Here is a 194,061-nt window from a genome sequence, read left to right as displayed (position 1 = left end):
AGCGGAACTCGGTCATGGTCACGACTCCTTGCGGATGGCGTCGATAGGTGTGGCGGAGCTGTGCTGGCCCGGGCCGCGCGTGGCGCTATTGACTTGCTCGCGCCGCGCGTCCCAGCCCGGTGGTGAACGCGGCCCAGGCGGCGGGGGTGAGCCGGAGCGTGGGCCCGCCGGGGGATTTGGAGTCCTGGACGGCGACGGTGCGGGGGATGTTGAGGGCGACTGCTATGCACTCGCCTCCCGAGCTGCTGTAGCTGGACTTCCGGAAGTCGAAGGCGGTCACTTCTACAGCTCCTTGCGGATGGCGTCGATCAGCATGGTGGAGTCGTGCTGGGCCAAGCTCAGCCGAGCAGTCCGGTCGAAGAAGGTGCTGTACACGGCGCCCTCCTCCGGGTTTTCCACCCATACCGTAGTAGCGATGGTGTCCACATGGACGACGTCGACCGCCTCCGCCTCCGTGAACGAGATGATGTTGAAGGCGCCGGTTACACACGGGTGGCCCCCAGTGCGAAATGGCAGCACCTGAAGGCGCACATTCGGCAGCTTCGACACGTCGAGAAGCCGACCCAACTGAGCCCTCATGACGTCCGGCCCGCCAATGAGTTGTCGCAGCGCTGCCTCCCAGACGACGGCGTACACCTGGAGCGGCCGGTCCCCAGCCAGACGGCTCTGTCGCTTCATGCGGACCTCGACGATGCGCTCGATCTCGTCGGGGTCCTCCCATACGCCGTCGCTGACGGCAAGCGAGCGCGCATACTCGGCTGTCTGGAACAGGCCCGGAATTAGGGCGAGTTGCCAGGTCCGGACCCGGTGGGCGACATCCTCCATGGCGATGTACTCGGCGAGTGCGCCCGCGTTCGGCGAGTGCTGCCACCAGCCCTTCGCCTTGCGGCGTTCCCGGTCCAGTCGGGCCAGCTCAAGCAAGCGGGCAACTGCCTTGGGGTCGTCCAGACCGTAGAACTCGCTCAGTACCCGGATGTCGGGATCCCGCATCGGTACCCAGCCGCGCTCCATCTTCACGATCTTCGTGCCGGTCGCGCTGATGACCTGCGCAGCCTGCTGCTGCGTCTTGCCCGCACTGTCCCGGAGGCGCAGAAGCTCCCCACCGAGGCGTCGTCCCAGGACAGTTGACGTCCGATTCCCCTGATCTGCTCGCATCACGCACACAGTCTGACCCCAGCCGTCACGGTCAGTCGACCCAGGTTCACTCTCTCGGGAAGATATTCCCGATTCTGCTTGAACCCAGAGCGAAACGGCCACTACGTTGTGTGCTCAGTCGCCTACTGGGCGGCACCAAGTGACGGAAGCGCACCGGTCCGCCCCGCATGGGCACCGCCACGGCCACCGTCATCCCGACCCGCACAAGGAGGTGCGTGTCCATGGAGGAGCGCAAGCAGGTGCCGGTGTACGAGGACTGCCTCGACTACACCCCCACCGCCCGCAGCGTGAGCCTGGCCCGCCGAAGGACCGCCCGGCTGGTGACGGAGTGGGGCCGCCCCGAACTCGCCGGTGACGCCGCCCTGTTGGTCAGCGAGCTGACGACGAACGCGCTGCTGCACGGGTGCCTGCGGGACCGGCTGTTCCGGGTGCACCTCATGCTCAACGCCACCGCACTCCGTATCGAGGTCACCGACCCGCGGGGGGAATCGACCCCGAGGCCCCGCACGCCGGCGGACGACGAACAGTTCGGCCGGGGGCTGCTGCTCGTCGGGGCGCTCGCCGACCGGTGGGGGATCGAACCGCGCACGGTCGGCAAGACGGTGTACGCGGAACTCTCGATCAGGCCCGGCGCGGGCCACGCGGCCCGGGATGCGCCCGGTGCCGATGTCGGCCACTCCGCCCCGAGGTGAGACGAGCGGGGGCTCCTCCCGACGGCTGCGACGCCGTGATCACACCCGCCATACTGTGATCATCCCAACCGGTCGGCCGGGTCGGAACAGTCTCAGGGCTCCGGGATGAAGGCGGAGTCGATGCCCAACCCGGCGATGCCCTTGCGTACGGCACGGTCGAACCGTTTGATCTCTGCCACGAGAACGTCCCAGGCGACGGGTGACGTCCAGAAGTCCGGCGTGAAGACGGAGCCGACCCGCCAGCCCTCGTCGGAGTTGGCGATACGGATCAGCCCCTCCTCCGCCTGCATCGAGTCGAGCTCGAAGTCCTCATTCCCGGCAGCCGGGCTCTGGAGCCAGAGCGCCAGGTGGTACGCCAGTTCAGCCACCGGGAATCCCTCCTCGGACCACACCTCCCGCCCGTGCTCCCAGATGGACAGCTCCGCGTCGATGTCGAGGAGCAGCACCGCAAGGGGCGCCTCCTGCGGAGTGAGGCCGCGCCGGGGCAGGTCCGAGAGTCCAAAGTTCCGGCAGACGAACTGCACCGCCCGGCCTCCATGAGATCTGAGGGCAGCTGAATGCCCAGGCCACCCAAATGCGGACAACCGTACCAACTGATGTCGGGCGTCCCACCGGTCCTCCAGCCCGGCGGGGCGGTGCGGCCCGTGCCCGCCGCGCCCACAGCCGGTCTCCAAGGGCTCACCGGTGTTCAAGGACACACCGGTCTGCAAGAGCTCACGCGGACACGATGGAGGACCCGCTCGCACGGAGGGTGACCTCGCTGGGCCCGTTGAACGGGGCGAAGGACGTCACCACCTCCGGTGTCCGCAGCCCCTCGTGCTCCGCGAAGAGCCGCCGCGCCGCGTCGTACGACCCCGGCCCCATCGCGTCCTGCGACCCCGGCCCCGCCGTCACCTCCGCCGCCCGGTCGTACAGTTCCCGGATCGTGTCCGTCATCCCCTCGTCGCTCGCCGCTCCGACACCCCACACGTCCCACAGGAGCGTCTCGACCTTGTTGAGCGCCGCGAGTCGCGCATGCGGCCGCTCGGGATGGCGTGCGCGAAGAGGTCGCCCTCCTGGCGGTGGATCATCAAGTCCCTTGCGACGCGCGCCAGTTCGCCGACGTCTCGGGGGAGATCGGCGTACCGGGCGACGAGGTCGCCGGGGTCGGAGAACGGGCTCTGCGTGGCGTAGAAGGCGGCGGCTTCCGGGGCGAGTCCGGGGGTCGGTGACATGTGGATCACCGTGCCAAAATTCCCCCGGAATTGTCCACGGTTGGCGTTCTGCGTATCGGTTCGACATGTTTCGACATATGGGGTTTGGGTGCGATGTGCGCTTAATTCAGCTGCTTTGGGGCCTGTTGTCACCGCCTTCGGTGACGTGCGGGGACGATCGGCAGGGCACCCTCGCATTCAAAATCGGGTGCCGCAGCGCTGTCAGCTTTCGCAAAGCTGTCATGGGTGGGGCTTGTTCCGGCGGCGCACGCGTACGGCTGCTATTCCCGATCCCACAGCGAGAAGAACGGGAAGTGAGGCCACCCACGCCGTGGTGGCGGATGCTCCCGTCAAACTCATGATGCCGCCACCCAGTACGTAAATGAACAGAAAGCCGAAAACCAGGTTGGCCACGGGGTGGCCGCGGGTCCGATCTTCGAACTTCTCCAGGCGTCCCATCGCATTCCTCCTGTATTGCATTGGATAGGGGTACGCGTGACGGCAGGCCCCCTTGCCGAGATGGCGTAGGACGGCCGGATCTCCACGCCGCGCGAAGGCGCTCCACCGGGAGTTGAGGGTTCCCGCCGGTTCGCGGACAAATCCCGTGTCCTGGCTGCCGGTTGTGGAGGCGGGGAGTCCGGTCTGGGTCTGGTGGAACCTGGTGTCATCGGTGTGGATGCGCTCGGTCTCTCCGCGCCGCTGCTGTTGGCGTCCTTGGGCGGCGGAGAGGCGGCCCGCGCGGTCGTAGATGCGAGGTGGCTCGATCCGACCGTCTGCCGCGGGACCTGTCGGCGGCTCCATCGGCGTTGGTGCAAGGTCGGTCAGGCGATAGCGTGTTCGGTGACGGCGTTTTGAAAAGGTGATCGTGTGACTCCCAGGCACCCTCTCGGCGAATCGGACCGGCCGGACCGGTCGGACCGAAAGGCGGACGGCACCAGGCGGGCGGCCTCGCGGCAGCCCGCCGCACCGGAGCCGGGCTCACCCCTCGGCCTGCTCGGCATGCAGGCCACCGCGGGCAACGCGGCGGTCGTGCAGATGCTCCGCCGGGCCGGCCACACCTTCGTACAGGAGAAGCACCAGCACGGCGCCGGCTGCGGGCACCAGCAGACCGAGCAGACCGCGCAGCCCGCGGTGCAGCGCTCAGCCGTCCACGACGTCCTGCGCACCCCCGGGCGCCCCCTCGACGACGCCACCCGTACCGACATGGAGAGCCGGCTCGGCGCGGACTTCTCCGATGTGCGCATCCACAACGACAGCGCCGCCAAGGCGTCCGCCGCGGAGGTGGGAGCGCATGCGTACACCTCCGGCAGCCACGTCGTGGTGGGGGAGGGCGGCGCGGACAAGCACACCCTCGCCCATGAGCTCACGCACGTCATCCAGCAGCGCCAGGGCCCGGTGGCGGGGGCCGACAACGGCAGCGGACTGAAGGTGTCCGACCCGTCCGACCGGTTCGAGCGCGCCGCCGAAGCCAACGCCACACGCGTGATGCGGTCGGCGGCGGGGCCCACCGCGACGCACGGCGCGGCACCCGTGCAGCGCAGCGCGCGGGCGACCGTGAGCGCGGACGCGCCCCTGGTGCAGCGGTACGCGGAGGAGAAGGTCGGGTCGGTCACCTGGCGCATCTCCCAGTCCGGGAAGTACGCGCTGCGCGGCCCCAAGGGCAGCGACCAGTACGAGCTGTACGTACGCAGCGACGTGCCCGCGCCCCGCTACTGCGAAGAGGCCACGGGGCGGCGCAAGGCGACGATCGGCGACGCCCAGTACATCCCGTACGCGCCGCTGAAGTCCTTCCTTGAGGACTGCTCGCACTCCGCCGAAGAGGTCATGCACGCCCAGGCGTTGGAGATGGGCCAGGACGCCAGCGCGTTCAAGGGCGGCGGCCTGTTCGGCGAGAGCGACAAGAAGAACGTCGACCGGGCCCGCGAGTACGCCAAGAACCGGGCGGGCGGCGACCACGACGAAGCGCCCGACGCCGGAGAGGCCTACTCCATCATCGAGACGGAGTGGAAGGGCAAGACGCCGACCAACACCACCCGGTGGCCCTACCACGTCGCCGGTGTCGTCGCGCAGGACGGCAGCGACCGCATCACCGTCGAGCAGACCGCGGGCTCCACGGACGCCGACCCGACGGTCGGCGTGGCCGGCATCTTCGACATCTACCAGAGCGCGTCCGACATCGGGAAGGAGCTGCCGGAGAGCTTCCACGGACGCCACGGCAAGTCCTTCTCCAAGGGCGCCATCACGGTGACGCTCGTGCCGGTCAACGTGGGCGGGCTCAGCGCCGACATGGACCGGACCTCGGGCAACGACGCGCGCGCGGGCCGCTGACGGCTGCCGCGCGGTTCAGGCATCCGCCTTGCGCGCCAGCAGGTGGACCTCCTTGAACGGGCGACGGTCCGTGGGCTGGGGCTCGCGGACCATCCGGGCCACCTCCGCGAGGCCGTGCTCGCGCAGCAGCGCGGAGAGGTGGTCGGGCCACCAGCGGTAGGCGGGGGCGACCGCGTGGTCGAAGACCTGGGCGGGTTCGGACGCGCCGTCGCTCGCCGAGAAGCCGAGCAGGAGGTGGCCGCCGGGGGTCAGTACGCGCGCGAACTCCTTGACGATGACGGGGAGTTCGGGCGGCGGGGTGTGGATGACCGACCAGCGTGACAGCACCCCGGCCAGCGCGCCGTCGGCGAGGTCCAGGGCGCCCATCGTGCCGACGGTGAACTGGAGCTCCGGGTATGCCTGTTGGGCCAGCTCGACCATGGCGGGGGAAGCGTCGACACCGAACACGTCGTCCTTACGCATCCCCAACTCGGCCAGGTACGCCGTGACATGGCCGGGCCCGCACCCGAGGTCCGCGACCCGCCCGCCCCCGCCCACCCGCACGGCTTCGGCGAACACCCCCAGCGCGGCCCGGTCCAGGGGGCTGTCGCGAAGCGAGTCGCGGAAGAGCCGTGCGTAGGTGTCGGCCGCGCCGTCGTACGCCTCTCGGGTGGCGGTGAGGGGGTCGCGTGCGGTGTCTTCGGGCATGCGCCCACCGTAGCGGCCGACGGGCCTTCGGCTGCCGGCCCAGGTCGCTCCTCGCGCAGTTCCCCGCGCCCCTTGGCTACTTGGTGGGGGCCCGCGTGGGTCACCTCAGCCTGTCTGGCGTTTGAGGACGAGGGCCGTTCGGGCGCGAATGGGGTCTGGGGCGGGGCCCCAGTGACTCCGGCCTTCGGGTGCGGACCCTGCTGGCGCGCCGGGGCGGAGCCCCAGGGACCCCGCCCGCTTTCGGGTGCGGACCGTGCTGGGGCGCCCGCGCAGTTCCCCGCGCCCCTTAACTACTCGGTGCGGGCCTGCGTGGGTCACCTCAGCCTGTCCGGCGTTTGAGGACGAGGGCCGTTCAGGCGCGACCGGGTTCTGGGGCGGAGCCCCGGTGACCCCGCCGCTTTCGGGTGCGGATCGTGCGTGGCTGGGCGCGCAGTTCCTCGCGCCCCTGGGCTACTTGGTGCGGGCCTGCGTGGGCATCTTCAGCCTGTCCGGCGTTTGAGGACGAGGGCCGTTCAGGGCCGACCGGGTTCTGGGGCGGAGCCCCAGTGACTCCGCCGCTTTCGGGTGCGGACCGTGCGTGGCTGGTCGCGCAGTTCCCCGCGCCCCCGGGGGCCTCGCTACTTCGACAGGTTCGACGGATTCGGGTGGGGGATCGGGGCCGTCGCCAGGGACTGCGGGGAGGTCGGGTTGTTCAGGGCGGACGGCGCGGCGACCGAGGCCGAGGGGTCGGCCGCGGCCGCGGCCTCCGCCGGCGGCAGACCGCCGACGATGCGGATGCCCGCCGCATCCAGGGCGATCTTGATCCGCCAGCGCAGCTCCCGCTCCACGCTCAGCGCCTTACCCGGCATCGTCTTGGCCGAGACACGGACCACCATCGAGTCGAGCAGCACCTCGTCCAGACCCAGGATCTCCACCGGGCCCCACAGGCGCTCGTTCCACGGCTCGTCCTTCGCCATGGACTCCGTCGCCTCGGTGATCACCGTACGCAGCCGCTCCAGGTCCTCCGCTGCGCGGACCCGCACGTCGACCCCGGCCGTGGCCCAGCCCTGCGACAGGTTGCCGATGCGCTTGATCTCGCCGTTGCGCACGTACCAGATCTCGCCGTCCGCGCCGCGCAGCTTCGTCACGCGCAGCCCGACCTCGATCACCTCGCCCGACGCCACCCCCGCGTCGATCGAGTCACCCACGCCGTACTGGTCCTCAAGGATCATGAACACGCCGGAAAGGAAGTCCGTGACCAGGTTGCGGGCGCCGAAACCGATCGCCACGCCCGCCACGCCCGCCGAGGCGAGCAGCGGCGCCAGGTCGATGTTCAGGACGCCGAGCACCATCAGGGCGGCCGTGCCCAGGATGAGGAAGGACGCCACCGAGCGCAGGACCGAGCCGATGGCCTCCGAGCGCTGACGGCGCCGCTCCGCGTTGACGAGCAGCCCGCCGAGCGCCGTGCCCTGGACCGCCTGGGCGCTGCGGTTCATCCGGTCGATGAGCTTGGTCAGGGCCCGGCGCACCAGGACTCTGAGTACCGAGGCGATGACGATGATCAGGAGGATGCGGAATCCGACGTACAGCCAGGTAGACCAGTTCTGCTCCACCCAGCCCGCGGCCTCGGTGGCCGACTTCTGGGCGTCGTCGAGCGTCGCGGGCCTGGGCGACGGCGATCCGTCGGCCAGGACGGCGGACCAGTTCACGGCAGGAACCTCCAGCGGTGCGGTGCCGGCGAGGAGCGGCGGCGGACTCACCACACTAACGGGGCAAAAGCTGTGCTCCGTTGACGCGTTCGGGGGAGAAGGCCGCTTCGCCCGGGAAAGAAGGGGGTGTGGTCGAAAACACTCCGAGCCCGTTACCCGGACGTGGTGGCGCTTCGACCAGGCATGAGGAGAGACTGGAGAGCAGATCGTCCCGGCGCGAGCCACGCGCCGCCGGCGTAATAGGAGGCACCCGTGCCGCACGTCCTGGTCCTCAACGCGTCGTACGAGCCCCTGGGGGTCGTACCGCTCCGCCGCGCGCTCGTCCTCGTGCTCGAAAACAAGGCCGTCAGCCTTGAGGAGTCGGGCGCGTTCCTGCACAGCGCGTCCCGTGCCGTCGCCGCTCCCAGCGTCGTACGGCTCAAACGATTCGTGCGGGTCCCCTACCGGGGGCCCGTTCCACTGACCCGCCGCGCCCTGTTCGCCCGGGACGGCGGCCGCTGTATGTACTGCGGCGGCGTCGCGACCAGCGTCGACCATGTGATCCCGCGCAGCCGCGGCGGCCAGCATGCCTGGGAGAACGTCGTCGCGGCGTGCCGGCGCTGCAACCACGTCAAGGCCGACCGGCACCTTTTGGAGCTCGGCTGGCGCCTGCGCCACCAGCCCGCACCGCCCACCGGGCTCGCCTGGCGCATCATCGGCACGGGCCACCGCGACCCGCGCTGGCTGCCCTACCTCCAACCCTTCGGCGCGGACGACGCCCTGGCCCGGATCGACGGCATCTCCGCCTGACGCGACCCGGGCCTCTTCATACGCGCCGCCCACTCCCGCTCACCCGCCGACGGCGTACGCCTCGACCGACGGCGGTACGAGCTTGTGTGCGACCGCACGACTGGGGCGCCGCCCGCTGGGTAGGGCATCCTCTGTCCTTGCCGTCCATCCCTCTGGAGGCCCCCGTGGTCGCCCCCGCCCCCGAGCAGCCGCTGACCAGCGAGCCCCCCATGGCCGACGCCGAGCCCCTGATCAGCGAGCCCCCCATGGAAGTCACCCCGCTGACCAGCGAGCCGACCCCGGTGGCGGCCGTGGCCGTGGGATTCTGAGGCCATGACCCTGGCCCGGTTGGCCGCCCGGCACGGCGTGGCCACGTCGTACGCGCCCTCGCCGGACGTCACCGTCCATGTGCCGGACGCCACGGTGGTCGCCGTCCTCGCCGCGCTCGGCGTCGACGCCGCCACCCCGGACGCGCTGCTCCGGGCCCTCGCCGACGCCGAAGCGGCCGAGGCGGACCGGCTACTGCCCCCGACGCTGGTGCGCTGGGGCGATGCTCCGGGCCCCGGCCTGCCCGACGACCTCACCGTCATCGGCACCCCGATCCACCAACTCCCGCTGGGCGTCCACGAGTTGACCGTACGCCACCGGGACGGACGTACCGCGTCCGCGACGATCGTCGTCGCGCCGCCCGGTGTGCCGCAGCCCCCGGACCGCGTCCACGGCTTCCTCGTCCAGCTGTACTCGCTGCTCTCCACGCGCTCCTGGGGCATGGGCGACCTCGGTGACCTCGCCGAGCTCGCCGGCTGGGCGGGCCGCGCCATCGGATCGGGATTCGTGCAGGTCAACCCGTTGCACGCGGCCGTGCCCGGCACCCCGACCGATCCCTCGCCCTACCGGCCCTCCTCGCGCCGCTTCCCCGACCCCGTCCACCTGCGTGTCGAGGACGTCCCCGAGTACGCGTACGCCGACGCGGCCCTGCGCACCGCGCTCGACGCGACGGCCGCACGGGCGGACACGCTGCGTGAACAGGTGCTCCACAAAGGCGAGTTGATCGACCGTGACGCCGTGTGGGCCCTCAAGTGGGAGGCCCTTGAGATCCTGTACCGGGTGCCGCTGCCGCCCGGCCGGCGGGCCGCGTACTGCGACTTCCTCGCCGAGCAGGGCCAGGCACTCGAAGACCACGCCACCTGGTGCGCGCTCGCCGAACGGCACGGGCCGAATTGGCGGCAGTGGCCCGAAGGACTGCGCGACCCCCGGTCCGCCGCGACCGCCCGCGCCCGGCGCGAATGCATCGACCGGGTCGACTTCCACTCCTGGCTCGCCTGGCTGACCGACACCCAGCTCGCCGCCGCCCAGCGCGCCGCCCGCGAGGCCGGCATGCCGGTCGGTCTCGTCCACGACCTCGCCGTCGGGGTGCATCCCGACGGCGCCGACGCCTGGGCCCAGCAGGACGCCTTCGCGCCCGGCATGTCGGTCGGGGCGCCCCCGGACGCGTTCAACGCGCACGGCCAGGACTGGGGGCTGCCGCCCTGGCGCCCCGACATCCTCGCCGCCTGCGGTTACGCCCCCTACCGCGGCCTGCTCCAGGGCCTGCTGCGGCACGCGGGCGCCCTGCGCATCGACCACGTGATGGGCCTGTTCCGGCTGTGGTGGGTGCCCGAGGGGCACCCGCCCACCGACGGCACGTACGTCCACTACGACGCCGAGGCGATGCTCGCCGTGCTCGCCCTTGAGGCGCACCGCGCGGGCGCCGTCGTCCTGGGCGAGGACCTGGGGACGGTCGAGCCCGGCGTACGGGAGGCCCTGGCCGCGCGCGGGGTGCTCGGCACGTCGGTCCTCTGGTTCGAGCGCGACTGGACCGGTGACGGACGTCCGCTCGCCCCCGAAGCGTGGCGGCCGGGCTGTATGGCCACCGCCACCACCCACGACCTGCCCTCGACGGCGGCCCGCCTCACCGGCGACCACGTCCAGCTGCGCCACAGCCTCGGCCTGCTCACCAGCCCCCTGGCCCAGGAGCAGAGCGCCGCCCGCGCCGAAGTGGGCGAATGGCTCGGCCACCTCGAACGGCTCGGGCTGCTCCCCGACGCCCCCGGCGACGAGGAGGCCGAGATCAGAGCCGTCTACCGCTTCCTGCTGCGCACCCCGGCACGCATGGTCGGCGTGTGGCTGCCCGACACCGTCGGCGACCGCCGCCCGCAGAACCTGCCCGGCACCTGGGACCAGTACCCCAACTGGCGCCTCCCGGTGGCCGGCCCCGACGCCCGCCCCCTCACCCTGGAACACCTCACGGCCTCGCCCCGGCTGCACGCGCTGATGCGGATCTTCCCGCGCCGGGGCACGGATGCGGCGGGCTCCGGCCCGCTGCCCTGACGTCGGGTTCTGCCGTACGGGCCGTGCACACGGGCCCCGTACGGCACCCCCGGACGCGCGGCCCTCTCGGGCGTTCGCTACGTTTGCACCGTGGACAAGAAGAACGCCCTGCGCGCCGGCGCCGTAGCAGCCGGTACGACGCTGATGATGCTGCTCATGTCGTCCCCCGCGCTTGCGCTCACGCGCGACGACGGTGACGACCCGGGGTCCGGCCTGAGCGTGATCGACACGATCGGTCTGTTCGTGCTCGCGCCGCTCGCGCTGTTCGCGATCATCGCGGGCCTCGTCGTGGTGCTGGACAAGTCCCGCAAGACCGCGAAGAAGGCGTAACCCTCCGGAACCTCGGTGCCTCCCACCGCGCCCCGCGAGGGACGCGGTGGGCTTACGTGCGAGCCGTGCGCGCTGCGCGTCCGTATGCCCGCCAGGCCGGCCCGCCCCGCGTCCCGTCCTTCATCCGAGCGACGAGAGCTTGGACGCGTCGCTGCGTTCCTTGAAACGCTCTGCCTTGATGTGCAGTCGTTCCAGATGGCGGCCGATGCGGTCGAGAGCTTCCTCCCCCCGCGGTCCGAGCCCCGGGCGGTCCATCAGACGCAGTGCGTGCAGCAGGGGACGCAGGACGTCGTCGTGATGGGTGGCGAGATCGTAGATCCCGCAGACGGCGATGCGGGCAGCCCGGGTGCGAAAACCCGGGATGGCGTGACCAGGCATGGTGAAGTCGCAGATCACGTCGGCGAAGGCCTGGGCGAAGAGGTCCGGGGCAAGGTCGAGACCGTCGGCGCACACGTCACGGTAGAAGAGCATGTGCAGGTTCTCGTCCGCGGAAATGCGCCGCATGAGCCGCTCCCCGAACGGATCACCGCAGACCCTGCCGGTGTTGCGGTGGGCCTGCCGCGTCGCCATCTCCTGCACGGTGACGTAGGCGAGTCCGTGCGGGATCGTGGCCTGTTCGCTTCGGTGGCCGAGCGACATGTGCTGCATGCGGTCCCGTTCCAGGCGGACGGGGTCGACGGCACGGCGCGCGTGGAGGTAGGCCCGAAGGGCATAGCCGTGCCGGGCCTCCTCGGCCGTCCACCGGTGCAGCCAGACGCCCCAAGCCCCTTGGTGCCCGACTCGGCTCTGGATGTCATGGTGGTAGCTGGGCAGATTGTCCTCGGTGAGCAGGTTGACCACCAGGGCATCGCGCACGGCCTCCGGGAGGGGGCAGTCGTCGGACGACCAGGAGGCACCCCCCAGCGGACCGTCGTAGTCGCGGGCCTGCGACCACGGGACGTATGTGTGGGGGAACCACTCGCGCGCGGTCGCCAGGTGTCTGTCGAGATGGCGGGCGACGCTCGGTTCGAGTTCCGTCAGGACATCGATCCGGCCACGGTCGTGAGGGCGTGGCGAGCGGACGGGCATCACAGCTCCTTGGCGGGGGTAGCCGGTTCAGCAGCGTTGCAGGACAAGGGCCGCGTTCTGGCCCCCGAATCCGAATGACGTGGTGACCACCGCCCCGACGCGGGCGGGCCGGGCCCGTTTCGTCACGACGTCCAGGGCGATGGCGTCGTCGAGCCGGTCGAGGTTCGCGGTGGGATGGATCAGTTGGTGGCGCAGAGTGAGTGCGCTGACCACGGCTTCGATGGCCCCGGCGCCGCCCAGTGAATGACCCAGGACGCTCTTGGTGGCGGTGACCGGCGGCGGCGTGCCGAAGACACCGTGCAGTGCGTGCGCCTCGATGCGGTCGTTGAGGACGGTCGACGTGGCATGCGCGTTGACGTGGTCGATGTCCTGGGGAGACAGACCGGCGTCGGCGAGGGCGGCCCGCATCGCGCGCTGAGCGCCCGCGCCCTCGGGGTGCGGCGAGGTCGCATGGTGGGCGTCGCCGCTCGCCCCGTACCCGGTGAGCAGCGCATAGGGGCGCGCCCGGCGGGCCCGGGCGTCGGCCGCCCGTTCCAGGACGAGGACGCCCGCTCCCTCGCCGAGGACGAATCCGTCCCGCTCGGAGTCGAAGGGCCGGGACGCGCCCACCGGATCGTGGCCGCGGGTGGAGAGCGCCCCCATGCGCCAGAAGGCCGCCGAGGTGACGCGGCTGACGCTCTCGCTGCCGCCCGCGACGGCGATGTCGCACATGCCCGCCCGCAACAGCAGGGCGGCCGTGCCGATCGCGGTCGCTCCCGAGGCGCATGCCGTGCTGGTGCACAGGGTGGGTCCCTCGGCGCCCAGCGTCATGCCGACGTATCCGGCGGCCATGTTGGGTGCGCTGCGAGGGACGAGGGTGGGAGGGATCGCCTGGAAGCGGCGCTCGGCCAGGGCAGCGCTCGCCTTCGGCGTCAGGTCGTGCGTGGTGCCGCCCACTCCGATGACGACGGCCACCCGCGGTGCGTCCCAGGCGCCGCGATCGAGACCGGAGTCGGCGACGGCCTCCTGCGCTGCGGCCACGGCGAAACGGATGAACGGGTCGGCACGCCAAGCCAGTCCGGGCGCCGCGGCTTTCACGGGCGCCGTGGGAACACGGCACGCGAAGGAGACGGGCAGCCCTTCGAGTTCGGGGTCCAGGGCCGCGGTCGGTACGCCTTCGCACAGACGCGCCCACGTGCCGGGGACGCCCACACCCGCCGCCGTGACCATTCCGAGGCCGGTGACGGCGATGTGCGGGGGGCGGTTCACCCGGTGACCAGGTCGCCGGAGCCGACGACCGGTGCCTCGGCCACAGCCTGAATGACGATGCGCGCGGCTTCCCGGTAAGGCGTGTTGGGGGAGATCGGCAGGTCAAGGCTGGAGATCTCCTTGCGTGTCTGCGCTTCGACGGCCACCAGGAGTTCCAGAAGGCCCAGGGAATCCAGCCCCAGTTCTTCGAGGGTGGCGTCGTCGGTCAGTTGGTCGGCGCAGATCTCGAACTCCTCCACGACGATCTTCGTAAGGGTCTCTTCGGTGAAGGCGACTTCAGAGGTGGTCAAGGCGGCCTCTCGGAGGGGGTACGAGCGGTGCGACGCCCCCGTGATATCGGCGCCGCCGACGCTCCACGGCCCAGGACACCGCCCTCGCTCGTCAGAATCACTGCACTGGCGCAGCAGGGTGGGCCGCCTCCGCGGCGGCGCGGCCCGGCAGCCGCAGCAGCGTGACGAGGAACGCCGCCAGCACCACGGCGGCCGCGGCCAGGGCGGCGTGGGAGAGGCCGTGCACGAACGCGTCCGCCGCCGCCGCGCGCAGCCGTTCACGGGCGGCCGGCGGAAGCCGGCGGGCGATCGCCGCGGCGGACAGGACGTTGTCCGAGGCGTTCGCCACCTGCGCCGGAACGGGCGCAGGGGAGCGCGCGAACGTGTCGTCGAGCCGGCTGGTGTACGCGCTGGAAAGCAGCGAGCCCTGTACGGCGACCCCGAGAGCGGCACCGACCTGACGGGTGGCGTCGTTGACCGACGAGCCGAGCCCGGCCATCGACGGGGGAACGGCGTTCATGACGCAGGCCGTTGAGGCCGCCGCGGTCAGGCCCGCCCCCGCGCCGCCCAGCACGAGGAAGACCAGCAGGTGCCCGTAGCCGGACCCGGCGGACGTGCGGGCCAGGACCCCGAACGCGGCCGTCACGGTGATCAGTCCGAGCAGCACACTGCTCTTCTCGCCGCGGCGGGCCGTGACCCACAGCGACAGCGCCGCGCCCGCCATCAGCCCGCCGGGGAGCGGCAGGATGCGCAGCCCCGCCTGCCACGGCGTACAGCCCAGCACCCCCTGGAGGTACAGGGTGACCACGAACAGCGCGCCGAACAGCGCGAACGACATCATCGCCAGCGCCATGGCCGCCGTACTGACCCGCGCCGGGCGCACCAGATCGAGCGGCAGGACCGGCGCGGTGCCGCGGTGCTCCACGACGAGGAAACCGGCCAGCAGCAGCCCCGCCACGGCGTACGCGCCAAGGGTGAGCGGATGTGTCCAGCCGCGGGCGGGGCTCTCGATGACGGCCCACACCAGGACGAGCAGCCCGCTCGCGGAAAGGACGGCGCCGGGCACGTCGAAGCGGGGACGAGGCTGAAGGGAGCGGCGCCGGTCGGCGGGCACGAATGCCCGCGCCAGGGCGATGGCGATCACGGCGATGGGCACGTTGACCCAGAACGCGGCGCGCCAGGACGCCTCCTGCACCAGCCACCCTCCGACGACGGGCCCGCAGGCACCGCCCAGGCCTCCCACCGCCGCCCACACGGCGATCGCCCGCCGACGCTGCACGGGGTCGGGAAAGAGGTCGGTGATGAGACACAACGTCGCCGGCATCAGAAGCGCCGCGCCCATGCCCATGATCGCGCGTGCGGCGATGATCCGGCCCGGGGAATCGACGACGCCGCCCGCGACCGAGGACACCGCACAGACGGCGAGGCCCGCGACGAACGCGCGTCGGCGCCCCAGCCGGTCCGTGAGACCGCCGCTGGTCAGCACCAGTCCGCCCAGGGCCAGCACATAGGCGTCCACGATCCACTGGGTCTGCCGCATGCTCGCGTTCAGGGCGTCCCGCAGTTGGGGGACGGCCACGTTCAGCACGGTCAGGTCCAGCCCGAGGAGGAAGAGCCCCAGGCACACCGTGAGGGCGGCCGCCCACCGGCGCCGCACCGACAGCCGTGCCACCGCGCCCCGTTCCGCCTCCCGGGCGCGCCCCTCGACCCTGACGAGTTCAGCCATGGAGCCAGCGAACCACCGACGGCCCGCCGCACCAGGGCGCCACGTGCGCCAAAAGGAGGGCAGGCCACATGCCCTCGAATGCCGCAGCACGGCGGGACGTGGCTCACCGGCCCCGGGCCGAGCAGCCTCTACAGTCACTCGCCATGCAGAACACGCGCGTCGCAGCCCCGGTCTCCTGGTACGACCTCATCGCGGAGCAAGTGAACTGCGACACGAGCAGCGAGGCCTACCGAGCCGATCCGAACCGGTTCACCGAACCCCTGCGCCGCAGCTCCGGCCCCGTCCACCGCACCCCATCCGGTGCGCTCATCGTCCTCGGCCACGCCGAGAGCGCCGAGGTGCTGCGCGACGCGCGGTTCGGCCACGGCGCCTCCACGGCCCGTGACATCACCGGGTACGGCGTACCCGCGCGGTCCTTCCTGCTGACCGACCCGCCCGAGCACGACCGCCAACGCGGCAGGGTCAGCGGAGCGTTCACCGCCCGGGCCACCGCCCGGCTCGCGCCGAGAATCGAGCAGTACGTCCACGATCTCACCGACCGGGCCTGGCGACGGCGCGAGGTGGACGTGGTCGCCGACCTCGCCCGGCCGCTGGCCGCCTCGGTCCTCTCCGACGTCCTGGGCCTGCCGCCCGAATCCGAGCACCACTTCGCTGACATGGCGGAACTCCTCGTGCGCGGCATGGACCCGCGGCAGGCCACCGACCCCGCCGTCCGGGCCCGCATCACGCGCGCCCGCACCGACTTCGTCCGTACCTTCGCCCCACTCCTGCGGCGCCCACCCGAAGGCCGCGGCACGAGTGTCATCGACCACCTCGTCCAGGACGCCGCACACAAGGCCGACCCCGTGCCGTTGAGTGAGGCCGTGGCGACCTGCGGACAACTCGTCGCGGCAGGCTACGAGACAACGGTCGGCCTGATCGCGAACGGCCTGCACACCCTGCTCACCCACCCCGAGGAGAGCAGGGTGCTCGACACCGGCTGCTGTGACGCCGGCGTCATGGCGACGGCCGTGGAGGAACTGCTGCGGTACGAACCGCCCGTCCACATCGCCGTACGTACCGCCCTGACCGATGTCCGGGTGGGCGGGACGGCGGCTCCCCGGGGGACGGTCATCGTCTTGATGCTCAACGCCGCCAACCGCGACCCCCTCGTCCACGCCGACCCGCACCGCCTGGACCTGCGACGCGGCGGCCGGCACCTCGCCTTCGGCCTGGGATCGCATTTCTGCCTCGGCGCGCCCCTGGCCCGTATGGAAGCACAGCTCATGCTCTCCGCCCTGTGGCGCGGCAGACCGGAACTGGTCGAGCAGCGCGTCACCTACACCTGCGGCCTGGTGGCCCGCCGCGTGGAGCGGCTGCGTATCCGTCTGACGCGGTGCCCGACGACCTGAACGCGTGACCTGCGCCGGGCCGACAGCACCCCCGAGGGCGGCCCGGCTCGGCGCGGCCTCAGTGCGCGCCGAGCAACTTCCTCAGCAGAGAGGCCAGTTGAGCCGTCTCCGTCTCGTCGAGGGCGGAGGACAGGATCTCGGTCTGGGCGGCAAGGCCCGCCGTCACCGACTCGTCCACGAGGGTCAGACCCCGCTCCGTCAGCGTCACCCGCAGACCCCGCCGGTCGTTCGGATCGGGGCTGCGGCTCAACAGGCCCGCCTTCTCCAGCTTGTCGAGCCGGCCCGTCATCCCGCCCGTCGTGAGCATCAGCGTCGCCGAGAGCTGCCGCGGGGACAGCGTGTACGGGTCGCCCGAGCGCCGCAGCGTCGCGATGACGTCGAACTCCCCGCGCCCGATGCCGAACCGCGCGTACTCCTTGTCCATCCGCTCGCCCATCGCGCGGGCGATCCGGTAGATGCGCCCGTACACCGCCATCGGCACCGTTTCGAGGTCCGGGCGGACCGCGGCCCACTGCTCGGTGATCGCGTCCACCGCGTCCGCGGGTGCGTCGGCGGCGTGGCGCTGCGGCTCGGGTGCGGGAGAGGTCGTCCTTGCGGCAGTCATGGGATCAGTATCCGAGGCCGGTCGGTCGGACGCAAGAAAGTTGCTTGACGGAAAGTAGCTTACGAGTAAGCTACTTTCAGCTAAGCAACTTGCCCGCCTTGCCGCGGCCCCGGAGACGGAGTTCCCATGCGTACGTTCCGCAGTCGTACCCGCACCCCCCGGATAGCCGGGGAGCGCCGGATGCTCGTCGCCATGGCGGTCGACGCGACCGGCTCCGGGATGTACGTGCCCTTCAGCCTGGTGTTCTTCCACCATGTCACCGGCCTCCCCTTCGCCACCGTGGGGCTCGTGCTCACCGTCGTCGGACTGCTCGGGCTCGGCGCGCTGCCGATCGCGGGCGCCGCCGTCGACCGCCACGGGGCCCGACGGGTGCAGCTGTTCCTGTACGGGGTGCGCGGCGCGGGCTTCCTGCTCTACCCCTTCGCCCACGCGCTGCCCGCCTTCGCGGGCGTCGCGCTCGCCACCGCCTTCGGTGACCGCGCCTTCCCCGCCGTACAGCAGTCCCTGCTCGGCGAGGTCGCCAAGGGCGCGGACCGGGACCGCCTCCAGGCCTCCTCGCGCGCCCTGCGCAACGGCGGACTCGGCGCGGGCTCACTTCTCGCCTCGCTCGTCGTCGGCTTCGGCGGGGACGCCGGGTTCACCGCGGCGGCCTGGCTCAACGCGGCCAGCTTCGCCCTCGCCGCGCTCCTGATGCGAGGCGTACGGGCCGAACGGCAGACGCCCGTCGCGGACGAGATCCAGCAGCCCGCGGGCTACCGCCAGGTCTTCGCCGACCGCCCCTTCCTCGGACTGACCGCCGTCAACTTCCTGAACGCGCTGGGTTATTCGGCCCTGTCGGTGCTCTTCCCGCTGTACATCACGACATGGCTGCGCGGGCCCCAGGCCCTCACCGGCATCGCGTTCACGCTCAACACCGTGATGTGCGCGGCGGGCGGCGTCGCGATCGCCGCCCGCGTACGCTCCCGCGGCGCCCGGCGCACCCGCTCCGCCGCCCTCGGCTCGCTCCTGTTCGCCGCCGCCTTCGCCGCGCAGATCGTCCTCGGTACGGTCCGGCCCGGCTCGGGCATCGTGCTCGGCGGGGCGCTGCTGGCCATCGTCGTGCTCTACACGCTGGGCGAACTCGTCCACAGCCCCGCGGCAGGCGCCCTGTCGGTGTCGGCCGCGCCGGAGGCGCTGCGCGGCCGGTACCTGGCGGCGTACCAACTGTCCTGGTCGCTGGCCGCGGCGGTCGCGCCGTCGCTGTTCACCGCCCTGATGACGGTGGACGGACGCCTGCCGTGGGGCGTGCTGGCCGGTACGTCACTGGTGGCGGCTGGGGTCGTGGTACGCCTCGAACGCCGCCTGCCGGGCCCGGCGGTCGCGGTCGCGGGACGGGCAGCCCGGATCGCCGTGGCCTGAAGCGGGCCCCCTCCCCAAGTTCCCTGAGGCCGTCGGGATCGCGGGGAAGGGCACGAACAACCACGCACGACCCGCACCCGGCAACGAACCCCTCAAGGGGCGCGGGGAACGGCGCGAACAACCACGCACCACCCGCACCCGACAACGAACCCCATCGAGGGGCGCGAGGAACGGCGCGAGCAACCACGCACGACCCGCACCCGGCAACGGACCCCATCGAGGGGCGCGGGGAACGGCGCGAGCAACCACGCACGACCCGCACCCGACAACCGACCCATCGAGGGTCGCGGGGAACGGCGCGAGCAACCACGCACCACCCGCACCTGAACGCAACGCATCCGCGCCCACCCACCCCCACCCCCGGCCAGGAAGTCACCCCGTGAACCAGAACCGCCTCACCGCCACCCTCTCCACCACCACCCTCTCCACCACCGCCCTCACCGCCCTCGCCCCCATCTCCTGGGGCTCCACCTACTTCGTCACCACCCAATTCCTCCCCACCGACCGGCCGTTGTTCACCGGCATGATGCGCGCCCTGCCCGCCGGCCTCGCCCTGCTCGCGCTCACCAGACGGCTGCCACGGGGCGCCTGGTGGTGGAAGGCGGCGGTGCTCGGCGCGCTCAACATCGGCGCGTTCTTCCCGCTCCTCTTCCTCTCCGCCTACCGGCTGCCCGGCGGCATGGCCGCGGTCATCGGGTCCGTCGGGCCGCTGTGGGTGGCCGGGCTCGCCGCCCTGTTCCTCGGCGAGAGGCCCACCCGGCGCACCCTGCTCACCGGGATCGCCGCGGCCCTCGGGGTGAGCCTCGTGGTCCTGAAGGCGACCGGCTCCTTCGACGCGATCGGGGTGCTCGCCGCACTGGGTTCCTCGGCCTCGATGTCCGCGGGGACCGTGTTCACCAAGCGGTGGGGCCGCCCCGAGGGGGCCGGGCCGCTGGTCCTGACCGGGTGGCAGCTCACCGCGGGCGGGCTCCTCATCGCGCCGGTCGCCTTCTTCGTGGAGGGCGCCCCGCCCGCGCTCGACGGACGCAACCTCGCCGGGTATCTCTATCTCGCCCTGGTGAACACGGCCGTCGCGTACTGGCTCTGGTTCCGAGGCATCGGACGGATGACGGCGACCTCGGTCACCCTCCTCGGCCCGCTCTCCCCGCTCAGCGCCGCGGTCATCGGCTGGGCGGCACTGGGGCAGGCCCTCGCTCCCGTACAGCTCCTCGGGATGGCGATCGCCCTCGGCGCCACGCTCGCCGGACAGGTGGGACAGGCCGGCCAGGCCGGACCAAGGCGACCCGCCGACTCCCCAGGAACGGTAGCGCCCGCTCTTCCATTCAGTTCCACTGAACATAACGCTCGGAAACATTCGATGGACGTGACGGGTCACGCGGTGCGACGGTAGGGACCACCGGGGTCACCCGGGCCACCCGGGCCACCGGGGTCACCCCACCCGGCCCACCGGGGCCCCAGTGAACCCCCGCAGAACCCCGCCGCACCGAAACGGAGTCACCGTGACCGTCCTGGACCACGTCCGCAGCACATCGAGCGCCGCCACCGCGGCCGGGAAGGCGGCCCGCGCCGCCTCCGGGCCCGGGCCGGGGCTCGGGCTCGCACTCGCCGCGGTCGCGACGGTCGTCTGGTCCGGGAGCTTCGTCGCAAGCCGGGCCCTGCACGACTCCGTGCCGCCCGTGCAGGCCGCCTTCTGGCGCTGGCTGATCGCCATCGCCGCGGTCGCCCCGTTCGCACTCCGTGCGACCTGGCGTCAACGCGCCCTGATCCGGCGGCACTTGGGGTTCCTCACGCTCGCCTCGCTGCTCGGCATCACCGTGTACAACACCCTCGTCAACCAGGCCGGGACCTCCACATCCGCCGGGAACATGGGCATGATCATGGCCGCCTCGCCGGTCCTGATGGCCGTCCATGAACGCCTCACCGGCGGCCGGCTCGGCGCCCGCCGCACCGTCGGACTGCTCATCGCCGTCATCGGCGTACTGCTCCTGGTCAGCAAGGGCTCGCTCGCTCTCGACCTCGCCCCCGGCGACCTCTGGATGTTCGCGGCCGCCGTCAGTTTCGCCTCCTACAGCGTGCTGCTGCGCCGCCGCCCCGCCGAACTGCCCGCGCTCACCTTCCTGTTCACGACCTTCGTGCTCGGAGCGCTGATGCTGGCCCCCGCGTACGGCGTCAGCCTCGCCGTCCAGGGCGGTTTCGCCGCGACGCCCGCCACCGTCGGCCCGCTCGTCTATGTCGGGGTGCTCTCGTCGGCCGTGGCGTTCTTCGCCTGGAACAAGGCGATCGCCCTGATCGGGGCCGCCCGCGCGGGAGTCGTCTACTACCTCCAGCCGGTGTGCGTGGCCCTGCTCTCCTACCCGCTCCTGGGCGAGGCGACCGGCCCGGCGCAGCTGGGCTGCATGGCGCTCATCCTCGGCGGGGTCGTCCTGGGAACCCGCAGGTGAGCCGCCCCGTGCGGGCGCCGGTAAGTTGCGTCCCATGAGCGAGTGGGACATCAAGAAACTCCACATCCTGCGGACCCTGCGCGAGCAGGGCACCGTCACCGCGACCGCCGAGGTGCTGCGCATGACGCCCTCGGCGGTCTCGCAGCAGCTGTCCAACCTCGCCAAGCAGCTCGGTGTGACGCTCCTCGAAGCGCACGGCCGACGCGTCCGCCTCACCGACGCCGCCCACCTCGTCCTGCGTCACGCCGAAGCGGTGTTCGCCCAACTGGAGCGTGCCGACGCCGAGTTGGCGGGTTACCTGCAAGGGGAGGCGGGTGAGGTGCGGGTCGGGGCGTTCTCGACCGCCGTGCCCGCCCTCGTCGTGCCCGCCGTGCAGCGGCTGCGCCGCAGCCATCCCGCCCTTGAGGTACGGGTGCGTGAGGCCGAGGCGGCCGAGGCGTACGACCTGCTCGCGGCCGGGGCGGTGGACCTCGCCCTGTCGCTCGCCGCCCACGCGCCCAGCGCCCGCGACCCCAAGTTCGCGCTGCTGCCCCTGCTCACCGACCCCCTCGACGTGGCGCTCCCCGCCGGGCACCCGCTCGCCGCCGAACCGGGTCTGCGCCTCGCCGACCTGGCGCACGAGGCATGGATCTTCGGCGGCAGCGGCCCCTGGTCGGAGATCACCACCGCGGCCTGCGAGGCGGCCGGTTTCGTGCCGGAGCAGGCCCACAGCGCGGCTGGGTGGACCGCGATCCTGGCCATGGTGGAGGCCGGGATGGGGGTGGCGCTCGTCCCGCGCATGGCGGCGGCCGACCGCCGTGCCGGAGTCGTCATGCGGGTGCTGAGCGCGGATCAGCCGCGGCGCCATGTCGTCGCGGCGGTGCGGCGGGGCGCGGAGGAGGGCCCGGCGGTGGCACGGGTCCTCGCGGCGCTGCGGGACGTGGCCGACGTGCGGCCGGGCGGGTAGGGGCGCAGGGGCCGCCGGCGCGCGCCGGCCGCCGGTCACACGCCCGCGTGCAGCGCGTCCAGGCGGGCCAGTTCGTCGGCGGTGAGCCGCAGCGCGCCGGCCGCCACGTTGTCGACGACGTGGTCCGGGTCCCCGGTGCCGGGGATGGCCAGGACATGCGGCCCGCGGTGCAGCGTCCACGCCAGCCGGACCTGCGCCGCGCTCACCCCGCGCTCACGCGCGAGCGCCAGCACCCCCTCGCTGTCCGCACCGCTCGCACCCGCCTGACCTCCCGCCCCCGCGATCGCGTAGAACGGCACGTACGCGATGTCCCGCTCGCCGCACAGCCGCAGCATGTCCTCCTGCGTCCCCGACGTACCGATGCCGTACGGGTTCTGTACGCAGACCACGGGCGCGATGGCCAGGGCCTCGTCGAGGTGGGCGGGGCGGATGTTGGACAGGCCCAGGTGGCGGATGAGCCCCGCCTCGCGCAACTCGGCCAGCGCGCCGAAACGTTCGGCGATCGAATCGGCGCCGACGATGCGCAGGTTCACCACGTCCAGGTGGTCGCGGCCGAGCTGGCGCAGATTCTCCTCGACCTGTCCGCGCAGCTCCTTGGGCGTCCTGGCGTGCTCGCCCCATTCGCCCGTGGGGAGCCGGGCGGGCCCGACCTTGGTGGTGATGACGAGGTCGTCCGCGTACGGGGCGAGCGCCCGGTTGATCAGCTCGTTCGCGGAGCGCAGCGGGGAGAAGTAGAACGCGGCGGTGTCGATGTGGTTCACACCGAGTTCAACGGCCTTGTGCAGAACGGCGATTGCCTGATCGCGGTCCCTCGGTACGGAGTCGGCCCGCAGAGCCGCGCCGTACTGCGGCAGACGCATCGCGCCGAAACCGATCCGGTTGACGTCCAGGTCGCCGAGCTTCCAGGTGCCCGCGGCCGCCGCGGTGATGGTGTCTGAGTTCATGGCCGGGAGTCTGGCATCGGCCGGGGCGTGAACCGGTCGGTGGTCAGAAGTGGCCAGACGCAGGGTGGGCGACCGCCTCCACAGGGCGCCATCCGTTCAGTATCCCTGAAAGAACCGTACGAAAACTTTCGATGGACGTGAGCTGTGGGGTGCCCGAGAGTCGGAGCATGACTTCCGCCACCGAGAACATCGACCTGGACCACACATCCGCGACGGACCCGCACGCCAACGACGCCGCCCCGTACGGCGGGGGCGACCCGTACGCCGACTACCGTTCGGGCGACTTCGCGTTCACCGAGCTCGTCGACCTCGCGGACCGTCGCCTGGGCGCGGGAGTCATCGCCGCCAACGACGAGTTCTTCGCCGAGCGCGAGAACCTTCTCGTCCGGGAGCGGGCCGTCTTCGACCCGGAGCACTTCGGGCACAAGGGCAAGATCATGGACGGCTGGGAGACCCGTCGCCGGCGCGGCGCGGACGCCGACCACGTCTTCCCCGCGCCCGAGGACCACGACTGGGCGCTCGTCCGGCTCGGCGCGCCCGGCGTGATCAAGGGCGTCGTCGTCGACACGGCCCACTTCCGTGGCAACTACCCGCAGCGGATCTCCCTACAGGCAACGGCAGTTGAGGGCTCGCCAAGCCCTGGCCGGCTCCTCGCCGACGACGTGAAGTGGGACGAGATCGTCCCGCCGACCCCGGTGCGCGGCCACGCCGAGAACGGCTTCGAGATCACCACCGGCCGTCGCTACACCCACGTCCGGCTCTGCCAGCACCCCGACGGCGGCGTGGCCCGCCTGCGCGTGCACGGCGAGGTCGTACCGGACCCGGAGTGGCTGGACACGCTGGGCACGATCGACCTCGTGGCGGTCGTCAACGGCGGTTCGTACGAGGACGCGTCGGACAAGTTCTACTCCTCGCCCACGCAGATCATCCTGCCCGGCACCTCGCGCAAGATGGACGACGGCTGGGAGAACCGGCGCCGCCGCGTCCGCGACACCAACGACTGGGTGCGGTTCCGGCTGGTCGCCCAGGGTGCGATCCGGGCGGTCGAGATCGACACGGCGTACCTGAAGGGGAACTCGGCGGGCTGGATCGCGCTGAGCGGGCGTGACGGCGAGTCGGGGGAGTGGTTCGAGATCATCCCGCGTACGCAGCTTCAGCCCGACACGCTGCACCGTTTCCGCCTCCCCGCGCAGGCCGTGGCGACACACGTCCGCCTGGACGCGTTCCCCGACGGCGGGGTGGCCCGGATGCGCCTGCACGGCACCCTCACGGCCCAGGGCGCGGCCGAACTGCGCCGCCGCCACACGGAGTTGACGGGCTGATCCCCCCACTCCCCCTCACCACCGCCCGGCGGAACGGTTGCGCACCGACGCCCGTCCGCCGGGCGGCTTCCATGTGCGCCCCGAGCGGACCGACCCGCTAGATGTCAGCGCGCTTGGCAAATGCGAGCAGGCCGAGGAAGGCGCTGGGGGAGAGCCGCAGGGTGGGGCCGTCGGGGTTCTTGCTGTCCCGTACGGGGACGGTGCCGGTGTGGGCGAGGTTGGTGGCGACCTCGATGCACTGGCCGCCGTTGTTGCTGTACGAGGACGTGAACCAGCGGGGGGTGGGTTCGGTAGTCACGAGGTGCCCTTTCTTCGCTCGCTGAGGGCGGCCCGGCGCTTCGGCCGACGAGCCCGTTAGATGTCGGTGTGCTTGGCCAGATCTACGAGGCCGAGGAAGGCGCCGGGGGAGAGCCGCAGGGTGGGGCCGCCGGGGTTCTTGCTGTCCCGTACGGGGACGGTGCCGGTGGGGGCGAGGTTGGTGGCGACCTCTATGCACTGGCCGCCGTTTTCGCTGTACGAGGACGTGAACCAACGGGGGGAGGGTTCGGCTGTCACGGAGTGCCCCTTCGTATCTCGCTGATCATGGCCACGGAGGCCGCCTGAGAGAGTGCTTCCGCCTGTAGCTGATGGTACTTCCGCAGTATGGGGAGAACCGCAGTTGATTCGCGCTCCAAGTGGCCTCGTTGGGCAGACTCGGCGTACGACATGAGCGAGCGGTCGGTGCTCGTCAGCACGGTGACGGGCAGGCTGAAAGGTCGACGTTCCCCCATGCTGAACGGCGCGACTTGGAGGACGGTGTTCGGGAGTTCGGCAAAGGTCAACAGCCACTCGCATTGGGCGTCCATGACAGCGGCACCGCCGACGGGCCTGCGGACGCAACTCTCGTCCAGCACCACGAAGACCATCGGCGGTGGCGTTCGGTTGATCGCCGCTTGGCGTTCGGCGACGAGCGCCGTCTGTTCCGCCGCCTGCTCGGGCGTGATGGCGCCCCGCTTGACGGCGCTTCCGGCGAGGACGGCCGCGTACTGCGGGGTTTGGAGCAGGCCGGGCACGACGCCCACCTCGTACAGACGGATCTCCGCCGCCCGGCTTTCGTGGCCCACGTACTCCGGGAAACCCTCCAGGAGTGAGCCGTGCCGGATCTCACGCCAGTCGCGCTCGAACGTGTCGAGGGCGCCCACCAGGCCGAACGCGACGTCAGCTCTGCGTGAGAAGCGAAGAGTTGGCATCTTGCGACCAGTTTCGACGGCCGACACATGCGTGCTGGAGTAGCCCATGTGCTCGCCGAGGTCTTCCTGCTTCCAGCCGCGCGCTTCCCGGGCACTGCGCAGACGCGCTCCGAACGCAGCCTGGGGGCTGGCGTCGGGCTGTAACTCCTTGCGGTTCAAGGGGCCTTCACCGACCTTCCGTGCACTCCTGACACGTTGATGGAGTCCCGACTCTAAGCCACGCTGATGGCTCCCGGTAGTGGAATCGCTACAGAGAGGAGCGGCGCGTGTTCCGTGGACGCAATCCCCGCGCGGACCCCCCGGCAAGGCGGCACACCGAGGAGCCGGACGCTCTCGTCGCGGCAGGTGGTTTCTGGCGGCTCGTGCCGGACGGGGTTCCGCGCGGCCCCTACGCGCTCCCGTCACTCGACGTACTCACGGCCGCTCTGGCCGGACTGCAAAGGCGGTTGGAAGCTGTGTCCTCACCCATGGAGTACATGCCCTGGCTCGAACCGGTCCCCATGCCCGGCTGCACCGTCTGTGCGCGAGCGAGCCGGGAGCGGGCCCGGGCGCACATGGCCGGCGACTGCGGTGCCGTGGCCCGGGCCACCGAGCGCATTCGGCAACACCCTCATGCGCCCGCCGAGGAGGGGTGAGAACGTGCTGGACCTGGCCGCCGTGCGCGCCACGGACTTCACGAAGCCGCGCCCGGGGCCGATCGACCCGAAGGTCTGTCCCGCGTGCGCGTTGGTCAGGGCGATCGCCGTCGAGGCGGTGGAGAGCGACGACCGGGCGCTGGCCGGACAGTGGGTTGAACTCGCCCGTACGCATGCCGAGTTGGGACATCCGTGGGACACCCGGTGGCGGCGACCGTAGGGCGTTCTGCGCGGCGGCGCCACCCTGGGCGGGCCCAAGTCGAAGCCGTGCCGTGGGGGTGGGGGCGGGCCCGAGCTGGAGCCGCCCCCACCCCTGGCTCCGCTAGGCGGATTCCGCGTCGGCGGACTGGGCGCGAAGGGCGCGCTCGACGCCTGCTCGGGACTCCGACATCAGGCGGCGCAGCGAGGCGTTCGGCTGGGCCGAGGACAGCCAGGCGTCCGTCGCGTCCAGGGTTTCCTGGGAGACGAGCAGCGCCGGGTACAGGCCCACCGCGATCTGCTGGGCGATCTCGTACGAGCGGGACTCCCACACGCCCTTGACCGCGTCGAAGAACTTCGCCGAGTAAGGGGCGAGGAGTTCGCGCTGGTCGGTCTGGACGAAGCCGCCGATCACGGCCTCCTGAACGGCGTTGGGGAGGTTGCCCTCCTCCACCACCGACGCCCACGCCTCGGCCTTCGCCTCGGCCGTCGGACGCGCGGCCCGCGCCGTCGCGGCGTGGCGCTCGCCGGCCGCCGTCTTGTCGCGCTCCAGCTCCGCCGCGATGTCCGGCTCGTCGAACACGCCGGTGGCGGCGAGCCGTTCCACGAACGCCCAGCGCAGCTCGGTGTCCACGGCCAGGCCCTCGATGACCTCCGTGCCCGTCAACAGGGCCTGGAGCAGGTCGAGTTGCTGCGGGGTGCGGGCCGTCGCCGCGAACGCCCTGGCCCACGCCAGCTGGTGGTCGCTGCCCGGCTCGGCGGTGCGCAGGTGCGCCAGCGTCGCCTCGGTCCACTGGGTCAGGCCCGCGTCGCGCCACTCGGGCGCCGCGTACAGGTCGATGGCCAGCTTCACCTGGCGGTGCAGGGACTGCACCACACCGATGTCGGACTCCTTGGTGATGCCGGACAGGACCAGCGCCAGGTAGTCGCGGGTGGCCAGCTCGCCGTCGCGGGTCATGTCCCACGCCGAGGCCCAGGACAGGGCGCGCGGCAGGGACTCGGCGAAGTCGCCCAGGTGCTCGGTGACGACCCGCAGGGACTCCTCGTCCAGACGGACCTTCGCATACGACAGGTCGTCGTCGTTGAGCAGCACGACCGCGGGCCGCGCCTTGCCCACCAGGGCGTCCACGGCGGTGAGTTCACCGTCGATGTCCAGCTCGACGCGGTCGGTGCGCACCAGCTTGCCCGCCGCGTCGAGATCGTAGAGGCCGATCGCGATGCGGTGCGGACGCAGCGTGGGCTCGCCCTTGGCGCCGACGGGCAGCGCGGGGGCCTCCTGGCGGACGGCGAAGGAGGTGATGACGCCCGCGTCGTCGACCGCGATCTCGGGACGCAGCACATTGATGCCGGCCGTTTCCAGCCACGCCTTGGACCACGTCTTCAGGTCACGCCCGCTCGTCTTCTCCAGCGCGCCGAGCAGGTCGGACAGGCGGGTGTTGCCGAACGCGTGCGCCTTGAAGTAGGCCTGCACGCCCTGGAAGAACTCGTCCATGCCGACGTAGGCGACGAGCTGCTTGAGGACCGAGGCACCCTTGGCGTACGTGATGCCGTCGAAGTTGACCAGGACGTCGTCCAGGTCACCGATCTCGGCCATGATCGGGTGCGTCGAGGGCAGCTGGTCCTGCCGGTACGCCCAGGTCTTCATCGTGTTGGCGAACGTGGTCCACGAGTGCGGCCAGCGCGAGCCCTCGGCGTACGCCTGGCAGGCGATCGAGGTGTAGGTGGCGAACGACTCGTTCAGCCACAGGTCGTTCCACCACTCCATCGTGACCAGGTCGCCGAACCACATGTGGGCCAGCTCGTGCAGGATGGTCTCGGCGCGCAGCTCGTACGACGCGTTCGTCACCTTGGAGCGGAACACGTACTGGTCGCGGATGGTGACCGCGCCCGCGTTCTCCATCGCGCCCGCGTTGAACTCCGGCACGAACAGCTGGTCGTACTTGGCGAACGGGTAGGCGTAGTCGAACTTCTCCTGGAACCAGTCGAAGCCCTGCCGGGTCACCGCGAAGATCTCGTCCGCGTCAAGGAACTCGGCGAGCGAGGGACGGCAGTAGATGCCCAGCGGCACCGACTGCCCGTCCGCGCCCTCGTACGAGGAGTGCACCGAGTGGTACGGGCCCGCGATCAGCGCGGTGATGTACGAGGAGATGCGCGGCGTCGGCTCGAACACCCAGAGGTCGTCCTTGGGCTCCGGGGTCGGCGAGTTGGAGATCACCGTCCAGCCGCTCGGCGCCTTCACGGTGAACTGGAAGGTCGCCTTCAGGTCGGGCTGCTCGAACGAGGCGAACACGCGGCGCGCGTCCGGAACCTCGAACTGCGTGTACAGATAAGCCTGTTGGTCCACCGGGTCCACGAAGCGGTGCAGGCCCTCGCCGGTGTTGGTGTAAGCGCAGTCCGCGATCACCTTGAGTTCGTTCGGACCGGCGGCGAGCCCGGTCAGGGCGATCCGCGAGTCGGCGAACACGGCGGCCACGTCGAGCGCGGCGCCGTTGAGTACGACCTCGTGCACGGTCGGCGCGACCAGGTCGATGAAGGTCTCCGCCCCGGCCTCGGACGCATCGAAGCGGACGGTGGTCGCGGACCGGTAGGTCCCCCCGTCCTGCGCGCCGCTCAGATCGAGCTCGATCTCGTACGAGTCGACGGTGAGCAGGGCGGCCCGCCGCTGCGCCTCTTCACGGGTCAGATTCGTGCCAGGCACCCGGTCATCTCCTTCAGATGCTTCAGTTCCATCAGATCGTGGGGTTCCAGCCATCCTCGCACGCGAAATGCGCAGCGCGCTGTCTGTTTCCCGCCCGTGAACAGGGCTCCGCGCGGCCACCCTGGAGCAACCCTGGGGGGCGGCCCTGAGGGGGCGGCGCGGTTCTCGGCTGCGGGCCGGTGGGGGCTGCTCGCGCGGTTCCTCGTGCCCCTGGACCCGTTTTCGGATGCGGGCCGTGGGTGGTTGCTCGCGCGGTTCCTCGTGCCCTCAACTCCGCCTCGGCCGCGGGCCTGTGGGGGACTGCGTGTCCGGCCGCGGACGGGCCGCGGCCGGACATCGGCAGGTCCAGGGGGGGCTAGCCCTTGAGCTCGGCCGCCACCAGCTCGGCGATCTGGACGGCGTTCAGCGCAGCGCCCTTGCGCAGGTTGTCGTTGGAGAGGAACAGCGCGAGACCGTTCTCCACGGTCTCGTCGACCCGGATGCGGCCCACGTACGACGCGTCCTTGCCGGCCGCCTGGAGCGGGGTCGGGATCTCCGAGAGCTCCACGCCCGGGGCCGCGCCCAGCAGCTCGTACGCGCGCTCCACGCTGATCGGGCGCTCGAAGCGGGCGTTCACCTGGAGCGAGTGGCCCGAGAAGACCGGCACCCGGACACACGTGCCCGAGACCTTCAGCTCCGGGATCTCCAGGATCTTGCGGGACTCGTTGCGGAGCTTCTGCTCCTCGTCGGTCTCGAAGGAGCCGTCGTCGACGATGCTGCCCGCGAGCGGGAGCACGTTGAAGGCGATGGGGCGCTTGTAGACGCCCGGCTCGGGGAACGCGACCGCGTCGCCGTCGAAGGTCAGCTGATCGGCCGCCTCGGCGACCTTGCAGGCCTGCTCGTGCAGCTCGGCCACGCCCGCCAGGCCCGAGCCGGAGACGGCCTGGTAGGTGGTGGCGACCATCGCCGTGAGTCCGGCCTCGTCGTGCAGCGGGCGAAGGACCGGCATCGCGGCCATCGTGGTGCAGTTCGGGTTGGCGATGATCCCCTTGGGACGGTTGCGCACCGCGTGCGGGTTGACCTCGGAGACCACGAGGGGGACCTCGGGGTGGCCGCGCCACGCGGAGGAGTTGTCGATCACCACGGCGCCCTGCGAGGCGACCTTCTCGGCCAGGGCGCGCGAGGTGGCACCGCCCGCCGAGAACAGCACGATGTCCAGGCCGGAGTAGTCGGCGGTGGACGCGTCCTCGACCGTCACACCGTCCAGGACCGTGCCGGCGGACCGCGCGGAGGCGAAAAGACGCAGCTCGTCGACCGGGAAGTCCCGCTCGACGAGGATCTTGCGCATGACTGAGCCGACCTGCCCGGTGGCTCCGACGATTCCGACCCTCACGGTGACTCCTTTGGTGCTCACGTGCTGCTCACGTGGTCATGTACGGATCCGGCGCATCCATGATGCGTCGGCTCCCGGCGGATTTGTCCAATCCATTGTCCGGGGTGTGGGACGCCTGCCCACTGACGGGCAGACCATGGCACGCAGTGTCACGGTCGTGGCCGGTGTCACGCCGGGCCATGCGGGTCTCACCGGCGTGATCGCGGCAGCGACAAGCGGGGCGGGTGCTCGTGAAGAGCGCCCGCCCCGCCGTCGTTCCCGTAGGGACCGTTACTGCGTGACCTTCCCGATGATCACGCTGCCGGTGCCCGCGGCGGTACCGCGCTCGTTCACGAGCTGCACGGTGCCGAAGAACTGGCGTCCCTCGGGAGCCGCGCCGGCCGCGACGACATCGGCCGTCACCTGCGCCGAGGCGCCGCCCGCCAGCTTGAACGTCTTGCTCTCGTCGACCTTGACGGTGCCGAGCGAGGGCGCGAAGTACACGTCCTTGTAGGCGTACGTCGTCGAACCGGACGGAACCGCGTACCCGGCCACCTGGATCGTGTACGTGCCCGCGGCCGGCTTGACCAGGCTGACCGACTCGTTCGCGCTGCTCGTCGTCGCCTGGGCGACCGCCTTGCCGTTCTGGTCCAGGACGTACAGGTCGAGGTCGGCGCCCGCGTCCGAGGTGCCGCCGATCGACACGTCCAGGTGCTCGACGCCCGCGCCGATGGTGACCTTGCTGGTCTGCGTCTCACCGGTCTTGATGGTGGGGGTCGCGACCTTCGCCGAGCCGAGCGAGCCGCCCTGGAGCTTGCCGTCGAGGGCGGCGAAGTTGTTGGTCACCTTCCACTGCACGGGGGCCGGGGTGCCGGCCTTCGCGTCGGGCACCGTCTGGGTGGCCGGGTCGAAGGTGACGCCGAGCACCGAGACGTCCAGCTTGTAGGAGTTGTCCAGGTACGGCGACGTACGACGTGCCTCGACCTCGATCTCCCAGACACCGGCCTGCGGGTTCGTGTACGAACGCAGGTCGGGGCGGCAGGTGTTGGTGGGGTTGTCGTAGTTCGGGTAGCAGTTCGGCGTCGCCGTCGTGTCCAGGGCCACACCGTAGGGGTGGATGGAGATGAAGCGGGTCTGGCTGCCCGAGCGCAGCGCGCCCATGCGGACTTCCAGGTTCTTCGCGCCCGCCGGGACGTTCACGAAGTACGACGTGGTGGCGTTGCGCTCCACCGTCGAGGAGGCCGTGAAGGTGTAGCCGGGGCCCGCGATGGGGGTCGCGACGATGACCGTGGCCATGATCTGCTGGTCCACGCCGACCGTCTTGGCGTCGTCGACCTGGAGGATCGCGCTGTGCACGCCGGCGGACTTCGGCTGCGCCTGCACCTTGACGGTGACGGGCTTGCCGAGCGGCAGGTTCACTTCCTTGCTGCCGAGCACCGTGAACGTGCCGTCGTCGTTCTTGAACGACAGCTTGTGCTTGACGTTCTTGTCCGGGCCCGTGGTGCGGGTGACCGTGACGTCGTACGTCTTCTTCTGCTTGGCCTTCAGGCCGCTCTCGCGGTCGTAGATGCCGGTGCCGACGTTCGGGGTCTTGAGCGCGAAGCCGAGCGCGCTGGAGACCGGCGCGGCGACGGTGTACTCGTGGGCCGGGGCCTTCTTCTTCGCGGTCTGCTTGATCGCGTCCCAGGCGCCCACGATGTTGATGAGGCCGGCGCCCTCGGAGTAGGCCTGGGTGCCCTTGATGTGCTTGGCCGTGGAGGTCAGCGCGGTGCGCAGGTCGGCAGGCGGCAGGTCGATGTCCTGCTGCTTGGCGGCCGAGATCAGCAGCGCGGACGCGCCGGCGGCCTGCGGGGAGGCCATCGAGGTGCCCTGGAGCATCGAGTAACCGGCCGGCAGGTCGTAGCCCGCCTCCTTGACGGGGCTGCCGGGCAGCCAGGTCTCGGTGGAGTTGATGGCCGCGCCGGGCGCGGTCAGCGTCGGCGTGAAGCCGCCGTCCTCACGCGGGCCGCGCGAGGAGAACGGCATCATCTGGTAGGCCGTGGAGACCCCGGAGCCGTAGTTGGCGGCCCAGGTCTCCTTGGAGATGGCGGCGCCCACCGAGATGACGTGGTCGGCGAGGCCGGGGTCACCGATGGTGTTGACGCCCGGGCCGTCGTTGCCGGCCGAGATGACCAGCTGAACGCCGTAGGTGTCGATGAGGCGCTTGTAGAGCTCGGAGCGCGCGTTGTTGCCGTCGTTGAGCGCCGGCAAACCGCCGATCGACATGTTGACGATGTCGACGTGGCGGTTGGTGACGAGGTCGATCATGCCCTCGGTCAGCGCGATGTTGGTGCAGCCGCCGTCCCAGTTGCAGGCACGCGAGGAGACGATCTTCGCGCCCGGCGCGGCCCCGCTCATCTTGCCGCCGAACAGGCCGTTCGCGGAGGTGATGCCCGCGACGTGGGTGCCGTGCTCGGACTCGATGACGCCGATGTTGACGTAGTCCGAGGTGTGCCCGGCCGCGTCGTAGACGACGTTCTTGCGGATCTCGACGGTGAACGGCACCCGCTCGACGACGTCGGTCGCAGGGTTGTCGGTACCGAAGTAGCCGATCTGGTAGCCGTCCTTGTACGGCTTCATCGGAGCGTCGTCCGTGAAGTCGTTGTTGTTGTTCAGGTCCACGCGGACCGTGCCGGCGACCGGGTCGTAGAGCACGCCCCAGCTGTCGGTGGTGTCGCCGTCCCGGTTCAGGTCGCCCTTGGCGTCGCCGCCCGCGGTGACCTTCTCGGCGAACGTGGAGAAGTCGTACGAGCCCGCCGGGGCCTTCCAGGACTTGCCGCCCGCGGTGAACGTCGGCCCCGCGACCGCGCTGTTGGCGCGCAGCCAGGTGCCGTCGTTGTCCTGCACCGGGTCGGTCGAGGTGACCCAGTCGACGATCTTGCGCTCGCCGGTGGTGGTCTTCTGGAGCGCCGGGTGGCCGATGTCGACGCCCGAGTCCAGGATGCCGATGGTGACCCCGCGGCCGTCCGCCTGCGGGTGCTGCTTGACGAAGTCGACCGCGCCCGTCTCGAAGTTCGGGTTGTACGGGTTCTTCGCCGGGGTGTTCTTGTCCGGGGCCGGGTAGCTGTTCGAGGTGCGCAGCTGCCTGGCGGACTTCGTGGTGTCGCCCGACGGGGTCGGGTCGTCCAGCTGAATGTCCTGCTTGAGGTCGATGCCGTGCACCGAGGGCAGCTTCGCCGCGGCCTTCAGGGCGGCCTCGGCCTTCGCCGTCGGCAGCGTCGCGCGGACGTAGCCGAGCTTGTCGTCCTGCTTGCCCACGGTCGCCCCCGCGACCGAGTGGAGCTGCTGGGCGACGGCGGACGTGGCACCCGGGGCGGTGGCCACCATGACGGTGACGCTCTTCTCGCCCTTGGCCTGGGCCTCGGAGAGGCGCTGCTCGTCGGCCTTGCCGAGTTTGTCCTCGGCGGTCTTGGCCGGAGCGGTCTTCACCGGGGGCGCGCTCCACGGGTCGTCGCCGGTGGTGGCGAAGGCCGGTGCGGCGCCCGCCGTGACGAGCGCGGCCACCAGGCCGGCCGCCGCCGCTATTCGAGCCGTGCGTCTCGCCCCGGGTATGGGGCGCGGGGATTCAGTGGTCATCAGCATCCCTGTGAAGTGGGTAAGGGTCCGGCTCGTGAAACGGTTCGTATTTCGGTGCCGGATGACCGCTGAGCATTGCGTATATGACTGTTGTTTGTGGAGAGTTGACCGTTAGGTGATGTGAACATGGCGTATTCCCGCCACGGCGCACGACCCGCCACCCCGGCACGCCGCCCCGTTCCGTCAGGGAGCGGCGCCCGCGCGCCGCGCCCCGTAACCTCACCCAATGAACACGGAGTTGCGGGTGGCGGCCTACGCCGTATGCGTACGGGAAACCGGAGGCGTCCAGGAGATCCTGCTCGCCCGCTGGGTCGCCCGTGACGGCACCAAGCGCTGGACGCTGCCGGGCGGCGGCATGGACCACGGCGAGGACCCCCTCGACACGGTCGTGCGCGAACTCGACGAGGAGACCGGCTACGCCGTCGAACCGGTCCGGCTGCTCGGCATCGACTCCATCAACCGGCGCTATCCGCGCAAACTCGGCAGGTTCGCCGACTTCCAGGGGCTGCGCATCGTGTACGAGGGCCGGGTCACCGGCGGCGCCCTGCGCCACGAGACCAACGGCTCCACCGACCTGGCCGCCTGGCATCCGCTGGCCGGCGTGACCGACCTTGAGCGCGTCGAACTCGTCGACGTGGGGCTCCAGTTGTGGCGCCTGCGGCCCGCCACCGGCAAGGTGCACCCGGCCACCGACTGAGCCGGCTGTTCCGGCCGCGGGCGGCGGGCCGTTCCCCTCCCGAAGGCCCGCCGCGCACGGCCGGTGTCAGCGGGGGAGGACCACCACGTAGGCGGCGGGCTCCCGTTCGGCGGACGCCATCAGCGCGGTCCGCACCACGGCCGCCTGCTGCTCAAGGCACTCGCGCAGCTTCTTCGGCGTGATGTGCACGACGGTGATCCCCAGCCGCTCAAGTGCCTCGCGCTTGCGGCTGTACTGCGACCACAGCGCGGCCTCCTCCTCCCCTTCCGACCGGCTCTGCCGCGGCGCCCGGGTGTCCAGCTCCACCGCCACGCCCTGCTCCGGCCAGTACGCGTCGAGGCCGCCCAGGTGCGGACCGCCGGGCAGACGCAGGTCCACGTTCCACAGCGGGTCCGGCAGGGCGAACCCGCGCACCATCGCGTAAAGCCGCTCCTCGGCGATCGAGCGCCCCTCGGCGAGCAGCGCGTCCACCGCGTCCACCACATGGGGTCGGCTCAGCAGCCTGGCCTGCGTCAACTCCCGTACGACGGCGGCCGGTTCGGTGTGGCCGCAGCGCACGGCCTCGGTGAGCAGCCGGCGTACGGTTTCGGCGTCGTCCAGGACCGCGACCGCGTCGGCGAGCGCCCGCGGCACCGGCGCCACCGGCACCCCCGCGATCATCTCCGCGCCGGGCATCACGTGCGCCCGCACCAGCTGGACACAGCCGGTGGAGCGCAGCCGCCGGGTGCGCGGCACCAGGAGCTCGATCCGGTCGAGCGAGAGCAGCGGGGGAGCGGAGGAGAACCGGTGCAGCGCGAGCGCCGCGAGCCCCGTCACGACGGCCGCCGGCGGCTCGGCGTGGGCCTGGCCCTGCGCAGGGACGGCCTTGGCGCGCCCGGTGGCCGGCCACCCCGCGTACAGCAGCGCCCCATGCAGCCGCTCCTCGCTGGTGACCGGGCCCGGGTGCAGCACGTACACCCCGGGAAGCAGCTGCTGCCAGGGGCCGCCGGGGCGGCACTGGGCGGCGGCGCGGGCGGCCGAAACCCCGTGCGCGCGCAGCTGGTCGGCGCGGAGCACGCGCCGCTGGACATCGGTGAGGTGGCTCAGGGGGCGGGGGGAGAGCGGGGTGTTGTGGTTCATGCCGCAGGGTTTTCCGCACCCGGGGCGCCCGCTAACCGCTGTTACAAGCCCGTCGACAAATCCGGACAACCCCGTCCTAAAGTACGGGCGTTCGAGTGCCGATCAGGGGGGCCCGTTCGAGGGCCCCCCGATCGGGTGTCAGCGGGCGGTGGCCGCCGCGTCGCAGGCCTGGCCGCGCAGGGCGCGTGCCAGGTCGTCACGGGCCTCGACGACCAGGCGGCGCAGGGCGGGAGCCGCGTCCGCGTGCGCGGCGAGCCAGGTGTCGGTCGCCTTCAGCGTCGCCTCGTCGTCCTGGAGCCCGGGGAACAGGCCCCTGACGACGTCCATGCCGATCTGGATCGAACGGTCGGCCCAGACCCGCTCGATCGCCTCGAAGTACTTCGGGGCGTACGGCGCGGTCAGCTCGCGCTGCGAGGGCTGGTCGAAGCCCGAAATCGTCGCCTCCACCAGCGCGTTGGACAGCTGGTCCGACTCCACGACCTGCGCCCAGGCCTGCGCCTTGACCGCCGCCGAGGGACGCGCGGCCAGACAGCGCACATGATGGCGCTTGCCGGACGCGGTGTCGTCACGGGCCAGCTCCGCGTCGATGGCCGACTCCTCGACGACGCCGTGCGCGGCCAGCGGTTCGAGCAGCGTCCAGCGCAGCTCCTGGTCCACGTCGAGACCGTCGATCTTCGCGGTGCCCGCGAGCAGCCCCTGAAGGAGCTGGAAGTCGGAGCCGGAGACCGCCGTCGCCGCGAAGAAACGCGCCCAGGTGAGCTGGTGCTGGCTGCCCGGCTCGGCGAGCCGCAGCTCGTGCAGGGCGCCCGAGGCGAGCTGGGCCCCGCCCTCCGTGCGCCAGGCAGGCGCCGCGTAGTGGACGACCGCCGACCGCGCCCAGGAGTGCAGCATCTGGAGCACGCCGATGTCCGACTCGCGGCCCGCGTGCGCGAGGACGAGCGCGACGAAGTCACGGGCCGGCATCAGCGCGTCCCGCGTCAGGTTCCACAGCGCCGACCAGCACAGGGCGCGCGCCAGCGGGTCGCTCATGTCGCCGAGGTGGGCGCGCAGGGTGGTCAGCGAACCCTCGTCGAAGCGGATCTTGCAGTAGGTCAGGTCGTCGTCGTTGACCAGGATCAGATCGGGCCGCTCGGACCCGGCGAGCTCGGCCACCACGGTGCGCGGGCCCTCGACGTCGACCTCGGCGCGCGCATAGCGCACGAGCGCCCCCGACTCGTTGCGGTACAGGCCGACCGCGACCCGGTGCGGACGCAGTTCCGGGTGCGACGGCACGGCCTCCTGGACCACGGCGAGCTCGGTGATGCGGTCGCCCGCGTCATAAGTGGCCACCGGCGTAAGGGAGTTGACGCCCGCCGTCTGGAGCCAGGAACGCGACCACGTCGCCATGTCGCGCCCGGACACCTCTTCGAGGACCGAGAGCAGATCACCGAGGCGGGTGTTGCCGTAGGCATGCCGCTTGAAGTAACGCCGGGCGCCCTCCAGGAAGTCGTCCCGGCCGACGTACGCGACGAGCTGCTTGAGCACCGAGGCGCCCTTGGCGTACGTGATCCCGTCGAAGTTGAGCTTGGCGTCCTCCAGGTCACGGATGTCGGCCGTGATCGGGTGGGTGGACGGCAACTGGTCGGCGCGGTACGCCCACGCCTTGCGGTTGTTGGCGAAGGTCACCCAGCTGTTGGTGAAGCGCGTCGCCTCGGCCTGCGAGAACGAGCCCATGAAGTCGGCGAAGGACTCCTTGAGCCACAGGTCGTCCCACCACACCATGGTGACGAGGTCGCCGAACCACATGTGGGCCATCTCGTGCAGGATGACGTTGGCCCGGCGCTCGTAGGCGGCCTGGGTCACCTTGCCGCGGTAGATGTACTCCTCGCGGAAGGTCACAAGCCCCGGGTTCTCCATCGCGCCCAGGTTGTACTCGGGCACGAACGCCTGGTCGTACTTCCCGAACGGATAGGGGAAGTCGAAGTTGTCGTGGAAGAAGTCCAGGCCCTGCTTGGTGACGAGGAAGACGTCGTCGGCGTCGAAGTGCTTGGCGAGCCCCTTGCGGCACATCGCGCCGAGCGGGATCTCCAGGGTGCGGCCGTCGTCGAAGACGCGGGTGTAGGAGTCCGTGACGTAGTGGTACGGGCCCGCGACCACGCAGGTGATGTACGTCGAGATCGGCTCGGTGGGCGCGAAGCGCCACACCCCGTCGGGTTCCTGGCCGCCCGCGCCGTTGGACCACACCGTCCAGCCCTCGGGGGCCAGGGCCTCGAAGACGAAGGGCGCCTTGAGGTCGGGCTGCTCGAAGGTGGCGAACACCCGCCGCGAGTCGGCCGGTTCGTACTGCGTGTAGAGGTAGACCTCGCCGTCTTCCGGGTCGACGAAGCGGTGCATGCCCTCGCCGGTCCTGCTGTAGGCGCACTGCGCGTCGACCACGAGGACGTTGTCCTCGGCCAGGCCGTCCAGGGCGATCCGGCTGCCGTCGAAGACCTCGGCCGGGTCGAGCGCGCGGCCGTTGAGCGTCACCGAGGTCACCGCAGGGGCGACGAGGTCGGCGAAGGTGGCGGCGCCGGGGCGGGCCGAGCGGAAGCGGATCGTGGTCAGCGACCGGAAGGTGCGGGGCCCGTCCGGGGCGTCCCCGACCGCGGACCGCAGGTCGAGAGAGACGTCGTAGCCCTCGACGGACAGCAGCTCGGCCCGCTCGCGGGCCTCGTCGCGGGACAGATTCTCACCGGGCACGGGCACTCCTTTGTGTCTCGTTCGAACGGCTTCGATCCTCCCACGCCGCCGAGTCGGCGGCGGAGCGGGAACGCGATCGGCCCCAGGGGACGCGGGGACGGAATGCTTTCGGCCACCTTCGGTGTTCGGCCGTACAGACGCTTGCTTTTTCGTCGTGCCCGATGTTGAGCGCTGTTGCCCGAGGAGAGACATGCCCGAGAACGCCAAGACCCCCGTCGACTTCTGGTTCGACCCCCTGTGCCCCTGGGCCTGGATGACCTCGCGCTGGATGCTGGAGGTCGAAAAGGTGCGGGACGTCCAGGTGCGCTGGCACGTGATGAGCCTCGCCGTCCTGAACGAGGACCGCCTCGACGACCTGCCCGCCCAGTACGCCGAGAGCATGCGGCCCGGTGGCAAGGCCTGGGGCCCGGTACGCGTCGTCGTCGCGGCGCAGGAGCTGCACGGCGACGACGTCGTCGGCAAGCTGTACACCGCGCTCGGCACCCGCATCCACAACGAAGGCCTCGGTGTGACGCGCGAAGCCGTCGCCGCCGCGCTCAAGGACGTGGACCTGCCCGCCGCGCTCATCGACCACATGGACCAGGACACCTACGACACCCAGCTGCGTGCCTCCCACAAGAGGGGCATCGAGCTGGTCGGCCAGGACGTCGGCACGCCCGTCATCGCGGTGCCCGGCGCCGACGGCGGGCAGGTCGCCTTCTTCGGCCCGGTCGTCACCCCGGCCCCGCAGGGTGAGGCCGCGGCCAAGCTGTGGGAGGGCACCCTGCTCGTCGCCGCGACGCCCGGCTTCTACGAGCTCAAGCGCAGCCGCACGGTGGGCCCCGACTTCACCAACCTCTGACCCCCCGACACCGGCCACCCCCGCGCGACGCCGGCCCCCCAACAGGGCCCGCGCCCTGCGACCCCGGGTGCCCTACTGGGGGCGCGCCCTGCGACCCCGGGTCCCCTCCTGGGCGTGCGCCCTGTGACTTCGGGTGTGCTGCTGGGCGTGCGCCCTGCGAGTCCGGGTCCCCTCCTGGGCGTGCGCCCTGCGAGTCCGGGTCCCCTCCTGGGCGTGCGCCCTGCGAGTCCGGGTGCCCTACGAGGCCCGCGCCCTGCGACCCCGGGTGCCCTACTGGGCGTGCGCCCTGCGACGCCAGGTGCCCTACTGGGGGCGCGCCCTCCGACCCCGGGTGCCCTACTAGGGGCGCGGGGAACTGCGCGGGTGCCCCAGCACGGTCCGCACCTGAAGGCGGCGGGGTTGCTGGGGCTTCGCCCCAGACCCCGGGAGTCACCCCACCCCACCCCTTCCCGAAACCCTCCGGGGGCGGGAGAGGGGCTGAGGTCCAGGCTCCTGGGGCTCTGCCCCAGACCCCGTTCGCGCCTGAACGGCGCTCGTCCTCAAACGCCGGACAGGCTGAGGCGCCCCATGCCGCCCGGCACCGAGTAGTTCAGGGGCGCGGGGAACTGCGCGAGACGCCAGCACGGTCCGCAGATGTACCCGGAGTCAGGGGCGCGGGGAACTGCGCTGGGCATGTCGATGACGCGGGTACGCGAAGGGCCCCCGCGAGTCATGTCCTCGCGGAGGCCCTTCGTTCCATCCGCCCGCACGTGAAGGGTGAGAAGACGATCACGAGCAGGACGCCTGGCCGCGCCGAAGCCGGCGCGGAGTGCTGCGGGGCTACGGGCTACGGGGCCAGGATCAGGTTGTTGCCGGCCTGCTTGGCGGAGACGTACCGCTTCGCCACGTCCTGCCAGTTGACGACCCGCCACATGGCCTCGATGAAGTCGACCTTCTGGTTCTTGTACTGGAGGTAGAAGGCGTGCTCCCACGCGTCGAAGACCAGGATCGGCGTGGAGCCCTGGCCGACGTTGCCCTGGTGGTCGTAGATCTGCTCGACGACCAGGCGGCCGCTGACCGGCTCGTAGGCCAGGACGCCCCAGCCCGAACCCTGCGTCGTCGCGGCGGCCTTGGTCAGCTGGGCCTTGAACTTGGCGAAGGAGCCGAAGGACTCGGCGATGGCGTCGGCCAGCTCACCGGTGCCGTCCTTGTCCAGGGGCTCGCCGCCGCCGTCGCCGGTCATGTTGTGCCAGTAGATCGAGTGCAGGATGTGGCCGGAGAGGTGGAACGCGAGGTTCTTCTCCAGACCGTTGACCGAGCCCCAGGCGTCCTTGTCGCGGGCCTCCGCGAGCTGTTCCAGGGTGTCGTTGGCGCCCTTCACGTACGCGGCGTGGTGCTTGTCGTGATGCAGCTCGATGATCTCCGGGCTGATGACGGGTTCGAGCGCCGCGTAGTCGTACGGAAGTTCAGGAAGCGTGTAAATGGCCATGTCCGAGCCCTCCGACTGCTTACCGCAAATGCTTATTGCAACTGATGTGCAAGTGCACGCTACCAGCAGCTATGCGGGTTCGCAGGTAAGGGTGGCCTCACATGACTTCGGCAAAAAGTCCTGCGCCCCCGGGCGTAGGACCCGGGGGCGCAGGACAGTTGGGAGAGCAAAGGAGAGTAAGGGGAGAGCAGGGGGAGAGGGGCGGGGCTCGGTCAGGTGTCGAGCGGGACCCGCGCCGAGGACCGCTGGCGGATGTAACCGATGACGGCGAGCACCACCGTGAGGCCGCCCGTGTAGTACAGCTGCACCCGCGTGCCGTCCTCGCGGGCCATCAGGACGAACACCACCGCCATGCCGAGCAGCGCGATCCACGTGAGCCACGGGTACAGCCACATCTTCACGACGAGCGTGTCCGGGGCCTCGCGCTCGGTGCGACGGCGCAGCAGCAACTGCGAGGCGGCGATGAAGAACCAGACGACGAGGATGATCGCGCCGATGGTGTTCAGGAGCCACTGGAAGATGTCGTCGGGCCGCCAGTAGCTCAGCAGCACGCACACGAAGCCGAAGACGGAGGAGGTGACGACCGCGACGCGGGGCACCCCGCCGGAGATCTTCCCGAGCGCCTTGGGGCCCTGGCCGCGCGAGACGAGGGAGCCGGCCATGCGGGAGGCACCGTAGATGTTGGCGTTCATCGCCGAGAGCAGGGCGACCAGGATCACGACGTTCATGATGTCGCCGGCGTACGGGATGCCGAGGTGGTCCAGGGTCGCGACGTAGGGGCCCTTGGCGACGATGTCCTTGCCGGTCCACGGCAGCAGCGTCACGACGACCGCCATCGAACCGACGTAGAAGATCGCGATCCGCCACATCGCGGTGCGCACGGCCTTCGCGACGCCCTGCACGGGGTGTTCGGACTCGGCCGCGGCGATGGTGACCGTCTCCAGGCCGCCGTACGCGAAGACGGAGGCGAGCAGTCCGACGATCAGGCCGTCGCTGCCGTTGGGCATGAATCCGCCCTGGCCCGTGAGGTTGGTCAGGCCCGGTGCGTGGGTGTCGGGCAGCACGCCGACGATCGCGAGGACGCCGACGGCGAGGAACAGGACGATCGCGCCGATCTTCAGCGCGGCGAACCAGAACTCGAACTCGCCGAAGTTCTTCACGGCCGCCAGGTTGGTGCCGCAGAACAGCAGCATGAAGACGGCCACGAGCGCCCACTCCGGCACGCCCGGCAGCCAGCCGTGCACGATGCCGGCCGCGCCGATGCCCTCAAGGCCGACGGCCACGCACAGCAGGAACCAGAAGGCCCAGCCCGCGGTGAACCCGGCCCAGGGGCCCATCGCCCGCTCGGCGTGCACCGAGAAGGAACCGGATGCGGGGTTGGCGGCCGACATCTCGCCCAGCATGCGCATCACGAGCATGACCAGGGCGCCCGATATCGCATAGGCGAGGATGATCGAGGGCCCGGCCGCGGCGATCGCGGTGCCGGACCCGACGAAGAGTCCGGCGCCGATGACGCCGCCGAGGGCGATCATCGAGAGGTGGCGCTGCTTGAGGCCGTGGGTGAGCGGCGAGTCGGCCTTCAGCCGGTTGTCGTCCTGTGCGGGCGCGGTTGTCCGAGACATGGGCATGCCTGTTCAGTAGCTGATCCACCGGGGCGGCGGCACGGAGCCCACAGTCTTAGGGCGGCCCCGCTCAGAGGGAACACCCGACCGCTATGCGGACACCCGACTCACACAGTGTGAAGGAATGCGTGCATCTTGTTCACGGAGTCTTCACTGCGCGGCGCGTGCGCAACTCCCGTACCCCCGCCACCGCGAGGACCGCCGCCGTCGCGCCCGAGGACCACAGCACCTGAGGCCTGGCGGTGTCGTCGAACAGCATCAGCACCAGCACCGCCGCCATCGCGGCCAGCGCCGCCCGGGTGAGATGGGGGAAGGCCCACATCCGCAGCGTCAACGTCTCGGGCGCCTCGCGCTCGATGCGGCGGCGCAGCCGCAGTTGGGACAGCGCGATCAGCGCCCATACGAACAGGAGCACCGCGCCCACCGCGTTGAGCATGTAGAGGAACACCGAGTCCGGCCACTTCAGATTCAGCAGCACGGACACGAACCCGAAGGCGACCGACGCCAGGACCGCCCGGCGCGGCACCCCGCCCCCCGACACCTTCAGCAGACCCCGTGGCGCCTCGCCCCGTTCGGCGAGCGAGAAGATCATGCGCGACGAGCCGTACAGGTTGGCGTTGAGGGCGGACAGGAGCGCCACGAACACCACGATGTTCATGATCTGGCCCGCCGACGGGATGCCGATCGAGTCGAGGACCGCCACGTACGGGCTCTGGCCCGGCTTCATCGACGTCCACGGAAGCAGCGTCACGATGACCAGCATCGAGCCGACGTAGAAGAAGAGGATGCGCCACACCGCGCTGCGCACCGCGCGCCCGACCGCCCGCGCCGGGTCGTCGGACTCGGCGGCGGCGATCGTGACGACCTCCAGACCGCCGAACGCGAAGATCACCGCGAGCACCCCGGAGACCACCCCGCTCACCCCGGCGGGCAGGAAACCGCCCTGTCCGGTCAGGTTGGCCAGGCCCACCGCCGACGTGTCGGGCAGCACCCCGAAGATCGCGAGGAGGCCCAGCACCAGGAACGCCACGATCGCGAAGATCTTCAGGGCGGCGAACCAGAACTCGAACTCGCCGAAGTTCTTGACCGCGGCCAGGTTGGCGCCGGTGAACACCACCATGAAGATCAGTACCCAGGCCCACTGCGGCACCCCCGGCGCCCACCCGTTCGCGATCTTCGCGGCGCCGGTCGCCTCCACGGCGAGCACCACCACCAGCAGGAACCAGTACAGCCAGCCCACGCTGAACCCGGCCCAGCGGCCGAGCGCGCGCTCCGCGTGCACCGAGAACGACCCCGACGCGGGCATCGCCGCCGACATCTCGCCCAGCATCCGCATCACCAGCATCGCGATCGCGCCCGCGATCAGATACGAGACGACGATGCCAGGACCCGCCACCGCGATCCCGGCGCCCGACCCCACGAAGAGCCCCGCACCGATCACCCCGCCGAGGCCGAGCATGGTCAGATGGCGTTGCTTCAGCCCGTGCGAAAGGGGCTCGGCGGGCAAGGTGTCGTGCATGGCGCTCGTAACGTTCGGTTTATGGGGAACCTACAGTCTCACCGAGCCATGACCCCGGGCGCAAAAGGGATGCCCGACACGATCCCCGCAGTGACGAGGGTCACCCCGAACCGCGCATGAATCCCGCCCTTTGTCGAGACCCCACCAAGGCCCCAACGCCCGCTTTGTGGGCGGCTGCTGGTGATCCAGCGAGATTCAGTGGGCTAACGTCACCGTGTCCCCAGCACGTTCCGCTGTCCCACCACCTGCCGGAGTTCCGATGAGCACTGTGTCCGCCGCCGCCCCCCGCACCGGATCGGTCCTCGCCGACCTGCTTCCGGCATCCCGCACCAAGGACATCGCGCTCGTCGTGGGCGGCGCCGCGCTCACCGGCATCGCCGCGCAGATCGCGGTGCACATCCCGGGCACGCCCGTGCCGGTCACCGGTCAGACCTTCGCCGCGCTGCTCGTCGGCGCGGGCCTCGGCGCCGGGCGCGGTTTCCTGTCCCTCGCGCTGTACGCCCTGGTCGGCATGGCCGGCGTGCCGTGGTTCGCGAACGGCGACTCCGGCGCGGGCGGCGCCTTGTTCGGCTATGTGCTCGGCCTGCTGCTCGCCTCCACCGTCGTCGGCGCCCTCGCCCGGCGCGGCGCCGACCGCTCGGTGCTGCGCACCGCGGGCACGATGGTGCTCGGCTCCGCGCTCGTCTACGCGGTGGGCGTGCCCTACCTCGCCGCCTCGACCGGCATGTCCCCGTCCGCGGCGATCGCGGCCGGCCTCACCCCGTTCCTGCTGGGCGACGCCCTGAAGGCGGCCCTGGCGATGGGCCTGCTCCCGGCCGCGTGGAGGCTGGCAGGCCGCCGCGGCTGACCATCGCCGCACGCGCAGAACCCCGAAGGGCCCGGCATCTGCCGGGCCCTTCGGGGTTCTGCGCGTGCGAGCGGGCCGGCCACCTCGCTCCTGTGGGCACGTGTCACGCCCGTCCCTGAAAAGGCCGAGGCCGCCGCGCCGCGCCGGGGGGATGATGTGGGTCCGGTCATCGCAGACCGGATCACGCAACGGAGGCGAATGTGCTGATCACTGTCGCGGACGTGGAAGCCGCGGCCGAGCGGATCGCCGGCCATGTCATCCGGACCCCCACGGTCCCGAGCCCCGGGCTGTCCGCGCTGCTCGGCGCGCAGGTCACCGCGAAACTCGAACTGCTTCAGCGCACCGGCTCGTTCAAGGCGCGCGGGGCGACGGCGAAACTGCTCGGGCTGGGCACGGCCGAACGCGCCGCCGGGGTCGTGGCGGTGAGCGGCGGCAACCACGGCATCGCGGTGGCGGTCATGGCGGGCGCACTCGGCATCGAGGCGACCGTCGTCATGCCGCGGTCCGCGCCGAGCCGCGCCGTGCAGACCGCCGAGGCCGCCGGGGCTAGCGTCGTCCTCGCCGACACCATGGACGGCGCGTTCGCCCTTGTGGACGAGTTCACGACCAAGGGACTCACCCTGGTCCACCCCTTCGACGACCCCGTCGTCATCGCCGCCCAGGGCACGGTCGGGCTTGAGTTCGCGCAGGACGCGGGGGAGCTCACGGACGTACTGGTCAGCATCGGCGGCGGGGGTCTGATCTCCGGCGTCGCCGCCGCGCTGCACGGCCTCCGCCCCGGCGTACGGATCTGGGGCGTGGAGACCGAGGGCGCGCGAGCCATGGCGCAGGCCCTGGCCGCGGGTGGCCCGGTGCCGGTCGAACTGTCCTCGGTGGTCTCGACGCTGAGCGCCCCCAGCGCCTCGGCGCTCACGTACGAGCACGTGGCGGCGCTGGTCACCGACGTCGTCACAGTGACCGACGCCGAGGCCGTGCAGGGCACCCTCGACCTGGCCGACCACGCGAAGGTCTGGGCCGAGCCCGCCGCCGGCTGCCTGCTGCCCGCGGCACGCCGCGTACTGGAGCGCGTCGGTGAAGGCGCCAGGCTCGGCCTGGTGGTGTGCGGCGGCAACGCGACCACCACCGACGTGGCCGCCTGGGCCGAGCGTTTCGGCCTGCGGTGACCGCACGGGCCGGGAGATCGCCGTCGCATACGCGTGCGTACGCGGCGGCGATCTCCCGGCCAAGCGGCGCACGGCCGAGGAACGGATTCCTCGTCGGCTACGCCGAGGTGACGTCGTCCCGCACGCCGCTGCCCGCCGGGGCGCGCCGGGCGAGGACCTTCTCCTTCACCACCGCGATCACGATGACGATCGCCGCGACGAGCAGGGACAGGAGCACCTGCTCGCGCCCCGACTTGTCGAACAGCATGTAGACGAGGACGAAGGAGATCATCCCGATGGTCAGCCAGGTGAGGTAGGGGAAGCCCCACATCTTCACCGTCAGCTTCTCGGGCTGCTCACGCAGGATGATCCCGCGCATCCGCAGCTGGGTGCAGCAGATCACCAGCCACACGAACAGGGCGACCGCGCCCGAGGAGTTCAGCAGGAACGCGAAGACGGTGTCCGGCCACTTGTAGTTGAAGAAGACGGCCACGAAGCCGAAGACGACCGAGGACAGGATCGCGACCTGCGGCACACCCCGCTTGTTGGTGCGGGCGAAGACCTTCGGCGCGTCGCCGCGCTCACCGAGCGAGAACGCCATGCGGGAGGCGGTGTACAGGCCGGAGTTGAGGCAGGACAGGACCGCCGTCAGGACGATCACGTTCATGATCTGGTCGGCGTGCGGAATGCCGATCGTCTTCAGGGCCGCCACATAGGAGCCGTCCGCGACGATCGAGGGGTCGCTCCACTTCAAAAGGGTCAGCACCACGAAGATCGAACCGAGGTAGAAGACCGCGATCCGCCAGATCACGCTGTTGGTCGCCTTGGTGACGGCGCGGCGCGGGTCCTCGGACTCGCCGGCCGCCAGGGTGACGATCTCGGAGCCCATGAAGGAGAACACGACCATCAGGACGCCGGTGAGGATCGCGCCGTACCCCTTGGGGAAGAACCCGCCCGCGTCGGTGAGGTGGGCGAAGCCCGCACCGGGGTTGTCCGAGCCCGGCAGCACGCCGAAGACCGCGAGCAGACCGATGATCACGAACGCGCCGATCGCGACGACCTTGATCCCGGCGAACCAGAACTCGAACTCGCCGTACGAGGACACCGAGGCCAGGTTGCTCGCCGTCAGGACCAGCATCACGATGAGCGCCCAGCCCCACTGCGGGACCCCCGGCACCCACTCGTGCAGGATCTTCGCGCCGGCCGTGCCCTCGACCGCGAGCACCACGACCCAGAAGAACCAGTAGAGCCAGCCGATCGAGAACCCGGCCCAGCGGCCCAGCGCCCGGTCCGCGTACGCGGAGAACGAACCGGACGAGGGGCGCGCGGCGGCCATCTCGCCCAGCATCCGCATCACGAACACCACCATCACGCCGACCAGGGCGTACGACAGCAGAATGGCGGGGCCGGCCGCGGCGATGCCGGAGCCGGAGCCCACGAACAGGCCGGCGCCGATCACACCACCGATGGCGATCATGGACAGGTGGCGGTTCTTGAGACCGGCCTTGAGACCGCCGTCGGGCACCTGCGCATCACCGGGTTCACCGGGCAGGCGGTCTTCCTTCGCAAGGGACGGTTGCGAGGTCATGGACGTTTCCTTACGTCTTCGGAGCACTCGGGTCACGAGCCCGTGCATTGAAACCCGGACGGCTTCGGGACGGAAGACCTGAATCCGGATCGTTGTACGAGGCCGAAGGGCCCATGGGCACGGGACCGAAGTCCCCCACCCACGTGCCCCTTCCCGGCGTCGCGCATGCCACACTCGGGTACATGCGCGTGTACCTCGGCTCCGACCATGCCGGCTTCGAACTCAAGAACCACCTCGTCGAATGGCTCACGGCCCACGGCCACGAGCCCGTGGACTGCGGTCCGCACATCTACGACGCCCAGGACGACTACCCGCCGTTCTGTCTGCGGGCCGCCGAGAAGACGGCCGCGGACCCGGACGCGCTGGGCATCGTGATCGGCGGCTCCGGCAACGGCGAGCAGATCGCCGCGAACAAGGTCAAGGGCGTCCGCGCCGCACTAGCCTGGAGCGAGCAGACCGCGGCGCTCGGCCGTGAGCACAACAACGCCAACGTGATCTCCATCGGCGGCCGCATGCACACCGAGGCCGAGGCGACCAGGTTCGTCGAGATCTTCCTCGCCACCCCGTACTCGAACGAGGCCCGCCACACCCGGCGCATCGACATGCTCTCCGCGTACGAGACCACCGGCAAGCTCCCCGAGATCCCGGCCCACCACCCCCAGCAGGGCTGATCCCGGCCCATGCCCGAGGGTCACACCATCCACCGCCTGGCCGCCGACCACGACCTGAGGTTCGGCGGCCGGCCGCTGCGCGCCACCAGCCCCCAGGGCAAGTTCTCCGACGGCGCGGCCCTCGTCGACGGCCAGGTCCTGGAAGGCGCCGAAGCCCACGGCAAGCACCTCTTCCTCGGCTTCGGACCCGCGGGCTTGATCCACATCCACCTCGGCCTGTTCGGGAAGTACGGCCTCGGTGACGCCCCGGCCCCGCCGCCCACCGACACCGTGCGGCTGCGCCTGCTGAACGACACCGCATACGCCGATCTGCGCGGCCCGACGACCTGCGCGCTGATCACCGACGGCGAGAAGCAGGCGATACACGACCGGCTCGGACCCGACCCGCTGCGGCCCGCCGACACCGGCGACAAGGCCTGGCAGCGGATCTCCAGGAGCCGCACCACCGTCGCCGCCCTGCTCATGGACCAGAAGATCGTCGCGGGCGTCGGCAACGTCTACCGCGCCGAGGTCCTTTTCCGGCACGGCATCGACCCCTACCGGCCCGGCAAGGACCTCACCCGCGCCGAGTGGGACGCGATCTGGGCCGACCTGGTGGCGCTGATGCGCGAAGGCGTCCGGCTGGGCAGGATCGACACCGTACGCCCCGAGCACACCCCCGAGGCGATGGCCCGCCCGCCGCGCGTCGACGACCACGGCGGCGAGGTGTACGTCTACCGGCGCGCCCACCAGCCCTGCCACATCTGCGGCGCCGAGATCCGCACCGCCGGCCTCGCCGCCCGCAACCTGTTCTGGTGCCCCGGCTGTCAGAAGCCGTGAGGCAGCCACGGCGCGAGCTCGCTGCCGAACGCGGTCGACGCCTCGGCCAGGGCGCCGGGACGCAACTCCCGCACCCGGCCCGCCGCCGCGAACGAGGCGAGCGTGAACCCACCGAGATAGGCCGCGCCCAACTCCCGTACGGACAGCGCCAGTTCGGCCGGGTCCTCGGTCCGCACACAGGACGCGCCCTTCGCGTCGCCGGTCAGCCGCCAGCGGCCCGCGTTCCACGGACAGAACGCGTCCTCGACCTCGAAGACCACATCGACGGGCGCCGCATACGTCCGCGCCTCAAGCGCCGCGCCCACCTCCACCAGACGTACGTGCAGGCGGTCACGCAACCGCAGCCCGCACCGGCGCACGTCGGAGACCAGATGCTGGAACGGATCGTCGACCGGCCGGTTCCGCACCTTCAGGACGTTGGTCAGGTCGATGGCGAACAGATAGCGCCACAGCGCCGCGGCCGTCGCCGGATCCACAGCCTCCAGGTCGATCAGTGACACCGTGCCGTCCGTGCCCGTCACGCCCGTCGTCATGGCGACGTGATAGCGCGCGTATCCGACGACCTGCCCGTCGCGCTCGGCCAGCACGCACTGGAGCGGCGAGGCGCCCTGCCGGTAGGACTCCGGGTCGAGCGTGGTGAACCAGTCCCAGCCGGGCTGCCTGGCCAGCATGCCCGGACGCCGCGGCACCAGGCGCGCGTACAGCTCCTCGCACGCCGCGAGGGAGTCCTGCACCTTCACATACCGCAGCCGCACCTCGTCGGTGCCCGGCGGCACGTCCAGCCGTACCCGCGTCGTGTCGATCTCCGCGGACACGGCCATCGTGGCGATGCCGTACCCGAACCGCCCGTAGATGGCCGGTTCGGACGCGGTCAGGACGGCCAGCGCCTCTCCCCGCTCCCGCACGTCATCCAGCTGGCGCCGCATCATCGACGTGAGGATGCCGCGACGGCGGTGCGTGCCCATGACACCGACGCCGGTCACGCCCGCAGCCGGTACGACGGCCCCGCCGGGCACGCTCACGCGGAACGCGAACGTGCTGGTGGCGGCGACACACTGCGCGCCGTCCCACGCCGCGATCGACCGCCCCGGATCGATGAGCTCGGGCCACGCCGCCGCCTCCTCGGGGGCATCCGCCATCCCTCCGAAAGCGACCACGAGGGCGCCGTACCACTCATCCCACTCGGCCCGGTCCAGAACGCGCAGTTCGATGGTCATATGCCATGCCTAGCAGGGGGCACGCCTCCCGGGCGACCGGATTTCCGGCGGCCCGTCCGGGTCGGCCGTCAGGGGCCACCTGCGCACGGCACCACCGGCTGGATAGGGTCCTCGGCAATGGCACGTGCGATGAGAGCGGACTCGTTCACCGCCCGGTGGCGCAAGGCGCTGCACCGGGTCCGCATCGCGGTGCGCAGATCCGGCGTCGACTACTTCCGCGGCGACGGCTCCGACTGGATCGCGCTCGCCGCCCTGCTCCTCACCGTCCCCGCCATCACCTGCGCCACCCTCCTCGCCCCGGTGTGGTGCACCCCCTCCGCGCTCGTCCTGCCGATCGTGGCGGGCGGGCTCCTGCTGCGGCCCGCCAACCTGCTCGGCCTGTACGCGGCCGCCGCGGCCGCGCTGATCGTGGAATCGGTACGGCTCGGCCCGTACACCGCAGGACCCTCCCGGGTCACCCCCGGCACCGTTCTCGTCGTGGCGGCCTGTGGCCTCTTCGGGCTGCTCATCGCCCAGTTCAGGGCCCGCGTCGGCGTGCCCTGGCGGCGCGGCGGCACGATGCTCTTCGACCTGCGCGAACGCATCCGGGTCCAGAGCGCGCTGCCCCAGCTCCCCAAGGGCTGGCACCGCGAGATGGCGCTGCGCCCGGCGGGCGGCCAGTCCTTCTCCGGCGACTTCGTCGTCGCCGCCCGCACCGGCGGCGGCCGCACCCTGGAAATCGTCCTCACCGACGTCTCCGGCAAAGGCATGGACGCGGGATCACGCGCCCTGCTGCTCTCCGGCGCCTTCGGCGGCCTCCTCGGCTCGCTGCCCCCGCACGCCTTCCTGCCCGCCGCCAACGGCTACCTGCTGCGCCAGGACTGGGACGAGGGCTTCGCCACCGCCATCCACCTCGTCCTCGACCTCGACTCCGGCGACTACGAACTCCTCTCCGCCGGCCACCCCCCGGCCCTCCAACTCCACGCGGGCTCCGGCCGCTGGCAGGAACGGGCCGCCGAAGGGCCACTCCTCGGCGTCTACGACGGCGCCGAATTCCACCCCGCCAAGGGCTCCCTGGCGCCCGGTGACGTCCTGATGCTCTTCACCGACGGCCTGGTGGAAACCTCCGAACGCGACATCAGCGAAGGCATCGACCGCCTCACCGGCGAGGCCGACCGCTACGTCTCCACCGGCTTCGGCGGGGCGGCCTGGCACCTGATCGAAGCGGTGGCCAAGGACGTCAACGACGACCGCGCGCTGCTCCTGATCAGACGCGACGCCTGAGCATCGGTCCAAAGCCCCGTCGTGGGCGGGGGAGTGGCGCGAACGCGGCCCGCGGCCCGGCCCGCCCCCGGCCCCGGGTGGGGCCAGCCCCACCCTTGATCCACCGGTGACCGCCATGGCCCGTGCCCCGTCCCGGTCCGTACGTTCGAAGGGCCGGCGCGAGCGTGCCGGCCACGACGAGCGGAAGGCAGGGGCCATGGCACTGCGACGGTCCAGGAACACCCGGCGCGCGAACGCGGATGCGGCGTCCGGCCACGACCTGGCCGTCGAACTGCGCGGGGTGCGGCGGCAGTACGGGCGCGGAGGCTCGGCCGTGCACGCCCTGCGCGGCATCGACCTCGCCCTGCCCCGCGGCAGCTTCACCGCCGTGATGGGCCCGTCCGGGTCCGGCAAGTCCACGTTCCTTCAGTGCGCGGCGGGCCTCGACCGCCCCACCGAGGGATCGGTCAGGCTCGGCGGCACCGAGATCACCGGCATGAGCGAGAACAAGCTCACCGAGTTGCGCCGCTCCCGCCTCGGCTTCGTCTTCCAGGCCTTCAACCTGCTGCCCTCCCTGACCGTCGAGCAGAACATCGTCCTGCCGATGCGGCTCGCCGGGGACCGCCCCGACCGGCGGCGCGCGGCCCAACTCCTCGCTCAGGTCGGCCTCGACGGCAAGGGCGCGCGCCGTCCCGGCGAGCTCTCGGGCGGCCAGCAGCAGCGGGTCGCGATCGCGCGGGCGCTGGTCACGAGCCCCGACGTGATCTTCGCGGACGAACCCACCGGCGCCCTCGACACGACCACCGCGGCCGAGGTCCTGGCCCTGCTCCGCAACGCGGTGGACTCCCTCGGCGCGACGGTGGTGATGGTCACCCATGACCCGGCGGCCGCCGCCTACGCCGACCAGGTCCTGTTCCTGGCGGACGGCTCCCTCGTGGACGCGCTTCCTGCCGCCTCGGCGGGGCAGATCGCGGCGCGGATGACGGCGCTCACGCGGGGGGCGTTCGTCGGCGCGGCGGCCTGAGGCCCCACCCGCACCCGGCCCTGCGCGCCTTCGCCACGACGGAGGCGACCGGAGGTACGGGGCGCCCTACAGGCGCGCGGGGAACCGCGCGAGCAACCGTCCGCGAAGGACAGACAAAAGCGGGGTGAAGGGGCGCGGGGAACTGCGCACCCTTACCCCCTCCGACCCCCACCGCACTCCGCAGGAGCCCACGTGCACACCCCCAACGGCCTGGCCCGCGCGGCCCTCCGCTTCAAACCCTCGGCGTTCGCGGGAACCTTCGTCGCGCTCCTCATGGCCGCGATGATCGTCTCCGCGTGCGGGCTCCTGCTCGCGACCGGTCTCACCGCCTCCGTACCGCCGCAGCGCTACGCCGCCGCCCCCGTCGTGGTCGCGGCGGACCAGAGCCTGCACTACACGATCGGCTCCGGCGAGGACCGCGACGACGAATCGCTCGCCTTCCCCGACCGGGTCCGCCTCGACGACTCCCTGGTGGCGAAGGCCGCATCCGCCCCGGGCGCCGCGGCCGCGATCGCCGACCTCGCCGTCCCGGTACGTACCGGCAACAACGTCCGCGTCACCGCCCACACCTGGGCCTCCACCGCCTTCACCTCCCCCGGTACGAAGCCCGCGTCCGGCACGGCACCCCGCCCAGGTGAGGCCGTCACCACGACCGGCACCGTGGGCGAGCGCATCACCCTCGACACCCCGGGCGGCAGGCGCGAGTTCAGGATCTCCGGCACCGCGGGAGCCCCCGGCAGCAGCGACATCTGGCTGAACGACGCCGACGCCCGCACCCTGTCGGGCCACCCCGGCAAGGTCGACGCGATCGCGGTACTGCCCAAGCCCGGCACCTCCACCGCCACCCTGGCCGCCCAGGTGGAGCGGGCCGTCGGCCGCGGCGCGCTGGTGCACACCGGCGACGACCGGGCCACGGTCGAGGACGGGACCATCGCACAGGCCAAGGAGATGCTGGTCGGCCTCGGCGGCTCGTTCGGCGGCGTGGCCGCGATGGTCGCCGTGTTCACCGCCGCCGGCACCGTCGCGCTCTCGGTCGGTCAGCGCCGCCGCGAGTACGCCCTGCTGCGCGCCATCGGCGCCACCCCGCGCCAGATCCGCCGCACCATCGCCACCGAGACCTTTCTCGTCGCCCCGCTCGCCGGGCTCCTCGGCTGCCTGCCCGGCATCGCCCTCGCCACCTGGTGGTTCGGCCGGCTCCGCGACAAGGGCGCGATCCCGCCGGGGGTCGACCTCTCGCTCACCGTGCTGCCCCTTGCCATCGCGGTGGCCACGACCGTGCTGACCGCCCTGGGCGCCGGCGCCGCCGCGGCCCGCCGCCCCTCGAAGATCAAGCCCGGCCAGGCGCTCGCCGAGTCCGCCGTCGAGAGCCTGCGCCCCGGCTGGATCCGTACGCCGCTCGGTGTGCTCTCCCTGGTCGGCGGCTGCGCGTGCGCGGGCTTCGCCGCGTCCGAGACCGGCGAGAACGCCGCCAACGCGGCCCTCGGCGTCGTGCTGCTCTTCATGCTCGCGGTCGCCTCGCTCGGCCCGCAGCTGGCCCGTGTCTGCGCCGCCGTCCTCGGGCTGCCGCTGCGCGCGACGGGCGCCTCCGGCTCGCTGGCCGCCGCCAACACCCGTACGAACGCCCGGAGACTGGCCTCCGCGATCACGCCCATCGTCCTCGCGATGGCCTTCTCGTCCGTCCTGGTCTTCATGCACACCAGCGAGGACAAGGCGATCGAGGACCAGCAGCGGGCGGCCATCATCGCGAACCGAGTGGTCACTGACCCCGCGGGCCTCCCGTCCGACGCGGTGGCCCGGGCCGCGGCCACCCCCGGCGTCGAGACCGCGGTCGGCCTCACCCGCACCTCCGTCCTCATCCCGGACGGCGGCACCGGCTACACCCCCCGCGAAGCCTCCGTCCAAGGCGTCACCGGCACCGGAGCCGACCTCGCCAAGGTCCAGGACCTGGGCGTACGCGCCGGCTCCCTCGCCGCGCTCGCCCCCGGCACCGCCGCCGTCGACAGCTCCCTCGCCGACGCCGCACACGTACGCCCCGGAGACCGCCTCGCACTGCTGCTGCCCGACGGCACCAAGGCCGCCCCGAAGATCGTGGCCACCTACGAACGAGGCCTGGGCCTGGCCCAAGTCACCCTCCCACAGGGCGACTTGAAGGCCCATCTCAGCGCACCGAACCCCACCACCCTGCTCGCCAGGGCCACCCCCGCCGCGGCCGCGCCCCTCGCCGCACTCGGGCACGTCACCGACGCCGCGGGCTACGCCACCGCACAGAGTACGGACCGTGCGGTCAACGCCTGGGCCAACACCGTCATGGCTGCGGTCCTCGGCGGCTTCGCGGCCGTCGCCGCAGTGAACACCCTGGTGATGACGGTCTTCGACCGCCGCCGCGAACTCGGCACCCTGCGCCTGATCGGCACCACCCGCCGCCAGGTGCTCAGCATGATCCGCTGGGAGGCGCTGCTGGTGGTCGCGGCCGGTGTCGTCATCGGCACCGCGATCGCCCTGGCCACCCTCGTCCCCATGATGAACGGGCTGACCGGCCACGCCCCCTACGTACCGCCGCTCCTGTACGGCTCGTTCGCCGGCGCCATTCTGGTCCTGGGCCTGGCCGCGACCGGCCTCCCGGCCCGGGCGGCACTGAAGTGAGCCACGCTCCGGGCGCCGTACCGAAGGGGCCCCGCGCCCCCGTCGAGAACGGCGCGCCGCCCGTCGCTTGGCCGAAATCCGCCGAACTTCTGTAGGGAACAAGGAAGTTGAGTCGTCCCGGCAACGCAACGGCAGGGCGGGTCGCGAAAGGGCCTGCCCCCGCCGGGGCAGATGTATTCCACCCATCCGTTGGCCGAATTCTTGTCTTGGCGATCCGTCACCGGGGAACAACCAGAGGGGTGTTGGTGGCACGATAGTCACCGTGGGGGTGTGGGCGGCATGCTCCCGGGCCGGCAAGGCGGACCGACCAAGGGTGTGTGATCAGTTGTGGCCATCTCACTGTCAGTGGTGCTGCTGTTGGCGGTCATCCTCGTCGTGCTCATCCGCGGCGGCTCCATCAAGGCCGGCCCGGCCATCGTCGCCATACTGTTCGGCTTCTTCCTGGCCTCGACGGGCATGGCCCCCTCGATCCAGCATTTCCTGGACTCGATAGCGCAGTCGATCAACCAGATCAAGTTCTAGGGGCTCTTGTCCTCTCGTCACGAGGCCCCCGCCGCCCGGCGCGTGAGGCCCCGCCGGGTGCTCCGGGCGACGGGCCGACCGCCGGTCGTACCCCGGTCGCGAAACGGCGAGAGCCGGTACCCGCGTTCCGCGGACACCGGCTCTGACCTGCTGTTTCCTGCCTGGAGCGGGCGACGGGAATCGAACCCGCGTAGCTAGTTTGGAAGACTAGTGCTCTACCATTGAGCTACGCCCGCAAGCATCGCGCCGCAGGTCATCGCGACCGCGGCACGTAGAGCATCGTAGCGGGTCGCACCCCGCGCGTGCACACCGCGCCCCCTCCATGAGGGCCACGGAGCGCGCGAACCTCGCGAGACCACGTGCGGACCACATGAGGACCAACGTGAAGGCCGGGGGCCTCGCCGCCGAACAAAGCGGCCGACGCGTTGCCCGCGGGCATGTACCCTACGTCTCGCACCGACGGGGTGTGGCGCAGCTTGGTAGCGCGTCCGCTTTGGGAGCGGAAGGCCGTGGGTTCAAATCCCGCCACCCCGACCAGCATCACCGACGTCCGATCTCCGCGTCCTCCGCGTATGCAAGATCGCGTATCAAGATCACATTGTGGGTGGCATCCCGCTTGCGGTTACTATGCAAGCTGCGTGCCCGTGTGTCTGATGAATCCGATGTACCGGGCCCCATCCGCTCCAGACCGTCGGTCTGCGGCAGAACCCCAAAGAAGTCAGCCACAAGGAGACCGAACCGTGAAGAGCGCCGTGGAGACCCTGAACCCGACTCGGGTTCGGCTCACTGTCGAGGTGCCCTTCGAGGAGCTCAAGGACAGCCTCGACGCGGCGTACAAGAAGATCAACCAGCAGGTCACGGTCAAGGGCTTCCGTAAGGGCAAGATCCCGGCCCGAGTGATCGACCAGCGGTTCGGTCGTGGCGCCGTGCTCGAAGAGGCCGTCAATGACGCGCTTCCGAAGTTCTACACCGAGGCAGTCAACGAGGCGGAGCTGAACCCGCTGGGTCAGCCCGAGGTCGACATCACCGAGCTGAAGGACGGCGAAACGCTGAACTTCACCGCCGAGGTCGACATCCGCCCGGCCATCGAGATCCCGGACTACTCCGGCATCGAGGTCACCGTTGACGCCGTCGAGGTCAGCCACGAGGACGTCGAGAAGTCCGTGGAGCAGCTGCGCGAGCGCTTCGCCTCGACCTCCCCCGTCGAGCGTGCCGCCGAGGACGGCGACGTCCTGACGATCGACCTTCAGGCCAAGGTCGACGGCGAGGTCCTTGAGGACGGCGTGGCCGAGGGTGTCTCGTACACCATCGGTTCCGGCGAGCTCCTCGAAGGCATCGACGAGGCCGTCAAGGGCCTGGAGGCCGGTGGCGAGGCCACCTTCACCTCCGAGCTCAAGGGCGGCTCGGCCGAGGGCAAGGAGGCCGAGGTCACCGTCAAGGTCACCCAGGTCGCCGCCCGTGAACTGCCCGCCCTGGACGACGACTTCGCGCAGCTCGCGTCGGAGTTCGACACCCTGGACGAGCTCAAGGCCGACAGCCGCAAGCGCCTTGAGAACATGAAGCAGTACGACCAGGCCACCCAGGCCCAGGAGCGCGTCCTCGACGAGCTCCTGAAGCTGGCCGAGGTCCCGATCCCCGAGAAGCTCCTCGCGGACGAGATCCAGACCCGCAAGCACAACCTTGAGCACCACCAGCTCGGCCAGATGGGCATCGACCTCGCCAAGTACCTGGAGATCCAGGGCAAGACCGAGGAAGAGTTCACCGCCGAGACCGAGGAGCAGGCGGTCAAGGGCATCAAGACGCAGTTCATCCTGGACGAGCTCGTCAACAAGGAGAAGCTGAACGTCAACCAGGAGGAGCTCACCGAGCACCTCATGCGGCGTGCCGCCTCCTCCGGCATGAGCCCGGACCAGTTCGCCCAGGCCGTCGTCGAGGGTGGCCAGGTGCCGATGCTCGTCGGCGAGGTCGCCCGCGGCAAGGCGCTCGCCGTCGTCGTCGAGGCCGCCAAGGTCACCGACACCAACGGTGAGGTCGTCGACCTGGACGACGCCGAGGACGAGGCCGCCGAGGCCGCTGCCGAGACCGAGTCCGCCGAGGACGAGGCCGCGGAGAAGACCGAGGCCTGAGCCTCCTCATGACCCGCACAAGGGCCCGTACGCAGTCGCGTACGGGCCCTTGTCCGTAGGTGATTCCGCCTCAACCACCTTGCGCTCCGAGCGAACAGTTCGGGAACCGGGATGGCGTTGTCCCACCTGCGCGTTAGGGTCCATGAATACGAGGGTGGTGGAGTCTGGCGAGCCGGAGTCCGCGCCCCCGGAACGAAGACGCTGAGACGGCCGAAGCCGTCAGAGACGAGCAGGTGGATACGTGACGAATCTGATGCCTTACGCCGCCGGTGAGCCGTCCCTCGGTGGTGGCCTCGGTGACCAGGTCTACAGCCGACTGCTCAACGACCGCATCATCTTCCTCGGCCAGCAGGTCGACGACGAGATCGCCAACAAGATCACCGCCCAGATGCTCCTCCTGGCCGCTGCCGACCAGGACAAGGACATCTACCTCTACATCAACAGCCCCGGTGGCTCGGTGACGGCCGGCATGGCGGTCTACGACACCATGCAGTACATCCAGAACGACGTCGTCACCATCGGCATGGGCATGGCCGCCTCGATGGGTCAGTTCCTGCTGACCGGTGGCGCCGCGGGCAAGCGCTTCGCGCTCCCCAACACCGACATCCTGATGCACCAGGGCTCCGCCGGCATCGGTGGCACCGCCTCCGACATCAAGATCCAGGCCGAGTACCTGATCCGTACGAAGAAGCGCATGGCGGAGATCACTGCCGCGCACTCCGGCCAGTCCGTCGAGACGATCATCCGCGACGGCGACCGCGACCGCTGGTACACGGCGGAGGAGGCCAAGGACTACGGCCTCATCGACGAGATCATCTCCGCTGCCTCGGGCGTTCCGGGCGGCGGCGGCACCGGGGCCTGAGCCCCGTACCGCACCGCTACGTCCCGCCCACTTGAACGCCACCAGGATGGTGAACACCCCAATGAACAACGTCAACTCGGCCCACGCCAGCGGCCTCTACACCGGTCCCCAGGTCGACAACCGCTACATCGTGCCGCGCTTCGTCGAGCGCACCTCGCAGGGCGTGCGTGAGTACGACCCGTACGCGAAGCTCTTCGAGGAGCGCGTGATCTTCCTCGGCGTGCAGATCGACGACGCGTCCGCCAACGACGTCATGGCGCAGCTCCTGTGCCTGGAGTCGATGGACCCGGACCGCGACATCTCCATCTACATCAACAGCCCGGGTGGTTCCTTCACCGCCCTCACGGCGATCTACGACACCATGCAGTTCGTGAAGCCCGACATCCAGACGGTCTGCATGGGCCAGGCGGCCTCCGCCGCCGCCGTCCTGCTCGCCGCAGGTACGCCGGGCAAGCGCATGGCGCTGCCGAACGCCCGCGTCCTGATCCACCAGCCCTCGGGCGGCACCGGCCGCGAGCAGCTCTCCGACCTGGAGATCGCGGCCAACGAAATCCTCCGGATGCGTTCGCAGCTGGAGGAGATGCTGGCCAAGCACTCGACGACGCCGATCGAGAAGATCCGCGACGACATCGAGCGCGACAAGATCCTCACGGCCGAGGACGCGCTGTCCTACGGCCTGGTCGACCAGATCGTGTCGACCCGCAAGACGGCGGCCTCCACGTCCGTCTGAACCGCTCGGGCGACCCCGGCGCGGTCCACGTGGAAGTGAACCGCGCCAAGGGGGGCCCGAACCGGGGGCTCGGCAAGGTACCGTCGGTAGGGGGTCTGGGGGTGTCCCCCCGGAACACGCAGTAGGCACCAGGAGGCGGCGCACATGGCGTCTCCCAGGCGAAGGGGAAGCACCTCGTGGCACGCATCGGTGACGGCGGCGACCTGCTCAAGTGCTCGTTCTGCGGAAAGAGCCAGAAGCAGGTGAAGAAGCTCATCGCAGGCCCCGGGGTGTACATCTGCGACGAGTGCATCGACCTCTGCAACGAGATCATCGAGGAGGAGCTGGCCGAGTCCTCCGAGGTGCGGTGGGAGGAACTTCCCAAGCCGCGCGAGATCTACGAGTTCCTTGAGGGCTACGTGGTGGGCCAGGAGCCCGCCAAGAAGGCCCTCTCGGTGGCGGTCTACAACCACTACAAGCGGGTCCAGGCCGGCGAGAACGGCGGCGGGACCAGCCGGGACGACGCGATCGAGCTCGCCAAGTCCAACATCCTGCTCCTCGGCCCCACCGGCTCCGGCAAGACGCTGCTCGCGCAGACCCTGGCCCGGATGCTCAACGTGCCGTTCGCCATCGCCGACGCCACCGCGCTCACCGAGGCGGGCTACGTCGGCGAGGACGTCGAGAACATCCTGCTCAAGCTGATCCAGGCCGCCGACTACGACGTCAAGAAGGCCGAGACCGGGATCATCTACATCGACGAGATCGACAAGGTCGCCCGCAAGAGCGAGAACCCGTCGATCACCCGCGATGTGTCCGGCGAGGGCGTCCAGCAGGCCCTGTTGAAGATCCTGGAGGGCACCACCGCCTCCGTCCCGCCCCAGGGCGGACGCAAGCACCCCCACCAGGAATTCATCCAGATCGACACGACGAACGTGCTGTTCATCGTGGGCGGTGCCTTCTCGGGCCTTGAGAAGATCATCGAGTCGCGGGCCGGCGCCAAGGGCATCGGCTTCGGCGCGACGATCCGCTCCAAGCGGGAGATCGAGGCCAGCGACCAGTTCCAGGAGGTCATGCCGGAGGACCTGGTGAAGTTCGGGATGATCCCCGAGTTCATCGGCCGGCTGCCCGTCCTGACCTCGGTCCACAACCTCGACCGCGAAGCCCTCCTCCAGATCCTGGTCGAGCCGCGCAACGCGCTCGTCAAGCAGTACCAGCGCCTGTTCGAACTCGACGGCGTGGAGCTCGACTTCGACCGCCCGGCCCTTGAGGCCATCGCCGACCAGGCCATCCTGCGCGGCACCGGCGCGCGCGGCCTGCGCGCCATCATGGAGGAAGTCCTCCAGTCGGTGATGTACGAGGTCCCGTCCCGCAAGGACGTCGCCCGCGTCGTCATCACCGCCGACGTGGTCCGCAACAACGTCAACCCGACGCTGGTCCCGCGCGAGCCGCGCATCGTGAAGAACGACGGGCGGCACGAGAAGAGCGCGTAGCGCTGCGCTCGGCACGGCAGGTACGACAAAGGGGCGCCCGGTCAACTTCCTTGACCGGGCGCCCCTTTGGCGTGCCTTGTGCGGCTGGGTCTCTCGTCCGGATCAGGCCGGATCAGGGCGCGGTGCCGGACCCCGCGAGCCCGGCACGATCCCAACGACAGGCCTCAGATCTTCTGGCGGCCGGTGTTGTAGAGCGTGGCCGTCTCCTTGGCCACGTCCTCAAGCGCCGGACCGCCACCGGTGGCGGCCTTCGCCATGTCCACCATGGTCACCACGCCGTACGTGCTGTAGTCCGCCCACACGCACGCGGGGACCAGGTACTCCTTGGGCCCCTTGGCCGCCGAGGTGTCGGAGCTCTTGTACTTGAGGTTCTGGCACTTCATCAGCGCACCCGAGAAGCCGGCCGGCTTGAACGCCTTGGCCTCGCCGACGAGTTCGATCTCGGACGGAGCGCCCTGCGCGCCCTTGTTGGTCTTGAGGTTGGTGAAGGAGGCGTCGACCACCTTGGCCGGGTCACCGATCTGGCCCCAGAAGCCCTGCAACTGGAGCACCTTGGCGGTCAGCGGGTTGTTGGGGTCGCCCCCCTGGTAGAGCGTGGAGACCTGCTGGGGGTTCTTGACGGTCAGCGCCTCGGCCTTCGACTTCTGGTCGGCCGTCATGGGCGTCGACCGGTCGCTCCCGCTCTTCTTGTACTCGTCGACCGTCGCCGGCGGCGCGATCTTGTAGCCCTTCGTGCTCGCCGACACGTCGCTGTTGCTCGCGCCGCCGCCCTTCGTCAGGAACCACACGCCGCCGCCGATGACCGCGAGCGCCACGACGGACGCCGTGATGATCAGGCCGGTCTTCTTCTTCGGGGCCGGGGGGACGGGCTGCATCGGAGCGCCGTACGGAGGCTGCTGGCCGTACGGGGGCTGCTGCGGCGGCTGGCCGTACGGGCCCGGCTGCTGTTGCTGGGGGTAGCCGTAGGGCTGCTGCGGGGGCTGCTGGCCGTAGGGGCCGGGCTGCTGCGGCGGGACGCCCTGCGGGGCCTGCTGCGGGTAGCCGTAACCGGGCTGCGGCGGACCGGGCTGCCCGTACGGGGGCTGCTGCGGAGGCTGCTGGCCGTACGGGCCGGGCTGCTGGGGCTGGCCGCCGTACGGGCCCGGCTGGTTGTAGCTCATTGCTGGGTTCCCCCTAGGAATGCTTATCCGATCCGAACATCCTGGCCGAAGGGGCACCGCAGCGGTGCATCGGGGGGCCCACCGTTACGAAAACTTCCCGTTTCAGTACCGGCCCGTGACACCTCTAAACTGGCCCGGTGACCGAGAACTCTCAGCAGCAGAATCCAGCGCCCATCACCGAACTGCCGACCCAGTACGCGCCGGCCGAGGTAGAAGGGCCGCTGTACGAGCGCTGGGTGGAGCGCGGGTACTTCACCGCCGACGCGGGGTCCGACAAGGACCCGTACACCATCGTCATCCCGCCGCCCAACGTCACCGGCGCCCTGCACCTGGGCCACGCCTTCCAGGTCACGCTCATGGACGCCCTCACCCGCCGCAAGCGGATGCAGGGGTACGAGACGCTGTGGCTGCCCGGCATGGACCACGCGGGCATCGCCACGCAGAACAAGGTCGAGCAGCAGCTCGCCGAGGAGGGCAAGTCCCGCCAGGACCTCGGGCGTGAGGCGTTCACCGAGCGCGTCTGGCAGTGGAAGGGCGAGTACGGCGGCCGGATCCTCGGCCAGCTCAAGCGCCTCGGCGCGGGCCTCGACTGGTCGCGTGAGCGGTTCACCATGGACGAGGGCCTGTCCAAGGCCGTCCAGACCATCTTCAAGAACCTGTACGACGACGAGCTGATCTACCGCGCCGAGCGCATCATCAACTGGTGCCCGCGCTGCCTGACCGCCATCTCGGACATCGAGGTGGAGTACCAGGAGGACCCGGGCGAGCTCGTCTCGCTCAAGTACGGCGAGGGCGACGACACCCTGGTCGTCGCCACCACCCGCGCCGAGACGATGCTCGGTGACACCGCGATCGCCGTCCACCCCGACGACGAGCGGTACAAGCACCTCGTCGGCACGCTCATCAAGCTGCCGCTCACCGACCGCGCCATCCCGGTCGTCGCGGACGCCCACGTCGACCCCGAGTTCGGCACCGGCTGCGTCAAGGTGACCCCGGCGCACGACCCGAACGACTTCGCCATCGGCCAGCGGCACGGCCTGGAGTCGATCACCGTCATGGACGAGCGCGGCGTCATCACGGTCCCGGGCCCGTTCCAGGGGCTCGACCGGTACGAGGCGCGCTCGGCCATCGTCGGCGCGCTCAAGGAGCAGGGCCGCATCGTCGCCGAGAAGCGCCCCTACATGCACTCGGTCGGCCACTGTTCGCGCTGCAAGACCACGGTCGAGCCCCGACTGTCGATGCAGTGGTGGGTCAAGGTCGGCCCGCTGGCGCAGGCCGCCGGTGACGCGGTCCGCGACGGCCGGGTCACGATCCACCCCGAGGACATGTCGAAGCGGTACTTCGACTGGGTCGACAACATGCACGACTGGTGCATCTCGCGTCAGCTGTGGTGGGGCCACCGCATCCCGATCTGGTACGGCCCCGAGGGCCAGGTCGTCTGCGTCGGACCCGACGACGAGATCCCGACCGGCGAGGGCTGGCGCCAGGACCCCGACGTCCTGGACACCTGGTTCTCGTCCGGCCTGTGGCCCTTCTCCACACTCGGCTGGCCGGAGAAGACCGCCGACCTGGAGAAGTTCTACTCGACCGACGTCCTGCTCACCGGCCACGACATCATCTTCTTCTGGGTCGCCCGGATGATGATGTTCGGCCTGTACGCGATGGACGGCGAAGTCCCGTTCAAGACGGTCGCGTTGACCGGCCTGGTGCGCGACGAGTTCGGCAAGAAGATGTCGAAGTCCAACCCGAACGCGGTCGACCCGCTGGACTGGATGGACAACTACGGCTCGGACGCGGTCCGCTTCACCCTCGCCAAGGGCGCCAACCCCGGCGCGGACGTGCCGATCGGCGAGGACTGGGTCCAGGCGTCGCGCAACTTCGCCAACAAGATCTGGAACGCCACGCGCTTCGCGCTGATGAACGGCGCCACCATCGAGGGTGAACTCCCGCCGGTGGAACGGCTGTCGGCGACCGACCGCTGGATCCTGTCGCGCCTGAACAAGACCGTGGCCGAGGTCGACGCGTTCTACGAGGACTACCAGTTCGCCAAGCTCAGCGAGGCGCTGTACCACTTCGCGTGGGACGAGGTCTTCGACTGGTACGTCGAGCTGTCGAAGACGACGTTCTTCGCGGGCGGCGAGCAGGCGCAGGTCTCGGGCCGGGTCCTCGGCGAGGTCCTGGACGTGATGCTGCGGGTCCTGCACCCGATCGTCCCGTTCGTCACCGACACCCTGTGGACGACGCTGACCGGGGGCGAGTCCCTGGTCGTCGCCGACTGGCCGCGTACCGTGTCCGTTCCTGGGGCTGACGCCCCGGGCGGGTTCCGCGACGAGGCCGCCGAGCGCGAGATCGAGCTGGTCCAGCAGGTCGTCACCGAGGTCCGCCGCTTCCGTTCCGACCAGGGTCTCCAGCCCGGCCAGAAGGTCCCGGCCGAGCTCACCCTGACCGGCACCGCGCTCGCCCCGCACGAGGCGGCCATCCGCCAGCTGCTCCGCCTCCAGCCGGCCGGCGAGGGCTTCCACGCCACCGCCTCGCTGCCCGTCGCGGGCGCCACGGTCGCGCTCGACCTGTCGGGCACCATCGACGTCGAGGCCGAGCGCAAGCGGCTGGGCAAGGACCTCGCGGCGGCCGAGAAGGAGAAGGCGGACGCCACCAAGAAGCTCGGCAACGAGGCGTTCCTCGCCAAGGCGCCGGACAACGTGGTCGACAAGATCCGGGGCCGGCTCGCCAAGGCGGAGGCCGACATCGAGCGGATCACCCGCCAGATCGCGGCCCTGCCCCAGGGCTGACCCGGCCGCCATACGGCTTCGTACGTCTGCGTACGTCTTCGTACGTCTCCCTACGCAGGACAGGGCCCCCAGGACTTCGGTCCCGGGGGCCCTGTCCTGCGTAGGGAGTACCGCACGCCAGGTGCCTCGCGTCCGCCCCGTGCGAGCGTCGCGCGGGCAGGCGCGACGGGGGAGCCGGGGGAGGGGCGACGGCGGGCGGCCACGTGCGACATATCACTGGATGGGGGCCGTTCGGCTCGGCCGTTCGGGTCGAAAGACCTTGGATGATGGAAGGCATGCACTCGCCGCCCCCGACCTCCGCGCCGCACCGCGCGCTGGCGGCGGCGCGAGCCGCGAGCGCGCGCTGGGTGGGCGAGGACCGCGCGATGGACGTACTGATCGCGCTGAGCTGCTTCGGCCTGATGATCCTGGACGTGCCGGGCCTCGCCAGGGACGACAACTCCCTCAACAGCTACACCGCGCCCCCCGTCCTGGCGATCGGCGCGGCCACGCTGCTGCTGAGACGCCGCTGGCCGTGGCTGCCGTATCTGGTGGCGCTCGGCTATCTGGGCTGGCTGCACCAGCTGAACCTGGTGCAGTTCGCGCTGTACTCGCTCGGCCGCTTCCGGGGGCGGCGCGCGGGCATCCTCGCCACCTGCGGGTACATCGCGGTGGCGTACGTCCTGTTCAGCCTGCCGGGGTGGCCCGACATCCGGGGCGAGACGCTGAGCTCGTTCCTGGCGATCGTGGTGCCGGTGGGCGTGCTCGCCTCGGGCGTCGGCATCTCGGCCTACCGGCACGACCTCGTCCACGAACTGGAGGTCCAGCGCGCCGAGAGCGCGGCCCTGCACGCCGTGCAGGCCGAGCGGGTCTCGGTGGCCAGGGACGTGCACGACATGGTGGGCCGGGAGCTGACGATGCTCGCGGTGCGCTCCGAAGTGCTCGCGGTGCGGGCCAGGAACGAGCCGCACCACAAGGACTTCGAGGAGCTGGCCGACAGCGCCCGCCGGGCCCACCTCATGCTGAACGAGATCATCGTGCGGCGTGCCGACGAGCGCACCGCCACGCCCGGCCTCGACGGTCTGTCCGCGCTCGCCGAGGAGAGCCGGCTCGCGGGCACCCCGGTCGGTCTCGACATCGAGGCGGCCGCGCACCGGCTGTCCCCGCTGCGGCAGGCGGCGGTCCACCGGGTGGTCCAGGAGTGCCTGACCAACTCGGTCAAGCACGCACGGGGCGAGCCCGTCGCGGTGACGATCCGGCTGGTGGCGGGGGACCTCGTCGTCACCGTGCAGAACCCGCTGCCCCGCTCGGCGCCGGTGAAGGCGCCCATCTCCTCGGGGACGGGGACGTTCTCGATGCGGGAGCGGGTGGAGAGCATGGGCGGCAGCCTCACGACGACCCTCACCGACACGACGTACGAGGTCAGGGCGACCCTGCCGGCCGGAACGACCGGCTGACCGGGACCGGCGTCCTTCGGCCCGGCGCGCCGCACTCGGCCCGGGACCGGCGTCCTTAGGCCCGGGGCGCCGTACTCGGCCCGGGACCGGCGTCCTTAGGCCCGGGGCGCCGCACCCGGCCCGGGGCCGCACCCGGCCCGCCCCGCACGGCCCGCCCGCACCCGCCCCGCGCCCGCCGCGCTCAGCTGCCGACGAGCAGCTTCTGCAACTGGTCGAAGTCCTCGACGCACCGGCCCGCGCCCAGCACCATGCAGTCCAGCGGCTCGTCCGCCACGAACACCGGGATGCCCGTCGCGGACGCCATCCGCAGGTCGAGGCCGGGCAGCAGCGCGCCGCCGCCGGTCAGCACGATGCCGTGCTCCATCACGTCACCGGCCAGCTCCGGCGGACACTCCTCCAGGGTGGTCCGCACCGCCGCGATGATCGCCTCGACGGGTTCGTCCAGGGCGGCCCGGACCTCGCGCGCGGTGAGCGAGAGCGTCTTGGGCAGGCCCTTCACCTTCTCGCGGCCCCGGACCGTGAAGACCCGCTCCTCCAGCTCCTCCTGGCCCGGCACCGGCCACGCCGACCCGATCGCGCACTTGACGTCCTCGGCGGTGCGCTCACCTATGAGCAGCGAGTGCTCCTTGCGCACGTAGTCGGTGATCGCCGTGTCCAGGCGGTCGCCGCCCACCCGCAGGGACTGCGACGTCACGATGCCGCCGAGCGAGATCACAGCGACCTCGGTGGTGCCGCCGCCGACGTCCACCACCATCGAACCGCGCGGCTCGGCGACCGGGAGCCCGGCCCCGATGGCCGCCGCCATCGGCTCCTCGATGAGGTGCACGGCCTTCGCACCGGCCCGCTGCGACGCGTGCACGATCGCGCGCCGCTCCACCGGGGTCACCCCGCTCGGCACGCACACCACCATCCGGGTGCGGGGGCGGCGCCCGGGCACGGCCTTCTTCACGAAGTGGCGGATCATTTCCTCCGCCGCCTCGTAGTCACTGATCACGCCGTCCCGCAGCGGCCGGATCGCGGTGATCGAACCGGGGGTGCGGCCGATGGTCTCCTTGGCCTCCGTGCCGACGGCGAGCGCGGCCCGGCTGCCCTCCTTCATCGCCACCACGGACGGCTCATTGAGCACGATGCCCTGCCCCCGGGCGTAGAGGAGCGTGTTGGCCGTGCCGAGGTCGATGCCTATGTCCATGATCGCCAAGTTTGCCCGGAGACCCTGTGCGGCCCGGGGGCCGAACGTCCCGAAAGGGGCGGGTCCAAGATCCTGTCGGTACCCCTCCGTAGACTGGTCCCGTGACCGAGCAGCCCGACCCCAGTGAAGCCGACGACTTCGACGACATCGTCGAGGCCGAGACCACCAGAGACCCCGACCTCGCGGTGATCGAGGCCGGCAGCCGCACCCTGCGCACCCACGGCGGAGCGCCGCAGGGCGAGGCCGTGCCCGGCCGGCCCGCCGACCCCGAGGTGGACGCGGCGCTGCGCGCGGTCGAGACCGAGCTCGCGGGCCGCTGGGGCGAGACCAAGCTGGACCCCTCGGTCAGCCGCATCGCCGCCCTGATGGACGTGCTCGGCGAGCCGCAGCGCGCCTACCCGACGATCCACATCACCGGCACCAACGGCAAGACCTCCACGGCCCGGATGATCGAGGCCCTGCTCGGCGCGTTCGAACTGCGCACGGGGCGCTACACCTCGCCGCACGTCCAGTCGATCACCGAGCGCATCAGCCTGGACGGCCTGCCCATCGCGGCCGAGCGCTTCATCGAGACGTACGACGACATCAAGCCGTACGTCGAGATGGTGGACGCGCGCGAGGAGTTCCGGCTCTCCTTCTTCGAGGTCCTCACCGGCATGGCGTACGCGGCCTTCGCGGACGCCCCGGTCGACGTGGCGGTCGTCGAGGTCGGCATGGGCGGAACCTGGGACGCGACGAACGTGATCGATGCGGGCGTCGCCGTCGTCACGCCCATCGACCTCGACCACACCGACCGGCTCGGCAACACGACCGGCGAGATCGCCACGGAGAAGTCCGGGATCATCAAGCAGGGCGCGACGGTGATCCTCGCCCAGCAGCCCGTCGACGCGGCGCAGGTCATGCTGAAGAAGGCCGTCGAGGCCGACGCGACGGTGGCCCGCGAGGGCATGGAGTTCGGCGTCGTCGGGCGTGAGGTCGCCGTCGGCGGCCAGCTCCTGACCCTGCGGGGTCTGGGCGGCGAGTACGAGGAGGTCTTCCTCCCGCTGTACGGCGCCCACATGGCGCACAACGCGGCGGTGGCGCTCGCCGCGGTCGAGGCGTTCTTCGGCGTCGGCCCGCAGCAGCCGGGCCCGCTCGACATCGACACCGTCCGCAAGGCGTTCGCCTCCGTCGTCTCACCCGGCCGACTGGAGGTGGTGCGCCGCTCGCCCACCGTCGTCCTGGACGCCGCGCACAACCCGGCCGGCGCCCGCGCCACCGCGGACGGCCTGACCGAGGCGTTCGGCTTCTCGCGCCTCATCGGTGTGGTCGCCGCCAGCGCCGACAAGGACGTCAAGGGCCTGCTCGAAGCGTTCGAGCCGGTCTTCGCCGAGGTCGTCGTCACCGCCAACACCTCCATGCGCTCCATGGACGTGGACGAGCTGGCCGCGCTCGCCGTCGAGGTGTTCGGCGACGAGCGGGTCGTGGTCGAGCCGCGCCTCGACGACGCGATCGAAGCCGCCATCACCCTGGCCGAGGAGGAGGACGAGTACGCGGGAGCGGGCGTCCTGGTCACCGGCTCCGTGTTCACGGTCGGCGACGCCCGGCTCATGCTGAAGAGGGGCTGAAGCGATGCGTACGCTCTGCGCGTCCACCCTGATCGGTGAATTCTTCGTGATCGCCTTCGCGGGCCTGGTCGCGATGAAGGACCCCGGCCTCGCCACCACCACCGTGTGGACGGTGTGCGGCATCGGCATGCTGCTCTCGGTGCTGCTCTGCGGGATGCTCGGCAGGCGCGGCGGCGTCGAGCTCGGCTGGGCGCTCCAGATCGCCCTGATCCTGAGCGGTTTCGCCGTCCCGCTGATGTTCTTCATGGGTGTCCTCTTCGGCGCCCTGTGGTGGGCCTCGGTGCACTACGGCCGCAGGATCGACGAGGCGAAGGCGCGGTTCGCCGCGCAGGCCGAGGCGCAGCCGGGCGCCTGAAGGGACGGCGGCGGGACCGGGTGACGGGGCCTCGGCTACACCCGGTAATCTCGGCGGACCGCACACGTTTGCCAAGGAGCCGCACACCATGACGCAGCGCACCCTCGTCCTCCTCAAGCCGGACGCCGTCCGCCGCTCGCTGGTCGGGGAGATCATCGGCCGCATCGAGCGCAAGGCCGGCTGGCAGATCACCGCCCTTGAGCTGCGCACCCTGGACCAGGACACCCTTGAGCAGCACTACGGCGAGCACAAGGGCAAGCCCTTCTATGAGCCGCTGGTGGAGTTCATGTCCTCCGGTCCGGTCGTCGCCCTGGTGGTCGAAGGCGAGCGCGTCATCGAGGGTGTACGCCAATTGGCGGGTCCCACCGACCCGATCGCGGCGGCCCCCGGTTCGATCCGTGGCGATTTCGGCACCATCGTCCGGGAAAACCTCATCCACGCCTCGGATTCCGAGGAGTCGGCGGAACGGGAACTGAAGATTTTCTTCCCGGGCCGCGACTGATCAATTACTGACGCAATGTCAGCCATATAGCGCTCACGACCTGGGGCGACCGAAGGAATTTCGGTCGTCCCCGGGCATATGCGGGCCGACTTCGGGAACGCATCGCCCCGACACGACGTCACCCATACTGAGGTGGACCACCGCGCCGTGTCCGCGCAGGCCGGACTACGATGGGGCCTCACGCTCAACGCACCCACCTCGCCGACCTGAGAAGCCGTCAACGCTCGAATAGGGAAGGCCGGACGCATCCTCATGGGGAGCAACAAAATGTCGTTCATCGGCCGTGACATGGCTGTCGACCTCGGGACCGCCAACACGCTGGTGTACGTCAGGGGCCGCGGAATCGTCCTGAACGAGCCGTCCGTCGTCGCCATCAACACCAACACCGGCGGCATCCTCGCGGTCGGCGCGGAAGCCAAGAAGATGATCGGCCGTACGCCGGGCAACATTGTTGCCGTACGGCCGCTGAAGGACGGCGTGATCGCCGACTTCGAGATCACCGAGCGCATGCTCCGCTACTTCATCCTGAAGATCCACAAGCGCCGGTACCTGGCCCGCCCGCGCGTCGTGGTCTGCGTGCCCTCGGGCATCACAGGAGTCGAGCGCCGCGCCGTCATCGAGGCCTCCACCCAGGCCGGCGCCCGCCAGGTGCACATCATCGAGGAGCCCATGGCCGCGGCCATCGGCTCGGGTCTTCCGGTCCACGAGGCCACCGGCAACATGGTCGTGGACATCGGCGGCGGCACCACCGAGGTCGCCGTGATCTCCCTCGGCGGAATCGTCACGGCACAGTCGATCCGCGTCGCCGGCGACGAGCTCGACAACGCGATCATCCAGCACATCAAGAAGGAGTACTCGCTCCTCCTCGGTGAGCGCACCGCGGAACAGATCAAGATCACGATCGGTTCGGCGTACGACCTCGACAAGGACGAACACACCGAGATCCGCGGCCGTGACCTCGTCTCCGGGCTGCCCAAGACCGTGGTGATCTCCGCGGCCGAGGTCCGCAAGGCGATCGAGGAACCCGTCAACGCGATCGTCGACGCCGTGAAGACGACCCTGGACAAGTGCCCGCCGGAGCTCTCCGGCGACATCATGGACCGCGGCATCGTCCTGACCGGCGGCGGCGCCCTGCTGCGCGGCCTCGACGAGCGGCTGCGCCGTGAGACGGGCATGCCGATCCACATCGCCGAGGACCCACTGGACTCGGTCGCGCTCGGCTCCGGCAAGTGCGTCGAGGAGTTCGAAGCACTCCAGCAGGTGCTCGACGCCCAGCCCCGCAGGTAGCCTCCGAAGCCTCCCGTCCGCCGTATGGGTCACTGCCAACCCGTACGGCGGATCGTTGGTATACAGATCGAAGAGATCTTGTAGATCACCCACATTCCTACGAGGAAGGCACGGCCGCCGCACGTGAGGGACACACGAGAGAGCCGGCTGCTCCTGGTGCTGCTGATCGCCGTAGCGTTCGCGCTGATCACGGTCGACATCAGAGGCGGGGCCAATTCACCGGTGGACGGCGCCCGGCAGGCCGCCGCCGCCGTCTTCGGACCGGTCGAGAACGGGGTCGCGGCCGCCGTCGACCCGGTCGGCAACGCGATCGGCGCGGTACGCGACTCGGGCAAGCGCCACGACAAGATCTCCGCCCTCCAGGCCGAGAACGAAGCGCTCAAGCAGCGGCTCGGCAGCGACGCCCGCAACCGCAGCCGGCTGGGCCAGCTCGACTCGATGCTCAAGACCGCGGGCGAGGGCCAGTACGGCATCAAGGCGGCCCAGGTCATCGCCATAGGAGCAGCCCAGGGCTTCTCCTGGACGGTCACCATCGACGCCGGATCCAACGACGGCATCCAGCGCGACATGACGGTGCTCAACGGCGACGGGCTGGTCGGACGGGTCACCACCGTCGGGCCCTCCACCTCGACCGTGCTGCTCGCCAACGACCCCGACTTCACGGTCGGCACCCGGATGGAGAAGAGCGACGAACTCGGCTTCGCCACCGGCCACGGCGACCGGCCGCTCTCGGTACAGCTGCTCAACGGCAAGGCCAAGGTCAGCCCCGGCGACCGTCTGGTGACCTTCGGCTCGCAGGCCGACAAGCCGTTCGTGCCCGGCGTCCCGGTCGGCGAGGTCGTCAAGGTCGACCCCTCGGGCGGCGACCTCACACGCACCATCTACGTACGCCCCTATGTCGGCTTCACCAAGCTCGACATCGTCGGCGTCGTCGTCCAGGCCCCGCGCACCGACCCGCGCGACCAGGTGCTGCCCGCCAAGCCCAAGCCGACCCCGACGCCCACGGTGACCGTCACGGCCACCCCCTCGGGCAACCCCAACGGGCAGGGCAACGCCGACATCGTCAACCAGAACGCGAACGCCGACCCCAACGCCGACCCCAACGCCAAGCAGAACCCTCCCGCCGGCCAGGCCAACCCCCCGGCCGGCCAAGCCAACCCGCCGAACGGGAACGCCAATCCGAACCCCAACCCCAACGGCGACCCGAACGGCCAAGCCAACGCCGACGGCGAGCAGTAGGAGCTGATCCAGATGCGTCTCAACAGGGTCATCCTCTCCGCCGCCCTGATCGTCGTCGCCCTCGTCGTCCAGGTGAGCGTCCTCGCCCGCCTCCAACTCCCCGGCGCCGTACCCGACTTGGTGCTCCTGACCGTCCTCGGTCTGGCCCTGGTGTACGGCCACCTCGGCGGCGCCTTCGTCGGATTCGGCGCGGGACTGCTCGCCGACCTCGCGCCCCCCGCCGACCACGCCGCCGGGCGCTACGCCCTCGTACTGTGCGTGATCGGCTATCTCGCGGGCCTCGCCAAGCCCGACCACGGGCGACTGCGCTCCGCGGCCGGCCCGATGATGGTGGTGGTCGGCGCGGCCATCGGCTCGACACTGCTCTACGCCTCGGTCGGCGCCCTGGTGGGGGACACCGCGGCCCGCCATGTCGGCCTGCCGAGCCTGCTGTTCACGGCCACGCTCTACGACCTGGTGCTCGCGCCGTTCACCGTGCCGCTGATCATGGCGATCGCCCGGCGCGCGGAGAACGACCCGCTCGCGGACACCACCGGCAACGGCAACGCCAAGAACAACATCACCTCCGGCTGGCTCTCCGGCGGCACCGGCCTGCGCATCGGCGGCCAGCGCGGAGGACTGCGGATCAAGGCAGCCAAGAACAGAGCGGCCCGCGCCGGCCGCATCAAGGGCGTCAAGCGACTGTGAACCAGGGGGCCGTCACAGCATGAGCAACATCCCCGAGACGGGCCGCACCCCCCGGGTGCAGATCCGGCTCGTCATCATCCAGGTCCTGGTCTTCTCGCTCCTGCTCACGCTGGGCGGACGCCTGTGGTACCTCCAGATCCGCAACGGCCAGCAGTACCAGGACGAGGCGAAGAACAACCACGTCCAGCAGGTCGTCCAGCCCGCGGTGCGCGGCTCGATCCTCGACGCCCGCGGTGTGCCGCTCGCCGACAACGAAACCCGCCTGGTGGTCTCCGCCTCGCGCACCGACCTGTCCAAGATGCCCGACCGGGGCAAGGCCGTCCTGACCCGGCTCGCCGGGGTGCTCGGCATGAAGCCGCAGGACGTCATGGACAAGGTCAGGCTCTGCGACGCCAAGACCCCCAAGCCCTGCTGGAACGGCTCCCCCTACCAGCCGATCCCCGTCACCGACGAGGCCACCACCCAGCAGGCCCTCCAGATCCGCGAGCGCTCCGAGGACTTCCCCGGCATCACCGCCGACCCGACCGCCGTGCGCCGCTACCCCGCGCCCGGCAAGTCCAACACCGCCCAGGTGCTCGGCTACCTCTCGCCCGTCACCGACGACGAGATCACCAAGGCGAAGGACACCGACTCGCCCTACCTGCGCTCCGACCAGGTCGGCCGCTCGGGCCTTGAGCGCACCTACGACAAGCAGCTGCGCGGCAAGGCAGGCGTCACCCGCTACGAGGTCGACAACCTCGGCCGCGTCATCGGACAGGCCGAGAGCGACAAGGCGCAGCCCGGCGCCAACGTCGTCACGTCGATAGACGCACGCGTGCAGGCGGTCGCCGAGTACGAGCTGAACAACGCGATGGTCGAGGCCCGCCAGCAGTACGACAAGATCACCAACGAGAACTACAAGGCGGACTCCGGCGCGGTCGTGGTCATGGAGGCCAAGACCGGGCGGATCGTCGCCATGGCGTCGGCGCCCACCTACGACCCGAACGTGTGGGTCGGCGGCATCTCCGGCAAGGACTACCAGGCCCTGACGGGCAAGGACAGCGACTACCCGCTCCTGAACCGCGCCATACAGGGTCAGGCCGCGCCCGGTTCGACGTTCAAGGTGGTCTCCACGGCCGCCGCGGTCGAGGCCGGCTACAAGTGGGACGGCGGTTACCCCTGCACCAGCTCGTACTCCGTGGGCGGGCAGGTCTTCAAGAACTTCGAGGGCGAGAACTTCGGCCCCATCTCGCTCGGCCGCGCCCTTGAGGTCTCCTGCGACACCGTCTTCTACGGACTCGCCGACAACGAGTGGAAGAAGGACGGCGGGATCAACCCGAAGAAGGGCCAGCCCAAGGACTACTTCTACAAGGCCGCCCACCAGTTCGGCCTCGGCAAGCCCACCGGCGTGGACCTGCCCAACGAGGTCACCGGCCGCGTCCCTGACCGCCAGTGGAAGGAGAGCTACTGGACGGCCAACAAGGACAGCTGGTGCAGGACCGGCAAGAAGGACGGCGGTTACGTCGAGAAGATCGCGTACGAGAACTGCCTCGAAGGCAACAAGATGCGCGAGGGCGACTCGATCAACTACTCCATCGGCCAGGGCGACACCCTCGTCACGCCAATCCAGGAGGCCATGATCTACGGGGCGATCGCCAACGGCGGCACCATGCACGCGCCGACCATCGGCAAGGCGATCATCAGCGCCGACGGCAAGTCGGTCCAGGAGATCAAGCCGAAGGTCAACGGCAAGCTCCCCGTCACCCAGGCCACCATCGACGGCTACAACAAGGCCCTCGCGGGCGTCGTCACCAGCGGCACCGCCGCCTGGAAGTTCCAGGGCTGGCCGCAGGACAAGGTCGAGCTCCACGCCAAGACCGGCACCGCCGAGGTCTACGGCAAGCAGACCACCTCCTGGCTCGCCACCTACTCCAAGGACTACACGGTCGTCATGACGATCGCCCAGGCCGGTACGGGTTCCGGCGCCTCCGGTGAGGCCGTCCGCAAGATCTACGAAGCGATGTACGGCATCGACGACGCAGGCAACCAGGACCTCAAGCGCGCGCTGCTCCCGCAGCCCGAGCAGTCCCTCCCCAAGATCCAGCCCGACGGCTCCATCGACGCGCCGACGGTCACCGCGTACGACCCGAACGCAGGCAAGACCAAGGACAAGGCCAAGGACCAGGCCAAGGCCAACGACCAGGACAAGCAGCAGCCCGACGGCCAGTCGCAGCCCAGCACCCCCCCGGCGGACACCGTCGACAACCGCAACCCACGAAGGGACTAGCGCCATGGCAGGCTTCTCCGTCCAGCGCTACGCCCCCAAGGAGCGCGGCGCCTTCGCCAAACTGACCGCCCGCGACTCGGTGGTACGCAGGCTCGACTGGCCGCTGCTCCTCTCGGCCGTCGCGCTCTGCCTCATCGGCTCGCTCCTGGTGTGGTCCGCGACCCGCAACCGCACCAGCATCAACCAGGGCGACCCGTACTTCTTCCTGATCCGGCACATCATGAACGCCGGCATCGGGCTCTGCCTGATGATCGGCACCATCTGGCTGGGCCACCGCACCCTGCGCGGCGCCGTGCCCATCCTGTACGGACTGTCCATCCTGCTGCTGCTCGCGGTGCTCTCGCCGCTCGGCGCCACCGTCAACGGCGCCCACTCCTGGATCGTGCTCGGCGGCGGCTTCTCCCTCCAGCCCTCCGAGTTCGCGAAGATCGCGATCATCCTGTGCATGGCGATGCTGCTCGCCGCGCGGGTGGACGCGGGCGACCAGGCGCACCCCGATCACCGCACGGTGATGAAGGCACTCGGACTCGCGATGATCCCCATCGGCTGCATCATGCTGATGCCCGACCTCGGCTCCACCATGGTCATCGTGGTGATCATCCTCGGCGTGCTGCTCTCCTCCGGAGCGTCCAACCGCTGGATCTTCGGGCTGATGGGCGCGGGCGTGGTCGGCGCCGTCCTCGTCGCGGCGCTCGGGATACTGGACAAGTACCAGATCAACCGCTTCGCTGCCTTCGCCAACCCCAACCTCGACCCGGCGGGCGTCGGCTACAACACCGGCCAGGCACGGATCGCGATCGGCTCCGGCGGCCTCACCGGCACCGGGCTCTTCAAGGGCTCCCAGACCACCGGCCAGTTCGTCCCCGAACAACAGACGGACTTCGTCTTCACCGTCGCGGGCGAGGAACTGGGCTTCGCCGGCGCGGGGCTGATCATCATCCTGATCGGTGTCATCCTGTGGCGCGCCTGCCGCATCGCCCGCGAGACGACCGAGCTGTACGGCACGATCGTCGCGGCCGGCATCATCGCCTGGTTCGCCTTCCAGTCCTTCGAGAACATCGGCATGACGCTCGGCATCATGCCGGTCGCGGGCATCCCCCTGCCGTTCGTCTCCTACGGAGGGTCCTCGATGTTCGCGGTGTGGGTGGCCATAGGGCTGCTCCAGTCGATCCGGGTGCAGCGGCCGATAACGGCGTAGCGGCGGGGCCGGGGGCGGGGTGGTGCGGGGCCCGCCCGGGGGCTCGGCGGGCGTGGCCGGTCCGGTCGGCCGCGGCCGGTCGGGGCCCGACGGGCTGGGTGTCGCGGGTGCGGCGGGCGTCGCGGGCCGGGGCCCGGGCGGGCTGGGTGTCGCGGGCGCGCCGGGCGTCGCGGGCCGGGGCCCGGCGGGGTGGGTGTCGCGAATGCGGGTGCGGGCGCCGCGGGTGCCGCGGGTGTCGCCGGTCGGGGTGCCTCGGGTGCCGGGGCCGTCGCCGGTCGGGGTGCCGCGGGTGTCGCCGGTCGGGGTGCCGCTGGTCGGGGTGTGGCGCGTGCGGGGCCGGGCCCGCGTCCTGCCGGAGTCCGCGCATCCCGTCTAGATTTTTGTCATGGCGGACACGAAGCGCGAGATCGAGCGGACATTCGAGTTCACCCCGGCCGACGGGGACCGGGCAGCACCGGGTGACCCGGCCAGGCTGCCCGACCTGACCCGGGTGCCCGGCGTCGCCGAGGTCGTGGACCGGGGCGTCGTCGACCTCGACGCCGTGTACTACGACACCCCCGACCTGCGCCTGGACGCCGACTCGCTCACCCTGCGCCGCAGAACCGGCGGCGCCGACGCCGGCTGGCACCTCAAGTTCCCCGTCGCCGCAGGCAGCCGCGACGAGATCCGCGCCCCGCTCAGCGACGACCTGCCTCCCGAGCTCGCCGCCCTGGTGCGCTCCCGCGTCCGCGACGCCCAACTCACCCCCGTCGTACGGCTGTTGTCCTCCCGCGCCGTACGCCACCTCCAGGCCGAGGACGGCACCCTGCTCGCCGAGCTCAGCATCGACACGGTCGTGGCCGAGGGGCTGCGCGCCGGGTCCTCGTCCACCGCCTGGACCGAGATCGAGGTCGAACTCGCCGACGGCATCGACGACGAGGGCATCCTGGACGAGATCGGCGCCCTGCTCGCCGAGGCCGGCATCCAGCCCTCGCCGAGCCCGTCCAAAGTGGCTCGCGCCCTGCGCGACACGGCCCCGCCCACTCCGCGCGGAAGGACCGGACCCGCACAGCACGCCGAGCAGAGCGAGGACACCTCGCTCGCCAAGGACACCACGCTCGCCCAGGACACCCCGCGCGCCCAGGGCACGGCGGGCGCCCATGACACCCCGCGCGCCCATGACACCCCGCGCGCCCACGACACCCCGCTCGCCGATGACACCGCGGGCGCCCACGTGCTGCGCCACCTGCGCGCCCAGCGCGACGCCGTCGTCGGGCTCGATCCCGCCGTCCGGCGCGAACTGCCCGACGCCGTGCACCGGATGAGGGTCGCCGCCCGCCGCCTGCGGAGCGCCCTCGCCTCGTACGCCAAGGTGATCGACCGGAACGTCACCGACCCCGTCCGCGACGAGCTCAAATGGCTCGCCGGTGAACTCGGCGCCGAGCGCGACGGCGAAGTCCTCGCCGAACGCCTGGCCACCCACTGCGCGGAGCTGCCCCCCACCCTGCTCCTGGGCCCCGCGCGCGCCCGGCTCCGTATCCGGGTCGAGGCCGACCACGCCGCATCCCGCCGCAGGACCCTCACCGCGCTGGACAGCGCCCGCCACCTGACGCTCCTGGACACCCTCGACGCGCTGCTCGCCGACCCCCCGCTGCTCCCCGCCGCCGCGAAACCGGCGGCCCACGTCCTGCCGAAGGCCGTGCTCAAGGAGTACGACCGGCTCGCCGAACGCGTCCGCACCGCCCTGGCCCTCGCGCCCGGCCCCGAACGCGACGTCGCCCTGCACACGGCCCGCAAGGCCGCCAAGCGCGCCAGATACGCCGCCCAGGCCGCGGCCCCCGCGCTCGGCAAGCCCGCCGGGAAGTACGCCAAGAAGTTCGCCAAGCGCCTCAAGGCCGTACAGAACGCGCTCGGTGACCACCAGGACAGCGTGGTCGCCCGCGACGCCCTGCGCGCCCTGGCCGCCCAAGCCCACGCGGCCGGGGAGCCGGCGTTCACCTGGGGCCTCCTGTACGGCAGGGAGGAGGCGACGGCCGCACGGCGCGAACGCGAACTGCCCGAGGTCTGGGCCCGCGCGTCCCGGGCCGGGCTCCGCAGGCGGCTGAGGGCCACCGCCACCTGACCGCCCGGGCGGGGGAGGCTGGCCAGGGGCCGGGTGATCGTCGTGCGAGGGGGCGACCCGGCTCGCGTTACGCTAGAGAGTCGCCCCCGCCAGCCCACGAAGGTCGAGATGTCTGCCGAGTCCGTCTTCCCACAGCTCGAAGCGCTGCTCCCGCATGTGCAGAAGCCGATCCAGTACGTCGGCGGTGAGCTCAACTCCACCGTCAAGGTTTGGGAGGAATGTGACGTCCGCTGGGCGCTCATGTACCCGGACGCGTACGAGGTCGGGCTGCCCAACCAGGGCGTCATGATCCTCTACGAGGTACTGAACGAACGCGAGGGCGTCCTGGCCGAGCGCACGTACAGCGTGTGGCCGGACATGGAAGAGCTCATGCGCGAGCACAAGGTGCCGCAGTTCACCGTGGACTCGCACCGCCCGCTCAACGCGTTCGACGTCTTCGGCCTCAGCTTCTCCACCGAGCTCGGCTACACCAACATGCTCACCGCCCTCGACCTCGCGGGCATCCCGCTGGAGGCCAAGGACCGTACCCTCGACGACCCGATCGTCCTCGCGGGCGGCCACGCGGCCTTCAACCCCGAGCCGATCGCGGACTTCATCGACTGCGCGATCATCGGCGACGGCGAGCAGGCCGTCCTCGACATGACCGAGATCATCCGCGGCTGGAAGGCCGAGGGCCGCCCCGGCGGCCGCGAGGAGGTGCTGCTGCGCCTCGCGAAGACGGGCTCGGTGTACGTCCCGGGCTTCTACGACGTGGAGTACCTGCCGGACGGCCGCATCGCGCGCGTCGTGCCGAACAGGTCGGGCGTGCCGTGGCGGGTCTCCAAGCACACCGTCATGGACCTCGACGAGTGGCCCTACCCCAAGCAGCCCCTGGTCCCGCTCGCCGAGACCGTCCACGAGCGGATGTCCGTGGAGATCTTCCGCGGCTGCACCCGCGGCTGCCGTTTCTGCCAGGCCGGCATGATCACGCGCCCCGTGCGGGAGCGAAGCATCACCGGCATCGGCGAGATGGTGGAGAAGGGCCTCAAGGCGACCGGCTTCGAAGAGGTGGGCCTGCTCTCGCTCTCCTCCGCGGACCACACCGAGATCGGTGACATCGCCAAGGGCCTCGCGGACCGCTACACCGAGGACAAGATCGGCCTGTCGCTGCCCTCCACCCGCGTGGACGCCTTCAACGTCGACCTCGCCAACGAGCTGACCCGCAACGGCCGCCGCTCGGGCCTCACGTTCGCCCCCGAGGGCGGCTCCGAGCGCATGCGCAAGGTCATCAACAAGATGGTCTCCGAAGAGGACCTGATCCGTACCGTCGCGACCGCGTACGGCAACGGCTGGCGCCAGGTGAAGCTGTACTTCATGTGCGGCCTGCCCACCGAGACCGACGACGACGTCCTCCAGATCGGTGACATGGCGGTCAACGTCATCGCCAAGGGCCGCGAGGTCTCCGGCCAGAACGACATCCGCTGCACGGTCTCCATCGGCGGCTTCGTCCCCAAGCCCCACACCCCCTTCCAGTGGGCCCCCCAGCTCAGCGCCGAGGACACCGACGCCCGCCTCACCAAGCTGCGCGACAAGATCCGCGGCGACAAGAAGTACGGCCGCTCCATCGGCTTCCGCTACCACGACGGCAAGCCCGGCATCGTCGAGGGCCTGCTCTCGCGCGGCGACCGCCGGGTGGGCGCCGTCATCCGCGCCGTGTACGAGGACGGCGGCCGCTTCGACGGCTGGCGCGAGCACTTCAGCTACGACCGCTGGATGGCCTGCGCCGACAAGACGCTGCCCGCCTTCGGCGTGGACGTCGACTGGTACACCACCCGCGAGCGCACCTACGAGGAAGTCCTGCCCTGGGACCACCTCGACTCGGGCCTCGACAAGGACTGGCTGTGGGAGGACTGGCAGGACTCGCTCGACGAGACCGAGGTCGAGGACTGCCGCTGGACGCCGTGCTTCGACTGCGGCGTCTGCCCCCAGATGGACACGTCCATCCAGATCGGCCCGACGGGCAAGAAGCTGCTGCCGCTGACGGTGGTCAAGTAGCGCCCAGCGCCATCAGATGCCGCCGTGTCCGACTGCCTGCCCACAGGCTGGACCCGGCGGCATCGTGCGCTTCGGGCCTACTTTCGCATTCACGGGTGCCGAAAGGGTCGCCAGGGCAAGAGCCGCATCGAGCCCAATTGAGCTCCTGGCTATGCGGAGTTGTCCCCTGCCTGACCGCTTGCTGCGATCCACTTCGGCGGCGTACTTTCCAGGGCTCGGCGTAATCCGGCCCTGGTACTCCAGTGCGGTTTCGTGATCTATCCGCTGGTCTCGTGGGTTGAGCGTCGTCGGTAGTGGCTGCGCCGGGCTGTTGCCTGGTGGCGTCTGCGCCAGTTCGACCAGTTCGACCAGTGCGGCAGTCTGGCCGGGGACACGACTGGTGGGTTGAGGACGGCGGTGAACAGGTGGCGGATCTCCGGAACGGTCAGTGAGATCGGGTTGCTGCCCCGGGTGTGGTGGTGCGGTTGCGCTGGCCGGTCGGGGGCTGTATCGGCGGCGACGGCGGCCAGGAAGGCCAGCGCGAGCATGGCAAGCGTGACGTGCCGGTGCCATGTGGTCCAGTGCCTCACCTGGTGATGGTCCAGGCCGACTTGGCCTTTGGCGGCCTGGAAGCATTCTTCGACGCTCCAGCGAGTGCCGGCCACGCGGACGAGTTCGCCCAGAGGCTCTGCGGCAGGTGACCAGCACAGGTAGAAGGCGAGTTCCCTCGTGCCGGGGTTGCGGCGGATCAGCAAATGTCGGTGTTCACCGCTGCCGATATCGATCCAGGCCCAGTCGTAATAGCGCAGGCCTTTCGCGCCGGTGCCGGCGCTTTGCCGGTGCCAGGCAGCCTCGGGCAGGCGGTCGGCGACTGTGTCCGCTCGAAACGGTGTGCGGCCGGAGTTGATCCGGACCCGGATGGAGCAGGCCACGGCCAGAACGTAGCCGGCCGCGCGCGTCTCCAGGGCGGCACGAAGCTGCGGGTCCTGCCCGTATGCTTCGTCGCCGGTCACCCACGGGGCCTCCACCCTCGCGTCCAGTGCGGCGGCGATCATCTCCCAGGCCAGGCCAGGCCAGGCCAGGCGGGGTTGGGTCGCGAACTGCACCTCGTCAGGTATCCCGGCAGCCTGGCGGCGCTCGGGATCAGTGCTCCAGGAATGCTCAGGCAGGTAGAGCCGACGGTCGACCAGTGCCCGCCCCCGGCTGCTCGACGCCGGACAGCAGCCCGAGCAGGTACGCGCGGACAGTTGCCCACGGTTCCACCCGTTGGAACCGGCCCGCGATCCGGTCCATGGCCTGGTCGAAAAACGCCCGCCACCGGATCGGGTCTACGCTCTGGCTCGCGGCCACCGCACGATCTTCAGGAGTCCGCACAACCCCCGATGATCACGCGCTGGTCGTTCTCGCTCCAGGTCGGGTCCTGGGCGGTGCCGAACTCCTCGCTTCGGTCCGACGGCCCGGATCGGCACAATGCGCACATGGACAGCGAACCTCTGCGGATCCCCCTTGATCAGCTTCGGGCGGCCTTCGAGCTGGCACTGCAACACATCGAAGCATCAGCCGGCAGCGCAGTGGCGCTCGAACACGAATACTTCTGGTCTGTTCCGGGCGACGAACTCTACGACGTCCCCAACGAACCAAGAACGATCACAATCGGGCAGCTCTCCGAGTCTTGGCACCACCTTGAGAACCTCCTCGCCGACCCGAACCGGGCCGTGGGCCACCACCTGGTCTGGCTCGCTGATGTCCTCCGCGCGATCGGACAGGACACCGCCCAATAGCCACCACACGCGCGACGTGACGTGGAACTACGAAGTCACACCGGAGTACTAGGTACGGATGCTCAGACCGACTTGAGTGATCACACACTCGAAGCTGGAGAACAGCTGTTTGTAGTGTGTGCGGCAGCAAGGTCGATGAGGCCACGGGCCATACAGGGCATTCCCGACGAGGGACCCTGCGCCCACGGGGGAGGGGTGACGAGGCCAATCGTTCGATCCTCACCGAGAGGGCCCAGGATCAGCTGGAGCCGGCTTCGATTCCCCCGAGCCCACAAACAAGTACACCTACATCACGTCTGGTGGCTTCGCCTCGAAGGCCTATGCCGACGCATGGATGGCGTGGAACAACAAGTGCGCGGATCGGAAAGATCAGTTGACCACGCCATCGAGACCATGGGAAAGATCCAGAACCGATACGACAGCTACAACGGAGACTTGGGGGCTCGTCCTTACCTGCTGGGATTCGACGGCAAGAAGTCGGGACACGTCATCATGTCGATCGGCAATCCGGATACGGCTGATAATGCGACGCATTCGTCCCGGGTGCCGGCGCCGAGCTCGCGAAGATCGATGGGGCGATACGTCATGCCGAACAATTGCAGACCAAGGCGGCGGCCACCGGACGGGGAACTCCCGGGGGCGGATGGGTTCATGCCGGCCCACTCGCAGTACTGGGAGGGCGAATCGCTCGCGCATAGGGCAAAAATCGCCACCGGAGGAAAGCCGTGAGACTTCACTCAGTCGTCATGGCTGCGACGCTCTTGATCATGACGGTGGGGGCAGCGGCATGCGGAGTCGGAGAGGGTGGCCAGAGCGACAAGACGACACAGAATCGGGCCGGCACGATGGATGAGCAGCAGGCGACGAAGAGGGCAGAGGAGATCATCCACCAAGCCGTGGACGGGATGCTGCCCAAGCCGAACTTGAAGCGGATCGGCCCCACGCCGGTAGGCCCGTGTCTGGCCGATGACGACTCAAGCGCAAGCGGACGTAAGCAGGTGGCTCTCACGTACCAGTTGACCGACGTGCCGGGAAGCGAGGCCAAGCGATTGCTCCGTCATGTTCGAGACGCCTGGGTCAAGCAGAGGTACACGTTTGCCTCTCCGGATGCGGACTGGAACGACCCGTACCCGGAGATCTACATGCGCACGCCGACGGATGATTTCTGGATGGACGGCATCATCGGCCCCACCAACAAGGAGACGGGCGAAGGCATCGCGGCCATCTCCGTCACGTCTCCATGCTTTGCCGGCGGAGCAGGGACGCCTTCGGAAGTGAACCCGGCCGCGCTCCGGACATCGCCCGGGGCGTCGGACGCGGAACGGCGCGTGCTGGGGCACTCAAGCCGGATCTACGAAGCCCTTGGCGTGCGTCACCAACCTCAGGCCGGTGACGGGGTGGGGCGCGTCGAGGACGGCGCGGATGTGCTGATGCACCACGCGTGGTCGACCGTCCCCCTCAGCAGGGAAGCGCGAAGGGGCGCGATGAGCCGCGGGCGCGACAGCCTGGGCGGAGCGGGGTGGGACGTACGGGTCCTGCCTCTGGAGAGCGATGAGGAAATGATCGTGGCACGTCACCCCGTGGACGCCAGCCTCGCCCGCGTCGCGGCGTCGGCTGACGGCTCGCTACGAGTCGCCGTCACGGCAGTGGAGCATGATGGCGCCCGGCCCGCTTGATTGGCGACGGCATCGAGGCCGAGGTCGGTGTGACGAGCGGCGACGGTGCCTGCGCGCTCTCTGGAAGCGCGGTTGTGCCGAACTCGTGCAACGTCTGCAACGTCTGCAACGTCCAGGGGCGTTCGCGCGTCCCTGAGTGCATGGAGAACCGATCCGCCCCGCAAACCCCCGAAGGCTGCCTCACCGTCGCCATCCGCATCCCCGTGCGGATCGTCGTCTTCGTGCTCGTCGTGCCCGTGCGGATGGTCTGGGACCTGCTCGCCGCCGGGGCGAAAGCGGTGCGGCGGGTGGTGTTCGCGCCGTTGTGGCGGGTGTTGGTCGTGATCCCGTCCGGGTGGCTGTACCGGGCCGTGCTGACGCCGGCCGGGCACGCGATCGCCTGGCTGGTGAAGCTGGTCGGGGCCGCGCTCGGGGCGGTGGGGGCCGGCCTGGCGTGGGTCGTCAGGGCACTGGTCGTGGCGCCCTTGGTGTGGGGGGCGGTGTTCGCGCCGCTCGGACGCGCCCTCGTGTGGGGGGTCAAGGGCGTCGCGCTCGTGCTCGGCTGGGTGCTGCGGGCCGTGTTCGTGTGGCCCTGGGTCGTGCTGGGGCGCTGGGTGCTCGCGCCGCTGCTGCGGTACGGCCTCCTCGTGCCGACGGGCTGGCTGTACCGGTACGTGCTCACCCCGGTCGGGCACGGGCTCGCCCGCCTCGCCGCGCTGGCCGCGGCCGGACTCGCCGCGGCGGGGCGGGGGCTCGCCGCGCTCGGCACGCTGCTGCTCGTGGTGCCCGCCGTGTGGCTGTACCGCGCGGTCCTGGCGCCGCTGGGGCGGGCGGTCCTCGTCGTCGTGCGGGAGATCGGCGCCGCCTTCGGCCACGCCTGGCGGGCCGCCGGTTTCGTCTCGCGGGCGGTCGGGCGGGCCGTGAAGTGGCTGGGCTGGAATGTCGTCGGCCGGCCGGTGCGCTGGGTGTACGTCACCCTGCTCACGCCGGTCGGACACGCGGTGCGGGACGCGGTGCTGCGGCCGCTCGGACGGGCTGCCCGCGCGGTGGGGCGCGCCGCGGGCGAGGCGGCCCGCAGCGCGGGGCGCGCCGCACGTCAAGCGCTTGCCTCGGCCCGCCACACCGTACGGACCGCCCGCCAGGACGCCTGGCGGGCGCTGGTCGGCGGGCCGCCGCGGGAACCGGCCGAGCACCGGGCGCGTACTCTGGGTAGTACAACTACTGCCTCCGGCGCGGTGCCCGCCCCCGAGATCTCCCTCAGCAAAGCCGAGGGATGAGCCGGGCGGCATACGGTCCGTGACCGGAGGGGCCCCCACAGGACGGTGGGCGGCGCCCACCGCGCCCGCCCCGCACGAGGAGAAGAACCACTGGGCAAGCGACAGCCCGAAGGCCCGCCGCCCGCACCCGCGGTGCAGCGCATCCGCCTGCGCTACACCAAGCGCGGCCGCCTCCGGTTCACCAGCCACCGTGACTTCCAGCGCGCCTTCGAGCGGGCCCTGCGCCGCGCCGAGGTGCCCATGGCGTACTCGGCGGGCTTCACCCCGCACCCCAAGGTGTCGTACGCCAACGCCGCACCCACCGGCGTCGGCTCCGAGGCCGAGTACCTGGAGATCGCGCTCACCGCACAGCGCGACCCCGAGAGACTGCGCGCCCTGCTCGACGAGTCGCTGCCCGCCGGGCTCGACGTCATCGACGCGGTCGAGGCCCGCACCTCCGGCCTCGCCGACCGGCTGACCGCCTCCATCTGGGAGCTGCGGCTCGACGGCGTCCCCCTCGACGCGGCCGCCAAGGCCGTGGAGACGTTCCTCGCCGCCGAGACCGTCGAGGTCCAGCGCAAGACCAAGAACGGCGTGCGCACCTTCGACACCCGGGGCGCGGTCGCCGAGCTCCAGGCGCTCGCTCCGCAGGCCGATGGGCCTCTCGGCGACGGCTGTGCGATACTGCGGCTGGTAGTGCGGCACATGACACCTGCCGTGCGACCCGACGACGTCCTGTCCGGTCTCCGAGCCGTGGCCGACCTGGCGCCGCCGGTCCCCGCAGCGGTGACCCGGCTGGCGCAGGGGCCCTTCGACGAAGAGTCCGGCACGGTGACCGACCCGCTCGCGCCCGACCGCGAGGCAGCCCCGGCCGCTCCACAAACGGCCGCCGGGACCGTCTCTGCGACGGCGCCGGAAGGTCCCGCCGCGTAAGGGCGGTCGTCGTAGCGCAGCCCTGGCACTCGGGAGCCACCTGGGTCGGGCCGCGCACTGACCTAACAGACTTTCGCCAGGCCGTGCGTACATCGCGCAGGGAACCGGCGAGCCAGACACATCAGCTCCCGTGCGGCGCCCGCGCCCCGGACGGCGGCACCCGCGCACATCGACGCGGTACGTGCCGCCGGACCGGAACAGGCGCGGCGCCCGGGAGCGTGACGGGAGCTACGCCCGCATGCTTGAGCAGAACGAATCCGGCACCCCCGGAGACACCAACGACCAGAACAGCCCCAGCGACACGCTGCCGCCGCGCCGCAGGCGCCGCGCGGCATCGCGGCCCGCCGGCCCCCCGGCCGGCGCGCAGGGCACCGAGCCCGCGGCTCAGGCCACGGAGCAGAACACCGCGGAGCAGAACACCGCAGGCGCCACCGGCCGGCCCGCCGCGCCGCCCGCAGACGAGGCCGTCGCCGCGTCGGCGCCGAGGACCCGCCGCCGAGCCACCCGTACGGCCACGGCTCCGGCCGCCGCCACGCAGGCCGCCGAGGAGATCGTCGAGGCCGCGCCCGCGCCGGCCGCCGAGGTTTCCGGTGACGCCGCCGAGGCGCCCGCGCCGCGTGCCCGTCGCCGTGCCACCCGTAAGGCGACCGCCCCGGCCGCCGCCACGCAGGCCGCCGAGGAGATCGTCGAGGCCGCGCCCGCGCCGGCCGCCGAGGTTTCCGGTGACGCCGCCGAGGCACCCGCGCCGCGTGCCCGTCGCCGTGCCACCCGTAAGGCGACCGCCCCGGCCGGCGCGCCGCAGGCCGCCGAGGAGATCGTCGAGACTTCGGCCGTGGCCGAGACCCCGGCCGCCGCAACGGCGCCCGAGAGCGTCGAAGAGGAAGCCGAGGCGCCCGCGCCGCGTGCCCGTCGCCGCGCGACCCGTAAGGCGACCGCGCCGCAGACCACCGTCGCCGCGCCCGCCGTCGCCGAGGCCACCGGCCCCGACGAGCTCGAAGAGGACGAGCCGGAGGAGGCCGAGGAGGCCGACGAGGCCACCGTCCAGGCTGAGGCCGTCGTCGAGACCCCGGCCGTCGTCGAGGACGAGGCGCCCCGCGGTCGTACCCGTCGCCGTGCCACCCGCCAGGCCACCGCCCCCGCAGGCGCGCCGCAGGCCGCCGCCGCCGCGCAGGCCGCCACTGAGCAGCCCGCCGAGGCCGAGGCCCCGGCCGCCGCCGAGGACGAGGCACCCCGCGGTCGCGGCCGGCGCCGCGCAGCCCGGCCCGCGTCCGCCCCGCAGTTCACCCCCGTCGAGCCCGAGCCGAAGGCCGCGCCGCAGGCCGAGGAGCCGACGACCGGCCGATCGCGCCGCCGCGCCACGCGCCCCGCCGTCGCCGTGTTCCAGGCGCCGGTCTTCACCGAGCCGATGTTCCAGACCCCGGAGACGGCCGCGGCCGCCGCCGCCGTCGCCCGCGTCGAGGAGCCCGCCGAGGACGAGGAGACGGTGGCCGAGGCCGCCGTCACCGAGCCCGCCGCCGAGCCGCAGGGCCGCTCGCGCCGTCGCCGCCGTCGTGGCGAGAGCGCCGAGCACGTCCAGGACAAGCCCGTCGAGGAGCCGGCCGAGGAGCCCGCGGAAGAGCCCGCCGAGGCCGAAGCCGACGTGGAGTCCGACGCCGACGAGGACGACCGCCCCTCGCGCCGCCGTCGCCGTGGCGGCCGTCGCCGCCGTCGCGGTGAGAGCGCCGAGGCGGACGACGCCGCGGAAGAGACGTACGAGCCCGCCGAGCAGACCGACGCCGCCGAGTCCGACGAAGAGGACGACGAGCACGAGGACGAGGACGCCGACGGCACCCCGTCCGCCGCCGGAACCAGCAGCAGCCGGCGCCGGCGCCGCCGCCGTCGTCGCAGCGGTGACGCGGGCCCCGAGGCCGCCGAGCAGGGCCCCGACGACCCGGAGCGCACCGTCGTCAAGGTCCGTGAGCCGCGCCCGGCCCGCGAGCGCGCCGAGTCCGCCGCCACCTCGACGTCCTCCGACGAAGTCCAGTCCATCAAGGGCTCGACGCGTCTGGAAGCGAAGAAGCAGCGCCGCCGCGAAGGCCGCGAGCAGGGCCGCCGCCGCGTCCCGATCATCACCGAGGCCGAGTTCCTGGCCCGCCGCGAAGCCGTCGAGCGCGTCATGGTCGTCCGCCAGAGCGGCGAGCGCACCCAGATCGGCGTCCTCGAAGACGACGTGCTCGTCGAGCACTACGTCAACAAGGAGCAGGCCACCTCGTACGTCGGCAACGTCTACCTGGGCAAGGTCCAGAACGTGCTGCCGTCGATGGAGGCCGCGTTCGTCGACATCGGCAAGGGCCGCAACGCCGTCCTGTACGCAGGCGAAGTCAACTTCGAATCGCTCGGCATGGGCAACGGCCCGCGCCGCATCGAGGCCGCCCTCAAGTCCGGCCAGTCGGTGCTCGTCCAGGTGACGAAGGACCCGATCGGCCACAAGGGCGCCCGCCTGACCAGCCAGGTCTCGCTGCCCGGCCGCTACCTGGTGTACGTGCCCGAAGGCTCGATGACCGGCATCAGCCGCAAGCTGCCCGACACCGAGCGCGCACGTCTGAAGACCATCCTCAAGAAGATCGTCCCCGAGGACGCGGGCGTCATCGTGCGCACCGCCGCCGAAGGCGCCAGCGAGGACGAGCTGCGCCGTGACGTCGAGCGCCTCCAGGCGCAGTGGACCGACATCCAGAAGAAGGCGAGCCAGATCTCGACGTCCTCGCCGTCGCTGCTCTACGGCGAGCCGGACATGACCGTCCGGGTCGTCCGCGACATCTTCAACGAGGACTTCACGAAGGTCATCGTCAGCGGTGACGAGGCGTGGGAGACGATCCAGGGATACGTCGCCCACGTCGCGCCGGACCTCACCGAGCGGCTTTCGCGCTGGACCAGCGAGGTCGACGTCTTCGCGACGTACCGGATCGACGAGCAGCTGGCAAAGGCCCTCGACCGCAAGGTCTGGCTGCCGTCCGGCGGTTCGCTGGTGATCGACAAGACCGAGGCGATGATCGTCGTCGACGTCAACACCGGCAAGTTCACCGGCCAGGGCGGCAACCTCGAAGAGACCGTGACGAGGAACAATCTCGAAGCGGCCGAGGAGATCGTGCGCCAGCTGCGGCTGCGCGACCTCGGCGGCATCGTCGTCATCGACTTCATCGACATGGTCCTTGAGTCCAACCGCGACCTGGTGCTGCGCCGCCTGCTCGAATGCCTGGGCCGCGACCGCACCAAGCACCAGGTGGCCGAGGTCACCTCGCTCGGCCTGGTGCAGATGACCCGTAAGCGGGTCGGCCAGGGCCTGCTGGAGTCGTTCTCGGAGACCTGCGTCCACTGCAACGGGCGCGGCGTGATCGTGCACATGGAGCAGCCGGCCGCGGCCGGTGGCGGTGCGGGCAAGCGTGCGAAGAAGCGCGGCCGCGGCGGCGCCGAGCACGACCAGCACACCCACGAGCACGAGATCCCGGAGATCGAGTCCGTCGAGTCCGAGTCCGTCGAGTCCGAGGCGGAGGTGGCCGCCGAGGTCGCCGCGCCCCGCGCGCTGGCCGAGCCGGAGTTCGTGCCGGACGAGGAGCTGTACAGCAGCATCGCGGAGGCGGAGTCCGCCGCCCGTGGCGGAAGGTCGCGCCGACGCGCCACCCGCAAGGCCTCGGCTCCGGCCGGTGCGCCGCGCGCGGCGGCCGTCGAGGCCCCCGCCGCCGACGAGCCGGAGGCCGTGCAGGCTCCGGCGGCGGTGACGGTCGCCTCGTTCATCGAGGACGACGCGCCGCGCGGCGGCCGCACCCGTCGCCGTGCCACCCGCAAGGCGACCGCCCCGGCGGGCGCACCGACGGCGGCCGCCGAGCCGGTGGTGGTCGTCGCGGAGCCCGAGCCGCAGGCCGCCGAGCCCACGGCGCAGGAGCCGGCGGCTCAGCCCGCCGCGTCCGTGACCGAGCCCGTCGCCGAGCCCGCTGTCGAGGAGGCGCCTGTCGCCGCCCCGCCGCGGGCCCGCCGCCGGGCGACGCGCAAGGCCACGGCCCCGGCGGGTTCGCCGTCGGGCGCCGAGGAAGCCGCGGTCGTCGTGGTGGTGGCCGCTCCGGCGGCCGAGCAGGCCGCAACCGCCCAGTCGGCGGAGCCGGAGCCGGCGGAGCCCGCCGAGTCCGCGGAGTCCGCCGAGGAGGCCGCACCGGCCAAGAAGGCGGCCCGCAAGACGGCGAAGAAGGCCACCGCGAAGAAGGCCGCCACCAAGAAGACGGCGGCCAAGAAGACCGCGGCGAAGAAGACGACCGCCAAGAAGGCCACGGCCAAGAAGACGGCGGCGGCCGAGCAGTCGCAGACGTCGGTCTCGGCGCCGACCGACAGCTGACAGCTGACAGCTGACAGCGGACAGTCGTCAGTCGTCAGTTGGCAGCTGACGACTGACAGCTGACAACTGACGCCTTCGGCCTCACGCCTCCCGCTCACCGCAGGCGGCCCACGACCGATGGCTGACGGCTGACAACAGCAGCGCAGCGCCGGACAGCCGATCGGCCGCCGCCGCTCAACCGGCGTACGGCCGACGGCTAACAGCCAACGGCTAACGGCTAAGGCTGACAACAGCAGCACAGCGCCGCACAGCCGCCCGGCCGCCGCCGCTCAACCGGCGTACGGCCCGCGGCAGTTGGCCGGCGTACGGCTCAGGAGCCCGCCCCCGGGACATCGGGGGCGGGCTCCGTCGTACGCCAGGGCGTGCACGTCACGGCGGAGCCGGGGCTTCCGTCCTGGCCGCGTGGTTTCGCCGCCGAGCAGTGCGGGTAATGACGCTGGTTTGACCCACCACGTCCGGCCCCGTAGCCTTGTCCTTCGGCGTGTTTATATACGCGCCTGCCCCTGAGCACCTCACCTCCCGGTTCGCCGGGGGAGGCCCCCTGCCTTCCGCGGGACGGCTGGCTTCAAGGGTTCCGTATCGAGCGAGAGAGAGATCCGCGTGTACGCCATCGTGCGCAGCGGTGGTCGCCAGCACAAGGTTGCTGTCGGCGACATCGTTGAGGTTGACAAGATTTCCACTGCCAAGGTTGGCGACACGGTCGAGCTCTCGACCCTGCTCGTTGTCGACGGCGACGCCGTGACCAGCGACCCGTGGGTCCTTGACGGCATCAAGGTCACCGCCGAGGTCGTGGACCACCACAAGGGTGCCAAGATCGACATCCTTCGGTACAAGAACAAGACCGGTTACCGCCGTCGCCAGGGCCACCGCCAGCAGTACACGGCGATCAAGGTCACCGGCATCCCCACGGCTGCGAAGTAAGGGACTGAGGAGACATGGCACACAAGAAGGGCGCATCGTCCACTCGGAACGGTCGCGACTCCAATGCTCAGCGGCTCGGCGTCAAGCGCTTCGGCGGTCAGACCGTCAACGCCGGTGAGATCCTGGTCCGCCAGCGCGGCACCCACTTCCACCCGGGTGCGGGCGTCGGTCGCGGTGGCGACGACACCCTGTTCGCGCTGCAGGCCGGTGCGGTGCAGTTCGGCACCCACCGTGGCCGCAAGGTCGTGAACATCGTTCCGGCTGCCTGATCACTTAGGCATCTGTAGAGCGATTTCAGCGGAGGCGGACCTCACTTCCCTTTCGGGAAGCGGGTCCGCCTTTCGCGTGTTACAGAATAGACATCCCCGTATCTTCCCCCGGTCCTTCGTCGGGGGCCCCAGGAGGCACATCCCATGACCACCTTCGTGGACCGCGTCGAGCTGCACGTCGCCGCGGGTAACGGGGGCCACGGCTGTGCCTCCGTCCACCGTGAGAAGTTCAAGCCGCTCGGTGGCCCGGACGGCGGAAACGGCGGCCGCGGCGGCGACGTGACCCTGGTCGTCGACCAGTCGGTGACGACCCTCCTCGACTACCACCACTCGCCGCACCGCAAGGCCACCAACGGCCAGCCCGGCGCCGGCGACAACCGTTCCGGCAAGGACGGCCAGGACCTGGTCCTGCCCGTGCCCGACGGCACCGTCGTCCTCGACAAGCAGGGCAATGTGCTCGCCGACCTGGTCGGCGAGGGCACCACCTTCGTCGCGGGCCAGGGCGGCCGCGGCGGCCTCGGCAACGCGGCGCTCGCCTCCGCCCGCCGCAAGGCCCCCGGCTTCGCGCTGCTCGGTGTGCCCGGCGAGTCGGCCGACATCGTCCTGGAGCTCAAGACCGTCGCCGACGTGGCCCTGGTGGGCTACCCGAGCGCCGGCAAGTCCTCGCTGATCTCGGTGCTCTCGGCCGCCAAGCCGAAGATCGCGGACTACCCGTTCACGACCCTCGTCCCCAACCTCGGTGTGGTGACAGCCGGTTCGACCGTCTACACCATCGCCGACGTCCCCGGCCTGATCCCCGGCGCCAGCCAGGGCAAGGGCCTCGGCCTTGAGTTCCTGCGGCACGTCGAGCGCTGCTCGGTGCTCGTGCACGTCCTGGACACCGCGACGCTGGAGTCCGACCGCGACCCCGTCTCCGACCTCGACATCATCGAGGAGGAGCTGAAGCAGTACGGCGGCCTCGACGACCGGCCGCGCATCGTGGTCCTCAACAAGATCGACATCCCGGACGGCCAGGACCTCGCCGACATGATCAGGCCAGAGCTCGAAGAGCGCGGCTACCAGGTCTTCGAGGTCTCCGCCGTCGCGCGTACGGGCCTGAAGGAGCTGTCCTTCGCGCTCGCCGGGATCATCGCCGAAGCACGCGCCGCCAAGCCGAAGGAGGAGGCGACCCGCATCGTCATCCGCCCCAAGGCCGTCGACGACGCGGGCTTCACCGTCACCTTCGACGAGGCGAACGAGGTCTACCGGGTGCGCGGCGAGAAGCCGGAGCGCTGGATCCGCCAGACCGACTTCAACAACGACGAGGCCGTGGGCTACCTGGCGGACCGCCTCAACCGCCTCGGCGTCGAGGAGGCCCTGATGAAGGCCGGTGCTCGTTCGGGTGACGGCGTGGCCATCGGCCCCGAGGAGAACGCGGTCGTCTTCGACTGGGAGCCGACCATGATGGCCGGCGCCGAAATGCTCGGCCGCCGTGGTGAGGACCACCGCCTGGAGGCCCCCCGACCGGCGGCGCAGCGTCGCCGGGACCGCGACGCCGAGCGCGACGAAGCCGACCAGGAGTTCAAGGAGTTCGGCCCGTTCTGATCGGCCACGGGGGCCCTTGGCCGCGGCCAGGGGCCTCAGCTCCCTCCCGTAGGATTCGCGGGTGACCCAGAGCCCCCCCACTCCGGACGGCGGTCGTCGCGGCGTCAGTGTCGTCGTCATCGCCTACAACGACGCCGAACTGGTCGCCGACGCCGTCCGTTCGGCCCTCGCCCAGGGTCCGGCCGTCTTCGAGGTCGTGGCCGTGGACGACTGCTCCCGCGACGGTACGGTCGCCGTCCTCGACCGGCTGGCCGCCGCCGAGCCCCGGGTGCGGGTGGTGCGCCGCACCGAGAACAGCGGCGGCTGCGGAACGCCCCGCAACGACGGGATCGCCGCCGCCACCGGCGAGTACGTCATGTTCCTCGACAGCGACGACGTACTGTCCCCCGGAGCCGTCCGTGCGCTGGTGGCCGCGGCCGACGAGCACCGGGCCGACGTGGCCGTGGGCCGTGTCGTACGCCGTGAACTTCCCGACCGGCACGACGTGCGCTGGCAGCCCGGCCTGTACCGCGAGGCGGCCGTGCACGCGTCGCCGGAAGCCGCCCCCGAGCTCCTGCACGACACGCTCTGTGTCAACAAGCTCTACCGACGCGACTTCCTGACGGCCCATCAACTCCGTTTCCCCGACGGCAAGTTCGTGTACGAGGACTTCGTCTTCACGTCCCGCGTGTACGCCGCGGCCCCCCGCGTCGCCGTCGTGCCCCAACTCGTCTACGTGTGGCACGTGCGCCGCGCCGCGAGCCATGTCTCCATCTCGCTGGCCCGCGAGGACATCGGCAACTGGCAGGCCAGGATCGCCGCCCACACCCGGTCCGTCGAGGCGTTCAGGGCCGCCGACCACAAGGGCCTCGCGGCCGCCTGCCGGACCAAGTTCATCGACTACGACCTGTGTCTGTACCTGCGCGAGCTGCGCGTGCGCGACGTCGGCTACCGCGCGGACTGGTGGCGGCTGACCCGCGACTACCTGGCCGGGTTCGAGCCCGCCGAGCTGGCCGCCGCCGCGGCGCCCGCCCGCTGGATCGCCCAGGTGGTGCTCGCCGCCGACACCCCCCGCGACCTGGAGCGCCTGGCTCAGCTCGCCGCCGACCCGGCCCGTCTGATCCCCCCGTACGCCACCGCGGCGACCGGCCCGGTGTGGGCGGACGACCTGGCGCGGGTGCCACTCGACGGGCTCGACGCGCTGCCCGCCCCACGGCTGCCGGTCACCGTCGACGCCACCCTCTACGCCGGCCGCCGCGGCCTCCTCAAGCTGCGCGTGCACGAGCTGTACGGGCGCCTCGCGGCCCTCGGCGCCCCGGCGCGCGCCGACGTCGAGTTCGTGCCGCGCGACGGCGAGGAGAGTGCCCTGACCGTGACCGCGCCGCTGCGCGCGGCCGAGGGCGGCTGGGGCGGCCAGGTCCTCGTACCGCTGGCCCGGCTGGCCGCGGCGGGCGGGCGCGGCACCCAGATCTGGGATTTGCGGGTCCGGCTGAACACCGTCACCGGAACGGGCCCGTGCACCACCTTGCGGGCCCGGCCCTCCGGGCTGCGGCGCACGGTGGTTCCCGCCAGCAGGTACGGTGTTCTGCTGGTGCAGCCGTACCGGACGTCGAGCGGATCGCTCGCGGTGCGGCTCGCGCCCGGAGTGCACGGGGCTCTCGGAGTCGTCGGCGCAAAGCTGCGCCGACTGATCCGGGCGGTCCGATCAAGGCGACGATGAGGACGTGGACGCGCATATGACTTTTCTGATCACTGGCGGCGCCGGATACATCGGTTCCCACGTCGTGCGGGCCATGACCGCGGCAGGGGAGCGCGTCGTCGTCCTCGACGACCTGTCCACGGGCGACGCGGCCAGGCTTGCGCAGGATGTGCCCCTGGTGGTCGGCTCCGTCCTGGACCGCGCGCTCCTCGACCGCACCTTCGCCGAGCACGAGATCAGCGGCGTGGTGCACCTCGCGGGCAAGAAGCAGGTCGGCGAGTCCGTCGAGATCCCGCTGCACTACTACCGGGAGAACGTGTTCGGCCTGACCGTGCTCCTTGAGGCGGTGGCCGCGGCGGGCGTGCGCACCTTCCTGTTCTCCTCCTCCGCCTCCGTGTACGGCATGCCGGACGTCGACCTCGTCACCGAGGAGACCCCGTGCCTGCCGATGAGCCCGTACGGCGAGACCAAACTCGCCGGTGAGTGGCTGGTACGCGCGGCCGGAAAGGCGCACGGCATCTCCACGGGCTGCCTGCGCTACTTCAACGTGGCCGGCACCGCCACCCCCGAACTCGCCGACACCGGCATCTTCAACCTCGTACCGATGGTGTTCGAGAAGCTGGAGGACGGGCAGCCGCCGCGCATCTTCGGCGACGACTACGCGACGCCCGACGGCACGTGCGTGCGTGACTACATCCACGTCGAGGACCTGGCCGACGCCCACCTGGCCGCGGCCCGCAAGCTCGCCGAGACCGCGCGGGACGGCGAGGTGGCCGACCTGACCGTCAACATCGGCCGTGGCGAAGGCGTTTCGGTGCGGGAGATGGTCGACCTGATCAACGAGATCAGCGGCCGCGGCATCGCCCCCGAGGTCCACCCGCGCCGCGCGGGCGACCCGGCGCGCGTCGTCGCCTCCGCCGACCGCATCGCCGCCGAGCTCGGCTGGAAGGCGCACCACGACGTGCGCTCCATGATCTCCTCGGCGTGGGCCGGCTGGCGCCACCACCGCGACGGCTGACCTGCCGACCGTACGCAGAGCGAAGGCCCCGCCGTTCGGCGGGGCCTTCGCCATGAGGTCACCGTCCGCGCAGCACCGCGGCCGCCCTGCGGCGCACCTGGCGCACCAGCGGCACCGGGACCGTCAGCCGCAGCGGCTCGCCCGCCGCGTCGGTCACCGCGAGATCCCTGCCGAACCCGCCCGCCGTGAGCCGCAGACGCAGCTCCCAGGTGCCCGGGGCGACCCCGTCGGCGACGGCCCGCGCCGAGATGCGGCCTTCGGCGCTCACCTCGGTGGGCGTGGGAGCGGTCAAGGTGCGCCGGCCCGAGACCAGAAGCAGCCGGGCCTCGCCCTGCCCGGGCGGCCAGCCCGGGACGGTGACACGCGCGGTGGCCTCGACCCGGCCGAGCCGGGCCCGCGTGACGCTGCCGCGAGCCGTGCTCGGGAGCAGCATCCGGGTGTCGCCGATGTCGAGGCCCAGGTGCTGGTGGGCGGCCGAGTGCAAGACGGCGGCGGCGGTGGGGCCCGCCGCGCCGCGGTCCAGGACACGGGGCTCAGGCGAGACGTCGTACGCGCTGTCCGCCGGGCGCGCGAGCCACGCCTGCCCGCTCAGCTCGCCGGCCGTCACGACGACCCGCATGCTCCATATGCCGTCGGGCAGCGGCCCGCCGTCGGCGGCCCGGCCGATGTCGACGCCGAGGGTGTACGTGCCGTCGTCGGCGGCCTCGGCCGGCACCCGGTAGAGGTGGCCCTGGCGGCTCAGCAGCACCTCGACCCGCCGGCCCGCCGGGTCGATCTCGCCGAGCCGGGCCGAGCCCGCGAGCCGCAGCACCGGCCCGTCCCAGGCGTAGGAGTCGATCCGCTGGATCAGGCGGACCCGGGAGGTGATGTCGTAGCAGGCATCCGGGATGGCCCGCCGCTCGTCACGGAAGTAGGGGTACGCGGCGTAGGCGCGGTCGCCCTCGACGTGGGCCGGGGCCAAGGTGCCCTCGGTGTCGGCGCGGACGATCTCGGTGAGCTCGTCCAGGAGGCCGTTGCGCACACAGTGCACCCGCAGGCGCAGCCGGGGCGGCAACGCCTCCATGATCCGGTCGGTGGTCCACTCGTCGAGCAGGACCCGCGCCGCGGCCGCGATCTCGCGGCGGCCCTGCTCGTCGCGGCCCAGGTACGGCTCGGCGAACACGCTGAGGACTTCACCGTGGAAGTGACGCTCCATCAGCTTGTCCCGTTCGCGGCCGGCCGGCACCAACTCGCCCAGGGTGCGCAGGATGTCGCCGACGAAGGCGAGCTGGTCGACCCAGTCGACGTCCTGGCGGCTGGCGTTGGTGCCGTCGCCGCGCCCCTCAAGGAAGTAGCAGTCGTGGTCGGCGACCACCGAGATCTTCTGGGCGTGCAGCACCGCGGGGACGGCGAAAGCCACGTCCTCGTTGAGCAGCCGGTGCTCGGCGAACCGCAGCCCGTGCTCCTCGATGAGCGAGCGGCGCCACAGCTTGTAGGGGGCCAGCGTCCAGTACACGGGGGACTCGTAGAGGTCGACCTCGGGGCTTGTGGTGCGCAATTCCACCGGCGCCGCCCGCCCGACGCCGACGATCCGGCCGTACACGACGTCCGACTTCTCCTGCTCGGCCATCGCCACCATCCGGCGCAGGGCGTCCCGGCCGAGGTAGTCGTCGGAGTCGAGGAAGAAGAGATACGTGCCGCGGGCCCGCTCGATGCCCACGTTGCGGGGCTTGCCCGCGCCGCCCGAAGCCTCCTGGCGGATCACCTGGACGTGGTCCCGGGTGCGCGCCCACGCGTCGAGCCAGTCGGCGCTGCCGTCCGACGAGCCGTCGTCGACCGCGATCACTTCGAGCTTGCGCCGCCCGATGGTCTGGGCGTCGACGGACCCCAGACAACGCTCCAGATATCGCAGGGTGTTGTGCACCGGGACGATCACGGTAACAACGGGGTCCATCGGCACACATCCTCGGCTGGGAGCACGACTGCGGGACGCCGGAGCCCCCTGCGCGCGGGGTTGCGGACGCTGACACAGCTTTTCTTTTTTATTGGACGACGTGTGGGGGACCCGTGTCAAAGGGGTGTGAGTACCCGGATTCCGGGGTTTTCACGCAGGTGGGAACGGCGAAGAGCCCCGGCACACCAGGTGCCGGGGCTCTTCGGACAGGGGGCGCGCACGCCGCGACACCACCGCGGGAAGCGGCCCGGCTCAGCGCTGGAGGAAGGTGAAAAGGTCCTCCCAGCGCCGGACGATCTCCTCGGTCCGGTAGCGCTGGATGTTCTCGCGGGCCGCCTCGCCGAGCCGGTCCCGCAGCTCCTGGTCCCCCAGCAGGGCGTCCAGGCGGCGCGCGAAGGCGAGCGTGTTGCCGGGAGGCGCCAGCAGACCGTCCTCGCCGTCCCGGATGATCTCGCGGATGCCGGGGGCGACGTCGAAGGCCACACACGGCACACCGGTCGCCATGGCCTCAAGGAGCGACAGCGGGAAGCCTTCGCCGCGCGAGGCGAGCGTGAAGACCGAACCGTCGCGCAGCGCGCCGGCCGGGTCGTCGGTGCGGCCCATCCACTCCACCGAACCGTCGAGACCGAGCTCCGTGCACTGGCGGCGCAGCGCCTGCTCGTCGGAGCCCGAGCCGTACACCCGCAGCGTCCAGCCAGGATGCAGCGGGGCCACCTCCGACCAGGCGTCCAGGAGCAGGTCGGTGCCCTTCTCCTCGTGGAGGCGGCCGATGCTCACCACGTGCTTGCCGGTGCGCCGGGACGGCGAATCGGGGAAGAACGGCAGCGGGTTCGGCATGAAGTCGACGTTGTCGAGCCTGTGCTGGGCCCACAGGTCGGCGTCCTCGCGGGTCAGCGCGAGCAGCCGGTCGACACCCCGGTAGTACCGCTTGACCCGGCCGAACCGGGAGGACCTGCGGCACGTCTCGAACGACTCGTGCGTCATGCCGATGACGGTGACCGAAGAGGTGTCGGCGAGCGCCACCCACTCCATCGCCCACACCTGCGTCACGATGACGACCGCGCCCGGCCGCGCCGCGCCGAACATCCGGGTCAGCTTGGCGGCCTGCTCGTGCATGCCCGCGGCGCGGGCGGCCCGGCGGCGGCGCTCGGCCACGTTCAGCTTGCCCTTGATGCCGCGCGGCCCGGGCACCGACGGCGGGTGGACGTCGTACAGCGTCGTCGTCCCGTACGGCAGGTCGTCGCCCAGCGCGAAGGGGTGCGAGGGCGGCGTGATGCCCACGATGTGCACCCGGTTGCCGCCGGCCGCGAACAGCCGGGCCATCTGGTGCGACCAGGTCGCAACGCCGCCCAGCTCGTTGACGGCGTTGGAGACGAAGAAGATGTCACGGCCGCCGTCCTTGGCGGACTGCTCGCTCACTTGCCGCTCCCGGAGGTGAAGAACTTGGCGACGATCTGCTCGGCCGCGCTTCCCTGGTCGTACTCGCCGAACTCCGCGGCGAACCGCTGCCGCGCCCCGGCGTACTCGCCGTCGGCCGCCTTCAGCGACTCCACCGCCGCGAACAGCTCGCCCTCGGTCGCCACGATCGGACCCGGCGCCTTGTCCCGCAGATCGAAGTACGTGCCACGGCTTTCGTCCGCGTACTCGTCGTAGTCGTACGCGAAGAAGACCATCGGACGGTCCAGGAGCGTGTAGTCGAACATCAGCGACGAGTAGTCGGTGATCAGGGCGTCGGCCAGGACGAGCAGCGGCGAGATGTCATAGCCGCTGGACACGTCGATCACCTTGCCGCGCACCGACGGCGGCAGCACGACCTGGTTGAGGTAGTGCGAGCGGATCAGCAGCGTGTACTCGTCACCGAAGCGCTCCGCGAACGCCTCGACGTCGAAGGGCAGCTCGAAGGCGCGGACCGAGCCCTGCGGGGTCGCCCGGAACGTCGGCGCGTACAGCAGGACCTTCTTGGACGGGTCGATCTTCAGCTCGCCGGCGAGCGGGCCGCGCTCGCGCGAGCCGGAAGCCGCCTCCGCCCGGCGGGCCCGCACGAGCTCGTCATTGCGCGGGTAACCGGTGCGCAGCAGCCGCTCCTCACGCAGCCGGAAGCCACGGGCCAGGGTGCGCACATCGTGCTCGGAGCGGACCAGGAAGTGGTCGAAGCGGTCCAGGCCCTTTTGGTGCCGCTCCCGCTCGGGACGGCCCAGCACCTTCATCTGCGGCAGGTCGAAGCCCATCCGCTTGAGCGCGCTGCCGTGCCAGGTCTGGATGTACGTCGTGCCCGACCGCTTGGCGAGCGACGCGGGGAAGCCCTGGTTGTCGATCCAGAACTCGGCCTGCGCCAGCGCCCGCAGATACGCGTAACTCCACCGCTTGACCAGCGTGGCATCCGTGGGAAAGCCCGTGGGCTTGGCGCCCTCGTAGGACCAGACGGCCTCGAAGTCCACGCCCTGACGGCGCATCTCGTCATAGATCGCCTTCGGGCTGTCGCTGAACTGCTTGCCCATGTGGCTCTCGAACACCACCAGACCCTTGCGGATGGGCAGCTTGCACAGCACCTCGTCGTACACCCGGACCTTGGTGGCGCCCGAACTGAGGTCCTTCTTCGCCCGGCGGGCCTTGCGCAGCCCCTTCTTGGCGACGCCCGCGGCCCTGCTGCGCAGCGCCTCCTCGATCAGCCCCTGCGCGCGCACCGCGGCCGCGCCCCGCGCCGTCAGGACGTAGGAGAGGTTGCCCTTCTTGGAGACCGACGGCTCGATGCGGTCGGAGACCAGCCGGGTCAGCCGGGGGCGCACATGGAGCGGGTGTCCGGAGTTCACGTCGATGCTGCCCGCCGAGACGCGGGTCGCGACCGCGTCGCCGTCGATGTCCAGGTTCAGCCAGACGTCCCAGACCACGTCGATGATGCCCAGCGGACGCAGCTTGCGGGCGATGTCCGCCTCCGCCTTCCAGTCCAGGGTGCGCCCCTCGTGGGTCAGCGAGGTGAGCGGGAAGTGGAAGGACTGAAGGCTGGTGCGGCGGGCCCGGAACTCCAGGGAGCCGCGCAGCTCGGCACTCGGCCTGACGCGGCCCAGCGGGTTCACCACCGAGCCGCCGAGCCGCACCTTGCCGCGCCCGTCGTCGGCGTAGGAGGTGAGGCGGTTGCCCAGGGACAGCTTGGTCAGGGGGCGGGTGTGGTAGCCGGCGTCGGTGACGTCGAGGATGCGGGCGCCGTCCGGATCGTCCAGGTGCTCGGCGCACCAATAGACACGGCCGTTCTTCTCCACCAGCGGCGTTGTGACCTTGCCCGGGCTGATGAGGGCGTCCGCCGCCGGCATCAGATTCTTCCAGTCCTCCTGGCCCAGCAGATACGCGCAGATCGCCTGGATGGGCTTGACCTCGGCGTACGCCTGCGGAGAGATCGTCGCCAGATAACTGTTGGCGAGCTCGGCGAACTCGTGCCGGTACTCGTTGTCGAGCAGCGGCAGATCGCGCAGATGAAGGACGAGGTCGTGCTTGAGGAACTTGACGTCCTTGCGGAACTTGAGGTCGTCGTAGCCCTTGGATTCCAGCAGGTCGTCGACGCGCCGGTGGATCTCCATGCGGTGCACGAAGTTGGCGATCTCATGGCGCCGGTTGCTGATCGACTTCGCCGAGGAGTTCTCCACGACGTTCCAGAAGTACACATGGTTGGGGATCAGCGTGATCCGCTCGGCCGCGACATAGGCCTGCGCGGAGAACAGCAGGTCCTCGTAGTGGATGCCGACCGGGAAGGACAACCCCTGCTCCAGCAGGAACGCGCGCCGGTAGCACTTGTTCGTGGACAGGGTGTCGAAGACCAGCAGGTCCGGCATCTCGGTGATCGATTCGAGCGTCCGGGTCGCCGAGTAGATCCACGGATACCACTCGACGGTCTTGCCGTGACGGCTGTCGACGTACACGCGGACGCACATCCCGGAGACGAGGTCGGCGCCGGTGCGCTCGGCCGCGGCGACCATGTTCCGGCAGGCGTTCCGTTCCAGGACGTCGTCGCTGTCGAGGAATATCACGTACGTACCGAGCGCCTCGGAGATCCCGTGGTTGCGCGGTGCCCCGCAGCCGCCGCTGTTCTGCGGCAGCTGGAATGCCCGGACCCGTCCCGGATTGGCGGCCTGGAGCTCCTGCGCGACCTCGAAGGAGCGGTCCTTGCTGCAATCGTCGACGATCAGGACCTCGACGCTCTTGTGGGTCTGGTCCAACACGGACTGGACGGCCGTCGGCAGTCGATCCTCATCGTTGTAGACGATGACGATCACGGAGACGTCTGGCACTGGCACCTCAATCCATTTGCGCTTCTGGCAGGCGGCCCAACGCTACCTGGTGTGCGGGGCCCGCCAGGCAGCCGCCCGCCGGGGTGACCGCCCGTTCCGGACACGTCGCATTCGCACATGCGCACGGTCCTTTACGCAACTGTGAGGAGCGTGTGGGCAACCGGTGGCGCGCCGTGTGCATCTCCCGACAAGGGGGATGCCAGGGCACGCGCCCATCGGAAACGTCATACTTCTCCTCGAAGCCATCGCCGCCACGGCAGGACGCTGCGGGCGAAGCAGACACACGGCGAACGAACGAGAAGGCACGGTGCTGAAAACCTCCCCCGCGGGACCGGCGACCACCCAACGATCCGGCCGCCCCCGCAGGAAGCTCCCCGGGACCCAGACGGTCGCGGCGACCCTGTCGGCCGTGCTCTCCATGGCCGCCTACTGCCTGGCGACGGCCGTCCACGGCACCTATCCCTTCGGATCGCGCTCCCGCGCCGTCAACGACCTCGGCAACCAGTTCGTACCCTTCCACGCGCACCTGTGGGACCTGCTGCGCGGGAACACCTCCTCAGACCTCGTCTTCAACTGGAGCAGCGGCTTCGGCGTCCCCTTCCTCGGGGACTTCTTCACCTACCTGATGAACCCGTTCTCCTGGATCGTCGGGTTCTTCCCGCGCGACCAGGTGGAGCTGCCGGTCTTCCTGGTCACGCTGCTCAGCGTCGGCCTCGCCGCGTTCCTCATGACCGTCCTGCTCGGCCGCCTGCGCCCCGGCTCGCCCTGGCTGCGCGCCCTGCTCTCGGTCGGCTACGCGGTCAGCGCCTGGATGATCTCCGACGGATTCTCCGACCCCATGTGGATGTGGGGCCTCGCCGCCTTCCCCCTGCTCGGCATCGCATCCGACTGGTGCCTGCGCGGACGCCACTGGATCCTCGCCACCCTCCTCGTCTTCGCGTCCTGGGCCGGCAACTTCTACATCGCCGCGATGGCCACCATCGGCATGGGTCTGGTCTTCGCGGTCCGCCTCGTCCTGGAGGACACCCCCGCCCGGCAGCGCCTGAACGCCCTGGCGCGGGCCGCCGCCATGACCGCCACCGGCATCGCGCTCGCCGCGCCCGTCCTGACCGTCGGCCTCAAAGCGAGCAAACTCTCCCAGCCCGCGCCCGACGCCACCTACGCCGGGCCCCCCGACGCCACCGACTACCTGGCCCACCTGCTGCCCGGCGGACTCCTCGCACCCGCCCCCCAGGTCTCGGTCGGCATCCTGCCGCTGCTCCTCGTCCTCACCCTCCCCTTCGTCCGGCGGGTGCCCGCCAAGGAGCGCATCGCCTGGTGCGTCCTGCTCGTCCTCGTCGCGCTCTCCTACATCTGGACGCCGACGATCCTGCTCTGGCACGGCCTCGCCATGCCCAACGGCAGCCCCTACCGCGCCTCCATCGCGCTCACCGCGATGCTCGTGATCGTCGCCTGGATGGCACTGGCCCGCCGCCCGCGCCCCAGAGAACTTCTGTACGGGGCCGCGGTGACCGCCGTGGTGGTGGCACTCGGCGCCCGCAGCCTCTACATGGCGCGGGCCACCTGGATCCTCACCATCGGCGGCGGACTGCTCGTCCTGGTGCTGCTCCTGCTGCTGCACCGCCACCGCGGCGAGCGCGGGCCGCGCGCCGCGCTCACCGGCGTGCTCGCCTGCACCGTGTTCCTCTCCACCGCGTACACCGTCTTCTCGGTCACCGTGATCCGCGACAGCAGCGCCTGGTGGAGCCCGAAGCGGACCCTGGACGCACACTCCCGCGCCGCCCACGACGCCGTCCGCGCCCACGACGACTGGCCCGCCACGCGCAGCGACCCGGGCCCCCACGAGTTCGCCAACAACGACCCGCTGCTGCTCGGCGGCGAAGGCGGCTCGTACTACAGCAGCTACGTCCCGGCCAAGACCGCCGCCACGCTGCACGGGCTCGGCGCCGGCTGGTACATCCAGGGCCGCCACACCCTGAGCTTCACCGACCCGGTCGGCCGCGCCATCATGGGCGTCAGCAGCTACCTCGACTGGGCCAAGAACACCGACGGGTTCACCCGGAAAACCGTGGCGGCCCCGCCCGTGGTCACCCTGCGCCCCGGCACCGCAACCGACGCCCACACCCACGACGCCTCGCTCTTCGCCCGCCAGGAGCGGGTACTGGGCTCCTCCGTCTACGACGTACCCGCGCTCATCCCGGCCGGCGGCCCCGCACCCGCCACCCGGCCCGGCGGCGACTGGCACCTGAGCGGCAACGCCACGGGCGACAAGTGGACGACGTTCAGCGCCCGTTGCACCCCCGGCACCCAGGCCTTCTGGTACGCGCCCTGGTACGCCGGCAGCATCCAGGCGCTCGGATCCACCAGCGAACAGCACGGCCGCGCCACCATGACGAGCAACACCCTGCTCCCGCTCGGCACCGTCCCGGCCGGCGGCACGTTCACCGTCGCGTTGGGCACCCACAAGGTGCAGGACATCCCGAAGTTCCCGGTCGGGTGCCTGGACCGTGGCAAGCTCGGAGCCGCCGTGCAGAAGCTCAAAGCCACGGCCCCCCTGGAGGTCACGGCCGGCGGACACTCGATCGCCGCCACCTTCCGCAAGGGCACCACCGGCACCGCCGTCATCTCCACGCCCGCCGTCACCGGCTGGCAGTGCTCGGTCGACGGCGGCGCCGCGCGGGCCCCCGCTACCCTGGGCGGGCTGATGGCCGTGAGTCTCGGTGACGGTGGATCCCGGGTCTCGTGCTCGTACGGGACCCCCGGGCTCAAACCCGGGCTCCTCGCGAGCGGCCTGGCGCTGGTGGCCCTGCTCGCCGTGGGGGCCGGCGGCGTGATCCGCACCCGGTCCTCCCGTCGCTCCTCCACCACTTCCCCCCATGGAAAGCACTGATGATGAAGCTGTCGGTCGTCGTCCCCTGTTACAACGAAGACGCGGTCATCGACCAGTTCGACGCCAAGACCCGCAGCGTGCTCGACACCCTCAGCATCGAGTACGAGATCTGCTACGTGGACGACGGCAGCCGCGACAACACCCTCATCCATCTGCGCGCCCTGGCCGAAAAGCACCCCGACGCCACCCGCTACGTCTCCTTCAGCCGCAACTTCGGCAAGGAGGCCGGCATGCTCGCCGGACTGCGCCAGGCCACCGGCGACGCCGTCGTCATCATGGACGCCGACCTCCAGCACCCGCCCGAGCTCATCGAGCGGATGATCGACCTCTACCAGCTCGGCCACGACCAGATCATCGCCCGCCGCACCCGCGAAGGCGACAAGAAGGTCCGCTCCGCGCTGAGCAGCATCTACTACCGCGCGGTCAACCGGTGGGTGGACGTCGAACTCACCGACGGCGTGGGCGACTTCCGCATGCTGTCGCGGTCCGCCGTCGACGCGCTGCTCTCGCTCGGCGAGTACAACCGCTTCTCCAAGGGCCTGTTCTCCTGGATCGGCTTCGACACCGTCCACTTCGACTACCAGAACGCCCAGCGCGAAGCCGGCGAGACCAAGTGGAAGTTCGGCTCCCTGCTGAACTACGGCATGGACGGCCTGATCTCCTTCAACAACCGGCCGCTGCGCATCGCGATCTGGGTCGGACTCCTGCTCGCGGGCATCGGCGCCGCCTACGCCCTGTGGATCATCGTCGCCGCCATCGCCTACGGCGTCAGCACCCCCGGCTATGTCACCCTCGTCGCGATCATCGTCGGGCTCGGCGGCGTGCAGATGGTGATGCTGGGCCTGATCGGCGAGTACATCGGCCGCATCTACTACGAGACCAAGCGCCGCCCGCACTTCCTGGTCAAGGAGGCACACGGCTTCCCCGGCGAGCCCGAGGGCGTCCAGCGACGGGCGCCCGGACGGGAAGCATCGCGCGGTTCCTCACGTGACGCGCTGCGCGAGCCGTTGCGCGAGCCGCTGCGTGGATCGCTGAGCGACGACCGGACGGACAAGGTGGTCTGATGTCCGGTCAGCTCCAGCAGGTGATCCGGTTCGGCTTCGTCGGCGCCGTCAACACCTGCACCTTCTACGCCTTCTACTGGCCGCTGCTCCACCTCGCACAGTTGCCGTACTTCGTCGCGTACACCATCGGCTTCCTGCTCAGCATGGTCGGCTCGTTCTTCCTGAACACCTACTTCACCTACCGCACCACGCCGACCTGGAAGAAGTTCCTGCTCTTCCCGCTCACCAACGTCACCAACTTCGTGGTGCAGAGCGCCGGGCTCTTCGCGCTGGTGCACTGGGTCGGCATGAACAAGACGATCGCCCCGCTGGCCGCCGCCGTGGTGGCGATCCCGTTCACCTATGTGCTGTCCCGTCGGATTCTGGTGCCCCGCCACCAAGAGAGGGACGAGCCCGAAACCGCCGCGCCGAAAATCCCGGTGAAGTAGCGGACGCACGGCACCTGCCGAGGACCGCGGTGAAGTGGCGGACCCTTCGGGCCCTTTGCGGGCCCTTACGGCGCCCGCCACGCGAAGGGGGCGGACACCGATCGGTACCCGCCCCCTTCACGTGCCCGCCCCCTTCACGTGCCCGCCCCTTCGCGGGCCCGCCCCTCTTCGCGTGCCCGCTAGACGCGGTTGCCCTCGCTCTCGTGCGCCGCCGCCGACCACTCGCCGAAACGGGCGCCCGGCCTGCTCTGGCGGGCGGTGTACAACCGGCCGTCCGTGCCGAGCGCCGCGACCACCCCGCGGCCCGCCGAGTCCTGCGCCAGGCCCGGTATCCCCACGAACTGCATCCCCGGCACCTCCCAGCCGTCCGGCCCCGTCGACTCGTGCGAGGACAGGACCACCCGGCCCTGGTCGTCCCTCGCCGCCACGACCAGCGGCGCACCGTGCCCGGTGAGCCGGGCCACCGCGACCCGGCCGTAACCGCCCACCGGGGCACGCCGCGCCACCTTCCACGGACCCGACCCGCCCGCGGGGGAACCGAAGGTCACCTGGGCGGTGCCCGCCTGGCGGTACGCCACGCACACGCCGCCCTTGCCGTCCGCGACAAGACTCACCGCGCTGCCCGACGGCGTCAGACCCGTCGGCTCCGACAACTCCGGCAGCCCGCCCGGCGCCGCAGACACCCAGTGCAGCACCGTTTTGGCAATCGGCGCCGCCACATGGAGCCGGCCCGACGCATCGACCAGCGCGTCGACGCCCTCCACCACCAGCGGATGCGGCGGCGGCTTGCCCGCCGGATGGTCCAGGAGCCGCCAGGGCCCCCAGCCCTGGCCGTCCCGGCCACTGCGCAGAGCGATGTCACCGGCCCAGTTCCGCGCCAGGACGTGCACCGTGCCGTCCGGGGCGACCGCGGCCACCGGATAGCCCGTCTCCAAGGTCTTGTCGGGCAGCGTGTCCGGCGCCCCCAACGACGTCCAGGCACCGAACGTCGGCACCCCGTCGGCGCCGATCCCGCTCTGGCGGACACACACCAGCTCCCTGTGGTGCTTGTGCCCGCCGAACGGCAGAACCGTACGCGCCGCGAACAGCTGAAGCGTTCCGTCTTGCAGGCGCACGACCTCCACCTGCGGATCCAGCGGACCACCTGCACTGCCCACCGCGTCGAACGGCCCCACCCACGGGCCCTTGCCCGCCGCCTGCTCCACCCAGCAGCGCACCGCCCCGTTCAGCACCGCGAACGCCGCGAGCCGGCCGTCCTTGAGCGGCGCGACCCAGCGCGACGTGCCCGGCGTGCGCGTACGGGTGCCGCGCGCCCAGCCGGCCCCGCCGCCCTTCAGGCCATTGCCCCCCACCTTCAAATCGCCACAACCCGCCGGATCACCGCAGTCGCGATGGTCCACCCAGCCGTACGCGTTCAGAAGCTGCGAGGTACGCCGCGTGGTCGCCGCGTCCAGGGACGGCGGCGTGTAGTTCGTGGGATAACCGACGTAGTTGGACACGGACGCGGCACGCCGCGTGCCCGCGCCCCAGTACCGCTCCATGGCCGCCTGCATGAACCGGGCCGACGAGGTGTGGTCCTGATGGTCCAGATAGCTCAGACCGCGCAATATCGTCGGCGCGCTCATCATCGCCACCGTCTCCCGCGGCGCGTGCATCGGCGTGGGATCCAGCGTCCGTATCACCGTCGGATCGACCCGCGCAATCACCGCCGCCAGGGCATCGATGATCTGGTCACGCGTGTAGGCGCGCGGCATCCCCACCGTGCTGCCCGTGCCCGGCAGCGTCGGCAGCTCCTTGATCGCACCCAGCCACAGACCCCGCATGCTCACCGGACGCGGCACGCTCACATAACGCGCCTCGCACAGCCCCATGTAGATCAACTGCACATGCGGAGCAGCCTGCAAATAGTGCAGCTCGGAACGGAACCCGGGCAGCAACTCCACCGGCTCCACCGTCCACGGACTGTTGTCATCACCCGTCGCCATCAGGGCATTGGCCGCGCGCAGCCCGTTTATCCGCGCCCGCGCGAACCCGGGACGGTCCGTCCGCGCCGTCTTGAACTGCGGGGACTTGCCCGGCAGGTTGCGGCCGTCCGACTCGCCACTGGTCATGCACACCGTCACCGAAAGAGCGCCGCTGCGAATCGACTGCTCCAGATCCGGATTCATGAAGTAGATGCTGTCGTCCGCATGCGCGATCACATGCAGATACGCCTGATCGGCCGCGTCCGAGGCGGGTTTGCCCGTCGTGGTCCCCGCGGAAGACCCCTGCGCCCCCGATCCGCCGCGTGGCGCGAGCCACCGCCATCCGCCATACGCGAGTGGCGCCGCCACGAGGCCGCCCCCGGCGACCCGCAGCAGACGTCGACGAGGTGGTGACGACGGCATCCGGCACGCTCCTTGTTGCATCCATGTGCCCCACGTCCCCCGGGGAGCCCGCCATGGAGTTGTTCGAACCAGTCATCAAAAGGGAGGGGGCGGCGGCGCCAGAGGTTTCACCTCTGACCCGAAATTTGCCTCGACGGCATATAGCCGCACGGTATGGCCATGTGGGCTTCACCACCCCGACGCATCACAGGTTCCGTACTTTTCGCGTTTTTTCGAGCTTAAAGACCCTCCGTCCGATCCCGGGGAGGCTGTCCGCCGACTGGGACTTCCAAGCGCCACCCGGCCCCCCTGGCATAGATTTCACCGTGTGACAGTGGCAAGGCAGCAGGTGGCACAGGCCCGCCGCATCGTAGTCAAGATCGGTTCCTCCTCACTCACCACCGCGTCCGGCGGCCTCGACGCGGACCGGGTCGACGCCCTGGTCGACGTGCTCGCCAAGGCGCGCGGCGGCGGCGAGAAGGACATCGTCCTCGTCTCGTCCGGCGCCATCGCCGCCGGCCTCGCCCCCCTCGGACTGCGCCGCCGCCCCAAGGACCTCGCCCGCCAGCAGGCCGCCGCCAGCGTCGGCCAAGGCCTCCTCGTCGCCCGCTACACCGCCTCCTTCGCCCGCTACGGCGTACGCGTCGGACAGGTCCTGCTCACCACCGACGACACCAGCCGCCGCGCCCACTACCGCAACGCCTACCGCACCCTGGACCAGCTCCTGGCCATGGGCGCGCTGCCCGTCGTCAACGAGAACGACACCGTCGCCACCGACGAGATCCGCTTCGGCGACAACGACCGCCTCGCCGCCCTCGTCGCCCACCTCGTACGCGCCGATCTGCTGATCCTGCTCTCCGACGTCGACGGCCTCTACGACGGCGACCCCGCCAAGCCCGGCACCACCCGCATCGACGAAGTGCGCGGCCCCGACGACATCGCCCACGTCCAGATCGGCAGCGCGGGCAAGGCAGGAGTCGGCACCGGCGGCATGGTCACCAAGGTCGAGGCCGCCCGGATCGCCGCCGCCGCCGGCATCCCCGTTGTCCTCACCTCCGCGAGCCGCGCCGCCGACGCGCTGGCCGGCCGCGCCACCGGCACCCACTTCCACCGCACCGGACGCCGCTCCGCCGACCGGCTCCTGTGGCTCGCCCACGCCTCCACCCCGCAAGGCGCCCTCATCCTCGACGACGGAGCCGTACGCGCCATCGTCGACGGCCACAAATCCCTGCTCCCCGCCGGAATCGCCGCCGTCGAGGGCGAGTTCGCCGCAGGCGACCCCGTCGAACTGCGCGACCTGAAAGGCCGGGCCGTCGCCCGCGGCCTCGTCACCTTCGACGCCAAGGAGATCCCCCAACTCCTCGGCCGCTCCACCCACGACCTCGCGCGCGAACTCGGCCCCGGCTACGAGCGCGAAGTCGTACACAGGGACGATCTGGTCGTCCTCCACCCCTGAAACGGCTGAAAGTCCAGCCATAAGACAGACACCTTCAGGAAAACCGCCCCGCGCCCGGCCTCGGGCTGGTCAACTTTGAAGCGGACGTACGCACGGACCACCAATCCGCGCAGTACCGCACCGCATCGCACACAGCAGCACAGGAGGCCGCCGGTGAGACGAGCGCGCCCAGGGGCGGCGCCCCGAGGGACGACGGCTGAGCGGACCCTGACCAGCGTGGGGACGGGAGCCGACGCCGAACGCGGCGACGCACCCGCCGAGCCCGGGGACACCCCCAGGTTGTGGCACATCACGCTCAGCGTCTCGGGAACCGACACACCACTGCAAGAGGTCCGCCGCGGCCTCGAACAGCTCGCCCACGACCACCCCTTCCTGCTGACCAGCCGCTACGCCCACGACCACGCCGAAATCCGCTACTGGGAAGAGGCCCGCGACCTCCACGACGCGGCCGCCGTCGCCCTGCGCCTGTGGGGCGAACACCGCTCCACCGCCAGACTCCCGCCCTGGGAGATCGTCGGCCTCGAAGTCATCGACCGCGGCACCTACCACCAGCGGCTCGCCGAAGGCTACGGACCACCCCCGGCAGCCCCCGTCGGCGTCCACCCCTTCTGACCCCGCCCGACACGGTGCGGGGGAGTGGTTACGGGCGGCGCCTGTCGGCGTCTGCGCGTTCTGGTCCCGGGGGGACACGGTGCGGGGGAGTGGTTACGGGCGGCGCCTGTCGGCGTCCGCGCCTTCTGGCCCCGGGCCGGACACGGTGCCGGGGAGTGGACACCGATGGCGCCTGTCGGCGTCTGCGCCTTCTGGCCCCGGGCGGACACGGTGCGGGGGAGTGGTTACGGGCGGCGCCTGTCGGCGTCCGCGCCTTCTGGCCCCGGGCCGGACACGGTGCCGGGGAGTGGACACCGATGGCGCCTGTCGGCGTCTGCGCCTTCTGGCCCCGGGCGGACACGGTGCGGGGGAGTGGTTACGGGCGGCGCCTGTCGGCGTCCGCGCCTTCTGGCCCCGGCCCGACACCGTCTCGGGGAATGGAACCGGGGCGAAACGCCCGCCCGCCGCCCATTAGTCTGCGGACATGGCTTCGCACTCCTCGCCCACCCCGGCCTCCCCGCACGACGACACGTCCCCGGTCACACAGACCGCCCACCGGGCGCGCACCGCGGCCGCCGAGATCGCGCCACTTCCGCGCGCCGTCAAGGACGAGGTGCTGCACGCGATCGCGGACGCCCTCGAAGCGCGGACCGCCGAAATCGTCGAGGCCAACGCCGTCGACGTCGCCAAGGCCCGCGAGGCCGGCACCAGCGACACCGTCATCGACCGGCTCACCCTGACCCCCGAGCGGATCGCCGCCATCGCCTCCGACGTGCGCGACGTGGCGGCCCTGCCCGACCCGGTCGGCGAAGTCGTACGCGGCTCGACCCTGCCCAACGGCATCGACCTGCGCCAGATCCGCGTCCCGCTCGGCGTCGTCGGCATCATCTACGAAGCCCGCCCCAATGTGACCGTGGACGCCGCCGCCCTCTGCCTCAAGTCCGGCAACGCGGTCCTGCTGCGCGGCTCGTCCTCGGCGTACGCCTCCAACACCGCCCTGGTCGGCGTCCTGCGCGACGCCGTCGCCGCCGCCGGCCTGCCCGCCGACGCGATCCAGCTCGTCCCCGGCCAATCCCGCGACTCCGTAAGCGAGTTGATGCGCGCCCGCGGCCTCGTCGACGTCCTCATCCCGCGCGGCGGCGCCTCCCTGATCCGCACCGTCGTCGAACAGTCCACCGTCCCCGTCATCGAGACCGGCACCGGCAACTGCCACGTGTACGTCGACGCACAGGCCGACCTCGACATGGCCGTCGACATCCTGATCAACTCCAAGGCCCAGCGCCCCTCGGTCTGCAACTCCGCCGAAACCCTCCTCGTCCACCAGGACATCGCGGACGCCTTCCTGCCGCGCGCCCTGGACGCGCTCGCCGAGGCCGGCGTCACCGTCCACGCCGACGAACGGGTGCGGGCCCACGCCGGAGCCTCCAAGGCCACCGTCGTCCAGGCCACGCCCGAGGACTGGGAGACGGAGTACCTGTCGTACGACATCGCCGCCGCCGTCGTCGACTCACTCGACGCCGCCGTCGCCCACATCCGGCAGTGGACCTCCGGACACACCGAGGCCATCGTCACCACGTCCCAGGCCGCAGCGCGCCGCTTCACCCAGCTCGTGGACTCCACCACCGTCGCCGTCAACGCCTCGACCCGGTTCACCGACGGAGGCCAGTTCGGTTTCGGCGCCGAGATCGGCATCTCCACCCAGAAGCTGCACGCCCGCGGCCCCATGGGCCTGCCCGAACTGACCTCCACCAAGTACATCGTGACCGGCGACGGCCATATCCGGTAGGTGGCGACGACTCGCTCCTTACGCGGCATTCGGTGGGCGATGACGACTCCTTTCTCGCACCTCCGGTAGGTGACGGCGACGCCTCCCCCGGCGCATCCGGTAGGCGATGACAACTCCTGTCCGGGAGCGCCCAGTTCGGCCACTGGCTGCCCAAACCGCCCGCCCGGGGGCTACCCTGAACGCGTGCCGGACGACGTAGGGGGCGGGCCGTTCCCGGACGGCTGGGAGCCAGACGACGACCGCGGGGGCGCGGACGATGACTTCGCCTCCGTGGTGTTCGACGAGGACTTCGTACGCGCCGCCGCAATCCATGAACCCAGTGCCGTCGAGCGTCTGCTCGCCGCCGCACAGGCCCGCGCCGAAGCGGAGGCCGCCCGCGCCCGAGCCGGCGCCGGAGCCCCCGACGACGAACTGTTCGGCGAGGGCTACGACCCCTACCGCCTGGGCCGCGACCCGGACGACCTCGGCGGCCCCGGCCTGTCCGGCGGCGCCGAAGCCGGCCCCTACGGCCGCTTCGGCGGCCGCCTGCGCCCCTACCGCGGCCGCGCCCGCTGGCACCGCCCCATCGCCTGGCTCCTGGCCGTGATCATGGGCATCGGCATGGTCGCCCTCGCCTTCTCGGCCGTCTACCGCGGTGCGTCGTCCGACCACGACGACCAGGCACCACCCCCCGCCACCAGCAACGTGGACAACCCGACGAACGCCGCGGGCCCGGGTGCGGGCGACGGGCCGGGCGCCGGGGGCGGCCCGGGCGCGGACGACGGGCCTGGCGCCGGGGTGGGCGCGGGGGTGGGCGACGGTGACGATCGGGCATTGGTCCCAGGGGATGGCTCGGGGACCGGGGGGCTCCCCCCGCCCCCCGCCCCCACCCCACCCTCCGCCCCACCCCTGAGCTCCGCCCACGCCTCGGCCTCGGCCCAGGCCTCGGCCGCCTTCCGGACACCGGCGGTACCGGCCGCGCCCCGGGTGCCGTAGGGAGCGCGGGCACGGCCCCGCGGCCCGCCCTCCGGTACCGGCCGCGCTCCCGGGTTCCGTACGGGGCGCGGAGCACGACCCCGCGGCCCCTTCTCACCAGGCCCGGACCGGGCCGAGCCGGCAGGGTCGGGGCAGGGTCGGGACGGGCCGGGCGAAGCCTGCCGCGCGCCTCCCGGCCGGCCCCGGCAAGAGGGCGCACCAGCCCCTGGCGTCTCACCTGGCCCACGCCCTGAGCAGCGCCTGAACCGCCTTGCGGGAACTCATCGCAACTTGTGGTGGACCAGCGCGTTTACCTTTCCCTCACCAGACCTACCCTGAAGGTATGGCAGGGCGTGAAGTGCCACCCGAGGGGACACCTGAGGGCCTCCCCGGCGGAGGTGACGACGAGTATCGGTCCGTCGTCTTCGACGAATCGTTCGTCCGCGCTGCCCGCCTCCAGGAGTTCTCCGCCCAAGAGCGCATGCGCGAGCACGCGCGGGCCGTACGCTCCCGCCCCAGCTGGTCCCTGCGGGCCTCCTCCAAGCCCGCCATCGCCCTGGTCCTGCTGCTCCTCCTCGCCTTCAGTACCGCCATCTACATGGGCGTCCGGCACCCCTACGAGCCACCGCCCACCAGCCGGCCCGAGGAGCTGCGGATGGCCGTGGTCCCCCTCGCCCCCCAGGGCCCCGTGCCCGGCGGCGACGCCGACCAGCTCTTCGCGCACAGCCCGGCCGCCGCGTTCCGCACCGGCGGCGCCGGAATCAACCTGCCCCCGGCGGCCAAGACCGCGCACTTCTCCGAGGCCCAGGTCATGGACGCGCTCTCCATCGCCAAGGACTACCTGATCAAATCGTCCCTGGATCCCGCCGTGCTCGCCGGAGGCCCGGCCCGGCAGGTCCGGGTGCTGCTCGACCCCGACCTGATGGCCCAGTTCGACCAGAGTCTGGCCACTCCGGCCGAGGACGGCAGGCACTCCGCCACCGGCTGGCTGGTGCGCTTCGACCCGGCCAAGGTGGCACTGGCCGACCCTCACGTACGCGTCCAGGGCGAGATGAGCTATGCGGAGGTCGGCTCGGACGCCCTCGACGTCAGTACCGACCACGTCTTCGTCTACGCCCTGCGCCCGGCCGGCGACGGCCCGCACGCGGGCGACGCGTCCTTGTTCATGGTCCGCCGCGAGCTGCACTTCCGGCTCGACCGCGAGGACCTGCGGCTGAACCGCACCGAGTTGCAGACCAGCACCGTGGAGGCCGGGCCGCAGGCCTGCTCGGCCGATGCCGGGGGCCTGCTGCAACCGCTCCTGGCGGGAGAGCGGGCCGGCGCCCAGGGTCCGGCCGCCACCGATCCGTACGCGATCGGCCCCGCCCCCGACGCCCTCTGCGCCACCCTGGCCCCGGGCGCCCAGCCTTCCCCCGCCACCGGCTGAAACCGGCCGGCCGGCCATCGGGCCCCGTATCCCCCCTCCAGTCGCCGTCACCCCCCCCCGTCGCGCCGTCAGCCCTTCGTCGCGCCGTCAGCCTTCCCTCGCCGTCAGCCCTCCCCGTGACCGTTCTGGCCGTTCTGGCCGGGCTTGTCGTCGGGCGCCGGCGCATCCGGTCCGGCCGCCGTGTCCGAGGGACGCGTGCCCGCACCCGCCCCGGTGAACTTGTCGCGCAGCCTGCCGCCCAGGTCGGCCGTGCCGCCGGCGATGTCGCCGACCAGCTTCATCAGCGGGTCCTTGCTGCTCTTGACCGCGTCGGCGTAGGACGCCGCGGACTCCCGGAAGGAGTCGGACACCGAGGTGTCCTTGTCCTCGTCGCGGCGCGGATAGTGGCCGTCCATGATGCGCTGGTGGTCGCGGGTCTCCGCCCACTTCTTCAGCTCTGCGGCGCGCACCGTGGTGAAGGGGTGGGAGCGGGGCAGCACGTTGAGGATCTTCAGTACGGAGTCGCGCAGATCGCCCCCGGACTCGTACTCCTCGGCCTGCTCCAGGAACGCGTCCACGTTCATCTCGTGCAGGTGATTGCCTCCGGCTATCTTCATCAGCCCCCGCATCGAGGCGTGCAGGTCCTGGCCCACAAGCAGCCCGGCCCGGTCCGCGGAAAGCTCCGACTTGCGGAACCATTCGCGCAGCGCCGTGATGATCGCCATGAGCGCCACGTTGCCCAGCGGGATCCAGGCGATCTTCAGCGCCAGGTTGGTGAGGAAGAGCAGGATCGTGCGGTAGACGGCGTGGCCGGAGAGGGCGTGGCCGACCTCGTGGCCGATGACCGCGCGCATCTCCTCCTCGTCCAGCAGCTCCACCAGGCCGGTCGTGACCACGATGATCGGCTCGTCCAGGCCGATGCACATCGCGTTCGGCTGGGGGTTCTGCGTGACGTACATCGGGGGGACCTTCTCCAGGTCCAGGATGTAACACGCGTCCCGCAGCATGTCGTTGAGGTGGGAGAACTGGGCGTCGCTCACCCGCACCGAGTCCGAGAGGAACAGCAGTCTCAGGCTTCGCTCGGGCAGCAGCCCGCTCAGCGCCTTGAAGACGGTGTCGAAGCCGGACAGCTTGCGCAGCGCGACCAGCGCCGAGCGGTCCGCGGGGTGCTCGTAGGCCCGGGAGGAGATCCCGGGGAACCTGCGCCGCTGCCTGCTCGGCACGTTGTCGTTGATGTCCTCGGTCATGGGTGCCCCCTGTCGTTCGAGTGTTGGCTCGTCCCCCTGACGACATCCACATTAGGCGGTGGCGATACCGTGGCCCGGGGGCCTGTGGATAACTTCGAGGAGACCTGCCATGCCGGATGCCACGCCGGACGTCGTCACTGCACTCGCCACCGTCACCGCCTCCGGCCAGGGGCTGGGTGCGCCGCTGAGGATCCTGCTGGTCGCCTCCATGGTCGGAGCGGCGCTGCTGGCCTGGTTCCTGCTGCGCGGATACCGCTCGAACGGCGGCGACGACAACCACAACGACTGAGTCGGCGTGAGCGTGCCCGGACCGCCCGCATACGATGTGGGCGAAGTCTCCGCCCCGACTCCCGGATAGGTCCTGCCGAAGATGAGCCTCCACAGCACCGCCGCCAACCTGGTCTCGCTCGCCGAAGGCGCCGAGCACGGTGGCAACCACGAAAGCCTGCAGCCCTGGATGACGGGCGGCGGCGCGCTGCTCGTGCTGCTCCTGCTGCTCTGGATCACCACCCGCTTCAACCGCGACCGCTGATTCGGGGCCGTGAGCCGGGCCAGTAGGCTCTGCACGCATGGGAGAGCAGGAAGTGCCTACCGGTCCGGTGAAGCGACGCATCGGTGTGATGGGCGGAACGTTTGATCCGATCCATCACGGACACCTCGTGGCCGCCAGTGAGGTGGCCTCGCAGTTCCATCTGGACGAGGTCGTCTTCGTACCGACCGGACAGCCCTGGCAGAAGAGCCACAAGCTGGTCTCCCCGGCCGAGGACCGCTATCTGATGACGGTCATCGCCACCGCGTCCAACCCGCAGTTCTCGGTCAGCCGCATCGACATCGACCGCGGCGGGGCGACGTACACCATCGACACCCTGCGGGACCTGCGCGAACGCAACAGTGACGCGGACCTGTTCTTCATCACCGGCGCCGACGCGCTGGCCCAGATCCTCACCTGGCGGGACGCCGAAGAGCTGTTCTCGCTGGCCCACTTCATCGGCGTCACCCGCCCCGGCCATGTGCTGACGGACGACGGGCTGCCCGAGGGCGGGGTCTCGCTGGTGGAAGTGCCGGCGCTGGCCATCTCGTCGACGGGCTGCCGCGCACGGGTCGCGCAGGGCGACCCCGTCTGGTATCTGGTTCCCGACGGTGTGGTCCGCTACATCGACAAGCGCCAGCTGTACCGCGGCGAGTGAGACCAGCTGTAGCGCCTGTACGTCGGCGAGTGAGAGAAGGCCACCGGTGAACGACCGCCAGTACGACCCGCACGCACCCCAGGTGCAGCTGGTCGGATACGACGAGTACGGCCGGCCGGTGTACCAGCAGGTGCCGCCGCAGCAGCAGGCGACGTACGACCCCTACGCGCAGCCTCAGGAACCTCAGCAGCAACAGCAACAGCAACAGCAACGGCAACAGCAGGGGTACGGGTACGACCAGGCGTACGTTCCGCAGCAGTCGACGTACGACCCCTACGCGCAGCAACAGCCCCAGCAGCCACAGGAGTTCCCTGCGACCCAGCAGTTTCCGCAGCCGGACCAGGCAAACGGCTACGGAAGCACCTACGGGCAGGGCCACGGTCAAGAACACGGGCAGGGCAACGGGCAGAGCCTCGGCCAGGACTACGGGACCGCGCAGCAGCCCCCCGTCCAGGCGGCCCCCCCGGCCGCCGAGCCGGCGCCGGAGCCGCAGACCGCGCCCGTGCTGCCGCAGCAGCGGCGCGACGAGGGCGGCGGGAAGGGCGAACGCGACTACCGCACCGAGCAGTTCTCCTTCATCGAGGAGCCCGACGAGGACTCCGACGACGTCATCGACTGGCTGAAGTTCACCGAGAATCGCAGCGAGCGCCGCGAGGAGGCCAAGCGGCGCGGCCGCAACCGTGTCGTCGCGCTCGTCGTGGCGCTGGTCCTGGTCGTGGTGGGCGGTGTCGGCTACCTCTGGTTCGCCGGGAAGCTGCCCGGTTCCTCGTCCTCCTCCGACGCGAAGAAGGGCGGCGCCACGGCCGGGCCGCAGAAGCGCGACGTGATCGTGGTCCATCTGCACAACACCCAGGCGGGCGGCACCTCCACCGTGCTGCTCGTCAACAACGTGACCACCAAACAGGGCACCACCGTGCTGCTGCCCAACTCGCTCGCCGTCTCGGACGACGACGGCAATCGCACCACCCTCGGCAAGTCGGTGGACGCGGACGGCTCGCAGGGCACCCGGGAATCCCTCTCCAACCTCCTCGGCGCCAAGATCACCGGCACCTGGCGGCTGGACACCCCGTACCTGGAAAACCTCGTCGATCTCGTCGGAAACATCGACATCAGTACGGATGCGGACGTTCCCGGTGCCAAGCAGGGCGACGACCCGCTGGTGAAGAAGGGCGACGACCAGACGCTCACCGGCCGGATGGCCGTCGCCTACGCCACCTACCGCGGCGCCGGTGAGGCCGAGACCAAGCAGCTCCAACGCTTCGGGGCGGTGATGTACGGGGTGCTGCGCAAGATCTCCGACGACCCGAAGGCGGCCACCATCACCGTCCAGACGCTCGCGCAGATCCTCGACCCCTCGCTTCCCGAGAGCGACCTCGGGGCCTCCCTCGCCAAGCTCGCCGAGCACGCCAAGATCGGCGCGTACAAGACGGCGCTGCTTCCGGTGCAGCCGGACGGCACGCTGAGCCGGCAGACCAGTGACAGCGTGATCAAGGACGTCCTGGGCGGTCAGCTGGGCGGAGGCTCGGAGCAGGGGTCCGCGGTGCGGGTCGGCGTCAGGAACGCCGGTGGCAACGCCAAGGCGGCGGAGTCCGCCCAGATCACCCTGGTCAACGGCGGCTACACCTTCGTCGACGCCGGCAGCTCCGGCACGCAGACCACCTCGCAGGTCCTGTACGCGGACGCGGCGAAGAAGGCGAACGCCGTCGAGGTCGCCAAGACGCTGGGACTGCCGGACAGCGCGGTCAAGCAGGGCGATGCCGCTGCCAACGCCGACGTGACGGTCGTCATCGGCAAGGACTACAAGGTCCCCAAGTGAGAGCTCGCAGGTAATCCTTTCGGGGCTGTCGGCGGTCCGTGAGATCCTGGAATTCGATCTGATCCGATCTGACCGCCGACGAAAGCCTGCTTGTGACCGCCACGGACCGTTCCATCGAGCTCATCACCGCCGCCGCTCAGGCGGCTGCCGACCGGCTCGCGCACGACATCATCGCCTACGACGTCAGCGATGTGCTGTCGATCACCGACGCCTTCCTGCTCGCCTCCGCGCCCAACGACCGCCAGGTCAAGTCGATCGTCGACGAGATCGAAGAGCGGCTGAACAAGGAGCTCGGCGCCAAGCCGGTGCGCCGCGAGGGCGACCGCGACGCCCGCTGGATCCTGCTCGACTATGTCGACATCGTCGTGCATGTCCAGCACAGCGAGGAGCGCGTCTTCTACGCGCTCGAACGCCTGTGGAAGGACTGCCCCGAGCTCCCGCTGCCGGACGACGCCATGAAGACCCGGGGCAAGGCGGCCGAGCACGCCGCGCTCACCGGCGCCGACGAAACGGACGGTGAGCTCAGCTGAACGGCACCACCAGGAGCGGCCGCGGCCGTCGGATAGTCCTGTGGCGGCACGGCCAGACGGCCTGGAACCTGGAGCGCCGCTTCCAGGGCTCCACGGACATCGAGCTGACCGAGACCGGCGTCGGCCAGGCCCACCGGGCCGCCCGCCTGCTGGCCGCCCTGAAGCCGGACGCGATCATCGCCTCCGATCTCCAGCGGGCCGCAGCCACGGCCGCCGAGCTGGCGGCCGTCACCGGTCTCCCGGTCGAGCACGACTCGGGTCTCCGGGAAACGTACGCGGGCGCCTGGCAGGGGCTGACGCACGAGGAGATCGTCGCCCGGTACGGCGAGCAGTACGCGGCGTGGAAGCGCGGCGAGCCGGTGCGGCGGGGCGGCGGCGAGTTGGAGACCGAGGTCGCCGACCGGGCCGCCCCGGTCGTGCTGCGCCACGCCGACAAGCTGCCCGACGGCGGCACCCTCGTCGTCGTCAGCCACGGCGGCACCATCCGCACCACCATCGGTCGGCTGCTGGGCCTTGAGGCGCACCACTGGGAGGGCCTTGGCGGGCTCACCAACTGCTGCTGGTCCGTGCTCGGCGAGGGCGCGCGCGGCTGGCGTCTGCTGGAGCACAACGCCGGCACGCTGCCCGAGCCGGTCCTCGGCGACGACGACTAAACGCTGCTCAGGGGTGGTGACGGCCGGATTTCACTTTCCGGCAGGTCACAGGCTAGAGTTCTTCTTGTTCGCAGCGCGGGACCGCCGAAGAAGCGGGACACAGAGCGAACAGCGGGGCTATAGCTCAGTTGGTAGAGCGCCTGCATGGCATGCAGGAGGTCAGGAGTTCAATTCTCCTTAGCTCCACAATCGGATCCCGTCCCCTCATGGGGGCGGGATCTTCTTGTTGTTCCGCTGTTGTCCCGCATGTTGTTCCGCCCACGCGCGGTGTGCTGTCCCTTCGGGCGGCTGTCACGCCTCCGCCCCGGTTGGCGCGCCCCGAGTGCGGGCCCGTCCGCGCGCCCGGTGCATGCTCTCGCGCGCCGGGCGGTGCGGCTGTCCTGGGCGGACCGGCCGGTCTCGTACCCCGACAGCACTGACCCCCTTGCGAGGACATGGCAGAATCGGGACGGCCGGAGGGGGACGACGGACCGAACGGGAGGGAGCGCGCGATGCCCGCGATTCGCGAAGAATTCCCGCAACCGTCCGGCGGCCCCGAAGCGCTGGAGCTCAGCGCCCGCCTGAGCTGCCCCTCCTGCGGCTCCTTCCACGTCGCCCAGATGCTCGGCGACAACGGCGGAGTGTCCTACGTGTGCACGGCCTGCGGCCACAGCTGGAGCTGAACATGGGTGCACACAGGCGGAAATGCGACTGGTGCGGCAGTGGTACGCCCATCGTCAGGGACATGGATCCGGTCAACACCGACTATCAGTACTGGTGCGAGGAATGCGCCCGGGCGCTGATCATAAAGGGCGACCCGATCGAGACGTACCGTGAACTCGAAGGGGAGCCGATCTATGGCCGCCTCCTTGAGGCGCACTGCACGCTGAAGCGGTTCTACTCCTTCGCCACGGCCTGAGCGCCGCCGACCCGAGGAAGCCCGACCGGGCGGCCCGGCCGGCGGACAGAGCGCCGAGAGTGCCATCTCGCCGCCGCCCTGCGCGAGTTCGGGCCGACCCGTGCCATGCGGGACCCGCCACAGCGCGTACGTGGCCGGGACCCACAGCAGCGCGTACGTGGCCGGGACCCACCACAGCGCGTACGTGGTGAAGGCGGCGCCGAACGGCGCCCAGCGGGACCCCTGGCCGCACGGCAGCACCACGGCGGCCGTCGCCGTGGCCGGGCAGAACACCGGGGCGGCCCGAATGGTCACCACGCGGGAAGAGTTCCCGGCGCCGGACCCCCTTCGGGTGACAGCCGCGATCACCAGGAACGCCGCGGCTGCGGGCCGCCGGGCGGGGTGAGGGGGCGAACAGCGGGGCCACGAGATGACGGACGCGGGGAAGCGGGCGGCGGTGCGCGCGAGTAGCCTCACGGGCACGAACACGGACGTTCCCGTCCTTCTCCGTACAGAACGGAAACCGATTTGGTGAACCACCGGGGTGACCGTGTAATGTTCTCGATGTCGCCGGGGGAAACCGGGCGGCGCGAAAACAAGGGGCTATAGCTCAGTTGGTAGAGCGCCTGCATGGCATGCAGGAGGTCAGGAGTTCAATTCTCCTTAGCTCCACAGTGAGAAGGCGGGCCATCCGAATCGGATGGCCCGCCTTCTTTTTGTTGTGTCGCCGTCTCCCTCCAGGGAAGGCCACTGGCGTGCGGCCTTCCCTGGAGGGCGTCGTCATGGTCGGAAACGGTCAACTCCGGCCGCTGCCCAGGGCTTTGCGGCTGACCTGGGGGAGCGCGGCCGGAGCCTGCTCGATCCGGAGCGCGAGCGCGGGACAACGGCGTACGGCCCGCTGCGCACGCCCCCGCAGATGCATCGGCACGGTGGCGTCGGCGACCAGGGGATAGCCGTCCGGCCCCAACCGGATCAGCTCCGGCACGATGTCCGCGCAGAGGCCGTGCCCCTCGCAGAGCGTCCAGTCGACCAGCATCTTCTCGCCGCTGGGTACGCCCTCGTCCTGGTAGCCCGGGGCGGGCAGCGGCAGCACGCCCACGGTCGGGCGGCCGCAGCCCCCGCCCAGCACATGGGCCGCCAGATCGTCCGTGAACGCCGCCAGGGTCGATGCGAGGAACCGGGCCGAGCCGTCCGGATGCTTGCACGCGCCGCGGCCCTTCACCGCCCGCGTCACCTCGCGCAGCGCCTCAAGCGCGGCCGGACCGCCGCCGCCCAGCACATCGGCGAGCCCCGCAGCAGCGGCAGGCAGGCCGAGTCTGCACGGGCCGCACTGGCCGGCCGTCTCGGCGGCCAGCCACATGGCGACCCGCAGCGCCTCGCCCAGAGCGCAGGTCCCCGGCCCGATCGGCAGGATGGCACCCGCGCCGAGGGCGCCGCCCAGCGCCGACAGGGAGGCGCGCGAGAGGGACGCGTCGTGGGCGGCCACCGCGTTCAGCCAGCTGCCGTGATAGCCGCCGGTCAGGACGCCCTGGGGCTGCGACGGGGCGCCGGCCAGCTGTAGGACGTAGCGCAGCGGCACCCCGGTGGGCACCTCGACGACCATCGGGCGGGCGACCGCACCGGAGACCGTCAGCAGGACGGTGCCGGGCTCGGTGGGCTCGCCGGTGTTGCCGAAACGCCGGGGGCCCAGCCGTGCGGCCACGGCGAGCTGGGCGAACGTCTCCGCGTTGGAGAGCAGCGTCGGCGCTCCCCCGACGCCCGATTCGGCGGCCCGCTCGCGCCGGCCCGGCGGCAGGGCGGGCCCGCCGTCCACCGCCCTGATCACCGCCGATGCCTCGCCGGACACCATGCGCTCGGGGGTGCGGACCACGCGGGCCCGCAGGGGAGCACTGCGCTTGTCGGTGAGGCCGCGCTCGGTGAGGGCGGCGCGCACGGACGCCTCCGTGGAGTCGCGCGTGACGGCGACGACCAGGGTGCGCGCACCCAAAGCCTCGGCGGCCAGCAGCGCACCGTCCAGGACGAGATGGGGGGCCCTGCACACCAGGACGGTGTCCTTGCGGCAGGCGGGCTCGCCCTCGCTCGCGTTGACGACTACGACCGGGCGTATCCCACGCCGGATCGCGGCGGAGGCGACCGCGCGCAGCTTGCGGCCGAAGGGGAATCCCGCGCCGCCGCGGCCGGTCAGGGAGATGTCGTCGGCGAGTTGAGCCAGTTGCTCGCCGTTGATCGGCTCCAGCGGCCCGTGCACCTTGAGGTGCATGGGCAGCGCCAGACGCTCGACGAGGTCGAAGCCCGCGGTCAGATGGGGCAGGCCCACGACGCGGACCTCGGGTACATCGGGGAGGGGGCTGTTCATGGTCGTACTCCTGCTGTCGCGGGCACCGTCACGGACGTTCTCCAGCGGCGGAGCCCGGCGGGGAGTGCCAGGGCTCACCGGCGGCCGGCGGCTGGTACGGCGTGGCCGGCGCGGTCCGGGGCAGCGGCTCGGGAGGGCGCGGCGAGGGCGCGGGCCAGCGGGTGGCGGGAGGGGCGGCCGGGGGAGGGGGCGGGGCGAGGGAGACCGCGCGGTAGGCCGCCGAGATGCCCGTGCCCGCACCTGTGCGGCTGGGCGGGGCGGCCGGCCGGTAGCGGGGCGGCGCGTCGTGCGGGGGTTCGTACAGGGCCTGCGCCGGCTCGAACTGCCGTGTCTCTTCGAGGGGTTCGTGAGGGGCCCGGCCTGCCCGCGGGGGCTGCGTCGCCCGCGCCTCGTGCATCGCCTGCGCCTCATGCATCGGCAGCGCCTCATAAGAGGGCGCGGCGATGGAAGCGGTCTCCCTGGAAGACGCCTCGAAGGCCGCGCCGGAGGAGGCCGGTCCGGAAGAGGGCACGTCGTAGGACGGCGTTCCGTATGCGGGCGTCCCGTAGGGGGCACTCTCGTACGCAGCCGTCTCGTAGGACGCCGCCTCATAAGAGGGTGGCGTCACGGGCCGCGGAGGTACGGGGGCGGTGGCCGGCTCGGTGCGCTCGTTCTCCGGGCGCGCCAGCAGGGGCGCCAGGCGTGCGGCGATCCGGCGCTGCACCGGCCGCGGCAGCGCGCGTACGGCCAGCGCGCCCGCCACTCCCGCCAGGCTCAGGGCGTACATCGCGACCACCCAGCCGGCCGGCGGGCGCCCGGCGTACAGGCCGTGCACCAGGGCCGAGCACCACGTGGGATAGGCGAGCATGTGCACCGCGCGCCAGCGCCCCGCGATGCGGCTCGGCGTGGTGAAGGCGCTGCGCATCGCGCCCGTGACGGCCGTGAGGACCATCAGGATCCCGGCGAGCGAGCCGAAGCCGATCAGCCCGGACGTACCGGTGATGCCGAGCCCGAACGGCACCACCGCGCCGAGGAGCCCGACATGGCCGAGCGCGATCTTCAGGGTGACGTGCAGCAGGAGGAAACCGATCGAGGCGATGGCGGTCGCGCGGTGGACGGCCTGCGCCATGAGGCGGTCACGCGTCGTGAGGAACAGCCGGTCGGTGGCGAGCAGGCCCCAGGCGACGGAGGAGGTCAGCGAGACCAGGGAGAGGACACCGGAGGTGAAGTCCAGGGCGGCGCGCAGTCCGTCGGACGCGAGGAGCGCCAGCGGCGGTATGAGGAGGGCGACGACGCCCAGTGCGGCCGTGGAGAACCCGCCTTTGCGGGCCGGGCGACCCCGAGCGGGGTTCTGGCGCGGATGGTGCGGGTCGAGCGGATTGCGAGGGTTGCGAGGTTTCATGGTGGGGCGACTCCGAATGGTTCGGCAAAGCGGTCCCGTGGCGGCATGCTAGGTCGCCCCATACCGGCTGGTACGGGGTTTGAGCGGTTGCCCCAGAAGAGGGCGGTACGCGGAGTAACCTCGCCCCGGCCCCCCGGCGGGCACGCTGCCGGCACCCCCTGGGGGTACGCACGCCCCGCGGCGCCCACACCCCCCGTGGGTACTCCGTGCGAGGCTTCAGGGGCCTGCGGTACCCTGACGCCATGCGTGCCGTACGCCTTCTGCTTAGCGAGCCGCGCTGAACACTCCGACCGATGAAGAGATCCGGTCGGACTCGGCGCGGCGCCCCCTCCTGTGCGAGGGGTTTTTTCGTTTGGTGATCCGACGACGGATCGCCCAGCGAAGCTCGTAACCGCCGGCAGAGACGATCGATGGAGCTTTGAGGACATGAGCGAGACGAACACCGCTGCCGCCGCAGAGACGGCCGCGCCGCACCGCTACACGGCGGCCATGGCCGCCGACATCGAGGCACGCTGGCAGGACTTCTGGGACGCCGACGGCACCTACGCGGCGCCGAACCCGACGGGTGACCTGGCCGGAGACCCAGCGGTCGCCGCCCGCCCCAAAAAGTTCATCATGGACATGTTCCCGTACCCCTCGGGCGCGGGGCTGCACGTCGGTCACCCGCTGGGCTACATCGCCACCGATGTCTACGCCCGCCACCAGCGCATGACCGGCCACAATGTGCTGCACACGCTCGGCTTCGACGCCTTCGGCCTGCCCGCCGAGCAGCACGCGGTCGCCACCGGCACGCACCCGCGGGTCTCCACCGAGGCCGCCATGGACAACATGAAGCGGCAGCTGCGCCGCCTGGGTCTGGGCCACGACAAGCGCCGGTCGATCGCGACGATCGACCCGGAGTACTACAAGTGGACCCAGTGGATCTTCCTGCAGATCTTCAACTCCTGGTACGACGCAGCCGCGCAGAAGGCCCGCCCGATCGCCGACCTGGTCGCCGCGTTCGAGGACGGCAGCCGTGAGGTCCCCGGCGGCCGTGACTGGGCCGCGCTGAGCGCCGCCGAGCGCGCCGAGGTGCTGGGCGGCTACCGCCTGGCGTACGCCTCCGACGCGCCCGTCAACTGGTGCCCGGGTCTCGGCACCGTGCTGGCCAACGAGGAAGTTACCGCGGACGGCCGCTCCGAGCGCGGCAACTTCCCCGTCTTCAAGGCCAAGCTGCGCCAGTGGAACATGCGCATCACCGCATACGCGGACCGCCTCATCGACGACCTGGACGGCCTGGACTGGCCCGAGGCCATCAAGCTCCAGCAGCGCAACTGGATCGGCCGCTCCGAAGGCGCCCGCGTCGACTTCAAGGTCAACGAATCGGACGCCATCACGGTCTTCACCACCCGCCAGGACACCCTGTTCGGCGCCACCTACATGGTGCTGGCGCCCGAGCACGAGCTGGTCGACGCCATCGTCCCGGCCGCCTGGCCCGAGGGCACCCACGACGTGTGGACCGGCGGGCACGCCACGCCGGCCGAGGCCGTCGCCACATACCGCGCGTTCGCCGCCGCCAAGTCGGACGTGGAGCGCCAGGCCGACGCCAAGGAGAAGACCGGCGTCTTCACCGGCGCGTTCGCCACCAACCCCGTCAGCGGCGAAAAGGTTCCCGTCTTCATCGCCGACTACGTGCTGATGGGGTACGGCACCGGCGCGATCATGGCCGTACCGGCGCACGACACCCGTGACTTCGCCTTCGCGCGCGCCTTCGAGCTGCCCATGCGCTGCGTCGTGCAGCCCGACGACGACCGCGGCACCGACACCTCGACGTGGGACGAGGCGTTCTCCTCCTACGAGGCGAAGCTGGTCGACTCCGCCAACGGCGAGATCTCCCTGGACGGCCTGGGCGTCGTCGAGGCCAAGGCGAAGATGACCGACTGGCTGACCGAGCGCGGCATCGGCGAAGGCACCGTCAACTTCCGGCTGCGCGACTGGCTGTTCAGCCGCCAGCGCTACTGGGGCGAGCCCTTCCCGATCGTCTACGACGAGGACGGCGTCGCACACCCGCTGCCCGAGTCGATGCTGCCCCTGGAACTGCCGGAGGTCGACGACTACTCGCCGCGCACCTTCGAGCCGAACGACGCCAACACCTCGCCGGAGACGCCGCTGTCCCGCAACGAGGACTGGGTCAACGTCGAGCTGGACCTGGGCGACGGCGTCAAGAAGTACCGCCGCGAGACCAACACCATGCCCAACTGGGCCGGTTCCTGCTGGTACGAGCTGCGCTACCTGGACCCGCACAACAGCGACAAGCTGGTCGACCCGGCCGTCGAGCAGTACTGGATGGGCCCGCGCGAAGGCATGCCGACCGGCGGCGTCGACCTGTACGTCGGCGGCGCCGAGCACGCCGTACTGCACCTGCTGTACGCGCGCTTCTGGTCCAAGGTCCTGTTCGACCTGGGCCACATCTCGTCGGCGGAGCCGTTCCACAAGCTCTACAACCAGGGCATGATCCAGGCGTACGTCTACCGGGACAGCCGTGGCTTCCCGGTGCCGGCCGCCGAGGTCGAGGAGCGCGACGGCACGTTCTTCTTCGAGGGCGAGCTCGTCAAGCGTGAGCTCGGCAAGATGGGCAAGTCCCTGAAGAACGCCGTCACTCCGGACGAGATCTGCACCGAGTACGGCGCCGACACCCTGCGCCTGTACGAGATGGCGATGGGCCCCCTGGACGTCTCGCGCCCCTGGGACACCCGTGCCGTCGTCGGCCAGTACCGGCTGCTGCAGCGGCTGTGGCGCAACATCGTCGACGAGGCGACCGGCGAGGTCACCGTCACCGACGCCGAGCCCGACGAGGCGACCCTGCGCGCCCTGCACAAGGCGATCGACGGCGCCGGCGGCGACCTGGCAGGGCTGCGGTTCAACACCGCCATCGCCAAGATCACCGAGCTGAACAACCACCTGACCAAGACGGGCGGCCCGCTGTCCCGCTCCGTCGCCGAGCGGCTGGTGCTGCTGGTCGCGCCGCTGGCCCCGCACATCGCCGAGGAGCTGTGGCGCAAGCTGGGCCACACCGACTCCGTGGTGCACCACGACTTCCCCGTCGCCGACCCGGCGTACGTCGTGGACGAGGCCGTGACCTGCGTCGTGCAGATCAAGGGCAAGGTCAAGGCGCGCCTGGAGGTGCCGCCCGCGATCTCCGACGACGAGCTGGAGAAGCTGGCGCTTGCCGACGACGCCGTCGTCGCGGCGCTGGCCGGAGCGGGTATCCGCAAGGTCATCGTGCGGGCGCCGAAGCTGGTGAACATCGTTCCCGCGTAAGGGCCTAAACGGTACTGGGGGCTTCCCTTACGGGCAGGTTGGGGGTTGTGCGGGAACCCACGGCCTGCCCGTTCCGTTTACGGTGGAGAGGGAGACACCGACCGACCGAAGGGACGTTCATGGAAGCCGCGGTCCTGATCATGGCGCTGCTGTTCGCCGCCTTCGTGGTGCTCGGTGTGTACATGACGGTCAAGGCGGTCGGCGCCGCCAAGCGCACCGTGGAGCGCACGGTCACCCAGGCACGCAGGACGGTCGAGGACACCACGCTGCGGGCCAAGAGCGTGGCGCAGCCCGGCGTCGCGGGTCAGCTCGCCCAGCTGCGTCTGTCGCTGCGCACCTCCATGCGGGCCACCCAGGAAGCGCTGCGGGCGCGCGTCGCCGAGGACGCGTCCCTGAAGGAGTCCCTTGCGCTGTTCGAGCGGCTGAGCGGGCACGGGCACGAACTCGACGACGAGCTCAGGCGGATGGAGCGGGAGCCCGACCGGCGCACGATCGCGGACCGCATGCCGGAGCTCCGTGAGCGCACCGAGCGGATCACCCGCTCCGCGGACTCGCTGCGCTGGGCCGCCCGGGACCGGGCGCGGCAGTTCGCCGACGACGAACTCGCCTCGCTCAGCGAGCAGATCGAGATGGAGTCGGGGGCCCTGCGGGACTGGTCGGTCAAGGCGCCAACGGCGGGCGCGTCCGCGTCCGCGTCCGCGTCCTGGGACGACCTTTCGGACGATCCCGCCCCCACGTCGAGCGGTCCGTCCTCGTCGCCGCGCCCGGGCGCGGCGGCCCAGCACGAACCCGCGGCCGGTGCGCCGCAGGCGCTGGGCGCCGCCAAGCCGCCCGTGACGTACCCGTGGCAGAAGGCGCCCCGCCCCGAAGCCACGAGCTGAGCCGCGGACAGGAGCGGCTGCTCAGCAGGCCGGTTGCGCAGCAGGACCAGTTGCACAGCAGGGCCGGCTGCTCAGCAGGGCCGGTTGCACAGCAGGGCCGGTTGCACAGCAGACTGGACTGCACAGCAGGCAGGGGCACGCGCCGCTGACCCGAACTGATCATTCCACTGGGCCGGGCTGCCGCGCGGCGCCCTCGGCGGGTAACCTCCCGCTCATGTCCCGCCATGTCGCGATCGTCACCGATTCAACGGCCTATCTGCCGCCACAGACGATGGAGCGGCACAGCATCACCGCCGTGCCACTGACCGTCGTCCTGGGTGACCGGGCGCTGGAGGAAGGCACGGAGATCTCGGCCCGCTCGCTGGCCGTCGCCCTGCAAAAACGTCGTCCCGTCACCACGTCCCGGCCCAGCCCCGAAGTGTTCGCGGCCGCCTACCGCAAGATCGCCGAGGCGGGCGCCACCGGGATCGTCTCGCTGCACCTGTCCGCCGAGTTCTCCGGCACCTATGACGCCGCCGTGCTCGCCGCCAAGGACGCACCCGTGCCGGTGCGGGTGGTCGACACCGGGATGGTCGCGATGGCCCTCGGGTTCTGCGCGCTGGCCGCGGCCCGGGCCGCCGACGCGGACGGCACGCTGGACGAGGTGGCCGCAGCGGCGGAGAAACGGGCCGGCGGGACGTCCGCCTTCTTCTACGTCGACACCCTCGACTATCTCCGGCGAGGCGGCCGCATCGGAGCCGCCCAGGCACTGCTGGGCTCGGCCCTCGCCGTCAAGCCGCTGCTCCAGCTCGACGACGGCCGGATCGAGATGCTGGAGAAGGTGCGTACCGCTTCCAAGGCGATCGCCCGGCTGGAGGAGATCGTCGCCGAGCGCGCGGGGAGCAGCCCGGTCGACATCGCGGTCCACCATCTCGCGGCGCCGGAGCGTGCCGCGGCCCTCGCCGACCGGCTGCGGACACGGGTGCCCGGCCTGGTCGACCTGTACACCAGCGAAGTCGGAGCGGTGATCGGCGCACACACCGGACCGGGGCTGCTCGGAGCCATCGTCTCGGCCCGCTGACGCCGTCCGTGACCGGACGAATGCGCCCGCACGGGTGACGGAGTTGTCCACAACTGGTCCGTTGTCCACGGAAATTGGGTGTGCTCAGCGCGTTCGGACCGAAGTGCCTAACGTCTCGTGGCATGGCAAACCGATCAGCGAACCGATCATCACGCACCGCCACGAGCGGACCCGGCCGGGCCCCCGGCTCGGACAGCAGGACCCGTCCCGGTCATGGCCGGCGCACCGGCCGCGGCGCTCAGGCCCCCGTCTCCGTCCTGACCGCCCGCAGGCGGGCGGACGCGCTCTTCCTGCCCCCACCGCCGGGCACGGCGGGCCCGCCGCGCGGACCCGACGCACCGACCGTGCGCGCCCTGGGGCTGTTCGCACTCGCGCCGCCTCCCGAAAGGCCGCCCGAGCCGGCCGGCGCCATTGCTTCGCTCGACACCGCGGTCCCGGGCGTACGGGAGCGTGCTTGGGCGGCGGTGCGTGACCGGCTGCCCCTGTGGGCCCGGCCCAGGCTCGGCCTCGCGCCGCGCAGCCTGGCCGCGCTGTGCGTGGTCCTCGTCGTCGCGGCGGGATTCGCTGTGCAGCATTTCTGGGCAGCGCGCCCCCAGTCCGTACGCGCCCCCCGCCTGGTCGACGGACCGGCGCCTTCCGCCGCCGCGATGAAGAGCGCGGGCAACGGCGGTCCGGCACATGCGGCGAGCGGTGCGGCGAGCGGTGGGGCGAGCGCGGTGGCCACGCCGAAGCCGGTCGCGAACGCGATGCCCTCGCCGGCCGGCGTGCTCGTGGTGGACGTCGGGGGAAAGGTGCTGCGGCCCGGGATCTACCGGCTGCCCGCAGGATCGAGGGTCGCCGACGCGCTGGCCGCAGCAGGCGGCGTACGCGGCGGCGCGGACCTGACGGGGCTCAACCGCGCGAGACTGCTCGCGGACGGGGAGCAGGTGCTGGCCGGTGTGCCCGGCGCGGCCCCCGCCGGGCCTGCCGGGGGAGGCGGGGCCGGAGGCGGCCCAGGGGCCCTACCGAGCGCACCGGTCAGCCTCAACTCGTCCTCGGCGGCCCAGCTGGACACGCTGCCGGGAGTCGGCCCCGTGCTCGCCCAGCACATCGTCGACTACCGCACGCAGCACGGCCCATTCCGCTCGGTCGACGAACTGCGCGAGGTCAAGGGGATCGGTGAGGGGAAGTTCGATGATCTGCGAGCGCTGGTGCGGCTGTGAACCGCCTGGAGATCCATGCCGAGTCCGGCCACCGCCTGGGGGTGGCCAACCCGCACCGGGAAGGGCCGACCGACCTGCGCCTGGTCGGTCCGGCCCTGGGCGCTTGGGGAGGCGCCGCGATCGCGATGAACTTCTCGGCGCAGGTGGCCGGTTGGGGTGTGGCGCTGTGCCTCTCGGTGACGGGGGCGCTGATCGCCCCGGCTGTGCGGGGCGCACTGCGGCGCAGGGCTCCGGTCCAGGAGTCCGAGGCGACCTGGAGCTGCCGCGGCGCCGTTGCGGCGGTGTTCGCCTGCGTGGCGGTCGGGATGGTGGCCGGCGGACTGCATGCCGCGCAGACGCGCGGTGGCCCCGTGCCGGGCCTGGCCCGGGAATTCCGGCAGGCCACCGTGGAGTTGGTGGTCAGCGCCGACCCCAGGCCGACGCGGTCCGCCGGCCGGGGCGGCGCCTCGGTGGCGATCGACGCCGAGGTGGAGCGCGTCATCGGGGCGGACGGCGCAGCGCAGCGCGTCCACACGCCGGTCCTCGTCCTGGCGCCCGGCAGCTGGCGGGACCTGCTGCCGTCCACCCGGGTGCGGGTGAGCGCACGGCTGGCGCCGGGAGACACAGAGGTCGCGGCAATCCTCAAGGTGCCGAACGGGCCGCCCCGCGTCACCGAAGGGCCAACTGCCGCTCAGCGCCTGGCCGGTGGGCTGCGCTCCGGTCTCCGTGAGGCGACCGAAGGGCTCGCCCCCGATGCGCGGGCACTCCTGCCGGGACTGGTGGTCGGCGACACGTCCAGGGTCACACCCGAACTGCGCGCCGCCTTCCAGGCGACCGACCTGACCCACCTCATGGCGGTGTCGGGCGGCAACTTGATGATCATTCTCGCCCTGCTGATCGGCCCGCCCGGGCGAGCGCTCCTGGCCGAGCGAGGCGGCCTCGCACCCCGGCTCGGGATCAACCTGCGAGCGACGGCCCTGCTCGGCGGGGCGCTCACGATCGCCTTCGTCGTGGTGTGCCGACCGGAGCCCAGCGTGCTGCGAGCCGCCGCGTGCGGTCTGGTCACCCTGCTCGCCATCGGCACGGGCCGGCGCAGGTCCCTGGTTCCCGCGCTGGCGGCCGTCGTCCTGCTCCTGGTGCTGTACGCGCCCGAACTGGCCCGCAGCTACGGGTTCGCGCTCTCGGTCCTCGCCACGGGGGCGCTCCTCACCATCGCACCCGGGTGGAGCGCGGCGCTGCGCCGACGCGGGGTGCCGCCCCGGCTCGCCGAGATACTGGCCGCGGCAGCGGCGGCCCAGGCGGTGTGCGCGCCGGTGGTGGCCATGTTCGCGGCGCGCGTCAGCCTGGTCGCCGTGCCCTGCAATCTGCTGGCCGAGCCGGCGGTGGCACTGGCGACGATCACCGGTTTCGCCGCGCTGGCAGTGGCGCCGGTCGCGATGCCCGTCGCGAGGTTCCTTGCCTGGTGCGGGAGTCGGCCCACCGGCTGGATCGCATCCGTGGCACGCACCGGAGCGGGCCTGCCCGGCGCGGAGTCGGGATGGCCGGGCGGCCGGCGCGGGGGACTGCTGCTCGCCCTCGCCACGGCGGCGCTGGTGCTCGCGGCACGGAGACTGCCCCGCTACCCCTGGGTGGCCGCCTCACTCGCTCTCGCGCTGCTGCTCGCCGTGGTGCGGCCCGCCCCGCTCACCAGGATCGTCACCGGCTGGCCCCCGCCGGGCTGGTCGTACGCCATGTGCGACGTCGGACAGGGGGACGCCACGGTCCTGGCGGCCGGACAGGGGACGGCCGTGGTCATCGACACGGGACCCGAACCCCAGCCCGTCGACCGCTGTCTCCACGAACTCGGGGTGACCCGGATCCCGCTGCTCCTGCTCACACACTTCCACGCCGATCATGTGGGGGGCCTGACAGGGGTGTTGCGGGGGCGGTCCGTCGCGATGATCGAGACGACGGGGTTCGCCGAGCCGCCCGACCAGGCGGCGTTCGTGCGGCGCACGGCAGCGGCGGACGGGGTGGCGGTGACGGCGGCCGGGTACGGAGAACGACGGGCGCTCGGCGGCCTGTCGTGGGAGGTGCTGTGGCCGTCGGCGGAACCCGCTCCGGCGCCGGACGGGCCGAACGACGCCAGCGTCACCCTGCTCGTCCACACCGCGAACGGGCTGACCCTGCTGCTGCCCGGCGACCTCGAACCCCCCGCCCAGCGACGGCTGTTGCGACAGAACCCGGCGCTGGCCCGGGTGGACGTCCTCAAGGTCGCCCACCACGGCTCGGCGCACCAGGACCCCGGCCTGCTCACCACCGTACGTCCGCGACTGGCGCTCATCTCGGTCGGACGGGGCAACCGGTACGGTCACCCGGCGCCCGGCACGATCGCCGTACTGCGCGCGTGGGGTGCCGCGGTCCTGCGTACCGACACGGACGGGGCCATCGCGGTCACGGGTGCGGGAGAAGGGCTGCGGGCCGTGCCCCGGGGACGGAGCCCCTGACCGTGACGGGCCGAAGCGGGGGAGGGGGCCGAAGGGAGAGGGTCAGACGAGCCAGCTTCCGCCGCTCATCAGGTCGCGGCCGGCGATTTCGTTGGACTCGCGCCAGGCCCGGATGCGCTGCGGGACGACCCGGAAATAGGTGTACGAGGGGTCGCTGTCGCGGGGGTCCCAGACCACCTTGGCGGCGAAGGCCTCGGCCGAGGCGGTGGGGAGTTCGGGCGTCGCAACGATGGTGGCGGTGCCCGTGATGTGCACGACGTCACGGGTGTGGCCGAGCGTGAGGTGGACCGGACGGTCGCCGGACTCCAGGTTGCGCAGCGTAGGGCTGGTCCGGCGGGTGCACATCAGGAGCGAGCCCTGCTCCCAGACGAAGGAGAGAGGCACGAGGTGGGGCACACCGGAGGCGGAGGCCGTCGCGACCCAGGCGTCCTCGTCCTTTTCGAGGCGGGCAAGGACGTCCTGCTTGCGTTGCTCACGGCTGCGCGGCGGCTCATGTGTCGTCATGTCCCCTGACGCTAGCGGGTGTTGGCGGCCGGGCGCGTGGGGCGCTGGACCTAGGTCCTGCGGGGGAGGACGGGGCGGGAAAGGTCCGGAGCGCGGCCGGCCGGGGACGGGCAAACGGAATGGCCAATTCGGGCCTCTGGTGACAGGTGCCTCAACTGTGCGCAGGCGCCGCGTTTGCCTCGAACGGCACATCAGTGATCGAATGCGTCTTCGTCAAGGGGCCGCAGTCCTGCTGTGGCGAGGACGGACGACGATGTCTGCCCCCTGCGCGGCCCGGCAGATACTTCTTCGCACGGGGGTGCGTGCACAGTGTTCAGCCGCTGGTTCGGCAAAAGCTCGACCAGTTCTCCGCTTCGTACCGGGCCACTGGCAGGCCTGTCCGTCCCGTCGACCGCGGGCGTGCTCAGCTGCCGGGTGCTCGATCCGGTCAACGAGCCCGTACAGCGGGCCGAGTTCGTGGTCAGTGACACCTCGGGGCGCCGGGTGGTGGGCGGGGAGACCGACCCGTTCGGCTCGGTGGTCACGACGGTCCCGGCGGGTGAGTACCGACTGGCCGTCACGGCAGAGGGATACACCCCCTTCCACGGAAACGTCGGCGTGGCCGCGAGCGGGCTCGCCGCGCTCGGCGACGTCACGCTTAAGGTCGCCGCTCCGGTGGCGCTGCCGGACGCGGGTGAGTGGGAACTCGACCCGACCCACTCCCAGATCGGCTTCACCGCGAGCCACATCGGACTCGCCCGGATCCACGGCCGGTTCAACACGTTCGCCGGGGCCATCCGGATCGGGGAGCGCATGGAGGGGTCCGCGATGCACGTCATCATCGACACCGCCTCCATCGACACGGGCGTCCGGATGCGTGACGACCACCTGCGGTCGGGCGACTTCCTGGACGTGGGGAACTATCCGACGATGGAGTTCTACAGCGACCGCTTCGTGCACCGGGGCGGCAGCCGTTGGGCGATCATCGGCGGGCTCACGCTGCACGGCGTGAGCCGCACGGTGACGCTCGACACCCAGTACCTGGGGCTCGGGACCGGGCTCGGCGGCGAGACGAGGGGGGCCTGCCGGGCCACCACCGAACTGCACCGCGAGGACTTCACGCTCACCTGGCAGACCATGCTGGCCCGGGGCATCGCGGCGATCGGGTCCTCGATCTCGATCGACCTCGACATCCAGGTCGTGCCGAAGGCGAGCTGACCCGGCGCGCCCATGTCGTGGCTCCGGCGCACCCGTCCCCGCCGATCCGTCCCGCCGACCCGGCGCGTCCGCCCCGCCGGGCCCTCGTATCAGGGGGACTCCAGCCAGCCGTCGTGGTCGGCGGCCAGGGCGTCCAGTTCCTTGGGGTCGAGGCGGGCGTCCGGGTCCTCCACGACGACGAGCCACTGGGCGTCCTCCGCGTCGTCCTCGCCGGCCAGGGCGTCGCGGACGAGCTGGGGCTCCTCCGCGAGGCCGAACAAGTCGGTCAGCTCGGTGGCCACGTCCTCGGCGGCGTCGCGGTCCGGGAGCACGAGCACGTGTCGGGTCACATCGTTCACCTGGCCATTCTCGGGCATGGGGGCGGTGCGGCGGGGCCGTGGGGCGGAGGCCGGCAGGGCGGGGGCCGGCAGGGCGGGGGCCGGGCGAGACGGGGACCGGGCAGGACGGGGGCCGGGAGTTGGCCGGGAGCCGGCCGGGGCTGTCAGTGGCCCGTGGGATGCTGGACGACGATGGCCACCAGGAAGAATTCCACCGACGATCCGCTCGCCCCCGTCACGCTCGCCGTGGGCCAGGAGGACCTGCTGCTCGACCGCGCCGTGCAGCAGGTGGTGGCGGCCGCCCGCGCCGCCGACTCCGACACCGATGTGCGTGACCTGACCTCCGACCAGGTGCAGCCCGGCACGCTCGCGGAGCTGACCAGCCCCTCGCTCTTCGCCGAGCGCAAGGTCGTCGTCGTACGCAATGCGCAGGATCTGTCGGCGGACACGGTCAAGGACGTGAAGGCGTACCTCGACGCACCCGCCGAAGAGATCACCCTGGTCCTGCTGCACGCCGGCGGTGCCAAGGGCAAGGGGCTGCTCGACGCGGCGCGCAAGGCGGGGGCGCGGGAAGTCGCGTGCCCCAAGACCACGAAGCCGGCCGAGCGGCTGACCTTCGTACGGCAGGAGTTCCGGGCGCTGGGGCGTTCGGCGACGCCGGAGGCCTGCCAGGCGCTGGTCGACTCCATCGGCAGTGATCTGCGCGAGTTGGCCTCCGCGGCGTCGCAGCTCTGCGCGGACGTGGAGGGGACGATCGACGAGGCGATCGTCGGGCGGTACTACACGGGGCGTGCGGAGGCATCCAGCTTCACGGTCGCCGACCGGGCGGTGGAGGGGCGGGCCGCGGAGGCGCTGGAGGCGCTGCGCTGGTCCCTTTCGACCGGAGTCGCGCCGGTGATGATCACCAGCGCGCTCGCGCAGGGTGTACGGGCCATCGGGAAGCTGTCCTCCGCGCGCGGGGGGCGACCGGCCGATCTGGCGCGGGAGTTGGGGATGCCGCCGTGGAAGATCGACCGGGTGCGGCAGCAGATGCGGGGGTGGACGCCGGACGGGGTTTCTCTGGCCCTGCGGGCCGTGGCTGAGGCGGATGCGGGGGTGAAGGGCGGGGGGGACGACCCCGAGTACGCCCTGGAGAAGGCGGTCGTCGCGATCGCCCGCGCGGCCCGGGCCGGCGGGGCCGGACGCTAGGACTCTGGCCCGCCCCGGGGCCGTGCGATGCGGGTGCCTTGCCGGTGCCGGTGCCGGTGCCGGTGCCCTGGCGTGGCCGTGCCGTGGCGTGCGGGGCGTTGTTGTGCGGGGCTTCGCGCCCCGCGCCCCTTTTGGGGCTTTGCCCCGCGGCCCCCTGTTGTGGGGTGGGTGCGGGTTGTGTGTGGCTGGTCGCGCAGTTCCCCGCGCCCCTTTCGGGGCCGCGCACCTTTTTCGGGGGCCGGGGGCCGGGGGACCTCTTCGGGGCGCGCCCCCGGTTGACGGGGGGGGAGTGGGTAGCGCGAAGGCCCCGGCGGCTCCTGGGGAAGGAGGCGACGGGGCCTTCGTGTCACTTCTGGTTTGCACCGCGCCCGCGTGGCGAACGCGTCCGCGCGCGGCACTCAAGCTGCCGTACGGGAGCGGTAGAGAGGGTCCGCTGAGTCCCGTAAGGCGGTCGATCAGATGAAGCGGTTACGTCTTAGCCCTGGAGAGCGGCAACCTTGTGCGCCAGCGCCGACTTCTTGTTGGCGGCGGCGTTCTTGTGGATGACACCCTTGCTGACGGCCTTGTCGAGCTTCTTGGAGGCCTCGCGAGCGGCCACGGTGGCCTTCTCGAGGTCGCCGGCCGCAGCAGCCTCACGGGCCTTGCGGATCGCGGTCTTGAGCGAGGACTTGACGGCCTTGTTGCGCAGGCGCGCCTTCTCGTTCGTCTTGTTCCGCTTGATCTGGGACTTGATGTTCGCCACGAAAGAGCCTTTGCAGGTTCGATGATTCGATCTAGGGTCGCGCCCCGCCGCCACAAGGGTGACGAGACACAGCTGTCCACGGTACCAGCCGCCCCCCGACCAGCCCAAACCGAGCGCAGGCCCGCAGGCGTGGGACCATGGAGGCTGTTCCTTACGTATTGAACCGTCGTCGACCCGAGACGAGGCGCCGCGATCAGACCCGCGGGCCTCAAGAATCAGGACCCTGCGTGCCCGCGACTCCTCCCAACGTGCCCGAGCCGAGCCGTACCGACCCGGCGCTGATCCGCAACTTCTGCATCATCGCCCACATCGACCACGGCAAGTCGACCCTTGCCGACCGGATGCTCCAGCTGACCGGCGTGGTCGACCAGCGGCAGATGCGCTCCCAGTACCTCGACCGCATGGACATCGAGCGCGAGCGCGGCATCACGATCAAGTCCCAGGCGGTCCGTCTGCCGTGGGCCCCCACCGAGGGCCCCGGCCAGGGCCGGACCCACATCCTGAACATGATCGACACGCCGGGTCACGTGGACTTCACGTACGAGGTGTCGCGCTCCCTCGCCGCCTGCGAGGGCACGGTCCTGCTGGTCGACGCGGCGCAGGGCATCGAGGCGCAGACGCTGGCCAACCTGTACCTGGCCATGGAGAACGACCTCACCATCGTTCCCGTGCTGAACAAGATCGACCTGCCGGCCGCGCAGCCCGAGAAGTTCTCCGAGGAGCTGGCGAACCTCATCGGCTGCCAGCCGGAGGACGTCCTGAAGGTCTCGGCGAAGACCGGCGTCGGGGTGGACGCGCTCCTGGACCGCGTGGTGCGCGACGTGCCCGCCCCGGTCGGCGTCGCCGACGCGCCCGCCCGCGCGATGATCTTCGACTCGGTGTACGACTCCTACCGCGGTGTCGTCACCTATGTCCGTGTGGTCGACGGCCAGCTCAACAAGCGCGAGCGCATCCGCATGATGTCGACCGGCGCCACCCACGAGCTCCTTGAGATCGGCGTCTCGTCGCCCGAGATGACCCCGGCCGACGGCATCGGCGTCGGCGAGGTGGGCTACATCATCACCGGCGTGAAGGACGTCCGTCAGTCCAAGGTCGGTGACACCATCACCAGCCTGCACAACGGCGCCACCGAAGCCCTCGGCGGCTACAAGGACCCGAAGCCGATGGTCTTCTCCGGTCTGTATCCGCTGGACGGCTCGGACTATCCGGACCTGCGCGAGGCCCTGGACAAGCTCCAGCTCAACGACGCCGCGCTGGTGTACGAGCCGGAGACCTCCGCGGCCCTCGGCTTCGGCTTCCGCGTCGGCTTCCTCGGCCTGCTCCACCTCGATGTGATCCGCGAGCGCCTGGAGCGCGAGTTCAACCTCGACCTCATCGCGACCGCGCCCAACGTGGTCTACCGGGTCGTCCTTGAGGACGGCAAGGAGGTCACGGTCACCAACCCGAGCGAGTTCCCCGAGGGCAAGATCTCGGACGTGTACGAGCCGGTCGTGCGGGCCACCATCCTGGCGCCCAGCGAGTTCATCGGCTCGATCATGGAGCTGTGCCAGACCCGGCGCGGCACCCTGCTCGGCATGGACTACCTCTCCGAGGACCGCGTCGAGATCCGCTACACGCTGCCGCTCGCGGAGATCGTCTTCGACTTCTTCGACCAGCTGAAGTCCAAGACCCGCGGCTACGCCTCGCTCGACTACGAGCCCACCGGCGAGCAGGCCGCCAGCCTGGTCAAGGTCGACATCCTGCTGCACGGCGACAAGGTCGACGCGTTCTCCGCCGTCTGCCACAAGGACGCGGCCTACGCCTACGGCGTGCGTCTGGTCGCCAAGCTGCGCGAGCTCATCCCGCGCCAGGCCTTCGAGGTGCCCGTCCAGGCCGCCATCGGTTCCCGGGTCATCGCCCGCGAAACCATCCGCGCCATCCGCAAGGACGTCCTCGCCAAGTGCTACGGCGGCGACATCTCCCGTAAGCGCAAGCTCCTGGAGAAGCAGAAGGAAGGCAAGAAGCGGATGAAGATGGTGGGCTCCGTGGAGGTCCCCCAGGAGGCGTTCATCGCGGTTCTCTCCAGCGACGACTCGGGCGGCAAGAAGAAGTAGCACGCACCTGACGCGCCCCTGATCACGGGCTCTTCGCACCATCGTCACAACGGACCCCCGGGCTTTCGCACGGGGGTCCGTTCGTTATGAAACCACTCTCGGTTGCCCCTTACGCGCCGGGCGACGGCGCCTTACTCTGATCACGGCCCGATGGTTACTCGCCAGTTAAACAAGCGTCGGACACCAGCCACACTCGGACCAACCAGCCAGTCGCGCAGCCTTGCCGCAGGCCAGCCCGGAGGACGTCGTGAGCGACACACAGACCTTGATCGAGAACCGGCCGCCGTCCGTGGCGACCCTCTTCGTCCAGCGCGTGGACGCCACGCCGGACGCGGAGGCCTACCGCTACCCCGTGCCGGGCACCGGTCAGACCCCCGACGAGTGGAAGTCCCTGAGCTGGGCCCAGGCCGCCGAACGGGTCTACGCGATCGCCGCCGGCCTGGTCGACCTCGGAGTCGGCGCCGAGGAGCGGGTCGCCCTCGCCTCCTCCACCCGCGTCGAGTGGATCCTGGCCGACCTCGGCGTGATGTGCGCGGGCGCCGCCACGACCACGATCTACCCCTCGACCAACGCCGAGGAATCGGCGTTCATCCTGGCCGACTCCGAGAGCCGGGTCCTGATCGCCGAGGACGCCGCCCAGCTGGCCAAGGCCCGCGAGCGCCGTGCCGAGCTGCCGCACCTCCGCCACGTCGTGGTCATCGACCCGGCCGGCGTCGAACCCGCCGACGGCGACCCCGAGGGCTGGATGCTGACCCTCGCCGACCTGGAGGCCCGCGGGGCCGCCCACCTGGCGAAGAACCCGGGCACGGTCAAGGAGCGGATCGAGGCCATCACCGCCGACCGGCTCGCCACCCTCATCTACACCTCGGGCACCACGGGCCGGCCCAAGGGCGTACGGCTGCCGCACGACAACTGGTCGTACATGGCCAAGGCGATCGCGTCGACCGGCCTCATCACCGGCGAGGACGTGCAGTACCTGTGGCTGCCGCTCGCCCATGTCTTCGGCAAGGTGCTGACCTCCGGGCAGATCGAGGTCGGCCATGTCACGGCGGTCGACGGCCGCATCGACAAGATCATCACCAATCTGCCGGTGGTCCAGCCGACCTACATGGCCGCGGTGCCGCGCATCTTCGAGAAGGTCTACAACGGCGTCGCGGGCAAGGCCCGGGAGGGCGGCGGCGCCAAGTACAAGATCTTCCAGTGGGCGGCCGAGGTGGCCCGCGAGTACGCCAAGGTCAGCCAGGACAACTACCGCCGCACCGGCCGTCCCGGCGCCCCCTTCGCGCTCTCCGCCAAGCACAAGGTCGCCGACGCGCTGGTCTACAGCAAGATCCGCGAGGCGTTCGGCGGTCGGCTGCGGGCCTGCGTCTCCGGCTCGGCCGCGCTGGCGCCCGACATCGGCTTCTTCTTCGCGGGCGCCGGCATCCACATCCTGGAGGGCTACGGCCTCACCGAATCCTCCGCCGCGTCCTTCGTCAACCCGGGCGAGTCCTACCGCACCGGCACCGTCGGCAAGCCGCTGCCCGGCACCGAGGTGCGCATCGCGGACGACGGCGAGATCCTGCTGCGCGGCCCCGGCATCATGGAGGGCTACCACCGGCTGCCCGAGAAGACCGCCGAGGTCCTGGAGTCCGACGGCTGGTTCCACACCGGGGACATCGGCGAGCTGTCCGCGGACGGCTACCTGCGCATCACCGACCGCAAGAAGGACCTCATCAAGACGTCCGGCGGCAAGTACATCGCGCCCGCCGAGGTCGAGGGCCAGTTCAAGGCGGTCTGCCCGTTCGTCTCCAACATCCTGGTGCACGGCGCCGACCGGAACTTCTGCACCGCGCTCATCTCCCTCGACGAGCCCACGATCCTCGGCTGGGCCAAGGAGCAGGGCATCGCCGGCCCGTACGCCGAGGTGGTGGCGGCCCCGCAGACGGTGGAGATGGTCGAGGGCTACATCAAGCGTCTCAACGAGGGCCTTCAGCGCTGGCAGACGATCAAGAAGTTCCGGCTGCTTCCGCGCGATCTCGACGTGGAACACGGCGAGTTGACGCCGAGCCTCAAGCTGAAGCGGCCGGTCGTCGAGCGTGAGTACCGGGGGCTGATCGACGAGATGTACGCGGGGTCGCGGGAGGCCTGAGCGGGGGCCCACGCGGCGGAGGCGGGGCGGGGCTCCCCCGGGCGGCCCCGGCCGCTCCCGGCGTGCCGGACAATGGGGGCATGCCTTCCGTACTGCCCGATGGTGAGCCCATGCCCGAGGACGGGTCACTGCCCCGCCCTGCCCTGGAGGGCGCCGGGGAGCGGCCGCTCGGCTTCTACCTGCACGTTCCGTACTGCGCGACGCGCTGCGGCTACTGCGACTTCAACACGTACACGGCGAGCGAACTGGTCGGCAAGGGCGGCGTCCTCGCCTCCCGCGACAACTACGCGGACATGGTCGTCGAGGAGATCCGCCTGGCCCGCAAGGTGCTCGACGGGGACCCGCGTCCGGTGCGCACCGTCTTCGTCGGTGGTGGCACGCCGACCCTGCTCGCGGCGGCGGACCTCGTCCGCATGCTGGCGGCGGTACGCGACGAATTCGGCCTCGCCGACGACGCGGAGGTGACGACCGAGGCGAACCCGGAGTCCGTGAACCCCGCGTACCTGGCCGAGCTGCGGGCCGGCGGCTTCAACAGGGTGTCCTTCGGGATGCAGAGCGCCCGGCAGCACGTCCTGAAGGTCCTCGACCGTACGCACACGCCGGGCCGCCCCGAGGCGTGCGTCGCCGAGGCGCGCGCGGCGGGCTTCGACCACGTCAACCTGGACCTGATCTACGGCACCCCCGGCGAGAGCGACGACGACTGGCGGGCCTCGCTCACCGCGGCCGTCGGCGCCGGACCCGACCACATCAGCGCGTACGCCCTCATCGTCGAGGAGGGTACGCAGCTGGCCCGCCGCATCCGCCGGGGCGAGGTCCCGATGACGGACGACGACGAACACGCGGACCGCTACCTCATCGCGGACGAGGTGCTGGGCGCGGCGGGCTACTCCTGGTACGAGGTCTCCAACTGGGCCACCACGGACGCGGGGCGCTGCCTGCACAACGAGCTGTACTGGCGCGGGGCCGACTGGTGGGGCGCCGGGCCCGGGGCGCACAGCCATGTGGGCGGGGTGCGGTGGTGGAACGTGAAGCACCCGGGCGCGTATGCCGCCGCGCTGGCGCAGGGCCGCTCTCCCGGCGCGGGCCGGGAGCTGCTGTCCTCGGAGGACCGCAGGGTGGAGCGCATCCTCCTGGAGCTCCGCCTGCGCGAGGGGTGCCCCCTCGATCTGCTGCGGCCTGCGGGGCTTTCCGCGGCGCGGGGTGCGGTGGGGGCGGGGCTGTTGTCGGAGTCCGCCTTCGCGGCGGGGCGGGCGGTGCTGACCCTGCGGGGCCGGCTGCTGGCCGACGCGGTCGTCCGGGACCTGGTCGACTGACCCACCCCGCTCGCGCGGTTCCCCGCGCCCCTTGAACCCCGTTTCGCTTTCGGGCGCGGGTCGTGGTCGCTTCTTGCGCGGTTCCCCGCGGCCCTCAACCACTCGATGCCGGGCGGCATGGGCATCTTCAGCCCGTCCGGCGTTTGAGGACGAGCGCCCTTTAGGCGCGAACGGGGTCTGGGGCAGAGCCCCAGAAGCCTGGACCTCAGCCCCTCTTTCCACCCCCGGAGGGTTTCGGGAAGGGGCGGGGTGGGGCATCCCCCGGGGCCTGGGGCGAAGCCCCAGCAACCCCGCCGCATTTCGGGTGCGGACCGTGCTGGGGCACCCGCGCAGTTCCCCGCGCCCCTAGTAGGGCACCCGGCGTCGACACCTCCCCCCGCACCCCCAGTAGGGCACCCGGGGTCGACGGCCCCCGCGCCGCCAGTACGGCATCCGGTGCTGACGGCCCCGCGCCGCCAGTAGGGCACCCGGGATCGACACCCCCCCGCGCCGCCAGTAGGGCACCCGGGATCGACACCCCCCCCGCGCCGCCAGTTGGGCACCCGGCGTCGACACCCCCCGCCCCCCCCAGTAGGGCACCCGGGGTCGACGGCCCCGCGCCCCTGAACTACTCGGGGCCGGCCGGCACAGGCGCCGTGACGAAGTCGATCAGGTGCTCCACGGAGCCGAGCAGGGACGGATCCAGGTCGCGATACGACCGCACCCCCGACAGGATCCGCTGCCACGCCGCCCCCGTGTTCTCGGGCCACCCGAGCGCCCGGCACACCCCCGTCTTCCAGTCCTGCCCCCGCGGCACCACCGGCCACGCCTCGATCCCGACGGAGGACGGTTTCACGGCCTCCCACACGTCGATGTACGGGTGCCCGACGACCAGTACGTCCGGGTGGGTCACGGACGACGCGATGCGGGACTCCTTGGAGCCCGGCACCAGGTGGTCGACCAGGACACCCAGCCGCGCGTCCGGCCCCGGGGCGAACTCGGCCACGATCGCAGGGAGGTCGTCGATGCCCTCCAGGTACTCCACGACGACGCCCTCGATGCGCAGATCGTCGCCCCACACCCGCTCGACGAGCTCCGCGTCGTGCCGGCCCTCGACGTAGATGCGGCCCGCCCGCGCGACCCGGGCGCGCGCCCCGGGCACGGCCACCGAACCGGACGCGGTGCGTACGGGGCGTACCGGCGCGGGCGCGGAGGCCGAGGGCCGTACGAGGGTGACGACCCGGCCTTCGAGGAGGAAACCGCGCGGCTCCATCGGGAACACCCGGTGCTTGCCGAAGCGGTCCTCCAGCGTGACCGTCGGCCCCTGCACCGTCTTCTCGCAGCGGATCACGGCTCCGCAGAACCCGGTGGCGACCTCCTCGACGACGAGGTCGGCCTCGGCGGGAACCTCAGGAACCGGAGCCTGCTTCTTCTTCCACGGCGGGGTCAGATCGGGGCTGTAGCTGCGCATGGCCTCATCATTCGGGGCGGTTGGGCAGGGCGGGGTTGCGGCCGGGGGTCCGGGGGTTGGCCCCCGGGGGATGCAGTCAGGGCGGGGTCAGATCGGGGCTGTAGCTGCGCATGGCCTCATCATTCGGGGCGGTTGGGCAGGGCGGGGTTGCGGCCGGGGGTCCGGGGGTCGGCCCCCGGGGGATGCCGTCAGGGCGGGGCCGGACGGGGGCTGTGGCTGCGCATGGGAGCGACGATACGGGCGGTCCTCGCTACGACACGCCGAATCGGAGGGCGAGTTGGTCACGCTGGGCGCGGACGAACGCCGCGTCCACCACCGCCCCGTGCCCCGGCACGTACACCGCCTCGTCGCCGCCGAGCGAGAGCAGCCGGTCGAGCGCGGCCGGCCAGCGCGCGCCGACCGCGTCGGGTCCCGCCTGGGGCTCGCCCGACTCCTCCACCAGGTCACCGCACAGGACGATCTCCGGTGACCCCTTGCCCGCGGGCACCAGGACGACGAGGTCGTGGCCGCTGTGCCCGGGCCCCACGTTGGCCAGCAGCACCTGGCGGCCGCCCAGATCCAGGGTCCACTCGCCGGACACCGCGTGGTGGGGCAGCACCAGCACATCGGCGGCCCCGGCGGCGTCCCGCTCGGGCACGCCCTGCGCCACGGCGTCGGAGCGCATCTCCTCGGCGGTCATGACCCGCTCGATGCCGACGGCTCCGTACACCTCGGCCCCGGAGAAGGCGGCCGTGCCGAGCACGTGGTCGAAATGGGGGTGGCTGAGCGCGATGTGGGTCACACGGCGGCCGAAGAGCGCTTCCGCCTGGGCCCGCAGTTCGGCGCCCTCGCGCAGCGTCGCCCCCGTGTCGAACAGCAGGAGCGAACTCGCGCCGGCGACCAGCGCGACCGTGGCGTCCCAGCCCGGAAGGCGTCTGCGCCCCACTCCGTCACCCAGCCGCTCCCAGCCGAAGTCGTCCCAACGGATGTCGTCCCGACGGATGTCCATGACGCGACGCTATCCGCAATCGACGGGCGACGCCGCGAGGTAGCGTGGTCGGCCGCCTTGCTAGGGGCGTACCCGTCGGCCGTACACTGGCCGGGGATTGCTGGCACTCGAACACAGTGAGTGCCAAAACGGACGGCAACGGGAGGTGTGCGCGATGCTCAGTGAACGCAGGCTTGAAGTGCTGCGCGCCATCGTCCAGGACTATGTCGGCACCGAGGAGCCGGTCGGGTCGAAGGCCCTGACCGAGCGGCACGCGCTGGGCGTCTCACCGGCGACCGTGCGCAACGACATGGCGGTCCTGGAGGAGGAGGGCTTCATCGCCCAGCCCCACACCAGCGCCGGCCGCATCCCGACCGACAAGGGCTACCGGCTCTTCGTCGACCGGCTCGCGGGCGTCAAGCCCCTGTCGTCGCCGGAGCGCCGCGCGATCCAGAACTTCCTGGACAGCGCGGTCGACCTGGACGATGTCGTGGCCCGTACGGTGCGGCTGCTCGCGCAGCTGACCCGGCAGGTCGCGGTCGTCCAGTACCCGTCGCTGACCCGGTCGACGGTGCGGCATGTGGAACTCCTCTCACTTGCCGCGGCCCGGCTGATGCTGGTGCTGATCACGGACACCGGCCGGGTCGAGCAGCGCATGGTGGACTGCCCGGCGCCGTTCGGCGAGGCCTCGCTCGCGGACCTGCGGGCCCGGCTCAACGCGCGGGTGGTGGGACGCCGCTTCGCGGACGTGCCGCAACTGGTGCAGGATCTGCCGGAGTCCTTTGAACCGGAGGACAGGGGCACCGTTTCGACGGTCCTCGCCACCCTCCTCGAAACCCTGGTCGAAGAGACCGAGGAGCGGTTGATGATCGGCGGCACCGCCAATCTGACCCGCTTCGGACACGACTTCCCGCTGACCATCAGGCCGGTGCTGGAGGCACTTGAGGAGCAGGTCGTGCTCCTCAAGCTGCTCGGCGAGGCCAAGGAATCGGGCATGACCGTACGTATCGGGCACGAGAACAACGCCCATGAGGGCCTGAACTCCACGTCCGTCGTCTCGGTCGGCTACGGTTCCGGCGGCGAGGCGGTCGCCAAACTCGGCGTGGTCGGACCGACCCGCATGGATTACCCCGGAACGATGGGAGCGGTACGCGCAGTGGCACGTTACGTCGGACAGATCCTGGCGGAGTCGTAAGTGGCCACGGACTACTACGCCGTACTCGGCGTGCGCCGCGACGCATCACAGGACGAGATCAAGAAGGCCTTCCGGAGGCTCGCGCGGGAACTCCACCCCGACGTGAACCCCGATCCGAAGACCCAGGAGCGGTTCAAGGAGATCAACGCCGCTTACGAGGTCCTCTCCGACCCGCAGAAGAAGCAGGTCTTCGACCTCGGCGGGGACCCGCTGTCGTCGTCGGGCGGCGGCGGGGCCGGCGGCTTCGGCGCGGGCGGCTTCGGCAACTTCTCGGACATCATGGACGCCTTCTTCGGCACGGCATCGCAGCGCGGCCCGCGCTCGCGCACCCGCCGCGGCCAGGACGCCATGATCCGCCTGGAGATCGACCTCAACGAGGCGGCCTTCGGCACCACCAAGGAGATCCAGGTCGACACCGCGGTGGTGTGCACGACCTGTTCGGGCGAGGGCGCGGCCCCCGGCACCTCCGCGCAGACCTGTGACATGTGCCGCGGTCGCGGCGAGGTGTCCCAGGTCACCCGGTCCTTCCTGGGCCAGGTCATGACCTCGCGGCCCTGCCCGCAGTGCCAGGGCTTCGGCACCGTCGTCCCCACTCCGTGCCCGGAGTGCGCGGGCGACGGCCGCATCCGCTCGCGGCGCACCCTCACCGTGAAGATCCCCGCCGGTGTCGACAACGGCACCCGGATCCAGCTCGCGGGCGAGGGCGAGGTCGGCCCCGGCGGCGGCCCCGCGGGCGACCTGTACGTGGAGATCCACGAGCTGGCGCACGACGTGTTCCAGCGCCGCGGCGACGACCTGCACTGCACGGTCACCATCCCCATGACGGCGGCGGCGCTCGGCACCAAGGTGCCGCTCCAGACGCTCGACGGCATGGAGGAGGTGGACATCCGCCCGGGCAGCCAGTCCGGCCAGTCCATCCCGCTGCACGGGCGCGGCATCACGCATCTGCGCGGCGGCGGGCGCGGCGACCTCATCGTGCACGTCGAGGTCCTGACCCCGAGCAAGCTGGACCCGGCGCAGGAGGACCTCCTTCGCCAGCTGGCCAAGCTGCGCGGCGAGGAGCGCCCGACGGGCCAGTTCCAGCCCGGCCAGCAGGGTCTGTTCTCCCGCCTGAAGGACGCGTTCAACGGGCGCTGAGCCGCTGAAGGGGGCTACGGGGACGACCCCGTAGCCCCCTTCTTCCTCGGGGGCCGGACCCGGATCGAGCCACGGGCCGGCCCCTGCGGCGTTTACGGAGCGGGCGTTCGGGGGCGGAGTCCCCGGGCGGGGTGGCGAGGGTCACGACCCGGGTGGCAAGCGGCGATTCGGCGCGGGAGCAACACCGTGGCACGATGCGAACATGGCTTTGACCGATCTCTGCCGGTATCCGATCGTGCAGGCGCCCATGGCGGGCGGCGCCTCCGGTCCGGCGCTGGCCGCGGCCGTCTCCGAGGCCGGGGGGCTCGGATTCCTGGCCGCCGGGTACAAGACCGCCGACGGCATGTACCAGGAGATCAAGCAGGTGCGCGGCCTGACCGGCCAGCCCTTCGGCGTCAACCTGTTCATGCCCCAGGACCCCCACACCGACCCCGCCGCCCTAGAGGTCTACCGCCACCAGCTCGCGGGCGAGGCCACCTGGTACGAGACCCCGCTGGGCGACACCGACACCGGGGGCGACGACAACTACGAGGCCAAGCTGGCCATCCTGCGCGAGGACCCGGTGCCGGTCGTCTCGTTCACCTTCGGCTGCCCCGACCGCACGGTCCTCGACGCGTTCGCGAAGGTCGGCACGTACACGGTCGTCACCGTGACGACGCCCCAGGAGGCGCAGGCCGCGCAGTGGGCCGGCGCGGACGCGGTGTGCGTGCAGGGCATCGAGGCCGGCGGCCACCAGGGCACCTACCGCGACGACCCCCAGGCCGGCGGCTCGGGCATCGGGCTGCTCACCCTGATCGCCCTCGTACGGGAGACCGTGCAACTGCCGATCCTCGCCGCGGGCGGCCTGATGCGGGGCGCCCAGATCGCGGCGGTCCTCGCGGCGGGCGCGGACGCGGCACAGCTGGGCACCGCGTTCCTGGTGTGCCCCGAGTCGGGCGCCAACGTGCTGCACAAGCAGGCGCTGACCAACCCCCTCTTCGTCCGTACGGAGGTGACCCGGGCCTTCTCCGGGCGCCCCGCGCGGGGCCTGGTGAACCGTTTCATGCGCGAGCACGGCCCGTACGCCCCCGCCGCCTATCCCCAGGTGCACCAGCTCACCGCAGGTGTACGCAAGGCCGCGGCGGCGGCCGGCGACCCCCAGGGCATGGCGCTCTGGGCGGGCCAGGGCCACCGCCTGGCCCGCGAGCTCCCCGCCGCCAGCCTCGTGGAGGTCCTGGCGTCCGAACTCGACGACGCGGCCGCCGAGTTGACGGCGACCCTGCACCATCTGAAGAACATGAGGAGTGCGTCATGACCGCCCCGGTCTTCGTCGTCGACACGGTGCCGGCCGGCGGCGAGTTCGTCCTGGACGGAGCGGAGGGCCGGCACGCCGTCTCCGTCAAGCGGCTGCGCGCCGGCGAGGAAGTGACGCTGACCGACGGCGCCGGGACCCGGGCGGACGCCGTGGTCGTGGCCGCCGAGGGCAAGGACCGCCTGACCCTACGGATCACCGCGTGCGCCACCGAGGACGAACCGGCCGTACGGATCACCGTGGTGCAGGCGCTGCCCAAGGGCGACCGGGGCGAGGTCGCCGTGGAGACGATGACCGAGACCGGCGTCGACGCGATCGTGCCGTGGCAGGCCGCACGCTGCATCACCCAGTGGAAGGGCGAGCGCGGCGCCAAGTCCCTTGCCAAATGGCGCAGTACGGCCCGCGAATCGGGCAAGCAGTCACGCCGCGTCCGCTTCCCCGACGTGCGGGAGGCGCTGAGCACGAAGCAGGTCGCGGCCCTGCTCGCCGAGGCGGACCTGGCCGTGGTCCTGCACGAGGACCCCGAGGTGTCCTCGGCCGCCCTGGCCACCGCGGACCTGCCGCCGCGGGGCGAGATCGTCCTGGTGGTGGGCCCCGAGGGCGGCGTCGGCCCCGAAGAGCTGGCCGCGTTCACCGAGGCGGGCGCGAAGCCGCACCGCCTGGGAAGCAGCGTGCTGCGCACGTCGACGGCGGGCACGGTGGCGGCGGCGGTCCTGATGGCCCGAACGGGCCGCTGGTCCTGACCCCGAGACCCCAGCCCCGCAACCCCTGGCAGGTTGACGGCGCCCGTGCCGGCCGGCACGGCCAAGCCAGGCGGCGAGAGGATCGGCCCGGGCGAGCGCGACCGGCGACACGGTGGGTGTGCCCTACAGGGGCCCGGGCCCACGCGGGCGGAGCGGGGCGCGCGGGGGCGTCCGGCCGGAGCGTACGCCGGGGCGCGCTCCGCGACGTGGCCGGGACGGCCCCGGGAGGCCTACCGCACCCGGCGACGCAGTGGCACCCTGGCAACCATGGGGGCCACCAGGTCGCATCACCTCACGCGCCGCACGGCATACCGCGCCCTGCCGATCCTGGCCGCGCTGGCGGTCGCCGGCGCCACCGCCTGCGATCCCGTCGGCGGCCTCAACTCCGCCGCCGTCGCGATCACCACGGACCGGGCCGCCACCGCGGCACTTGAGCACCAGCACGTCGACATCAAGTGGCTGTCCTGCAACGCCGACCTCAACCGCGGCCCCGGCGCGACACCTTCGGCCGCCGGCGCCACCAGGGACGTCGCCGACGTGGACTGCCACGGCGAGACCAAGGACGGCAGGCCGATCACGGTCAAGGGAAAAGTCACGCAGGAGGTCGAGGGCCGCTGTGTGAAGGGCGGCCTGACCGCCGCGGTCGCCGGGAAGACGGTCTTGCGCTCCTCGGTCCTGGGCAACTGCGACGCCCCCGCCCCGACGACCGGCCGCGCCACACCCCACCCGGGCGGCAACGGCAACCCCACGGTCACGGTGACGGCGACCGTGACCGTCACGCAGTCCTTCCAGGGCAAGTAGCCCGCACCGCACGGCGGTCACCACCCGCCCCGGCCAAAAACCCCTCCGGAGGCGAGCCGGAACACCGTGCTCCGCGCCCCCGCCCGAACGCGTTGAGTAGCATGCGGTTACCTGATCAACGCGACCAAGGAGGACCGGACCGTGGCCGGTGAGCCGCAGGCGGACTGCCTGTTCTGCAAAATCGTCTCGGGCGATGTCCCGGCGACCGTCGTGCGCGAGACCGACACGACCGTGGCGTTCCGCGACATCAACCCCCAGGCGCCCACCCACATCCTGGTCATCCCCAAGATCCACCACCCGGACGCCGCCTCCCTCGCGGCCGCGGAACCGGCGGTCCTCGCCGACGTCGTACGGGAGGCCGGCGAGGTCGCCCGCGAGGAGAAGATCGACCAGAGCGGCTACCGGCTCGTGTTCAACACCGGCAGCGGCGCGGGGCAGACCGTCTTCCACGCGCACGTGCACCTCCTGGGCGGCCGCGGCCTCCAGTGGCCGCCCGGATGAGCACCCCGCCCGGCCGGAGCGGCCCGCAACCCACAGCACCGCGCGCCCGCATCAGCGCGTGACCCGCACACCCGGCGCACCCCGCCCGGCGCCCGCACAGCAAGGCAACTCACCGTGTCCGTACGCGAATTGGTGGTGCTCGGCACCGCCAGCCAGGTTCCCACCCGGCACCGTAACCACAACGGCTATCTGCTGCGCTGGGACGGCGAGGGCATCCTCTTCGACCCCGGCGAGGGCACCCAGCGCCAGATGCTGCGCGCCGGGGTCGCGGCCCACGACATCAACCGGATCTGCGTCACGCACTTCCACGGCGACCACTCGCTGGGCCTGGCCGGGGTGATCCAGCGGATCAACCTCGACCGGGTTCCGCACCCCGTCACCGCGCACTACCCGCTCAGCGGCGAGCACTTCTTCGAGCGGCTGCGGTACGCCACCGCCTACCGCGAGTCGGTCCAGCTGCGCCAGGAACCCGTCGCGGGGGACAGCGCGGTGCCGGCCGCGACAGCCGCGTACACCCTGGAGGCCCGCCGCCTCTCGCACCCCGTCGAGTCGTACGGATACCGGCTCGTCGAGCCCGACGGGCGCCGGATACTGCCCGAGCTGCTGGCCGAGCGCGGCATCACGGGCCCCGACGTGGGACGCCTGCAACGACAGGGCGAACTGAACGGTGTCACCCTCGACGACGTCAGCGAGGTCCGGCGCGGGCAGCGGTTCGCGTTCGTCATGGACACCCGCCTGTGCGAGGGTGTCCACGCCCTGGCGGACGGCTGCGACATGCTGGTCATCGAGTCGACGTTCCTCGACGGCGACGCGCAACTCGCCGCCGACCACGGCCACTTGACCGCAGGACAGGCCGCATCGGTGGCCCGCGACGCAGGCGTACGGCACCTGGTACTCACGCACTTCTCCCAGCGCTACTCCGACCCGGAGGAATTCGAGCGGCAGGCCCGTGCCGCCGGGTTCGAGGGCGAAGTCACCGTGGCCGCCGACCTCGTCCGGGTCCCCGTGCCCAAACGCGCCGCCTGAGACATCAGCTCAAGCACCACCCTAGGAAGCCCCCCATGCCCCTCCCCAAGGCCGAACTCCACCTCCACATCGAAGGCACCCTCGAACCCGAGCTGGCCTTCGAACTCGCCGCGCGCAACGGCGTCGAGCTGCCGTACGCCGACACCGAGGAACTGCGCAAGGCGTACCTCTTCGACGACCTCCAGTCCTTCCTGAACCTGTACTACTCGCTGATGCGGGTGCTGCGGACCGAGGACGACTTCGCCGCGCTGGCCGACGCCTATCTGACCCGCGCCGCCGCCCAGGGCGTACGGCACGCCGAGATCTTCTTCGACCCCCAGGCGCACATCGCGCGGGGCGTCCCGATGGGCACGGTGGTCGACGGCCTGTGGCAGGCCCTCGCGACGAGCGAGGAGCGCCACGGCATCTCGACCCGGCTCATCCTGTGCTTCCTGCGCGACGAGTCGGCGCAGTCGGCGCTGAGCACCCTGGAGGCGGCGCGGCCCCACCTCGACCGGATCACCGGGGTCGGGCTCGACTCCGCGGAGGTCGGACACCCGCCGGCCAAGTTCCGCGAGGTGTACGAGGCCGCGGCGGCCCTCGGGCTGCGACGGGTCGCGCACGCGGGCGAGGAGGGGCCGCCCGCGTACATCACCGAGGCGCTGGACGTGCTCGGTGTGGAGCGGATCGACCACGGGCTGCGCGCCCTGGAGGACCCCGAGCTCGTCGCCCGGCTGGTCCGCGACCGCATCCCGCTCACCCTGTGCCCGCTCTCGAACGTACGGCTGCGCGCGATCGACACGCTGGAGGAGCATCCGCTTGCGGCGATGATGGACGCGGGCCTGCTGTGCACGGTCAACTCCGACGACCCGGCGTACTTCGGCGGGTACGTGGGGGACACGTTCCACGCGGTGCACGAGGGGCTGGGGCTCGCCCATGAGCGCCTGCGCGAGCTGGCTCGGAACTCCTTCATCGCGGCGTTCCTGGAGGACGACGAGGGGCGGCGGGAGGGGTACCTCCGGGAGGTTGCGGAGTACGACTTCAACGCGGGGTAGCTCCGCTGGGGGTGGGGGTGTGCGGGGTTGTTCTCGGGGGTGCCCGGGCCCCGTGCCGCTGCTTTGCGCTGGGCTGCGCTGTGCTGCGCTGGGCTGTGCGGGCCGTTTGCGCGGTGCGGGTCGGGGGTGGCCGGTGGCCGGTTGCGCAGTTCCCCGCGCCCCTGGGGTCCGTTTTCGGGTGCGGGGTGTGGGTGGCTGGTTGCGCAGTTCCCCGCGCCCCTTGACTCGTTTTCGGGTGCGGGTTGTGGGCGGTTGCTCGCGCAGTTCCTCACGCCCCTGGAACCCGGTGCTCGCGCGGTTCCTCGCGCCCCTGGAACCCGGTGCTCGCGCGGTTCCTCGCGCCCCTGGAACCCGGGTGCTCGCGCAGTTCCCCGCGCCCCTGGGGCCCGGGGTGTTCGCGCGGTTTCTCGGGTGGGGTGGGGATGGGCGTACGGTCGGTGGGGGGTGGGTGTGCGCGGGGGGACGAAAATAAGTACGCCTCAACGCGTCTACCGCGCACGGGAGTTGCTGCATACGGTCGCTCTTGTCAGTTGACGCGACAATGTCAAGGAGGGCCGGCATGAACCCCAACCTTCGGGCCGCCGCTGCCACCGCGGCGCTCATCGGTGGGCTCCTCGCCGCCGGCGGGGTGGCCGACGCGGCCGAGAGAACCGACGCACAGAACCTTTCCGCACACATCCAGAAGGCCGTGGCCGCCGAACAGCAACTCGGCGCGGTCACCACCGGCGGCCCCATCCTCGGCCTCGCCCTGAGCACCCCCGACGGCGCCGACACCGCGTCCTCCTGACGCCGCGGAGGCGCGCACCGTGGACAGCCATGGCGAAGAGCACATCACGTGGTGCCCGAGCGGCGACGCCCACCGCCCGGAGTCGGTCGTTCTGGGCGTGAGATCGGGGGACAACGGTCGAGTCGTCTATCTGGACGAGCCGGTGCCCGCGGCCGACGCGCTGGCGAGCATCCCCGAAGGCATCGCACCCCACCGGATTCTCCGGTTCGCCTCGCACTGCACGTCCGCCTGTGCGAACCGGGTGGGTGACGACTGCTCCCTGATCGAGCGCATCCAGGTCCTGCCGTCGCCGAGCGGTACCGGAGCCGTGCCGCGGTGCCACCTCCGTCCGCACTGCACCTGGTGGAACCAGACGGGGGTGGACGCCTGTCACCGCTGCCCCGCCCTCGCCACCCTCAACTCACCGCAGGACCCGCTCGCCGCGCTGGTCGCCGATCCGACCACGACCGTCGAGCAGGTGGAGCGCTGGATCAGCGCGGCCGAGTGAGCCGTACGGCCGGGCGGAAGGTCAGGACGCCAGGACCTTGCGGCGTTTCCTCGCCCGCGAGGTGATCGGGATCTCCGCCACTTCCTGTTCCGGCACCCCGATCTGCGGAAGCAGCGCGACCGATGCGCCCGCCCGTCCGGCGACGACCGCGGCGGGCGTACCACCCCGGCGCCGGATGGAGCCCGGCACCAGCGGGCGCCCGGACGTGTGCAGCGCCACCGCGCTGAGCGGCGCCGCGATGAGCAGCAGCAGGGCGCACAGAACGAGCCCCATGCCCCGGTACCCCGCGTACTGGGACAGCAGGCTGCCCGTGAGCGGTCCGCAGGCCACGCCGAGCGAGGAGGCGGAGCCGGCCAGGACCGCCCAGCGGCCGCGCGGGTCGAGCGAGGCGGACAGGCCGATCAGGTAGGAGAGGACGACCGGGTAGAAGACGTTCCACAGGATCTCGCCGCTCGCGAACGACATGAGGCCCCGCGCCGACGAACTCACCACGATGCAGCAGGCGATGAGCGCCGTACCCGCGCCGATCGGCACCGCGCGGCCAAGGCGCGCCCCGAGCGCACCCGCGCCGAGCACGCCGAGCAGTCCCGCGCCGAGACCCGCCGCGAAGACCATGCCGACGGTGACCTCGCTCAGGCCCGCCTGGGTGATGCCGATCCGCCCGCTGACGCCCCACAGCGCGTTCTGCGCGAGCGACCAGCAGAGCATCGTGGCGGCGAGGACCGTGCCGGAGCGGCGGTGCGGCAACCGGACGCCCGGCTCCTCCGCGGCCTCCGCGATGCCGACGCTCTCCGCCGGCCGGCCGGCCCTGTGCGCGCAGGGAAGCCATCGCGTCGCGGGCCATGCCAGCGCCGCCACCAGTGCGATCGCGGCGAGCGGGGTCGCGTGGCCGCCCCCGAGGTGAGGGATCGTCAGGTAGAGGGCGCCCGCCGTCGCGGAGACCGCAAGGAGCCCGAGCGTGGAGGCGCGGTGGGGGTCTCGCTGGGTGGCGATGCCGGCGGCGGCCACCGCCGTGGCCGTGCCCGAGCCGAGGCCGCCGACGACCGCGCCCGCCACGACGAGCGGGATCAGTGCGGTGAGGGCGGCCGCGCCGTACCCGGTGATCGCGAGCAGCAGACCGAGTCTGGCGAGGCGGCGCGGCCCGTGCCGCTCGACCTGGGAGGCGAGGGTGAAGCCGGCCGTCGCCGAGCTCAACAGCAGGGTGGAGCCGACGAGTCCGGCTTCTGCGGGGGAGAGCCCGAGGCCGGCCGAGAGGCGGCCGACGACGGTGGGGAGGAGGTATGCGGCCAGGTAACCGGCGGTGAAGACGGCGATCAGCGGCCAGGCGGCACGAGAGCGTGCGGACATGGGCGTTCCAAGGAACAGTGCCCGTGGGGCAGAGGGGATCAAAGAGGGGGGATGCGCCCGGTGTTGTACGGGAACGCGGCCCAATTTGTATCAAGCGTCCGGAGTGCGCGAAAAGCTGGGGCGGCGTGATCTGGGTCACGTTTCGTTTGATGGTGAGATGCGGCGGGTAAGCGAGCGAATTTCGCCGAGGGGGAAGGGGGTTGGGGCGAGCCGGATAGTGTCCGCGCGCGGTGGTGTGTGTCGGTGCGTGCCGGCGCGTGTCGTCGTGTGTCGCCGTGTGGCGGCGTGCGCCGAAGCCTTGACGCTGAGTTGTTCACATACCTAGTCTCAATTTCCATTGATGGACGGATGAGATGACGAGGGACGTCGCCGTGCACGGACAGCAGATCGCCGAGGTGCGGCTCACCCCCGTCCTCGTGTCCGACCCCCCGCTCCTCAACGTCCAGGGCGTGCATCAGCCGTACACGCCCCGCCTGGTCGTCGAGGTCGTCACGGCTGCCGGAGTCACCGGGATCGGCGAGACGTACGGCGACACCACGTACCTCGAACTCGCCCGCCCCTACGCCGACGCGCTGCTCGGGCACGACATCGCCGACCTCCAAGGACTGTTCACACTGGTGAACGGCATGGGGGTCGATGACCGCCGGGTCGACGACTCGGTCGACGTCGGCGGGCTGCGCGGCGCCCAGAGCGCCGACAAGCTGCGCCTGTCCGTGGTCTCCGCGTTCGAGGTGGCCTGTCTCGACGCGCTCGGCAGGATCCAGGGTGTGCCCGTCCACACCCTGCTCGGCGGCAAGGTCCGCGACACCGTGGAATACAGCGCCTATCTCTTCTACCGCTGGGCCGAACACCCCGGCGGGGCGGGCGAGAAGGACACCTGGGGCGCGGCTCTGGACCCGGCCGGGATCGTCGAGCAGGCCCGGCGCTTCGTACGCGAACACGGTTTCCGCTCGTTCAAACTCAAGGGCGGCGTCTTCCCGCCCGAGCAGGACGTCGCCGCGATCCGCGCGCTGGCCACCGCGTTCCCCGGGCACCCGCTCAGGCTCGACCCCAACGGCGGCTGGACCCCGCGCACCGCGCTGCGGGTCGCCGCCGAGCTCGCGGACGTACTGGAGTACCTGGAGGACCCGGCGCCGGGCACGGCCGCCATGGCCGAGGTGTCACGCGGCACGACGGTGCCGCTCGCCACCAACATGTGCGTGACGACCGTCCCGGAGATCAGGCAGGCATTCCTGTCCGACGCCGTCCAGGTCGTCCTGTCCGACCACCACTACTGGGGCGGTCTGCGCGCCACTCGCGAACTCGCCGCGATCTGCCGGGCGTTCGGGGTGGGCCTGGCCATGCACTCCAACACGCACCTGGGCATCAGTCTCGCCGCGATGACCCACGTCGCCGCGACCGTCCCCAACCTCGACCACGCCTGCGACAGCCACTACCCGTGGCAGGTGGAGGACGTGATAACCGTCCGGCACACGTTCCGCGACGGGCACCTGCGCGTCTCCGACGCCCCCGGGCTCGGCGTCGAGCTTGACCGGACCGAACTGGCCCGGCTGCACCGGCGCTGGCTCGACGACGACGGCGCCCTGCGGGACCGCGACGACGCGGCCGCGATGCGCCGGGCGCCGGAGCACGCCGACTGGACGAGTCCGGCGCTGCCACGCTGGTAGCGGCTCCTCCCGCGCGCACATCGGGCAGACTTGCCAGATCTGTACGCGAACGGAGAGTCCGCCGTGACAACACCGACCAGCGGAGAGCAGCCGCCCCACCCCGAGCACCACGAACCCCAGCCCGTTGCCCCCACCGGCTTCCCTGAACCCCCCGAGCCCCAACACCCCGGCCCGGTGAGCCTCCCCGAGCCCCCCGAGCCGCAGCGCCCCGGCCCGGCCGGCCACCCTGACCATCACCAGCCTCCGCACCCCGGGCCGGCCCGCCACCCCGCCCGGCACGGCGCCGGGCCCGGTGAACCGGCAGAGTGCCGGTCGGCGGCGGGCGCCGGGGGACGGCCGGCCGAGCGGCGACCTGCGGCGGGCGCCGGTGAACCGGCCACGTGGCAGCCCCCGGAGGGCGTCGGCCGGCCCAGCGCCGACTGGCGTCACCCCGGTGGCACCGGCTCCCCGGCCGAGCGGCGCCACGCCTCGACGGCCGAACAGCGCCCCTCCCCCCAGCTGGACCCGCTCGACGGTCTGCGCGACCCCCACGACCCGCCCTGCGACGTCTTCCTCACCGGCACCGTCTTCCTCGACATCATCTTCACCGGGCTCGACTCGGCGCCGGTGCGCGGCACCGAGTCCTGGGCCCGCGGTATGGGATCGAGCCCGGGCGGCGTCGCCAACATGGCCACCGCGCTGGCGCGGCTCGGCCTGCACACCTCCCTGGCCGCGACGTTCGGCGACGACCACTACGGCGAGTACTGCTGGGACGCGCTCGAACAGGGCGAGGGCATCGACCTGTCGCTGTCGCGCACCGTGCGCGGCTGGCACTCCCCGGTCACCGTCTCCATGGCGTACGAGGGCGAACGCACGATGGTCACGCACGGCCACGACGCGCCGCACGAACTGTCCGCGCCCAGCTGCCCGCCGCGCGCCAGGGCCGCCGTGGCGTCCCTGGTCCCGGGACGCCCCGAGGAGTGGATCGCGGACGCCGCGCGGTCCGGATCGCGAATCTTCGCGGACGTCGGCTGGGACGACACCGGCCGCTGGGACCTGGCGGCCCTCGCCGACCTCGAACACTGCGAGGCGTTCCTGCCCAACGCCGCCGAGGCGATGCGCTACACCCGCACCGACTGCCCGCGCGCCGCGGCCCGCGCCCTGGCCGAGAAGGTGCCGCTCGCGGTGGTGACGCTGGGGCCCGAGGGCGCGTACGCGGTGGACGCGGCGACCGGCGAGACGGCGGACGTGCCGGCCATCGCGGTGGAAGCGCTCGACCCGACCGGGGCGGGCGACGTCTTCGTGGCGGGCTTCGTCACGGGCGCCCTGGCCGGCTGGCCCCTCGCGGACCGGCTCGCCTTCGCGGGGCTCACGGCGGCGCTGTCCGTCCAGGAGTTCGGCGGTTCGCTGTCGGCGCCGGGGTGGGCGGAGATCGCAGGGTGGTGGGAGCGGGTCCGCGCCCTGGACAACCAGGACCCCAGGGCCCTGCGGCGCTACGCCTTCCTGACCGACCTGCTCCCCGGCGCCGCCCGCACCTGGCCCCTGCGCCGAGCCGTCCCGACCCTGGGCTTCCGCCACCCGGCCTGACCCCGTGCCCCCGTCCGCGCACCGGCGCAGCCCCTCCGACGTTTGAGGAGCGGCGGTCCGGGGGCGGAGCCCCTGGCACACGGTCGGCAGGCGGACGACAAGGGGCCCCGGGGGCTAGGGGGTGTCTGGTGGATCATGGCCGGGGGTGCGGCGCCTGGCACGGCACCTCGCGGCGTTGCCGAAACGCCCCGATAGCTCCGCTATCACGACGTTCCCGCGCCTTGCGATGCACCGCACCAGGCGCCGCACCCTGACCGACCCTGATCCACCAGACACCCCCTAAGCCACAGTGGGACGGGCGGCGGAACCCCGCCAGGACGCCGGGCGGAAAACCCCTCGGCCGCATGCGCAGCAAGTCGTACGCTTGGTATCCCAGAGGCTCTCGATCAGCGAGGACCCTGCAACGGGAGGTATGTGCAGGCCACCCGGCCGGCCCATGACGCAGACACCCACACACCCGCAGGCGCACGCCCACATCACCATTCCGGCCAAGCACCCCATGGTGACCGTCCTGGGTTCGAGCGATTCCCTGCTGCGCGTGATCGAGAAGGCCTTCCCGTCGGCCGACATCCACGTACGGGGCAATGAGATCAGCGCCGTGGGAGACGCGACGGAAGTCGCCCTCGTGCAGCGACTGTTCGACGAGATGTTGCTGGTGCTCCGCACCGGACAGCCGATGACGGAGGACGCAGTGGAACGCTCGGTCGCCATGCTCCGCGCGAGCGCCGAAGCAGCCAACGGGACCAACGGGGCCAATGGGGCGCACGGCGAGACACCCGCCGAAGTGCTGACGCAGAACATCCTCTCCAACCGGGGCCGCACCATCCGCCCCAAGACGCTCAACCAGAAGCGCTACGTCGACGCGATCGACAAGCACACGATCGTCTTCGGCATCGGCCCCGCCGGCACCGGCAAGACCTACCTCGCGATGGCCAAGGCGGTCCAGGCCCTCCAGTCCAAGCAGGTCACCCGGATCATCCTGACCCGGCCCGCGGTCGAGGCCGGCGAGCGCCTCGGCTTCCTGCCCGGCACGCTGTACGAGAAGATCGACCCGTACCTGCGCCCGCTGTACGACGCCCTGCACGACATGCTCGACCCGGAGTCGATCCCCCGCCTGATGGCGGCCGGAACGATCGAAGTGGCCCCGCTGGCGTATATGAGGGGGCGCGCGCAGCCGGTTTTCACGAACGTGCTGACGCCGGACGGCTGGCGCCCCATCGGCAACCTCCAGGTCGGTGACCTCGTCATCGGTTCGAACGGTGAGCCGACCCCCGTCCTGGGTGTCTACCCGCAGGGCGAGAAGGACGTGTACCGGGTCTCGGCCCAGGACGGTTCCTGGACGCTGTGCTGCGGTGAGCACCTGTGGACGGTCAGGGCACGTGACGACAAGCGTGGCGACAAGCCGTGGCGGGTCCTTGAGACCCAGGAGATGATCGGCAACCTGCGGGCCGCCCATGCCCGGCGCTTCGAACTGCCGATGCTCACCGCGCCGGTCGCCCTCCCGGAGCGGGAGGTCCCCATGGACCCCTACGCGCTGGGCCTTCTGCTGGGCGACGGTTGCCTGACGGGCTCCACCACTCCCAGCTTCTCCGCCGAGGATGCCGAACTCTCCGAGGCGCTGGAAGCCGCCCTGCCAGGCGTCGCCGTACGGCATGAGGCCGGCCCCGACCACGTCCTCAACGGGGCGAAGTCACCGGGTGACGTGGTGACGCTGGAAAACCCGGTGACCGGCATGCTGCGCACGCTGGACCTGCTGGGCACCCGCTCGCACTCCACGTCCGTTCCGGACGACTACCTGTACAACACGGCGGAGGTCCGCCTCGCCGTGCTCCAGGGCCTGCTCGACTCCGACGGCGGCCCCGTCCTCCAAACCGACCGCACCTGCCGCATCCAGTACTCGACCGCATCGATCGTCCTGCGGGACGACGTGATCGCGCTCGTCCAGTCCCTGGGCGGTGTCGCCTCCACGCGCCGCCGCCGGGCCGAGGACCGCGTGCCGGGCAGCGCACCGGCCGCCCATGTCTACGACACGCACGTCGTCGACATCCGGCTGCCGGAGGGCATCGAGCCCTTCCGTCTCGCCCGCAAGGCGCGGAAGTACCACGACGCCGGCGGTGGCCGGCCGATGCGGTTCATCGACAGCATCGAACCCGCCGGCCGGGAGGAGACCGTCTGCATCCAGGTCGCGGCCGAGGACTCGCTGTATGTGACGCAGGACTACCTGCTGACGCACAACACCCTCAATGACGCGTTCATCATCCTCGACGAGGCGCAGAACACCAGCGCCGAGCAGATGAAGATGTTCCTCACCCGGCTCGGCTTCGACTCGAAGATCGTGATCACGGGTGACGTCACCCAGGTCGACCTTCCCAGCGGCACCAAGAGTGGTCTGCGGCAGGTCCAGGACATCCTGGAAGGCGTCGACGACGTGCACTTCTCCCGGCTCACCTCGCAGGATGTCGTACGGCACAAGCTCGTCGGCCGTATCGTCGACGCGTACGAGCAGTACGAGCAGGACGACAGCCGCAAGGACCACGACGGTCGGCGCGGCCGAAACGGGAAGTAGAGCAGAGCGCACCATGTCGATCGACGTCAACAACGAGTCCGGAACCGAGGTCGACGAGCAGGCGATCCTCGACATCGCCCGCTACGCGCTCACGCGGATGCGGATCCACCCGCTCTCCGAGCTCTCGGTGATCGTCGTGGACGCCGAGGCCATGGAGCAGTTGCACATCCAGTGGATGGACCTGCCGGGTCCGACCGACGTCATGTCGTTCCCGATGGACGAGCTGCGCCCGCCGTCCAAGGACGACGAGGAGCCCCCGCAGGGGCTCCTCGGTGACATCGTGCTCTGCCCGGAAGTCGCCAAGAAGCAGGGCGAGGACGCCGAGACGCAGCACTCGATGGACGAGGAATTGCAGCTCCTCACCGTCCACGGCGTGCTGCACCTGCTCGGCTACGACCACGAGGAGCCGGACGAGAAGGCCGAGATGTTCGGCCTCCAGGCGGCGATCGTCGACGGCTGGCGCGCGGAGAAGGGCCTCACCGGTCCCTCCCCGGCGCCGACCGTCTCATGACCGGGCAGCTCATCGCCGGAGCCGTCGCGCTGGTCGTCGTCGCCTGGCTCGCCGCCTGCGCGGAGGCCGGCCTTGCCCGTACCTCCTCCTTCCGCGCGGAGGAGGCCGTACGGACGGGTCGGCGCGGCAGTGCCAAGCTCGCCCAGATCGCCTCCGACCCCACCCGCTATCTGAACGTGGCGCTGCTGGTGCGGGTCGCCTGCGAGATGGCGGCCGGCGTGCTCGTCACCTATGTCTGCCTCGACGAGTTCGGCCAGACGTGGGTGGCGCTGCTCGTCGCCATCGCGGTGATGGTGCTCGTCAGTTACGTCGCCGTCGGCGTCTCGCCCCGCACCATCGGCCGCCAGCACCCCCTGAACACCGCCACGGCGGCCGCGTACGTGCTGCTGCCGCTGGCCAGGATCATGGGGCCGATCCCGCAGCTCCTGATCCTCCTCGGCAACGCGCTCACCCCCGGAAAGGGCTTCCGCAAGGGGCCGTTCGCGTCCGAGGCCGAGCTGCGGGCGATGGTCGACCTCGCCGAGCAGGAGTCGCTGATCGAGGACGACGAGCGCCGGATGGTGCACTCGGTGTTCGAGCTCGGCGACACCCTGGTGCGCGAGGTCATGGTGCCGCGTACCGACCTCGTCTGCATCGAGCGCTACAAGACGATCCGCCAGGCCCTCACCCTCGCGCTGCGCTCCGGTTTCTCGCGGATCCCGGTGACCGGTGAGAACGAGGACGACATCGTCGGGATCGTGTATCTGAAGGACCTGGTGCGCAAGTCGCACATCAACCGCGACTCCGAGGCCGACCTCGTGTCCACCGCGATGCGGCCCGCCGCGTTCGTGCCCGACACCAAGAACGCCGGTGACCTGCTGCGCGAGATGCAGCAGCAGCGCAGCCACGTCGCGGTCGTCATCGACGAGTACGGCGGCACCGCCGGCATCGTCACCATCGAGGACATCCTGGAGGAGATCGTCGGCGAGATCACCGACGAGTACGACCGTGAACTGCCGCCGGTCACCGAGCTGGAGGACGGCTGCTTCCGGGTCACCGCCCGGCTCGACATCGGCGACCTGGGCGAGCTGTTCGGGTTCGACGAGTTCGACGACGAGGACGTGGAGACGGTGGGCGGCCTGCTCGCCAAGTCGCTCGGGCGGGTGCCGATCGCCGGCGCGAGCGCCGTGGTGGAACTGCCCGACGCGCGCAGGCTGCGGCTCACCGCCGAGTCCCCCGCCGGGCGCCGCAACAAGATCGTCACCGTGCTCGTGGAGCCGGCCAAGGACGACGACGTGGAGAGGGAGGCCGCGCGGTGACATCCCGGCAGCCGATGACATCGGGGCGCCGGATGACGCCCGGGCAACTGCGGGCGTTCTGCCTGGAGTTCAACGCCGTGACGGAGGAGTTTCCGTTCAACCCGGAGACCTCGGTCTTCAAGGTGCTCGGGAAGATGTTCGCGCTCACCGCGCTCGACGCGACGCCGCTGACCGTCAACCTCAAGTGCGACCCCGACGAGGCGGTCCGGCTGCGCGAGGAGCACCCCGCGATCGTGCCGGGCTGGCACATGAACAAGCGGCACTGGAACACGGTGGACGTGGCCGGGCTCCCGGACCGGATGGTCCGGGAGCTCATCGAGGACTCGTACGACCTGGTGGTCGCCGGCCTTCCGAAGTCCGAACGGCTCCGGCTCGACCGGGCCTGAGCGACTGGGGCGGCGCCCGCCTGAGCGCCCCGGGCCGAGCCTGTCTGGGCGCTCGGGGCCGGGCCCGCCTGGGCGCTCAAGCCCGCGCCCGCCCGCGCAGTCCGAGGCCGGCCGCCACCAGGACGGCCGCCGCGAGCACGATCACCGCGTCGATGGCGAGCACCGTACGCACCCCGTCGAACAGGGACGCCTGCGTGGTGGCGAGCACGCCGAGCAGCGGGATGCCGACGGTGAGGCCGACCTGCTGGGTGGTGGTGACGAGCCCGGTCGCCAGGCCCTGCTCCTCGTCCGGGACGCCGCTGGTCACGGTCACGCCGTACGAGATGATCGCGCCGAGGTGGCACATGCTGGCCAGCGAGATCGCGACGGTCGCGAGCAGGGCGCCCGAGTCGGTGCCGATGCCCAGCAGGGCGGCGATGAACAGGCCCTGTCCGAGCAGCGAGCCGACCAGGACGCGCCGGGCGCCGAACCGGCCGATGAGCCGGGCGGCGTACGTGCCGGCGAAGGCCGAGGCGATGCCCTGCACGCCGAAGACCAGCCCGGTCTCGAAGGACGAGAGGCCCAGGATCTCCTGGAGGTAGAGCGTCAGGACGAAGATGACCACGGACATCATCGAGAAGGTGACCAGGCCGCCCACGTTGCCCCAGGCCACCGTGCGGCGCCGCAGCATCGGCAGTGAGATCAGCGGCGCCGAGGCCTTCGACTCGACGACCACGAAGGCCACGAGCAGGGCGACGCCCACCAGCAGGGTGCCCCACACGTCCACCCCGCCGAAGCCGCGCTGGGCCGCCGAGGACAGGGAGTAGATCACCGCGAGCAGGCCTCCGGTGACGGTGACGGCGCCGGGCACGTCCAGGCGCGGCCGCTGCGGGGTGCGGGACTCGGGCAGCAGGCGCGGGGCCAGGACGAGTACGACCGCCGCGAAGGCCACGAGCAGGCCCATCGTGGAGCGCCAGCCCAGGGTGTCGGTCATGACGCCGCCGAGCACCATGCCGGTGGTGTAGCCGAGCGACAGCAGTGTGCCGGAGATGCCGAGCGCCTTGTCGCGCTGCGGGCCCTCGGGGAACGTCGTGGTCAGCAGGGACATGCCCGTCGGCACGATGACGGCTGCCCCGAGGCCCTGGAGCGCCCGCCCGGCCAGGAAGGACGCCGGGTCCCAGGCGAGGGTGGCCAGCAGCGAGGCCGTACCGAAGAGCGCGAGGCCGGCCAGGAACAGCTTCTTGCGGCCGAAGAGGTCGGCGACGCGGCCGAACAGGAGCAGGAAGCCGCCCGACGGCAGGGCGAACGCGGTGACCGCCCACTGGAGCGCGGACCGGCTCAGGCCCAGATCCGCACCGAGCGTGGGCAGCGCCACGTTCAGTACGGAGAAGTCGAGCGCGACCATGAACTGGGCGGCGCAGAGCACGAAGAGGACGAGCTTGGCCCGGCCGGTGAGCCGGGTGTCGCGCGGGGGGTGCGCGGGGGAGGGGGCCGCGGTGCCGGGCCCGGTGGCCGGGGTCTGTGAGTCGATCGCCATGGCCCTACCCTCGCCGCCCCGAACCGGCCGTGGAGAGTGGGAACTTATGCTGTTGGTGGCACCACCAGGCAGCCGACAGGGGGACATCTCGTGGTTACACCGATCGACAGGCACCGGCGCAGCGAACTGCGTGAGTTCCTGATGAGCCGACGCGCCAGGATCACTCCGGCGCAGGCCGGGCTGCCCGACGGCGGGGCCCGGCGCCGCACTCCGGGGCTGCGCCGCGAGGAGGTCGCGGTCCTCGCCGGGGTCGGGGTCTCCTGGTACCAGTGGCTCGAACAGGGCCGTGACATCACGGTGTCGCCGCAGGTACTGGACGCGGTGGCCCGAGTGCTTCAGCTGACCAGCGCCGAGCGCCGCCATCTGTACGTCCTTGCCGGGCTCAACCCGCCGGCCCCGGAGGTCGACCCGGCCCATGTCGACATGTGCCACGGCCTGCAACGTTTGATCGACGCCTGGATGCCGTTCCCCGCGCACATCATGGACGCGTACTGGAACACGGTGATGTACAACGACGCGGCCGCGCTCGTCCTCGGGATGCGTCCGGAGATCGTGCAGAACTGTCTGCTCGCGTTCTTCTCCGACCCCATCTACCGGTCCCGCGCCAAGCGGTGGGAGGAGATCGCCTGCAACGTCGTCGCCCAGTTCCGTGCGGCCTGCTCGGAGCGGCCCGACGACGAAGGATTCCAGGCGGTCGTCGAGCAGGCCAAGGAGCTCAGCCCGGAGTTCGTGGAACTGTGGGAGCGGCGCGACGTCCAGCCCGGCGGGCAGCTCCGCAAGGAGATGGAACACCCGGCCGTCGGCACGCTGCACGTCGAGGTGACCCAGCTGCGCGTCCCGGCCCGCCCCGACCTGGTCATCGTGCTGCACACCCCGCTGCCGAACACCGGCACCGCCGAGAAACTGGAGTGGCTGACCTCGCCGGAGGGCCGGCGCGGATCCATGTACCCGATCGCGGGCTGAGCCCCGGCCGGCCGGCTGCGGCGGCCCGTGGGCCCGGGGGCCGGGCCGCCGCATAAGCTCGGCGCGCACAGGTCATACACAACTTCGCATCCCGTGGGGGGATTTCCGCATGCCCGTTTTCGCCGCCACCTCCGTCAGACGTGCCACCGCGGTCGCTCTTGCCGCCTCGTCCCTGCTGTTCGCCGCCGCGTGCGGGGGCTCGGACAGCAAGAGTGACAAGGCCGCGGCGGGGAAGGACACGTCGGCGGCCCGCCCCTCGGCGTCCGCTCCGACCGGCGCGGCCAAGTCCGTCACCCAGGCCCAGCTCAAGGCCGCCCTGCTGACCGCGAAGGAAGCCCCGGCGGGCTGGCAGGTCGACCCCGAGGCCGGGGAGAGCGTGGGCAGCGCCGAGAACCGCGACTGCCAGATGTTCCTGAATCTGATGCAGAGCGCCCCCGACAAGATGGGCGCGACGGCCCGGCAGACGAGCAACTTCGACAACGGCGGGCAGCAGGTCTTCGCTTTCGACGGCGACAGGGCGACGGGCTACCTCAAGCCGTTCGACGCGTCCGTCACCGAGTGCGCGTCCTTTGTGGTGAACATGGACGGCGACAAGACTCCGGCCACGCTCAAGCCGTTGACCGTGGACAAGGCGGGCGACGAGGCCCACGGCTACGAGCTGGTCCTGGACATGGGCCCGGTCAAAATGGGCTTCGACACCTACGTGGTCCGCAAGGGCGCCGTGCTGAGCACGTTCTCGGCGAAGAGCAAGCAGCCGGTGGGGGTGGCGGCGCCGGAGTTCAAGACCGTCACCGCCACGGTGGCCAGGAAGCTGGATCAGGCGATCCAGGGCTGAGCCCCCGCGACCGTCGGGCCCGGGTATTCCTTATGCTCGGGGCATGACTGAGAGCACCGAACTCGACGCCGAGGACCGCAAGATCATCACGCTCGCCCGCAGCGCCCGGGCCCGCAACGGGGTGGCCGAAGGCGCGGCCGTACGCGACGAGACCGGCCGCACCTATGTGGCCGGCACGGTCGAGCTGCCCTCCCTGAAGCTCTCCGCGCTGCGGACGGCGGTGGCGATGGCGGTGGCGAGCGGGGCGACATCGCTGGAAGCGGCGGCGGTGGTCTCGGAGGCGGGGGCTCCTGCGGAGGCGGACGTGGCGGCGGTACGGGATCTGGGCGGGGCGGGGACGCCGGTGTACGTGGCCTCGCCGGCGGGGGAGGTGACCGGAACGTTCTGACCTCGCGGGGTTCGGCCCCGTCCGCCCACCCGCCCGCCCGTGCGGCTACTTGTTGGTGCAGCTCCCCGGGGCTCCGCCCCAGACCCCGTTCGGGCCTGAACGGCCCTCGTCCTCAATCGCCGGACGGGCTGAGGGGGACCATGCCGCCCGGCGTGGAGTAGTTCAGGGGCGCGGGGAACTGCGCGGGACGCGGGCACGGTCCGCAGGGGGAGGCGGGGTGCAGCCCGGCGGGCTGAGGGGGCCGATGCCGCCCGGCGTGGAGTAGTTCAGGGGCGCGGGGAACTGCGCGGGACGCGGGCACGGTCCGCAGGGGGAGGCGGGGTGCACCCCGGTGGGCTGAGGGGGACCGTGCCGCCCGGCACGGAGTTGTGAAGGGGCGCGGGGAACTGCGCGAGAGGCGGGCACGGTCCGCAGGCGGAAACGAGGCGCAGTCCGGCGGGCTGAGGTGGCCCATGCCGCCCGGCATGGAGTAGTTCAGGGGCCCCAACAATCAACGCGGCGCCCCTTGCAATCCCACACAGCCCGCGCATCAATGGACGACAGTCGAAACCGACGGACCGTCAGATCCCTGGGACGGACCGGCACGGGGTGCAGAGCCGCAACCCCGCACCGGAGTCGGACCCCCTCCGCGCCCCTGAGCGCAGCCCAGGCAGAGCCATGCCCGCACGCCCGCGCACCCGTGCACGTGGGCCCCTGGGCTGCCGCGCGGCGCGGGTCGACGACGCGGCAGACGTTCAACTCCCTGTCATGGGAAGGGGAATCATGCGTACAAGCAGCAGAAGGCCGGTCGCGCGGGCCGCGCTCGCGGTGGGAGCGGTGGCCGTCGCGGGCCTCGCCCTCGCGCCGAGTGCCGCCGCCGTCACGCCGACCACAGCGACCGCCACGTACGACTGCGGGGCCTGGGGCGGCGGTGGCGCCACGCTCACCGCGACCCAGAGCGGTACGGCCGCGACCGTCACGCTGACCTCGGCCGTCACCACCCCGATCGCCGTCGGCGCCAACCAGATCAGCGCGAACCTGACCCTCGCCAAGTCCGGAGGCGGCACCCGGGTGTTCAGCGGCAAGGCCAACCCGGCCCTGCCGGCGGGCAGTTCGGTCAAGATCGGCCCGTTGAACGGCACCGTCGCCGCCGGTGACAGCCTCAACTCGTACTTCGCCGGCACCGCCCTGAAGATGGTGATCTTCGGGATCACGGTGAACTGCGACGCGACGACCTCCCAGTCACCGGGCCCGTTCGTCTTCTGACGCGGCCCCGCTGATCCACGCGCCACCGCTTCACGCGTCACGCCCGACCTCACCGACGCGCGACCGCTCCACCGCACCGACGCACGACCGCACCACCGCTCCACGCAGGGATCTTCGAGCCGGTGCCGTCCCGGGCGGCGCCGGCTTCCGTATGTCCAGGGGCGCGCCCACTGCGCCCGCACCGCATGCGCGCGATCCGACCTGAACCCCCGCACAGACACTACGAACTTGACAGTATCTGATGGCCCATCAGTGAATGCGGCGGGATTCCATTGACTTCTTTTCGCGCCGAGCCGTCAATGGCCCCCTGTCGGCGCAGCCGAGCCGCGCTGTGCCACTTCACGAAGGGGGGCACGCCCATGTCGGAACGTCGAAGACGGCGTCTGGCCGCCGTACTGGGGGCGGTCGCACTCGCCGCGGGGACCGGCGCGCTCGCCGCACCCGCGAGCGCACTGGCCGCGACGCCCGTCGACTTCGCCACGCACTGCATCCCACCGGCCATCGCCGGCATCCCGCCCATCGACGGCACCACGAACGCGACCATCACCGTCGACAACGCGGCACCCAAGGTCGGCGACAAGGTCACCGTCACCTACACGGTGAACAAGCCCGCCGCCAGCAACCCCGTCGACATCGCCCTGCCGGCCGACATCATGACCCCGACCGGCAAGGTCGTCCTCGCGGGCGCCCAGACCGGCTCCGTGGACGTGGCGGGCCCCAAGAAGAACGACCCGGTGCCCGGCAAGGGCGCGTTCCCGGCGTTCTCCATGAGCGGCAGCTTCACCGCCACCAAGGCCGGTGCGATCACCCTGTCGCCCGGCGACTACAACATCCACACCAGCTACATCATGGAGCTGGACACCCCCTGCACCGTCACCAACCCGCCCGCGCCCGTCTCCGAGACGGTCAACGCCACGGACGGCGGGGGCCAGGTCAACGAACGCACCATCACGGCCGACCCGGCCGCGGGCAACGCCGGTGACCGTACGACCGTGACCGGCTCCAAGTTCACCCCGAACGCGGAGGTCACCGTCGCGGGCTGGAACGGCACCGCCACCACCGCCGACAAGATCACCTTCACGTCGGACGCCACCGGCGGCTTCACCGCCCGGCCGAAGATCACGGACCCGGCGACCACCGGGATCGTGGCCTACGAAGGGGCGGCCTGGGACCCGGCGAACGGCGCGGGCCCGGTGGCGTACACGGTCAACAGCGGCCCCCCGCCCACCGGACCGAGCCAGCAGCTCAACGCCTCGGTGACCGCGGGCACGCTGTCGATGTCCCAGGCCGGTGACAGCGTCGACCTCGGCGCGGTCGACTTCGGCAAGGGCGGCGCCTCCACCGGCGACCTGAAGACGGTGACGGTCCAGGACTTCCGCGGCGGCCCCGCCGGCTGGTCCCTGACCGGCAAGGTCACCGACTTCACCGGCCCCGGCGGCTCCATCGACGCCGGCAAGCTCAGCTGGACCCCCGCCTGTGCCACCAAGGCCGGCTCCCCGTCCGTGTGCGCCGCGGGCTCAACCGGAACCGTGGGCAGCGCGGGCGCGACCCTCGCCTCGACCCCGAACGCCGGGCTCACAGGCGGCGAGTTCACCGTCGACGCGAAGCTCTCGCTCGACGTGCCCGCGTTCACCCCGCCCGGCACCTACAGCGGCGTACTGACCCTCACCCTCACCTGATGTCCACCCGTGGGCCGGGCGCGCACCCGGCCGGCCCACCCGTCCCCGGGGGTCCCGCACCGTGCGCAAGCTGTCCGCACTCCTCCTGGCCGCCGTACTGGCGCTGCTCACCGCGCCCACACTCGCGCTGCTCACCGCGCCCGCCGTGTACGCCGCCGACAACGGCACCTGGTCCGTCTTCCCCGCGTCGTCCGGCACGTCCCAGCGCCCGTACTTCTATCTCGCCGCCGGCCCCGGTGCCACCCTCACCGACAAGGTGACGGTCACCAACAAGACGGCGGCGCCGCTGAGTTTCCGGCTGTACGGGGCCGACGCGTACAACACCGAGCGCGACGGCGGGTTCGCCGTACGCACCGAGAAGGAGAAGCAGAGCGGTGTGGGCGCGTGGGCGAAACCGGCGCGGAGCGCGCTCACCGTCCCGGCCCGCTCCTCGCTCACCGTGCCCTTCACCCTCACCGTGCCGCCGGACGCCGAGCCCGGTGACCACGTCGGCGCCCTGGTCGCGCTCGACGACCGCGTCAGTGCCGGGCAGGCCGGGAGCGGCAGGGTGGCCGTCGGTGTCCAGCAGGCCGTCGGCGCGCGGATCTATCTGCGGGTCGGCGGACCCGCCGTGCCCGCGCTCGCCGTCGAGCACGTCTCGCTCGCCCAGCACCGGCCGCTGGTGCCCGGCACGGGGGAGAGCCGCACCGACATCACGTACACGCTGCACAACCGCGGCAACGTCACGCTCACCCCGAAGGTCGACCTGAGCGCGACCGGACTCTTCGGCCGTACGCTGCTCAGCCGCGGCCTGACCAAGGTCCCCGCCGAGCTGCTGCCCGGACAGCGGGTCACGCTCACCGAGACCTGGCACGGATCTCCCCAACTGGACTGGGGCGACGTCACGTTGACGGCGAGCGCGAAGGGGGCGAAGGATTCCGCCGGGGCGTCGTTCCTGGCCCTGCCCTGGCTGGCGGCGGCTGTCCTGCTGGCCGCGGTCCTGGCCTTCACGGCTCACCGCGTGCTCCGCCGCCCTTCTCCTCGCGGGTGGCCGGGACAGTCTGCTCGCCGGCGCCTCACGTCGGCGGGTACGAGGCCCCGCTGAGGTCAGGGCCCGCCCCCGAGCCCCACCCGGCCGCCCCCGACCCCGGCCACAGCACCGCCGGGCTGTTCGGCGCGGGGCCGGCATGCGCGTCTTCAGCCCGTCCGGCGTTTGAGGACGAGCGCCGTTCAGGCGCGTTCGGGGTCTGGGGCGGAGCCCCAGGGTCCCCCGCCTTCCCGGTGCGGACCGTGCGTGGCTGGTGGCGCAGTTCCCCGCGCCCCTTGGCGGCACTGGTGCGGGGCGGCGTGGGCCTCTTCAGCCCGCCGGGCTGTTCGGTGCGGGGCCGGTACGCGCATCTTCAGCCCGCCGGGCTGTTCGGTGCCGGCCGGCATGCGCATCTTCACCCCGCCGGGCGGCTCGGCGCCGGGCCAGCATGGGCATCTTCAGCCTGTCCGGCGTTTGAGGACGAGCGCCGTTCAGGCGCGTTCGGGGTCTGGGGCGGAGCCCCGGGGGCCGCCGCCTTCGGGGGGCGGACCGTGTGTGGCTGGTGGCGCAGTCCCCCGCGCCCCTTGGCGGTGCTGGTGCCGGGCGGCATGGGCATTTTCAGCCCGCCGGGCTGTTCGGCGCCGCGCCGGCATGCGCATCTTCAGCCCGTCCGGCGTTTGAGGACGAGCGCGCTTCGAGGCGCGAAACGGGGGCTGGGGCGGAGCTCCAGGGGGCAAGTTGGCAGGGGCTGGGCGGCGGCGGCTCCGGGATCGGGGAGAATGGCGGCATGAGCGCTCGTACCCCTGCCGCTGACACCGCCGCCGAGACCACCCACCGGGCCGGCTTCGCCTGCTTCGTCGGCCGCCCCAACGCGGGCAAGTCCACCCTCACGAACGCTCTGGTCGGGCAGAAGGTGGCCATCACCTCCAACCGCCCGCAGACCACCCGGCACACCGTGCGCGGCATCGTGCACCGCCCGGACGCCCAGCTGATCCTGGTGGACACCCCCGGGCTCCACAAGCCGCGCACCCTGCTCGGCGAACGCCTCAACGACGTGGTGCGCACCACATGGGCCGAGGTCGACGTGATCGGCTTCTGCCTGCCCGCCGACCAGAAGCTCGGCCCGGGCGACAAGTTCATCGCCAAGGAACTCGCGGGGATCAAGAAGACCCCCAAGATCGCCATCATCACCAAGACCGACCTCGTCGACTCCAAGACGCTGGCCGAACAGCTCATCGCCGTCGACCAGCTCTCCACGGAGCTCGGCTTCGAGTGGGCGCAGATCGTGCCGGTATCGGCGGTCGGTGACGTGCAGGTCAAGCTCGTCGCGGACCTGCTCATCCCGATGCTGCCCAAGAGCCCGCCGCTCTACCCGGAGGGCGACCTCACCGACGAGCCCGAGCAGGTGATGGTCGCCGAGCTGATCCGCGAGGCCGCCCTCGAAGGCGTACGCGACGAGCTGCCGCACTCCATCGCCGTCGTCGTCGAGGAAATGATCCCGCGCGAGGACCGGCCCGCCGACAAGCCGCTTCTCGACATCCACGCCAACGTCTACATCGAGCGCCCCAGCCAGAAGGGCATCATCATCGGCCCCAAGGGCAAGCGTCTCAAGGAGGTCGGCATGAAGTCCCGTAAGCACATCGAGGCGCTGCTGGGCACGCCGGTCTTCCTCGACCTGCACGTCAAGGTCGCCAAGGACTGGCAGCGCGACCCCAAGCAGCTGCGCAAGCTCGGCTTCTGAGCGGGCCCGGCCGCGGGGGCGGGGCCTCGCCGGGAGGGCGGGCCCGGCCGTCTTCGGGGCGCAGCGCATCCCGATGTAGCAGCAGCGGGTGCCGTCCTGGAGGGTGGCGAAGACGACCGGCATCCAGTCCGCGCTGTAGGCGCCGGAGCCCGCGCCCGCGAACACCGTGTCCGTCACCGCCACGAGGTCCATCTCCAGCGGCGGCGAGAAGTCCTTCATGCCGCCGACGAACTCGTACAGCAGGTGCGGCCCGCCGTCCTGCCGCTCGGAGACGGTGATGCGAACGCCCTCACGCTCGTACGTGCCGGTGAGCGGCGTGAAGTCCACGGCGACCGGCTCGGCGGGCGGCCCGAAAGGGGCGGGCATCCCCACGCCCGCCAGCTCGCCGAGCAGCTCGGCGAAAAGCTCCTCGTACAGCCGGCGCGCGTCGCCGCCGTTGGTCAGGAGCACCACCGCCACATCGGCGCCGGGCACCACCCGCAGGAAGCCGTACTGGCCGATCGAGGCGCCGTCGTGACCGAAGCCCGGGATGCCGTTCCAGTCGTACAAGGTCCAGCCGAGGCCCCAGCCGTCCGCGTGGACGGTCCACTTGTCGGGGGAGTCGACCTCGCGGACCTGCATCGCGGCCACGCTCTCGGGGCTCAGCACCCGTGTCCCGTCGGGGGCGGTACCGCCCGCGAGGTGCATCCGGGCGAGCCGGGCGACGTCACCGGCGGTGGCGAGCACCCGGCCGTAGGGGCCCGCCGAGCGCGGCATGAGGTCCCAGGCGGGTGCCGGGGCGGGGTCCTCGCCGTACTCGCCGAGGTGCCCCATCGCGGTCCGGAACGCCAGTGCCTCCTCGGGCAGCGTCATGGTGTGGGTCACGCCGAGCGGGGCGAGCACGAGATCCTTGAGCGCCTGGTCCCAGGTGGTGCCGGTCAGCACCTCGACGATGCGGCCCAGCACATTGAAGCCGAGGCTGCTGTAGGAGCAGGCGCTGCCGGGCGGGCAGTCGAGTGCGACGCCCTTGGCGGCGTCGACGTACCGCTCGACGCAGTCGTCTCCCCGACCGGAGTCGAAGGTGAAGTCGCAGGTCAGGCCGCTGGTGTGGGAGAGCAGCTGCCGCGGCGTGATGGTCTGGCTCGCCGCTTCGTCGGCGACGGTGAAGTCCGGCAGCACCGTACGCACCGGTGCGTCCAGGTCGAGCTTGCCCGCATCGACCAGGCTCATGACCAGCGTGGCGGTGTACGTCTTGGCGAGGGAGCCGAGCTGGAAGACGGAATCGGTGGTGGCCGTCACCCCGGTGCCGGTGTGCAGCACGCCGCTGGCCAGCTCGTGGACCCTGCCGTGGGTGAGCACGGCGAGCGAGGCGCCGGGCACGTGATGTTCACGGCGCAGCCGGTCGAGCCGGGCCTGCCAGCTGTCCAGGTAGACGCGCTCCTCGGCGGAACCACTGGCCCCCCAGCCCCCTTCGGCGCGCCATTGCCCCTGCTGGTCCCAGCTCACGTCCGTCGACATCGGGTTCCCCTCCCGTAATGCGTACGCTGTTCTCTTACTGCGCACAGCGTACGCAGCGGGGTGTGCGCAGGGCAAGGGGGAGCGCCGCCGTGCTGCGGGACGAGGCCAGGAGAGGTACGTCTCAGCGCTTCAACAAACGTCAGGGAGCGGCGAGTTCGGCGATCAGTGCCGTACCCACCGGGCGGAAACCGAGACGTGCGTACATCCGGGCGACATCGGCGTCGCCCGCCGACAGGAAGACCGTCGCCACACCCGCGTCCCGCGCGTCGGCGATCAGCGACGCCGTCACCGCGCGCCCGAGTCCCCTGCGCCGCGCGGCCGGCAGGGTGCCCACCGCGACGATCTCCGTCACCGGACCCACCGGGTTGTGCATCCCGGAACAGAACGGCAGCCCGTCCTCGAAAGCGGCCGCCACCGCCGTGCGGCCCGCGCGGATCCGCTCGCCGACCTGCGCGGCCCGGCCGTCACCGGCCCGGGCGGCGATCGCCGCCGTCAGCTCGGCCGGCCCTGCCGGTCCAACTCCCGTACCGGGCGCGGCGAAGGCGAGATGCGGCACCACCAGGGCGGCGTGCAGCAGTGGATCGGCCGCCCCCAGCACGCGCACCAGGGGGTGCGGCTCCGGGGTGGGCGCCTCGGGGTCGAGGACCATCAGCGGGTGCTCGTGCACGGTGAGACCCGACTCCTCGACCGCCGCGCGCAGCCCCGGATTCACCTCGGCGACCCACTCGAACGCCTCGGGCGCACCGAGCGCACGCTGGCGGGCCCGCACCGCGTCCACATCCGCGGCCGCCACCGGCCCAGGATGGCCGAGGGTGGGCCGCGCATAGAAGGGCCAGCCCGCACCCTCCCTGACGAACAGGGTCAGCGCACCGAAGTCCTCGGCGCGCGCCGAACTCCTGGGCGCGGCATCGTAGTACCGCTCCAACGTGTCGAGCGGGGCGGAGGCGGGGGCGGAGGGTGAGGGCGGGACAGGCAGGCTCATGGTCCGCATCAAAGCAGCGCGGCGCCCCGCCCGCACCCGGCTTTGCGCGCAGCCCGCCCGGCCCGGCTCGCGCGCCGCTTTACGCCCCTTCCTTCAACGCCCTTGAAATCAGCTCCCGTTGGGCGTCGGTCAGGCAGGGATCGGCGCAGTGCACCGTCCGCCCGTCGACAGTGATGGTGTAGTGGAAACCGTCCGGCACCCCGGGCGCCGGCTCGCTGCGCCCCTCCTCGAACGCCGCCTCCGCCAGCGCGTGCCACGTGGCGGCATCGGGCAGCCCCGTAGTGTCGATCTCGGCCCGGCGCTCGATACCGGCGAACCCTCCTGAACGGCAAACCTGAATACGCATGGCCCCTGTCTAGCAGCCGCGGCAGGGCGCGTCAGCGGGTCCGGTCCGGGAGGCCGAAACCGGAGCCCCCACGCGCGAAACGCAGGCGCCACCAGGCCGACCCCCGCCCGGTGGGCAGGCCTCACGACACCCGCCCCCACCCGCACAGGCGGCACGAGGCCGGGCGCCCGCGTCACCGGTCCCCACCCGCGAAGGCGGCACGAGGCCGGGGGACGCACGGCGACACCGGGCCCTTCACCACCGACCGATACTCCGCGCCGTCGCCGTCGCCGTCGCCGTCGCCGTCGCCGTCGCGAGCCCGCGCCGCAGCCACCGTGCGGCGGGGGTAGCCCCTGAACGGCCTTTGGCGACATTGATCTTCAACTATGTTGCTGACGGTATGCATGCCAAGGTCGTCGACAAGGAATGGATTCAGGTTCGCCCGACCCATGAAGAGGGTGTGCATCCGCCTCTCGTCGTTCTTGGCGCCATGCCGCACAATGGTCCCTATTGAGGAAATGGTCGATGTGAAGCCCTTCCCCGTGTCGCTGTTCTCGGACGGCCCGGCGCTACGCATTCTCGACATCGCGATCGCGGTACAGGAGTCCGGAGGTGAGCTCTCCCTCGACCTTGAGATTCAGCGTTACATCCGCCTCGTTCGCAATGATGTGACCGCCGACTGGAACTGTTCTGTGTATGCGGCCGCAGGCGTGTTGACATTCGTCGCCGACTCCGTGGAGTCCCACGGCGGCCTGTCCGATTTTCCTCCAGAGTTCAGGGAGAAGACGAAGCGGGCGTGTGGCGACATGGAACCTGTCGAGTATGTGCGTACGCTCGCCGAAATCGTGCTGATCCTCAACCGGCAGCCTACGCTGGAGTACAGCGAACTTCCCGTGGCGGGCTGGGAGTTCCTTCGCATGTTTCGTTACTTTTTCGGGCTGCATGCAATTCTCATGGACGACGGTGATCGGGAATTCGATGAAATTGTTGCCGATGTCGTGTCGGCGGAACATCCCTATTGCCATGACATAGCCTTGGCGTACACCATCGAGGCGCAGCGTGCGATGGTTCTCTATCCGGGTGAGGGCGGGCTCAGCGCGCACCTTTCTTGGGCGACACGGGATGCCCTCCTGGAACTCATCGACACCGTGAACGACCACATGCGGCGAGAGCACTCGTGACTGTCCACCCGCATCACTCCGCGTCCTGCCCCGACCGCGAACCGGCGATGATGCTCACGGGACGCGACCCCGTCGACGTGCGGGCGGCGCGTGATTCTCGGGCGGGGCGCGTGATTCTCAGGCGGGGCGCGGAGAGCCCGCACGGCTTCGTCGTGCGGCTGCGCATGTGCGCTCACATGGGGCTGAGTGGTCATGCGGCGGGTGCGGTCGTGGCGGTGCCATGCGGGCCAGGGCGGGGTGAAGCCGTGGCCATGGCATTCGTCACTTTTGGGGTGGTTTGACTTCTGCGTCCCGCATACTGATACGGGTCCGGCGCTCGCGTCGGGCCTCGGCTAGGCTGCGGCATCATGCGTATCGGGCTGCTTCTCCTTAGCTGCCGCGGCGAGGGCCTGTAGTCGTAGGCCGACCCCCTCCCCGCGGGATCTGGTGTTGCGCTCGACAGTCGGCCGTCCCTCTCTTTACTTTCGAGGAGCCGCACGCCATGTCCCAGCCCGTTGGCCGCCCCACCCCCGTCACCAACGCCACCCAGGCGCAGAAGCCGTCCGGGATGCCGATCCACAAGTACGGTCAGTACGACGCCGTGGACATCCCCGACCGCACCTGGCCGAACGGCCGGATCACCAAGGCCCCGCGCTGGCTGTCGACCGACCTGCGGGACGGCAACCAGGCGCTGATCGACCCGATGAGCCCGGCCCGCAAGCGCGAGATGTTCGACCTGCTGGTGCGCATGGGCTACAAGGAGATCGAGGTCGGCTTCCCCTCCTCCGGCGAGACCGACTTCGCCTTCGTACGCTCCATCATCGAAGAGGGCGCCATCCCCGAGGACGTGACGATCTCCGTCCTGACCCAGGCCCGCGAAGAGCTGATCGAGCGCACCGTGGAGTCCCTGCGCGGCGCCCACCGCGCCACCGTCCACCTGTACAACGCGACCGCCCCCACCTTCCGGCGCGTCGTCTTCCGCGGCACCAAGGAGCAGGTCAAGCAGATCGCCGTGGACGGCACCCGGCTGGTCATGGAGTACGCGGACAAGATCCTGGGCGACGAGACGATCTTCGGCTACCAGTACTCGCCGGAGATCTTCACCGACACCGAGCTGGACTTCGCCCTGGAGGTCTGCGAGGCGGTGTGCGACGTCTGGCAGCCCGAGGCGGGACGCGAGATCATCCTCAACCTGCCTGCCACGGTGGAGCGTTCGACCCCGTCCACGCACGCGGACCGCTTCGAGTGGATGAGCCGCAACCTGACCCGCCGCGAGCACGTGTGCCTGTCCGTGCACCCCCACAACGACCGCGGCACGGCCGTGGCCGCCGCCGAGCTGGCCATCATGGCCGGCGCCGACCGCATCGAGGGCTGCCTGTTCGGCCAGGGCGAGCGCACCGGCAACGTCGACCTGGTCACCCTGGGCATGAACCTGTTCAGCCAGGGCGTCGACCCGCAGATCGACTTCTCGCAGATCGACGAGATCCGCCGCACCTCGGAGTACTGCAACCAGATGGAGGTCCACCCGCGCCACCCCTACGCGGGCGATCTGGTCTACACCGCCTTCTCCGGCTCCCACCAGGACGCCATCAAGAAGGGCTTCGACGCGATGGAGGCGGACGCGGCCGCCGCGGGCAAGACGGTGGACGACATCGAGTGGGCGGTGCCGTACCTGCCCATCGACCCCAAGGACGTCGGCCGCTCCTACGAGGCCGTCATCCGCGTCAACTCGCAGTCCGGCAAGGGCGGCATCGCCTACGTCCTGAAGAACGACCACAAGCTGGACCTGCCGCGCCGGATGCAGATCGAGTTCTCGAAGATCATCCAGCAGAAGACGGACTCCGAGGGCGGCGAGGTCACCCCCGCCGCGATCTGGTCGGCCTTCCAGGACGAGTACCTGCCCAACCCCGAGAACCCTGCGGCTCGTTGGGGACGCATCCAGCTGCGTTCGGGCCAGACGACCACGGACACGGACGGCCGCGACACCCTGACGGTCGAGGCGGTCGTGGACGGCGTCGACACGGTGCTGACCGGCACCGGCAACGGTCCGATCTCGGCCTTCTTCGAGGCGCTGGCCGCGACGGGTGTCGACGCGCGGCTGCTGGACTACCAGGAGCACACGATGAGCGAGGGGGCGTCCGCGCAGGCCGCGTCGTACATCGAGTGTGCGATTGACGGCGTTGTGCTGTGGGGGATCGGGATCGATGCGAATACGACTCGGGCGTCGTTGAAGGCGGTCATCTCCGCGGTCAACCGCGCGGCCCGCTAGCCCCGGGCCCCCCTGGCCCGTCGGCCCCCGGCCCCTCCGGCCTGCTGGCCCCCGGCCCCCTGGCCCGTCGTACGGCGCCGGTACCGCCCCGCTCGGGCGAGCCCGGCGCCGTTCCGCGTCTCGCCGCGGGTGCGTCCCGTTCGCGCAGTTCCCCGCGCCCCTGGCTACTCGGTGCAGGCCTGCACGGGCATCCTCGGCCCTGGGTGGGGCGGCCCCCGGGGTCTGGGGCTCCGCCCCGGGGCCCCGGCTTTCGGGTGCGGACCGTGGTGGGGCACCCGCGCAGTTCCCCGCGCCCCTGTAGGGCGCCCGGGGTCGCAGGGCGCGGGCCCCCGTAGGGCACCCGGTGCCGGGTGGAGCCCGCCGGAGGTCCGTTCTCGCCCCCGTAGGGCGCCCGGGGTCGCAGGGCGCGCCCCACGTGTAGGGCGCCCGGTGCAGGGTGGAGCCCCGGGGGGTCGGGAATTGGCCAATCGGCGGGTGTTCCTTCTTCCGGGGTGCTGACGCCACATCACGGATGTGGCTAACATCACGTCAACGCGGCAACGTTGCCGGAGCGTTACGGAGGTGCGCGGTGCGGCCAGCACAGGGACAGAACGGTACGAACCTGAGCACCGGGACGAGCCCCGGCGCCCGCCTCCGTCTGCGCCCCCGACTCTGGTCGACCCGCACGCAGTGGCACACCGTCGGTGACGGAGAGTTCTTCTGCCCCGACTGCGGAGGCGACCGCAACTACCAGCGCCGCACCGGCCGCAGGCGCCTCGCGATCCTCGGCGTCCCGCTCGTCACCCGCGGCGCCGCGGGCCCCGTCGTCGAGTGCGCCGCCTGCCTGGGCCACTTCGGCACGGAAACCCTGGACCACCCCACCACGACCCGTTTCTCCGCGATGCTCCGCGACGCCGTGCACACCGTCGCCCTCGCCGTCCTCGCGGCGGGCGGCACCTCGTCCCGTACGGTCACCGGCACCGCCGTCGCCACGGTCAGGGCCGCCGGGTTCGAGGACTGCACGGAGGAACAGCTGATCGCCCTCATCGAGGCGCTGGCCGCCGACACCGGGCGCTTTGTCAGCGACCCCGTCGAGGACACCGACCCCTGCGGCGCCGCGCTCGCCATCGAACTCCACGAGGCGCTGGAACCGCTGGCCCCGCACCTGGCCCCCGCGGGCCGCGAGTCCATCCTGCTCCAGGGCGCGCGCATCGCACTCGCGGACGGCCCGTACAGCCCGGCCGAACGCGAAGTGCTCAGCATCGTGGGCGGCGCGCTCTCGCTCTGCGCGGACGACACCGCCCGGCTGCTCGCAGCGGCCCGCACACCGTCCTGAGGGAACCGGCCGTCAGCCCGTGAGCTCGTCCTTGCGGCCCGCCCTACAGGCGCGCCCGGCCAAAGGGGGAGCCCGCCAAGAGGTCAGCGATACGGGGGAGGCGGACGGCGAAGGCGTCAACTGCCGCCCGGGGTCGCGCGGGGCTCAGTCCTGGCCGGGGGTGGCGGGCTCGTCGGTCGGCTCGATCAGGGAGTCCTGCGACGGCCGCGCCTTGGCGGCCCCCTTGGCGGGGTCCGAAGCGGCAGGCAGGGGCGCCAGCACGGCGCCGTTCCAGCGCAGGGTGGTGACGGACTGCCGGTCGCGTCCCCCCGCCGGCTCGGTGACGACCAGATCGGTTCCCAGCGTCTCGGCGCTCATCCCGGGCCGCCCCGCGTATTCGAGCACCGCGTGGGCCTGCTCGCCGACCGCGGTGTACACCCACAGGATGGTGCGGCCCAAGTCGTCGTAGGCCAGGACGAGTTCACGTCGTCCGTCACCGGTGAGATCGGCGTACGCGGGCGGCCGCAGCCGGCATGCGGAACCGTCCGGGCACTCCTTGAGGCCGGCCTGCACCGCCCGGTCGGTGGTGGGGTCGGCGCCCAGCAGCCGCGCCCCGTCGACCCGCGCCAGATCCCCCTCCGGCACGGTCACCCCCGGCACCGGCCCGCGCGCGCGAAAGCCCTGACCGGGCTTGGCGGGGGCGGCCGATGCGGTGTGGTCGGGCCACAGCGGCGAGGCGGTCACCGACGCGGAGGGCGCGGTCGCGGGCCCGTCGTCCCGCACCCCCTCACCCGCCGAGCACCCCGCGAGCGCCAGCACGGCAAACGCACAGCCCGCCGCGCGAGCACGGCGGCCGGTCGTGGGCAGCGGCATTCCGGTCCGTCCAGGGGAGTGGGAGCATCGACGCACGGACAGCGACCCGTGCTCGCGCAATGGTGCCCCATCGCGCTGTGCGAACGCCGTGAACGCCACCACCCCGACCCGCCCACCGCCGAAGCCCACCCCGCGAAGGCTTGAACGACAAGGGCGGCGAGCCCGGCGTGATCCGCGCCACTACGAACCGACCGCGCCGCCCGCCGACCAGAACCCGGACCGCACCCGAGGCATCAACTCCTCCGCCTTCGGCCCACCGGGATCCGGGCAGCACGAGTACCGCTCCTCACCCGATCCGGGCCCTCGCACCGACCCGGGCGGCCCGTGCAGGACAATGGGCGCATGAGTCTGTTCCGTGATGACGGCATCGTCCTGCGCACCCAGAAGCTGGGCGAGGCGGACCGCATCATCACGCTGCTCACCCGCGGGCACGGCCGGGTGCGGGCCGTGGCCCGGGGTGTGCGGCGGACCAAGTCCAAGTTCGGGGCGCGGCTCGAACCGTTCAGCCACGTCGACGTGCAGTTCTTCGCCCGCGGCAGCGAACTCGTCGGCCGCGGGCTCCCGCTGTGCACCCAGAGTGAGACCATCGCTCCGTACGGTGGCGGCATCGTCACGGACTACGCCCGCTACACCGCCGGCACGGCCATGCTGGAGACGGCAGAACGGTTCACCGACAACGAGGGCGAACCGGCCGTGCAGCAGTACCTGCTCCTGGTCGGCGCGCTGCGCACCCTCGCCCGCGGCGAACACGCCCCCCACCTCGTCCTCGACGCCTTCCTGCTGCGCTCCCTCGCCGTCAACGGCTACGCGCCGAGCTTCGAGGACTGCGCGAAGTGCGGCATCCACGGACCCAACCGGTTCTTCTCCGTGGCGGGCGGCGGCGTGGTGTGCGGTGACTGCCGCGTGCCCGGCAGCGTCGTACCCTCTGCGGAGGCCGTCGGACTGCTCAGCGCGCTGCTCACGGGGGACTGGGAGACGGCGGACGCGAGCGAACCGAGGCACGTGCGGGAGGGCAGCGGGCTCGTATCGGCCTATCTGCACTGGCACTTGGAGCGCGGCCTGCGCTCCTTGCGGTACGTAGAGAAGAACTGAGCAGCAGAGCAGAGCAGTAGCGCAGCAGCGCAGTACCAGAGCAGCACCAGAGCATCTAGGGAGAGAGCTCCACATGGCAGTACGCGGAATCCTGGGCGGGCGGTCCCGGCGCGACTACAAGACCCCCGAGCCGCACCCCTCGGGCGCGGTCCCGCCGAAGATCCCGGCCGAGCTGGTGCCCAACCACGTCGCCTGCGTCATGGACGGCAACGGCCGCTGGGCCAAGGAGCGCGGTCTGCCCCGCACCGAGGGCCACAAGGTCGGCGAGGGCGTCGTCCTCGACGTACTCAAGGGCTGCCTGGAGATGGGCGTCAAGAACCTGTCCCTGTACGCCTTCTCCACCGAGAACTGGAAGCGCTCGCCCGACGAGGTCCGCTTCCTGATGAACTTCAACCGCGACGTCATCCGGCGCCGCCGCGACGAGATGAACGAGCTCGGCATCCGCATCCGCTGGGTGGGCCGCATGCCCAAGATGTGGAAGTCCGTCGTCCAGGAGCTCCAGATCGCGCAGGAGCAGACCGTCGACAACGACGCGATGACGCTGTACTTCTGCGTCAACTACGGCGGGCGCGCCGAGCTCGCGGACGCGGCGCAGGGCATCGCGCGGGACGTCGCGGCGGGCAGGCTCGACCCGTCGAAGGTCAACGAGAAGACCTTCGCGAAGTACCTGTACTATCCCGACATGCCGGACGTCGACCTGTTCCTGCGGCCCAGTGGCGAGCAGCGCACCTCCAACTACCTGATCTGGCAGTCGAGTTACGCCGAGATGGTGTTCCAGGACGTGCTCTGGCCCGACTTCGACCGGCGTGACCTGTGGCGGGCCTGCCTGGAGTTCGCCTCCCGCGACCGGCGGTTCGGGGGCGCCATCCCCAACGAGGCGCTGGCCGCCCTGGACAAGTCGGGCGACCTCCCGCGGCAGTGAGCCCCCGCGACGCGCCGAAGGGCGGGTTGGGGGCGCGGGGAACTGCGCGACCAGCCACGCACGGTCCGCAGATGGATGCGGGTTCAGGGGGCGCGGGGGACCTTGTACGGTCCGAGCCGAAGGGCGGGTTGGGGGCGCGGGGAACTGCGCGACCAGCCACGCACGGTCCGCAGATGGATGCGGGTTCAGGGGCGCGGGGGACCTCGTACGGTCCGAGCCGAAGAGCGGGGTTGGGGGCGCGGGGAACTGCGCGAACGGCCCCTGCGGTCCGCAGACGAAAGCGGGTTCAGGGGCGCGGGGAACTGCGCGACCAGCCACGCACGATCCGAGGGCGGAAGGGGAGCGCCCCGCGCGCAACGGCGCCGGCCCCGGCCGGGCGGGGCTGGGCCCGGCCCGGCGGGGGCGGCGGGGCCGGGGCTAGGGGGCCGGAGAGGCGGCACACGCCTCACACGTGCCGAAGATCTCGACCGTGTGGGCCACGTTCACATACCCGTGCTGGGACGCGATCGACTCCGCCCACTTCTCGACGGCCGGCCCCTCCACCTCCACCGCCCTGCCGCACACCCGGCACACCAGATGGTGATGGTGGTCGCCGGAGGAACAGCGCCGGTACACCGACTCCCCGTCGCTGGTGCGCAGCACATCCACCTCGCCCGCGTCCGCGAGGGACTGCAGCGTGCGGTAGACGGTGGTCAGGCCCACCGAGTCACCCCGGTGCTTGAGCATGTCGTGCAGTTCCTGCGCGCTGCGGAACTCGTCGACCTCGTCCAGCGCCGCCGCCACCGCGGCACGCTGCCGGGTCGACCGGCCTCGTACGGGGGCGGTATTCGACCCGCCGAGCGGCGCTGTCGTCACAGGTGCCTCCAAGCCTTGACCCGTACAAACTGTCCTGCGGCCATTGTGCCAGCTCCGGCTCAGGCCGTGACCTCGCCGGCCTGAGGCTTTGCGGGCGCGGGCACGTCGAGACCGCACTCGCCCTCGGCCGGCGCGGCCGCCCGCACCCGGGCCCGCCGCTTGGCCAGGGGCGTCGCGAGCGCGGTCAGGACGATGAAGATCGCGATCGTGAACAGGACGATGACGGCGCCGGGCGGCACGTCCTCGTAGTACGTGACGACCGTTCCGCTCAGCGTCACCGTCACCCCGATCGCGACCGCGATCGCGAAGGTCCAGGCGAAACTGCGGGACAGCTGCTGGGCGGCCGCGACCGGCACCACCATCAGGGCGGAGACCAGGAGCAGACCCACGACCCGCATCGCGACGGTGACCGTGACCGCGGCCGTGACCGCCGTCAGGAGGTTCAGGGCGCGCACCGGCAGACCCGTCACACGTGCGAATTCCTCGTCCTGGCTCACCGCGAACAGCTGGCGGCGCAGGCCGACGGTCACCGCGAGGACGAATGCCGCCAGGATGCTGATGGCCCATACGTCGGACTGCGAGACCGTCGCCAGTGAGCCGAAGAGGTAGGAGTTGAGGTTGGCGGTCGAGCCGCCCGGCGCCAGGTTGATGAAGAGCACACCGCCCGCCATGCCCCCGTAGAAGAGCATCGCGAGGGCGATGTCACCGCGCGTCTTGCCGTACCAGCGGATCAGTTCCATGGTGACGGCGCCGAGCACGGAGATCAGCGTGGCCATCCACACCGGTGAGGTGGAGAGCAGGAAGCCGAGGCCGACGCCGGTCATCGCGACGTGCCCGATGCCGTCGCCCATCAGGGCCTGGCGGCGCTGGACGAGGTAGATCCCGACGGCCGGCGCGGTGATGCCGACGAGGGCCGCGGCGAACAACGCCCGCTGCATGAAAGGAGAGGTGAGGAGTTCCATCATGATCAGGTCAGCAGTCCCGTGCGTACCGGCTCGGCGGCCGTGTGCGGATGTACGTGGTCGTGGCCGGGCAGGGCGTGCTGGCCGACCGCTCTCGGGGGTGGTCCGTCGTGCACGACGCAGCCGTCACGCAGCACCACCGCCCGGTCGATCAGCGGCTCCAGCGGCCCCAGTTCGTGCAGGACGAGCAGGACCGAGGCGCCGGCGGCGACCTGTTCGCGCAGGGTGGCCGCGAGGATTTCCTGGCTCTCGATGTCGACGCCCGCCATGGGCTCGTCCATGATCAGAAGTTCTGGTTCGGCCGCCAACGCCCGAGCGATCAGGACGCGTTGGTGCTGCCCGCCGGAGAGGGCGTCCACGGAGTCCCTGGCGCGGTCGGCGAGGCCGACCGCGGCGATCGCCCGGTCGACGGCCTCGCGGTCGGCCCGGCGCAGCAGCCCGAAGCGGGTCCGCGACAGACGGCCGGTGGAGACGACCTCGCGGATCGTGGCGGGCACCCCGCCCGCGGCCGTGGTGCGCTGCGGTACGTAGCCGACCCGCCCCCAGTCGCGAAAACGCCGGCGCGGGGTGCCGAAGATCTCGACGGAGCCGCCGCTGAGCGGCACCTGGCCGATGATCGTGCGGATGGCGGTGGACTTGCCCGAGCCGTTCGCGCCGAGCAGGGCCACCACCTCGCCGCTGCCCACGGCCAGGTCGATGCCGCGCAGGACGGGACGCGAGCCGAGTTCGGCGGTCACCTTGGTGAGCGATATGACGGGCGCCATGTTGGATGCCTCCAAAGCGGTGGGGAGGGTGGTCACTTGGCGCTCAGCGCCGTCTTCAGGGCGGCCAGGTTGGAGCGCATCACCGAGAAGTAGTCGGTGCCTCTGGACTTGTGGGTGATGCCTTCGAGGGGGTCGAGCACATCGGTCCTGAGTGAGGTGTCCGACGCGAGGGTCTTGGCGGTCTTGCCGCTGACCAGCGTCTCGTAGAAGACGGTCGTGACGCCGTCGGCCTTCGCCATCTTCTGGAGGTCCTTGATCCGGGCCGGGCTCGGCTCGGAGTCGGGGTCGAGGCCGTTGATGGCCTCCTCGGTCAGCCCGTAGCGCTCGGCGAGGTAGCCGAAGGCCGCGTGGGTGGTGAGGAAGACCCGTGAGGTGAGGGCCGTGGAGTTCTTCAGGGCGGCCGCGTACTCCTGGTCGAGGACGTGGAGCTTGCCCACCAGGGTGTCGGTGTTCGTGCGGTAGTCCGCGGCGTGCGCCGGATCGGCCTTGGCGAGGGCGGCGCCGACGCCCCGGGCGACTTCGGCGTACTTCACCGGGTCGAGCCAGATGTGCGGGTCGTCGCCGGCCTCGGAGTGGTGGTGGCGGTGGCCGCCGTGGTCGCCGTCGTCCTCCCCGGCCTCTTCGCCGGAGGTGTGGTCGTGGGCCGCGGCGTGGCCGCCCACTTCGTTGCCGTGCTTCTCCATCGAGGTGAGCGTCGAGGCGTCGATCTTCGTCTTGACGTCGGCCTGCTTGACTGCCGCGTCCACGGCGGGCTGGAGGCCCTTGAGGTAGACGACGGCGTCGGCGTCGTTGAGCCTGGCGGTCTGGTGGGCGCTGATCTCCAGGTCGTGCGGCTCGACGCCCGGCTTGGTCAGGCCGGCGACCGAGACGTGGTCGCCGCCTATCTGCTCGGTCAGGAATTGCAGCGGGTAGAACGACGCCACCACGTCAAGCCTGCCGTCCTTCCTGGCCCCGGCCACGCTCGAACCGCAGGCGGTGAGGGCGGTGAGGCCGAGGAGCGCGGCGCAGGAGAGCGCGGCCGCAGGTATGAGGCGTCGTACGTTCATGACATCCATTTTCAACAAAGATGGAAACGATTGTCAATAATCAGTACGGGGGACCCCCTGGGAGTCAGTACGTCCGACCCCGGGAAGCGGCACGCGGGACCCCGGGGTATCGGCGTGCATCGGCACGCGCGACCCCGCGAAGCAGCGCCGGGGCCCCGGGGCCGACCCCTGCGCGAGGCCCCGCCCGGCAACCGATTTGATAGAGGGGGTGCGGCCGCCGGTAATCTGAAGGCTTCGCCGTTCCCCCGTTCACGTCGTCGTTAATGAAGAGAGCACCGTGGCCGCCGACAAGATCGACACCATCGTCAACCTGAGCAAGCGCCGTGGCTTCGTCTACCCGTGCAGCGAGATCTACGGAGGCCAGAAGGCCGCCTGGGACTACGGGCCGCTGGGTGTCGAGCTGAAGGAGAACCTGAAGCGCCAGTGGTGGCGCTACATGGTCACCTCGCGCGAGGACGTCGTCGGCATCGACTCGTCGGTGATCCTGGCCTCCGAGGTCTGGGAGGCATCCGGCCACGTCGCGACCTTCTCCGACCCGCTCACCGAGTGCACCTCCTGCCACAAGCGCTTCCGCGCCGACCACCTCGAAGAGGCGTACGAGGAGAAGCACGGCAAGGCCCCCGCGAACGGCCTCGCCGACCTGAACTGCCCCAACTGCGGCAACAAGGGCACCTTCACCGAGCCCAAGAGCTTCTCCGGCCTGCTCTCCACCCACCTCGGCCCCACCCAGGACACCGCCTCGGTCGCCTACCTGCGCCCCGAGACCGCCCAGGGCATCTTCACCAACTTCGGCCAGGTGCAGCAGACTTCCCGCAAGAAGCCGCCGTTCGGCATCGCGCAGATGGGCAAGTCCTTCCGCAACGAGATCACGCCGGGCAACTTCATCTTCCGCACCCGCGAGTTCGAGCAGATGGAGATGGAGTTCTTCGTCAAGCCCGGCGAGGACGAGCAGTGGCAGGAATACTGGATGGAGCAGCGCTGGAACTGGTACACCGGCCTCGGCATGCGTGAAGAGAACATGCGCTGGTACGAGCACCCGGCCGAGAAGCTGTCCCACTACTCCAAGCGCACCGCCGACATCGAGTACCGCTTCAGCTTCGGCGGCAGCGAGTGGGGCGAGCTCGAAGGCGTGGCCAACCGCACCGACTACGACCTCACCGCCCACTCCAAGGCCTCCGGCCACGACCTGGCCTACTTCGACCAGGAAGCCGGCGAGCGCTGGACGCCGTACGTCATCGAGCCCGCCGCCGGTGTCGGCCGCGCGATGCTGGCGTTCCTGCTCGACGCCTACAACGAGGACGAGGCGCCCAACGCCAAGGGCGTCATGGAAAAGCGCGCCGTGATGCGCCTCGACCCGCGTCTGGCACCCGTCAAGGTCGCCGTCCTGCCGCTGTCCCGCAACCCCCAGCTCTCCCCGAAGGCCAAGGGCCTCGCCGCCGACCTGCGGCAGAACTGGAACATCGAGTTCGACGACGCAGGCGCCATCGGCCGCCGCTACCGCCGCCAGGACGAGATCGGCACCCCGTTCTGCGTCACCGTCGACTTCGACACCCTCGACGACAACGCGGTGACCGTCCGCGAGCGCGACACCATGGCCCAAGAGCGCGTCTCCCTGGACCAGATCCAGCAGTACCTCGGCAGCCGCCTGCTCGGCTGCTAGCCACACCCTGCTGAGCGGGGCCCGCCCCGACGCCGACACGGCCCCCGCAGCACCACGAAGCCCCGGGCTCCTCCACCAAGGAACCCGGGGCTTCTGCCGTACCCCGCACGGGAGTTGAGGCTTGCGTAACTGGCCACCCGGTCACGGCTTGCGCACCTGGCCACCCCGGTCACCTTGCGCACCTGGCCACGCCAACCATGGCTTGCGCAACTGGCCACCCCGGACACGGCTTGCGCGACGGCCGGCCACGCCGGCTACGGCTTGCCCAACTGGCCACGCCAGTCACGGCTTGCGCAGCGCCACCACCGCGCACACCACCGCCATCGGCAACTCCGCCACGAGCGCCAGCGCCACAGCCGTCGCGAGCTCACCGCCCGGCGCCGCCGTCGTCACATCGAACCAGGCATCCACCACCAGCAGCGCCGCCGTCGCCGCGGCGATCTGGCAGGCACGCGGATCCTTCCGCCTCAGCAGAACGCCCGTACCGCTCAGACCCAGCGCCAACAACGCGTCCAGACCCACCCACGCCGTCGACCAGTTGGAAACCTGCGTGGTCTGCGGCAGCGTCTTGGCCAGCACCACCATCCACGGCACCAACGCCACCCCGGCCCCCGTCAGGACCGTGGCGAGCCGCGGCCGACGGCCCAGCACACCCGACGTGCCCACCACCGTGCGGGACATGCGGGACGTACGTACCTGAGGGGCGACGAAAGTCATGGCGGCAAGCTCCTTCCGGCCCGGCGGACCCCCCGCCCGAGCACAGCCACCACACTCCCCGCTCAGGCCGCCCCGATCAGTAACGCGACCGTCCGAACCCGAGGTGGTGCTGGCTCCACCCCCGCCCGGGCAGCACCATGATGGTGACCCTCTGACCAGCCCATCTACGCTGTGCCCATGGCGAATTCCGGCCCGCTGCGGCGCGCGTACCACTGGACCACCGCGCACGCGCCGTGGTCGGCGTGGGCCTGGCGCAACACCGCCCTCGCGGCCGCGGCCATCCCCGTCGCCCTGCCCGCGCTGCTCGCCCTCACCTACACCGCCCTCCACCCCGGAAGCATTTTCAAGACACTCGCGACCCTGCTCGCCCTGTCCGCGCCCCTCACCACACTCCAGCGCAGCCGCTTCTGGTCACTCACCAGCCACCACATACCCACCATCCACTGGCCCCGCCCCTGGTACCGCCGGCACGGACTGCTGCCCCGGCTGCGCGCCGAAACGACCTGGCGGCAGTACGGTTACCACCTGCTCATCTCCCCGCTCGCCGCACTCGGCGGCGCCCTCGTCGTCCTCGGCTGGGCCCTCGGCGCCTCCTTCGCCCTCGTCTTCTCCTGGGTGTGGGCACTGCCGCCGAGCGACCGGCTCACCGGCTGGACCGGCGACTACGTCGCCTTCACCATCCTCGGCGTCCTGCTGCTCATCGCCACGCCCTGGCTCGCCGCCCTCGTCACCCGGCTCGACACCCGCGCGGCCACCGTCCTGCTCGGCCCCAGCCGCGCCAAGCAACTGGAACGCCGCGTCGAAGACCTCGCCGAAAGCCGCGCCGACATCCTCGACGCCGCCGACCTGGAACGCCGCCGCATCGAACGCGACCTCCACGACGGCGCCCAACAACGCCTGGTCTCCCTCGCCATGAACCTCGGCATCGCCCGCGCCACCCTCACCGACCTGCCACCCGAAGCCCGCGCCGTCATCGACGAAGCCCACCGCGAGGCCAAGGAAGCCATCGAAGAACTCAGCAACCTCGTACGCGGGCTGCACCCCGCCGTCCTGGAGGACCGCGGCCTGGACGCCGCCATCTCCGGCATCGCCGCCCGCGCCCCCTTCCCCGTCGAACTCACCGTGGACCTGGCCCAACGCCCCACGCCCACCGTCGAGGCCGTCGCCTACTTCGTCGTCTCCGAAACCCTCGCCAACGTCGCCAAACACGCCCACGCCACGCGCTGTTCGGTCCACGTCCGGCGCCGCGCCACACTCCTGACGATCACCGTCAGCGACAACGGCGTGGGCGGCGCCGACCCGGCGGGCGGCACCGGTCTGCTCGGCCTGCGCAAACGCGTAGGGTCGGTCGACGGAACCATCAGGATCAACAGCCCCCACGGGGGCCCGACCGTCATCACTGTGGAGCTGCCGTGCGGGCTGTGATCGCCGAGGATTCGGTACTGCTGCGGATAGGACTCGTCAAAGTCCTCGAAATGGCCGGCTTCGACGTCGCCGCCGAGGCCGGGGACGCCGAGAGCCTGCTCACGGCCGTCGACACCCACCGGCCCACCCTCGCGCTCGTCGACGTGCGGATGCCACCCGGCTTCACCGACGAAGGCGTACGCGCGGCCCTGATGATCCGTCAACAATGGCCGGACACCGCCGTACTGCTCCTCTCGCAGTACGTCGAGGAACGGTACGCGGCCGACCTGCTCGCCACCCAGAGAGGCGGCATCGGCTACCTCCTCAAGCAACGGGTCGCCGACGTCGAGGAGTTCATCGACGCACTCAAGCGCGTCGCGGCAGGCGGCACCGCCCTCGACCCGCAGGTCGTCGCCCAGCTCCTGCTGCGCCGCGGCGGCGGACCCGACCCGCTGGAACGGCTCACCCCGCGCGAACGCGACGTCCTCGCGCTCATGGCGGAAGGCCGCTCCAACGCGGGCATCGCCGCCGAACTCGTCGTCGGCGAAAGCGCGGTGGCCAAACACATCAACAACATCTTCGCCAAGCTCGACCTGCCCGTCGCCGACGGAGACCACCGCCGCGTCCTGGCCGTCCTGCGCTTCCTGGACGGCGGCCCGTCATGACCACCACCGCGCACGACCAGCACGGAACGGCCGGGGTGCCCGGAAGTTCGGGGGCGTCCGGGGTGTCCGGTGGTTCGGGGGCGTCCGGCGGGTCCGGTGGGTCCGGTGGTTCGGGGGTGTCTGGCGGGTCCGGTGGGTCCGGGGTGTCTGGGGGGTCCGGAGCGTCCGGTGGTTCGGGGGTGTCTGGCGGGTCCGGTGGGTCCGGAGCGTCCGGTGGTTCGGGGGTTTCTGGCGGGTCCGGGGCGCCCGGCGGGTCCGGTGGGTCCGGTGGTTCGGGGGCGTCCGGTGCGTCCGGGGCATCGCAGGCGGCTGGAACGGCCGGGCCGCCCGGGGGGTCGGGGGGACGGCCCCACCGCCTCGCCTGGATCGCCGCCGCGATCGTGGGCGCCCTGTTCATCGTGGTGCCGCTCGCGCTCTCCCTCCTCGCCGACTCCGTCAGCAGGAGCGGCGCCTATGCCAGCCCCGACAACAACCGCCCCCATGCCGTCTCGGAGGTCGAGGTGGAATCCGGGTCCGCCCAGATCACCGTCACCCCCGGCCCCGCCGGACGCGTGACCGTGGACGGCGAACTCGGCTGGCTGCTCAAGCGGCCCAGGATCGACCGGACGTGGGAGGGCGACACCCTCAAGGTGCACACCGAGTGCGACGGCTTCGTGGACCAGTACGTCCACACCTGCCAGGTCGGACTCCACCTGACGGTCCCCGCGGGCGTCAGCCTCACCGTGCGCAGCGCATCCGGCGAGATCGACGTCCGCGATCTGACGGGACCGGTCGACCTGAGGAGCGGATCCGGCGGCATGAAGCTGCGCGGACTCAAGGGCACGGTCGCGGCAACGGTCGGCTCCGGCGAAATCGAGGCGGCCCAACTCGCTTCCCCGGAAGCCGACTTGGAAGCCGGATCCGGCACGGTGCGCGCCGAGTTCTCCACCCCGCCCCGACGGGTGAGCGCCACCGCCGGATCGGGCGCCGTCTCCCTCACGGTCCCCGACGCCACCCGCTACCAGGTCCTCGGACATTCGGACTCGGGCGGCCGGGACATCCAGAACGCACTGGTCGACAAGGCATCGGACCGCATCCTCGACGTCACGAGCGGCTCGGGATCCGTCGCAGTCGGCTACCCGGGCTGGGACCCCGACGCACACCCGGCGCACTAGCCACCCCCGGCGCACCAGAACCCTCCGGCGCACCAGAACCCCCCGGCGCCACAGGGGCCCTGAGCGCCGTACCGCCCGGGCGCGGAGGCAGGCCTCCCCGGGGAACGAAACCCGAGGACCCGAGGCGCAGCCCCTAGACGAGTCATTCCGAATGCTGACGGTGCGTCCGGGAACGCGGACAGGGCGTCCAAGATCGTTGTGTGACGAACAACCTGGACGCCCTGCTG

At 71.3% G+C, this 194,061-nt stretch carries 159 protein-coding genes, 4 tRNA genes and 2 pseudogenes; 112 read left to right on the top strand and 53 right to left on the bottom strand.

Annotated elements, in window-relative coordinates:
• Positions 1-85 precede the first annotated feature (85 nt).
• Both ACGFW5_RS00825 and ACGFW5_RS00820 read right to left on the bottom strand, forming a co-directional pair.
• Positions 86-280 (bottom strand): DUF397 domain-containing protein, encoded by a 195-nt coding sequence (locus ACGFW5_RS00825; protein WP_393831982.1) that lies wholly within the window; start codon positions 278-280, stop codon positions 86-88.
• A gap of 2 nt (positions 281-282) precedes the next feature.
• Positions 283-1,155, bottom strand: coding sequence for a helix-turn-helix domain-containing protein (locus ACGFW5_RS00820; RefSeq protein ID WP_393831981.1), 873 nt, complete (start codon positions 1,153-1,155; stop codon positions 283-285).
• 221 nt (positions 1,156-1,376) lie between these two features.
• On the opposite strand from ACGFW5_RS00820, the gene ACGFW5_RS00815 reads away from it, so the two are divergent.
• Positions 1,377-1,847: an ATP-binding protein gene (locus tag ACGFW5_RS00815; RefSeq protein ID WP_393831980.1), complete on the top strand. Its 471-nt coding sequence runs from the start codon at positions 1,377-1,379 to the stop codon at positions 1,845-1,847.
• Positions 1,848-1,939: 92 nt separating this feature from the next.
• Here ACGFW5_RS00815 and ACGFW5_RS00810 read toward each other — a convergent pair whose 3' ends face one another.
• From ACGFW5_RS00810 to ACGFW5_RS00800, 3 genes are all read right to left on the bottom strand, one after another.
• On the bottom strand, positions 1,940-2,371 hold the full coding sequence (locus ACGFW5_RS00810) for a hypothetical protein (protein WP_393831979.1): 432 nt from the start codon (positions 2,369-2,371) through the stop codon (positions 1,940-1,942).
• Between the two features lie 190 nt (positions 2,372-2,561).
• Entirely contained in the window at positions 2,562-2,783 is a 222-nt protein-coding gene (locus ACGFW5_RS00805; protein ID WP_393831978.1) for a hypothetical protein, read from the bottom strand.
• Positions 2,780-3,061, bottom strand: a complete 282-nt coding sequence (locus ACGFW5_RS00800; RefSeq protein ID WP_393831977.1) for a hypothetical protein — start codon at positions 3,059-3,061, stop codon at positions 2,780-2,782. Before ACGFW5_RS00800 ends, ACGFW5_RS00805 begins: the two co-directional genes overlap by 4 nt.
• Before the next feature lie 846 nt (positions 3,062-3,907).
• On the opposite strand from ACGFW5_RS00800, the gene ACGFW5_RS00795 reads away from it, so the two are divergent.
• Positions 3,908-5,368, top strand: coding sequence for a DUF4157 domain-containing protein (locus ACGFW5_RS00795; protein ID WP_393831976.1), 1,461 nt, complete (start codon positions 3,908-3,910; stop codon positions 5,366-5,368).
• 15 nt (positions 5,369-5,383) lie between these two features.
• On the opposite strand, the gene ACGFW5_RS00790 is transcribed toward ACGFW5_RS00795, so the two are convergent.
• Positions 5,384-6,055: a class I SAM-dependent methyltransferase gene (locus ACGFW5_RS00790; RefSeq protein ID WP_393831975.1), complete on the bottom strand. Its 672-nt coding sequence runs from the start codon at positions 6,053-6,055 to the stop codon at positions 5,384-5,386.
• Positions 6,056-6,672: 617 nt separating this feature from the next.
• Positions 6,673-7,743 carry a mechanosensitive ion channel family protein gene (locus ACGFW5_RS00785; RefSeq protein ID WP_393831974.1) on the bottom strand — a complete coding sequence of 357 codons (1,071 nt, stop codon included), beginning with the start codon at positions 7,741-7,743 and terminating at the stop codon, positions 6,673-6,675.
• Positions 7,744-7,995: 252 nt separating this feature from the next.
• Here ACGFW5_RS00785 and ACGFW5_RS00780 point away from each other — a divergent pair, with 252 nt between their 5' ends.
• From ACGFW5_RS00780 to ACGFW5_RS00765, 4 genes are all read left to right on the top strand, one after another.
• The gene (locus tag ACGFW5_RS00780; RefSeq protein WP_393831973.1) at positions 7,996-8,532 is read left to right on the top strand and encodes an HNH endonuclease; all 537 of its coding nucleotides are present in this window, start codon (positions 7,996-7,998) and stop codon (positions 8,530-8,532) included.
• Between the two features lie 137 nt (positions 8,533-8,669).
• Positions 8,670-8,840 carry a hypothetical protein gene (locus ACGFW5_RS00775; RefSeq protein ID WP_393831972.1) on the top strand — a complete coding sequence of 57 codons (171 nt, stop codon included), beginning with the start codon at positions 8,670-8,672 and terminating at the stop codon, positions 8,838-8,840.
• A 4-nt stretch (positions 8,841-8,844) separates the two neighbouring features.
• Positions 8,845-10,881, top strand: a complete 2,037-nt coding sequence (gene malQ / locus ACGFW5_RS00770; RefSeq protein WP_393831971.1) for a 4-alpha-glucanotransferase — start codon at positions 8,845-8,847, stop codon at positions 10,879-10,881.
• A gap of 90 nt (positions 10,882-10,971) precedes the next feature.
• Complete coding sequence (locus ACGFW5_RS00765; RefSeq protein WP_393831970.1) at positions 10,972-11,211, top strand: hypothetical protein; 240 nt, start codon at positions 10,972-10,974, stop codon at positions 11,209-11,211.
• Between the two features lie 120 nt (positions 11,212-11,331).
• On the opposite strand, the gene ACGFW5_RS00760 is transcribed toward ACGFW5_RS00765, so the two are convergent.
• From ACGFW5_RS00760 to ACGFW5_RS00745, 4 genes are all read right to left on the bottom strand, one after another.
• Positions 11,332-12,279: an acyl-ACP desaturase gene (locus ACGFW5_RS00760; protein ID WP_393831969.1), complete on the bottom strand. Its 948-nt coding sequence runs from the start codon at positions 12,277-12,279 to the stop codon at positions 11,332-11,334.
• 27 nt (positions 12,280-12,306) lie between these two features.
• On the bottom strand, positions 12,307-13,527 hold the full coding sequence (locus ACGFW5_RS00755) for a beta-ketoacyl-[acyl-carrier-protein] synthase family protein (RefSeq protein ID WP_393831968.1): 1,221 nt from the start codon (positions 13,525-13,527) through the stop codon (positions 12,307-12,309).
• Positions 13,524-13,817 carry a phosphopantetheine-binding protein gene (locus ACGFW5_RS00750; RefSeq protein ID WP_393831967.1) on the bottom strand — a complete coding sequence of 98 codons (294 nt, stop codon included), beginning with the start codon at positions 13,815-13,817 and terminating at the stop codon, positions 13,524-13,526. Before ACGFW5_RS00750 ends, ACGFW5_RS00755 begins: the two co-directional genes overlap by 4 nt.
• A gap of 97 nt (positions 13,818-13,914) precedes the next feature.
• Positions 13,915-15,522 (bottom strand): MFS transporter, encoded by a 1,608-nt coding sequence (locus ACGFW5_RS00745; RefSeq protein ID WP_393831966.1) that lies wholly within the window; start codon positions 15,520-15,522, stop codon positions 13,915-13,917.
• A gap of 143 nt (positions 15,523-15,665) precedes the next feature.
• Between ACGFW5_RS00745 and ACGFW5_RS00740 the strand changes: the two genes are divergently transcribed.
• Positions 15,666-16,913, top strand: a complete 1,248-nt coding sequence (locus tag ACGFW5_RS00740; protein ID WP_393831965.1) for a cytochrome P450 — start codon at positions 15,666-15,668, stop codon at positions 16,911-16,913.
• Between the two features lie 58 nt (positions 16,914-16,971).
• On the opposite strand, the gene ACGFW5_RS00735 is transcribed toward ACGFW5_RS00740, so the two are convergent.
• On the bottom strand, positions 16,972-17,517 hold the full coding sequence (locus ACGFW5_RS00735) for a MarR family winged helix-turn-helix transcriptional regulator (RefSeq protein WP_393831964.1): 546 nt from the start codon (positions 17,515-17,517) through the stop codon (positions 16,972-16,974).
• A 126-nt stretch (positions 17,518-17,643) separates the two neighbouring features.
• On the opposite strand from ACGFW5_RS00735, the gene ACGFW5_RS00730 reads away from it, so the two are divergent.
• From ACGFW5_RS00730 to ACGFW5_RS00715, 4 genes are all read left to right on the top strand, one after another.
• Entirely contained in the window at positions 17,644-18,915 is a 1,272-nt protein-coding gene (locus tag ACGFW5_RS00730) for an MFS transporter (RefSeq protein ID WP_393831963.1), read from the top strand.
• A 379-nt stretch (positions 18,916-19,294) separates the two neighbouring features.
• Positions 19,295-20,305 (top strand): EamA family transporter, encoded by a 1,011-nt coding sequence (locus ACGFW5_RS00725; RefSeq protein WP_393831962.1) that lies wholly within the window; start codon positions 19,295-19,297, stop codon positions 20,303-20,305.
• Positions 20,306-20,414: 109 nt separating this feature from the next.
• Entirely contained in the window at positions 20,415-21,356 is a 942-nt protein-coding gene (locus tag ACGFW5_RS00720) for a DMT family transporter (protein ID WP_393831961.1), read from the top strand.
• Positions 21,357-21,390: 34 nt separating this feature from the next.
• Positions 21,391-22,302 carry a LysR substrate-binding domain-containing protein gene (locus ACGFW5_RS00715; RefSeq protein WP_393831960.1) on the top strand — a complete coding sequence of 304 codons (912 nt, stop codon included), beginning with the start codon at positions 21,391-21,393 and terminating at the stop codon, positions 22,300-22,302.
• A gap of 35 nt (positions 22,303-22,337) precedes the next feature.
• On the opposite strand, the gene ACGFW5_RS00710 is transcribed toward ACGFW5_RS00715, so the two are convergent.
• Complete coding sequence (locus ACGFW5_RS00710; protein ID WP_393831959.1) at positions 22,338-23,246, bottom strand: aldo/keto reductase; 909 nt, start codon at positions 23,244-23,246, stop codon at positions 22,338-22,340.
• A 167-nt stretch (positions 23,247-23,413) separates the two neighbouring features.
• Here ACGFW5_RS00710 and alc point away from each other — a divergent pair, with 167 nt between their 5' ends.
• Positions 23,414-24,568, top strand: coding sequence for an allantoicase (alc, locus tag ACGFW5_RS00705; protein WP_393831958.1), 1,155 nt, complete (start codon positions 23,414-23,416; stop codon positions 24,566-24,568).
• A 97-nt stretch (positions 24,569-24,665) separates the two neighbouring features.
• On the opposite strand, the gene ACGFW5_RS00700 is transcribed toward alc, so the two are convergent.
• From ACGFW5_RS00700 to ACGFW5_RS00690, 3 genes are read right to left on the bottom strand one after another with little or no spacing between them, the layout of a single operon-like run.
• Positions 24,666-24,866, bottom strand: a complete 201-nt coding sequence (locus tag ACGFW5_RS00700) for a DUF397 domain-containing protein (protein ID WP_393831957.1) — start codon at positions 24,864-24,866, stop codon at positions 24,666-24,668.
• Between the two features lie 56 nt (positions 24,867-24,922).
• Positions 24,923-25,123: a DUF397 domain-containing protein gene (locus ACGFW5_RS00695; RefSeq protein ID WP_393831956.1), complete on the bottom strand. Its 201-nt coding sequence runs from the start codon at positions 25,121-25,123 to the stop codon at positions 24,923-24,925.
• A complete protein-coding gene (locus tag ACGFW5_RS00690) occupies positions 25,120-25,956 on the bottom strand; it encodes a Scr1 family TA system antitoxin-like transcriptional regulator (RefSeq protein WP_393831955.1) in 837 nt (278 codons plus the stop codon). Before ACGFW5_RS00690 ends, ACGFW5_RS00695 begins: the two co-directional genes overlap by 4 nt.
• Positions 25,957-26,063: 107 nt before the next feature.
• Here ACGFW5_RS00690 and ACGFW5_RS00685 point away from each other — a divergent pair, with 107 nt between their 5' ends.
• Positions 26,064-26,432 carry a hypothetical protein gene (locus ACGFW5_RS00685; protein ID WP_393831954.1) on the top strand — a complete coding sequence of 123 codons (369 nt, stop codon included), beginning with the start codon at positions 26,064-26,066 and terminating at the stop codon, positions 26,430-26,432.
• Between the two features lie 4 nt (positions 26,433-26,436).
• Positions 26,437-26,652 carry a hypothetical protein gene (locus ACGFW5_RS00680; RefSeq protein ID WP_393831953.1) on the top strand — a complete coding sequence of 72 codons (216 nt, stop codon included), beginning with the start codon at positions 26,437-26,439 and terminating at the stop codon, positions 26,650-26,652.
• Between the two features lie 102 nt (positions 26,653-26,754).
• On the opposite strand, the gene pepN (ACGFW5_RS00675) is transcribed toward ACGFW5_RS00680, so the two are convergent.
• From pepN (ACGFW5_RS00675) to ACGFW5_RS00665, 3 genes are all read right to left on the bottom strand, one after another.
• Positions 26,755-29,328, bottom strand: coding sequence for an aminopeptidase N (gene pepN / locus ACGFW5_RS00675; protein ID WP_393831952.1), 2,574 nt, complete (start codon positions 29,326-29,328; stop codon positions 26,755-26,757).
• A gap of 355 nt (positions 29,329-29,683) precedes the next feature.
• Positions 29,684-30,700 (bottom strand): aspartate-semialdehyde dehydrogenase, encoded by a 1,017-nt coding sequence (locus tag ACGFW5_RS00670; protein WP_393831951.1) that lies wholly within the window; start codon positions 30,698-30,700, stop codon positions 29,684-29,686.
• Positions 30,701-30,970: 270 nt separating this feature from the next.
• Positions 30,971-34,300, bottom strand: a complete 3,330-nt coding sequence (locus ACGFW5_RS00665) for a S8 family serine peptidase (RefSeq protein ID WP_393831950.1) — start codon at positions 34,298-34,300, stop codon at positions 30,971-30,973.
• Between the two features lie 220 nt (positions 34,301-34,520).
• Here ACGFW5_RS00665 and ACGFW5_RS00660 point away from each other — a divergent pair, with 220 nt between their 5' ends.
• On the top strand, positions 34,521-34,991 hold the full coding sequence (locus ACGFW5_RS00660; protein ID WP_393831949.1) for an NUDIX hydrolase: 471 nt from the start codon (positions 34,521-34,523) through the stop codon (positions 34,989-34,991).
• Between the two features lie 66 nt (positions 34,992-35,057).
• On the opposite strand, the gene ACGFW5_RS00655 is transcribed toward ACGFW5_RS00660, so the two are convergent.
• Positions 35,058-36,110, bottom strand: a complete 1,053-nt coding sequence (locus tag ACGFW5_RS00655) for a hypothetical protein (RefSeq protein WP_393831948.1) — start codon at positions 36,108-36,110, stop codon at positions 35,058-35,060.
• A gap of 138 nt (positions 36,111-36,248) precedes the next feature.
• The gene (pepN, locus tag ACGFW5_RS00650; protein ID WP_393831947.1) at positions 36,249-38,828 is read right to left on the bottom strand and encodes an aminopeptidase N; all 2,580 of its coding nucleotides are present in this window, start codon (positions 38,826-38,828) and stop codon (positions 36,249-36,251) included.
• A gap of 190 nt (positions 38,829-39,018) precedes the next feature.
• Here pepN (ACGFW5_RS00650) and ACGFW5_RS00645 point away from each other — a divergent pair, with 190 nt between their 5' ends.
• Positions 39,019-39,669 (top strand): DsbA family protein, encoded by a 651-nt coding sequence (locus tag ACGFW5_RS00645; protein WP_393831946.1) that lies wholly within the window; start codon positions 39,019-39,021, stop codon positions 39,667-39,669.
• 826 nt (positions 39,670-40,495) lie between these two features.
• On the opposite strand, the gene ACGFW5_RS00640 is transcribed toward ACGFW5_RS00645, so the two are convergent.
• The 3 genes from ACGFW5_RS00640 to ACGFW5_RS00630 form a co-directional block, all read right to left on the bottom strand.
• On the bottom strand, positions 40,496-41,137 hold the full coding sequence (locus ACGFW5_RS00640; protein ID WP_393831945.1) for a superoxide dismutase: 642 nt from the start codon (positions 41,135-41,137) through the stop codon (positions 40,496-40,498).
• Between the two features lie 212 nt (positions 41,138-41,349).
• Positions 41,350-42,759, bottom strand: a complete 1,410-nt coding sequence (locus ACGFW5_RS00635; RefSeq protein ID WP_393831944.1) for an amino acid permease — start codon at positions 42,757-42,759, stop codon at positions 41,350-41,352.
• A 139-nt stretch (positions 42,760-42,898) separates the two neighbouring features.
• Complete coding sequence (locus tag ACGFW5_RS00630) at positions 42,899-44,278, bottom strand: amino acid permease (RefSeq protein WP_393831943.1); 1,380 nt, start codon at positions 44,276-44,278, stop codon at positions 42,899-42,901.
• Positions 44,279-44,537: 259 nt separating this feature from the next.
• Here ACGFW5_RS00630 and ACGFW5_RS00625 point away from each other — a divergent pair, with 259 nt between their 5' ends.
• Positions 44,538-45,125 (top strand): biotin transporter BioY, encoded by a 588-nt coding sequence (locus ACGFW5_RS00625; RefSeq protein ID WP_393831942.1) that lies wholly within the window; start codon positions 44,538-44,540, stop codon positions 45,123-45,125.
• A 203-nt stretch (positions 45,126-45,328) separates the two neighbouring features.
• Positions 45,329-46,288 carry a pyridoxal-phosphate dependent enzyme gene (locus tag ACGFW5_RS00620; RefSeq protein WP_393832338.1) on the top strand — a complete coding sequence of 320 codons (960 nt, stop codon included), beginning with the start codon at positions 45,329-45,331 and terminating at the stop codon, positions 46,286-46,288.
• Between the two features lie 97 nt (positions 46,289-46,385).
• Here ACGFW5_RS00620 and ACGFW5_RS00615 read toward each other — a convergent pair whose 3' ends face one another.
• A complete protein-coding gene (locus ACGFW5_RS00615; protein ID WP_393831941.1) occupies positions 46,386-47,855 on the bottom strand; it encodes an amino acid permease in 1,470 nt (489 codons plus the stop codon).
• 182 nt (positions 47,856-48,037) lie between these two features.
• Between ACGFW5_RS00615 and ACGFW5_RS00610 the strand changes: the two genes are divergently transcribed.
• Both ACGFW5_RS00610 and ACGFW5_RS00605 read left to right on the top strand, forming a co-directional pair.
• Positions 48,038-48,526: a ribose-5-phosphate isomerase gene (locus ACGFW5_RS00610; protein WP_393831940.1), complete on the top strand. Its 489-nt coding sequence runs from the start codon at positions 48,038-48,040 to the stop codon at positions 48,524-48,526.
• A 9-nt stretch (positions 48,527-48,535) separates the two neighbouring features.
• Complete coding sequence (locus ACGFW5_RS00605) at positions 48,536-49,345, top strand: Fpg/Nei family DNA glycosylase (protein WP_393831939.1); 810 nt, start codon at positions 48,536-48,538, stop codon at positions 49,343-49,345.
• Here the strand turns inward: ACGFW5_RS00605 and ACGFW5_RS00600 are convergent.
• Complete coding sequence (locus ACGFW5_RS00600) at positions 49,333-50,562, bottom strand: GNAT family N-acetyltransferase (protein WP_393831938.1); 1,230 nt, start codon at positions 50,560-50,562, stop codon at positions 49,333-49,335. The genes ACGFW5_RS00605 and ACGFW5_RS00600 overlap by 13 nt on opposite strands.
• Before the next feature lie 117 nt (positions 50,563-50,679).
• On the opposite strand from ACGFW5_RS00600, the gene ACGFW5_RS00595 reads away from it, so the two are divergent.
• The 4 genes from ACGFW5_RS00595 (at position 50,680) to ACGFW5_RS00580 (ending at position 55,993) form a co-directional block, all read left to right on the top strand.
• Positions 50,680-51,825 (top strand): PP2C family protein-serine/threonine phosphatase, encoded by a 1,146-nt coding sequence (locus ACGFW5_RS00595; protein WP_393831937.1) that lies wholly within the window; start codon positions 50,680-50,682, stop codon positions 51,823-51,825.
• Between the two features lie 196 nt (positions 51,826-52,021).
• Positions 52,022-52,828 (top strand): ABC transporter ATP-binding protein, encoded by an 807-nt coding sequence (locus ACGFW5_RS00590; RefSeq protein WP_393831936.1) that lies wholly within the window; start codon positions 52,022-52,024, stop codon positions 52,826-52,828.
• Between the two features lie 192 nt (positions 52,829-53,020).
• A complete protein-coding gene (locus tag ACGFW5_RS00585; protein ID WP_393831935.1) occupies positions 53,021-55,471 on the top strand; it encodes an ABC transporter permease in 2,451 nt (816 codons plus the stop codon).
• A 327-nt stretch (positions 55,472-55,798) separates the two neighbouring features.
• Positions 55,799-55,993 (top strand): hypothetical protein, encoded by a 195-nt coding sequence (locus ACGFW5_RS00580; protein ID WP_393831934.1) that lies wholly within the window; start codon positions 55,799-55,801, stop codon positions 55,991-55,993.
• A 162-nt stretch (positions 55,994-56,155) separates the two neighbouring features.
• On the opposite strand, the gene ACGFW5_RS00575 is transcribed toward ACGFW5_RS00580, so the two are convergent.
• Positions 56,156-56,229: transfer RNA gene (locus ACGFW5_RS00575), tRNA-Gly, on the bottom strand.
• Between the two features lie 224 nt (positions 56,230-56,453).
• Here ACGFW5_RS00575 and ACGFW5_RS00570 point away from each other — a divergent pair.
• The 5 genes from ACGFW5_RS00570 (at position 56,454) to clpX (ending at position 61,180) form a co-directional block, all read left to right on the top strand.
• Positions 56,454-56,530: transfer RNA gene (locus ACGFW5_RS00570), tRNA-Pro, on the top strand.
• Between the two features lie 203 nt (positions 56,531-56,733).
• Complete coding sequence (tig, locus tag ACGFW5_RS00565; protein ID WP_393831933.1) at positions 56,734-58,119, top strand: trigger factor; 1,386 nt, start codon at positions 56,734-56,736, stop codon at positions 58,117-58,119.
• 253 nt (positions 58,120-58,372) lie between these two features.
• Positions 58,373-58,981, top strand: a complete 609-nt coding sequence (locus ACGFW5_RS00560; protein WP_350234561.1) for an ATP-dependent Clp protease proteolytic subunit — start codon at positions 58,373-58,375, stop codon at positions 58,979-58,981.
• 46 nt (positions 58,982-59,027) lie between these two features.
• Complete coding sequence (locus tag ACGFW5_RS00555) at positions 59,028-59,711, top strand: ATP-dependent Clp protease proteolytic subunit (RefSeq protein ID WP_393831932.1); 684 nt, start codon at positions 59,028-59,030, stop codon at positions 59,709-59,711.
• Between the two features lie 176 nt (positions 59,712-59,887).
• The gene (clpX, locus tag ACGFW5_RS00550) at positions 59,888-61,180 is read left to right on the top strand and encodes an ATP-dependent Clp protease ATP-binding subunit ClpX (protein WP_350230266.1); all 1,293 of its coding nucleotides are present in this window, start codon (positions 59,888-59,890) and stop codon (positions 61,178-61,180) included.
• A 164-nt stretch (positions 61,181-61,344) separates the two neighbouring features.
• Here the strand turns inward: clpX and ACGFW5_RS00545 are convergent, their stop codons facing one another.
• Positions 61,345-62,340 carry a hypothetical protein gene (locus tag ACGFW5_RS00545; RefSeq protein ID WP_393831931.1) on the bottom strand — a complete coding sequence of 332 codons (996 nt, stop codon included), beginning with the start codon at positions 62,338-62,340 and terminating at the stop codon, positions 61,345-61,347.
• A gap of 137 nt (positions 62,341-62,477) precedes the next feature.
• Here ACGFW5_RS00545 and ACGFW5_RS00540 point away from each other — a divergent pair, with 137 nt between their 5' ends.
• Positions 62,478-65,129, top strand: coding sequence for a valine--tRNA ligase (locus ACGFW5_RS00540; RefSeq protein ID WP_393831930.1), 2,652 nt, complete (start codon positions 62,478-62,480; stop codon positions 65,127-65,129).
• 275 nt (positions 65,130-65,404) lie between these two features.
• Complete coding sequence (locus ACGFW5_RS00535) at positions 65,405-66,565, top strand: sensor histidine kinase (RefSeq protein ID WP_393831929.1); 1,161 nt, start codon at positions 65,405-65,407, stop codon at positions 66,563-66,565.
• 181 nt (positions 66,566-66,746) lie between these two features.
• On the opposite strand, the gene ACGFW5_RS00530 is transcribed toward ACGFW5_RS00535, so the two are convergent.
• The gene (locus tag ACGFW5_RS00530) at positions 66,747-67,754 is read right to left on the bottom strand and encodes a rod shape-determining protein (RefSeq protein ID WP_393831928.1); all 1,008 of its coding nucleotides are present in this window, start codon (positions 67,752-67,754) and stop codon (positions 66,747-66,749) included.
• 101 nt (positions 67,755-67,855) lie between these two features.
• Here ACGFW5_RS00530 and ACGFW5_RS00525 point away from each other — a divergent pair, with 101 nt between their 5' ends.
• The 10 genes from ACGFW5_RS00525 (at position 67,856) to ACGFW5_RS00480 (ending at position 81,030) form a co-directional block, all read left to right on the top strand.
• On the top strand, positions 67,856-69,361 hold the full coding sequence (locus ACGFW5_RS00525) for a glutamate ligase domain-containing protein (protein WP_393831927.1): 1,506 nt from the start codon (positions 67,856-67,858) through the stop codon (positions 69,359-69,361).
• Positions 69,362-69,365: 4 nt separating this feature from the next.
• Positions 69,366-69,716 carry a DUF4233 domain-containing protein gene (locus ACGFW5_RS00520; protein ID WP_393831926.1) on the top strand — a complete coding sequence of 117 codons (351 nt, stop codon included), beginning with the start codon at positions 69,366-69,368 and terminating at the stop codon, positions 69,714-69,716.
• An 88-nt stretch (positions 69,717-69,804) separates the two neighbouring features.
• Positions 69,805-70,218 (top strand): nucleoside-diphosphate kinase, encoded by a 414-nt coding sequence (gene ndk, locus ACGFW5_RS00515; RefSeq protein WP_161244581.1) that lies wholly within the window; start codon positions 69,805-69,807, stop codon positions 70,216-70,218.
• A gap of 267 nt (positions 70,219-70,485) precedes the next feature.
• Positions 70,486-71,505, top strand: coding sequence for a rod shape-determining protein (locus tag ACGFW5_RS00510; RefSeq protein WP_053727412.1), 1,020 nt, complete (start codon positions 70,486-70,488; stop codon positions 71,503-71,505).
• A gap of 123 nt (positions 71,506-71,628) precedes the next feature.
• Complete coding sequence (gene mreC, locus ACGFW5_RS00505; protein ID WP_393831925.1) at positions 71,629-72,744, top strand: rod shape-determining protein MreC; 1,116 nt, start codon at positions 71,629-71,631, stop codon at positions 72,742-72,744.
• A gap of 12 nt (positions 72,745-72,756) precedes the next feature.
• Entirely contained in the window at positions 72,757-73,431 is a 675-nt protein-coding gene (mreD, locus tag ACGFW5_RS00500) for a rod shape-determining protein MreD (RefSeq protein ID WP_393831924.1), read from the top strand.
• Between the two features lie 19 nt (positions 73,432-73,450).
• On the top strand, positions 73,451-75,697 hold the full coding sequence (gene mrdA / locus ACGFW5_RS00495; RefSeq protein WP_393831923.1) for a penicillin-binding protein 2: 2,247 nt from the start codon (positions 73,451-73,453) through the stop codon (positions 75,695-75,697).
• Positions 75,698-75,701: 4 nt separating this feature from the next.
• Positions 75,702-76,895, top strand: coding sequence for a rod shape-determining protein RodA (rodA, locus tag ACGFW5_RS00490; RefSeq protein ID WP_393831922.1), 1,194 nt, complete (start codon positions 75,702-75,704; stop codon positions 76,893-76,895).
• Between the two features lie 385 nt (positions 76,896-77,280).
• A complete protein-coding gene (locus tag ACGFW5_RS00485; protein WP_393831921.1) occupies positions 77,281-78,996 on the top strand; it encodes a CHAD domain-containing protein in 1,716 nt (571 codons plus the stop codon).
• A gap of 108 nt (positions 78,997-79,104) precedes the next feature.
• Positions 79,105-81,030, top strand: a complete 1,926-nt coding sequence (locus ACGFW5_RS00480; RefSeq protein WP_393831920.1) for a TIGR03960 family B12-binding radical SAM protein — start codon at positions 79,105-79,107, stop codon at positions 81,028-81,030.
• Between the two features lie 257 nt (positions 81,031-81,287).
• On the opposite strand, the gene ACGFW5_RS00475 is transcribed toward ACGFW5_RS00480, so the two are convergent.
• Positions 81,288-82,178: an IS701 family transposase gene (locus ACGFW5_RS00475; RefSeq protein WP_393832337.1), complete on the bottom strand. Its 891-nt coding sequence runs from the start codon at positions 82,176-82,178 to the stop codon at positions 81,288-81,290.
• A gap of 309 nt (positions 82,179-82,487) precedes the next feature.
• Here ACGFW5_RS00475 and ACGFW5_RS00470 point away from each other — a divergent pair, with 309 nt between their 5' ends.
• The 10 genes from ACGFW5_RS00470 (at position 82,488) to galE (ending at position 96,467) form a co-directional block, all read left to right on the top strand.
• Entirely contained in the window at positions 82,488-82,790 is a 303-nt protein-coding gene (locus ACGFW5_RS00470) for a hypothetical protein (RefSeq protein WP_393831919.1), read from the top strand.
• Between the two features lie 746 nt (positions 82,791-83,536).
• Positions 83,537-84,466, top strand: coding sequence for a hypothetical protein (locus tag ACGFW5_RS00465; RefSeq protein WP_393831918.1), 930 nt, complete (start codon positions 83,537-83,539; stop codon positions 84,464-84,466).
• A gap of 140 nt (positions 84,467-84,606) precedes the next feature.
• Positions 84,607-85,722, top strand: coding sequence for a hypothetical protein (locus tag ACGFW5_RS00460; protein ID WP_393831917.1), 1,116 nt, complete (start codon positions 84,607-84,609; stop codon positions 85,720-85,722).
• 132 nt (positions 85,723-85,854) lie between these two features.
• A complete protein-coding gene (locus ACGFW5_RS00455; protein ID WP_393831916.1) occupies positions 85,855-86,634 on the top strand; it encodes a TIGR03936 family radical SAM-associated protein in 780 nt (259 codons plus the stop codon).
• Between the two features lie 238 nt (positions 86,635-86,872).
• A complete protein-coding gene (locus ACGFW5_RS00450; RefSeq protein ID WP_393831915.1) occupies positions 86,873-90,997 on the top strand; it encodes a ribonuclease E/G in 4,125 nt (1,374 codons plus the stop codon).
• A gap of 600 nt (positions 90,998-91,597) precedes the next feature.
• Positions 91,598-91,918, top strand: coding sequence for a 50S ribosomal protein L21 (gene rplU, locus ACGFW5_RS00445; protein ID WP_018846647.1), 321 nt, complete (start codon positions 91,598-91,600; stop codon positions 91,916-91,918).
• A gap of 14 nt (positions 91,919-91,932) precedes the next feature.
• Complete coding sequence (gene rpmA / locus ACGFW5_RS00440) at positions 91,933-92,187, top strand: 50S ribosomal protein L27 (RefSeq protein WP_267053230.1); 255 nt, start codon at positions 91,933-91,935, stop codon at positions 92,185-92,187.
• Positions 92,188-92,331: 144 nt separating this feature from the next.
• Complete coding sequence (gene obgE / locus ACGFW5_RS00435) at positions 92,332-93,771, top strand: GTPase ObgE (protein WP_393831914.1); 1,440 nt, start codon at positions 92,332-92,334, stop codon at positions 93,769-93,771.
• A gap of 61 nt (positions 93,772-93,832) precedes the next feature.
• Complete coding sequence (locus tag ACGFW5_RS00430) at positions 93,833-95,470, top strand: glycosyltransferase family 2 protein (protein ID WP_393831913.1); 1,638 nt, start codon at positions 93,833-93,835, stop codon at positions 95,468-95,470.
• 16 nt (positions 95,471-95,486) lie between these two features.
• Entirely contained in the window at positions 95,487-96,467 is a 981-nt protein-coding gene (galE, locus tag ACGFW5_RS00425) for a UDP-glucose 4-epimerase GalE (protein ID WP_393831912.1), read from the top strand.
• A gap of 58 nt (positions 96,468-96,525) precedes the next feature.
• Here galE and ACGFW5_RS00420 read toward each other — a convergent pair whose 3' ends face one another.
• The 3 genes from ACGFW5_RS00420 to ACGFW5_RS00410 all read right to left on the bottom strand — a co-directional run bounded on the left by ACGFW5_RS00420 (position 96,526) and on the right by ACGFW5_RS00410 (position 102,686).
• A complete protein-coding gene (locus ACGFW5_RS00420) occupies positions 96,526-98,400 on the bottom strand; it encodes a glycosyltransferase family 2 protein (RefSeq protein WP_393831911.1) in 1,875 nt (624 codons plus the stop codon).
• A 252-nt stretch (positions 98,401-98,652) separates the two neighbouring features.
• Positions 98,653-99,819 (bottom strand): glycosyltransferase, encoded by a 1,167-nt coding sequence (locus ACGFW5_RS00415; protein ID WP_393831910.1) that lies wholly within the window; start codon positions 99,817-99,819, stop codon positions 98,653-98,655.
• The gene (locus ACGFW5_RS00410; RefSeq protein ID WP_393831909.1) at positions 99,816-102,686 is read right to left on the bottom strand and encodes a CDP-glycerol glycerophosphotransferase family protein; all 2,871 of its coding nucleotides are present in this window, start codon (positions 102,684-102,686) and stop codon (positions 99,816-99,818) included. The genes ACGFW5_RS00415 and ACGFW5_RS00410 overlap by 4 nt, the downstream gene beginning before the upstream one ends.
• A 301-nt stretch (positions 102,687-102,987) precedes the next feature.
• Here ACGFW5_RS00410 and ACGFW5_RS00405 point away from each other — a divergent pair, with 301 nt between their 5' ends.
• Genes ACGFW5_RS00405 through ACGFW5_RS00395 form a run of 3 tightly spaced genes read left to right on the top strand, consistent with a single transcriptional unit; the run spans position 102,988 to position 107,062 of the window.
• Positions 102,988-105,570, top strand: a complete 2,583-nt coding sequence (locus tag ACGFW5_RS00405) for a YfhO family protein (RefSeq protein WP_393831908.1) — start codon at positions 102,988-102,990, stop codon at positions 105,568-105,570.
• A 2-nt stretch (positions 105,571-105,572) separates the two neighbouring features.
• Positions 105,573-106,634 (top strand): glycosyltransferase family 2 protein, encoded by a 1,062-nt coding sequence (locus ACGFW5_RS00400; RefSeq protein ID WP_393832336.1) that lies wholly within the window; start codon positions 105,573-105,575, stop codon positions 106,632-106,634.
• Entirely contained in the window at positions 106,634-107,062 is a 429-nt protein-coding gene (locus ACGFW5_RS00395) for a GtrA family protein (protein WP_393831907.1), read from the top strand. Before ACGFW5_RS00400 ends, ACGFW5_RS00395 begins: the two co-directional genes overlap by 1 nt.
• A 179-nt stretch (positions 107,063-107,241) precedes the next feature.
• On the opposite strand, the gene ACGFW5_RS00390 is transcribed toward ACGFW5_RS00395, so the two are convergent.
• Positions 107,242-109,449, bottom strand: a complete 2,208-nt coding sequence (locus ACGFW5_RS00390) for a PIG-L family deacetylase (RefSeq protein ID WP_393831906.1) — start codon at positions 109,447-109,449, stop codon at positions 107,242-107,244.
• A gap of 307 nt (positions 109,450-109,756) precedes the next feature.
• On the opposite strand from ACGFW5_RS00390, the gene proB reads away from it, so the two are divergent.
• The 5 genes and pseudogenes from proB to ACGFW5_RS00365 all read left to right on the top strand — a co-directional run bounded on the left by proB (position 109,757) and on the right by ACGFW5_RS00365 (position 115,641).
• Positions 109,757-110,884 carry a glutamate 5-kinase gene (gene proB / locus ACGFW5_RS00385; RefSeq protein WP_393831905.1) on the top strand — a complete coding sequence of 376 codons (1,128 nt, stop codon included), beginning with the start codon at positions 109,757-109,759 and terminating at the stop codon, positions 110,882-110,884.
• A gap of 153 nt (positions 110,885-111,037) precedes the next feature.
• Entirely contained in the window at positions 111,038-111,496 is a 459-nt protein-coding gene (locus ACGFW5_RS00380) for a hypothetical protein (protein WP_393831904.1), read from the top strand.
• Between the two features lie 463 nt (positions 111,497-111,959).
• Positions 111,960-113,261, top strand: coding sequence for a glutamate-5-semialdehyde dehydrogenase (locus ACGFW5_RS00375; protein WP_393831903.1), 1,302 nt, complete (start codon positions 111,960-111,962; stop codon positions 113,259-113,261).
• A gap of 183 nt (positions 113,262-113,444) precedes the next feature.
• Positions 113,445-113,993 (top strand): annotated as a pseudogene (locus tag ACGFW5_RS00370) (hypothetical protein); the annotation flags it as partial.
• Between the two features lie 565 nt (positions 113,994-114,558).
• On the top strand, positions 114,559-115,641 hold the full coding sequence (locus tag ACGFW5_RS00365) for a hypothetical protein (protein ID WP_393831902.1): 1,083 nt from the start codon (positions 114,559-114,561) through the stop codon (positions 115,639-115,641).
• Positions 115,642-115,745: 104 nt separating this feature from the next.
• On the opposite strand, the gene ACGFW5_RS00360 is transcribed toward ACGFW5_RS00365, so the two are convergent.
• Positions 115,746-116,867 carry a M48 family metallopeptidase gene (locus tag ACGFW5_RS00360; protein WP_393831901.1) on the bottom strand — a complete coding sequence of 374 codons (1,122 nt, stop codon included), beginning with the start codon at positions 116,865-116,867 and terminating at the stop codon, positions 115,746-115,748.
• Between the two features lie 109 nt (positions 116,868-116,976).
• Between ACGFW5_RS00360 and ACGFW5_RS00355 the strand changes: the two genes are divergently transcribed.
• From ACGFW5_RS00355 to ACGFW5_RS00305, 11 genes are all read left to right on the top strand, one after another.
• Positions 116,977-117,156, top strand: a complete 180-nt coding sequence (locus ACGFW5_RS00355) for a hypothetical protein (protein ID WP_393831900.1) — start codon at positions 116,977-116,979, stop codon at positions 117,154-117,156.
• 81 nt (positions 117,157-117,237) lie between these two features.
• A complete protein-coding gene (locus ACGFW5_RS00350) occupies positions 117,238-117,399 on the top strand; it encodes a hypothetical protein (RefSeq protein ID WP_393831899.1) in 162 nt (53 codons plus the stop codon).
• 37 nt (positions 117,400-117,436) lie between these two features.
• On the top strand, positions 117,437-118,054 hold the full coding sequence (gene nadD / locus ACGFW5_RS00345; protein ID WP_393831898.1) for a nicotinate-nucleotide adenylyltransferase: 618 nt from the start codon (positions 117,437-117,439) through the stop codon (positions 118,052-118,054).
• Positions 118,055-118,100: 46 nt separating this feature from the next.
• On the top strand, positions 118,101-119,870 hold the full coding sequence (locus ACGFW5_RS00340; RefSeq protein WP_393831897.1) for an LCP family protein: 1,770 nt from the start codon (positions 118,101-118,103) through the stop codon (positions 119,868-119,870).
• Positions 119,871-119,962: 92 nt separating this feature from the next.
• Entirely contained in the window at positions 119,963-120,400 is a 438-nt protein-coding gene (rsfS, locus tag ACGFW5_RS00335) for a ribosome silencing factor (RefSeq protein ID WP_100578254.1), read from the top strand.
• Positions 120,397-121,053, top strand: a complete 657-nt coding sequence (locus ACGFW5_RS00330; protein WP_393832335.1) for a histidine phosphatase family protein — start codon at positions 120,397-120,399, stop codon at positions 121,051-121,053. The genes rsfS and ACGFW5_RS00330 overlap by 4 nt, the downstream gene beginning before the upstream one ends.
• Positions 121,054-121,166: 113 nt before the next feature.
• Positions 121,167-121,239, top strand: a tRNA-Ala gene (locus ACGFW5_RS00325).
• Between the two features lie 305 nt (positions 121,240-121,544).
• Positions 121,545-121,715, top strand: a complete 171-nt coding sequence (locus ACGFW5_RS00320; RefSeq protein ID WP_393831896.1) for a hypothetical protein — start codon at positions 121,545-121,547, stop codon at positions 121,713-121,715.
• A gap of 2 nt (positions 121,716-121,717) precedes the next feature.
• Positions 121,718-121,951, top strand: coding sequence for a hypothetical protein (locus tag ACGFW5_RS00315; RefSeq protein ID WP_053726163.1), 234 nt, complete (start codon positions 121,718-121,720; stop codon positions 121,949-121,951).
• A gap of 130 nt (positions 121,952-122,081) precedes the next feature.
• Complete coding sequence (locus tag ACGFW5_RS00310) at positions 122,082-122,336, top strand: hypothetical protein (RefSeq protein WP_393831895.1); 255 nt, start codon at positions 122,082-122,084, stop codon at positions 122,334-122,336.
• A 193-nt stretch (positions 122,337-122,529) separates the two neighbouring features.
• Positions 122,530-122,602, top strand: a tRNA-Ala gene (locus ACGFW5_RS00305).
• A gap of 124 nt (positions 122,603-122,726) precedes the next feature.
• On the opposite strand, the gene ACGFW5_RS00300 is transcribed toward ACGFW5_RS00305, so the two are convergent.
• Both ACGFW5_RS00300 and ACGFW5_RS00295 read right to left on the bottom strand, forming a co-directional pair.
• Positions 122,727-124,286 (bottom strand): NADH-ubiquinone oxidoreductase-F iron-sulfur binding region domain-containing protein, encoded by a 1,560-nt coding sequence (locus ACGFW5_RS00300; protein WP_393831894.1) that lies wholly within the window; start codon positions 124,284-124,286, stop codon positions 122,727-122,729.
• Between the two features lie 28 nt (positions 124,287-124,314).
• A complete protein-coding gene (locus ACGFW5_RS00295; RefSeq protein WP_393831893.1) occupies positions 124,315-125,667 on the bottom strand; it encodes a hypothetical protein in 1,353 nt (450 codons plus the stop codon).
• Between the two features lie 426 nt (positions 125,668-126,093).
• On the opposite strand from ACGFW5_RS00295, the gene leuS reads away from it, so the two are divergent.
• The 5 genes from leuS (at position 126,094) to ACGFW5_RS00270 (ending at position 134,575) form a co-directional block, all read left to right on the top strand.
• Positions 126,094-128,967 (top strand): leucine--tRNA ligase, encoded by a 2,874-nt coding sequence (gene leuS / locus ACGFW5_RS00290; RefSeq protein WP_393831892.1) that lies wholly within the window; start codon positions 126,094-126,096, stop codon positions 128,965-128,967.
• Between the two features lie 119 nt (positions 128,968-129,086).
• Positions 129,087-129,848, top strand: coding sequence for a hypothetical protein (locus tag ACGFW5_RS00285; RefSeq protein WP_393831891.1), 762 nt, complete (start codon positions 129,087-129,089; stop codon positions 129,846-129,848).
• Between the two features lie 214 nt (positions 129,849-130,062).
• Positions 130,063-130,908 (top strand): DegV family protein, encoded by an 846-nt coding sequence (locus ACGFW5_RS00280; protein ID WP_393831890.1) that lies wholly within the window; start codon positions 130,063-130,065, stop codon positions 130,906-130,908.
• A 122-nt stretch (positions 130,909-131,030) separates the two neighbouring features.
• Positions 131,031-132,110 (top strand): ComEA family DNA-binding protein, encoded by a 1,080-nt coding sequence (locus ACGFW5_RS00275; protein ID WP_393831889.1) that lies wholly within the window; start codon positions 131,031-131,033, stop codon positions 132,108-132,110.
• Positions 132,107-134,575, top strand: coding sequence for a ComEC/Rec2 family competence protein (locus ACGFW5_RS00270; RefSeq protein WP_393831888.1), 2,469 nt, complete (start codon positions 132,107-132,109; stop codon positions 134,573-134,575). Before ACGFW5_RS00275 ends, ACGFW5_RS00270 begins: the two co-directional genes overlap by 4 nt.
• A 42-nt stretch (positions 134,576-134,617) precedes the next feature.
• On the opposite strand, the gene ACGFW5_RS00265 is transcribed toward ACGFW5_RS00270, so the two are convergent.
• A complete protein-coding gene (locus ACGFW5_RS00265; RefSeq protein ID WP_393831887.1) occupies positions 134,618-135,079 on the bottom strand; it encodes a pyridoxamine 5'-phosphate oxidase family protein in 462 nt (153 codons plus the stop codon).
• A 309-nt stretch (positions 135,080-135,388) separates the two neighbouring features.
• Between ACGFW5_RS00265 and ACGFW5_RS00260 the strand changes: the two genes are divergently transcribed.
• The gene (locus ACGFW5_RS00260) at positions 135,389-136,276 is read left to right on the top strand and encodes a YceI family protein (protein ID WP_393831886.1); all 888 of its coding nucleotides are present in this window, start codon (positions 135,389-135,391) and stop codon (positions 136,274-136,276) included.
• A gap of 89 nt (positions 136,277-136,365) precedes the next feature.
• On the opposite strand, the gene ACGFW5_RS00255 is transcribed toward ACGFW5_RS00260, so the two are convergent.
• Positions 136,366-136,614 (bottom strand): hypothetical protein, encoded by a 249-nt coding sequence (locus ACGFW5_RS00255; protein WP_393831885.1) that lies wholly within the window; start codon positions 136,612-136,614, stop codon positions 136,366-136,368.
• 171 nt (positions 136,615-136,785) lie between these two features.
• Between ACGFW5_RS00255 and holA the strand changes: the two genes are divergently transcribed.
• Complete coding sequence (holA, locus tag ACGFW5_RS00250) at positions 136,786-137,781, top strand: DNA polymerase III subunit delta (protein ID WP_393831884.1); 996 nt, start codon at positions 136,786-136,788, stop codon at positions 137,779-137,781.
• A 475-nt stretch (positions 137,782-138,256) separates the two neighbouring features.
• Here holA and rpsT read toward each other — a convergent pair whose 3' ends face one another.
• Positions 138,257-138,523, bottom strand: a complete 267-nt coding sequence (rpsT, locus tag ACGFW5_RS00245) for a 30S ribosomal protein S20 (protein WP_350230208.1) — start codon at positions 138,521-138,523, stop codon at positions 138,257-138,259.
• 227 nt (positions 138,524-138,750) lie between these two features.
• Here rpsT and lepA point away from each other — a divergent pair, with 227 nt between their 5' ends.
• From lepA to hemW, 3 genes are all read left to right on the top strand, one after another.
• Positions 138,751-140,616, top strand: a complete 1,866-nt coding sequence (lepA, locus tag ACGFW5_RS00240) for a translation elongation factor 4 (RefSeq protein ID WP_393831883.1) — start codon at positions 138,751-138,753, stop codon at positions 140,614-140,616.
• A 247-nt stretch (positions 140,617-140,863) separates the two neighbouring features.
• On the top strand, positions 140,864-142,747 hold the full coding sequence (locus ACGFW5_RS00235) for an AMP-dependent synthetase/ligase (RefSeq protein WP_393831882.1): 1,884 nt from the start codon (positions 140,864-140,866) through the stop codon (positions 142,745-142,747).
• An 80-nt stretch (positions 142,748-142,827) separates the two neighbouring features.
• Entirely contained in the window at positions 142,828-144,060 is a 1,233-nt protein-coding gene (gene hemW, locus ACGFW5_RS00230; RefSeq protein ID WP_393831881.1) for a radical SAM family heme chaperone HemW, read from the top strand.
• Positions 144,061-144,667: 607 nt separating this feature from the next.
• On the opposite strand, the gene ACGFW5_RS00225 is transcribed toward hemW, so the two are convergent.
• Complete coding sequence (locus tag ACGFW5_RS00225; RefSeq protein WP_393831880.1) at positions 144,668-145,510, bottom strand: DUF3097 domain-containing protein; 843 nt, start codon at positions 145,508-145,510, stop codon at positions 144,668-144,670.
• A gap of 250 nt (positions 145,511-145,760) precedes the next feature.
• The gene (locus ACGFW5_RS00220) at positions 145,761-146,498 is read right to left on the bottom strand and encodes an MBL fold metallo-hydrolase (RefSeq protein ID WP_393831879.1); all 738 of its coding nucleotides are present in this window, start codon (positions 146,496-146,498) and stop codon (positions 145,761-145,763) included.
• A 154-nt stretch (positions 146,499-146,652) separates the two neighbouring features.
• Here ACGFW5_RS00220 and hrcA point away from each other — a divergent pair, with 154 nt between their 5' ends.
• The 10 genes from hrcA to ACGFW5_RS00170 all read left to right on the top strand — a co-directional run bounded on the left by hrcA (position 146,653) and on the right by ACGFW5_RS00170 (position 155,479).
• Positions 146,653-147,672, top strand: a complete 1,020-nt coding sequence (hrcA, locus tag ACGFW5_RS00215) for a heat-inducible transcriptional repressor HrcA (RefSeq protein WP_053726096.1) — start codon at positions 146,653-146,655, stop codon at positions 147,670-147,672.
• On the top strand, positions 147,673-148,809 hold the full coding sequence (dnaJ, locus tag ACGFW5_RS00210) for a molecular chaperone DnaJ (RefSeq protein WP_393831878.1): 1,137 nt from the start codon (positions 147,673-147,675) through the stop codon (positions 148,807-148,809).
• 202 nt (positions 148,810-149,011) lie between these two features.
• Positions 149,012-150,103 (top strand): nitronate monooxygenase, encoded by a 1,092-nt coding sequence (locus ACGFW5_RS00205; RefSeq protein WP_393831877.1) that lies wholly within the window; start codon positions 149,012-149,014, stop codon positions 150,101-150,103.
• A complete protein-coding gene (locus ACGFW5_RS00200; RefSeq protein ID WP_393831876.1) occupies positions 150,100-150,843 on the top strand; it encodes a 16S rRNA (uracil(1498)-N(3))-methyltransferase in 744 nt (247 codons plus the stop codon). The genes ACGFW5_RS00205 and ACGFW5_RS00200 overlap by 4 nt, the downstream gene beginning before the upstream one ends.
• Positions 150,844-151,110: 267 nt before the next feature.
• Positions 151,111-151,644: a hypothetical protein gene (locus ACGFW5_RS00195; protein WP_393831875.1), complete on the top strand. Its 534-nt coding sequence runs from the start codon at positions 151,111-151,113 to the stop codon at positions 151,642-151,644.
• A gap of 141 nt (positions 151,645-151,785) precedes the next feature.
• The gene (locus tag ACGFW5_RS00190) at positions 151,786-152,145 is read left to right on the top strand and encodes a histidine triad nucleotide-binding protein (protein WP_393831874.1); all 360 of its coding nucleotides are present in this window, start codon (positions 151,786-151,788) and stop codon (positions 152,143-152,145) included.
• 114 nt (positions 152,146-152,259) lie between these two features.
• The gene (locus tag ACGFW5_RS00185) at positions 152,260-153,171 is read left to right on the top strand and encodes a ribonuclease Z (RefSeq protein ID WP_393831873.1); all 912 of its coding nucleotides are present in this window, start codon (positions 152,260-152,262) and stop codon (positions 153,169-153,171) included.
• Positions 153,172-153,206: 35 nt separating this feature from the next.
• Positions 153,207-154,205 carry an adenosine deaminase gene (locus tag ACGFW5_RS00180; protein ID WP_393831872.1) on the top strand — a complete coding sequence of 333 codons (999 nt, stop codon included), beginning with the start codon at positions 153,207-153,209 and terminating at the stop codon, positions 154,203-154,205.
• A gap of 559 nt (positions 154,206-154,764) precedes the next feature.
• Positions 154,765-154,992 (top strand): hypothetical protein, encoded by a 228-nt coding sequence (locus ACGFW5_RS00175; protein WP_393831871.1) that lies wholly within the window; start codon positions 154,765-154,767, stop codon positions 154,990-154,992.
• A gap of 19 nt (positions 154,993-155,011) precedes the next feature.
• Positions 155,012-155,479, top strand: coding sequence for a hypothetical protein (locus ACGFW5_RS00170; protein ID WP_393831870.1), 468 nt, complete (start codon positions 155,012-155,014; stop codon positions 155,477-155,479).
• 21 nt (positions 155,480-155,500) lie between these two features.
• Here ACGFW5_RS00170 and ACGFW5_RS00165 read toward each other — a convergent pair whose 3' ends face one another.
• Positions 155,501-156,826 (bottom strand): MFS transporter, encoded by a 1,326-nt coding sequence (locus ACGFW5_RS00165; RefSeq protein WP_393831869.1) that lies wholly within the window; start codon positions 156,824-156,826, stop codon positions 155,501-155,503.
• Positions 156,827-157,179: 353 nt separating this feature from the next.
• Here ACGFW5_RS00165 and ACGFW5_RS00160 point away from each other — a divergent pair, with 353 nt between their 5' ends.
• The 6 genes from ACGFW5_RS00160 to ACGFW5_RS00135 all read left to right on the top strand — a co-directional run bounded on the left by ACGFW5_RS00160 (position 157,180) and on the right by ACGFW5_RS00135 (position 164,820).
• Positions 157,180-158,493, top strand: coding sequence for a glucarate dehydratase family protein (locus tag ACGFW5_RS00160; RefSeq protein ID WP_393831868.1), 1,314 nt, complete (start codon positions 157,180-157,182; stop codon positions 158,491-158,493).
• Positions 158,494-158,991: 498 nt separating this feature from the next.
• Positions 158,992-160,059 (top strand): PfkB family carbohydrate kinase, encoded by a 1,068-nt coding sequence (locus tag ACGFW5_RS00155; protein ID WP_393832334.1) that lies wholly within the window; start codon positions 158,992-158,994, stop codon positions 160,057-160,059.
• Between the two features lie 436 nt (positions 160,060-160,495).
• Entirely contained in the window at positions 160,496-162,625 is a 2,130-nt protein-coding gene (locus ACGFW5_RS00150) for a PhoH family protein (protein ID WP_393831867.1), read from the top strand.
• 13 nt (positions 162,626-162,638) lie between these two features.
• A complete protein-coding gene (gene ybeY / locus ACGFW5_RS00145) occupies positions 162,639-163,136 on the top strand; it encodes an rRNA maturation RNase YbeY (RefSeq protein ID WP_100578292.1) in 498 nt (165 codons plus the stop codon).
• Positions 163,133-164,434, top strand: a complete 1,302-nt coding sequence (locus tag ACGFW5_RS00140; protein WP_393831866.1) for a hemolysin family protein — start codon at positions 163,133-163,135, stop codon at positions 164,432-164,434. The genes ybeY and ACGFW5_RS00140 overlap by 4 nt, the downstream gene beginning before the upstream one ends.
• Before the next feature lie 32 nt (positions 164,435-164,466).
• On the top strand, positions 164,467-164,820 hold the full coding sequence (locus ACGFW5_RS00135) for an MmcQ/YjbR family DNA-binding protein (protein ID WP_393832333.1): 354 nt from the start codon (positions 164,467-164,469) through the stop codon (positions 164,818-164,820).
• 76 nt (positions 164,821-164,896) lie between these two features.
• On the opposite strand, the gene ACGFW5_RS00130 is transcribed toward ACGFW5_RS00135, so the two are convergent.
• The gene (locus tag ACGFW5_RS00130; protein WP_393831865.1) at positions 164,897-166,336 is read right to left on the bottom strand and encodes an MFS transporter; all 1,440 of its coding nucleotides are present in this window, start codon (positions 166,334-166,336) and stop codon (positions 164,897-164,899) included.
• A gap of 141 nt (positions 166,337-166,477) precedes the next feature.
• Between ACGFW5_RS00130 and ACGFW5_RS00125 the strand changes: the two genes are divergently transcribed.
• The 7 genes from ACGFW5_RS00125 to era all read left to right on the top strand — a co-directional run bounded on the left by ACGFW5_RS00125 (position 166,478) and on the right by era (position 174,193).
• Positions 166,478-167,299 carry a helix-turn-helix transcriptional regulator gene (locus tag ACGFW5_RS00125; protein WP_393832332.1) on the top strand — a complete coding sequence of 274 codons (822 nt, stop codon included), beginning with the start codon at positions 166,478-166,480 and terminating at the stop codon, positions 167,297-167,299.
• A gap of 109 nt (positions 167,300-167,408) precedes the next feature.
• A complete protein-coding gene (locus ACGFW5_RS00120; RefSeq protein WP_393831864.1) occupies positions 167,409-168,134 on the top strand; it encodes a hypothetical protein in 726 nt (241 codons plus the stop codon).
• Positions 168,135-168,177: 43 nt separating this feature from the next.
• On the top strand, positions 168,178-168,522 hold the full coding sequence (locus ACGFW5_RS00115; RefSeq protein ID WP_393831863.1) for a cytidine deaminase: 345 nt from the start codon (positions 168,178-168,180) through the stop codon (positions 168,520-168,522).
• A 762-nt stretch (positions 168,523-169,284) separates the two neighbouring features.
• Positions 169,285-169,767 (top strand): hypothetical protein, encoded by a 483-nt coding sequence (locus ACGFW5_RS00110; protein WP_393831862.1) that lies wholly within the window; start codon positions 169,285-169,287, stop codon positions 169,765-169,767.
• A 359-nt stretch (positions 169,768-170,126) separates the two neighbouring features.
• Positions 170,127-171,446, top strand: a complete 1,320-nt coding sequence (locus ACGFW5_RS00105) for a beta-xylosidase (protein WP_393831861.1) — start codon at positions 170,127-170,129, stop codon at positions 171,444-171,446.
• Positions 171,447-171,507: 61 nt separating this feature from the next.
• Positions 171,508-172,530, top strand: coding sequence for a WxL protein peptidoglycan domain-containing protein (locus ACGFW5_RS00100; RefSeq protein WP_393831860.1), 1,023 nt, complete (start codon positions 171,508-171,510; stop codon positions 172,528-172,530).
• 709 nt (positions 172,531-173,239) lie between these two features.
• Positions 173,240-174,193, top strand: a complete 954-nt coding sequence (era, locus tag ACGFW5_RS00095; protein ID WP_393832331.1) for a GTPase Era — start codon at positions 173,240-173,242, stop codon at positions 174,191-174,193.
• A 438-nt stretch (positions 174,194-174,631) separates the two neighbouring features.
• Here era and ACGFW5_RS00090 read toward each other — a convergent pair.
• From ACGFW5_RS00090 to ACGFW5_RS00080, 3 genes and pseudogenes are all read right to left on the bottom strand, one after another.
• Positions 174,632-175,690: pseudogene (locus ACGFW5_RS00090) on the bottom strand (serine hydrolase domain-containing protein); the annotation flags it as partial.
• Between the two features lie 139 nt (positions 175,691-175,829).
• A complete protein-coding gene (locus tag ACGFW5_RS00085) occupies positions 175,830-176,672 on the bottom strand; it encodes a GNAT family N-acetyltransferase (RefSeq protein ID WP_393831859.1) in 843 nt (280 codons plus the stop codon).
• A gap of 79 nt (positions 176,673-176,751) precedes the next feature.
• Positions 176,752-177,018 carry a protealysin inhibitor emfourin gene (locus ACGFW5_RS00080; protein WP_393831858.1) on the bottom strand — a complete coding sequence of 89 codons (267 nt, stop codon included), beginning with the start codon at positions 177,016-177,018 and terminating at the stop codon, positions 176,752-176,754.
• Between the two features lie 497 nt (positions 177,019-177,515).
• Here ACGFW5_RS00080 and ACGFW5_RS00075 point away from each other — a divergent pair, with 497 nt between their 5' ends.
• The 3 genes from ACGFW5_RS00075 to ACGFW5_RS00065 all read left to right on the top strand — a co-directional run bounded on the left by ACGFW5_RS00075 (position 177,516) and on the right by ACGFW5_RS00065 (position 181,741).
• A complete protein-coding gene (locus tag ACGFW5_RS00075; protein WP_393831857.1) occupies positions 177,516-178,178 on the top strand; it encodes a hypothetical protein in 663 nt (220 codons plus the stop codon).
• A gap of 481 nt (positions 178,179-178,659) precedes the next feature.
• On the top strand, positions 178,660-180,426 hold the full coding sequence (gene leuA, locus ACGFW5_RS00070; RefSeq protein WP_393831856.1) for a 2-isopropylmalate synthase: 1,767 nt from the start codon (positions 178,660-178,662) through the stop codon (positions 180,424-180,426).
• Between the two features lie 568 nt (positions 180,427-180,994).
• Complete coding sequence (locus ACGFW5_RS00065; protein WP_393831855.1) at positions 180,995-181,741, top strand: TerB family tellurite resistance protein; 747 nt, start codon at positions 180,995-180,997, stop codon at positions 181,739-181,741.
• Positions 181,742-181,885: 144 nt separating this feature from the next.
• On the opposite strand, the gene ACGFW5_RS00060 is transcribed toward ACGFW5_RS00065, so the two are convergent.
• Positions 181,886-182,593, bottom strand: a complete 708-nt coding sequence (locus ACGFW5_RS00060) for a hypothetical protein (protein ID WP_393831854.1) — start codon at positions 182,591-182,593, stop codon at positions 181,886-181,888.
• 342 nt (positions 182,594-182,935) lie between these two features.
• Between ACGFW5_RS00060 and recO the strand changes: the two genes are divergently transcribed.
• Together recO and ACGFW5_RS00050 are read left to right on the top strand one after the other, a co-directional pair.
• Positions 182,936-183,685 (top strand): DNA repair protein RecO, encoded by a 750-nt coding sequence (gene recO, locus ACGFW5_RS00055; RefSeq protein WP_393831853.1) that lies wholly within the window; start codon positions 182,936-182,938, stop codon positions 183,683-183,685.
• 73 nt (positions 183,686-183,758) lie between these two features.
• Entirely contained in the window at positions 183,759-184,607 is an 849-nt protein-coding gene (locus tag ACGFW5_RS00050) for an isoprenyl transferase (RefSeq protein WP_393831852.1), read from the top strand.
• Between the two features lie 417 nt (positions 184,608-185,024).
• Here ACGFW5_RS00050 and ACGFW5_RS00045 read toward each other — a convergent pair whose 3' ends face one another.
• The 4 genes from ACGFW5_RS00045 to ACGFW5_RS00030 are packed head-to-tail and all read right to left on the bottom strand — an operon-like array spanning position 185,025 to position 188,234.
• Entirely contained in the window at positions 185,025-185,462 is a 438-nt protein-coding gene (locus tag ACGFW5_RS00045; protein ID WP_393831851.1) for a Fur family transcriptional regulator, read from the bottom strand.
• 59 nt (positions 185,463-185,521) lie between these two features.
• On the bottom strand, positions 185,522-186,424 hold the full coding sequence (locus ACGFW5_RS00040) for a metal ABC transporter permease (protein ID WP_393832330.1): 903 nt from the start codon (positions 186,422-186,424) through the stop codon (positions 185,522-185,524).
• A gap of 5 nt (positions 186,425-186,429) precedes the next feature.
• Positions 186,430-187,188: a metal ABC transporter ATP-binding protein gene (locus ACGFW5_RS00035; protein WP_393832329.1), complete on the bottom strand. Its 759-nt coding sequence runs from the start codon at positions 187,186-187,188 to the stop codon at positions 186,430-186,432.
• Between the two features lie 32 nt (positions 187,189-187,220).
• Positions 187,221-188,234, bottom strand: coding sequence for a metal ABC transporter substrate-binding protein (locus ACGFW5_RS00030; RefSeq protein ID WP_393831850.1), 1,014 nt, complete (start codon positions 188,232-188,234; stop codon positions 187,221-187,223).
• Between the two features lie 277 nt (positions 188,235-188,511).
• Here ACGFW5_RS00030 and ACGFW5_RS00025 point away from each other — a divergent pair, with 277 nt between their 5' ends.
• A complete protein-coding gene (locus ACGFW5_RS00025; RefSeq protein ID WP_393831849.1) occupies positions 188,512-189,894 on the top strand; it encodes a glycine--tRNA ligase in 1,383 nt (460 codons plus the stop codon).
• A gap of 282 nt (positions 189,895-190,176) precedes the next feature.
• On the opposite strand, the gene ACGFW5_RS00020 is transcribed toward ACGFW5_RS00025, so the two are convergent.
• The gene (locus ACGFW5_RS00020; RefSeq protein WP_393831848.1) at positions 190,177-190,611 is read right to left on the bottom strand and encodes a hypothetical protein; all 435 of its coding nucleotides are present in this window, start codon (positions 190,609-190,611) and stop codon (positions 190,177-190,179) included.
• Positions 190,612-190,788: 177 nt separating this feature from the next.
• Here ACGFW5_RS00020 and ACGFW5_RS00015 point away from each other — a divergent pair, with 177 nt between their 5' ends.
• The 3 genes from ACGFW5_RS00015 to ACGFW5_RS00005 all read left to right on the top strand — a co-directional run bounded on the left by ACGFW5_RS00015 (position 190,789) and on the right by ACGFW5_RS00005 (position 193,834).
• On the top strand, positions 190,789-192,036 hold the full coding sequence (locus ACGFW5_RS00015; protein WP_393831847.1) for a sensor histidine kinase: 1,248 nt from the start codon (positions 190,789-190,791) through the stop codon (positions 192,034-192,036).
• Positions 192,024-192,680, top strand: a complete 657-nt coding sequence (locus ACGFW5_RS00010; protein WP_393831846.1) for a response regulator — start codon at positions 192,024-192,026, stop codon at positions 192,678-192,680. The genes ACGFW5_RS00015 and ACGFW5_RS00010 overlap by 13 nt, the downstream gene beginning before the upstream one ends.
• Positions 192,681-193,060: 380 nt before the next feature.
• Positions 193,061-193,834 carry a DUF4097 family beta strand repeat-containing protein gene (locus tag ACGFW5_RS00005; RefSeq protein ID WP_393831845.1) on the top strand — a complete coding sequence of 258 codons (774 nt, stop codon included), beginning with the start codon at positions 193,061-193,063 and terminating at the stop codon, positions 193,832-193,834.
• Positions 193,835-194,061: the final 227 nt, after the last annotated feature.

The sequence above is a fragment of the Streptomyces sp. NPDC048416 genome (genome assembly GCF_043200435.1).
In the GTDB taxonomy this organism is placed as follows: domain Bacteria; phylum Actinomycetota; class Actinomycetes; order Streptomycetales; family Streptomycetaceae; genus Streptomyces.
This window is presented reverse-complemented; position numbering and strand designations above follow the sequence as displayed.

Bases quoted from the DNA above. Each gene is read 5' to 3' on its own strand.
- ACGFW5_RS00820 (WP_393831981.1), bottom strand. From the start codon at position 1,155: ATGCGAGCAGATCAGGGGAATCGGACGTCAACTGTCCTGGGACGACGC.
- ACGFW5_RS00815 (WP_393831980.1), top strand. From the start codon at position 1,377: ATGGAGGAGCGCAAGCAGGTGCCGGTGTACGAGGACTGCCTCGACTAC.
- ACGFW5_RS00805 (WP_393831978.1), bottom strand. From the start codon at position 2,783: ATGACGGACACGATCCGGGAACTGTACGACCGGGCGGCGGAGGTGACG.
- ACGFW5_RS00800 (WP_393831977.1), bottom strand. From the start codon at position 3,061: ATGTCACCGACCCCCGGACTCGCCCCGGAAGCCGCCGCCTTCTACGCC.
- ACGFW5_RS00790 (WP_393831975.1), bottom strand. From the start codon at position 6,055: ATGCCCGAAGACACCGCACGCGACCCCCTCACCGCCACCCGAGAGGCG.
- malQ (WP_393831971.1), top strand. From the start codon at position 8,845: ATGACCCTGGCCCGGTTGGCCGCCCGGCACGGCGTGGCCACGTCGTAC.
- ACGFW5_RS00760 (WP_393831969.1), bottom strand. From the start codon at position 12,279: ATGCCCGTCCGCTCGCCACGCCCTCACGACCGTGGCCGGATCGATGTC.
- ACGFW5_RS00745 (WP_393831966.1), bottom strand. From the start codon at position 15,522: ATGGCTGAACTCGTCAGGGTCGAGGGGCGCGCCCGGGAGGCGGAACGG.
- ACGFW5_RS00740 (WP_393831965.1), top strand. From the start codon at position 15,666: ATGCAGAACACGCGCGTCGCAGCCCCGGTCTCCTGGTACGACCTCATC.
- ACGFW5_RS00735 (WP_393831964.1), bottom strand. From the start codon at position 17,517: ATGACTGCCGCAAGGACGACCTCTCCCGCACCCGAGCCGCAGCGCCAC.
- ACGFW5_RS00730 (WP_393831963.1), top strand. From the start codon at position 17,644: ATGCGTACGTTCCGCAGTCGTACCCGCACCCCCCGGATAGCCGGGGAG.
- ACGFW5_RS00715 (WP_393831960.1), top strand. From the start codon at position 21,391: ATGAGCGAGTGGGACATCAAGAAACTCCACATCCTGCGGACCCTGCGC.
- ACGFW5_RS00710 (WP_393831959.1), bottom strand. From the start codon at position 23,246: ATGAACTCAGACACCATCACCGCGGCGGCCGCGGGCACCTGGAAGCTC.
- alc (WP_393831958.1), top strand. From the start codon at position 23,414: ATGACTTCCGCCACCGAGAACATCGACCTGGACCACACATCCGCGACG.
- ACGFW5_RS00665 (WP_393831950.1), bottom strand. From the start codon at position 34,300: ATGCTGATGACCACTGAATCCCCGCGCCCCATACCCGGGGCGAGACGC.
- ACGFW5_RS00660 (WP_393831949.1), top strand. From the start codon at position 34,521: ATGAACACGGAGTTGCGGGTGGCGGCCTACGCCGTATGCGTACGGGAA.
- ACGFW5_RS00655 (WP_393831948.1), bottom strand. From the start codon at position 36,110: ATGAACCACAACACCCCGCTCTCCCCCCGCCCCCTGAGCCACCTCACC.
- ACGFW5_RS00645 (WP_393831946.1), top strand. From the start codon at position 39,019: ATGCCCGAGAACGCCAAGACCCCCGTCGACTTCTGGTTCGACCCCCTG.
- ACGFW5_RS00640 (WP_393831945.1), bottom strand. From the start codon at position 41,137: ATGGCCATTTACACGCTTCCTGAACTTCCGTACGACTACGCGGCGCTC.
- ACGFW5_RS00635 (WP_393831944.1), bottom strand. From the start codon at position 42,759: ATGTCTCGGACAACCGCGCCCGCACAGGACGACAACCGGCTGAAGGCC.
- ACGFW5_RS00630 (WP_393831943.1), bottom strand. From the start codon at position 44,278: ATGCACGACACCTTGCCCGCCGAGCCCCTTTCGCACGGGCTGAAGCAA.
- ACGFW5_RS00625 (WP_393831942.1), top strand. From the start codon at position 44,538: ATGAGCACTGTGTCCGCCGCCGCCCCCCGCACCGGATCGGTCCTCGCC.
- ACGFW5_RS00615 (WP_393831941.1), bottom strand. From the start codon at position 47,855: ATGACCTCGCAACCGTCCCTTGCGAAGGAAGACCGCCTGCCCGGTGAA.
- ACGFW5_RS00610 (WP_393831940.1), top strand. From the start codon at position 48,038: ATGCGCGTGTACCTCGGCTCCGACCATGCCGGCTTCGAACTCAAGAAC.
- ACGFW5_RS00605 (WP_393831939.1), top strand. From the start codon at position 48,536: ATGCCCGAGGGTCACACCATCCACCGCCTGGCCGCCGACCACGACCTG.
- ACGFW5_RS00600 (WP_393831938.1), bottom strand. From the start codon at position 50,562: ATGACCATCGAACTGCGCGTTCTGGACCGGGCCGAGTGGGATGAGTGG.
- ACGFW5_RS00595 (WP_393831937.1), top strand. From the start codon at position 50,680: ATGGCACGTGCGATGAGAGCGGACTCGTTCACCGCCCGGTGGCGCAAG.
- ACGFW5_RS00590 (WP_393831936.1), top strand. From the start codon at position 52,022: ATGGCACTGCGACGGTCCAGGAACACCCGGCGCGCGAACGCGGATGCG.
- ACGFW5_RS00560 (WP_350234561.1), top strand. From the start codon at position 58,373: ATGCCTTACGCCGCCGGTGAGCCGTCCCTCGGTGGTGGCCTCGGTGAC.
- ACGFW5_RS00555 (WP_393831932.1), top strand. From the start codon at position 59,028: ATGGTGAACACCCCAATGAACAACGTCAACTCGGCCCACGCCAGCGGC.
- ACGFW5_RS00545 (WP_393831931.1), bottom strand. From the start codon at position 62,340: ATGAGCTACAACCAGCCGGGCCCGTACGGCGGCCAGCCCCAGCAGCCC.
- ACGFW5_RS00535 (WP_393831929.1), top strand. From the start codon at position 65,405: ATGCACTCGCCGCCCCCGACCTCCGCGCCGCACCGCGCGCTGGCGGCG.
- ACGFW5_RS00530 (WP_393831928.1), bottom strand. From the start codon at position 67,754: ATGGACATAGGCATCGACCTCGGCACGGCCAACACGCTCCTCTACGCC.
- ACGFW5_RS00520 (WP_393831926.1), top strand. From the start codon at position 69,366: ATGCGTACGCTCTGCGCGTCCACCCTGATCGGTGAATTCTTCGTGATC.
- ndk (WP_161244581.1), top strand. From the start codon at position 69,805: ATGACGCAGCGCACCCTCGTCCTCCTCAAGCCGGACGCCGTCCGCCGC.
- ACGFW5_RS00510 (WP_053727412.1), top strand. From the start codon at position 70,486: ATGTCGTTCATCGGCCGTGACATGGCTGTCGACCTCGGGACCGCCAAC.
- mreD (WP_393831924.1), top strand. From the start codon at position 72,757: ATGCGTCTCAACAGGGTCATCCTCTCCGCCGCCCTGATCGTCGTCGCC.
- mrdA (WP_393831923.1), top strand. From the start codon at position 73,451: ATGAGCAACATCCCCGAGACGGGCCGCACCCCCCGGGTGCAGATCCGG.
- rodA (WP_393831922.1), top strand. From the start codon at position 75,702: ATGGCAGGCTTCTCCGTCCAGCGCTACGCCCCCAAGGAGCGCGGCGCC.
- ACGFW5_RS00485 (WP_393831921.1), top strand. From the start codon at position 77,281: ATGGCGGACACGAAGCGCGAGATCGAGCGGACATTCGAGTTCACCCCG.
- ACGFW5_RS00480 (WP_393831920.1), top strand. From the start codon at position 79,105: ATGTCTGCCGAGTCCGTCTTCCCACAGCTCGAAGCGCTGCTCCCGCAT.
- ACGFW5_RS00470 (WP_393831919.1), top strand. From the start codon at position 82,488: ATGGACAGCGAACCTCTGCGGATCCCCCTTGATCAGCTTCGGGCGGCC.
- ACGFW5_RS00465 (WP_393831918.1), top strand. From the start codon at position 83,537: ATGGCTGCGACGCTCTTGATCATGACGGTGGGGGCAGCGGCATGCGGA.
- ACGFW5_RS00460 (WP_393831917.1), top strand. From the start codon at position 84,607: ATGGAGAACCGATCCGCCCCGCAAACCCCCGAAGGCTGCCTCACCGTC.
- ACGFW5_RS00450 (WP_393831915.1), top strand. From the start codon at position 86,873: ATGCTTGAGCAGAACGAATCCGGCACCCCCGGAGACACCAACGACCAG.
- rpmA (WP_267053230.1), top strand. From the start codon at position 91,933: ATGGCACACAAGAAGGGCGCATCGTCCACTCGGAACGGTCGCGACTCC.
- obgE (WP_393831914.1), top strand. From the start codon at position 92,332: ATGACCACCTTCGTGGACCGCGTCGAGCTGCACGTCGCCGCGGGTAAC.
- galE (WP_393831912.1), top strand. From the start codon at position 95,487: ATGACTTTTCTGATCACTGGCGGCGCCGGATACATCGGTTCCCACGTC.
- ACGFW5_RS00420 (WP_393831911.1), bottom strand. From the start codon at position 98,400: ATGGACCCCGTTGTTACCGTGATCGTCCCGGTGCACAACACCCTGCGA.
- ACGFW5_RS00400 (WP_393832336.1), top strand. From the start codon at position 105,573: ATGAAGCTGTCGGTCGTCGTCCCCTGTTACAACGAAGACGCGGTCATC.
- ACGFW5_RS00395 (WP_393831907.1), top strand. From the start codon at position 106,634: ATGTCCGGTCAGCTCCAGCAGGTGATCCGGTTCGGCTTCGTCGGCGCC.
- ACGFW5_RS00390 (WP_393831906.1), bottom strand. From the start codon at position 109,449: ATGCCGTCGTCACCACCTCGTCGACGTCTGCTGCGGGTCGCCGGGGGC.
- ACGFW5_RS00375 (WP_393831903.1), top strand. From the start codon at position 111,960: ATGGCTTCGCACTCCTCGCCCACCCCGGCCTCCCCGCACGACGACACG.
- ACGFW5_RS00365 (WP_393831902.1), top strand. From the start codon at position 114,559: ATGGCAGGGCGTGAAGTGCCACCCGAGGGGACACCTGAGGGCCTCCCC.
- ACGFW5_RS00360 (WP_393831901.1), bottom strand. From the start codon at position 116,867: ATGACCGAGGACATCAACGACAACGTGCCGAGCAGGCAGCGGCGCAGG.
- ACGFW5_RS00355 (WP_393831900.1), top strand. From the start codon at position 116,977: ATGCCGGATGCCACGCCGGACGTCGTCACTGCACTCGCCACCGTCACC.
- ACGFW5_RS00350 (WP_393831899.1), top strand. From the start codon at position 117,238: ATGAGCCTCCACAGCACCGCCGCCAACCTGGTCTCGCTCGCCGAAGGC.
- nadD (WP_393831898.1), top strand. From the start codon at position 117,437: ATGGGAGAGCAGGAAGTGCCTACCGGTCCGGTGAAGCGACGCATCGGT.
- ACGFW5_RS00320 (WP_393831896.1), top strand. From the start codon at position 121,545: ATGCCCGCGATTCGCGAAGAATTCCCGCAACCGTCCGGCGGCCCCGAA.
- ACGFW5_RS00315 (WP_053726163.1), top strand. From the start codon at position 121,718: ATGGGTGCACACAGGCGGAAATGCGACTGGTGCGGCAGTGGTACGCCC.
- ACGFW5_RS00300 (WP_393831894.1), bottom strand. From the start codon at position 124,286: ATGAACAGCCCCCTCCCCGATGTACCCGAGGTCCGCGTCGTGGGCCTG.
- ACGFW5_RS00295 (WP_393831893.1), bottom strand. From the start codon at position 125,667: ATGAAACCTCGCAACCCTCGCAATCCGCTCGACCCGCACCATCCGCGC.
- leuS (WP_393831892.1), top strand. From the start codon at position 126,094: ATGAGCGAGACGAACACCGCTGCCGCCGCAGAGACGGCCGCGCCGCAC.
- ACGFW5_RS00285 (WP_393831891.1), top strand. From the start codon at position 129,087: ATGGAAGCCGCGGTCCTGATCATGGCGCTGCTGTTCGCCGCCTTCGTG.
- ACGFW5_RS00280 (WP_393831890.1), top strand. From the start codon at position 130,063: ATGTCCCGCCATGTCGCGATCGTCACCGATTCAACGGCCTATCTGCCG.
- ACGFW5_RS00275 (WP_393831889.1), top strand. From the start codon at position 131,031: ATGGCAAACCGATCAGCGAACCGATCATCACGCACCGCCACGAGCGGA.
- ACGFW5_RS00265 (WP_393831887.1), bottom strand. From the start codon at position 135,079: ATGACGACACATGAGCCGCCGCGCAGCCGTGAGCAACGCAAGCAGGAC.
- holA (WP_393831884.1), top strand. From the start codon at position 136,786: ATGGCCACCAGGAAGAATTCCACCGACGATCCGCTCGCCCCCGTCACG.
- hemW (WP_393831881.1), top strand. From the start codon at position 142,828: ATGCCTTCCGTACTGCCCGATGGTGAGCCCATGCCCGAGGACGGGTCA.
- ACGFW5_RS00225 (WP_393831880.1), bottom strand. From the start codon at position 145,510: ATGCGCAGCTACAGCCCCGATCTGACCCCGCCGTGGAAGAAGAAGCAG.
- ACGFW5_RS00220 (WP_393831879.1), bottom strand. From the start codon at position 146,498: ATGGACATCCGTCGGGACGACATCCGTTGGGACGACTTCGGCTGGGAG.
- hrcA (WP_053726096.1), top strand. From the start codon at position 146,653: ATGCTCAGTGAACGCAGGCTTGAAGTGCTGCGCGCCATCGTCCAGGAC.
- ACGFW5_RS00205 (WP_393831877.1), top strand. From the start codon at position 149,012: ATGGCTTTGACCGATCTCTGCCGGTATCCGATCGTGCAGGCGCCCATG.
- ACGFW5_RS00200 (WP_393831876.1), top strand. From the start codon at position 150,100: ATGACCGCCCCGGTCTTCGTCGTCGACACGGTGCCGGCCGGCGGCGAG.
- ACGFW5_RS00195 (WP_393831875.1), top strand. From the start codon at position 151,111: ATGGGGGCCACCAGGTCGCATCACCTCACGCGCCGCACGGCATACCGC.
- ACGFW5_RS00180 (WP_393831872.1), top strand. From the start codon at position 153,207: ATGCCCCTCCCCAAGGCCGAACTCCACCTCCACATCGAAGGCACCCTC.
- ACGFW5_RS00175 (WP_393831871.1), top strand. From the start codon at position 154,765: ATGAACCCCAACCTTCGGGCCGCCGCTGCCACCGCGGCGCTCATCGGT.
- ACGFW5_RS00165 (WP_393831869.1), bottom strand. From the start codon at position 156,826: ATGTCCGCACGCTCTCGTGCCGCCTGGCCGCTGATCGCCGTCTTCACC.
- ACGFW5_RS00160 (WP_393831868.1), top strand. From the start codon at position 157,180: ATGACGAGGGACGTCGCCGTGCACGGACAGCAGATCGCCGAGGTGCGG.
- ACGFW5_RS00150 (WP_393831867.1), top strand. From the start codon at position 160,496: ATGACGCAGACACCCACACACCCGCAGGCGCACGCCCACATCACCATT.
- ybeY (WP_100578292.1), top strand. From the start codon at position 162,639: ATGTCGATCGACGTCAACAACGAGTCCGGAACCGAGGTCGACGAGCAG.
- ACGFW5_RS00140 (WP_393831866.1), top strand. From the start codon at position 163,133: ATGACCGGGCAGCTCATCGCCGGAGCCGTCGCGCTGGTCGTCGTCGCC.
- ACGFW5_RS00135 (WP_393832333.1), top strand. From the start codon at position 164,467: ATGACGCCCGGGCAACTGCGGGCGTTCTGCCTGGAGTTCAACGCCGTG.
- ACGFW5_RS00130 (WP_393831865.1), bottom strand. From the start codon at position 166,336: ATGGCGATCGACTCACAGACCCCGGCCACCGGGCCCGGCACCGCGGCC.
- ACGFW5_RS00125 (WP_393832332.1), top strand. From the start codon at position 166,478: ATGAGCCGACGCGCCAGGATCACTCCGGCGCAGGCCGGGCTGCCCGAC.
- ACGFW5_RS00120 (WP_393831864.1), top strand. From the start codon at position 167,409: ATGCCCGTTTTCGCCGCCACCTCCGTCAGACGTGCCACCGCGGTCGCT.
- ACGFW5_RS00115 (WP_393831863.1), top strand. From the start codon at position 168,178: ATGACTGAGAGCACCGAACTCGACGCCGAGGACCGCAAGATCATCACG.
- ACGFW5_RS00110 (WP_393831862.1), top strand. From the start codon at position 169,285: ATGCGTACAAGCAGCAGAAGGCCGGTCGCGCGGGCCGCGCTCGCGGTG.
- ACGFW5_RS00105 (WP_393831861.1), top strand. From the start codon at position 170,127: ATGTCGGAACGTCGAAGACGGCGTCTGGCCGCCGTACTGGGGGCGGTC.
- era (WP_393832331.1), top strand. From the start codon at position 173,240: ATGAGCGCTCGTACCCCTGCCGCTGACACCGCCGCCGAGACCACCCAC.
- ACGFW5_RS00085 (WP_393831859.1), bottom strand. From the start codon at position 176,672: ATGAGCCTGCCTGTCCCGCCCTCACCCTCCGCCCCCGCCTCCGCCCCG.
- ACGFW5_RS00080 (WP_393831858.1), bottom strand. From the start codon at position 177,018: ATGCGTATTCAGGTTTGCCGTTCAGGAGGGTTCGCCGGTATCGAGCGC.
- ACGFW5_RS00075 (WP_393831857.1), top strand. From the start codon at position 177,516: ATGGTCGATGTGAAGCCCTTCCCCGTGTCGCTGTTCTCGGACGGCCCG.
- leuA (WP_393831856.1), top strand. From the start codon at position 178,660: ATGTCCCAGCCCGTTGGCCGCCCCACCCCCGTCACCAACGCCACCCAG.
- ACGFW5_RS00060 (WP_393831854.1), bottom strand. From the start codon at position 182,593: ATGCCGCTGCCCACGACCGGCCGCCGTGCTCGCGCGGCGGGCTGTGCG.
- recO (WP_393831853.1), top strand. From the start codon at position 182,936: ATGAGTCTGTTCCGTGATGACGGCATCGTCCTGCGCACCCAGAAGCTG.
- ACGFW5_RS00050 (WP_393831852.1), top strand. From the start codon at position 183,759: ATGGCAGTACGCGGAATCCTGGGCGGGCGGTCCCGGCGCGACTACAAG.
- ACGFW5_RS00040 (WP_393832330.1), bottom strand. From the start codon at position 186,424: ATGGAACTCCTCACCTCTCCTTTCATGCAGCGGGCGTTGTTCGCCGCG.
- ACGFW5_RS00035 (WP_393832329.1), bottom strand. From the start codon at position 187,188: ATGGCGCCCGTCATATCGCTCACCAAGGTGACCGCCGAACTCGGCTCG.
- ACGFW5_RS00030 (WP_393831850.1), bottom strand. From the start codon at position 188,234: ATGAACGTACGACGCCTCATACCTGCGGCCGCGCTCTCCTGCGCCGCG.
- ACGFW5_RS00020 (WP_393831848.1), bottom strand. From the start codon at position 190,611: ATGACTTTCGTCGCCCCTCAGGTACGTACGTCCCGCATGTCCCGCACG.
- ACGFW5_RS00015 (WP_393831847.1), top strand. From the start codon at position 190,789: ATGGCGAATTCCGGCCCGCTGCGGCGCGCGTACCACTGGACCACCGCG.